The sequence below is a fragment of the Geobacillus sp. FJAT-46040 genome (genome assembly GCF_002335725.1).
Taxonomy (GTDB): Bacteria; Bacillota; Bacilli; order Bacillales; family Anoxybacillaceae; genus Geobacillus; species Geobacillus thermoleovorans.
On the sequence record NZ_NISS01000001.1, the window covers coordinates 2,996,627 to 3,227,312 of the forward strand.

At 53.1% G+C, this 230,686-nt stretch carries 215 protein-coding genes, 9 pseudogenes and 1 riboswitch (1 of these 225 only partly in view); of the genes and pseudogenes, 181 read left to right on the forward strand and 43 right to left on the reverse strand.

Annotated features, from left to right (window positions below; translation table 11 throughout):
• The 10 genes and pseudogenes from CD000_RS16000 to CD000_RS16040 form a co-directional block, all read left to right on the forward strand.
• The coding region (locus CD000_RS16000; protein WP_158225563.1) for a PTS transporter subunit EIIC at positions 1–682 on the forward strand (682 nt) is incomplete at its 5' end.
• Positions 683–694: 12 nt separating this feature from the next.
• The gene (locus CD000_RS16005) at positions 695–2,146 is read left to right on the forward strand and encodes a glycoside hydrolase family 32 protein (protein ID WP_096226024.1); all 1,452 of its coding nucleotides are present in this window, start codon (positions 695–697) and stop codon (positions 2,144–2,146) included.
• Between the two features lie 224 nt (positions 2,147–2,370).
• On the forward strand, positions 2,371–3,567 hold the full coding sequence (locus CD000_RS16010; RefSeq protein ID WP_096226025.1) for an MFS transporter: 1,197 nt from the start codon (positions 2,371–2,373) through the stop codon (positions 3,565–3,567).
• A 79-nt stretch (positions 3,568–3,646) separates the two neighbouring features.
• Positions 3,647–4,477, forward strand: coding sequence for a glycosyltransferase family 2 protein (locus tag CD000_RS16015; RefSeq protein ID WP_096226026.1), 831 nt, complete (start codon positions 3,647–3,649; stop codon positions 4,475–4,477).
• A 288-nt stretch (positions 4,478–4,765) separates the two neighbouring features.
• Positions 4,766–6,148 (forward strand): glycine--tRNA ligase, encoded by a 1,383-nt coding sequence (locus tag CD000_RS16020; protein ID WP_096226027.1) that lies wholly within the window; start codon positions 4,766–4,768, stop codon positions 6,146–6,148.
• 348 nt (positions 6,149–6,496) lie between these two features.
• Positions 6,497–6,793: a hypothetical protein gene (locus CD000_RS16025; RefSeq protein ID WP_033009761.1), complete on the forward strand. Its 297-nt coding sequence runs from the start codon at positions 6,497–6,499 to the stop codon at positions 6,791–6,793.
• A 3-nt stretch (positions 6,794–6,796) separates the two neighbouring features.
• Positions 6,797–7,294 (forward strand): PIN domain-containing protein, encoded by a 498-nt coding sequence (locus CD000_RS16030; RefSeq protein WP_033009759.1) that lies wholly within the window; start codon positions 6,797–6,799, stop codon positions 7,292–7,294.
• A gap of 158 nt (positions 7,295–7,452) precedes the next feature.
• Positions 7,453–7,633, forward strand: a pseudogene (locus CD000_RS18275) (UPF0236 family transposase-like protein); the annotation flags it as partial.
• Between the two features lie 61 nt (positions 7,634–7,694).
• Complete coding sequence (locus tag CD000_RS16035) at positions 7,695–7,841, forward strand: hypothetical protein (RefSeq protein ID WP_193443078.1); 147 nt, start codon at positions 7,695–7,697, stop codon at positions 7,839–7,841.
• A gap of 175 nt (positions 7,842–8,016) precedes the next feature.
• A complete protein-coding gene (locus CD000_RS16040) occupies positions 8,017–8,652 on the forward strand; it encodes an FMN-dependent NADH-azoreductase (RefSeq protein ID WP_015376094.1) in 636 nt (211 codons plus the stop codon).
• A gap of 485 nt (positions 8,653–9,137) precedes the next feature.
• Here the strand turns inward: CD000_RS16040 and CD000_RS19620 are convergent.
• Positions 9,138–9,206 (reverse strand): annotated as a pseudogene (locus CD000_RS19620) (type II toxin-antitoxin system PemK/MazF family toxin); the annotation flags it as partial.
• Position 9,207: 1 nt separating this feature from the next.
• Between CD000_RS19620 and CD000_RS16050 the strand changes: the two are divergent.
• The 3 genes and pseudogenes from CD000_RS16050 to CD000_RS16060 all read left to right on the forward strand — a co-directional run.
• Positions 9,208–9,552: pseudogene (locus CD000_RS16050) on the forward strand (transposase); the annotation flags it as partial.
• A gap of 191 nt (positions 9,553–9,743) precedes the next feature.
• Positions 9,744–9,839: pseudogene (locus CD000_RS16055) on the forward strand (FMN-dependent NADH-azoreductase); the annotation flags it as partial.
• 174 nt (positions 9,840–10,013) lie between these two features.
• A complete protein-coding gene (locus tag CD000_RS16060) occupies positions 10,014–11,924 on the forward strand; it encodes a SpoIIE family protein phosphatase (RefSeq protein ID WP_096226310.1) in 1,911 nt (636 codons plus the stop codon).
• A 37-nt stretch (positions 11,925–11,961) separates the two neighbouring features.
• On the opposite strand, the gene CD000_RS16065 is transcribed toward CD000_RS16060, so the two are convergent.
• From CD000_RS16065 to CD000_RS16075, 3 genes are read right to left on the reverse strand one after another with little or no spacing between them, the layout of a single operon-like run.
• On the reverse strand, positions 11,962–12,735 hold the full coding sequence (locus tag CD000_RS16065; protein WP_033011024.1) for a sigma-70 family RNA polymerase sigma factor: 774 nt from the start codon (positions 12,733–12,735) through the stop codon (positions 11,962–11,964).
• Positions 12,695–13,183 carry an anti-sigma B factor RsbW gene (rsbW, locus tag CD000_RS16070; protein ID WP_050367997.1) on the reverse strand — a complete coding sequence of 163 codons (489 nt, stop codon included), beginning with the start codon at positions 13,181–13,183 and terminating at the stop codon, positions 12,695–12,697. The genes CD000_RS16065 and rsbW overlap by 41 nt, the downstream gene beginning before the upstream one ends.
• Positions 13,180–13,530, reverse strand: coding sequence for an STAS domain-containing protein (locus CD000_RS16075; protein ID WP_033011022.1), 351 nt, complete (start codon positions 13,528–13,530; stop codon positions 13,180–13,182). Before CD000_RS16075 ends, rsbW begins: the two co-directional genes overlap by 4 nt.
• A 388-nt stretch (positions 13,531–13,918) precedes the next feature.
• Between CD000_RS16075 and CD000_RS16080 the strand changes: the two genes are divergently transcribed.
• The 3 genes from CD000_RS16080 (at position 13,919) to CD000_RS16090 (ending at position 15,564) form a co-directional block, all read left to right on the forward strand.
• Positions 13,919–14,608 carry a uracil-DNA glycosylase gene (locus tag CD000_RS16080; protein ID WP_096226311.1) on the forward strand — a complete coding sequence of 230 codons (690 nt, stop codon included), beginning with the start codon at positions 13,919–13,921 and terminating at the stop codon, positions 14,606–14,608.
• Positions 14,609–14,626: 18 nt separating this feature from the next.
• Complete coding sequence (locus CD000_RS16085; RefSeq protein ID WP_011232887.1) at positions 14,627–14,926, forward strand: YwdI family protein; 300 nt, start codon at positions 14,627–14,629, stop codon at positions 14,924–14,926.
• A gap of 266 nt (positions 14,927–15,192) precedes the next feature.
• The gene (locus CD000_RS16090; protein ID WP_015376087.1) at positions 15,193–15,564 is read left to right on the forward strand and encodes a DUF423 domain-containing protein; all 372 of its coding nucleotides are present in this window, start codon (positions 15,193–15,195) and stop codon (positions 15,562–15,564) included.
• 189 nt (positions 15,565–15,753) lie between these two features.
• Here the strand turns inward: CD000_RS16090 and gerQ are convergent, their stop codons facing one another.
• The 3 genes from gerQ to hemQ form a co-directional block, all read right to left on the reverse strand.
• Positions 15,754–16,311: a spore coat protein GerQ gene (gerQ, locus tag CD000_RS16095; RefSeq protein ID WP_096226029.1), complete on the reverse strand. Its 558-nt coding sequence runs from the start codon at positions 16,309–16,311 to the stop codon at positions 15,754–15,756.
• A gap of 18 nt (positions 16,312–16,329) precedes the next feature.
• Positions 16,330–16,776 (reverse strand): cell wall hydrolase, encoded by a 447-nt coding sequence (locus CD000_RS16100; RefSeq protein WP_096226030.1) that lies wholly within the window; start codon positions 16,774–16,776, stop codon positions 16,330–16,332.
• Positions 16,777–17,096: 320 nt separating this feature from the next.
• Positions 17,097–17,843 carry a hydrogen peroxide-dependent heme synthase gene (hemQ, locus tag CD000_RS16105; protein WP_011232883.1) on the reverse strand — a complete coding sequence of 249 codons (747 nt, stop codon included), beginning with the start codon at positions 17,841–17,843 and terminating at the stop codon, positions 17,097–17,099.
• A gap of 230 nt (positions 17,844–18,073) precedes the next feature.
• Here hemQ and pta point away from each other — a divergent pair, with 230 nt between their 5' ends.
• Together pta and lipL are read left to right on the forward strand one after the other, a co-directional pair.
• Positions 18,074–19,054, forward strand: a complete 981-nt coding sequence (pta, locus tag CD000_RS16110) for a phosphate acetyltransferase (protein WP_055359061.1) — start codon at positions 18,074–18,076, stop codon at positions 19,052–19,054.
• 439 nt (positions 19,055–19,493) lie between these two features.
• Positions 19,494–20,345, forward strand: a complete 852-nt coding sequence (gene lipL / locus CD000_RS16120; protein ID WP_096226031.1) for an octanoyl-[GcvH]:protein N-octanoyltransferase — start codon at positions 19,494–19,496, stop codon at positions 20,343–20,345.
• A gap of 138 nt (positions 20,346–20,483) precedes the next feature.
• Here the strand turns inward: lipL and CD000_RS16125 are convergent, their stop codons facing one another.
• Positions 20,484–21,137, reverse strand: a complete 654-nt coding sequence (locus CD000_RS16125) for an RsfA family transcriptional regulator (RefSeq protein ID WP_096226032.1) — start codon at positions 21,135–21,137, stop codon at positions 20,484–20,486.
• A gap of 175 nt (positions 21,138–21,312) precedes the next feature.
• Between CD000_RS16125 and CD000_RS16130 the strand changes: the two genes are divergently transcribed.
• From CD000_RS16130 to CD000_RS16140, 3 genes are all read left to right on the forward strand, one after another.
• Positions 21,313–21,540 carry a YuzB family protein gene (locus tag CD000_RS16130; protein WP_011232879.1) on the forward strand — a complete coding sequence of 76 codons (228 nt, stop codon included), beginning with the start codon at positions 21,313–21,315 and terminating at the stop codon, positions 21,538–21,540.
• Positions 21,541–21,684: 144 nt separating this feature from the next.
• Positions 21,685–22,983, forward strand: a complete 1,299-nt coding sequence (locus CD000_RS16135; protein WP_096226033.1) for an HD domain-containing protein — start codon at positions 21,685–21,687, stop codon at positions 22,981–22,983.
• Between the two features lie 13 nt (positions 22,984–22,996).
• A complete protein-coding gene (locus tag CD000_RS16140; RefSeq protein ID WP_021321331.1) occupies positions 22,997–23,515 on the forward strand; it encodes a YwgA family protein in 519 nt (172 codons plus the stop codon).
• 282 nt (positions 23,516–23,797) lie between these two features.
• On the opposite strand, the pseudogene CD000_RS16145 reads toward CD000_RS16140, so the two are convergent.
• Both CD000_RS16145 and CD000_RS16150 read right to left on the reverse strand, forming a co-directional pair.
• Positions 23,798–24,298 (reverse strand): annotated as a pseudogene (locus tag CD000_RS16145) (solute carrier family 23 protein); the annotation flags it as partial.
• 103 nt (positions 24,299–24,401) lie between these two features.
• Positions 24,402–24,590: a 2-hydroxymuconate tautomerase gene (locus tag CD000_RS16150; protein ID WP_014196981.1), complete on the reverse strand. Its 189-nt coding sequence runs from the start codon at positions 24,588–24,590 to the stop codon at positions 24,402–24,404.
• A gap of 130 nt (positions 24,591–24,720) precedes the next feature.
• Between CD000_RS16150 and CD000_RS16155 the strand changes: the two genes are divergently transcribed.
• Both CD000_RS16155 and CD000_RS16160 read left to right on the forward strand, forming a co-directional pair.
• Positions 24,721–25,389, forward strand: coding sequence for a site-2 protease family protein (locus tag CD000_RS16155; RefSeq protein ID WP_096226034.1), 669 nt, complete (start codon positions 24,721–24,723; stop codon positions 25,387–25,389).
• Between the two features lie 17 nt (positions 25,390–25,406).
• Complete coding sequence (locus CD000_RS16160; protein ID WP_063330595.1) at positions 25,407–25,922, forward strand: YwhD family protein; 516 nt, start codon at positions 25,407–25,409, stop codon at positions 25,920–25,922.
• Positions 25,923–26,053: 131 nt separating this feature from the next.
• Here CD000_RS16160 and CD000_RS16165 read toward each other — a convergent pair whose 3' ends face one another.
• The gene (locus CD000_RS16165) at positions 26,054–28,099 is read right to left on the reverse strand and encodes a transglycosylase domain-containing protein (protein WP_096226035.1); all 2,046 of its coding nucleotides are present in this window, start codon (positions 28,097–28,099) and stop codon (positions 26,054–26,056) included.
• A 256-nt stretch (positions 28,100–28,355) separates the two neighbouring features.
• Between CD000_RS16165 and speE the strand changes: the two genes are divergently transcribed.
• From speE to CD000_RS16195, 6 genes are all read left to right on the forward strand, one after another.
• Positions 28,356–29,183, forward strand: a complete 828-nt coding sequence (speE, locus tag CD000_RS16170; protein ID WP_014196977.1) for a polyamine aminopropyltransferase — start codon at positions 28,356–28,358, stop codon at positions 29,181–29,183.
• 13 nt (positions 29,184–29,196) lie between these two features.
• Complete coding sequence (speB, locus tag CD000_RS16175; RefSeq protein WP_096226036.1) at positions 29,197–30,072, forward strand: agmatinase; 876 nt, start codon at positions 29,197–29,199, stop codon at positions 30,070–30,072.
• A 128-nt stretch (positions 30,073–30,200) separates the two neighbouring features.
• Positions 30,201–30,578, forward strand: a complete 378-nt coding sequence (locus CD000_RS16180) for a hypothetical protein (protein ID WP_011232870.1) — start codon at positions 30,201–30,203, stop codon at positions 30,576–30,578.
• A 179-nt stretch (positions 30,579–30,757) separates the two neighbouring features.
• Entirely contained in the window at positions 30,758–31,189 is a 432-nt protein-coding gene (locus CD000_RS16185; RefSeq protein WP_011232869.1) for a YwiB family protein, read from the forward strand.
• Positions 31,190–31,192: 3 nt separating this feature from the next.
• A complete protein-coding gene (gene argS / locus CD000_RS16190; protein WP_011232868.1) occupies positions 31,193–32,866 on the forward strand; it encodes an arginine--tRNA ligase in 1,674 nt (557 codons plus the stop codon).
• A 74-nt stretch (positions 32,867–32,940) separates the two neighbouring features.
• A complete protein-coding gene (locus CD000_RS16195; protein WP_013146634.1) occupies positions 32,941–33,108 on the forward strand; it encodes a XapX domain-containing protein in 168 nt (55 codons plus the stop codon).
• Between the two features lie 130 nt (positions 33,109–33,238).
• Here the strand turns inward: CD000_RS16195 and cls are convergent, their stop codons facing one another.
• A complete protein-coding gene (gene cls, locus CD000_RS16200; protein WP_096226037.1) occupies positions 33,239–34,429 on the reverse strand; it encodes a cardiolipin synthase in 1,191 nt (396 codons plus the stop codon).
• A 335-nt stretch (positions 34,430–34,764) separates the two neighbouring features.
• Between cls and CD000_RS16205 the strand changes: the two genes are divergently transcribed.
• The 10 genes from CD000_RS16205 (at position 34,765) to CD000_RS16255 (ending at position 49,425) form a co-directional block, all read left to right on the forward strand.
• Positions 34,765–36,861, forward strand: coding sequence for a heterodisulfide reductase-related iron-sulfur binding cluster (locus tag CD000_RS16205; protein ID WP_096226038.1), 2,097 nt, complete (start codon positions 34,765–34,767; stop codon positions 36,859–36,861).
• 156 nt (positions 36,862–37,017) lie between these two features.
• Positions 37,018–38,196: an acetyl-CoA C-acetyltransferase gene (locus CD000_RS16210; RefSeq protein WP_015376074.1), complete on the forward strand. Its 1,179-nt coding sequence runs from the start codon at positions 37,018–37,020 to the stop codon at positions 38,194–38,196.
• A gap of 118 nt (positions 38,197–38,314) precedes the next feature.
• Entirely contained in the window at positions 38,315–38,506 is a 192-nt protein-coding gene (locus CD000_RS16215) for a hypothetical protein (RefSeq protein WP_096226039.1), read from the forward strand.
• 12 nt (positions 38,507–38,518) lie between these two features.
• The gene (locus CD000_RS16220; RefSeq protein WP_096226040.1) at positions 38,519–39,370 is read left to right on the forward strand and encodes a 3-hydroxybutyryl-CoA dehydrogenase; all 852 of its coding nucleotides are present in this window, start codon (positions 38,519–38,521) and stop codon (positions 39,368–39,370) included.
• Between the two features lie 233 nt (positions 39,371–39,603).
• On the forward strand, positions 39,604–40,737 hold the full coding sequence (locus CD000_RS16225; protein ID WP_096226041.1) for an acyl-CoA dehydrogenase: 1,134 nt from the start codon (positions 39,604–39,606) through the stop codon (positions 40,735–40,737).
• Positions 40,738–41,502: 765 nt separating this feature from the next.
• The gene (locus CD000_RS16235; RefSeq protein ID WP_096226042.1) at positions 41,503–42,645 is read left to right on the forward strand and encodes an acyl-CoA dehydrogenase; all 1,143 of its coding nucleotides are present in this window, start codon (positions 41,503–41,505) and stop codon (positions 42,643–42,645) included.
• 168 nt (positions 42,646–42,813) lie between these two features.
• Positions 42,814–43,446 (forward strand): TetR/AcrR family transcriptional regulator, encoded by a 633-nt coding sequence (locus tag CD000_RS16240; RefSeq protein WP_011232859.1) that lies wholly within the window; start codon positions 42,814–42,816, stop codon positions 43,444–43,446.
• A 16-nt stretch (positions 43,447–43,462) separates the two neighbouring features.
• Positions 43,463–46,723, forward strand: a complete 3,261-nt coding sequence (gene icmF / locus CD000_RS16245) for a fused isobutyryl-CoA mutase/GTPase IcmF (RefSeq protein ID WP_096226043.1) — start codon at positions 43,463–43,465, stop codon at positions 46,721–46,723.
• Between the two features lie 388 nt (positions 46,724–47,111).
• Positions 47,112–47,669 (forward strand): DNA-directed RNA polymerase subunit delta, encoded by a 558-nt coding sequence (gene rpoE, locus CD000_RS16250; protein ID WP_096226044.1) that lies wholly within the window; start codon positions 47,112–47,114, stop codon positions 47,667–47,669.
• Positions 47,670–47,829: 160 nt separating this feature from the next.
• Positions 47,830–49,425 carry a CTP synthase gene (locus CD000_RS16255; protein ID WP_096226045.1) on the forward strand — a complete coding sequence of 532 codons (1,596 nt, stop codon included), beginning with the start codon at positions 47,830–47,832 and terminating at the stop codon, positions 49,423–49,425.
• Between the two features lie 181 nt (positions 49,426–49,606).
• On the opposite strand, the gene CD000_RS16260 is transcribed toward CD000_RS16255, so the two are convergent.
• A complete protein-coding gene (locus CD000_RS16260) occupies positions 49,607–50,128 on the reverse strand; it encodes a DUF2529 domain-containing protein (RefSeq protein WP_011232855.1) in 522 nt (173 codons plus the stop codon).
• Positions 50,129–50,251: 123 nt separating this feature from the next.
• Between CD000_RS16260 and CD000_RS16265 the strand changes: the two genes are divergently transcribed.
• The 50 genes from CD000_RS16265 to CD000_RS16520 all read left to right on the forward strand — a co-directional run bounded on the left by CD000_RS16265 (position 50,252) and on the right by CD000_RS16520 (position 96,131).
• Entirely contained in the window at positions 50,252–50,614 is a 363-nt protein-coding gene (locus CD000_RS16265; protein ID WP_013146624.1) for a response regulator, read from the forward strand.
• A 208-nt stretch (positions 50,615–50,822) separates the two neighbouring features.
• On the forward strand, positions 50,823–51,686 hold the full coding sequence (locus tag CD000_RS16270) for a class II fructose-bisphosphate aldolase (protein ID WP_011232853.1): 864 nt from the start codon (positions 50,823–50,825) through the stop codon (positions 51,684–51,686).
• A 75-nt stretch (positions 51,687–51,761) separates the two neighbouring features.
• Positions 51,762–52,403 (forward strand): fructose-6-phosphate aldolase, encoded by a 642-nt coding sequence (fsa, locus tag CD000_RS16275; protein ID WP_011232852.1) that lies wholly within the window; start codon positions 51,762–51,764, stop codon positions 52,401–52,403.
• A 132-nt stretch (positions 52,404–52,535) separates the two neighbouring features.
• Positions 52,536–53,822 carry a UDP-N-acetylglucosamine 1-carboxyvinyltransferase gene (locus CD000_RS16280; protein WP_011232851.1) on the forward strand — a complete coding sequence of 429 codons (1,287 nt, stop codon included), beginning with the start codon at positions 52,536–52,538 and terminating at the stop codon, positions 53,820–53,822.
• A gap of 34 nt (positions 53,823–53,856) precedes the next feature.
• Positions 53,857–54,819, forward strand: coding sequence for a class II fructose-bisphosphatase (gene glpX / locus CD000_RS16285; protein WP_011232850.1), 963 nt, complete (start codon positions 53,857–53,859; stop codon positions 54,817–54,819).
• A gap of 252 nt (positions 54,820–55,071) precedes the next feature.
• Positions 55,072–56,346: a transcription termination factor Rho gene (rho, locus tag CD000_RS16290; protein ID WP_013146620.1), complete on the forward strand. Its 1,275-nt coding sequence runs from the start codon at positions 55,072–55,074 to the stop codon at positions 56,344–56,346.
• A gap of 257 nt (positions 56,347–56,603) precedes the next feature.
• Positions 56,604–56,804: a 50S ribosomal protein L31 gene (rpmE, locus tag CD000_RS16295; RefSeq protein ID WP_011232848.1), complete on the forward strand. Its 201-nt coding sequence runs from the start codon at positions 56,604–56,606 to the stop codon at positions 56,802–56,804.
• Between the two features lie 163 nt (positions 56,805–56,967).
• The gene (locus tag CD000_RS16300) at positions 56,968–57,591 is read left to right on the forward strand and encodes a thymidine kinase (RefSeq protein ID WP_096226046.1); all 624 of its coding nucleotides are present in this window, start codon (positions 56,968–56,970) and stop codon (positions 57,589–57,591) included.
• A gap of 17 nt (positions 57,592–57,608) precedes the next feature.
• On the forward strand, positions 57,609–57,791 hold the full coding sequence (locus CD000_RS16305) for a hypothetical protein (RefSeq protein ID WP_014196961.1): 183 nt from the start codon (positions 57,609–57,611) through the stop codon (positions 57,789–57,791).
• A 135-nt stretch (positions 57,792–57,926) separates the two neighbouring features.
• Positions 57,927–58,367 (forward strand): hypothetical protein, encoded by a 441-nt coding sequence (locus tag CD000_RS16310; protein WP_096226047.1) that lies wholly within the window; start codon positions 57,927–57,929, stop codon positions 58,365–58,367.
• A 95-nt stretch (positions 58,368–58,462) separates the two neighbouring features.
• Entirely contained in the window at positions 58,463–59,539 is a 1,077-nt protein-coding gene (prfA, locus tag CD000_RS16315; RefSeq protein ID WP_011232845.1) for a peptide chain release factor 1, read from the forward strand.
• Positions 59,529–60,416 carry a peptide chain release factor N(5)-glutamine methyltransferase gene (gene prmC / locus CD000_RS16320; protein WP_096226048.1) on the forward strand — a complete coding sequence of 296 codons (888 nt, stop codon included), beginning with the start codon at positions 59,529–59,531 and terminating at the stop codon, positions 60,414–60,416. The genes prfA and prmC overlap by 11 nt, the downstream gene beginning before the upstream one ends.
• Before the next feature lie 54 nt (positions 60,417–60,470).
• Positions 60,471–61,334 carry a stage II sporulation protein R gene (gene spoIIR, locus CD000_RS16325; RefSeq protein ID WP_096226312.1) on the forward strand — a complete coding sequence of 288 codons (864 nt, stop codon included), beginning with the start codon at positions 60,471–60,473 and terminating at the stop codon, positions 61,332–61,334.
• Between the two features lie 129 nt (positions 61,335–61,463).
• Positions 61,464–62,531: an L-threonylcarbamoyladenylate synthase gene (locus CD000_RS16330; RefSeq protein WP_096226049.1), complete on the forward strand. Its 1,068-nt coding sequence runs from the start codon at positions 61,464–61,466 to the stop codon at positions 62,529–62,531.
• Between the two features lie 412 nt (positions 62,532–62,943).
• A complete protein-coding gene (locus CD000_RS16340) occupies positions 62,944–63,495 on the forward strand; it encodes a manganese efflux pump MntP (RefSeq protein WP_011232841.1) in 552 nt (183 codons plus the stop codon).
• 254 nt (positions 63,496–63,749) lie between these two features.
• On the forward strand, positions 63,750–64,196 hold the full coding sequence (locus tag CD000_RS16345; protein ID WP_096226050.1) for a low molecular weight protein arginine phosphatase: 447 nt from the start codon (positions 63,750–63,752) through the stop codon (positions 64,194–64,196).
• Between the two features lie 25 nt (positions 64,197–64,221).
• Positions 64,222–65,511: a methyl-accepting chemotaxis protein gene (locus CD000_RS16350; RefSeq protein WP_096226051.1), complete on the forward strand. Its 1,290-nt coding sequence runs from the start codon at positions 64,222–64,224 to the stop codon at positions 65,509–65,511.
• A gap of 95 nt (positions 65,512–65,606) precedes the next feature.
• Positions 65,607–66,050, forward strand: coding sequence for a ribose 5-phosphate isomerase B (gene rpiB, locus CD000_RS16355; protein WP_096226052.1), 444 nt, complete (start codon positions 65,607–65,609; stop codon positions 66,048–66,050).
• 75 nt (positions 66,051–66,125) lie between these two features.
• A complete protein-coding gene (locus CD000_RS16360) occupies positions 66,126–66,704 on the forward strand; it encodes a TIGR01440 family protein (RefSeq protein ID WP_096226053.1) in 579 nt (192 codons plus the stop codon).
• A 92-nt stretch (positions 66,705–66,796) separates the two neighbouring features.
• On the forward strand, positions 66,797–68,035 hold the full coding sequence (gene glyA / locus CD000_RS16365; protein WP_096226054.1) for a serine hydroxymethyltransferase: 1,239 nt from the start codon (positions 66,797–66,799) through the stop codon (positions 68,033–68,035).
• 138 nt (positions 68,036–68,173) lie between these two features.
• Positions 68,174–68,803: a uracil phosphoribosyltransferase gene (gene upp / locus CD000_RS16370; RefSeq protein WP_033008386.1), complete on the forward strand. Its 630-nt coding sequence runs from the start codon at positions 68,174–68,176 to the stop codon at positions 68,801–68,803.
• A 337-nt stretch (positions 68,804–69,140) separates the two neighbouring features.
• Positions 69,141–69,359, forward strand: a complete 219-nt coding sequence (locus tag CD000_RS16375) for an AtpZ/AtpI family protein (RefSeq protein WP_033008425.1) — start codon at positions 69,141–69,143, stop codon at positions 69,357–69,359.
• A gap of 6 nt (positions 69,360–69,365) precedes the next feature.
• A complete protein-coding gene (locus tag CD000_RS16380) occupies positions 69,366–69,722 on the forward strand; it encodes an ATP synthase subunit I (RefSeq protein ID WP_096226055.1) in 357 nt (118 codons plus the stop codon).
• A 30-nt stretch (positions 69,723–69,752) separates the two neighbouring features.
• Entirely contained in the window at positions 69,753–70,463 is a 711-nt protein-coding gene (atpB, locus tag CD000_RS16385) for a F0F1 ATP synthase subunit A (RefSeq protein ID WP_096226056.1), read from the forward strand.
• A gap of 62 nt (positions 70,464–70,525) precedes the next feature.
• The gene (gene atpE / locus CD000_RS16390; protein WP_096226057.1) at positions 70,526–70,738 is read left to right on the forward strand and encodes a F0F1 ATP synthase subunit C; all 213 of its coding nucleotides are present in this window, start codon (positions 70,526–70,528) and stop codon (positions 70,736–70,738) included.
• A gap of 200 nt (positions 70,739–70,938) precedes the next feature.
• Entirely contained in the window at positions 70,939–71,475 is a 537-nt protein-coding gene (gene atpF / locus CD000_RS16395; protein WP_096226058.1) for a F0F1 ATP synthase subunit B, read from the forward strand.
• The gene (locus CD000_RS16400) at positions 71,472–72,008 is read left to right on the forward strand and encodes a F0F1 ATP synthase subunit delta (protein WP_044745369.1); all 537 of its coding nucleotides are present in this window, start codon (positions 71,472–71,474) and stop codon (positions 72,006–72,008) included. The genes atpF and CD000_RS16400 overlap by 4 nt, the downstream gene beginning before the upstream one ends.
• A gap of 24 nt (positions 72,009–72,032) precedes the next feature.
• A complete protein-coding gene (gene atpA, locus CD000_RS16405; RefSeq protein ID WP_011232827.1) occupies positions 72,033–73,541 on the forward strand; it encodes a F0F1 ATP synthase subunit alpha in 1,509 nt (502 codons plus the stop codon).
• A 67-nt stretch (positions 73,542–73,608) separates the two neighbouring features.
• Positions 73,609–74,466 carry an ATP synthase F1 subunit gamma gene (gene atpG, locus CD000_RS16410; protein WP_011232826.1) on the forward strand — a complete coding sequence of 286 codons (858 nt, stop codon included), beginning with the start codon at positions 73,609–73,611 and terminating at the stop codon, positions 74,464–74,466.
• 27 nt (positions 74,467–74,493) lie between these two features.
• The gene (gene atpD, locus CD000_RS16415) at positions 74,494–75,915 is read left to right on the forward strand and encodes a F0F1 ATP synthase subunit beta (RefSeq protein ID WP_011232825.1); all 1,422 of its coding nucleotides are present in this window, start codon (positions 74,494–74,496) and stop codon (positions 75,913–75,915) included.
• Positions 75,916–75,937: 22 nt separating this feature from the next.
• Positions 75,938–76,339 carry a F0F1 ATP synthase subunit epsilon gene (locus CD000_RS16420; protein WP_096226059.1) on the forward strand — a complete coding sequence of 134 codons (402 nt, stop codon included), beginning with the start codon at positions 75,938–75,940 and terminating at the stop codon, positions 76,337–76,339.
• Between the two features lie 273 nt (positions 76,340–76,612).
• Positions 76,613–76,981: an NADH-quinone oxidoreductase subunit A gene (locus tag CD000_RS16425; protein ID WP_096226060.1), complete on the forward strand. Its 369-nt coding sequence runs from the start codon at positions 76,613–76,615 to the stop codon at positions 76,979–76,981.
• Complete coding sequence (locus tag CD000_RS16430; protein WP_011232822.1) at positions 76,972–77,484, forward strand: NuoB/complex I 20 kDa subunit family protein; 513 nt, start codon at positions 76,972–76,974, stop codon at positions 77,482–77,484. Before CD000_RS16425 ends, CD000_RS16430 begins: the two co-directional genes overlap by 10 nt.
• 3 nt (positions 77,485–77,487) lie before the next feature.
• Complete coding sequence (locus tag CD000_RS16435) at positions 77,488–78,801, forward strand: NADH-quinone oxidoreductase subunit C (RefSeq protein ID WP_096226061.1); 1,314 nt, start codon at positions 77,488–77,490, stop codon at positions 78,799–78,801.
• Positions 78,802–78,804: 3 nt separating this feature from the next.
• Positions 78,805–79,905, forward strand: a complete 1,101-nt coding sequence (locus CD000_RS16440; RefSeq protein ID WP_014196947.1) for an NADH-quinone oxidoreductase subunit D — start codon at positions 78,805–78,807, stop codon at positions 79,903–79,905.
• Positions 79,902–80,903: an NADH-quinone oxidoreductase subunit NuoH gene (nuoH, locus tag CD000_RS16445; RefSeq protein WP_011232819.1), complete on the forward strand. Its 1,002-nt coding sequence runs from the start codon at positions 79,902–79,904 to the stop codon at positions 80,901–80,903. Before CD000_RS16440 ends, nuoH begins: the two co-directional genes overlap by 4 nt.
• Before the next feature lie 249 nt (positions 80,904–81,152).
• Positions 81,153–81,572 carry an NADH-quinone oxidoreductase subunit NuoI gene (gene nuoI / locus CD000_RS16450; protein ID WP_013146600.1) on the forward strand — a complete coding sequence of 140 codons (420 nt, stop codon included), beginning with the start codon at positions 81,153–81,155 and terminating at the stop codon, positions 81,570–81,572.
• Positions 81,569–82,090: an NADH-quinone oxidoreductase subunit J gene (locus CD000_RS16455; protein WP_011232816.1), complete on the forward strand. Its 522-nt coding sequence runs from the start codon at positions 81,569–81,571 to the stop codon at positions 82,088–82,090. Before nuoI ends, CD000_RS16455 begins: the two co-directional genes overlap by 4 nt.
• The gene (nuoK, locus tag CD000_RS16460) at positions 82,087–82,392 is read left to right on the forward strand and encodes an NADH-quinone oxidoreductase subunit NuoK (RefSeq protein ID WP_011232815.1); all 306 of its coding nucleotides are present in this window, start codon (positions 82,087–82,089) and stop codon (positions 82,390–82,392) included. Before CD000_RS16455 ends, nuoK begins: the two co-directional genes overlap by 4 nt.
• Positions 82,393–82,409: 17 nt before the next feature.
• On the forward strand, positions 82,410–84,263 hold the full coding sequence (gene nuoL, locus CD000_RS16465; protein ID WP_025039089.1) for an NADH-quinone oxidoreductase subunit L: 1,854 nt from the start codon (positions 82,410–82,412) through the stop codon (positions 84,261–84,263).
• On the forward strand, positions 84,260–85,837 hold the full coding sequence (locus CD000_RS16470) for an NADH-quinone oxidoreductase subunit M (protein WP_096226062.1): 1,578 nt from the start codon (positions 84,260–84,262) through the stop codon (positions 85,835–85,837). The genes nuoL and CD000_RS16470 overlap by 4 nt, the downstream gene beginning before the upstream one ends.
• 4 nt (positions 85,838–85,841) lie before the next feature.
• A complete protein-coding gene (nuoN, locus tag CD000_RS16475) occupies positions 85,842–87,335 on the forward strand; it encodes an NADH-quinone oxidoreductase subunit NuoN (protein WP_096226063.1) in 1,494 nt (497 codons plus the stop codon).
• 378 nt (positions 87,336–87,713) lie between these two features.
• Complete coding sequence (locus CD000_RS16485; RefSeq protein WP_011232810.1) at positions 87,714–87,953, forward strand: DUF1146 family protein; 240 nt, start codon at positions 87,714–87,716, stop codon at positions 87,951–87,953.
• Between the two features lie 260 nt (positions 87,954–88,213).
• Complete coding sequence (locus CD000_RS16490; protein ID WP_096226064.1) at positions 88,214–88,969, forward strand: YwmB family TATA-box binding protein; 756 nt, start codon at positions 88,214–88,216, stop codon at positions 88,967–88,969.
• A gap of 31 nt (positions 88,970–89,000) precedes the next feature.
• Positions 89,001–90,305 (forward strand): UDP-N-acetylglucosamine 1-carboxyvinyltransferase, encoded by a 1,305-nt coding sequence (gene murA / locus CD000_RS16495; RefSeq protein WP_096226065.1) that lies wholly within the window; start codon positions 89,001–89,003, stop codon positions 90,303–90,305.
• Positions 90,306–90,872: 567 nt separating this feature from the next.
• Positions 90,873–91,904, forward strand: a complete 1,032-nt coding sequence (spoIID, locus tag CD000_RS16500; RefSeq protein ID WP_096226066.1) for a stage II sporulation protein D — start codon at positions 90,873–90,875, stop codon at positions 91,902–91,904.
• 186 nt (positions 91,905–92,090) lie between these two features.
• Positions 92,091–92,978: a stage II sporulation protein SpoIIQ gene (gene spoIIQ / locus CD000_RS16505; RefSeq protein WP_011232806.1), complete on the forward strand. Its 888-nt coding sequence runs from the start codon at positions 92,091–92,093 to the stop codon at positions 92,976–92,978.
• Positions 92,979–93,389: 411 nt separating this feature from the next.
• Positions 93,390–94,994, forward strand: a complete 1,605-nt coding sequence (locus tag CD000_RS16510; RefSeq protein ID WP_096226067.1) for a gamma-glutamyltransferase family protein — start codon at positions 93,390–93,392, stop codon at positions 94,992–94,994.
• Positions 94,995–95,019: 25 nt separating this feature from the next.
• Entirely contained in the window at positions 95,020–95,601 is a 582-nt protein-coding gene (locus tag CD000_RS16515) for a chromate transporter (protein WP_011232804.1), read from the forward strand.
• The gene (locus CD000_RS16520; protein ID WP_011232803.1) at positions 95,598–96,131 is read left to right on the forward strand and encodes a chromate transporter; all 534 of its coding nucleotides are present in this window, start codon (positions 95,598–95,600) and stop codon (positions 96,129–96,131) included. Before CD000_RS16515 ends, CD000_RS16520 begins: the two co-directional genes overlap by 4 nt.
• A 210-nt stretch (positions 96,132–96,341) precedes the next feature.
• Here the strand turns inward: CD000_RS16520 and CD000_RS16525 are convergent, their stop codons facing one another.
• Complete coding sequence (locus CD000_RS16525; RefSeq protein WP_096226068.1) at positions 96,342–96,851, reverse strand: BsuPI-related putative proteinase inhibitor; 510 nt, start codon at positions 96,849–96,851, stop codon at positions 96,342–96,344.
• A 311-nt stretch (positions 96,852–97,162) separates the two neighbouring features.
• Here CD000_RS16525 and spoIIID point away from each other — a divergent pair, with 311 nt between their 5' ends.
• From spoIIID to CD000_RS16560, 7 genes are all read left to right on the forward strand, one after another.
• Complete coding sequence (gene spoIIID, locus CD000_RS16530) at positions 97,163–97,426, forward strand: sporulation transcriptional regulator SpoIIID (RefSeq protein ID WP_008880665.1); 264 nt, start codon at positions 97,163–97,165, stop codon at positions 97,424–97,426.
• Positions 97,427–97,532: 106 nt separating this feature from the next.
• Complete coding sequence (gene mreB / locus CD000_RS16535; protein ID WP_047758376.1) at positions 97,533–98,534, forward strand: rod shape-determining protein; 1,002 nt, start codon at positions 97,533–97,535, stop codon at positions 98,532–98,534.
• Between the two features lie 340 nt (positions 98,535–98,874).
• Complete coding sequence (locus CD000_RS16540) at positions 98,875–99,705, forward strand: flagellar hook-basal body protein (RefSeq protein WP_096226069.1); 831 nt, start codon at positions 98,875–98,877, stop codon at positions 99,703–99,705.
• An 18-nt stretch (positions 99,706–99,723) separates the two neighbouring features.
• Positions 99,724–100,545, forward strand: a complete 822-nt coding sequence (locus tag CD000_RS16545) for a flagellar hook-basal body protein (protein WP_096226070.1) — start codon at positions 99,724–99,726, stop codon at positions 100,543–100,545.
• A gap of 11 nt (positions 100,546–100,556) precedes the next feature.
• Complete coding sequence (locus CD000_RS16550; protein ID WP_096226071.1) at positions 100,557–100,898, forward strand: DNA-directed RNA polymerase subunit beta; 342 nt, start codon at positions 100,557–100,559, stop codon at positions 100,896–100,898.
• Positions 100,899–100,931: 33 nt separating this feature from the next.
• Positions 100,932–101,369 carry a 3-hydroxyacyl-ACP dehydratase FabZ gene (fabZ, locus tag CD000_RS16555; RefSeq protein WP_096226072.1) on the forward strand — a complete coding sequence of 146 codons (438 nt, stop codon included), beginning with the start codon at positions 100,932–100,934 and terminating at the stop codon, positions 101,367–101,369.
• A gap of 142 nt (positions 101,370–101,511) precedes the next feature.
• On the forward strand, positions 101,512–101,877 hold the full coding sequence (locus CD000_RS16560) for a hypothetical protein (RefSeq protein WP_044741407.1): 366 nt from the start codon (positions 101,512–101,514) through the stop codon (positions 101,875–101,877).
• Positions 101,878–102,213: 336 nt separating this feature from the next.
• Here the strand turns inward: CD000_RS16560 and tagU are convergent, their stop codons facing one another.
• The 3 genes and pseudogenes from tagU to CD000_RS16575 form a co-directional block, all read right to left on the reverse strand.
• On the reverse strand, positions 102,214–103,152 hold the full coding sequence (gene tagU, locus CD000_RS16565; protein ID WP_096226073.1) for a polyisoprenyl-teichoic acid--peptidoglycan teichoic acid transferase TagU: 939 nt from the start codon (positions 103,150–103,152) through the stop codon (positions 102,214–102,216).
• Between the two features lie 253 nt (positions 103,153–103,405).
• Positions 103,406–104,538 (reverse strand): annotated as a pseudogene (locus CD000_RS16570) (IS4 family transposase).
• 611 nt (positions 104,539–105,149) lie between these two features.
• Positions 105,150–105,602 (reverse strand): N-acetyltransferase, encoded by a 453-nt coding sequence (locus CD000_RS16575; protein WP_096226074.1) that lies wholly within the window; start codon positions 105,600–105,602, stop codon positions 105,150–105,152.
• Positions 105,603–105,855: 253 nt separating this feature from the next.
• Between CD000_RS16575 and CD000_RS16580 the strand changes: the two genes are divergently transcribed.
• Positions 105,856–107,622, forward strand: a complete 1,767-nt coding sequence (locus CD000_RS16580) for a GmrSD restriction endonuclease domain-containing protein (RefSeq protein ID WP_096226075.1) — start codon at positions 105,856–105,858, stop codon at positions 107,620–107,622.
• A gap of 330 nt (positions 107,623–107,952) precedes the next feature.
• On the opposite strand, the gene CD000_RS16590 is transcribed toward CD000_RS16580, so the two are convergent.
• Together CD000_RS16590 and CD000_RS16595 are read right to left on the reverse strand one after the other, a co-directional pair.
• Positions 107,953–108,858, reverse strand: coding sequence for an RpnC/YadD family protein (locus tag CD000_RS16590; RefSeq protein WP_096226076.1), 906 nt, complete (start codon positions 108,856–108,858; stop codon positions 107,953–107,955).
• 170 nt (positions 108,859–109,028) lie between these two features.
• The gene (locus tag CD000_RS16595) at positions 109,029–109,526 is read right to left on the reverse strand and encodes a L,D-transpeptidase family protein (RefSeq protein ID WP_096226077.1); all 498 of its coding nucleotides are present in this window, start codon (positions 109,524–109,526) and stop codon (positions 109,029–109,031) included.
• Between the two features lie 241 nt (positions 109,527–109,767).
• Here CD000_RS16595 and CD000_RS16605 point away from each other — a divergent pair, with 241 nt between their 5' ends.
• Complete coding sequence (locus CD000_RS16605; RefSeq protein WP_096226079.1) at positions 109,768–109,971, forward strand: hypothetical protein; 204 nt, start codon at positions 109,768–109,770, stop codon at positions 109,969–109,971.
• Between the two features lie 42 nt (positions 109,972–110,013).
• On the opposite strand, the gene CD000_RS16610 is transcribed toward CD000_RS16605, so the two are convergent.
• Positions 110,014–110,487 (reverse strand): hypothetical protein, encoded by a 474-nt coding sequence (locus tag CD000_RS16610; protein WP_096226080.1) that lies wholly within the window; start codon positions 110,485–110,487, stop codon positions 110,014–110,016.
• Between the two features lie 294 nt (positions 110,488–110,781).
• On the opposite strand from CD000_RS16610, the gene CD000_RS16615 reads away from it, so the two are divergent.
• A complete protein-coding gene (locus tag CD000_RS16615) occupies positions 110,782–111,714 on the forward strand; it encodes a DMT family transporter (protein WP_096226081.1) in 933 nt (310 codons plus the stop codon).
• A 200-nt stretch (positions 111,715–111,914) separates the two neighbouring features.
• Positions 111,915–112,796 carry an Rpn family recombination-promoting nuclease/putative transposase gene (locus tag CD000_RS16620; protein ID WP_061580620.1) on the forward strand — a complete coding sequence of 294 codons (882 nt, stop codon included), beginning with the start codon at positions 111,915–111,917 and terminating at the stop codon, positions 112,794–112,796.
• A 39-nt stretch (positions 112,797–112,835) separates the two neighbouring features.
• Here CD000_RS16620 and CD000_RS16625 read toward each other — a convergent pair.
• Positions 112,836–113,036: pseudogene (locus CD000_RS16625) on the reverse strand (substrate-binding domain-containing protein); the annotation flags it as partial.
• Positions 113,037–113,440: 404 nt separating this feature from the next.
• Between CD000_RS16625 and CD000_RS16635 the strand changes: the two are divergent.
• The 7 genes from CD000_RS16635 (at position 113,441) to CD000_RS16665 (ending at position 120,547) form a co-directional block, all read left to right on the forward strand.
• Positions 113,441–114,388, forward strand: coding sequence for an MTP-1 family protein (locus CD000_RS16635; RefSeq protein ID WP_096226082.1), 948 nt, complete (start codon positions 113,441–113,443; stop codon positions 114,386–114,388).
• A gap of 2 nt (positions 114,389–114,390) precedes the next feature.
• On the forward strand, positions 114,391–115,449 hold the full coding sequence (locus CD000_RS16640) for a BtaManbiosPhlase (RefSeq protein ID WP_011232740.1): 1,059 nt from the start codon (positions 114,391–114,393) through the stop codon (positions 115,447–115,449).
• A gap of 281 nt (positions 115,450–115,730) precedes the next feature.
• A complete protein-coding gene (gene galU, locus CD000_RS16645) occupies positions 115,731–116,618 on the forward strand; it encodes a UTP--glucose-1-phosphate uridylyltransferase GalU (RefSeq protein WP_096226083.1) in 888 nt (295 codons plus the stop codon).
• 42 nt (positions 116,619–116,660) lie between these two features.
• Positions 116,661–117,974 carry an AAA family ATPase gene (locus CD000_RS16650; RefSeq protein ID WP_011232738.1) on the forward strand — a complete coding sequence of 438 codons (1,314 nt, stop codon included), beginning with the start codon at positions 116,661–116,663 and terminating at the stop codon, positions 117,972–117,974.
• Positions 117,975–118,430: 456 nt separating this feature from the next.
• Positions 118,431–118,808 carry a DUF488 domain-containing protein gene (locus tag CD000_RS16655; RefSeq protein ID WP_096226084.1) on the forward strand — a complete coding sequence of 126 codons (378 nt, stop codon included), beginning with the start codon at positions 118,431–118,433 and terminating at the stop codon, positions 118,806–118,808.
• Positions 118,809–118,811: 3 nt separating this feature from the next.
• On the forward strand, positions 118,812–119,300 hold the full coding sequence (locus tag CD000_RS16660) for a macro domain-containing protein (RefSeq protein WP_096226085.1): 489 nt from the start codon (positions 118,812–118,814) through the stop codon (positions 119,298–119,300).
• 275 nt (positions 119,301–119,575) lie between these two features.
• On the forward strand, positions 119,576–120,547 hold the full coding sequence (locus tag CD000_RS16665; RefSeq protein ID WP_096226086.1) for an MTP-1 family protein: 972 nt from the start codon (positions 119,576–119,578) through the stop codon (positions 120,545–120,547).
• Between the two features lie 613 nt (positions 120,548–121,160).
• On the opposite strand, the gene CD000_RS16675 is transcribed toward CD000_RS16665, so the two are convergent.
• Together CD000_RS16675 and CD000_RS16680 are read right to left on the reverse strand one after the other, a co-directional pair.
• Positions 121,161–123,935, reverse strand: coding sequence for a DEAD/DEAH box helicase (locus tag CD000_RS16675; protein ID WP_096226087.1), 2,775 nt, complete (start codon positions 123,933–123,935; stop codon positions 121,161–121,163).
• On the reverse strand, positions 123,932–125,575 hold the full coding sequence (locus CD000_RS16680) for an SWIM zinc finger family protein (RefSeq protein ID WP_198962543.1): 1,644 nt from the start codon (positions 125,573–125,575) through the stop codon (positions 123,932–123,934). The genes CD000_RS16675 and CD000_RS16680 overlap by 4 nt, the downstream gene beginning before the upstream one ends.
• A 216-nt stretch (positions 125,576–125,791) precedes the next feature.
• Here CD000_RS16680 and CD000_RS16685 point away from each other — a divergent pair, with 216 nt between their 5' ends.
• The 4 genes from CD000_RS16685 (at position 125,792) to CD000_RS16710 (ending at position 132,942) form a co-directional block, all read left to right on the forward strand.
• On the forward strand, positions 125,792–127,108 hold the full coding sequence (locus CD000_RS16685; protein ID WP_096226089.1) for an SEC-C domain-containing protein: 1,317 nt from the start codon (positions 125,792–125,794) through the stop codon (positions 127,106–127,108).
• Positions 127,109–127,476: 368 nt separating this feature from the next.
• Positions 127,477–128,655 (forward strand): RNA-guided endonuclease InsQ/TnpB family protein, encoded by a 1,179-nt coding sequence (locus tag CD000_RS16695; protein ID WP_011231306.1) that lies wholly within the window; start codon positions 127,477–127,479, stop codon positions 128,653–128,655.
• A gap of 230 nt (positions 128,656–128,885) precedes the next feature.
• The gene (locus CD000_RS16700; RefSeq protein ID WP_096226091.1) at positions 128,886–131,081 is read left to right on the forward strand and encodes a YecA family protein; all 2,196 of its coding nucleotides are present in this window, start codon (positions 128,886–128,888) and stop codon (positions 131,079–131,081) included.
• Between the two features lie 526 nt (positions 131,082–131,607).
• A complete protein-coding gene (locus CD000_RS16710; protein ID WP_015865238.1) occupies positions 131,608–132,942 on the forward strand; it encodes an SEC-C domain-containing protein in 1,335 nt (444 codons plus the stop codon).
• Between the two features lie 86 nt (positions 132,943–133,028).
• Here CD000_RS16710 and CD000_RS16715 read toward each other — a convergent pair whose 3' ends face one another.
• Positions 133,029–133,739, reverse strand: coding sequence for a plasmid pRiA4b ORF-3 family protein (locus tag CD000_RS16715; RefSeq protein ID WP_011232727.1), 711 nt, complete (start codon positions 133,737–133,739; stop codon positions 133,029–133,031).
• A 120-nt stretch (positions 133,740–133,859) separates the two neighbouring features.
• Between CD000_RS16715 and CD000_RS16720 the strand changes: the two genes are divergently transcribed.
• The 6 genes from CD000_RS16720 to CD000_RS16755 all read left to right on the forward strand — a co-directional run bounded on the left by CD000_RS16720 (position 133,860) and on the right by CD000_RS16755 (position 140,687).
• A complete protein-coding gene (locus tag CD000_RS16720; RefSeq protein WP_233130473.1) occupies positions 133,860–133,964 on the forward strand; it encodes an SEC-C metal-binding domain-containing protein in 105 nt (34 codons plus the stop codon).
• Between the two features lie 394 nt (positions 133,965–134,358).
• Positions 134,359–134,502 (forward strand): zinc chelation protein SecC, encoded by a 144-nt coding sequence (locus tag CD000_RS16730; RefSeq protein ID WP_233130474.1) that lies wholly within the window; start codon positions 134,359–134,361, stop codon positions 134,500–134,502.
• Between the two features lie 409 nt (positions 134,503–134,911).
• The gene (locus CD000_RS16735) at positions 134,912–136,258 is read left to right on the forward strand and encodes an N-acetylmuramoyl-L-alanine amidase family protein (protein ID WP_096226093.1); all 1,347 of its coding nucleotides are present in this window, start codon (positions 134,912–134,914) and stop codon (positions 136,256–136,258) included.
• A 240-nt stretch (positions 136,259–136,498) separates the two neighbouring features.
• The gene (locus CD000_RS16740) at positions 136,499–137,872 is read left to right on the forward strand and encodes a UDP-glucose dehydrogenase family protein (RefSeq protein ID WP_096226094.1); all 1,374 of its coding nucleotides are present in this window, start codon (positions 136,499–136,501) and stop codon (positions 137,870–137,872) included.
• A 367-nt stretch (positions 137,873–138,239) separates the two neighbouring features.
• Positions 138,240–139,469 carry a Zn-dependent hydrolase gene (locus CD000_RS16750; protein WP_096226095.1) on the forward strand — a complete coding sequence of 410 codons (1,230 nt, stop codon included), beginning with the start codon at positions 138,240–138,242 and terminating at the stop codon, positions 139,467–139,469.
• 33 nt (positions 139,470–139,502) lie between these two features.
• Positions 139,503–140,687 (forward strand): M20 family metallopeptidase, encoded by a 1,185-nt coding sequence (locus CD000_RS16755; protein WP_081213010.1) that lies wholly within the window; start codon positions 139,503–139,505, stop codon positions 140,685–140,687.
• 342 nt (positions 140,688–141,029) lie between these two features.
• Here the strand turns inward: CD000_RS16755 and CD000_RS16765 are convergent, their stop codons facing one another.
• Positions 141,030–141,260 (reverse strand): hypothetical protein, encoded by a 231-nt coding sequence (locus CD000_RS16765; RefSeq protein ID WP_015375947.1) that lies wholly within the window; start codon positions 141,258–141,260, stop codon positions 141,030–141,032.
• 952 nt (positions 141,261–142,212) lie between these two features.
• Between CD000_RS16765 and CD000_RS16770 the strand changes: the two genes are divergently transcribed.
• The 7 genes and pseudogenes from CD000_RS16770 (at position 142,213) to CD000_RS16800 (ending at position 146,251) form a co-directional block, all read left to right on the forward strand.
• Positions 142,213–142,665 (forward strand): VanZ family protein, encoded by a 453-nt coding sequence (locus tag CD000_RS16770; protein ID WP_096226097.1) that lies wholly within the window; start codon positions 142,213–142,215, stop codon positions 142,663–142,665.
• An 87-nt stretch (positions 142,666–142,752) separates the two neighbouring features.
• A complete protein-coding gene (locus CD000_RS19700) occupies positions 142,753–142,869 on the forward strand; it encodes a DUF3789 domain-containing protein (RefSeq protein WP_483299626.1) in 117 nt (38 codons plus the stop codon).
• Positions 142,870–144,033: 1,164 nt separating this feature from the next.
• Entirely contained in the window at positions 144,034–144,417 is a 384-nt protein-coding gene (locus tag CD000_RS16780) for a DUF1360 domain-containing protein (protein ID WP_096226098.1), read from the forward strand.
• Between the two features lie 191 nt (positions 144,418–144,608).
• Positions 144,609–144,956, forward strand: coding sequence for an ArsR/SmtB family transcription factor (locus CD000_RS16785; RefSeq protein WP_096226099.1), 348 nt, complete (start codon positions 144,609–144,611; stop codon positions 144,954–144,956).
• A 6-nt stretch (positions 144,957–144,962) separates the two neighbouring features.
• Positions 144,963–145,163, forward strand: a pseudogene (locus CD000_RS16790) (arsenic resistance protein); the annotation flags it as partial.
• A gap of 15 nt (positions 145,164–145,178) precedes the next feature.
• Positions 145,179–145,598, forward strand: a complete 420-nt coding sequence (gene arsC / locus CD000_RS16795; RefSeq protein ID WP_011232692.1) for an arsenate reductase (thioredoxin) — start codon at positions 145,179–145,181, stop codon at positions 145,596–145,598.
• A 215-nt stretch (positions 145,599–145,813) separates the two neighbouring features.
• On the forward strand, positions 145,814–146,251 hold the full coding sequence (locus CD000_RS16800) for a DUF4275 family protein (protein ID WP_053532854.1): 438 nt from the start codon (positions 145,814–145,816) through the stop codon (positions 146,249–146,251).
• 95 nt (positions 146,252–146,346) lie between these two features.
• On the opposite strand, the gene CD000_RS16805 is transcribed toward CD000_RS16800, so the two are convergent.
• Both CD000_RS16805 and gloA2 read right to left on the reverse strand, forming a co-directional pair.
• On the reverse strand, positions 146,347–147,333 hold the full coding sequence (locus CD000_RS16805; RefSeq protein WP_096226100.1) for a Gfo/Idh/MocA family protein: 987 nt from the start codon (positions 147,331–147,333) through the stop codon (positions 146,347–146,349).
• A 97-nt stretch (positions 147,334–147,430) separates the two neighbouring features.
• Complete coding sequence (gloA2, locus tag CD000_RS16810) at positions 147,431–147,817, reverse strand: SMU1112c/YaeR family gloxylase I-like metalloprotein (RefSeq protein ID WP_096226101.1); 387 nt, start codon at positions 147,815–147,817, stop codon at positions 147,431–147,433.
• A gap of 515 nt (positions 147,818–148,332) precedes the next feature.
• Here gloA2 and CD000_RS16815 point away from each other — a divergent pair.
• From CD000_RS16815 to CD000_RS16835, 5 genes and pseudogenes are all read left to right on the forward strand, one after another.
• Complete coding sequence (locus tag CD000_RS16815) at positions 148,333–149,640, forward strand: dihydrolipoamide acetyltransferase family protein (protein ID WP_096226102.1); 1,308 nt, start codon at positions 148,333–148,335, stop codon at positions 149,638–149,640.
• A gap of 100 nt (positions 149,641–149,740) precedes the next feature.
• Positions 149,741–150,820: a pyruvate dehydrogenase (acetyl-transferring) E1 component subunit alpha gene (gene pdhA / locus CD000_RS16820; RefSeq protein ID WP_096226103.1), complete on the forward strand. Its 1,080-nt coding sequence runs from the start codon at positions 149,741–149,743 to the stop codon at positions 150,818–150,820.
• Positions 150,821–151,798 (forward strand): alpha-ketoacid dehydrogenase subunit beta, encoded by a 978-nt coding sequence (locus CD000_RS16825; protein WP_096226104.1) that lies wholly within the window; start codon positions 150,821–150,823, stop codon positions 151,796–151,798. It begins immediately after the preceding gene.
• A 109-nt stretch (positions 151,799–151,907) separates the two neighbouring features.
• The gene (locus CD000_RS16830) at positions 151,908–153,275 is read left to right on the forward strand and encodes an FAD-binding oxidoreductase (RefSeq protein WP_096226105.1); all 1,368 of its coding nucleotides are present in this window, start codon (positions 151,908–151,910) and stop codon (positions 153,273–153,275) included.
• 382 nt (positions 153,276–153,657) lie between these two features.
• Positions 153,658–153,819, forward strand: a pseudogene (locus CD000_RS16835) (family 1 glycosylhydrolase); the annotation flags it as partial.
• Positions 153,820–153,862: 43 nt separating this feature from the next.
• On the opposite strand, the gene CD000_RS16840 reads toward CD000_RS16835, so the two are convergent.
• Positions 153,863–154,618 carry a MurR/RpiR family transcriptional regulator gene (locus CD000_RS16840; protein WP_096226106.1) on the reverse strand — a complete coding sequence of 252 codons (756 nt, stop codon included), beginning with the start codon at positions 154,616–154,618 and terminating at the stop codon, positions 153,863–153,865.
• A gap of 124 nt (positions 154,619–154,742) precedes the next feature.
• On the opposite strand from CD000_RS16840, the gene CD000_RS16845 reads away from it, so the two are divergent.
• The 12 genes from CD000_RS16845 to CD000_RS16900 all read left to right on the forward strand — a co-directional run bounded on the left by CD000_RS16845 (position 154,743) and on the right by CD000_RS16900 (position 169,239).
• Positions 154,743–156,089, forward strand: coding sequence for a 6-phospho-beta-glucosidase (locus CD000_RS16845; RefSeq protein WP_096226107.1), 1,347 nt, complete (start codon positions 154,743–154,745; stop codon positions 156,087–156,089).
• Positions 156,090–156,536: 447 nt separating this feature from the next.
• Positions 156,537–157,391 carry an Rpn family recombination-promoting nuclease/putative transposase gene (locus CD000_RS16855; protein ID WP_096226108.1) on the forward strand — a complete coding sequence of 285 codons (855 nt, stop codon included), beginning with the start codon at positions 156,537–156,539 and terminating at the stop codon, positions 157,389–157,391.
• Positions 157,392–157,713: 322 nt separating this feature from the next.
• Positions 157,714–158,727 (forward strand): sugar-binding protein, encoded by a 1,014-nt coding sequence (locus tag CD000_RS16860; RefSeq protein ID WP_096226109.1) that lies wholly within the window; start codon positions 157,714–157,716, stop codon positions 158,725–158,727.
• A 162-nt stretch (positions 158,728–158,889) separates the two neighbouring features.
• Positions 158,890–160,359 (forward strand): sensor histidine kinase, encoded by a 1,470-nt coding sequence (locus CD000_RS16865; protein ID WP_096226110.1) that lies wholly within the window; start codon positions 158,890–158,892, stop codon positions 160,357–160,359.
• Complete coding sequence (locus CD000_RS16870; protein ID WP_096226111.1) at positions 160,337–161,878, forward strand: response regulator transcription factor; 1,542 nt, start codon at positions 160,337–160,339, stop codon at positions 161,876–161,878. Before CD000_RS16865 ends, CD000_RS16870 begins: the two co-directional genes overlap by 23 nt.
• A 314-nt stretch (positions 161,879–162,192) precedes the next feature.
• On the forward strand, positions 162,193–163,491 hold the full coding sequence (locus CD000_RS16875; RefSeq protein WP_014196864.1) for an ABC transporter substrate-binding protein: 1,299 nt from the start codon (positions 162,193–162,195) through the stop codon (positions 163,489–163,491).
• A 61-nt stretch (positions 163,492–163,552) separates the two neighbouring features.
• Positions 163,553–164,524, forward strand: a complete 972-nt coding sequence (locus tag CD000_RS16880; RefSeq protein ID WP_096226112.1) for a carbohydrate ABC transporter permease — start codon at positions 163,553–163,555, stop codon at positions 164,522–164,524.
• Positions 164,524–165,345: a carbohydrate ABC transporter permease gene (locus CD000_RS16885; protein ID WP_096226113.1), complete on the forward strand. Its 822-nt coding sequence runs from the start codon at positions 164,524–164,526 to the stop codon at positions 165,343–165,345. The genes CD000_RS16880 and CD000_RS16885 overlap by 1 nt, the downstream gene beginning before the upstream one ends.
• A 162-nt stretch (positions 165,346–165,507) precedes the next feature.
• Positions 165,508–166,380 carry an ROK family protein gene (locus CD000_RS16890; RefSeq protein WP_096226114.1) on the forward strand — a complete coding sequence of 291 codons (873 nt, stop codon included), beginning with the start codon at positions 165,508–165,510 and terminating at the stop codon, positions 166,378–166,380.
• A 201-nt stretch (positions 166,381–166,581) separates the two neighbouring features.
• Positions 166,582–166,722 carry a hypothetical protein gene (locus tag CD000_RS18915; protein WP_033008215.1) on the forward strand — a complete coding sequence of 47 codons (141 nt, stop codon included), beginning with the start codon at positions 166,582–166,584 and terminating at the stop codon, positions 166,720–166,722.
• A complete protein-coding gene (locus CD000_RS16895) occupies positions 166,715–167,638 on the forward strand; it encodes a TetR/AcrR family transcriptional regulator (protein WP_096226115.1) in 924 nt (307 codons plus the stop codon). Before CD000_RS18915 ends, CD000_RS16895 begins: the two co-directional genes overlap by 8 nt.
• Positions 167,623–169,239: an MDR family MFS transporter gene (locus tag CD000_RS16900; protein ID WP_096226116.1), complete on the forward strand. Its 1,617-nt coding sequence runs from the start codon at positions 167,623–167,625 to the stop codon at positions 169,237–169,239. The genes CD000_RS16895 and CD000_RS16900 overlap by 16 nt, the downstream gene beginning before the upstream one ends.
• A 235-nt stretch (positions 169,240–169,474) precedes the next feature.
• Here the strand turns inward: CD000_RS16900 and CD000_RS16910 are convergent, their stop codons facing one another.
• The 3 genes from CD000_RS16910 to CD000_RS16920 all read right to left on the reverse strand — a co-directional run bounded on the left by CD000_RS16910 (position 169,475) and on the right by CD000_RS16920 (position 172,316).
• Complete coding sequence (locus CD000_RS16910) at positions 169,475–169,834, reverse strand: DUF779 domain-containing protein (protein WP_011232669.1); 360 nt, start codon at positions 169,832–169,834, stop codon at positions 169,475–169,477.
• Positions 169,835–170,038: 204 nt separating this feature from the next.
• Positions 170,039–171,559 (reverse strand): aldehyde dehydrogenase, encoded by a 1,521-nt coding sequence (gene adh / locus CD000_RS16915; RefSeq protein WP_096226117.1) that lies wholly within the window; start codon positions 171,557–171,559, stop codon positions 170,039–170,041.
• A 169-nt stretch (positions 171,560–171,728) separates the two neighbouring features.
• Positions 171,729–172,316: a hypothetical protein gene (locus CD000_RS16920; protein ID WP_096226118.1), complete on the reverse strand. Its 588-nt coding sequence runs from the start codon at positions 172,314–172,316 to the stop codon at positions 171,729–171,731.
• A 393-nt stretch (positions 172,317–172,709) separates the two neighbouring features.
• Here CD000_RS16920 and CD000_RS16925 point away from each other — a divergent pair, with 393 nt between their 5' ends.
• The 5 genes from CD000_RS16925 (at position 172,710) to CD000_RS16940 (ending at position 176,713) form a co-directional block, all read left to right on the forward strand.
• Positions 172,710–173,144, forward strand: coding sequence for a DUF1284 domain-containing protein (locus tag CD000_RS16925; protein WP_025039145.1), 435 nt, complete (start codon positions 172,710–172,712; stop codon positions 173,142–173,144).
• On the forward strand, positions 173,128–173,286 hold the full coding sequence (locus tag CD000_RS18565) for a hypothetical protein (protein WP_158225556.1): 159 nt from the start codon (positions 173,128–173,130) through the stop codon (positions 173,284–173,286). The genes CD000_RS16925 and CD000_RS18565 overlap by 17 nt, the downstream gene beginning before the upstream one ends.
• Positions 173,287–173,419: 133 nt before the next feature.
• Complete coding sequence (locus tag CD000_RS16930; protein ID WP_096226119.1) at positions 173,420–174,796, forward strand: aspartate kinase; 1,377 nt, start codon at positions 173,420–173,422, stop codon at positions 174,794–174,796.
• A gap of 381 nt (positions 174,797–175,177) precedes the next feature.
• The gene (locus CD000_RS16935; protein WP_096226120.1) at positions 175,178–176,077 is read left to right on the forward strand and encodes a processed acidic surface protein; all 900 of its coding nucleotides are present in this window, start codon (positions 175,178–175,180) and stop codon (positions 176,075–176,077) included.
• Positions 176,078–176,083: 6 nt separating this feature from the next.
• The gene (locus tag CD000_RS16940) at positions 176,084–176,713 is read left to right on the forward strand and encodes a class D sortase (protein ID WP_033008229.1); all 630 of its coding nucleotides are present in this window, start codon (positions 176,084–176,086) and stop codon (positions 176,711–176,713) included.
• 56 nt (positions 176,714–176,769) lie between these two features.
• Here the strand turns inward: CD000_RS16940 and CD000_RS16945 are convergent, their stop codons facing one another.
• Positions 176,770–177,210, reverse strand: a complete 441-nt coding sequence (locus tag CD000_RS16945; RefSeq protein WP_021322699.1) for a YwpF-like family protein — start codon at positions 177,208–177,210, stop codon at positions 176,770–176,772.
• A 269-nt stretch (positions 177,211–177,479) separates the two neighbouring features.
• On the opposite strand from CD000_RS16945, the gene ssb reads away from it, so the two are divergent.
• Entirely contained in the window at positions 177,480–177,839 is a 360-nt protein-coding gene (gene ssb / locus CD000_RS16950; protein WP_198962520.1) for a single-stranded DNA-binding protein, read from the forward strand.
• Positions 177,840–177,959: 120 nt separating this feature from the next.
• Here ssb and CD000_RS16955 read toward each other — a convergent pair whose 3' ends face one another.
• Positions 177,960–178,367: a helix-turn-helix domain-containing protein gene (locus CD000_RS16955; RefSeq protein WP_011232660.1), complete on the reverse strand. Its 408-nt coding sequence runs from the start codon at positions 178,365–178,367 to the stop codon at positions 177,960–177,962.
• Between the two features lie 208 nt (positions 178,368–178,575).
• Here CD000_RS16955 and CD000_RS16960 point away from each other — a divergent pair, with 208 nt between their 5' ends.
• The 11 genes from CD000_RS16960 (at position 178,576) to CD000_RS17010 (ending at position 189,760) form a co-directional block, all read left to right on the forward strand.
• Positions 178,576–179,085: a hypothetical protein gene (locus CD000_RS16960; RefSeq protein ID WP_011232659.1), complete on the forward strand. Its 510-nt coding sequence runs from the start codon at positions 178,576–178,578 to the stop codon at positions 179,083–179,085.
• A gap of 182 nt (positions 179,086–179,267) precedes the next feature.
• Positions 179,268–180,623, forward strand: a complete 1,356-nt coding sequence (locus CD000_RS16965) for a C40 family peptidase (protein WP_096226121.1) — start codon at positions 179,268–179,270, stop codon at positions 180,621–180,623.
• A 45-nt stretch (positions 180,624–180,668) separates the two neighbouring features.
• The gene (locus CD000_RS16970) at positions 180,669–181,448 is read left to right on the forward strand and encodes a hypothetical protein (RefSeq protein ID WP_096226122.1); all 780 of its coding nucleotides are present in this window, start codon (positions 180,669–180,671) and stop codon (positions 181,446–181,448) included.
• Between the two features lie 372 nt (positions 181,449–181,820).
• Positions 181,821–185,249 (forward strand): Ig-like domain-containing protein, encoded by a 3,429-nt coding sequence (locus CD000_RS18310; protein WP_143425258.1) that lies wholly within the window; start codon positions 181,821–181,823, stop codon positions 185,247–185,249.
• Positions 185,250–185,534: 285 nt separating this feature from the next.
• A complete protein-coding gene (locus tag CD000_RS16980) occupies positions 185,535–186,074 on the forward strand; it encodes a JAB domain-containing protein (protein WP_233130475.1) in 540 nt (179 codons plus the stop codon).
• An 81-nt stretch (positions 186,075–186,155) separates the two neighbouring features.
• Positions 186,156–186,572, forward strand: a complete 417-nt coding sequence (locus CD000_RS16985) for a hypothetical protein (protein WP_233130522.1) — start codon at positions 186,156–186,158, stop codon at positions 186,570–186,572.
• Between the two features lie 81 nt (positions 186,573–186,653).
• Positions 186,654–187,118 carry a hypothetical protein gene (locus CD000_RS16990; RefSeq protein WP_096226124.1) on the forward strand — a complete coding sequence of 155 codons (465 nt, stop codon included), beginning with the start codon at positions 186,654–186,656 and terminating at the stop codon, positions 187,116–187,118.
• 97 nt (positions 187,119–187,215) lie between these two features.
• Positions 187,216–187,298, forward strand: a riboswitch (cyclic di-GMP riboswitch).
• 26 nt (positions 187,299–187,324) lie between these two features.
• Entirely contained in the window at positions 187,325–188,044 is a 720-nt protein-coding gene (locus CD000_RS16995; protein ID WP_063329679.1) for a hypothetical protein, read from the forward strand.
• A 307-nt stretch (positions 188,045–188,351) separates the two neighbouring features.
• A complete protein-coding gene (locus CD000_RS17000; RefSeq protein ID WP_014196828.1) occupies positions 188,352–188,744 on the forward strand; it encodes a hypothetical protein in 393 nt (130 codons plus the stop codon).
• Between the two features lie 4 nt (positions 188,745–188,748).
• Positions 188,749–189,066, forward strand: a complete 318-nt coding sequence (locus tag CD000_RS17005; RefSeq protein WP_227412632.1) for a hypothetical protein — start codon at positions 188,749–188,751, stop codon at positions 189,064–189,066.
• A 145-nt stretch (positions 189,067–189,211) separates the two neighbouring features.
• Positions 189,212–189,760, forward strand: a complete 549-nt coding sequence (locus CD000_RS17010; protein ID WP_233130476.1) for a hypothetical protein — start codon at positions 189,212–189,214, stop codon at positions 189,758–189,760.
• A 205-nt stretch (positions 189,761–189,965) separates the two neighbouring features.
• Here the strand turns inward: CD000_RS17010 and CD000_RS17015 are convergent, their stop codons facing one another.
• Positions 189,966–191,084, reverse strand: coding sequence for an RNA-guided endonuclease InsQ/TnpB family protein (locus CD000_RS17015; protein ID WP_096226125.1), 1,119 nt, complete (start codon positions 191,082–191,084; stop codon positions 189,966–189,968).
• A 343-nt stretch (positions 191,085–191,427) separates the two neighbouring features.
• Here CD000_RS17015 and CD000_RS17025 point away from each other — a divergent pair, with 343 nt between their 5' ends.
• From CD000_RS17025 to CD000_RS19710, 10 genes are all read left to right on the forward strand, one after another.
• Complete coding sequence (locus CD000_RS17025) at positions 191,428–193,755, forward strand: bifunctional 2',3'-cyclic-nucleotide 2'-phosphodiesterase/3'-nucleotidase (RefSeq protein WP_096226127.1); 2,328 nt, start codon at positions 191,428–191,430, stop codon at positions 193,753–193,755.
• Between the two features lie 1,182 nt (positions 193,756–194,937).
• Positions 194,938–196,212 (forward strand): IS110 family RNA-guided transposase, encoded by a 1,275-nt coding sequence (locus CD000_RS17035; protein ID WP_096226128.1) that lies wholly within the window; start codon positions 194,938–194,940, stop codon positions 196,210–196,212.
• 399 nt (positions 196,213–196,611) lie between these two features.
• Positions 196,612–197,220 (forward strand): type IV toxin-antitoxin system AbiEi family antitoxin domain-containing protein, encoded by a 609-nt coding sequence (locus CD000_RS17040; protein WP_013524694.1) that lies wholly within the window; start codon positions 196,612–196,614, stop codon positions 197,218–197,220.
• Positions 197,220–198,131, forward strand: coding sequence for a nucleotidyl transferase AbiEii/AbiGii toxin family protein (locus tag CD000_RS17045; protein ID WP_096226129.1), 912 nt, complete (start codon positions 197,220–197,222; stop codon positions 198,129–198,131). Before CD000_RS17040 ends, CD000_RS17045 begins: the two co-directional genes overlap by 1 nt.
• A gap of 238 nt (positions 198,132–198,369) precedes the next feature.
• Complete coding sequence (locus CD000_RS17050) at positions 198,370–199,602, forward strand: CAP domain-containing protein (RefSeq protein ID WP_096226130.1); 1,233 nt, start codon at positions 198,370–198,372, stop codon at positions 199,600–199,602.
• A 160-nt stretch (positions 199,603–199,762) separates the two neighbouring features.
• Positions 199,763–201,721: a phosphodiester glycosidase family protein gene (locus CD000_RS17055; RefSeq protein ID WP_096226131.1), complete on the forward strand. Its 1,959-nt coding sequence runs from the start codon at positions 199,763–199,765 to the stop codon at positions 201,719–201,721.
• Between the two features lie 173 nt (positions 201,722–201,894).
• Complete coding sequence (locus tag CD000_RS17060; protein ID WP_096226132.1) at positions 201,895–202,296, forward strand: hypothetical protein; 402 nt, start codon at positions 201,895–201,897, stop codon at positions 202,294–202,296.
• A 163-nt stretch (positions 202,297–202,459) separates the two neighbouring features.
• Positions 202,460–203,200, forward strand: coding sequence for a hypothetical protein (locus CD000_RS17065; RefSeq protein ID WP_096226133.1), 741 nt, complete (start codon positions 202,460–202,462; stop codon positions 203,198–203,200).
• Between the two features lie 31 nt (positions 203,201–203,231).
• Entirely contained in the window at positions 203,232–203,876 is a 645-nt protein-coding gene (locus CD000_RS19705; RefSeq protein ID WP_233130477.1) for a S41 family peptidase, read from the forward strand.
• Positions 203,777–204,643, forward strand: a complete 867-nt coding sequence (locus CD000_RS19710; protein ID WP_233130523.1) for a S41 family peptidase — start codon at positions 203,777–203,779, stop codon at positions 204,641–204,643. The genes CD000_RS19705 and CD000_RS19710 overlap by 100 nt, the downstream gene beginning before the upstream one ends.
• Positions 204,644–204,816: 173 nt before the next feature.
• Here CD000_RS19710 and CD000_RS17075 read toward each other — a convergent pair whose 3' ends face one another.
• Together CD000_RS17075 and secA2 are read right to left on the reverse strand one after the other, a co-directional pair.
• Positions 204,817–205,710: an accessory Sec system S-layer assembly protein gene (locus CD000_RS17075; protein ID WP_096226134.1), complete on the reverse strand. Its 894-nt coding sequence runs from the start codon at positions 205,708–205,710 to the stop codon at positions 204,817–204,819.
• A gap of 38 nt (positions 205,711–205,748) precedes the next feature.
• Positions 205,749–208,142 carry an accessory Sec system translocase SecA2 gene (gene secA2 / locus CD000_RS17080; RefSeq protein WP_096226135.1) on the reverse strand — a complete coding sequence of 798 codons (2,394 nt, stop codon included), beginning with the start codon at positions 208,140–208,142 and terminating at the stop codon, positions 205,749–205,751.
• Positions 208,143–208,409: 267 nt separating this feature from the next.
• Between secA2 and CD000_RS17085 the strand changes: the two genes are divergently transcribed.
• The 13 genes from CD000_RS17085 (at position 208,410) to CD000_RS17145 (ending at position 222,444) form a co-directional block, all read left to right on the forward strand.
• The gene (locus CD000_RS17085) at positions 208,410–209,492 is read left to right on the forward strand and encodes a glycosyltransferase family 4 protein (RefSeq protein ID WP_096226136.1); all 1,083 of its coding nucleotides are present in this window, start codon (positions 208,410–208,412) and stop codon (positions 209,490–209,492) included.
• A 236-nt stretch (positions 209,493–209,728) separates the two neighbouring features.
• Positions 209,729–210,847 (forward strand): DegT/DnrJ/EryC1/StrS family aminotransferase, encoded by a 1,119-nt coding sequence (locus tag CD000_RS17090; protein WP_021321960.1) that lies wholly within the window; start codon positions 209,729–209,731, stop codon positions 210,845–210,847.
• Positions 210,848–210,965: 118 nt separating this feature from the next.
• Positions 210,966–211,703 carry a GumC domain-containing protein gene (locus CD000_RS17095; RefSeq protein ID WP_031206184.1) on the forward strand — a complete coding sequence of 246 codons (738 nt, stop codon included), beginning with the start codon at positions 210,966–210,968 and terminating at the stop codon, positions 211,701–211,703.
• Positions 211,700–212,713, forward strand: a complete 1,014-nt coding sequence (locus CD000_RS17100) for a Gfo/Idh/MocA family protein (protein WP_011232636.1) — start codon at positions 211,700–211,702, stop codon at positions 212,711–212,713. Before CD000_RS17095 ends, CD000_RS17100 begins: the two co-directional genes overlap by 4 nt.
• 15 nt (positions 212,714–212,728) lie before the next feature.
• Positions 212,729–214,042, forward strand: a complete 1,314-nt coding sequence (locus CD000_RS17105; protein ID WP_020278880.1) for a nucleotide sugar dehydrogenase — start codon at positions 212,729–212,731, stop codon at positions 214,040–214,042.
• A 17-nt stretch (positions 214,043–214,059) separates the two neighbouring features.
• A complete protein-coding gene (locus CD000_RS17110) occupies positions 214,060–214,791 on the forward strand; it encodes an N-acetyltransferase (protein WP_011232634.1) in 732 nt (243 codons plus the stop codon).
• 1 nt (position 214,792) lies between these two features.
• Positions 214,793–216,241 carry a lipopolysaccharide biosynthesis protein gene (locus CD000_RS17115; protein ID WP_096226137.1) on the forward strand — a complete coding sequence of 483 codons (1,449 nt, stop codon included), beginning with the start codon at positions 214,793–214,795 and terminating at the stop codon, positions 216,239–216,241.
• Positions 216,242–216,273: 32 nt separating this feature from the next.
• Positions 216,274–217,332, forward strand: a complete 1,059-nt coding sequence (gene wecB, locus CD000_RS17120; protein ID WP_011232632.1) for a non-hydrolyzing UDP-N-acetylglucosamine 2-epimerase — start codon at positions 216,274–216,276, stop codon at positions 217,330–217,332.
• Between the two features lie 12 nt (positions 217,333–217,344).
• On the forward strand, positions 217,345–218,733 hold the full coding sequence (locus tag CD000_RS17125; protein WP_096226138.1) for an O-antigen polymerase: 1,389 nt from the start codon (positions 217,345–217,347) through the stop codon (positions 218,731–218,733).
• Entirely contained in the window at positions 218,734–219,849 is a 1,116-nt protein-coding gene (locus CD000_RS17130) for a glycosyltransferase (RefSeq protein WP_014196796.1), read from the forward strand.
• A complete protein-coding gene (locus CD000_RS17135) occupies positions 219,846–220,928 on the forward strand; it encodes a glycosyltransferase (protein ID WP_096226139.1) in 1,083 nt (360 codons plus the stop codon). The genes CD000_RS17130 and CD000_RS17135 overlap by 4 nt, the downstream gene beginning before the upstream one ends.
• On the forward strand, positions 220,925–221,191 hold the full coding sequence (locus tag CD000_RS17140; RefSeq protein WP_020278882.1) for a hypothetical protein: 267 nt from the start codon (positions 220,925–220,927) through the stop codon (positions 221,189–221,191). Before CD000_RS17135 ends, CD000_RS17140 begins: the two co-directional genes overlap by 4 nt.
• Positions 221,188–222,444, forward strand: a complete 1,257-nt coding sequence (locus tag CD000_RS17145; protein ID WP_011232627.1) for a glycosyltransferase family 4 protein — start codon at positions 221,188–221,190, stop codon at positions 222,442–222,444. Before CD000_RS17140 ends, CD000_RS17145 begins: the two co-directional genes overlap by 4 nt.
• Positions 222,445–222,588: 144 nt before the next feature.
• Here CD000_RS17145 and CD000_RS17150 read toward each other — a convergent pair whose 3' ends face one another.
• The 7 genes from CD000_RS17150 to CD000_RS17180 all read right to left on the reverse strand — a co-directional run.
• A complete protein-coding gene (locus CD000_RS17150) occupies positions 222,589–223,923 on the reverse strand; it encodes a SpoIID/LytB domain-containing protein (protein WP_096226140.1) in 1,335 nt (444 codons plus the stop codon).
• 3 nt (positions 223,924–223,926) lie between these two features.
• On the reverse strand, positions 223,927–224,520 hold the full coding sequence (locus tag CD000_RS17155) for an SH3 domain-containing protein (protein ID WP_233130478.1): 594 nt from the start codon (positions 224,518–224,520) through the stop codon (positions 223,927–223,929).
• Between the two features lie 127 nt (positions 224,521–224,647).
• A complete protein-coding gene (locus CD000_RS17160; protein WP_096224841.1) occupies positions 224,648–225,784 on the reverse strand; it encodes an IS110-like element ISGka2 family transposase in 1,137 nt (378 codons plus the stop codon).
• A gap of 233 nt (positions 225,785–226,017) precedes the next feature.
• Positions 226,018–226,158: a hypothetical protein gene (locus tag CD000_RS18315; protein WP_233130479.1), complete on the reverse strand. Its 141-nt coding sequence runs from the start codon at positions 226,156–226,158 to the stop codon at positions 226,018–226,020.
• Between the two features lie 217 nt (positions 226,159–226,375).
• Positions 226,376–228,823 (reverse strand): SH3 domain-containing protein, encoded by a 2,448-nt coding sequence (locus CD000_RS17170; RefSeq protein ID WP_096226141.1) that lies wholly within the window; start codon positions 228,821–228,823, stop codon positions 226,376–226,378.
• A 241-nt stretch (positions 228,824–229,064) separates the two neighbouring features.
• On the reverse strand, positions 229,065–230,072 hold the full coding sequence (locus tag CD000_RS17175; protein WP_096226142.1) for an LCP family protein: 1,008 nt from the start codon (positions 230,070–230,072) through the stop codon (positions 229,065–229,067).
• Positions 230,073–230,104: 32 nt separating this feature from the next.
• Positions 230,105–230,686: the 3' portion of a YigZ family protein gene (locus CD000_RS17180; RefSeq protein WP_096226143.1), read on the reverse strand. 60 nt of this gene lie beyond the right edge of the window; 582 of the gene's 642 nt are visible here — the last part of the coding sequence; the start codon falls outside the window, past its right edge — the gene reads right to left on this strand; its stop codon occupies positions 230,105–230,107.

Genomic DNA, 230,686 nt, shown 5'->3' on the forward strand with positions numbered 1-230,686 from the left:
CAAATTGGAGCGTGGATTGCGAAAAGTTGTTCCCCATGCGGTCAGTTTGCTTGTTGTTCCATTTGTGACCGTCATTTTGACGGGATTTATTACGATTTTGGCCATTGGTCCGCTCGGCAATTTGATTGGCGATGGGATTACGAAGGTGTTGAACTTTGTTTACCATTATGGCGGTGCGTTAGCTGGCCTTATCTTTGGCGGATTGTACTCGATGATCGTCATTACCGGTGTGCATCATAGCTTTCATGCCATTGAAGCGAACTTGTTGGCGAAACTTGGGGTCAACTATTTACTGCCAATTTGGTCGATGGCCAACGTCGCCCAAGGCGGCGCCGGTTTGGCTGTATTTGTCAAATCGAAGCGGACAAAAACAAAAGAGATTGCGTTGCCGGCGGCCTTGTCAGCTTTTTTAGGCATTACCGAGCCAGTCATTTTCGGGGTGAACTTAAAATACCGGAAGCCGTTTATCGCTGCGGCCATTGGCGGCGCGCTCGGCGGAGCGTACGTCGTATTTACGAATGTAGTAGCTAATGCCTACGGGTTGACCGGCATCCCGATGATCGCCATCGTTGCGCCGGAAGGGCTCACGAACTTAATGCACTACTTAATCGGTTTTGCCATTGCCGTCGTTTCAGCGTTTGTGGCGACATTCCTTCTAAAGTTCCGTGAAGAAGAAGAGTGAGGGGACAAGCGGATGAAATCCGAACAGGAACAGAAACTTATTGAACAAGCATACGCTGAAGTCGAAAAATATGAGACTCTTGTCAATCGTGACCGGTATCGGCTTCGCTACCATCTCATGCCTCCTGTCGGGTTGATGAACGATCCAAACGGGCTGATCGACTGGCACGGAACGTATCACGTCTTCTACCAATGGATGCCGTTTCGCACCGGCCATGGCGCCAAGTTCTGGGGGCATTATACATCCCCAGACTTGGTTCATTGGCAAGCAGCGCCGATTGCGTTAGCGCCAAGCGAATGGTATGACAAAGATGGTTGCTATTCCGGCAGTGCGATTAGTTGCGATGGAAAACTCGTGCTGTTTTACACTGGCAATGTGAAAGATGAACAAGGAAACCGCCAAACGTACCAATGCATGGCCGTATCGGAAGATGGCATTCATTTTACAAAAAAAGGCGTCGTCATTACACTTCCGGACGGATATACGGCCCATTTCCGCGATCCGAAAGTATGGCGGTATCAGGGCCATTGGTATATGATCCTGGGGGCGCAAAGCGAAAGCGGCGATGGAAAAGCGGTGCTGTTTCGTTCCGCTGATCTTTGTCATTGGGAGCATCTTGGCCCAATTGCTGGCGGCAACATGAACGGGCTTGGTCCGTTTGGCTATATGTGGGAATGCCCAGACTTGTTTCCATTAGATGGGCAAGACGTACTCATCGTCTGCCCGCAAGGATTAAAACCGGACGGCATGCGCTACCAAAACGTCTACCAGTCAGGTTATTTTGTCGGCCGCTTCGACTACGAACGGGCCGAATTCCTTCACGGGACGTTTGAGGAGCTTGATCGCGGCTTTGAATTTTACGCCCCGCAAACGATGCTTGACCGGAACGGGCGGCGCATCCTCATCGGCTGGATGGGCGTGCCGGACCAGGATGAAGACCGTCAGCCGACAGTGAGCCACCGCTGGGTGCACGCGCTCACCTTGCCGCGCGAACTTCGCCTCACTGGCGGCAAGCTGAGACAGACGCCAGTGGAAGAGCTGAAACAGTTGCGCAAACAAAAAGTAGCATATCCAAGCGCCACTGTGGTGAATGAGCTGAGGTCATGGCCGGGACTCGAGGGAGATGCGATCGAACTTCGCCTCGACAATATCGAACTGTTCGGAAGCATGATGGAAATTTACTTTCGCCATGCGGCTCGCCTTGTTTACAATAGTGACGAAGGGGTATTGACGCTTGAACGGAAAAGCTTTGTGAACGGGCTGACGGAGAAGCGGCAATGTCGATTGCCACGTCTTCGTTCGCTTCATGTTTTCCTTGATACGTCATCGATCGAACTGTTCGTCAATGATGGCGAAGAGACGTTCACTGCGCGGTTTTTTCCGCATCCGGACGACCGAACGATTCTGTTCGGAACCCACGGACATCTTCATATGGATATCGAGAAATGGGATTTGTTAAGATGAACTTGCAGTAAACAGGCTGCCAAACAAGCGCTGGTCGTTTGGCGGCTTTTTTATCATTTCGGGTCAAGAAGCGCCATTCCCAGCGAGGGCGTAGGGGAGAGATCGTTTCCGTGTGGCGGTTCGTTTTGTGAGAGAATGAGCAATATATGATTGAATTTGCCCCTTTCCCCTTCTATAATGAATATAGATCATGTCTTGACACTAATAATGACAGGGGGATACACATGAATCAACCGATGATTTCCCAGCGCAAGCTGTTAGGCATTGCCGGTCTCGGTTGGCTGTTTGACGCGATGGATGTCGGCATGTTGTCGTTTTTGATGGCGGCCTTGCAAAAAGACTGGAATTTGACGGCCGGCCAAGTCGGCTGGATCGGCAGCGTCAACTCGATCGGCATGGCGGTTGGGGCGCTCGTGTTCGGATTGCTTGCGGACCGGATCGGGCGGAAAAACGTTTTTATTTTCACATTGTTGCTGTTCTCGCTTGGCAGTGGGCTGTCGGCGCTGACGACGACGTTGGCGGCGTTTTTGGCGCTCCGCTTTTTGATCGGCATGGGACTTGGCGGCGAGCTGCCGGTCGCGTCAACGCTCGTCTCAGAAGCGGTGCCAGCTAAGGATCGCGGCCGGGCTGTCGTGCTGCTCGAGAGCTTTTGGGCTGGCGGTTGGCTGTTGGCGGCGCTCATCTCGTATTTCGTCATACCAGCTTACGGATGGCGGACGGCGTTATGGCTGGCGGCGATTCCAGCGCTGTATGCGATCTATTTGCGCCTCCGCCTGCCCGATTCGCCGCGGTTTGCGGCCGCGCAAAAAGAGGAGACGGTGTGGAGCAATATCGTCAAAGTATGGTCCGCTCCTTATCGGAAAGAGACGGTCATGCTTTGGCTCCTTTGGTTTTGCGTCGTCTTTTCGTATTACGGCATGTTTTTATGGCTGCCGAGTGTCATGGTCATGAAAGGGTTCAGCTTGATTAAAAGTTTTGAGTACGTGCTCATCATGACGCTGGCGCAATTGCCCGGCTATTTCAGCGCCGCATGGCTGATCGAGCGGGCGGGGCGGAAATTTGTCTTGGTCACGTACTTGCTTGGCACATCATTGAGCGCTTACTTTTTCGGCACGGCCGAGTCGCTCGTCGGGCTGATGGCATCCGGCATTTTCTTGTCGTTTTTCAACCTCGGCGCTTGGGGAGCGCTGTATGCCTATACGCCGGAGCAGTATCCGACGTCGATTCGTGCGACCGGCGCCGGCATGGCGGCGGCGTTTGGCCGCATCGGCGGCATTTTTGGCCCACTGTTGGTCGGCTCGCTTGTCGCCCAAGGGGTGTCGGTGACGGCCATTTTCACGCTGTTTTGCCTCGCTGTTCTTGTCGCCGTTCTTTCTGTCGCCGTCCTCGGCAAAGAGACGAAGCAGCAAGAGCTCGCTTAAGTTGACAAATCAAACGGAGGGCTATACCTTAAGGGTAAGCCCTTTTTTGTTCGGATCATGAAGAGAGGCGGTGGATTCCTTGCGCCCGTTCGTATCGGTCGTCATCCCGACGTACAATCGCCCGTATCCGCTTGCCGAGCTGCTCGAGGCGTTGAGCCGGCAGACATACCGCCATTTTGAGGTGATCATTGTCAATGACGGCGGCATCCCCGTTCATGATGTCGTCGCCTTGTATCCAGAGCTTGACATCTGTCTCATCGACCGCCGCGACAACGAAGGACATGTCGCCGCCCGCAACGAAGGCGTCAAGGCGGCGCGTGGCGACCTCATCATGCTTTGCGACGACGACGATTTAGTGTTGCCGTGCCATCTCGAGCGGATGGTCGCGGCGCTCGAGCATGCGGACTTCGCCTATGCCGATGCGGAAATTGTCCAGTATCGGGTGGAAAACGACCAGCGTGTTCCATCCGCCCGTTTTTTATTTGCCTATGAGTATGATTTGGAAGCGATGCGGACGTTTTCGACGTACGTCCCGTCTGGAAGCGTGTATCGAAAATCGCTCCATGACGAGATCGGCTGCTTTGACACGACTGTCCACCATTATTGGGACTGGGACTTCTTTTTGCGGGCCGCCTCTGTATGCCGCGTCACCCGTGTCGCGGCGGCGACCGTGTTGTACGCGTTCAGCCCGGACGGCGACAACGTGTCGCGACATATGAACGACAAGCGGCGCCAATATTTGCGGCGGCTTTGCGAGAAGCATGGGCTTGGGGACTTGCTGATGAAAAATTTTTGGCTCTTGCTTGACGAGCCGGAAGTCGCGAAGCGCCGGGCGAAAAGCGAAGTCATCTGGGACGGGAAGCCCGTCGTGTCGCGGTTTTGGGCGCAAAAAAATGCGAGCGACCATTGACATAGGTCTTTCTGGTTTGCTATGATAGTGGACAAAATCATATATGGATCGCGATGACGGATCAATAGTAGTTAACCCTCTCTTCCCAAGCGAGCCGGGGGCGGTGGGAGCCCGGTGAAGACGGTTAATGAAACGGCAGTCCGGAGCGGAAATGGCAAAAAGGGGATGCGTGATTTGCGCATCAACTAGGGTGGAACCGCGGGAGCTACGCTCTCGTCCCTAGGCACAAGGCCTAGGGGCGAGGGCGTTTTTGATTGGTGGACATCACATTGAAGGAGGATGAACACGATGGCTGTCACAATGGAAGAAATCGTCGCACATGCCAAGCATCGTGGCTTCGTGTTTCCGGGCTCGGAAATTTACGGCGGGCTGGCGAACACGTGGGATTACGGCCCGCTTGGCGTCGAGCTGAAAAACAACATCAAACGGGCGTGGTGGAAAAAGTTCGTCCAAGAGTCACCGTACAACGTCGGGCTCGACGCCGCCATTTTAATGAACCCGAGAACGTGGGAAGCGTCCGGTCACTTAGGCAACTTCAACGATCCGATGGTCGACTGCAAACAGTGCAAAGCGCGCCACCGCGCCGACAAGCTGATTGAGAAGGCGCTCGAGGAAAAAGGGATCGAGATGATCGTCGACGGTTTGCCGCTTGTCAAGATGGATGAACTCATCAAGGAATACGACATCGCCTGCCCGGAATGCGGCAGCCGCGATTTCACGAACGTTCGCCAGTTCAACTTAATGTTTAAAACGTACCAAGGCGTCACCGAGTCGAGCGCCAACGAAATTTATTTGCGCCCAGAGACAGCGCAAGGCATTTTCGTCAACTTCAAAAACGTCCAGCGCACGATGCGCAAAAAATTGCCGTTTGGCATCGCGCAAATCGGCAAAAGTTTTCGCAATGAAATTACGCCGGGCAACTTTACGTTCCGCACGCGCGAATTTGAACAGATGGAGCTCGAGTTTTTCTGCAAGCCCGGTGAGGAGCTGCAATGGTTTGACTATTGGAAACAGTTTTGCAAGGACTGGCTGCTGTCGCTCGGCATGAAGGAGGACAACATCCGCCTGCGCGACCATGCGAAGGAAGAATTGTCCCACTACAGCAACGCCACGACGGACATCGAGTACCATTTCCCGTTCGGCTGGGGCGAGCTGTGGGGCATCGCGTCGCGCACGGATTACGATTTGAAGCGGCATATGGAATACTCGGGCGAGGATTTCCATTATCTCGACCAAGAAACGAACGAGCGCTACATCCCGTACTGCATTGAGCCGTCGCTTGGCGCTGACCGCGTCACGCTGGCGTTTATGATCGACGCCTATGACGAAGAAGAGCTGGAAGACGGCACGACGAGAACGGTGATGCACTTGCATCCGGCGCTTGCGCCGTACAAAGCGGCTGTCTTGCCGCTGTCGAAAAAGCTCGCGGACGGGGCGCACCGCATTTATGAAGAGCTGGCGAAACATTTCATGGTCGACTATGACGAAACCGGCTCGATCGGCAAGCGGTACCGCCGCCAAGATGAAATCGGCACGCCGTTTTGCATCACGTACGACTTTGAGTCTGAACAAGACGGCCAAGTGACCGTGCGCGACCGCGACACGATGGAGCAAGTGCGGCTGCCGATTGGAGAGCTCAAAGCCTTTTTAGAGGAAAAAATCGCTTTTTGATGACGGGAACGGAGGCTGTCTCAAAAGATCGTGAAACCGAGCTTTCGCAGACAGCCTCTTTTTTTGATCCTTCACCCCTCTGAGTTTGACGGTTTGAGGTCATCTAAAAGAGCCAAAATGCTTTGCTCGCAAAGATTTCACATGCGGATCCTAGAGAGGCGATGATCTCGTACAAAATCCTGCTATTCCATCTGTGTCTCAGCGAAAAACGGAAACGGGAGTGTAAATGATGAAGGTTCATTTACAACTTGTGGTGAAGAGCCTGCTCATCTACAGTAAAATTAATAACCTGACTTCTTGAAACATGATATAATTATGTATAAAACCTCAACCAAGGTGGGGATGCAAATGAGCACTAACAAAAAAAGGAGCCGTGGCGCATATCATATAACAACTGGAACGGCAAAACGCCCAATTTTAAAGAGAATAGTGCGTCAAAACCGTCATCATTACCGAATTGGACCATCTGTTCTAACAGAAGAGCAAATGAAGGAGGTCATTCAAGTGCGATCTAAAAAAAAGAAGCTAACCAAGGAAGAAAAGAAAGCGTTACACAAACGTCTGGCTGGCAGTACGAAGTTATTTAGCAAAGAAGGCGTGTTGGAATCATTAAGAATTGCAAATAGAGAAGAGTGGGAGGATTAAGCATTGTCAACCAAAGTACTAATCGATACAAATATATACGCAGCACATGAAATGGGTTACCCTGATGCAGTAGAGTTCATTGAACAGCTGATTGAAGATGAGGTAGAGATTATTATGACTACCTTCATTGAGATGGAGATCATGTCTCATTTCGAAATCGAAACAGATCCTGATATAAGAGAAAATAGAAAAGGATATATTCAAATGGCTGATCAAATCTATGAAGTCACTAGAGAAGATATGGAGCTAGCAGCTGACATAAGAAGAAAAGCGAGAGCGGACAGTACACGCAAAAAGAGTATTAAAGCACCAGATGCTCTTGTTGCAGCTGCAGCTCTTCTACATAATGCCATATTAGTTAGTAATAACGATAAAGACTTTCATTGGATTCGAGATAACTATACTTATAAAGATCGAAAGTTAGATTATGTGAATCCGATAATAGATAAGAAAGCTTACGGCGAGTTTGTCAAAACCTATATCGAAAGCAGAGGGTTTTAGAAATTTTATTTGAACATATTATCCCTTATGGCAACCCGATTAACGACATTCGTGACCCCATCACCAAAATATTTCCAAAATACGTCTTCCGCAACAAGATATTTTCCAATCCGATTACCGCAAAATAAAATTAATCCATTCAACGGAACTAAGACTGCGATCGACAAGTGGGCGCCTATATTTTCTTGCTCAATGCTGAACAGGGCTTTAATGGAGTCTAACCGATCGGTCCTTGCCTAGGGGGAAACGGCAGTCAAGTTGGTTGTGGGGTGCTCTTCCTACCGCAAAGCCGCCCGTTCGTTGGAGTCGATCGTGAGAGATGCGGTCCTCAGCCATGAATGGTAAAATAGAAGCACAGACTAGTTCCTGTATCCTGCACGAATCAAGGAGGTTAGCCATCATGGAAGGAAAACCAATCTACTACGATGGCAGCGGTCATCTGCCTAGCGAAAATGAAAGCGGTGTCAAAAGCGAACCGTTTACGCTCACCGATGAGATACGAAAACAAATCAGCGGCAACCCGTTTGTCGTGGAACAAAGCGAGTAACATTGCCTTGGAGAAAGGCAATTTTTTTTTTTGCGGTCAAATCGTTTGCCAAATGTGTCGGATCTTTATATAATTATCTCTGATTGGAGATATTTGAATTCAAAATAATTGAATGCCGCTTGAACAAAGTGCAAACACTAAAGTGCCGAGATCATCACGAAAGGGAGTATGCATCATGACAAAAGTATTGTACATCACCGCCCATCCGCACGACGACACGCAGTCTTACAGCATGGCGGTCGGAAAAGCGTTTATCGACACATACAAACAAGTGCATCCGGATCATGAAGTCATTCATCTTGATTTATACAAGGAATACATTCCGGAAATCGACGTCGACGTGTTCAGCGGCTGGGGCAAACTTCGCTCCGGGAAATCGTTTGAAGAGCTGTCTGACGAAGAAAAAGCGAAAGTCGGGCGGATGAACGAGCTGTGCGAGCAGTTTATTTCCGCCGACAAATATGTATTCGTCACGCCGATGTGGAACTTTTCGTTCCCGCCGGTGTTAAAGGCGTATATTGACGCCGTGGCGGTCGCCGGCAAGACGTTTAAATATACGGAACAAGGGCCGGTCGGATTGCTTACTGATAAAAAAGCGCTCCACATTCAAGCGCGCGGCGGTTTCTACTCCGAAGGCCCGGCGGCGGAAATGGAAATGGGCCATCGGTATTTAAGCGTCATCATGCAATTTTTCGGTGTTCCGTCATTTGAAGGGTTGTTTGTCGAAGGGCATGCGGCGGTGCCGGAAAAGGCGGAAGAAATTAAAGCGAACGCCATCGCTCGGGCGAAAGACTTGGCGCACACGTTTTAACGGGAGGCCGAGTATTGCGCGGGAAATGGTTGCAAACTTGGCCTGGGAGCCTCTTCATCCGGAGAGGCTCCTTTTTTATTGGACAAACCAAACGGCCGTGACGTTCATATACGCTGGCGGGGAGCCGTATGGTATAGCCTGATCAATAAAGTCCCTATTTCTTCGTGAGAAATTTTCCTCGATAAATACATAAAACCCCAGCACCGAAGTACTGGGGCAAAAACCATGAATTCCCCGCTGACGGGGTGAAATGGCCTGCGACGCGGCAGGCAACTTATCATTAGGTTATGATTCTCTTGGCGATAATATGCAAAGAGAGGAACCATTTAGGCTCCTCTCCGTTGTCAAAACAAACGAATCCACGTTTTTTCACGTGTGAAATGGTCTGTGACGAGACAGACAACTTATTTTGTACTCTAAGTATAGAAAAAACCTAGGGAAATGTCAATACGTCATAAATACGTCGTCAATACATTGTAAATACGTTACAGGTCAAATACCCATTTTACACGGTTCATAATCTTATTTAAGTCATCCTCGTTTATATTGCCGATCTTTGAGATTCAGTACAAATATGAAATGCCTGAAGATCAAAGAGAATTAAACGACCAAAAAGCACTGGCAATTGATTTAGGATTAAACAATCTTGCCACTTGTGTCACATCAGACGGCAGATCATTTATCATTGATGGGCGGAGATTAAAAAGTATAAATCAATGGTTTAACAAAGAAAATGCCAGACTTCAAAGCATAAAAGATAAGCAAAAAATCAAAGGCACCACTCGTAAACAGGATGTCAATGGCGCATTAAACATCTTAAAGAAAAGTAAAGCTGTAGACCTGAGTGTCTTATGCTCTAGCGGCGAAGTGGACACGCCTCAAAGAATAAGGATTGCTTGAAGCAGTCAAACTTCTTTGGAAGCCCCCACTTCAAATTTTCGCTAGAAAATTAAGTGGGGGTAGTTCACACCGCCACGCTCATGATTGTATCACATCTTGTCCTTAAAGTTCGGCCACGCTGCAATATTTTTTTGCGCTATACATTCCCATTATTTTGTCGTTGCAGGATATCTCCCATCACCAATAGAATGGTATTTGTCGAAGGGCATGCGGCGGTGCCGGAAAAGGCGGAAGAAATCAAAGCGAACGCCATCGCCCGGGCGAAAGACTTGGCGCACACGTTTTAACGGGAGAACGGGTATTGCGCGGAAAATGGCCGCAAACTTGGCCTGGGAGCCTCTTCATCCGGAGAGGCTCCTTTTTTATTGGACAAACCAAACGGCCGTGACGTGCATATACGCTGGCGGGGAGCCGTATGGTATAATAAGCCATATAGAATGAAGAGTGGAGGTTCCTCGTTGGTGAAGGAATACGAACGATATCGCCTGGTGCGTCTGCACAGCGCGATGGCCGTGCTGGCGGCCGGAATGTTTGGCTTGCTTCTGTTTGCGGCCGGCAGGCTGCCTGTTTCGCCTGGATTCTATCATTCTATTCATCTTGCCTTAGGGCTCGACGTGATGGTCGTTTGCTGGCTTGTCGCCGTGCAAGGATGGTCTGTGTTTCCGCATACGTTGTCAATGGAGCGGCTGATGATGGGGGCGCTGTTTTTCTCCTCAGGCTTGTTGTTTTCGCTGCATGTTGTCTTGTCTTTTGCATCTGATGGTGTGGAAGCGTCCCCTTTTTCGCTCTCGGCCCGATTGACGCTTGCCTGGGGGCTTCTTTTTCTGTTTTCGCGCCGCGATGAGGTGATGGAACGGCAAAGCGGGCAACGCTGGCAGGCGTTTTTGGCCGCGTTTTTGTATACGGCGGCTGTTAGTTTGTTCATCCACATCACGTCCCCGTTTTGGCCAGCGCATGGGACGAGCCGCTGGCCGTTTTGGTGGCGCGCAGGGGAAGGAGCGGTCGGTTTGCTTGATGCAGCGGCGGCCGTGTTCGCATGGCGGCGTTTTCGGCAAGGGAGGGCTCCCGCTTCCCTATACTGGTCTATGGCGCTTCTATTATTTGCCCTCGGCCAATGGCTGCTTATGCTTGGCGGCGGCCATGCGCTATGGGGGCAGCTGTACGAAGTGGCCGGATTTTTGTATGTCGTGCGCGCGATGTATGTGGAAACGATCGAAAAGCCATATGTGGAGCTGAAGCAACACGAACAGCAGCTGGAAATGATGGCGAACGCCCTTGGCGAGGGATTGATGATGTTAAACCGCGACGGCCGGATCGTATGGATGAACCCGGAAGCGGGCCGTTTGCTTGGCCTTGATCCGGAGGAAGCGAAAGGGAAGCCGCTGTTTTCCTTTGTCTCGCTCGCCGGGCCAGACGGCGACAAGTGGGACTGGAAGCGGCTGCGCCGTGTTGTCAAACAGCTGAAAAGCGGCGAGGTGATTCGCGTCGAGGAGGAGCCGTTTCGCCGCCATGACGGCGTGTGCCTGCCGGTCGGCTACACGCTGGCGCCGGTGATGGAAAACGGTGCGCTGACAGGGCTTGTCGCCGTTTTGCGCGACATGACGGAGAAAAAAGAGAAAGAGCGGCTCGAGCGCGAGAGGGAACAGCTCGACTTTGAACTGTCGCTTGCCGCGAATATGCAACGGGCGCTTTTGCAGACATCGTCGAAGGCGGATTTGCCTTCGTACGTCGACATCAGCGTCCTCAGCGTCCCTGCCCGAGTGTTGAGCGGCGATTTCTACCACTTTGCCGTCCATCAAACATCGGTCTCAGCTTGCATTGCCGATGTATCGGGAAAAGGGATTCCAGCGGCAATGCTCATGACGCTGATGAAATTTATTCTGGACCGGACCGTTCATTACGGAACGCAGCCGCACGTGTATCTTGACCTGCTGAACCGATTCGCCTACGACTACACCGAGCCGTCGATGTTTGTCACGATGTTTGTCGGCAATTACAACGAAAAGACGCATACGTTCTCGTACGCGTGCGCTGGGCACGAACCGGCGCTTTGGTACCGGGCGAAAACGAAACAATGCGTGCCGCTTCACGCGAAAGGGTGCGCGCTCGGGTTGTTTCCGCAATTTTCGTTTGAGACGAAGTCGGTAGTGCTCGAGCCGGGTGATTTTGTGCTGCTGTACACCGATGGGGTGACCGAAAAACGCGGCGAAGAGGCGGACGATGATTTTTCCGTCCTCGCCTCGATGGTTGCCCGCGTCAATTTGGACCAGCCGGCAGCGCAAATCGTCCGCGATTTGTACGAGCATATCAAGGCGTACCACCAATACGAACAAAAAGACGACCAGACGTTGTTGTTGCTCCGCCGCCGCTGATGCCGCCCTAGCCGGCCGGCGGCGGCGTTTTTGGCTGTTACGACGGGTAGGCAGCGGCCAGCTGCCGTTTCAGCTTTTCGATCGCCCGCTTTTGAATGCGGCTGATCGTCATTTGCGAGACGCCAAGCCGTTCAGCGAGCGACCGTTGCGTCTCGCCGCGGCGGAAGACGGCGTCGATGACGATTTGTTCTTGCTCGCTCAGTTTGCCGATCGCCTGCTCTAAATCCATTCGCTCGATCAGCGACTCAATTTCGTTCGCTTCATCCGCGACGAATTCACCGATCGTCGTCGCATCCTTTTCCCCGTCTTGCACCGGGGCGTCGAGCGAAATCGCCTGGTAATGGTCGCGGCCGGCTAAAATCTCGATCGTCTCTTCCACCGATAAGCCTAAATGGGCGGCAATTTCATCTATGTTCGGCGACCGCTCGAGCTTGACGGTCAGTTCGTCGATGGCTTGCTGCACTTTGCTTCCTTTCTCTTTCACCCGGCGCGGCACTTGGATATACCACGCTTTGTCGCGCAAATAGTTTTTCATATAGCCGATCAAGCTTTTCATCGCATACGATTCAAAGTTTGTTCCTTGGTTCGGGTCGTAATGGTCAAGAAGGCGCAAAAACGACAGCCGGCCGACTTGAAACAAGTCTTCGTAAAAATCAGGGCGGCTGCGCGCCATTTTTTTCGCTGCGGCCGCAATGAGCGGCTCAAAACGCACGAGCAACGCTGTCGCCGCTTCTTCCGTCTTCGTTTGTTGATAGGCGGAAATAAGGGCGTCAAGCTTGCTCTTGGACAGAGGAGGGGGATATACAGTCATGGGCATGCTCTCCTTCGCCGTGAAGGCGGAATTTCGTCAGGCGGACTTCCGTTCCGCCTTTGGTCGTAACGCGGACGTCATCCATGAGCGCTTCCATTAAAAAGAGGCCGAGGCCGCCGACTTTCACATCTTGGAGTGGCTTGCCGGACAGCGACGCCGCCTGTTTGGTCGCCCGTTTGTAGTCAAACCCTTTTCCCTCATCTTTAATGACGATGGAAAGCGCATCGGCGCTCATCTCAAAACGGAGGTGAATATCGCCGCTTCTTCCGTTGTAGGCGTGAAGCACGACGTTGTTGCACGCTTCGGAGACGGCGACTTTCATATCTTCGATTTCTTCATAGGAAAATCCCATTTTGGCAGCCAGCCCGTATAACGTCAAACGCACGATGTCAAGAAACTGTGCATCGGCTGGAATCGACAGCTGTACGATCGTTTCGTGCTCTTTCATGATTGGCCTCCGATCCTTTCTGACGCATCGTTCATTTCGGAAAAAAAGTAGGATACTCCAGTTAAATCGAACAGACGCCGCACTTTCGGCGGCACGTTTTCAATGGCAAACGGCGCCCCGAGTTGATGCCGCGTTTTTAACAGCGCTACAAACATGCCGATCCCGGTGCTGTCAATATACGTTAAATCTTCGAGACGAAGAACGAGCGGTTTGGACGCATCGCCGGCGAGCGGTTCGACGGTGCGTTGAAATTGCTCGGCTGCCGCCAGGTCCAGTTCGCCTTTTATGTATACAACGTGCCGATCCGGCTGTTCGTCATGAACAAGACGGAATCGTTTCTGATCCATTTCTTTCACCCCACTGTGCGTTTGATGGATATCCCGGTGTTGCGTTGGCGCCGACGGCTTAGCTTGTCCGGCCTTTGGCGTTTACGCTTTCTATACCCATATTTTATACTTGTTGAAACAGGGAATGTCGAATGAAAAGGGGACATGATGATGGAAAGATGGAAACAATGGGCGAAGAGAATAAAAAAGGAGATTTTTGTCCTCTATTCCGCCTGCCGCGACCGGCGTGTTCCGGTTTGGCTGCGGCAGGGGATTGGCGCATTTCCTGTTGGGGAAACAGGTTTCGCTATGGTTGCCTCAATCTGAACATTCACTTCGCTTTGACGCTGGTGTCTTTTGGGCTACAATGATAAAAGGGAAAAAGCCGATGGCAAAGGAGTTGCTCGCAATGCCGATTCTCAAAAACGACTGGGCTCCGCTGCTTGAAGAGGAGTTTCAAAAGCCGTACTACTTAAAGCTGCGCGAGTTTTTAAAAGAGGAGTACCGGACGCGGACGATCTATCCCGATATGCACGATATTTTCAACGCCCTTCATTATACACCGTATGCAAACGTCAAAGTCGTGCTGCTCGGGCAAGATCCGTACCACGGCCCGGGACAGGCGCACGGGCTTAGTTTTTCCGTCAAGCCGGGCGTGCCGGTGCCGCCGTCCTTAGCGAACATTTTTAAAGAGCTGCATGACGACCTTGGCTGCTATATACCAGATAACGGCTATCTCGTCAAATGGGCCGAGCAAGGGGTGTTATTGTTAAACACGGTGTTGACGGTCCGCCGCGGCCAGGCGAACTCCCATCGCGGCAAAGGGTGGGAACAATTCACCGACCGCGTCATTGAGCTCGTCAATGAAAAAGACGATCCGGTCGTCTTTTTGCTTTGGGGCCGGAACGCTCAGGAGAAAAAAGAACGGATTACGAATCCGCGCCATCTGATTATTGAAGCGCCGCACCCGAGCCCGTTTTCCGCCGCGCGCGGCTTTTTCGGCCATCGCCCGTTTTCGCGGACGAACGCGTTTTTAACCAAGCACGGACGCGAACCGATCGATTGGCAAATCGAGAACATCGGCGCCCGCGCTGAATGAAGAAAGGGGGAAGATATCATGACGATCTCTTTGGCGGCGGTTGTCGCCAAAATGGAAGACGAATTGCGCAAGGCAAAGGCGGCCCATGACCCGCAGCGGATGCGTGAACATGTCGCTGCCATTCGCGTTTTATGCGATTTGATGCTGGAAACGACAGGCCAGCCGCAGCCGTCCGTTCCGTCTGTCTCGACAGAGTCGCTTGCCGTCGGCGGGCCGATTTCGGTTGCTGGCGGGCTTTCGCTTGGAGGTGTTTCCGTCGGAGGACGTTCTCCCGACATTGACGATGAGGCGAACGGGGAGTCGTTGTTGGATTTTTGAGGGGGCAACGAAACACCGTGGAAAACGGTCTTCTCCACGGGGAATGTTGATCAACAGAACTCCGTTGAATCGCTTGCCTTTGTTTGCGCCAAAAAACAAGAAGCGGTTCACCGGCTTGGATGCGGGTCTTGCCGGTGGCGCTCCCGATTGACCGGTTCTGTCGAGTGAAGTGGCTGACATTCATTAGTAATTTGTTGTCGGGGAACATTCCCATTATTATTAATGAATGAGGGAAAACAATCTTTCATTAGAAAGGCGGAACAGCTATGAAAACATTCGTCCTTCTCGGCGCGCTCAATGCGTTTTTAGCCGTCGCATTGGGAGCGTTTGGCGCGCACGGGCTTGAAGGGAAGATTCCGGATCGTTATTTGGAGATTTGGAAAACGGCGGTCCAATACCAGATGTTCCACGCATTAGGGCTGCTTGTTGTCGGATTGCTCGCTGGCAAGGCGCCAAATGTCGGGCTGATCGGTGCGGCGGGCTGGGTGATGTTCGCCGGCATCGTGTTGTTTTCCGGGAGCTTGTACGTATTAAGTGTAACGCAGATTAAGCCGCTTGGCGCGATCACTCCGTTTGGCGGCGTCGCTTTTTTGGTCGCCTGGGTGATGATCGGATATGCGGCGTTGAAATGGCTGTAAGCGAAGCGCGGGCAAGGTGTACCCCGAACAGGAAATCACGCGCCGTCCAAACCATCAGTAGACACCTCTTTTGTGTCATTTACCACCATTATATAAGGCCGTGTAGTAGCAGCTTGTGATGGCCATCACGTCAACCAAAAAAAGAAGGTTGCCATCGGCAACCTTCTTGTCAAAAGACAGTTTTTCCGTTTAGCGTGGAGAATACGTAGCAAGCGGTGTTGCGGCTGTAGCACCGGCAAACGGATATTCGTAGGCGATTTCTCCTTCAAATGTGACGTAATTGAGGTAAATCATCAGGATCAAATAGCGTGTGCCTGTTTGTGGGTCGCTTAAAATGACATGGTCACGTCCAGCCGCTTCAATGACGCCGCGAAACACCTTGGCATTCCACTCACGGTTGTTTTCAAACGTCGCATAGATAGTGGCAACTTTTCCTTTGTTTAACCGTAAAATGTTTTCAATGTACGATTCTTCAATCGGCAGCATCCCTGGAATCGATGGGCCGGTGGTGGTCGGCATCGGTGTCGGGGCCGTAAACGTCGGCGCCTGCAAACCGAACGTCGGAGCGGCAGCCGCTTGCGGATAGTAATAATACGGGTACGCCGCCGGATAGTACGGCTGCGGATACGGATAGCCGTATGGATAGGATGCATACGGTTGTTGCCGTTCTTGACCGAACGGCGAATAATAAAATGATTGTTGCTCCTCATCAAGTGGATAAAATTGATTTTCTGGATTGTTCGGCATAAAGAACCCTCCTCAATATTAAGAATAGACACGTGGGCAGTCGGATGGAGTCGGTGCAAAAAAGCAATGCGATTTGTAGCGTCCGACGTTCCACTGGCCAAACCATTGCGGTGGGCACGGTTGACCTTCAGGTGGTTTAAAAAACCAAAGGGCGTTTGTCGCTGGGTGGTAGCGCCAACCGCGGAGCACTTGGCGGGCTAGGCCTATATCCACTTTGCGCGCCCGTTGGTAAAAGTACCCTTTTTGCACCGCCTCAAAGCCGCCCGGGCTTTGAAACACCATTTGCCGGATAGTGCGGATGCCGCGGAAGTCAAGGCAGTCGGCGATGACGCGGTTGACGCCGACGTTGCCGACCATGAGCATCCCAAGCCGCCCGTCTCCTTCCGCTTCGGCTCGCATGAGCCGAGCCAACAACTTCACTTCCTCTTCTGTGTGGGCTACAATGGAGGGAGCGATCTGACCCATATCGTCACCTCAGTCGTTGTGAATTTCGACAGTAATAGGCTATTGATGGAACAGGAAAATGGTGACAGACAGATAGGCGATTTCTCGGAGGAATTTCTGATTTATATGTATGGGGCAGTTGGGCTGGATATGACAGAAACAGGGGAGGTTGACCAAAAAGGGAAACCCGTTGCGCAAGAAAGACCCGTAACATGATGTGCAAAGGGATGACGGCGGAAGAAATCGCTCGTTTGGCTGACCTTTCAGGGGGAGGAGCTCGCCGGTTGCTTGAAGAACAGGAAAATAAGCGAAGGGCCCTGCCGCGTTTGGGCCCCTCTTTTTTATACATGGAAGAACGAAGGAACTTTTTCCACCGACAAGCGAGTGCCGACGAAAAATGAACCAAACTCGCCAAAGCGGGCGCTCACTTCATCAAAGCGCATTTCATAGACGAGCTTTTTGAACTGGAGTGCATCATCTGAAAACAAGGTGACGCCCCATTCAAAATCATCCAAGCCGACGGAGCCGGTGATGATTTGCGTCACTTTGCCGGCGTATTTTCGGCCGGTCATGCCGTGGGCGCGCATGAGTTCGCGCCGCTGTTCCATCGACAACATGTACCAGTTGTCGTTGCCTTGGCGCCGCTTGTCCATCGGATAGAAGCAAATGTAGTTCGTTTTCGGCAAAATTGGATACAAACGGCGGCGCACCTCTGGAATTTGGTACGGATCTTCGCTGCCGGACGCCAAGTAGTTGCTCAACTCCACGACCGAAACGTACGAATACGCAGGTAATAAATAGTCGGCGAGTTTCGTTTTGTTAAGCGCTGTTTCGATTTCATGCAGCTCATCCAGCGTCGGCCGCAAAATCATGAACAAAATATCGGCTTTTTGCCCGACGATCGTGTAGACGGCATGGCTTCCTTGCTTCTCGCTTTCCGTCGTCTCCCATTGGTCGACAAGCGCTAAAAACTCACTGATCGCTGCCTCGCGCTCTTCGTTTGGAAGTGTTTTCCACGCGCTCCAGTCGATCGTGCGGAAATCGTGCAAACAATACCAACCGTCCAACGTTTGGGCCGCTTCGCTCATCATCGTCACTCCTTTATTCAATCAATTGTACAGTACCACTATATCATAGTTTGGCCAAAAAAGCGGCTATCAGCGCATCAAAGTGGAAGTAGACTGAATTGTGGCAAAAGGTGAATTATTTGTTGTAAAGGCTTACCTGCGTTGCGTTTCTGGCGAGAAGCGGTATGCTTAATGTAGAGAAAGGCTGATGCTTGGAGACAGGCGGGCCAACCGTGAAGGAGGCATGAATCGTGACAACCGATTTATTTACGGCATTAAAAGCGAAAGTAACCGGTACGGGTCGAAAAATCGTGTTTCCCGAGGGAACCGATGACCGCATCTTAACGGCGGCGAGCCGTTTGGCGACGGAGCAAGTGCTTCAGCCGATCGTCCTTGGCGATGAGCAAGCGATAAGGGTGAAAGCAGCGGCGCTTGGCTTGCCGCTTGAAGGGGTGGAGATTGTCAACCCGCGCCGCTACGGCGGGTTTGATGAGCTAGTTTCGGCGTTTGTGGAGCGGCGCAAAGGGAAAGTGACAGAAGAAACGGCGCGCGAGTTGCTTTTCGATGAAAACTATTTCGGTACGATGCTCGTTTATACGGGAGCGGCCGACGGCCTCGTCAGCGGGGCGGCACATTCGACGGCGGATACGGTCCGACCAGCCTTGCAAATCATTAAAACGAAGCCAGGCGTTGGCAAAACGTCCGGCGTGTTCATCATGGTGCGCGGCGACGAAAAATATGTGTTTGCCGATTGCGCCATCAACATTGCTCCTAACAGTCAAGATTTGGCTGAAATCGCGGTCGAGAGCGCCCGGACGGCCAAAATGTTCGGCCTTAAGCCGCGCGTAGCGCTGTTAAGCTTTTCCACGAAAGGGTCGGCCTCGTCGCCGGAGACGGAAAAAGTCGTTGAGGCGGTGCGGTTGGCGAAAGAAATGGCGCCGGATCTGATCCTTGACGGTGAGTTTCAATTTGACGCCGCGTTTGTGCCAGAGGTGGCGAAAAAGAAAGCGCCGGACTCGGTCATTCAAGGGGACGCAAATGTCTTTATTTTCCCGAGCCTTGAGGCGGGCAACATCGGCTACAAAATCGCCCAGCGCCTTGGTGGCTTTGAAGCGGTTGGCCCGATTTTGCAAGGGCTGAACAAGCCGGTGAACGACCTATCGCGCGGCTGCAGCGCCGAAGACGCCTACAAGCTCGCGCTCATCACCGCGGCGCAGTCGCTTGGGGAGTAAAGAGGCGGCGAACTGAGCAAGAGGAGTCGGAACCGGTTCGTTTTGCCAAAGAATGGGCGACACCTTGTTTCATGCATGGATTCGTGTCAAAGAAGGCGGCTGGCTGCTGTTTAGCCGCTTTCTTTTTTAACGGATTTCCGAAAGAAGTCTTCCATCTCAAGGAACGCGAAGGGTGTAACCCAGTGAGTAGGTGGGAGATGAATGTCGGTTGGCGTTAGCCAACGAATAGGATAGAATATGGCTAGAACGGACACCTTCGGAACGAAGGGAAGCGTAAAGGGTTCTTGTGTGTGGCTTACCGTTCAGCGAACACACACAAGTCGCTTGAAGCCCCCACCTCTAAGCGAAGCGTAGGTGGTGGGTAGTTCACTGGCCGTAATCGTTCCAGTTTGATGTGGTATAATGAGAGCGGAACGTTCAACGTAAGGGGTTTGCTGCGATGAGCCATGAATTGCTGCGGCAGCCGAAATGGCGGGTCATCGACCAGTCGCATTTCGGTCCGCTGTTTGATGCGAAACAATCGTTTGCCATCGATGATGCATTATGCACCGCGGTTGGTGCGGGACAGTCGGATGCGGTCGTCCGCACGTGGGTGCATGAGAATACCGTCGTCTTAGGCGCCGCTGATACGAAGCTTCCGTACATCGATGAGGCCATTTCGTTTTTGCGCCAGGAAGGGTATCGCGTCGTCGTCCGTAATTCCGGCGGGTTGGCCGTTGTCCTTGACAGCGGGGTGTTGAATATTTCGCTCATTTTTCCGGAAACGAAAAACACGATTGCCATCGAGCAAGGGTATGAGGCGATGTATGCGCTCATGGCCGCCATGCTTGCCTCATACGGCGCCCGCGTTGAGGCGGGGGAAATCGTCGGTTCGTATTGCCCGGGGAGCTATGACTTGAGCATTGGCGGCAAAAAGTTTGCCGGCATTTCGCAACGGCGCGTGCGCGGCGGCGTTGCCGTGCAAATCTACCTTTGCGTCAACGGGAGCGGAGCCGCGCGGGCTGAGCTGATTCGCCGCTTTTATGAGCTCGGCCGCCAAGGAGAGAAAACGAAATTCGCCTACCCCGATGTTGTCCCAGCTGTCATGGCGTCGCTGTCTGAGCTTCTCGGCTGCGAGTTGTCGATCGATGAGCTGCTTGTCGCCCTTTGGCGCACGCTGCAGTCGTTTGGCGGCGAGCTATATTCGTCTGCCCTCGAGAACGGCGAATGGAATTGGTATGAGCAGTATTGGGCGCGCATCGTCGAGCGGAATGAAACGGCGCTCAAGGGCGAGCTCCTAGCAGGAGAATAAGGGGGCGGTCCGCCCAGCAGCAAGAGCCTGCGTTCATCGCCTGACGCCGCCGGCAGGCAAAAAGGATGCTCCGTGTCTCGGCCGCACCGGAGAGAGTGCGATCAAGGCGCAGCCATGGACAGGGCATCCTTATTTTATTTACTCCGCGATTTTTTCCAAGTTGCCGTTCGGGTCCATACGGAAGGTCAGTCCCCGCTCTTCTTCCTCTTTTAACACCATTTTGCGCGCTCGGTTGATGATTTTCACGAGCGTCTCAAAATCTTCTTGGACGGTCGACGAATTTTCTTCTAATTTCGCAACCTTTTCTTCAAGTTCTTTATTTTTTTGCTTTAATTCTTCAATTTCGCGGCGCAGCCGCTCGTTTTCTTTGATCAGCGTCTCCCGTTTCCGTTCATGGGATTGGAACGTTTTCAAAAAAGCGATCACTTGATCAAGCGTCACTTGTTGCGGCGGGGAGGACGGGATGACGGCAGGCAGCTGCATCACCTCTCCCAGCTCTTCGAGTGATGGCATCGGCGGCTCGTACAGACGCCGCTTTTTCGCGCCGCCTTGTTTGGCCAGCAGCCGCAGCCGTTCTTTTCGCTGTTTTTTTGCCAGCTGCAATGCTTCTTCGTAGCGATGGCGGACGACCGCGTTCCAGCGAAAGCCGCAGGCGGCCGATGTCCGGTTCAGCCTGTCGCCGACTTCTTCAAAGGCGTTGAGTTGGGTGCTCCCTTCACGCACATGGCGCAATACGGTCTCTGCCAACAATAAATCGTCTTCTTCCGTCCAAGCGTCTTGCCGTTGTTTCACTGTTCTCCACTCCTTTTTCCCATGCTAGTAAAAGGGTGGACCAAAAGGAAAAAAATTATACGTTGCAAGTTTATGGGATTGGCAAATTACAAGGGTGAAAGCATGCCAACTTGCAATTTTCTCACGAAAGCGGTAGAATACACAAAGCAAACGCTGCGGAAAGGGATGACGAGTGATGGCGAATGAGTTTCGCGTTTGCGACGACTGCAAGGCGCCGAATTTAAAAACATTGATTCCGCGCCTCAAAAAGCTGGATCCGGATGCGGTCATCAAAATCGGCTGCCAGTCGTATTGCGGCCCAGGGCGGAAAAAGACGTTTGCTTTCGTCAACAACCGTCCGGTGGCGGCGCTGACGGAAGACGAACTGATTGATAAAATTGCTGAAAGGTTGAAAAAGCGATAACCGATCACCTTCTTTGCCGAAAGAAGGTGATTTTTTGTTTTTTCCGTCAATAATGGAGAAAGACGGAGAAAAAAGTCAACTATTTCTTTGCCAAAAGAAACGGCGTATAATAGATGTATGTTGGAGACGGAAGAGGAGGATGCGATGTATTCCGGCGGGCAGCTTGACGAAGAAAAAGTGTTTAAAGATCCGGTGCACCGATACATACATGTTCGCGACAAAGTGATTTGGGATTTGATCGGCACAAAAGAATTTCAGCGCCTGCGCCGCATCAAGCAGCTCGGCACGACATATTTGACGTTTCACGGCGCCGAGCACAGCCGGTTTAACCATTCGCTCGGCGTTTACGAAATCATCCGCCGCATCATTGACGACGTGTTTGTCGGCCGCGATCATTGGGATCATAGCGAGCGCCTTCTTTGCCTATGCGCGGCGCTCTTGCACGATTTAGGGCACGGCCCGTTTTCCCACTCATTTGAGAAGGTGTTTCGCCTTGACCACGAAGATTTTACACAGGCCATCATTTTAGGCGATACAGAAGTGAACGCCGCACTTCGCCAAGTGGATGACGATTTTCCGCGAAGGGTCGCTGAAGTGATCGCCAAAACGTACCCGAACAAGCTTGTTGTGAGCCTCATTTCGAGCCAAATTGACGCCGACCGGATGGATTATTTGTTGCGCGATGCCTACTACACCGGCGTCAGCTACGGCTATTTTGACATGGAGCGCATTTTGCGCGTCATGCGTCCGCGCGAAGACCAAGTCGTCATTAAGCGGAGCGGCATGCATGCGGTCGAGGATTACATTATGAGCCGCTACCAAATGTATTGGCAAGTGTATTTCCATCCTGTGACGCGCAGTGCGGAAGTCATTTTGACGAAAATTTTGCATCGGGCGAAAAAGCTGTACGAGGACGGGTATACGTTTGCGACGAAGCCAACCCATTTTTTATCGTTTTTTGCCGGCCATGTAACGCTCGGCGACTATTTGGCGCTCGATGAAGCAATCATCCTGTTTTACTTCCAGCAATGGCAATACGAGCGGGATCCGATTTTAAGCGATCTGTGCCAGCGGTTTGTCCGCCGCCGCCTGTTCAAATATACGGAGTTCCATCCGACGAACGAGCAAATGGCAAAGCTGATCGAGCTGACCGGCTTGTTCAAAAAGGCCGGGATCGATCCAGACTATTACTTGGTCGTCGATTCGTCGTCCGATTTGCCGTATGACTTTTACCGGCCGGGCGAGGAAGGAGAGCGCCTGCCGATTTATTTGTTGATGCCAAACGGGGAGCTTCGCGAGCTGTCGCGCGAATCGGTGCTCGTTGACGCCATTTCCGGGAAACGGCGCACCGACCATAAGCTGTATTTCCCAGCTGATTTCCTGGAAGACTTGTCGACGAAGCGGACAGTGAAGAAAAAGATTATGGAAATTTTAAAGGGTTAGGAGATGACGGAGAGTGCTCACAGAGCATGCGAAAGTAATGAAGGCGTTGGCGGCCGCCGGGGAAATTGCCGGCCGCAAAAAGCTGCAAAAAATGATCTACATCGCGAAAAAGCTCGACTTTCCGTTTTACGAGAAATTTGATTTCCACTTTTACGGCCCGTATTCGGAAGAGCTGACATGCCGCATCGAAGAGCTGTGCGCGCTCGGCTTTTTGCATGAAGTGAAAGAGAAAAAGAGCGGTTATATGCAATATCGCTATACATTGACCGAAGCGGGCGAACAGTTTTTGCGCCATTATGACTGGGACATGCCGGGTCTTGCCGAATGCATGCAAGCGATGAACGAACAAAATGCCCGTTTTTTGGAACTTGTGTCCACCGTACTTTATTTTGAACATTTGCCGAAAGACGAAGTGAAAGAGAAAATTGCGGTGTTAAAAAGCAAGCAGCGCTATACGGAAGAAGAAATCGATGAGGCGTACGCGTACATTGAGGCGCTGCGCAGCCGATGCCACAACAAAACTCGCGTGTAGGCGGGCGGAAAAAGCTGCTTCAACGTATCATCAGTTGGCCATAGACGAAAAGGGGCTGACCCAAAAAGCCGTCTGTCTTCAGGATAGACACAAAATATAGTGCGAAAGAAGCGGTTAGTGCGTATATATAGAGACGAAAGAGGGTGTCCCGATCCTTTTGGGACACCTCCTTCTTCTTTTTGGTTAATGCGGCAAAAACGCCAGCTGCAAAAAGAACAGCACCGCCAGCACGTACAGCAGCAACGGCACATCGCGCCAGCGGCCGCGGGCGATTTTTAAGAGCGGGTACGAGATGAAGCCGAGCGCGACCAAATTTTGCGGATGGGCTTGGATGATTCCGGTCAGCCGCAGGCCGATAAAGGCGATAAACAGCCCGATGCCGGCGGTGATGCCGTGTTTTAAGCTGTCGGGGATCACTTCGATCAGCTTGCTGCGGAGCGGGGTGAGCGACAGCAGAAAAAACAACATTCCTGCCACAAACACGGCGGAAAACGCGGTTTCGTACGAAATGCCGCCGTGCGAGCCGACGACGGAATAGGCGAAATAGGCGTTCAGCCCCATGCCGGGCGCGATGGCGATCGGATAGTTGGCAAAGATGGCCATCCATAGCGTGCCGACGACGGTCGCGATGACGGTGGCGGTGAACGCCTGTTCAAACGGGACGCCGGCATCTGATAAGATGACCGGATTGACGACGATGATGTACACCATGGTGAAAAAAGTCGTCAGGCCAGCGAGAAATTCCGTTTTGCGGTCAGTCTGTTTCTCTGCGAAACGAATCATGGGCCACCTCCTAAAAAACGAACAATGTCAGAAACCATTATAAATAATATTCGTTTTTCCCTAAAAATGCAACGGGAGCGCTTCATGCGCCCCCGCTCTTGTGTCACTCTGTGTCGCTCAGCCGTTTTCCGGCGATCGCATAATGGTCTTTCGTCATTTCTTCAATGAATACGACAACGCTCTCCCGTTTCGCCCCTGTCGTCTCGACGACGGCGTCCGTCACTTTTTCAACAAGCGCTTTCTTCTGTTCATCCGTGCGGCCGGCGAGCATTTTGATCGTTACGTACGGCACGGTTGTCCCCCCATTTCATTGTCGAGTGCTGTCGCGCTTATTATACCACGGGATGAGGAAGTTCAGTCCACTTTTTTCTGCTAATCATGTATACTAAAGATAGTGAATATAGGGAAAAGGAGTTTATGAAGTGGATCGAATTTTGCCGTATTCGTTAAGTGAAATTCCGTACGTGCTCTTGACGCTGGCGTTAGCATTTTCCGTGCATGAGTTCGCCCATGCCTACGTTGCTTACAAGTTCGGCGATCCGACGGCGAAAAATCAAGGGCGGCTGACGTTATCACCGTTTGCCCATTTGGATTTGCTTGGCACCCTGCTTATCTTTCTCGCAGGGTTTGGCTGGGCGCGCCCGGTGCCAGTCAATCGCTTTTATTTCAAAAATCCGCGCCTTGCCGGCATTCTCGTGTCGGTTGCCGGACCGCTGAGCAACCTCGTGCTTGCCGCGCTTGGATTTGTCATTTGGTACGCCATGATCGATTTCGGCCTCATGCGGGCGCTGCCAGATTGGTTTGCGGCCGGGTTTGATCTGTTTTTCCAAATTTTTATCAGCTTGAACGCTGTCTTGTTTTTGTTTAATTTATTGCCGTTTCCGCCGCTTGATGGGTATCGTATTATTGAAGACTTGGCCCCGGATGGGCTGCGGGCGAAAATGACGCAGTGGGAAACGTACGGGGCGCTCATTTTCCTTGTTCTCGTGCTGACGCCGCTCGATCGCTATACGATTGAGCCGGTGTTTCAAGTGGCGCTGCCGTTTGTGCTTGAGAACTTGCAGTCACTTGTGGCCAGCTTGTTTATGTAGGAAGGAGGAACAAGCGGATGGAGCAAAAAAAGAAAAAAAACATCGGCTTTAATATCATCAAAGACGACCCGACCGACGGGCACCGCGGCTTTGGCGCCGGGGCGTTGAGCCTAGAAAACGTGTCGCCGGTCATCATTGACGTCGAAGCGGGTGAAGCGTTCGTTGATATGGGGGCGATGCATGCCCGCAGCTCTGTTGAGCGCGGCATCAAGTTTTTGCCGGATCGCTCCGCCGTGCCAAACGGCAAGCCGTATTGGATCGTCTGGGTGACGATCGAGCGCCGCGAGGACGGTCCGTATTACGCCGGGGTGACGGCGTGCGAAATGACGATCGACCGTGAGGCGCGCCGCGGTTATAAGTTATTGCCGGAACATGTGAACCGGCTCGATAAATCGCTGAAACGGCATATCATCGTCGATCATATGGACGCTAAGTCGAAGCGGGTGCTCGCCGACTTTTTGAAAGGCCACGACATCGGGATGTGGAACCGCTCGAGCGATGAACTGAAAAAAGGACTCGAAGGCGAATTGTGACGGTTTTGTGAACATGTTTGCCTAAGGGCTTGTTCTTATCTGGAAAAAAGGATAAACTAAATCTACATGTATAACACAGGAAAACTAGGACAAGAAAATCCCCTGCGGGCAAACGCAGGGGATTTTCTTGTTTAAAACCATGGAAACCATTTCTCGAACCAGCTTTTTCCGTCTTCTTTTTTCTTCTTCTCCTCTTTTACATGATCGGTGCAATAGTCAACCGGTTCTGTGCCAGCGATATAATACGTTTTCCGCTTCACTGGGCACGAATCGGTCGCCAGCTTGCCGTTTTGCGGGTCGATGTAGACGCCGATGACGCCTTTGGTCGGCTTGAACGATTTTTTCGGCTCGCCGGCGAGGCTTTTCTCCATAAAGCGGATCCATATTTGTTTCGCGTATTGCTTTTCGTCAAAGCGGCTCATCGTTTCGCCGCGGTCGTAGCCGGTCCAGACGCCGGCGACCAACTGCGGGGCGAAGCCGATCATCCAGCTGTCCGTTTTCGTCGTCCCGGACTTGCCGGCGTACGGGCGCGTCATTTCATCGGCGATCGATTGCCCGGTGACGGTCGTATAGCCGTTAAGCTTTGGGTCGAACATTCCGGTCATTAAATGGGTCGTCACAAACGCTACGTCGCGGTCGAGCACTTGCCGGCTCTCCGGCTTATGTTCATACAGCACGTTTCCGTTCGCGTCGACGACTTTTTTAATGAACACCGGGTCCGTTTTTTTGCCGTAGTTGGCGAGCGTGCTGTATGCGGCGACCATGTCGATCATTTTCACCGGCGATGTGCCGAGCGCCAACGACGGCACTGCTTTCAATCTGCTTGTGATGCCGAGCGCTTTCGCTGTGTCGACGAGTTTGTCGGCGCCGATGAACTGGAGCGTTTTCACCGCAAAGACGTTGTCGGATACGGCGAGCGCCTCGGCGAGCGTGATCGGGCCGTTGGCATAGTAGTCATTGTAATTATGGGGGGTGTACGACGATCGGCCCCCGTCAAACGTAAAGGTGGTCAGTTCGCTGCGCAGTTGCGTCGACGGGGTGAATCCTTGCTCGATCGCCGCGTAGTACAAAAACGGTTTAAACGTCGACCCCGGCTGGCGTTCCGCTTGCACAGCGCGGTTGAACGGGCTTTCTTCGTAGTTGCGTCCGCCGATGAGCGCCTTTACTTCCCCTGTGCGCGGATCCATGGCCACCAATGCCGCCTGGATGGCAGAATGGGGACTGATGACTTGCTTAACTTGTTCTTCGGCAATCCGTTGCAGACGCGGATCCAGCGTCGTATAGACGCGCAGCCCCCCAAGCTCGATCGTCCGCTCATCCAGGCCGAGTTTCGTGCGCAACTGCTGTTTCACAACATCTTGGAAATACGGGGCCACAGGCTGCTCTCGTTCGCGGTGGCGGATGTAAACGAGCTTGTCACGGTACGCCCGCTCCGCTTCTTGGCGGCTGATGTAGCCGGCTTCCACCATGGAGGTGAGCACGATTTTTTGCCGCGCTTTCGCACGCTGTTCATTGACAAACGGCGAGTAGTAATACGGCCCTTTCGGAATGCCGGCGAGCATGGCTGCCTCGCTGAGCGTCAGCTCGCTCGCGTGCTTGCCGAAATAATAGCGCGCTGCTGCCTCGATGCCGTAGGCGCCATGGCCGTAGTAAATCGTATTTAAATAGCCTTCTAAAATTTTTTCTTTGCTGTAATTGGCTTCAAGGCGGATCGTGTACAGCGCTTCCTGGATTTTTCGCGACCACGTTTTCTCATGTGTTAAAAACAAGTTGCGTGCATATTGCTGGGTGATCGTGCTCGCTCCTTGCACTTTGTCCATGGCCTCGAGATTGGCGAGCACCGCGCCGGCGATCCGTTTCAAGTCAAATCCGTGGTGTTCGTAAAACTTCCGGTCTTCAACGGCGATCGTCGCTTCGATGATGTGCGGGGACATGTCTTTGAGCCGAACCCAATAGCGTTTTTGACCATGGTCGCTTTCCCCGATTTTGCTGCCGTCAGCGGCATAAAAAATCGTCGTCTGCGGCACGGCGACCGGCGGGGCGCCTTCGATTTTCGCGAACAACACAAAGCTCCCGAGAGCGGCGAAGGCAAAGATGACGAGAAAAAAGCCGATAAAGACGGCGGCGCGCACATATTTCCACGTGCCGCGAAAACGGCTGCCCGGGATCGGTTCCATTGCGCATCACCTCAACGGTTTTGGCGTTGTTTTAGACATGCGGGCGGACGCCCGGCTGAATGCGCCGCCTTGCTTTTGTCAAGGCTTCGCCAGCGAGGTTTTCCGCTTTTTCTTACCAGTATGAAAAAAAATTTTTTATTTTAAACTTGTTCCTCTTGCATTTTTGCTAGATTGCTCTATACTTTTTCATGTTTAGTTTTTCGTTGGCTAAGGAAAACTTGTATAGTAAGCAACGCTCGGAGAAAGGATGTTACCGATGGAACTTTGGTTTACCGAAAAGCAAACGGAGCATTTTGGCATCACCGCACGCATCATCCGCACTTTACATACAGAACAGACGCCGTTTCAAAAGCTTGATATGGTCGAAACGGCGGAGTTTGGCAACATGCTCATTTTAGACGGCATGGTGATGACAACACAAAAAGACGAGTTCGTCTATCATGAAATGGTCGCCCATGTGCCGCTGTTCACCCACCCCAATCCGGAAAACGTGCTTGTCGTCGGCGGCGGCGACGGCGGCGTCATTCGTGAAGTGCTGAAACACCCAAGCGTCAAAAAAGCGACGCTTGTCGAAATTGACGGCAAAGTGATCGAGTGCTCGAAAACCTACTTGCCGGAGATTGCCGGCAAACTCGATGATCCGCGCGTCGAAGTGAAAGTCGATGACGGGTTTATGCATATCGCCAAAAGCGAAAACGAGTATGACGTCATTATGGTTGACTCAACCGAACCGGTCGGCCCAGCGGTCAACTTGTTCACAAAAGGGTTTTACGCCGGCATCGCCAACGCGTTGAAGGAAGACGGCATTTTCGTCGCCCAAACGGACAATCCGTGGTTTAAAGCGGATTTGATCCGCAATGTGTATCGCGACGTGAAGGAAATTTTCCCAATCACCCGTTTGTATACGGCGAACATTCCGACGTATCCGAGCGGGCTCTGGACGTTTACGCTCGGCTCGAAAAAATACGATCCACTCGCCGTGAGCGACGACCGATTCCATGACATTGAGACGAAATATTACACGAAAGAATTGCACAAAGCGTGTTTCGTCTTGCCGAAATTTGTCGCGGATTTAACGAAGTAAGGGGGCGCAGGCAATGCGATTTGATGAAGCCTATTCGGGCAACGTGTTTATTGGCAGCCATCCGAATTTTGAAGAAAGCGAAGCGGTCATTTACGGCATGCCGATGGACTGGACGGTCAGCTACCGGCCTGGCTCGCGGTTTGGCCCGGCCCGCATCCGCGAAGTGTCAATCGGGCTTGAGGAGTACAGCCCATATTTGGACCGCGAACTCAAAGACATCCGCTACTTTGACGCTGGAGACATTCCGCTGCCGTTTGGCAATGCGGCCCGCAGTTTAGAGCTGATTGAGCAGTTCGTGAAAAAGGTGCTTGACGCCGGCAAGTTTCCGCTTGGCCTCGGCGGCGAACATCTCGTCTCTTGGCCGGTCATCAAAGCGGTGTACGACTATTACCCGGATTTGGCCGTCATTCACATGGACGCCCATACCGACTTGCGTGAACATTACGAAGGCGAGCCGCTGTCGCACGCGACGCCAATCCGCAAAGTCGCTGACTTGATCGGCCCGACGAATGTCTTTTCGTTCGGCATCCGTTCCGGGATGAAAGAGGAGTTTGAGTGGGCGAAAGAAAACGGTATGTACATCGCCAAGTTTGAGGTGCTTGAACCGCTCCGCTCCGTGTTGCCAAAGCTCGCCGGCCGCCCGGTGTATGTGACGATCGACATCGATGTGCTTGACCCGGCCCATGCCCCCGGAACGGGAACGGTCGATGCCGGCGGCATTACGTCAAAAGAGCTGCTTTCGGCCATTCACGAGATCGCCCGCTCCGACGTGCGAGTCGTTGGCGCCGATCTGGTGGAAGTTGCACCGATTTATGACCATTCCGAACAAACGGCCAATACGGCGAGCAAGCTTGTGCGGGAAATGCTGCTTGGTTGGGTAGGGAAGTGAAAAATGAGAAAAAGCGCCTAAATCGCAAGTTTGCGAGGGTGCTTTTTTCTTTGGTGGGACAAAAGATGCAGGAATATGAGCGTACGGAGCGTAATAATTAATGTATTTACAGAAAAAGGAGAGGGGGAATGAAGATGGGCGTGAAGCTGATCAAAATTTCCGTTGTGTACTTTGTCATTGGCGTCTGTATGGGGCTTGGCATGTCGATGACCCATTCGTTTGCGCTGACCCCGGTCCATGTCCATATCAACTTGCTTGGCTGGACGGCCTTGACGCTTGCTGGCATCATCTATCATTTATTTCCACAAGCGGCGGCGACGAAATGGGCGAAAGTGCATTTCTGGCTGCACAATATCGGCCTGCCGGTCATGATGATCGGTCTCATTTTCGTCGTTTACGGCAACGAAGCGTTCGTGCCGGTGACAGCGATTGGCGGGGTGCTCGTCGTGATAGGTGTCATTCTTTTTGCTATTAACGTGTTAAAAAATGTTCGGGCGTCATCATAAAATACCGATGGAACAAAGAGGGGGGGCTGACCCAAAACGCGAATGCGTTTTGGGTCAGCCCCTTTTTTTGCCCACTGGAGCGGAAATCTGCCATCGGGTTTGTCCCCTCTTGAATGGAGCGAAACAGTTCATTATACTATAAATTATGACTGTTTGTTCGCAAAGGTGTGTTCATCGATATGAAGGAAACAAACGGCATCCCGGCGCGCCTCCGCCAAGTGGCTGTCATTCGCGACGGTCCGCGCCAAGAGACGGTTGTGCTTGAGGCGGATGGCACGTATTACATAAAAGGGGAAACCGTTTATTTGCAGTTTGCCGAAGAAAACGAACTCGGGCGGGTGAACAACATTGTGAAAATCGCGCCTGACGAGGTAACCGTCCTTCGTTCCGGAGCGGTCGAGATGCGGCAAACGTTCCGCCGCCGCCAAGAAACATCGGGCCATTATGGGACAGCGTTCGGACGATGGGCGCTGGCGGCCAAAACGAGCTCCATGGAGTTTCACTATGATGAGCAGCGGAAAAAGGGGCGGCTTTTTCTTTCCTATGAACTGATGCTAGGCGATGAGCGAAGCGGGCGCCATACGTTGACGTTGACATTTAAGGGGGTATAAGCGGTGAACATTGTCGGACAAATCAAGGAAAAGATGAAAGAAGAAATCCGCCAGGCGGCGGTAAGAGCAGGGCTGGCTTCGGCCGACGAGCTGCCGGATGTGCTGCTTGAGGTGCCGCGCGACAAGGCGCATGGCGACTACTCGACGAACATCGCCATGCAGCTCGCCCGCATCGCGAAAAAACCGCCGCGGGCGATCGCCGAAGCCATCGTCGGGCAGCTTGACCGCGAACGCATGTCGGTCGCCCGCATCGAGATCGCTGGGCCAGGGTTTATTAACTTTTACATGGACAACCGCTATTTGACGGCGGTCGTGCCGGCGATTTTGCAGGCGGGACAAGCGTATGGCGAATCGAACGTCGGCAACGGGGAAAAAGTGCAAGTCGAGTTCGTCTCGGCCAATCCAACCGGAGACCTGCATTTAGGTCATGCCCGCGGCGCGGCGGTCGGCGATTCGCTTTGCAACATTTTGGCGAAAGCCGGGTTTGACGTGACGCGTGAATACTATATTAATGACGCCGGCAAGCAAATTTACAATTTAGCGAAATCGGTCGAAGCCCGTTATTTTCAGGCGCTCGGTGTCGATATGCCGTTGCCGGAGGACGGCTATTACGGCGACGATATCGTCGAAATCGGCAAAAAGCTTGCCGAAGAGTACGGCGACCGGTTTGTCGAAATGGAGGAAGAAGAAAGGCTTGCCTTTTTCCGCGACTATGGGCTCCGCTATGAGCTTGAAAAAATCAAAAAAGACTTGGCCGACTTCCGTGTGCCGTTTGACGTCTGGTATTCGGAAACATCGCTCTATGAAAGCGGAAAAATCGACGAAGCGCTTTCCACTTTGCGCGAGCGCGGCTATATTTACGAGCAGGACGGGGCGACATGGTTCCGTTCGACGGCGTTTGGGGACGACAAAGACCGCGTCTTAATTAAGCAGGACGGCACATATACGTACTTGCTTCCGGACATCGCCTACCATCAAGACAAGCTGCGGCGCGGGTTCAAAAAGCTCATCAACATTTGGGGGGCGGACCACCACGGCTACATTCCGCGCATGAAGGCGGCGATCGCTGCGCTCGGTTATGATCCGGAGGCGCTTGAAGTGGAAATCATTCAAATGGTGAACCTATACCAAAACGGTGAGCGCGTCAAAATGAGCAAGCGCACCGGCAAGGCGGTGACGATGCGCGAGCTCATGGAAGAAGTCGGCGTCGATGCCGTCCGCTATTTCTTTGCGATGCGCTCGGGCGATACGCATTTGGATTTTGACATGGACTTGGCCGTGTCGCAGTCGAATGAAAACCCGGTTTACTACGTCCAATACGCGCACGCCCGCGTTTCGAGCATTCTTCGCCAAGCGGAGGAACAACACATTTCCTATGACGGCGACTTAGCGCTTCACCATCTTGTGGAAACGGAAAAGGAAATCGAGCTGCTCAAAGTGCTCGGCGATTTCCCCGATGTCGTCGCCGAGGCGGCGCTCAAGCGGATGCCGCATCGCGTCACCGCCTATGCATTCGATTTGGCTTCCGCGCTCCATAGCTTTTATAACGCGGAAAAAGTGCTTGATCTGGACAACATCGAAAAAACAAAAGCCCGCCTCGCGCTTGTCAAGGCGGTGCAAATTACGCTGCAAAATGCGTTAGCGCTCATTGGCGTTTCAGCGCCGGAACAAATGTAAACGAACGAGGGGGAGCGACTGCTCCCTCTTTTGTTTGGGCATTCTAAAGAAAAACAGTGGTGGAGGATCAACAAATGAAAGAAGTTGTACTATCGCTCATCACCGGCATCGTTGTCGGCTTTTTGTTCACCTTGCTTCGGTTGCCGATTCCCGCTCCCCCGGCGTTGGCCGGCATCGCCGGCATCGTCGGGGTGTATCTCGGCATGCGGTTGTTTCAATGGTTCACGGTGTTTTGGAAGTAAGCACTTGCATGATCAAACGGGGGAACAAAACCCGGTTGGCGCAATTTTGGCAGCATCAAGCCGCCGGAAGCGCCGGCCGGGTTTTTTTGCTTCTTCTGTTGCTTGGGAGGGAAATGGAACTTCAGACCGGTCAAAGCCAGGCGGAGATGAGCTGGGAAATCGACTGTTTGCCGCGGTCAAGAAGCGAACGTTTTTGCCAAAAGTCGACCGTCAGCGGCTCGGCGCGCAACAAATCGCGCTCGATCGCCCGTTTGACGAGGCGGGTAAACGCGCGGTCAAACACATAGCAGTTGATTTCGCTGTTTAAAAACAAGCTGCGCCGATCGAAATTTGCTGTGCCGACGTCGCACCACTCCTCATCGATGACGAGCGTTTTTGCATGGTAAAATCCTTGGTAAAAGCGGTAAATGCGCGCGCCGGCTTTCAAGAGTCGATAAAAGTACGGATAGGTAGCCTCTTTGACAAATAAATGGTCCGCCTTCAGCGGCACAAGGACGGTCACACGCACCCCGCGCCGAAGCGCTTGCATCAGCTCGTTAAACAGCGGCCGGCTTGGGATGAAGTATGGGCTGCCGATCATAATTTCTTTTTTCGCCTGGCGGATGACCTCGATAAACTGTTCTTCAAGGGCAGCGCCGTTGGTGGCGACGAGCTGATGGCGAATGGCGCCGGCCGAAAGCGGCGGGAAGTAGCGATGTTTGTCAGGCACCGTCTGGCCCGTTGCTTCTTCCCAGTCGTGCAAAAACTGTTCTTGCAAGTCGTGAACCCCTTCGCCGTTCACTTTTAAGTGGTAATCGCGCCATTCGCCGAAGTTGGCGTCTTTTCCGTTGTATTCACGGCCGATGTTAAAACCGCCGATGTAGCCGACCCGCCCGTCGATGACCGTAATTTTCCGATGGTTGCGGCGGTTGAGGCGGTAAATGAAAAACGGAAAGCGCGGCTTTCGGGCATAGGCGAACTCCACCCCGCTTTCCTCGAGCGAACGGATGAGCGCTTTCGGCAGTCCAAAGCTGCCGATCCAATCGGTCAACACTCGCACTTTCACGCCGGCAGCTGCTTTTTCCTTTAAAATCTGGAAAAATGGCGCGCTCGTTTCGTCATTTTTTATAATGTAAAACAAGACGTGAATATGATCGCGGGCGCGGCCTAGTTCAGCGAAGTAATCAGAAAATAAATGCCTGCCGTTGATATAGAGGGAAATATCGCTTCTCCGCTCCGGGTAGACGACTTTTTTGCGCCCATTGCGGAAGATGAACTGTCCAAGCTTGTCATCAAGATAAACAAGCAGCAATACGATGGCAATGACGGAAATGACGACCATATCTTCTCCTCCTATGTCGATTCGGTATTTATTAATGTGCCCGAGAACGCGCAAAACGTTTCAAATTGCATCTACCGTGAACATACCCAAACTCCAAATGAATAAAATTTCCATATTGATGAATTTTTTTCGTCATGGGAGTCTATAGAGGGCTGAACAAATCGATGATTCCCCCGCGATCGCTCCGTTGCAAAGGGAAAGTTTTCGCGGCTGGGATGAAAAAAGGCTATTGACTGAATGCTCATTCATTTGTACAATAGACATAAAGCGAATTCTGAAAATTTCTTTTGTTACGGCAACACATTCGCTCGAAAAACGGGGGAAGGGGAGAGAAGATGAATGCCTTGTTGGTGGTGAACTGGCTCGCGTTTTTGCTTGTAACCGCTTACGCAATTTACTTGTTTGCATATGCCGTAAAAACGCGGGCGATGTACATCAAACTCGGCAAAAAATTCGAGTTTGACCACAAAGTAAAAGAGCGGCTGCGAAACATCTGGGTCAACGTGTTCGGCCAGAAAAAGCTGCTCAAGGACAAAAAAAGCGGACTGATCCACGTCGTCTTTTTCTATGGCTTTATTCTCGTCCAATTTGGCGCGATTGATTTCATCATCAAAGGGCTTGCGCCGGGGGCGCATTTGCCGCTTGGGCCGCTGTATGCGGGATTTACGTTTTTCCAAGAAATCGTTACCTTGCTTATTTTGATCGCGGTGCTCGCCGCCTTTTACCGCCGTTACATTGAAAAGCTCGTCCGTTTAAAGCGCGACTTGAAAGCTGGGCTTGTCCTCATCTTCATCGCCGGGCTCATGCTGTCGGTGTTGTTTGGCAACGGGATGAGCATCATTTGGCACGGCGAAGAAGCGACATGGAGCGAGCCGGTCGCCTCGCTTATTGCTGCCGCGTTTTCCTGGGTCGGCGAAACGGGGGCTGCGGTGCTCTTCTTTATCGCCTGGTGGGTGCATCTGTTGATTTTGCTCACGTTCCTCGTGTACGTGCCGCAATCAAAGCACGCCCATTTGATCGCTGCGCCGATCAACGTCTTTTTCAGCCGGCTGACGCGACCGAAGCTTGCCCCGATCCATTTTGAAGACGAAAGCCAAGAATCGTTTGGCGTCGGCAAAATTGAGGATTTCACGCAAAAGCAATTGATCGACTTGTATGCCTGTGTCGAATGCGGCCGCTGCACAAGCATGTGTCCGGCGACCGGCACGGGGAAAATGTTGTCGCCAATGGATTTGATTTTAAAATTGCGCGACCATTTGACGGAGAAAGGGGCGGTCGTCACGTCACGCACGCCGTGGGTGCCCGCGTTCGCTTTCAAACATACAAGGGGCAATCAGCTCGCGTTCGCCGCGGCGTCGGAGCAGGCGGCGATGATCGAAATGCCAAGCTTAATCGGCGATGTCATCACCGAAGAAGAGATTTGGGCCTGTACGACGTGCCGCAACTGTGAGGACCAATGCCCGGTCATGAATGAGCATGTCGATAAAATCATCGACTTGCGCCGCTATCTTGTCCTGACGGAAGGACGGATGAACCCGGACGCGCAGCGGGCGATGACGAACATCGAACGCCAAGGCAATCCGTGGGGCTTGAACCGAAAAGAGCGGGAGAACTGGCGCGAGCTGCGCGATGATGTGCATGTGCCGACCGTCAAAGAGGCAGCGAAAGCGGGAGAGGAAATCGAGTACTTGTTCTGGGTCGGCTCGATGGGGTCGTATGACAGCCGGAGCCAAAAAATCGCCCTTGCGTTTGCCAAACTGCTGAACGAAGCGGGCGTCAAGTTTGCGATTTTAGGGAACAAAGAGAAAAACTCAGGCGATACGCCGCGCCGGTTAGGAAATGAGTTTTTGTTCCAAGAATTAGCGACGAACAACATCGCGGAATTTGAAAAAGCGGGCGTCAAGAAAATCGTGACGATCGACCCGCACGCTTACAATACGTTCAAAAATGAATACCCGGATTTTGGGTTCGAGGCCGAAGTGTATCATCATACCGAGCTGCTCGCCAAGCTCATCGAAGAAGGGCGGCTCGTGCCGAAACATCCAGTGAATGAACGCATTACGTTCCATGACTCGTGCTATTTAGGGCGCTACAATGACGTCTATGACGCGCCAAGGAAAATTTTGCGCGCTATCCCGGGCGTCGAGCTTGTTGAAATGGAGCGCAACCGCGAGCGAGGAATGTGCTGTGGAGCCGGCGGCGGCCTCATGTGGATGGAAGAGACGACCGGCAACCGGATCAACGTCGCCCGCACTGAGCAAGCGCTCGCTGTCAATCCGACGGTCATCAGCTCTGGCTGCCCGTACTGTCTGACCATGTTGTCAGACGGCACGAAGGCCAAGGAAGTGGAAGACCGCGTCGCGACGTACGATGTCGCCGAGATTTTGGCAAAATCAGTATTTGGTGAAGAAAAAGAAGAAGCGGCGTCGTAAAAATAGTTGCGAAGACAATTTCTATTTTTTAAAATAATAAGTATAATGAAAGAGAAGGTGTATGATCGTACACCTTCTCTTTCGCACCACGACCGAGCGAGCGTTCAGTCTGTGTTTTGTAATCGCTTTCTTATCCGATGAAAAGGGGAGAGGAATATGGGAAAAACAGTGATTGTCAGCGGGGCGCGCACCCCGTTCGGAAAACTCGGCGGTTCTTTGCAAGCGCTGTCAGCGTCAGAACTCGGCGGCATTGCCGTGAAAGAAGCGCTTGCCCGCGCGGATGTGAGCGCGGAACAAGTCGATCATGTCATTTTAGGCACCGTCTTGCAAGGCGGACAAGGACAGCTCCCATCGCGGCAGGCGATGCGCCATGCCGGCATTCCGTGGCATGTTCGCACCGAGACGGTCAATAAAGTATGCGCATCGGGCATGCGCGCCGTGACGCTCGCGGATCAGCTCATCCGCTTAGGCGACGCCGATGTCGTTGTCGCGGGCGGGATGGAATCGATGAGCAACGCCCCGTACGTGCTGCCGAAAGCGCGCTGGGGGTTGCGAATGGGCGACAGCACGGTGAAGGATTTAATGGTGTATGATGGCTTGACATGCAGTTTTACCGGCGTCCATATGGGCGTTTATGGCGGGAATACAGCGCGTGAACTTGGCATTACACGCGAGGCGCAGGATGAGTGGGCGTACCGCAGCCATATGCGAGCCATTGCCGCCATCGAAGCCGGTCGGCTCGCGGAAGAGATCGTTCCGGTGACGATTCCGCAGCGCAAAGGAGAGCCGCTTGTCGTCGAACACGACGAGGCGCCGCGCAAAGACACGTCGCTTGAAGCGTTGGCGAAACTGCCGCCGGTGTTTGACCCGGAAGGAACGATCACTGCCGGCAACGCCCCGGGCGTCAACGACGGCGCCGCGGCGCTCGTCTTGATGAGCGAGGAGCGCGCCGCCCGCGAGGGGCTTGAGCCGCTCGCGACTGTTGTCGCCCACACCGCCATCGCCGTTGAGGCGAAAGATTTCCCAAAAACGCCGGGACTTGTCATCAACGAGCTGCTCCGCAAAACGGGAAAAACGGTCGACGACATTGCCTTGTTCGAAATAAACGAAGCGTTTGCCGCTGTTGCTCTTGCTGCGATCCAAATCGCCGGCCTTGACCCGGAAAAAGTGAACGTCAATGGCGGCGCTGTCGCCCTCGGCCACCCGATCGGCGCGAGCGGCGCACGCATCATCCTCACGCTCATTTATGAGCTGAAACGCCGCGGCGGCGGCCTCGGCATCGCCGCCATCTGCAGCGGCGGCGGCCAAGGCGACGCCATCTTGGTCGAGGTATAACGAGCGGGGCGCGGCGGGCAAGCGGCATGCCGCCGTCGCCTTCCAGTGTTGCGCCAAGGCATAGGATGCGGCGTGTGACCGTCTGCCCCAAGCGTTGCGTCATGAGGCATCGCGCCATATGGTGCGGCATGCCGCCGCTGTCTCTGCCGCAACGTGCGGCACGTTGCTCATTGCCGCAACAGCCGCGGCATCAACGGTTGACAGCAGGGGTTGTTGTGATGACGATGCAAAGACCGTTTGCCGTTGGTTGCTGGCGGCAGTGAGACATATGAGTTTAGGCGCGGAGAAGGAAACGCAAAGCGGACGATAGGGGGAACAGAAGATGGATGTGAAAACAATCATGGTCGTCGGCGCCGGACAGATGGGGTCAGGAATCGCTCAAGTGTGCGCCGTCGCTGGCTATCAAGTGTTTTTGTACGACATTAGCGAAGCGCAGTTGGACAAAGGAATCGCCAACATCGAAAAAGGGCTCGCCCGCCAAGTGGAAAAAGGGAAAATGACAGCGGTGGACAAAGACGCAGCGCTCGCGCGGCTTGCCCGCTCGACCGACTTGCATGCCGCCGCCAAAGCGGATCTTGTCATTGAAGCGGTCGTCGAAAACATGGACGTGAAAACAAAGCTGTTCGCCGAGCTCGATGCGCTCGCCCGCCCGGAGACGATTTTAGCGTCGAACACGTCGTCGCTGCCGATTACGGAAATTGCCGCCGCGACGAAACGGCCAGAGAAAGTGATCGGCATGCACTTTATGAACCCGGTGCCGGTGATGAAGCTCGTCGAAATTATCCGCGGATTGGCGACGGCTGATGACGTGTATGAAACGATCGAAGCCGTTGCCCGCAAGCTCGGCAAAGTGCCGGTCGAAGTAAACGACTTTCCGGGCTTTATTTCGAACCGCGTTCTCATGCCGATGATCAACGAAGCGATTTACGCCTTGTACGAAGGGGTGGCGACCAAAGAAGCCATCGATGAAGTGATGAAGCTCGGCATGAACCATCCGATGGGTCCGCTGACACTCGCTGATTTTATCGGGCTCGATACGTGCTTATACATTATGGAAACGCTTCATGAGGGGTTCGGCGATGACAAATACCGCCCATGCCCGCTCTTGCGCAAATATGTGAAAGCCGGATGGCTCGGCCGCAAGACGGGCCGCGGATTTTACACGTATGAATAAACCGCTTGGCGTCGCTCCAGGACAACGCCGAAGCGTGCCGCAATGTGCGTGGGGCGGCGCCCGCTATGCTGTCTGCCGACCGTAACGCCGCACGTTAGGTGCATGCGGGAACGCTGTTTTACAGTCTATAAGGCAAATCTATAGAATCGTTCAGCTGCCTGCTGGCTGCCCCATGGAGCGGAGGAGCGCCTGAAAACACCATTGTGTCAGCGACATCGGAAGGAGGCCATTTCATGGAATTTCGCTTCACCGCAGAGCAGGAAATGATGCGGCAAATGGTGCGCGAGTTCGCCGCGGCGGAGATCGCCCCATTTGTCGAGCGCATGGAACAAGGGGAGTTTCCGCGCCCGATTTTAGCGAAAATGGCCGAACTCGGCCTAATGGGCATCACTGTCCCGGAGCAATATGGCGGCGCGGGTATGGACTTTGTTTCGTACATCATCGCCATTCATGAAATTTCTAAAGTGAGCCCGACCGTCGGTGTCATCTTATCAGTGCACACGTCGGTCGGCACGAATCCGATCTTGTATTTCGGCACCGAAGAACAGAAACAAAAATACGTGACAAAGCTCGCCCGAGGTGAGTACTTGGGGGCGTTTTGCCTTACTGAACCGAGCGCCGGCTCGGATGCGAAAAGCTTGAAGACGAAAGCGGTGCGCCGTGGAGATCGTTATGTGCTAAACGGCTCAAAAATATTCATCACCAACGGCGGGGAGGCAGATACGTACATCGTCTTCGCCCGCACGAATCCGGAAGAAGCCGGAAGCCGCGGCATTTCCGCGTTCATTGTGGAAAAAGGGACGCCAGGGATGTCGATTGGCAAAGATGAGAAGAAGATGGGGCTGCACGGGTCGCGGACGGTGACCATTACGTTTGAAGACGCCGAAGTGCCGGCGGAAAACTTGCTCGGTCAGGAAGGGGAAGGATTTAAAATCGCGATGGCCAACCTTGACGTCGGTCGGATTGGCATCGCCGCCCAAGCGCTCGGCATCGCGGAGGCGGCAGTCGAACATGCCGTCGCCTACGCGAAAGAGCGGGTGCAGTTTGGCAAACCGATCATTGAGCAGCAAGGCGTCGCTTTCAAGCTTGCCGATATGGCGACGGCGGCGGAAGCGGCGAAATGGCTCGTCTATCGCGCCGCTTGGCTGCGCGCGCAAGGGCTGCCGTGCGGAAAAGAGACGTCGATGGCGAAGCTCTTCGCTTCACAAACAGCGATGGACAATGCCATCGAGGCGGTGCAAATTTTCGGCGGCAACGGCTACACGAAAGACTACCCGGTCGAGCGGCTGTTCCGTGACGCGAAAATTACGCAAATTTACGAAGGAACGAGCGAAATTCAGCGCATCGTCATCAGCAAACATTTGTAACTGTATAGATGCCATTTGAAGCTTTCACATTTGCAGCTTTTACCGAGCATTGGATCGACTGTCGAGCGACCGAACAACGCCGCTTTCAGACCCATGTATGGGTCTGTGAAGCGAGCGGTTGTTCGGCCTCCCGTCACGCCTTGGCGTGACGGGGGCAAGCCTGTGGCTTGCCCTCGACAGTCGAAAAATAGATAAGCAACTTTTCCGTCAAGGATATGTGAAACTTTTTCGTTGCATCTATATAGGCATGTTGATGAACCAATCCAAACCAGATGAGAAGGCTCTGTTCCTAGCTTTTCTGCCGTAGTCGGCAAGCCGTTCGCTTGCCGACTGGGCATGCGACAGCATGCCCTCCTCGAACAATGAACGTTTTGCGGGCAAATGGCATTTGCCCGTCGGCGTTCTTGTTCGAGGGAAGAGGCAGAAAAGCTTGTGTTCAGTCAGCTCATGATTGGCAACCGAATGAAATGGTGGAATGAGCCGCAAACCGTCGGGTCTTCGGAAGGCTGAACAACGCCGCTTTCAGGGATGGAGGCATAAACACGGGGCTCTGTCATTTGCTGCGTTTTGTTGTGCAGCCGGAGCGATCCTATTCTCTTTTCCCAACAACGATTCGTTGTCTGTCTTTGGAAAACCCGGAATGGGCGGCGAACTGGATGGCAACGTCGCGGCACAACGATTCGTTGTCTGTTTTTGGAAAACGGTGATCACGCTGGCACGGGGGACGAGGATTTCGGATATATAGGAAAACGGGGGAATGAAACGATGAACTTTCGATTGAGAGAAGAACATGAAATGCTGCGAAAAATGGTGCGCGAATTTGCCGAAAATGAGGTAGCGCCGACTGCCGCTGAGCGCGACGAAGAAGAGCGGTTTGACCGCGGCATTTTCAACAAAATGGCTGAACTCGGTTTAACAGGCATTCCGTGGCCGGAAGAATACGGCGGCATTGGCAGCGATTATTTGGCCTATGTCATTGCCGTTGAGGAGCTGTCGCGCGTCTGCGCCTCGACCGGGGTGACGCTTTCCGCGCATATATCGCTCGCCAGCTGGCCGATTTACAAGTTCGGCAACGAAGAACAAAAGCAAAAGTATTTGCGCGCCTTAGCGACTGGGGAAAAACTGGGGGCATACGCTCTGTCCGAGCCGGGGGCGGGGTCGGATGTCGCCTCGATGAAAATGCGTGCGGTAAAAGACGGGGACCACTACATTTTAAACGGCTCGAAAGTATGGATCACCAACGGCGGCGAAGCGGAAATTTACGTCGTATTTGCCGTCACCGATCCGGAAAAGCGGCATAAAGGGATCAGCGCCTTTATCGTGGAAAAAGGAACGCCGGGCTTTTCGTTCGGCAAAAAGGAAAAGAAACTCGGCATTCGTTCGTCGCCGACGACGGAGCTCATTTTTGAAGACTGCCGCATTCCGAAAGAAAACTTGCTCGGTCAAGAAGGAGAAGGGTTTAAAATCGCCATGACGACGCTCGATGGCGGCCGCAACGGCATCGCCGCCCAAGCGGTCGGCATTGCCCAGGGCGCGCTGGATGCGGCGGTGGACTATGCGAAACAGCGCGTCCAGTTCGGCAAACCGATCATCGAGCAGCAAGGGATTGCTTTCAAGCTCGCTGACATGGCGACGGCCATTGAAGCGGCGCGGCTCTTGACCTATCAAGCGGCATGGTTGGAGTCGAATGGCTTGCCGTACGGCAAAGCATCCGCCATGGCGAAACTGTTTGCCGGCGACACGGCGATGAAAGTGACGGTCGAGGCGGTGCAAATTTTCGGCGGCAACGGCTACACGAAGGACTACCCGGTCGAGCGGTTTATGCGCGACGCGAAGATTACGCAAATTTACGAAGGAACGCAAGAAATCCAACGCCTTGTCATTTCGCGCATGTTGACACGCAATTAAACATTGCGTGTCCACTCATTCGTGTTGGCGCGCGATTGAAACATTGTGCGTCATTTCAATGGTTTTGGATCTGAACGGCGGCTTGGCGCTTTGGGAAAGGGCGCACGGATAGGCATGGGGCGGGGCGGCGCCCCGCCGTCAAATGGGAATGGGGGAGAGACAACGAACATGAAAAAACGGGAAGTGATTGCATCGGTCAAAGACGAAAAGCTCGTGAAAAAACGGCGCAATGAGATGATCAAAGGCGCGATTTCCTTGTTTAAACAAAAAGGTTTCCACCAAACGACGACAAGGGAGATCGCCAAAGCGTCCGGCTTCAGCATCGGCACGTTGTACGAGTACATCCGCAAGAAAGAAGACGTCCTCTATCTCGTGTGCGACCGCATTTACGACGAAGTGCGGGAGCGGACGGAACAAGACCTCGGTGCCCACCATGGCACGATCGAAGGGTTAAGGCGCGCCATTGCCCACTATTTCCGCGTTGTTGATGAACTCGATGATGAAGTGCTCGTCATGTATCAAGAAGTGAAAGCGCTAAGCAAAGAATCGCTGCCGTATGTGTTGAATAAAGAACTCGATATGGCGGCGATTTTCGAACATATTTTGCGCGCATGCGTTGAGAGCGGGGCGTTGCAGCTTTCTGAAAGCGAAATCCGCCTGTTCGCCCACAACATCGTCGTTCTTGGGCAAATGTGGGCGTTCCGCCGTTGGGTGCTGCGGAAAATGTATACACTCGATGAATATATCGAACTGCAAACCGAGTTTTTATTAAAGGGGATTATGGAGAAACAGCGAGTCTAAAAGGGGAGAAGAAACGATGGCGCACATTTACCGTCCGAAGCATCACGTCCGCTTTGTGACTGCATCGAGCTTGTTTGACGGCCATGACGCCTCAATCAACATTATGCGCCGCATTTTGCAGGCGAGCGGCGCCGAGGTCATCCATTTAGGCCATAACCGATCGGTGGAGGAAATCGTCAATGCCGCCATTCAGGAAGATGTGCAAGGCATTGCCGTCTCCTCGTATCAAGGCGGGCATATGGAGTTTTTTAAATATATGTATGACCTGCTTCAAGAGCGGGGCGCATCCCATATCCGCATTTACGGCGGCGGGGGCGGCGTCATCATCCCGCGCGAAATCAAAGAGCTGCACGAATATGGCATCGCCCGCATTTTTTCGCCGGAAGACGGACGGCGTCTCGGCCTGCAAGGAATGATTAACGTCATGCTTGAAGAGTGCGATTTTCCGACCGTGACGACGGTGACCGATGAACTGGAGCGGCTTCCGTCCGGCGATGTGCAGGCGATCGCCCGGCTCATCACGCTGTGCGAATATCGCGCCGAGGGGGAAAACAGAGAGGCGGCCGCGGCGGCGGAAGCCGCCATTGAACAAGTGAAGGCGCTCGAGAAGCGCGTGCCGGTGCTCGGCATCACCGGCACAGGCGGAGCTGGGAAAAGCTCGCTCACCGATGAGCTCGTCCGCCGCTTTTTAAACGAAATTCCGGATATCAAAATCGCCATTTTGTCCGTCGACCCGACGAAGCAAAAAACGGGCGGGGCGCTGTTGGGCGACCGCATCCGGATGAACTCGATCAACTCGCCGCGCGTTTACATGAGAAGCTTGGCGACGCGCCATGCCCGCACGGAACTGTCGCCGGCAATTCGCGACGCCATTTCGGTTGTCAAAGCGGCCGGATTTGATCTTGTCATCATTGAAACGAGCGGGATCGGCCAAGGCGACGCCGCCATTACCGAAGTGTGCGACGTGTCGATGTACGTCATGACAAGCGAGTTCGGCGCGCCGACGCAGCTTGAGAAAATCGACATGATCGATTATGCCGATTTGATTGTCATTAATAAATTCGAGCGCAAAGGGTCAGAAGACGCAAAACGGCAAGTGCAAAAACAATATCAGCGCAGCCACCAGCTGTTTGACCGCGATGTTTCGGAAATGCCGGTGTACGGCACGATCGCCAGCCAGTTTAACGACCCAGGCACGAATACGCTCTTTGTCGCGCTTGTGGATACGATCAATAAAAAAGCAGGAACGAATTGGAAAACAAGCTTAAAAACGGTCGCCAATGTCGAAAAGCATAATATCATCATCCCGAACGAGCGCCGCTACTATTTGCGTGAAATCGCGGAAACGGTCCGCTCGTACCACCGCCGCGCCGAGCAGCAAGTCGAGGTGGCAAGACGCCTCTTCCAAATCGAAGGGGCCATCGAAGCGGCGAAGGAACGGGGCGAAGCGGAAGACGTGATCCGCGCGCTCGAGACGCTCAAAGCGGATTATGAGGCGAAATTGACGCCGGAATCGAAGCGCATTTTGGCGACATGGGAAGAAACGAAAGCGAAATATGCGGCAAAACAATTTGTCACGAAAGTGCGCGATAAAGAAATCGTTACCGAACTGACGACGAAAACGTTGTCCGGTTTGGACATTCCGAAAGTCGTCTTGCCGAAATTCAAAGACTACGGAGAGATTTTGCGCTGGGTGTATAAAGAAAACGTCCCTGGCTCGTTCCCGTATACGGCCGGCGTCTTCCCGTTCAAGCGCCAAGGCGAAGACCCGAAACGGCAGTTTGCCGGCGAAGGGACGCCGGAGCGCACGAACCGCCGCTTCCATTATCTGTGCAAAGAAGACAAGGCGAAGCGGCTCAGCACCGCGTTCGACTCCGTGACGCTCTATGGCGAAGACCCGGACTACCGGCCGGACATTTTCGGCAAAGTCGGGGAAAGCGGTGTCAGCGTCTGTACACTTGATGATATGAAAAAGCTGTACAAAGGGTTTGACTTGTGCGACCCGCTCACATCCGTGTCGATGACGATCAACGGTCCGGCTCCGATTTTGCTGGCGATGTTTATGAATACGGCGATTGACCAGCAAGTCGAGAAAAAGGAAGCCGAGCTTGGCCGCCCGCTCACGCCGGAAGAGTACGAACAAGTGAAGGAATGGACGCTGCAAACGGTGCGCGGCACGGTTCAAGCCGATATTTTGAAGGAAGACCAAGGGCAAAACACGTGCATTTTCTCGACCGATTTCGCCTTAAAAATGATGGGCGACATTCAAGAGTATTTCATCAAGCACCGCGTCTGCAACTACTACTCGGTGTCGATCTCCGGCTACCATATCGCCGAGGCGGGGGCGAACCCGATCACGCAGCTGGCGTTTACGCTTGCGAACGGCTTTACGTATGTCGAGTATTACTTGAGCCGCGGCATGCACATTGACGATTTTGCGCCGAACTTGTCGTTTTTCTTCAGCAACGGCCTCGATCCGGAGTATTCGGTCATCGGCCGCGTCGCCCGCCGCATTTGGGCGATCGTCATGCGCGAAAAATACGGCGCCAACGAACGGAGCCAGAAACTGAAATACCATATCCAAACGTCCGGCCGTTCATTGCACGCGCAGGAGATCGATTTCAACGACATCCGCACGACGCTGCAGGCGCTTCTGGCGATTTATGACAACTGCAACTCGCTGCATACGAATGCCTATGACGAAGCGATCACGACACCGACCGAAGAGTCGGTCCGTCGGGCGATGGCGATCCAACTCATTATCACGAAAGAGTTTGGCCTGACCAAAAACGAAAACCCGCTCCAAGGGTCGTTCATCATTGAAGAGCTGACCGATTTGGTTGAAGAAGCGGTGTTGCAAGAGTTTGAACGGCTCAACGACCGCGGCGGCGTGCTCGGGGCGATGGAGATGCAATACCAGCGCGGCAAAATTCAAGACGAATCACTTTACTATGAAACGAAAAAACATACCGGCGAACTGCCGATCATCGGCGTCAACACGTTCTTGAACCCGAATCCGCCGTCAGAGGACGAACTGAACAACATCCAGCTCGCCCGGGCGACGTATGAAGAAAAAGAGACGCAAATCCGCAACTTGCGCGAATTCCAAGAGCGGAACAAAGACAAAGCCGGCCCGGCGCTCGAACGGCTGAAGCAAGTGGCGACAAGCGGCGGCAACATTTTCGAAGAATTGATGGAAACGGTGAAAGTCGCCAGCCTTGGACAAATCACCCGCGCCTTGTACGAAGTCGGCGGACAATACCGGCGGAATATGTAATTCGAGGGAGTTTCGTTGTTTTCTGCTTTCGATGGGCGCCCTTGATCACAATGGACAACGGCCCGTTGAACTTTAGCAGATCGGTAGAATGATGGGCAGCGGCTGTTGGCGTACTGGCCCGCCGGAGGCGAAACGAACGGAACGCGGATTGGGCCAAAAGAGCAAGACGAATGGGCTTCGTAAGGAAAAAGTGGAGCGGTGTGAACAAAGGTGATTGTGACAACGGATATGTCGGAATCGGAAGGAGGGCCGCCCTCGCCGCAGGGCTGCCCTCCTTTGCTTTTTTCGGCAAATGGGTAGCATAAACCCCGACAATTTGTTTATAATGAATGGTATGTATTCCACTTGCATTCATTTGTTTCATTGATATAGAAGGGGAGTGCTGAACTTGAGCCTGCAGCAGCAATACTCGCCGGAGGAATTGCAGGAGATGTCGTTCGCCGAGCTGGCGAACCTCATTTTGCTTGACAAGCGGGAGGCGCTGCCGTTTGATCAACTCGTTCGTGAAGCAGCAGCGCTGGCCGGCATATCGGAAGAAGAGATGGAGGCGCGGCTGGCCCAATATTACACCGATTTAAACATCGACGGCCGGTTTATTTGCGTTGGGGAAAACGTCTGGGGATTGCGCGCATGGTATCCGTTTGACCAGACAGAAGACGAAACGGTGACGATCGTCAAGCCGAAGAAGAAGAAAAAAGCGCTTGACGATGAATACGATGAATACGATGAGTTGCTTGAAGATGAAGATCTCGATTACGACGATTTGGATGAATATGATGGGGAAGAGCTCGAGCTTGATGAAGACGAGCTCTTGGAAGATGAAGAATTCGATCTGGACGAAGACGTCGCGTTTGACGATGACATTCTCGGCGATGAAGAGTTTGAGCTGGACGATGCGCCGCTTGATGAAGAGCTTGATCTCGAAGAGCCGGACGAAGACGAATAACCGCTTGACTTTGCCAGGGGAACCCGGTACAATGTGTGTTGGGCTCTTGAAAACGAACAAATCGATCGCTCCCTTACGTACGGTAAGCGGAGCGTTTTTTATTTGCGCCTTTCGCAAACACTGAAACTGTTACCGCAATTTCGGCAAGGGGGAAGACAAAATGACGAAATACATTTTTGTGACGGGCGGCGTTGTTTCCTCACTCGGGAAAGGGATTACGGCGGCTTCGCTTGGACGTTTGTTGAAAAACCGCGGGTTGAACGTGACGATCCAAAAGTTTGACCCGTACATTAACGTCGACCCAGGGACGATGAGCCCGTATCAGCACGGCGAGGTGTTCGTCACGGACGATGGTGCAGAGACGGATTTGGATTTAGGGCATTATGAACGGTTCATCGATATTAATTTAAACAAATACAGCAACGTGACGACAGGAAAAATTTATTCCGCCGTCATCCGCAAAGAGCGCCGCGGCGATTACCTAGGCGGCACGGTGCAAGTCATTCCGCACATTACCAACGAAATTAAAGAGCGCGTCTTCCGGGCCGGAAGAGAGACGAACGCCGATGTCGTCATTACGGAGATCGGCGGCACGGTCGGCGATATTGAATCGCTTCCGTTTTTAGAAGCGATCCGCCAAATCAAAAGCGATGTTGGACGCGAAAACGTCATGTACATCCACTGCACGCTCGTGCCGTACATCAAGGCGGCTGGGGAAATGAAAACGAAGCCGACGCAGCACAGCGTGAAAGAATTGCGCAGCCTCGGCATTCAGCCAAACGTCATCGTCGTGCGCACGGAAATGCCGATGCCGCAGGAAATGAAAGAGAAAATCGCCCTCTTTTGCGACATCGATCCGAAAGCGGTCATCGAGGCGCGCGATGCCGACACGCTGTATGCGGTCCCGCTTATGCTTCAAGAACAAAAACTGGACCAAATCGTGTGCGAACATTTGCGCCTCAACTGCCGCGAAGCGGATATGACCGAATGGGAAGCGCTCGTCGAGAAAGTGCGCAACTTATCGAAAACGACGAAAATCGCTTTGGTTGGCAAATACGTCGAGCTTCCGGACGCCTATATTTCTGTTGTTGAGGCGCTCCGTCATGCGGGGTATGCGTTTGACACCGACATTGATATTCAGTGGATCAATGCTGAGCATGTGACGCGTGACAATGTAGCCGACCTGTTGAAAGATGCGGACGGCATTTTGGTTCCGGGCGGGTTCGGCGACCGCGGGGTCGAAGGGAAGATTGAGGCGATCCGCTACGCCCGCGAGCAGCGCGTGCCGTTTTTGGGCATTTGCTTAGGAATGCAGCTCGCCTCGATTGAATTTGCTCGCCATGTTGTCGGGTTGTCCGGCGCCCATTCGTCCGAGTTTGACCCGAACACGCCGCATCCGATCATCGACTTGCTTCCGGAGCAGAAGGATGTCGAAGATTTAGGCGGCACGCTCCGCCTCGGCTTGTATCCGTGCAAGCTGCAGGAAGGGACGCTTGCCTACGCCGCCTACGGCGATGAAGTCATTTACGAGCGCCATCGCCATCGGTACGAATTCAACAACCAATACCGGCCGATCATGGAAGAGCACGGCTTCGTCTTTTCCGGCACGAGTCCGGACGGACGGCTGGTTGAAGTGATCGAACTCAAGGATCATCCGTGGTTCGTCGCCGCGCAATTCCATCCGGAATTCACCTCGCGCCCGACGCGGCCGCAGCCGCTGTTCCGCGAGTTTGTCAGAGCGTCGCTGAAAGAGTGACGAAAAAGGGGCTGTCCCAAAAAAAGCCGTAGAACGGCCTTTTGGGTTCAGCCTCCTTTCTTTTTTGGATATTTTTCATCTTGTCAAGCACGATGCCCATTGATCAGGCGCCGTTTTTTGGGCGGTTTCTATACCTCTTTGCCTTTGGCCGGTCGGAGAGCGCTCGCTTTCATGGCGGCTGTTATTCATATTCCGCCAAAATTTCATCGAGCAAAACGCGCAGTCCGTAGTAGATGAATGAAGCGGTGATGATCGTCGGCATGCCGATGCGGCGGCCGTCTTCGGTCGGCACGAGCGGGCGGGAAAGTTTGCTGTCGATAAAGACGGTGGCCATATCGGCCAGTCCGGGTTCATCCTTGACGAGCGCCGCGACGGCCACTGCATCAACGCCGTGCGCCTGCAGCTGTTCGACGAGGCGAATGGCCTCAGGATCGGCGGAAAAGCGGGCAAATAGAAGCGCTCGGTCCGTTTCCTGCCAGTCATCGGTTGCTGTCGGCTCAAGCCGTTTGGCTTTCGGGAGCGGATCGGGGCCAAGAAGCGCGGCGGTGACGACCGCATCGAGTTCACCTATGCCATACAGCCAAATGCGCCCATCACCGATGGCGGCCTGAGCGAGCAGACGCGCCCCGTCTTCGAGCGCCAGCTCTTCATCCGCGGCGATTTTTTGCAACAATCCGATCGTTTGCGTCGTTAAAATTTTCACGGTTCGGCCTCCCTTCGCCGCTATTATACAAAATCGACAAACAACAAGAAAAGCAAGCAGGAAATGGGTTTGCCAAATGCGAAACATTAATAGGGAGAAAACAGGGAATAGAGGTGCATAACTGTGGGAAACAAAATTTTGATTGTCGACGACCAGTATGGCATCCGCATTTTGCTCAACGAAGTGTTTCAGCGGGAGGGGTATGTAACGTATCAGGCCGCCAACGGCATGCAGGCGCTCGAAATCGCCCGCAAACATCACCCCGATCTTGTGCTTCTTGATATGAAAATTCCTGGCATGGACGGCATTGAAATTTTAAAACGGTTGAAAGAGATTGATCCGGATATTAAGGTGATCATCATGACCGCCTACGGGGAGCTCGATATGATTCAAGAAACGAAAGAGCTCGGGGCGCTGATGCATTTTGCCAAGCCGTTTGATATTGACGATTTGCGCGTTGCCGTCAAAAAATACATTACCGCCTAGACAGCGCCATCGACGAGCGGCTTTCCTTTGGCAAAGAAAGCGCATCGATGGACATTGATGACGCTGTCGTCTTTAGGAGAATAAAGGGTGGAAATGTTGCCGTTTTGCCGGCAAGTTGGTATGCTTATAACGTAGATGGATTTTGCGCCTGTGGACCCAGTCACCGCCAGGGCGACAAAGACGACGATCAGCTAAGGAGGATGGAACCATGCCGTTAGTATCGATGAAAGAGATGCTCAACGAGGCGCTGCGCGGCAAATACGCGGTCGGTCAATTTAACATTAACAACTTGGAATGGACACAAGCCATTTTAGCGGCGGCCGAAGAGGAAAAATCGCCGGTCATTCTCGGCGTCTCCGAAGGGGCGGCCCGCTATATGAGCGGATTCAAAACGGTCGTCAATATGGTCAAAGGGTTAATGGAAGACATGAACATCACCGTTCCGGTCGCCATCCATCTCGACCATGGATCGAGCTTTGAAAAATGCAAAGCGGCGATTGACGCCGGGTTCACCTCGGTTATGATTGACGCCTCCCACCATCCATTTGAAGAAAACGTCCGCATCACCTCGCAAGTCGTTGAATATGCTCATGCGCGCGGTGTTTCGGTCGAAGCGGAGCTCGGCATCGTCGGCGGGCAGGAAGACGACGTCGTCGGAGAAGGGATCATTTACGCCGACCCGAAAGAGTGCGAAGAGCTTGTCAAACGGACAGGCGTCGACTGTCTCGCCCCGGCGCTCGGTTCTGTGCACGGCCCGTACAAAGGAGAGCCGAAGCTCGGATTTGCCGAAATGGAGCAAATCCGCGATTTAACCGGCGTTCCGCTTGTGCTCCACGGCGGCACCGGCATTCCGACCGAACAAATTCAACGCGCGATCTCCCTTGGCACATCGAAAATCAACGTCAATACCGAAAACCAAATGGCGTTTACCAAAGTCGTCCGCGAACTGCTCGCGAAAGACCCGAACGTCTATGATCCGCGCAAAATCATCGGCCCGGGCCGCGACGCCATCAAAGCGACGGTCATCGGCAAAATGCGCGAGTTTGGCTCGTCCGGAAAAGCGGCGCGATGAATCGGCTTCGCGGGCGGCGTTTGGCCGCCGCGCGGCTGCCTTTGCATGTGCAACGAATAACAAGGAGGGTTCAGCATGAAATTTTTTATCGACACTGCCAACTTGGAAGAAATCAAACACGCCCATGAACTCGGCATTTTGGCCGGCGTCACGACCAACCCAAGCCTCGTGGCGAAGGAGAACGTATCGTTCCATGATCGGTTGCGCGAAATTACATCGATCGTTTCTGGTTCGGTGAGCGCTGAAGTCATTTCGACCGACGCCGCTGGCATGATCGCGGAAGGCGAAGAGCTGGCGAAAATCGCCCCGAACATTACGATCAAAGTGCCGATGACGCCGGAAGGCTTAAAAGCAGTCAAGGCGTTCAGCGAAAAAGGGATTCAAACGAATGTGACGCTTGTGTTCACCGCCAACCAGGCGCTCTTGGCCGCACGCGCCGGCGCGACGTACGTCTCTCCGTTCCTCGGCCGCCTCGATGACATCGGCCATAACGGTTTAGAGCTCATTTCTACCATCGCTGAGATTTTCAACATTCATGGCATTGAAACGGAAATCATCGCCGCTTCGATCCGCCATCCGCACCATGTGACAGAAGCGGCGTTGCGCGGGGCGCATATTGCCACGGTTCCGTACAAGGTGCTTATGCAATTGTTCAACCATCCGCTGACTGATCAAGGAATTGAGAAGTTTCTCGCCGACTGGAATCGGCAAAAATGAAAGTAAGCCGTTTGCCTCTTGGGTGAAGCGGGCTCGCTCTGCCGCGTTCAGGCCGGACGTGATGAGCCCGCCCGGCTTTGCTTTTTCGTCCCAGGGGTGAAGCCAACTTCCGAGCAAAGAAGGGAGACGACGATGGATAAAATGAAAATTATCGGCGGAGATCGGCTGCGGGGAACGATCAAAGTGAGCGGTGCGAAAAACAGCGCGGTCGCTTTGATTCCTGCAGCGATTTTGGCCGATTCGCCGGTGACGATCGAGGGGTTGCCGGACATTTCCGACGTGCACATTTTAGGAAGCTTGATCGAAGAAATCGGCGGCTCGTTTTCGTTTGACGGCAAAGAGGCGGTCATCGACCCAACGAATATGGTGTCCATGCCGCTTCCAAATGGGAAGGTGAAAAAGCTGCGCGCCTCCTACTATTTGATGGGGGCGATGCTTGGCCGCTTCAAAAGAGCGGTTGTCGGCTTGCCGGGCGGATGTCATCTCGGTCCGCGCCCGATTGACCAGCATATCAAAGGGTTTGAGGCGCTGGGAGCCACCGTAACGAACGAGCAGGGCGCCATTTACTTGCGAGCGGAGGAACTGCGCGGAGCCCGCATTTTTTTGGACGTCGTCAGCGTCGGCGCGACGATCAACATCATGCTGGCGGCGGTGCGCGCCAAAGGGCGGACGATTATCGAAAATGCGGCGAAAGAGCCGGAAATCATCGATGTAGCGACATTGCTTTCGAATATGGGCGCGAAAATCAAAGGAGCCGGCACCGATGTGATCCGCATTGACGGCGTCGAAAAATTATCGGGCTGCCGCCATGCCATCATCCCGGATCGGATCGAAGCCGGGACGTACATGATCGCCGCCGCGGCCACCAATGGCGAAGTCGTCGTCGACAACGTCATCCCGCAGCACGTTGAATCGCTGACGGCCAAATTGCGCGAAATGGGGGTGCGCGTGGAGACGGGGGAAGATCAAATTCTCGTCTGCGGCACCGACGTTTTGAAAGCGGTTGACGTCAAGACGCTCGTCTATCCGGGCTTCCCAACTGATCTGCAGCAGCCGTTTACCGCGCTGCTGACAAAAGCCAACGGCACAAGCGTCGTCACCGACACGATTTACAGCGCCCGCTTCAAGCATGTCGATGAATTGCGGCGCATGAACGCCAATGTAAAAGTCGAAGGCCGCTCAGCCATCGTCACCGGCCCCGTCAAACTGCAAGGGGCGAAGGTGAAGGCGAGCGATTTGCGCGCCGGGGCGGCGCTTGTCATTGCCGGGCTGATGGCTGAAGGAGTGACGGAGATCACCGGCGTCGAGCATATCGACCGCGGCTACAGCAACCTCGTCGAAAAACTGTCTGACATCGGCGCCACCATTTGGCGCGAAAAAATGACCGATGAAGAAATCGAGCAAGTGAAAAACGCGTAACGTCCAGTCGACAAAGGTGAAGGGGAGAACGACGATGGAACGAAGCTTATCGATGGAACTCGTGCGCGTCACCGAAGCGGCGGCGCTTGCCGCCGCCCGCTGGATGGGGCGCGGGAAAAAGAATGAGGCTGATGACGCCGCGACGTCGGCGATGCGCGACGTGTTTGACACCGTGCCGATGAAAGGCACCGTCGTCATCGGCGAAGGGGAAATGGACGAAGCGCCGATGCTGTATATCGGGGAAAAGCTCGGCAACGGCTATGGCCCGCGCGTCGATGTCGCTGTCGACCCGCTTGAAGGGACGAACATCGTCGCTTCCGGGGGATGGAACGCCTTGGCTGTCGTCGCTGTCGCTGACCACGGTCATCTGCTTCACGCGCCGGACATGTACATGGAGAAAATCGCCGTCGGGCCGGAAGCGGTCGGGATGATTGACATTGAGGCGCCGATCATCGACAATTTAAAGGCGGTGGCGAAGGCGAAAAACAAAGATATTGAAGACGTCGTCGCGGTTGTTCTCAACCGTCCGCGCCATGAGCGTCTCATTCATGAGCTGCGTGAAGCCGGCGCCCGCATTAAGCTCATCAATGACGGCGATGTCGCCGCCGCCATTAACACGGCGTTTGACCATACCGGCGTTGACATTTTGTTCGGCTCGGGCGGCGCGCCGGAAGGAGTGCTCGCCGCGGTCGCGTTGAAATGCCTTGGCGGCGAACTGCAAGGGAAGCTGCTGCCGCAAAACGACGATGAAGTCGAGCGGTGCAAACAAATGGGCATTGACGTCAACAAAGTGCTGCGCATGGACGATTTGGTGAAAGGAGACGACGCGATTTTTGCCGCCACCGGCGTCACCGACGGCGAGCTGTTGCGCGGCGTGCGGCTGAAAGGGGCGTACGGCCTCACCCACTCCGTCGTCATGCGGGCCAAGTCCGGCACGGTCCGCTTCATCGAAGGGCGGCACAGTTTGAAGAAAAAACCGAACTTAGTCATCAAATGATATCCTACCATCCGGCCGGGCGCCGGAGCCGCGCCTGGCTCGGAAAAACAAAAAAATATTGATTAAAAAGAAGAAAAAAGGGTAAAATAGTCGTGTTGCTTATGCAAAAATAAGCTCTGCCATTCTACTTCTTTATTTCATTTCAGCCTTCATCATCTTCGAAATGAATCCCTTCGCCTGTCGAATTGATGACCAATACGTCCGAACACGAACGATGGGAGAATAGGAAAATTTGCAAAGTGTGGTGTCAAGATGGAATTAACGTTAGCAGCACTAGAAAACATGAAATTGAAGGAGCTGTATGAGCTCGCCAGGCAATACAAAATTTCATACTACAGCAAGTTGACGAAAAAGGAGCTTATTTTTGCGATTTTGAAAGCGCGTGCCGAACAAGACGGCCTCTTTTTCATGGAAGGCATCCTCGAAATCATTCCGTCGGAAGGATTCGGCTTTTTGCGCCCGATCAACTATTCCCCGAGCTCGGAAGACATTTACATTTCCGCTTCCCAAATCCGCCGTTTTGATTTGCGCAACGGGGATAAAGTATCCGGCAAAGTGCGGCCGCCGAAAGAAAATGAACGCTACTTCGGCTTGCTTCATGTCGAAGCGGTCAACGGCGAAGACCCGGAAGTCGCCAAGGAGCGCGTTCACTTTCCAGCGTTGACGCCGCTTTACCCGAATCGGCAAATGAAGCTGGAGACAACGCCGGACAAGCTGTCGACCCGCATCATCGACTTGATCGCTCCCGTCGGCTTTGGCCAGCGCGGGTTGATCGTCGCGCCGCCGAAAGCTGGCAAGACGATGCTGCTGAAGGAAATTGCCAACAGCATCACCACAAACCACCCGGATGTCGAGTTGATCGTCTTGCTCATTGACGAACGGCCGGAAGAAGTGACCGACATCGAGCGGTCGGTGCAAGGCGATGTCGTCAGCTCGACGTTTGATGAGGTGCCGGAAAACCATATTAAAGTGGCCGAGCTTGTCTTAGAACGGGCGATGCGATTAGTTGAGCATAAGCGTGACGTCGTCATTTTAATGGACAGCATCACCCGCCTCGCCCGGGCGTACAACTTGGTCATTCCGCCGAGCGGACGCACGCTCTCAGGAGGGATCGACCCAGCGGCGTTTCATCGCCCGAAGCGGTTTTTCGGCGCGGCGCGCAACATCGAAGAAGGCGGCAGCTTGACGATTTTGGCGACCGCCCTCATTGACACCGGGTCGCGCATGGATGACGTCATTTACGAGGAATTTAAAGGCACCGGCAACATGGAGCTCCATCTTGACCGCTCGCTCGCCGAGCGCCGCATTTTTCCGGCGATTGACATTCGCCGCTCGGGAACGCGCAAAGAGGAGCTGCTCATCCCGAAAGAACATTTGGAAAAGCTGTGGGCGATCCGCAAAACGATGGCCGATTCGCCCGACTTTATCGAGCGGTTTTTGAACAAATTGCGCCGGACGAAGTCAAACGAAGAGTTTTTCGCTTTGCTCGATCAGGAGTGGAAACAGGGCGGCCCGCTCCGTCTGTAGGCAGTTGGCGGAATTTGCCGCGAATCGCCCGTTGCAAACTGACAGAAAAGCTGTTATAATCTTAACATGTGTGTTTTGGCTATCGCCTTTTGGTTTGTGCGATCCGTGATTTGCACCGGCTGGGTTCGCTTCGGTGGAGTCCCAGCTGTTCCATGCGCTGCGCCTTGCCAAACGGGCGGGCGCGCATAAGCATGAAGCGTTCCATGCTACGAATCACTCTGTTTCGATAAGATACAGGGCGGAAGGAGATGAAAACGATGAAACAAGGCATCCATCCAGAGTACAAAAAAGTCATCGTCCGTTGCGCATGCGGCAACGAATTCGAAAGCGGTTCGGTCAAAGACGAGCTGCGCGTGGAGATTTGCTCGGAATGCCATCCGTTCTTCACGGGCAAACAAAAATTTGTTACGGCAGCGGGCCGCGTGGATAAATTCAATAAAAAATACGGCCTTAAGTAACAAGGACGTGACGAAAGCAGGCAAGCGAAACTTGCCTGCTTTTTCGTGAGAGCAGATGGAAGGCCGGTTGCTTATCAAGCTGATCCCGCTGATCGTTGCGATGGCAGACGGCAAGGAGCGGCCGATGGTTTGAGGACAGTGTTGTGTGAAAGGAGAGGCCCCGATGTACGTGATGACGCAGTCCGGCTGGCTTGAGCTCATTTGTGGATGCATGTTTTCCGGCAAATCAGAAGAATTGATTCGCCGCGTCCGCCGCGCTCAGTTTGCCAAGCAGGAAGTGAAAGTGTTCAAACCGACGATCGACAATCGTTATAGCGAAGACGCAGTCGTGTCGCACAACGGCAATTCGGTGATCGCCATTCCGGTCGCGACGCCGGCGGAAATGTTCCGCTACATTTCCGCCGCCACCGACGTCGTCGCCATCGATGAAATACAGTTTTTTTCCGACGACATCATCGATGTGGTGCAAACGCTCGCTGATTGCGGCTACCGCGTCATCGCCGCGGGGCTCGACCAAGATTTTCGCGGCGAACCGTTTGGCCCCGTGCCGGCGCTGATGGCGATCGCTGAGTCGGTGACGAAGCTGCAGGCGGTTTGCACGGTATGCGGTTCCCCGGCCAGCCGGACGCAGCGGCTCATTAACGGTGCGCCCGCCTCTTATGACGATCCGGTGATTCTCGTCGGCGCCAGCGAGGCGTACGAGCCTCGCTGCCGCCATCACCATGAAGTGCCTGGCGAACCGAAAAAGCGATACAACCACCCGCTTGCTGGACATACGGGTGAGTGATGGTGAGGCGGTCACTGATGTTGTTTGGCCGCTTTCATCGGCCAAGTGGCGAAGCGCAGCCATCGTTGATGGAAACGGTGCATATTCGTATGTTTCGCCGACCGAGAAGGGCGGAAGCGGCGCCATCATTCTCGCCCGTCTCGTGCGTCCATTCGCTATGGGAGGAAAAAGCGTTTGGCATGCGGCTCGTTCATCATTGATCGTTCGCTTGACTAGGCTGCCCCTTTTGTTCGTTCGCCGCAAAATAGATGAATGATGGCAGAAAGATTTATGGCTTGCCGTGTATCATTGACGGGCGATCATGGACATCCTAACAGCTAAGGAGGCGAAAAAGGATGAGACGCATCTGGCTGTTAGGAATGATCTTCCTGCTTTCGGCCTGTTCGCTCGCTCCGGATCATCCGTCCTACCGCCAGCAAAGCGAGGACAAAAACGGCGCGCGGCTGATGACGGACGGGCGGCCGAAGATCGACGCTGACAGAGACTTGTACAACAACTTCGACGATCCGGAAAACGTGCGGCAAAACCCGAATTTTACCAGCTTGACCGAAGGAAGCGAAAACCAGCGCGCCGATACGCGCAAGGCAGCACAACTCATCGAGCGGTACACCGATTACCACGCCGACTCCATCTGGTTTCACGGCGGCAATATGTATGTGACCGTTGATGCACCGGAAGAGCTGTCTGACGAGGAGCGGCAGCGCGAGGCGCAACGCATTGACAAGCTGCTGACAAAAGCGATCCCGACATACGAGATCATCGTGCGCGTCAACTGAGAGCTCCCGCTTGCCAAAAGCGGGGGTTTTTGTTTGGCTTCATTTCATGCTATAATCTAAAATTAGACTGTGTGGGAAAAACAGAGGTGAATGATGTGTTTGATCGGTTGGAAGCTGTGGAGCAACGGTATGAAAAGCTCAATGAACTGTTGATGGACCCCGACGTCATCAACGATCCGAAAAAGCTGCGCGATTATTCGAAAGAGCAGGCGGATTTGGAAGAAACGGTGCAAACGTACCGCGAATACAAATCGGTTCGCGAGCAGCTGGCCGAAGCGAAAGCGATGCTCGAAGAAAAGCTGGAGCCGGAGCTGCGCGAGATGGTGAAAGAGGAAATCGGCGAGCTGGAAGAACGGGAAGAGGCGCTCGTTGAAAAGCTGAAAGTGTTGCTTTTGCCGAAAGATCCGAACGATGAGAAAAACGTCATTATGGAAATCCGCGCGGCCGCCGGCGGCGAAGAGGCGGCGCTGTTTGCCGGCGACTTGTACCGGATGTATACGCGCTATGCGGAATCGCAAGGGTGGAAGACGGAAGTGATCGAAGCGAGCCCGACCGGCCTCGGCGGCTATAAAGAAATCATTTTTATGATCAACGGCAAAGGGGCGTATTCAAAGCTGAAGTTTGAAAACGGCGCGCACCGCGTCCAGCGCGTCCCGGAAACGGAGTCAGGCGGGCGCATCCATACGTCGACGGCGACGGTCGCCTGCCTGCCGGAGATGGAAGAAATCGAAGTCGAAATCAATGAAAAAGACATTCGCGTCGACACGTTCGCCTCAAGCGGACCGGGTGGGCAAAGCGTCAACACGACGATGTCGGCCGTGCGCCTCACCCATATTCCGACCGGCATTGTCGTCACGTGCCAAGACGAAAAATCGCAAATCAAAAACAAAGAAAAAGCGATGAAAGTATTGCGCGCCCGCATTTACGACAAATACCAGCAAGAAGCGCGCGCTGAATACGACCAAACGCGCAAGCAAGCTGTCGGCACCGGCGATCGTTCTGAACGCATTCGCACGTACAACTTCCCGCAAAACCGCGTCACCGACCACCGCATCGGACTGACGATCCAAAAGCTCGATCAAGTGCTCGATGGGCATTTGGATGAAATCATCGAGGCGCTCATTTTGGACGACCAAGCGAAAAAATTGGAGCAAGCGAACGATGCGTCGTAACGTACATGAAGTCCTCGCCTGGGCTTCTTCTTTTTTGCGCGCCCACGGAAAAGAGGAGCGGGCGGCGGAGTGGCTATTGTGCCACCATTTGCGCACCGATCGGGCCGGGCTGTTCGCCCGTTGGCGCGAGCCGGTCGACGAAGCGGTATATGAACGATTTGCGGCCGATGTGCGCCGCCATGCGGTGGATCATGTGCCGATTCAATATTTGATCGGCTATGAATCGTTTTACGGCCGGTTGTTTCTTGTCAATCGCCATGTGTTAATCCCGCGCCCGGAAACGGAAGAACTGGTGCTTGGCGTCCTAAAGCGGGTGCCGCGTCTATTTGCTGGTCGGAAGCGGATCGATGTCGTTGACGTCGGCACTGGCAGCGGGGCGATCGCCGTGACATTGGCGCTGGAGAACAAAGCGTTGTCGGTGACCGCAACCGATATTTCCGAAGCGGCGCTCGCGGTCGCCCGTGAAAACGCCCGGCGGCTCGGGGCGAACGTTTCATTTTTGTGCGGCGATTTGCTGCAGCCGATCATGGCCATGGGGTGGACGGTCGATGTCGTCGTTTCCAATCCGCCGTACATTCCAGAGACGGACGCCGCTATGCTTTCCCCGGTCGTCAAAAACTATGAGCCGCACACGGCGCTCTTTGGCGGCCGCGATGGGCTCGATTTTTACCGCCGCTTCGCCCGCGAGCTGCCGCTTGTGCTCGGCGCGCCGGCGCTTGCCGCTTTTGAAGTCGGCGCCGGGCAAGGGGAAGCAGTGGCGGCGCTCTTGGCCGCAGCGTTTCCAGAAGCCGCAGTGGAAGTCGATTTTGACCTCAACGGCAAAGACCGGATGGTGTACATGACGAGGCCGAAAAACGGGAAAAAAGTGTTAGATTGATAGGTTTAAAAACGAGCGGCGCCGTCCACAATGAAAGGTGAAAGGACGGTGCCGATGATGACCATCAAAGGAAATGCCATTGCCATATGTTTATATATCATTCTATTAACGACAGGCGTACTCGTCGAGCTGTACGGCCACAAGACGGACGCCGGGGCGAACGCGGCGGTCGCCATCCCTGATGAGGCAATCCGCCTGCGCATTTTAGCCAACAGCGACGCCGATGAAGACCAACAATTGAAGCGAAAAGTGCGTGATGCGGTCAATGCGCAAATCAACGGCTGGGTGGCCGAACTCACTTCGTTTGAGGAAGCAAAGCGCGTCATCCGCTCTCACCTGCCGGACATCGAGCGGACGGTCGCCCGCGTGTTGCGCGATGAACAAAGCGATCAAACGTACAAAGTGGAGTTTGGCCCGGTTCATTTTCCGACGAAAGTGTACGGCAACTACGTATATCCGGCTGGCATCTATGATGCCGTGCTGATCACGCTTGGGGAAGGAAAAGGAGCAAACTGGTGGTGCGTTCTGTTCCCGCCGCTTTGTTTTCTCGATTTTTCCAACAGCGATGCCGTCATGATGGAGGCGAACCGATCGCCTGCAGGAACGAATGAACCGGTGTCGGCTGAGAGCGTCCGGTCAATGGAAGCCGGGTCGAAGCAAAACAGCGAGTCGGCCGAAGCGGAAGCTGAGGCGATGCGAAGCGGCGAGCAGGCCATCGAGCGGGACGAACCGAAAGAGGAGAGGGGTGCGATGGCGGAAACCGAAGATCGCGCCGCTTCGTCCATCCATGCGGATGGCGAGAAGGACAAAGGGCACACTGATGATCAAGACTCGTCCTTCGTCGTCATGGCCGAGCCGGAACAGCCGGTGGAAGTAAAATTTTTCTTCAAAGAGTGGCTCAGCCATCTCATTCCATAAGCATCTATCCACAAAGTTATCCACAAAAACAACAAGTTTATTCACAATTTGTGTATAACTGTGGAAAGGCATCGGGCGGCGATCTGACGCTTGTAAAAAAAGTCGCCATTTTCAAGGCGAATCACGGCGATGGAGAAGGTGAAACGATTGAAAACGCGTGTTTGGGTTGTGGATAATATTGTTGATAAACAGCAAGTTTATCCACAAATACGAGAGGCGGTTGAATGGCTGCGGGCCGGGGAAGTCATCGCATTCCCGACGGAAACGGTGTACGGGTTGGGGGCCGATGCGGCCAATACAGCCGCGGTGGAAAAAATTTTCGCCGCCAAAGGGCGGCCGAGCGACAATCCGCTCATCGTTCATGTCGCCAGCATGGCCCAAGCGGAGGCGGTAGCCGCCTCGATCCCGCCGATGGCGAAAACGTTGATGGAGCGGTTTTGGCCGGGGCCGCTCACGTTAGTATTGCCAAAACGGGCCAAAGCGGTGTCTGAACGGGTGACGGCTGGGCTGCCGACGGTGGCGGTGCGCATGCCGGATCACCCGCTGGCGCTGGCGTTGATCGAGGCGAGCGGCTTGGCGTTGGCCGCCCCGAGCGCGAATCGGTCAGGAAGGCCGAGTCCGACGACGGCGGCGCACGTGCTTGCCGATTTAGACGGGCGGATCGCCGGGGTGATCGACGGCGGGCCGACCGGCGTGGGCGTTGAATCGACGGTGCTCGATTGCAGTGGGGGCGTGCCGACGATTTTGCGCCCGGGAGGGGTGACGAAAGAGGCGCTTATTGAAGCGATCGGCCGCGTTGAAGAGGCCGCTGCTGTGAACGACGAGGCGGCGCCGAAAGCGCCGGGGATGAAATATACGCATTATGCGCCGAAAGCGCCGCTTTGGATCGTCGCCGGCCCGCCCGCGTTTTTGCAGCGGCTTGTCGATGAAAGCCGGGCGGAAGGGAAAACGGTCGGCGTGTTGACGACCGAGGAGAACCGGGATCAGTATGCGGCCGATGTCGTGCTGCCGTGCGGAACGCGCCAGGCGCTTGAGACGGTCGCGAGCCGGCTGTACGACACGCTGCGCCGATTTGATGAAACGAACGTCGATCTCATTTACAGCGAGGCGTTTCCGGAAGAAGGAATCGGCGCGGCGATCATGAACCGGCTCCGCAAAGCAGCCGGCGGACGCGCCATCAGCGAACAGCGGAAATGAAAGGACGTCCGTCTGTATAGATGCAGTGAACAAGTTTCACATATCCTGGTCGAAAAAGCAGCTTGTCTATTTTTTGACGGTCGGAGGCAAGCCGCAGGCTTCTTCGTCGCGCCTTGGCGTGACGGAAGACCGAACGGAAACGCGCTTCACAGATCCATGTATGGGTTTGGAAGCGGCGTTGTTCGGTCGTGCGACAGTCGAGAAAACGGCTCTGCAAACGGTAAGGTTCAAATTGCAACTAGAGGATTTGGGGGATGCCGTTTCCAAGCGCTAAACCGGTCTGTTGTGGACCGGTTTTTTCTTTTCCGTCCGCCCGTCAATCAGGCGGCGCCCATTGGCTGCCCGCTCTGCTTCTAAACTGCCCTGGACGTGCATATGTTTAGCAATAAGGCCGGTCCGGGAGGGAAGAAACATGGGCGCATTCATCGGCGAAATCATCGCGCTGTCAATGATGGCGCTGGCGCTGGGCATGGACGCGTTTTCAGTCGCTTTAGGAATGGGGCTGTTGCGCCTCCGGCTGCGGCAAATGTTTTATATCGGGTTGACGATCGGCTTGTTTCATATTCTCATGCCGCTTGCTGGCATGGCGGTCGGCCGCCTGCTGTCGCGCGAGTTCGGAAGTGTCGCGACATACGCGGGCGGGGCGCTGCTGTTATGGCTCGGCGGGCAAATGATCATCGCCTCGTTCCGGAGGGACGATGGCTCACCGCTGTTTCCTCGTGGGGTGGGGTTGCTTTTTTTTGCGTTCAGCGTCAGCCTAGACAGCTTTTCCGTCGGGCTGAGCCTCGGCATTTTCGGAGCGCGGACGATGGTGACGATTTTGCTGTTTGGTCTGTTCAGCATGGTGCTGACATGGGTTGGACTTTTTGTCGGCCGCCATTTTCAGCAATGGCTCGGTTCTTACAGCGAAGCGCTCGGCGGCAGCATTTTGCTGGCGTTCGGGCTCAAGCTGCTTTTTCTATAAACGGCGGCAGGCGGTTTTCCTTCAGTGGAAAAAAGCGGACTGCCTGCTTTTTTTGCGGCTCTTCACCAAAAGTTGTACTTGATTTTTTCTGAACATACCCTATTTACGCTTGTGAGGGAAAATCAGCACTTTTTGCCGATCCTTACGCAGGAAACCGCATTGCTTGTCAAGTACATGTTGTGGTGAAGAGCCTTTTTTTGCTCTTTTCCCTATGGTATATTGATGGTAAGTCATTGATGTGAAGAGGTGGTTGTATGCCATACCGCATTTTGTTCGTCTGCACGGGCAATACGTGCCGAAGCCCGATGGCCGCTGCATTGTTGGAGAATAAGCAGCTGCCAGGCGTCGAGGTGAAATCGGCCGGCGTGTTTGCGGCGGAAGGGAGCGAGGCGTCGGTTCACGTCAAGACGGTGTTGAAGGAAAAAGGAATCGAAGCGGCCCACCGCTCCTCGCAGCTGAAAAAAGAGCATATCGACTGGGCGACGCACGTGCTGGCGATGACATCCGGCCATAAAGAAATGATCGTCGAGCGTTTCCCAGAAGCGAAGGACAAAACGTTTACGTTGAAGCAGTTCGTCTCGGGAACAGACGGCGACATCGCCGATCCGTTCGGCGGGCCGATTGAAGTGTACCGGGCGGCGCGCGATGAGCTGGAGACGCTCATTGACCGCTTGGCGGAAAAGTTGCAAACAGAACAATGAGGTAAAGAAGTGAGGGGGAACACAAATGGGGGGGACAAGTCATCGGTTCGGTTTGCGCCTGAAGCTCGTCGTCTTTACGACAGCGTTGGCGCTGATCACGTATTCAACGAGCGCCTTTTTCTTGTACGTTTTGTATGATCAGTGGTTCGCCTCATGGAACAAAAGCGTGTTCACGATGATCGTGTTGCTCCTTGGCATCTTTTGGTCCGGAGTGCTTGCCTATTTGGCCGCTGGCTGGATTACAAGGCCGCTGCAACGGCTCGAGGAAGCGGCGGCAAAGGCGACAGAAGGGCATATCGATGAGGATGTTCCGCTGCCCTCTTCCCATGATGAAATCCGCTCGCTGGCTGTCGCGTTCAACCGGATGCTCGGCCATTTGCGCGCCGTCGTCGCCAATGTGGAAGAGAGCGTAGCACGCACGACGGAAAAGACAGTGGAAATGAGGCAGGCGTCCGAAACAGCGTCAAACCGTGCACGCGATATTGCAGCGACGATTGACGACATTTCCAAAGGGGCGGCGTCTTCGGCCGAGGCGATTCAAGAGGCGGCTGCGGCGGCCGAGGATGTGCTCGCCATCGCAGTACAAGTAAAAGAAACAGCCGAGCGTGCGGAACAGTCGGTATATGGGATGGCCGAAACGCTGAAGGCAAGCCGCGATATCACCCATTCGCTCATTAGCGGCATCGATCAGCTGGCTGACGATCAAGAACTGTCGCGGGCGGCTGTCAAGCAGCTCGAAGCACACGCCAATCAAATCGGCAACATTACGTTGCTTGTCGCGGACATCGCTGAACAGACGAACTTGCTTGCGCTCAATGCTTCCATTGAGGCAGCCCGCGCCGGCGAGCACGGCCGGGGGTTTGCCGTCGTCGCTGAGGAAGTGCGCAAGCTGGCTGATGAGAGCGCCAAGGCGGTCAAGAAAATCGCGGAACTGGTCGGCAACATTCAAAATGAAGTCGCCCGTGTGGTGGCGCAAATGGACAAGCAGGTGGCTGCTGCCAACGCTGAGGCGGCCAAAGGGGAGCGCACGAATGAGGCCATTGCGGCCATGGCGGCCTCAGCTGATGAAGTGATCCGCGCCGTCCATGACATCGCTGAGTTGGCGAAGCGTCAAATGGGGCATATGAAGCGGGCCGCGGCGCAGACGCAAGAAGTGGCGGCGATTGCTGAGCAGGCGTCCGCCGGCGCGCTCGAAGTTGCGGCGGCGACCGAGGAGCAGGCCGCATCGATCAACGATGTGCATAAACTGGCTGGCGAGTTGGTGGAACAGGCCGAACAATTGCAGGCGGCTGTCGCCCGGTTTCGCACCCGTTGATGCACATGCAAATATGATTCATCGAAAGGAGGAAGGGCGATTCCTCCCTGGCTTTCGCTATCACGGCGAAGCCTAGGGCTCCCCGCCCGAACGTGATGAAAGTCGCTATTGCTTCTGACCATGGTGGAATTCGCATTCGTGAGGAAATTAAAGCACTGTTGGATGAAATGGGAATCGAGTACACCGATTTTGGCTGCGATTGTGAAACATCGGTCGATTACCCGGATTACGCGCTTCCCGTCGCTGAAAAAGTGGCGCGCGGCGAATTTGATCGCGGCATTTTGATTTGCGGCACCGGCATCGGCATGACGATCGCCGCCAATAAGGTAAAAGGAGTGCGCTGCGCCCTTTGCCATGACGTCTACAGCGCCAAACTGACGCGCATGCATAACGACAGCAACATCCTCGCGATGGGCGAGCGCGTCATCGGCCCCGGCCTGGCGCGCGAAATCGCCAAGGCATGGCTTGAGACCGAATTTGAAGGCGGCCGCCACGCGCGGCGGATCGGCAAAATCGCCGAGTATGAAAACGGACGCTAAGAAACGGTCGAGGCTTGGCTGTTTGGGCGGAATGAGCGGGCGTTTGCAGCGCGCCCGAAGAGAAGGAGGGGGAACATGGACGCACGATTGACCGAATGGCAGCAGCAATGGCAAACGATTTTGCGCGAATTTCGCCGGCAGGCGCCGCTTGGCCGCGGCCAGATCGTGGTGGTCGGCTGCAGCACGAGCGAAGTGCTCGGTGAACGAATCGGCACCGCCGGGTCGACGGATGTGGCAGCCATGTTGTTTGCTGAACTTGATGCATGGCGGCGCGAAACGGGGATCGAGCTCGCCTTTCAATGTTGCGAACATTTGAATCGGGCGCTCGTCGTCGAACGGGAAACGGCGCGTGTCCATGGCCTCGAGATCGTGTCCGTCATCCCAGTGCCGCAAGCGGGCGGAGCGATGGCCGCGTATGCCTACCGGCAGCTGGAAGATCCCGTTGTTGTCGAAGCGGTCCGCGCCGATGCCGGCATCGATATCGGGCATACGTTGATCGGCATGCATCTAAAACCGGTCGCCGTCCCAGTGCGTGTTTCGGTGAAACATGTCGGCCATGCGTACGTCACGCTGGCGAAGACGCGGCCAAAGCTGATCGGTGGCGCCCGCGCCGTCTATACGTTAGAAAACCCGAACAATTTATGTTCTTTCTAACAATTTCATTCATTTTTCCTTTGAACTTGCCTAGCTGAAGCTGATAAAATAAAAACGAATATTCACTGATTTCGCATAAGGGGGAGCTATTGATGAACTACTTGCCACAACAAGATCCGCAAGTGTTTGCGGCCATTGAGCAAGAGCGGAAACGGCAGCATGCCAAGATTGAGCTCATCGCCTCGGAAAACTTTGTCAGCCGCGCGGTGATGGAAGCGCAAGGATCGGTGCTGACGAACAAATACGCGGAAGGCTATCCGGGCCGCCGCTATTATGGCGGCTGCGAGTACGTCGACATCGTCGAAGAGTTGGCGCGCGAGCGGGCGAAGCAATTGTTCGGGGCGGAGCATGCGAACGTCCAGCCGCATTCGGGGGCGCAGGCGAACATGGCCGTCTATTTCACCGTCCTGAAACCCGGCGACACGGTGCTTGGCATGAATTTGTCGCACGGCGGCCATTTGACGCACGGCAGTCCAGTCAACTTCAGCGGTGTGCAATACAACTTTGTCGCATACGGCGTCGACCCGGAAACCCATGTCATCGATTATGACGACGTGCGCGAGAAAGCGTGCCTTCACCGGCCGAAGCTGATCGTCGCCGGCGCGAGCGCCTATCCGCGCATTATCGATTTCGCCAAATTCCGGGAAATCGCCGATGAAGTCGGCGCCTATTTAATGGTCGACATGGCCCATATTGCCGGTCTTGTTGCGGCAGGTCTCCATCCGAACCCGGTGCCGTACGCCCATTTCGTCACGACGACGACGCATAAAACGTTGCGCGGCCCGCGCGGCGGGATGATTTTATGCCAAGAACAGTTTGCGAAACAAATCGATAAATCGATCTTCCCTGGCATTCAAGGCGGGCCGCTGATGCATGTCATTGCCGCCAAGGCGGTGGCGTTCGGCGAAGCGTTGCAGGACGACTTTAAAGCGTACGCGAAGCGCGTTGTCGATAACGCCAAACGGCTTGCCTCCGCCCTGCAAAACGAAGGGTTCACCCTCGTATCCGGCGGCACGGACAACCATTTATTGCTTGTCGATTTGCGCCCGCAGCAGCTGACCGGAAAAACGGCGGAAAAAGTGTTGGATGAAGTTGGCATTACAGTGAATAAAAACACCATTCCGTACGATCCGGAAAGCCCGTTTGTCACGAGCGGCATCCGCATCGGCACGGCTGCGGTGACGACGCGCGGCTTCGGCCTCGAAGAAATGGACGAAATCGCCGCCATTATTGGTCTTGTGCTGAAAAACACGGACAATGAACAGGCGCTTGAAGAAGCGCGCCGACGCGTCGCGGCTTTAACGGAAAAATTCCCGCTCTACCAAGACTAAAAATGGGGCAAATGAAAGCATACCGCCGCATCAGCCTGACGGTATGCCTTTTTCATTCGTTCGCCAGTTGAACAGGCGCTCGTTTTCCAGTAGAATGTATAGAAGTGTACCGCATACATACGGAAGAGGAGATGACTTATGGGAAAAGTGTATGTGTTTGACCATCCGCTCATCCAGCATAAATTGACGTATATTCGCGACAAGCACACCGGCACGAAAGAGTTTCGCGAGCTGGTTGATGAAGTGGCGACGTTGATGGCGTTTGAAATTACGCGCGATCTGCCGCTTGAGGAAGTCGAGATCGAAACCCCCGTCAGCAAAGCGAAAGCGAAAGTGATTGCCGGCAAAAAGCTCGGCGTCATCCCGATTTTGCGCGCCGGCATCGGCATGGTCGACGGCATCTTGAAGCTCATCCCGGCGGCGAAAGTCGGCCATATCGGCTTGTATCGCGATCCGGAAACGTTAAAGCCGGTCGAATACTACGTCAAACTGCCGAGCGATGTCGAGGAGCGCGACTTCATCATCGTCGACCCGATGCTCGCGACCGGCGGCTCGGCGGTGGCGGCGATCGAAGCGCTGAAAAAGCGAGGGGCAAAAAGCATTAAGTTCATGTGCCTCATCGCCGCGCCGGAAGGGGTTAAAGCGGTGGAAACCGCGCACCCGGATGTGGACATTTACATCGCTGCCCTTGATGAGCGGCTGAACGACCACGGCTATATCGTCCCCGGCCTCGGCGACGCCGGCGACCGGTTGTTTGGCACGAAATAACCCGAACGCAGGCCGTTGCCTGTACGGTCGAAAGAGGGGGCCGCGTCCAAACGGGGCCCCTCTTTCGACATCGAAACAGGGACGCGTCCAGAGTGAGTCGGTTGCTGTAGGCAGGGAAGTGTCCAAAAACAAAAATATATCATTATACACCATTTTTGTGAAAAGAAAATGAGAAATTGTCACAAATTATTAATATTTGCTCTGTGTGAATGATGTTTTATGTGGGAACACATTGACATTGACCAAGCGGTATTGTATGCTTACAAGGGGTAGATTGAGAAGGTTTTCACTGTCGGAAATGATCTCTGGTCTAAACGGGCGAGGTATGGTAACCATTATGAAAAAAAATAACCGTCATCCTTTTCGGGCCATCGGCTTGATGTCAGCGATCACATCACAGCTAGTCGGCTGTACATTAGTTGGTTTATTTGGCGGCAGATGGGTTGACCGACAATTGGACAGTGAACCGCTTTTCCTTGTTATTGGTTTGTTGCTCGGCTTAGCAGCGGGAGTGTTCGCCACGCTGAAAACAATTCGGCGTTTTTTTGGGGAATAAGAAGCAATGATTGATAGGATCATAAAACGAATACAAAAGCAATCGTCGGTGCTAATGGTGGGTTATGCGGTAGGATGGATATTGACCAGTTATGAAGCGTGGTTTTTTAGTTTGCTCATTGGAACAGCAACAGGGCTGTACAGCATTCGCTTGCTGGCTCGGCGTGTCATAAAAGCAGGAGAAGCGATGGCCGAGGGACGGCGCCCTCCTTCGCTTGGGACCATGATTCGATTTGCGCTGGCTGCCGCCGTTGCGCTGTTTGTGTCCCGGTATCCCCAACATTTGTCCGTTGTGCCGGTCGTCATCGGCTTGGCCACCCCATATATCCTATTGGTAGCAAATCATTTTTTACATAATGACTAATCAGCTGTGTAGAAAGCGAGGTGAGTATTGGTGGATCATAAGGCGCCGCTTTACGAACTGTTTGGCCTTACATTTAACTTGTCCAACGTATTAATGGTGACCATCACCTGTGTCATCGTGCTGGTTATCGCCATTGCGGCGACGCGCAACCTTTCCATGAAACCAACAGGCTTGCAAAACTTTTTGGAGTGGGTTGTCGATTTTGTGAAAGGAATTATCAAAAGCAACATGGACTGGGAGACAGGGGGACGCTTCCATTTACTCGGCTTAACGTTGATCATGTATGTATTTGTCGCTAATATGTTAGGTCTTCCATTTTCTGTCGTTGTCCGTGATGAACTATGGTGGAAATCACCGACGGCTGACCCGGCCATTACATTGGCGCTGGCCATGATGGTTGTAGCCCTTTCCCACTATTATGGCATTAAGTTGCGCGGCGTTTCCGAGTATTTAAAAGGTTTTACGAGCCCAATGTGGTTTATGTTTCCTCTTAAAATCATTGAAGAGTTTGCCAACACATTGACGCTCGGTCTTCGTCTTTATGGAAACATTTTTGCCGGCGAAATTTTGCTTGCATTGCTTGTCGGCGGCTTGGCTACAGGTGTTGGCGGAACGATCGCCGCGATCATTCCGACGATGGTATGGCAGGCGTTCAGTATTTTCGTCGGGGCCGTCCAAGCATTTATTTTCACGATCTTAACGATGGTGTATATGGCGCATAAAGTCAGCCATGATCATTAATATTGTTTGTTTGTTATTTTTCAAAATAAATTAATTTTTTAGTCGATAAGGAGGATTTTTCAATGGGTGTATTAGCAGCAGCAATTGCTATTGGTCTTGCCGCACTCGGTGCGAGTATCGGCAACGCTTTAATCGTTTCTCGTACAGTTGAAGGAATTGCACGCCAGCCGGAAGCTCGCGGCATGTTGCAAACGACAATGTTTATCGGGGTTGCGCTTGTTGAGGCGATTCCGATCATCGCGGTGGTTATCGCGTTTATGGTGCAAGGACAATAACGGATGAGGAGCGCTTGTTAACGGAATGTTAACAAGCGCCTTCCACAACATGGAAGATTAAAAAATAAATGGCGAAGATTAGTTGGAAACCTTCGCCATTGCTTTATGTATATGTATCAGTTTTTGTATATTCACCTAATGCATAGTTGCGCGAAAGGAATGTCCGGTCAGGAGATAAGGCCGAAAGGAGTGAACGAAACATGTTGGCACCAGGACAAACATGGGCGCTCGGCGCAATTGCTGGGGCGGTCAATAGCGGGGACATCATTTTTCAGCTTGTCGCTTTCATTTTGCTGATGATTTTGCTCCGCAAGTTTGCATGGGGACCGCTTATGGGCGTCATGAAACAGCGCGAGGAGCATATCGCGAACGAAATCGACCAAGCGGAAAAACGCCGCCAAGAAGCGGAAAAACTGCTTGAAGAGCAGCGTGAACTGATGAAGCAATCGCGTCAAGAAGCGCAAGAGCTGATTGAAAACGCACGCAAGCTCGCCGAAGAGCAAAAAGAGCAAATTGTCGCTTCGGCCCGCGCAGAAGCCGAACGGGTGAAAGAAGCGGCCAAGAAGGAAATCGAGCGCGAAAAAGAACAGGCAATGGCCGCGCTCCGCGAACAAGTGGCCTCGTTGTCTGTCTTGATCGCCTCAAAAGTGATTGAAAAAGAGCTGACCGAGCAAGATCAACGCAAGCTGATCGAAGCGTACATTAAAGATGTGCAAGAGGTAGGAGGAGCGCGATGAACCAAGAAGTGATCGCCAAACGGTATGCATCCGCTTTGTTCCAAATCGCGCTCGAACAACAGCAGCTTGACCGGATCGAGGAAGACGTCCGCGCCGTACGCCAAGCGTTGGCGGAAAACGGCGAGTTTTTATCGCTTCTTTCCAACCCGAATCTTTCTTTAGAAAAGAAAAAAGCGCTTGTTCGTGAAGTGTTCGCCGGCGTTTCTGCTCCGGTGCAAAACACGCTTTTGCTTCTTCTTGAGCGCCATCGCTTCGGCCTTGTGCCTGAACTGGCCGACCAGTTTATCGCCCTTGCCAACGATGCGCGCGGCATCGCTGAAGCGATCGCCTATTCGGCGCGCCCGTTGACGGACGAAGAACTGCAGGCGCTTTCTGACGTGTTTGCCAAAAAGGTTGGCAAAGCAACGCTCCACATTGAAAATATCGTCGACCCGGAACTGATTGGCGGCGTGAAGCTGCGCATCGGCAACCGCATTTATGACGGCAGCGTCAGCGGGCAGCTTGAACGGATTCAGCGGCAGCTCATTGGTTAACATTTGGAGACAGGGGTGAAAGGCATGAGCATTAGAGCGGAAGAAATCAGCGCGCTCATTAAGCAGCAGATTGAAAACTATGAATCGCAAATCCAAGTGAGCGACGTCGGCACCGTCATCCAAGTCGGCGACGGGATCGCACGCGCTCATGGGCTCGATAACGTCATGTCCGGCGAGCTCGTCGAGTTTGCCAACGGCGTGATGGGCATGGCGCTCAACTTGGAAGAAAACAACGTCGGGATTGTTATTTTAGGGCCGTATACCGGCATCAAAGAAGGGGACGAAGTGCGCCGCACGGGCCGGATCATGGAAGTGCCCGTTGGGGAAGCGCTCATCGGCCGCGTCGTCAACCCACTCGGCCAGCCTGTTGACGGATTAGGGCCGGTGGAAACGACGGAAACGCGCCCGATCGAGAGCCCGGCGCCGGGCGTTATGGACCGGAGATCGGTGCATGAGCCGCTGCAAACCGGGATTAAAGCGATCGACGCGCTCGTGCCGATCGGCCGCGGCCAGCGCGAACTCATCATCGGCGACCGGCAAACGGGGAAAACGTCCGTCGCCATTGACACGATCATCAACCAAAAAGACCAAAACATGATTTGTATTTATGTCGCCATCGGGCAAAAAGAATCGACGGTCCGCACCGTTGTCGAAACGCTCCGCAAACACGGCGCGCTCGACTATACGATCGTCGTCACCGCTTCGGCGTCGCAGCCGGCTCCGCTTTTGTTCTTGGCGCCGTATGCCGGTGTGGCGATGGGCGAGTATTTCATGTATAAAGGCCAACACGTGTTAGTGGTCTATGACGATTTATCGAAACAAGCCGCGGCATACCGTGAATTGTCGCTCTTGCTTCGCCGTCCGCCGGGCCGTGAAGCGTATCCGGGGGATATTTTCTACTTGCACTCCCGCCTGCTTGAGCGCGCAGCGAAATTGAGCGATGCCAAAGGCGGCGGTTCCTTGACCGCGCTTCCGTTCGTCGAAACGCAAGCGGGCGATATTTCCGCGTACATTCCGACGAACGTCATCTCGATTACGGACGGGCAAATTTTCTTGCAATCGGACTTGTTCTTCTCCGGCGTCCGCCCAGCGATCAACGCAGGGTTGTCCGTTTCGCGCGTCGGTGGGGCAGCGCAAATCAAAGCGATGAAAAAAGTAGCCGGGACGCTCCGTTTGGACTTGGCCGCTTACCGTGAGCTGGAGGCGTTCGCCCAATTCGGCTCCGACCTCGACAAGGCGACGCAAGCGAAGCTCGCCCGCGGGGCGCGCACGGTCGAAGTGCTGAAGCAAGATTTGCATCAGCCGATTCCGGTCGAAAAACAAGTGTTGATCATCTATGCATTGACGCGCGGCTTTTTGGACGACATTCCGGTTGAAGATGTGCGCCGTTTCGAGAAAGAGTTTTACTTGTGGCTCGACCAAAACGGCCAACACTTGCTTGAGCACATCCGCACGACGAAAGATCTTCCGAACGAAGACGATCTCAATAAAGCGATCGAAGCGTTCAAGAAAACGTTTGTCGTTTCACAATAAGACCGGCGGGGGCATATCGCCCCCTCACGCCTGTTAGAACCCGTGCAGCAAAAAGGTGGTGAAACCTTTGGCATCGTTACGCGATATTAAAACGCGCATCAATGCGACGAAGAAGACAAGCCAAATTACAAAAGCGATGGAAATGGTCTCGACGTCGAAGCTGAACCGAGCGGAGCAAAACGCGAAATCGTTCGTTCCATATATGGAGAAAATTCAAGAAGTCGTGGCTAATGTGGCGCTTGGCGCCGGGGGGGCTTCGCATCCGATGCTCGTTTCGCGCCCGGTGAAAAAGACCGGGTATCTCGTGATCACGTCGGATCGCGGTCTGGCTGGCGCGTACAACAGCAACGTGCTGCGCCTCGTGTACCAAACGATCCAAAAACGCCATGCTTCTCCGGACGAATATGCGATCATCGTCATCGGCCGCGTCGGGTTGAGCTTTTTCCGCAAGCGGAACATGCCGGTCATTCTCGACATCACCCGCTTGCCGGACCAGCCGTCGTTTGCCGATATTAAAGAAATCGCCCGCAAAACGGTTGGGTTATTCGCCGACGGTACGTTTGACGAGCTGTATATGTATTACAACCATTACGTGAGCGCGATCCAGCAAGAGGTGACGGAACGGAAGCTTCTGCCGCTCACTGACTTGGCGGAGAATAAGCAGCGCACGGTGTACGAATTTGAACCGTCGCAAGAAGAAATTTTAGACGTCTTATTGCCGCAGTATGCGGAAAGCCTCATTTACGGCGCATTGCTCGATGCAAAAGCAAGCGAACACGCCGCCCGCATGACGGCGATGAAGAACGCAACGGACAATGCGAACGAGCTCATTCGCACATTGACGCTTTCCTACAACCGCGCTCGCCAAGCGGCGATTACGCAAGAAATTACGGAAATTGTCGCCGGAGCAAACGCCTTGCAATAGCGGACTAGCAAGTTAGGAGGGAAAACGATGACAAGAGGACGCGTTATCCAAGTCATGGGTCCGGTTGTAGACGTCAAGTTTGAGAACGGCCACTTGCCGGCGATCTACAACGCCCTGAAAATTCAACATAAAGCGCGCAACGAAAACGAAGTCGACATCGACTTGACATTGGAAGTCGCCTTGCACCTTGGCGATGATACAGTACGGACGATCGCGATGGCGTCCACAGACGGCCTCATCCGCGGCATGGAAGTCATCGATACCGGTGCACCGATTTCGGTGCCGGTCGGCGAAGTCACGCTTGGCCGCGTGTTCAACGTCTTGGGCGAGCCGATCGACCTCGAAGGCGACATTCCGGCTGACGCCCGCCGCGACCCGATTCACCGTCCGGCGCCAAAATTCGAGGAATTGGCGACGGAAGTCGAAATTTTGGAAACGGGGATTAAAGTCGTTGACTTGCTTGCCCCGTATATTAAAGGCGGAAAAATCGGTTTGTTCGGCGGCGCTGGCGTAGGAAAAACGGTCTTGATTCAAGAGCTGATCCACAACATCGCCCAAGAGCACGGCGGGATTTCCGTCTTTGCTGGCGTCGGCGAACGGACGCGCGAAGGAAACGACTTGTACCATGAGATGAAAGATTCCGGCGTCATCAGCAAAACGGCCATGGTGTTCGGACAAATGAATGAGCCGCCGGGGGCGCGGATGCGCGTCGCCTTGACCGGCTTGACGATGGCCGAATACTTCCGTGATGAACAAGGCCAAGACGTGTTGCTCTTTATCGATAACATCTTCCGTTTCACGCAGGCCGGTTCGGAAGTGTCGGCGCTGTTAGGCCGCATGCCGTCGGCCGTTGGTTACCAACCGACATTGGCGACGGAGATGGGTCAATTGCAAGAGCGGATCACGTCGACGGCGAAAGGATCGATCACCTCGATTCAAGCGATTTACGTCCCGGCCGACGACTATACGGACCCGGCTCCGGCCACGACGTTCTCGCACTTGGATGCGACGACGAACCTGGAGCGGAAGCTCGCGGAGATGGGGATTTATCCGGCCGTTGACCCGCTCGCTTCGACATCGCGTGCGTTGGCGCCGGAAATCGTCGGCGAGGAGCACTACCAAGTCGCCCGCAAAGTGCAGCAAACGCTGCAACGTTATAAAGAATTGCAAGACATCATCGCCATCTTGGGGATGGACGAACTGTCGGACGAAGACAAACTCGTCGTTCACCGCGCCCGCCGCATCCAGTTCTTCTTGTCGCAAAACTTCCACGTGGCGGAGCAGTTCACGGGCCAACCGGGCTCCTACGTGCCGGTGAAAGAAACAGTGCGCGGCTTTAAAGAAATTTTGGAAGGCAAATACGACCATCTTCCGGAAGATGCGTTCCGCTTAGTCGGCCGCATTGAAGAAGTCGTTGAAAAAGCGAAAGCGATGGGTGTCGAAGTGTGACCCGGGATAGGGGGATTGGACAATGAAAACGATCCACGTGAGCGTCGTTACTCCTGATGGCCCGGTGTACGAAGACGATGTTGAAATGGTCAGCGTCAAAGCGAAAAGCGGCGAGCTCGGCATTTTGCCGGGGCACATTCCGCTTGTCGCCCCGCTCGAGATCAGCGCGGCCCGGCTGAAAAAAGGCGGCAAAACGCAATACATTGCCGTCAGCGGCGGCTTTTTGGAAGTCCGCCCGGACAACGTGACGATTTTGGCTCAAGCTGCTGAACGGGCGGAGGACATTGACGTCCTCCGCGCCAAAGAGGCGAAAGAGCGGGCGGAGCGCCGCCTGCAAAGCCAGCGGGATGACATCGACTTCAAACGGGCCGAACTGGCGTTAAAACGCGCCATGAACCGTTTGAGCGTTGCGGAAATGAAGTAAAAAGCAGGGGAAAACTCCCCTGCTTTTTTTGATGAAAACAGAAGAATCGTCCGTCAAGGAGAGAGGCAAACGCTCTCTCTTTTTTCGTTCCTCGCATTCCGTCGTTTCAACAAAGATGAAACGCTTACATGAATGGATACAGTGTTGATAGTGTTAACTTGAAGTTTTGCTGACACGGCTGGATATAAATGTTATAATGAAATCGAATGAATTATTGAAAAATTTCATCATTAACACCATACGTATGTAGTAAACCGGAAGGGGGCGAGCTGGTTGAGCAACATCTATGCAAACAGTTATTTGATCATCTTCGTCTTCCTTTGCCTCGGTGTGTTGCTGCCGATCGGGGCGCTCACGGCCGGGCGGTGGCTGCGGCCGCACGTGCCGAGTGATGCAAAGGCGACAACGTATGAAAGCGGTAACATACCCTTTCACGACTCGCGCATCCAGTTTCAAGTCCGCTATTATTTATTTGCCTTGCTGTTTGTCATTTTCGATATCGAGACGGTGTTTTTGTACCCGTGGGCTGTTGTCTATGACCAACTCGGTTTGTTCGCGTTGGTGGAAATGATCATTTTCATCGTTTTGCTTGCCATTGGCCTTATCTATGCTTGGAAAAAGAAGGTGTTACGATGGATGTGAAATGGGAGGGTTTTTCTGGCGTCGAAATGGAAGAAGTGAAGCGAAACGTCTTTTTGACGACGTTGGAACAGTTGAAAGGATGGGCCCGAAGCAGTTCGCTTTGGCCGTTGACGTTCGGCCTTGCCTGTTGCGCTATCGAGATGATGGCGGTCGGCGGCGCCCATTACGACCTCGACCGGTTCGGTTCGTTTTTCCGCGCCTCGCCGCGGCAGGCGGACGTCATGATTGTCTCGGGCACGGTGACGAAAAAAATGGCGCCGCTCTTGCGCCGGTTGTATGACCAAATGCCCGAACCGAAATGGGTCATCGCCATGGGTTCGTGTGCAACAGCCGGCGGGCCGTACGTCAAATCGTACAGCGTCGTCAAAGGCGTCGACCAAATTGTCCCGGTGGACGTGTACATACCAGGCTGTCCGCCGAACCCGGCAGCGCTCATCTACGGTATTCATAAATTAAAAGAAAAAATCCGACTGGAAGCCAAAACGGGGAAGAAGGTGCTGTAACCGATGGATGAAGAAAAAGATTTGGCCCAGCGAAAAAAAGAAGCCGCTGAGCGGGCAAAACAGCTGGCGCGCGAACGGCTCGCGGCTAGGCAGGCAGATGAACAGGCCAAGTCAGCCGCCGAAACGGGCAGTTTGAAAACGCCCCCGAATTCGAATGGCAGCCAGCTCGAAACAACGAAGGGAGAGGCAACGGAACCGGCATCGGCCGACGATCTTGCATTGGCGAAAAAACGAGCAGCCGAGGAAGCGCGGGCGAGGGCCGCCGAACTGCGGAGACAGCGCGAGGCCGCTGCGTCTGGTGCGGCGACCGAAGGCGACCTCGAGGCGGCGAAGAAGAAGGCAGCTGAGGAAGCGAGGGCACGGGCGGCGGAATTGCGAAGACAGCGGGAGGCCGCTGCGTCTGGTGCGGCGGCCGGGGACGACCTCGAGGCGGCGAAGAAGAAGGCAGCTGAGGAAGCGAGGGCGAGGGCCGCCGAACTGCGGCGTCAGCGCGAGTCGGCGGAAAGCGGTGCGGAGGATGATCTTGAGTTGGCGAAGAAAAAGGCAGCTGCGGCCGCGAAGGCGAGAGCTGTTGCATTAGCCAAACAAAAAGCCGCTGAAGCGTCGGGCGAAGATGACGAGCTGGCCAAGCAAAAAGCGGCCGCCGCGGCGAAAGCGAAAGCCGCGGCCGCGGCAAAAGCGCGTGCGGCGGCCTTGGCGAAGCAGCAAGGCGATGCTGCCGACGATGAGGCGAAACAAAAGGCGATCGCGGCGGCGAAAGCGAAAGCGGCCGCGGCTGCCCGGGCGAAGGCCGCAGCCGCTGGGGAGGATGGCGGGGCGGCGAAGCCATCTGCTTCATCGCCGAACGATCCGCTGCTGCAAAAATATGTCCGGATCATTGAGGAACATCTCGGGCCGGATGTGCTCGAAGACGCGTATATTAACCGGCTGGCGAAAGACGTGCCGACGCTTGTTGTTCCCAAAGAGGCGTACTACAAAGTAGCCGAGTTTTTAAAATACAATGAACAGCTCCGGTTTGACTACTTGTCCGAGCTGCACGGAACCGATTTTCAGACGCACATGGAAGTGTACGTCCATTTGTATTCCTATCCGAACCGGCAGCCGGTGGCGTTGAAAGTCAAAATCGAGCGCGACAACCCGGAAGTCGATTCGCTCGTCCCGCTTTGGCCGGGGGCGAACTGGCCGGAGTGCGAGGCGTACGATTTGCTTGGCATCCGTTTCCGCGGCCACCCGAACTTAATCCGCATCTTCCTAGGGGAGCAATGGGTTGGGCATCCGTTGCGCAAAGATTACGAGCCGTATGATGCGGAGGTGTAGATGATGCTGCGCACAGAAGAAATGATTTTAAACGTCGGCCCTCAACACCCGAGCACGCACGGGGTGTTCCGCCTCATTTTAAAAATTGACGGCGAGATCATTCAAGAAGCGACACCGGTCATCGGCTATTTGCATCGCGGAACGGAGAAAATTGCCGAAGGGCTGCAATATACGCAAATCATCCCGTACACCGACCGGATGGACTATTTATCAGCGATGACGAACAACTATGTGCTTTGCCATGCGGTCGAAACGATGATGGGCATTGAAGTGCCGGAGCGGGCCGAATATTTGCGCGTTCTCGCCATGGAGCTTGGGCGGATCGCCAGCCACCTTGTCTGGTGGGGGACGTACTTGCTTGACCTTGGCGCGACGAGCCCGTTTTTGTACGCGTTCCGCGAACGCGAAATGATTATTAATCTATTAAATGAGCTGTCTGGAGCGCGGTTGACGTTCAACTATATGCGCATCGGCGGGGTCAAATGGGATGCGCCGGACGGTTGGATTGACAAAGTGAAGCAGTTCGTTCCGTACATGCGGGAGAAACTTCACGGCTATCATGAGCTTGTCACCGGCAATGAAATTTTCCGCCAGCGCGTCACCGGCGTCGGGCGGTATACGAAAGAAGAGGCGATCAGCTATTCGCTGAGCGGCGTCAACTTGCGGTCGACCGGCGTCAAATGGGATTTGCGCAAAGATGAACCGTATTCGATCTATGACCGCTTTGATTTTGACGTGCCGGTGCGCGAGGGCGGCGATTGCCTCGCCCGCTATGAATGCCGGATGGCGGAAATCGAACAGTCGCTCCGCATCATCGAGCAGGCGTGCGAGCAATTTCCGCCTGAGGGGCCGATCATGGGAAAAGTGCCCCGCATCATTAAAGCGCCGCCGGGTGAGACATTTGTCCGCATCGAAGCGCCGCGCGGCGAGATCGGCTGCTATATTGCGAGCGACGGCAAAAAAGAGCCGTACCGCCTCAAATTCCGGCGCCCATCGTTTTACAACTTGCAAATACTCCCGAAGCTGCTCAAAGGGGAAAACTTGGCCAATGTCATCGCCATTCTTGGGTCGATTGACATTGTGCTTGGGGAGGTCGACGGATGATGGAACAATGGCTTGAATCCACGCCTGGCTGGTCGAACATCGCCCTGTTTTTCGGGCTTGGGGCGCTGCTTTTGGCGGTTGTGCTCGCCTTTGTCACATACGGCATTTTGGCCGAACGGAAAGTGATGGGGTTTATGCAAGGGCGCATCGGCCCGAACCAAGTCGGCGGCCGCTTCGGACTGCTGCAAACCGTTGCCGATGTGTTGAAGCTGCTTTTGAAAGAGGATACGATCCCGAAAGCGGCCGACCGTCCGCTCTACGTGCTGGCGCCGATCATCGCCTTTGTGCCGTCGTTTATGGTGTTGGCGGTATTGCCGTTTACCGATGCGTTCCGGTTCGCCGATATTGGCGTCGGCCTTCTGTATTATATCGCTGTCTCCGGCTTGACGACCGTCGGCGTTGTCGCCGGCGGCTGGGCGTCAAACAACAAATACGCTCTGCTTGGAGGCATGCGGGCAGCCGCGCAAATGATTTCCTATGAGATTCCGCTCGTCATGTCAGCGCTTGGCGTCGTGCTTTTGGCTGGAAGCATGAATTTAGTCGACATCGTTGCGGCGCAAAAAGACGTCTGGTTCATTTTCGCCCAGCCGTTGGCGTTTTTGATTTTCCTCATTGCCGCGGTGGCCGAGTTGAACCGGACGCCGTTTGACTTGCCGGAGGCGGAGTCCGAGTTGGTCGCCGGCTTTCATGTCGAATATTCCGGATTCCGTTGGGCGTTCTTTATGCTCGCCGAGTATGTGTATTTGTTCGCCATGGCGGCGCTTGTGACGATTTTGTTTCTCGGCGGCTGGCATCCGGTCGCCTTTCTCGGCTGGATTCCTGGCGCGGTCTGGTTTGCGCTGAAGTTTTGTGCGGTTGTTTTCGTCCTCATTTGGTTTCGCGCCACATTTCCGCGCGTGCGCGCCGACCAGCTGATGGAGTTCGCCTGGAAAGTGCTGCTTCCGCTTTCGCTCGTCAACATTGTGCTGACGGCGGTCGTTAAAGCGTGGTTTTTCTAAAAAAGCCGGTGATTTAGTGAAAAGTCGCGAAAAACGGACTTTTCTCAAATTGAGAAGTCCTGTAAAATCAACGTCTCTCTTTCAACCAAAAGCAACGGATTCGGCGAAATCGGTCGTTTTTCGCCAGTCCTCTAAAGAAACAAAGCAACTTGTCTTGCCAGGAAGGGGGCAGCCGCCCATGAGCATGGCCTCCTCCTTCGGGCAGAGGTCGTGTCGGAACGCCACTTTTCCCATGAGAGGGGTAGACGGATGATAGGGTTGATGAAAGGATTGGCGTATACGTTAAAAGAGTTGACGCGCGAAAAAGTGACGTACGATTACCCGCACGAACCGCTCCCGCTCCCGGATCGGTTTCGGGGCATCCAGAAATTTTATCCCGAAAAATGCATCGTGTGCAACCAGTGTGTCAACATTTGCCCGACCGAATGCATCCAGCTGACCGGGAAAAAACATCCCGATCCGACGAAAAAAGGGAAAGTGATTGAGACGTACAACATCAACTTTGAAATTTGCATTTTATGTGATTTGTGCACGGAAGTATGCCCAACGGAAGCGATTGTCATGACGAACAACTTTGAGCTCGCGGAATACAGCCGCGACGCTCTGTATAAAGATTTGGCCTGGCTTGATGAAAACGATACGAACATAAGAAGGGAGAATAAGCCGTGAGCGGAACGGACATCGCCTTTTTCTTGCTCGCCCTCGCGGCGATTGCCGGGGGAGTGACGATGCTCCAGCTGACGAACGTCGTCCATATGGTCATCGCCCTCGTCATGACATTTTTGGGCATTGCCGGGCTGTACGTGCTGTTGTCCGCCGAATTTGTCGCTGTTGTGCAAGTGCTCATCTATTCCGGAGCCATCACGATCATCATGCTGTTTGCGATCATGCTGACGCGCCATCACACAGACGAAAGGGAGCGCCAAACCACCGGCGGCGTCTGGCATAAAGCGGTTGCCGCCCTCTCCGTCATCGCCTTCGGCCTTGCCGTCTACTTCGGCATCCGCCAGCTCGACTTCGGCGCTGACGGCAGCGCGCTGGCGGGCGACAACGCTAAGGCGATCGGCAAGTTGCTTTACTCGTATTATACGATTCCGTTTGAAATCGTGTCTGTCATTTTGCTTGTCGCCTTAATTGGCGCGATCGTGTTGGCGAAAAAAGACGGCAAGGGGGCGGAAGACGAATGACATTATCGGCCTATTTAGCGTTGGCGCTGATCTTGTTTTGCATCGGGCTGTACGGGGCGCTCACGAAGAGGAATACGGTCATTGTGCTCATCTGCATTGAGCTGATGTTAAATGCGGTTAACATCAATTTCGTCGCGTTTGCCAAATACGGCGCCCATCCCAGCGTTCACGGGCATGTGTTCGCGCTGTTTGCGATCGCCGTGGCGGCGGCGGAAGCAGCCGTCGGCTTAGCTGCGCTCATCGCTTTTTACCGCAGCCGGAAGACGGTTCAAGTCGATGAAGCCAATTCGTTGAAACATTAGAGAAGGGGATGGGAACGATGATGAACCTAGCTTGGGTTGTGCCGCTGTTCCCGCTTGGTTCGTTCATTCTGTTGCTGCTGTTCGGACGGAGATGGAAACAGGCAAGCGCCTATGTCGGCATCGCCGCGGCGTTCTTGTCGCTGCTTTTGGCGCTCGCGGTGCTTGTGGACCGCCTCGGCGGGTCGACGTATGAGGCAAACTGGACATGGATGACGATAGGCGGCGTGACGTTGACGGTCGGGATTTCCGCCACCGCCCTAAACGCTTGGATGCTCGTCGTCGTCGCACTCGTCAGCTGGCTCGTCCATGTGTATTCGCAAGGGTACATGGCTGGCGATGAACGGTTTTCCACCTTTTACGCGTATTTGGGCCTGTTTACGTTTGCGATGCTCGGTCTTGTGCTGTCGCCGAATTTGCTGCAGGCGTACATCTTTTGGGAGCTCGTCGGGCTTGGATCGTTTTTGCTGATCGGTTTTTACTTCTATAAGGAAGAAGCAAAAGCGGCGGCGAAAAAAGCGTTCATCATGACGCGCATCGGCGACGTTGGCTTTTTCATCGGCATGATGTTGCTCTTTTGGCAAACGCACAGCTTTGATTACGACGACATTTTCCGCGCCGTCGGCGACGGGACGCTGTCGCCGGGGATGACGACGCTCGCGGCGATCTTGATTTTCATCGGCGCCATCGGCAAATCGGGGCAATTTCCGCTCCATACATGGCTTCCAGACGCGATGGAAGGCCCGACGCCGGTGTCGGCGCTCATCCACGCTGCGACGATGGTGGCGGCCGGTGTGTACCTTGTGGCGGCATTGTTTCCGCTGTATGAGGCAAGCCATGCAGCCATGATGACTGTGGCGACGATCGGCGGGGTGACGGCGATTTTCGCCGCGACGATCGGCTTGGTGCAGACGGACATTAAGCGCGTCCTCGCGTATTCGACGATCAGCCAGCTCGGTTATATGATGTTGGCGCTTGGCGCCGGCAGCTATGTCGCGGCCATCTTCCATTTGACGACGCATGCGTTCTTTAAAGCGCTCCTCTTTTTGGCCGCCGGGAGCGTCATTCATGCCGTCCGTACGCAAAACATCGAGGAAATGGGCGGGCTTTGGCGGCGGCTGCCATGGACCGCGCCGCTATTCCTCATTGGGGCGCTGTCGATCAGCGGGGTTCCGCTATTCGCCGGCTTTTTCAGCAAGGACGAAATTTTGGCCGCCGCCTGGACGAACGGGCCGCGCCTCCTCTTTTGGCTCGCGGTCGCTGCCGCGCTGTTGACGTCGTTTTATATGTTCCGGCTCTTTTTCCTCGTCTTTGCCGGCAAAGCGCGGCATCATGAGGATGCTCATGAAGCGCCAGCCTCGATGGTAGCGCCAATGCTTGTGCTCGGCGTGCTGTCGATTGCATCCGGATACATGCAAACGCCATGGTTTGGCTCGTTCCTTGGCGAATGGTTGACGGATGGAGCGTATCGTCATGAAGCGGCGCCGGGATGGATCGCTGTTTTGGCGACGATCGTGTCGTTTGCAGGGATTTTTCTCGCTTGGCTGATGTACGGGGCGCAGAAAATGCCGCGCGATTGGCTGTCCGCGCGTGTTCCGTATGTTGATGAGCTGCTGCGCCGTCATTACTACATCGATGACATTTACCGTTTGACGGTCGTATCGCTTGTGTCATGGATCAGCCGCCTGTTGACGTATGTCGACCGCTTCCTTGTTGAAGGGCTCGCCCGGCTTGCCGCCGGCATTGTCGGCGCGGCCGCCTCGGCTGGGTCGCGCGGGCAAAACGGGCAGGCGCAGACGTATGGGGCGGTGACGGTGGCCGGATTGGCGATTTTGGTCGTCATTTTCGCCTTAACAGGGGGGTACTGGCTATGATGTTTTTATCGCTGCTCGTCTTTTCGCCGCTGTTAGGCATCGTGTTGCTGATGTTTGTCCGCAAAACGGATGAACGAATGATTCAATGGCTCGGAACGGCTGCCACCGTACCGCCGCTCATTTTGGCGTTGTTTGCTTTCATTCAGTCCGGGCACGGGTTTCGCCTCGAGCGGCTCGACGAAGCGCGGGACTGGGTGCGGCTTGCTGACCTGCCATTTTTGACGGACGCGGCGTATGTGATCCGCTATGAGCTCGGCATCGATGGGCTGTCGCTTGTCTTTATCGTTCTGACCGCGGTGTTGGCGACGTTGGCCGCTTTGGCGTCGATGCTTGTCAAAACGGAGAAAAAAGGGTATTTTCTCTGGCTGCTGGCGCTTGAGATTGGCATGCTCGGCGTATTTTCCGCCGCCAATTTCGTTTGGTTTTTCCTCTTCTTAGAAGTGACGTTGGTCGCTATGTTTTTGCTTGTCGGCAAGTGGGGCGGGTTTGAGCGCGAGCGGGCGGCGTACAGCTACTTGTTGTACAACGGGCTCGGCTCGGCTTTGTTGCTTGTTGTGATCGCGGTGCTGCTTGCCCGAACTGGAACAGCGAACTTTGCCTTGCTTCATGAAATGTTACATAATCCAGCGGCGGAAGGGCAACTGATTGCGCCGTTGACGGAGGAAGGGCGTCGCTGGCTGCTCGGCGGGCTGTTGTTGGCATTTGCCGTCAAGCTGCCGGCTGTTCCGTTCCACCGCTGGCTCATCCGCGTCCACGTCGAAGCGCCGCCGCCGGTGGTGATGCTTCATGCCGGGGTGTTGCTGAAAATCGCAGCGTATGGGATGATTCGCTTCGGGGTCGGCTTGTTTCCGGATGAGTTCCGCTCGTTTGCCGGCGTTCTCGCTCTATTTGGCGTCATCAACGTGCTGTACGGCGCGCTGTTGGCGCTTCGCCAGCGCGAATTGAAGCGCGTGCTCGCCTACTCGAGCGTGTCGCATATGGGGGTCGTGCTCATCGGACTCGGTGCGTTGAATGAGGCCGGCATTCAAGGAGCGGTCTTTCAATCGGTGGCTCACGGACTCATCTCGGCCTTGTCGTTTTTGCTTGTCGGCGTGCTCGCTCATCGAATGGGAACAACGGACATCAACCGGCTTGGTGGACTGACGAAAGCGATGCCGCTCTTTTCCGGGTATTTGCTCACAGCGGCGCTCGCCTTGCTCGGTCTGCCGGGGCTGGCGGGATTTGTCGGTGAATTCACGTCGTTTCTCGGGCTGTTTCAAACGAAGCCGGCCCTTGCCGCCGTGGGTGCGCTTGGATTGATCTTCGCCGCTGTCTATTCGCTGAAAGCCGTCCTTGATATCACGTTCGGCCGCCCCCGCGACCGGCGGGAAGCGGTCATGGGCTGGCGTGAGCCGCAAGCATCTGCGGCAAGCCTAGGTGAACCGCAAGGGAGCGTCGTTGACTTGCAAGGAAAAGAAGCTGTGCCGGCGTTCATCCTCGTCGCGTTGATCGTGGCCGTCGGCGTCTATCCACAGCTATTGGCCGCGCCGCTTACGGACGTCGTCAAGACGATGATGAACGGGCTAGGGGGTTGATCACATGAACGATGTATGGCAATCCGATTGGAGCATGATGGCGCCCGAATGGATCGTCCTCACGGCCGCTATAGCGCTGTTGGTGATGGACTTGGCGCTGCCGAGTGATCGAAGCCGCCGGCCGCTTGCTTGGGGCGCCGCGGCGGCGGCGGCGCTCGCCATGATCGCGACAGCGGCGATGATCCCGGCCGGGTCGGCATCGATTTTGCATGATACGTTCCGGCTCGATGCGTTCGCCAAAGCGTTCAAGTTCATTTTGCTGGCTGGCGGAGCGCTCGCTCTGCTTTTAGTGGCCGAATGGGCGCCGAAAGAAGGCAGTCCGCACCGCGGCGAATTTGTCTATATGATGTTGTTTGCGCTGCTTGGGGCGATGATGATGGCGTCTAGCGGTGATTTGCTTACATTATTTGTCAGCCTTGAGCTGCTTTCGGTGTCGTCCTACATTTTGGTCGGTTTGCGCAAAACGGCGCCGGCATCGAACGAGGCGGCGCTCAAATACGTCATCAATGGCGGCATCGCCACCGCCATCATGCTGTTTGGCATGAGTTATGTGTTCGGCTTGACCGGAACGACGAATCTCGGCGGCATCGCGCGCCGCTTGCAGGAGACGAACGAGCCGTACATGCTTGCTTTGGCGTTTCTGCTTTTGCTCATCGGCGTTTCGTTTAAGCTGGCGACTGTTCCGTTTCATATGTGGGCGCCGGACGTGTACGAAGGAGCGCCCGTTCCAGCGACCGCGTTTTTTGCCGTCGTGTCGAAAACGGCCGGCTTTGCCCTTCTTCTCCGTTTGCTGGTGACGATCTTTGCCGCGGCGCCGTCTGAAGGGCGTGACCCATCATCGCTTCTTTTGTCGATGCAGCCGATCATCACCGTGTTAGCTGGATTGACGATGATCATCGGCAGCGTCGTGGCGCTTCGGCAGCGGAGTTTAAAGCGGCTGCTCGCCTACTCAGGCATCGCCCACGCCGGCTACTTGCTCGCGGGGTTTGCCGCGATGTCATGGGCGATGATCGATTCGCTCTGGATGTATTTGCTCGTCTATACGTTGATGAACATCGGGGCGTTTGCCATTATTGCCCATATTGTCAATGAAACCGGATCCGATGATTTGGATGGGCTCGCCGGCTTATATCGGCACCGCCCATTTCTGGCTGCGGCGCTCGGGCTGTTTTTGCTCTCGCTCGCCGGCATCCCAGGAACAGCTGGCTTTATCGCCAAGCTGCATATTTTCATCGGCCTTGTCGTCACAGAGCCGGGCCATTATGTGCTCGCCGCCGTGATGGCGATCACGACCGTCATCTCGTACGTGTATTATTTCAATTTGATCGTCCAGCTCTTTTTCCGCCCGACGTTCACCGCGCCGCTTGGCCGGCTGCCGGCCGGGCTGTCGACCGCCGTCGTTCTTTGCGCGCTTGGAACGTTGGCGATCGGCTGGGCGCCGGGGCTTGCTTACGATATGCTTGCCCAGTTTGGGCATTTTGGCGATTTTTTGCCGTAACGGTAGAATAAAGGGAGAGGGAGAATGCCTCTCCTCTTTTTTTGCGCCGCCGGCTTCGTTTGGAAAGGAGGGGATGCGCTGCGTGCTTTGCGCAGGAAAGCTCCATCGAGCAATGTTTGCTTTCCACCTAGCATGAAAGTTTCAAGGCCTGCGCATTTTCATAGAAAGAGGGGAATGCTCATCCCGCTGGCTTTGTTTCGGGACGAGGAGCACCTTGGATGTGCGGCCGGTGCTGTTTCGGGGGAGAAGAGCTTGTCATGCGACGCTTAATCTGTTTTCGAAACGCATGAAGTGCTTTGGCTGCACGCCGCGTTCCGAAAAAGAGGAAATGCTTCGTATGCGCCGTTTCACATATGCTTGAGAAAGAGGTGAAACTTGATGATGCCGGTCATCGGCCAACAAGCGTTGATTTCGATTATCGTTCATTTGGCGTTTCTAGCGGTGACGTGGTGGACGCTGCAGGCGGTGCGGCTCGAGGTGTTGCTTCGGCCGAACCGCGTCGTCCAAGGGCGGCTGCTGTACATTTTATTGACGATTGCCATCGGCTCGACGGTGGCGAACTTTTTCCTTGACTATTGGGCTTGGTCAACCGATTTGCCGTATTTGTTCCGCGAATAGGGAGGCCCGGGGCGCCGTGGTGCTTCGGCTCCCCCTCCAACTGTCCGCTTGCCCCGCCCTCTGTCCGGCCGATCCGTTCTTGCCGCCGCCTCTTTGCTCCCCGTCCCGTCCCCTTCTTCCATGGATTCTCGGCTGTTTGCCCTCCGCTTTGATGTTTATTTATGAAAGCGATTTCAAAAATCGCCGGTTGTCGATTTTTTTGACGTATGTTCCCTTGCCCGGTGGCAACAATAACAAGTAAGGAGAGGAAGGGAACGAAGATGAGAAAAAATCCAATCTGTTGGCTGATGGCGCTGGCCGCCGCGGTCTTGTTGTTGGCCGCAGGGCAATACCGGACGGAAGGCGCGCGGGGGAACGAATGGTCCGAACCGTTGGAAATGATGGCGCACACATTGGCGCAACACGGTGCCTCGCTCGGCCGCTGGGTCGTGTACACAAGAGAGTATGCCCACGATATTCAAAATGATGCGGACTTTTTCAAAAAAATGGCGGAGTTCAAACAAACATACCGCTCCTTCCGCTGGACGTTCCACCAAACTAGCCATTGGCAAAAAGTGATCGGCACGAATGAACATTCCTTTTTTCGTGAACAAATCCAGCTCGTGATGACCGTCACAAATGGAACGCCGCAAACGTATATCCTCTATGAAGCGACCGGCCCAACGTGGAGCCAAGCTGGGTGGAAAGAAGCAGCACAGCACATTCAAAAAACGACGAACGGACTATTTGTGAATCACTCTACATTTTTCGCTTGTATTGAAGGCGAGTTCAGTGGTAATATGGAAGGTGGTTTGTTCGATCAAGCTTCTCAATTGCTTCGCGATTTTCAAGCGACGCCTGTCGAGTGGCTGCGGGAAGAGTCACTCGTTTCCCTGTCTGCATATACTGGGCAGTGGAAGAACGTTCTCCCGGCCGCCAATCATCAGCCGATCAACCTGCAACTCGCCTTGAGAGAAAGATTGGGCGGCAAGACGCGCGTCGTTGTTGGAACCCCAATCATTACCATTGAATACTAATATAGAGAAATTGGACGCGGAGGGGAATACCTTGGAAAAGATCATCGTCCGTGGCGGAAACCGGTTGAGCGGCACCGTCAAAGTGGAAGGCGCAAAAAATGCCGTTTTGCCTGTCATCGCTGCCACTTTATTGGCTACGAAAGGAACAAGTACGATTCATGATGTGCCTGCTCTTTCCGATGTATATACAATCAGTGAAGTGCTCCGCTATTTAGGCGCCGATGTGCACATTGCCAACGAGACGGTCACCGTCGATGCCACCGGTCCGTTGACGGTGGAAGCGCCGTTTGAATATGTGCGAAAAATGCGCGCGTCGGTGCTTGTCATGGGGCCGCTGTTGGCGCGCAACGGCCGAGCCCGCGTGGCGCTGCCGGGCGGCTGTGCCATTGGCTCGCGCCCGATCGATCAACATTTAAAAGGATTTGAAGCGATGGGCGCGTCTGTGAAAGTCGGCAATGGCTTTATCGATGCGGAAGTGAACGGACGGCTCCGCGGCGCCAAAATTTATTTGGACTTTCCAAGCGTCGGGGCGACGGAAAACATTATGATGGCCGCCGTGCTCGCGGAAGGCACGACTGTGATCGAAAACTGTGCGAAAGAGCCGGAAATCGTCGATTTGGCGAACTTTTTGAACGCGATGGGCGCCAAAGTGCGCGGCGCCGGCACCGGAACGATTCGAATCGAGGGAGTTGACGAGCTCGTCGGCACAACGCATACGGTCATTCCGGACCGCATCGAAGCCGGCACGTTTATGGTGGCGGCGGCAATCACCGGCGGCAATGTCCTCGTGCAAGGAGCCGTTCCGGAACATTTAGGTTCGCTGATCGCTAAACTCGAAGAAATGGGCGTGACCGTCATTGAAGAGGAAAGCGGCTTGCGTGTCATCGGTCCGGAAAAGCTGAAAGCCGTCGACATTAAAACGATGCCATATCCGGGCTTTCCGACCGACATGCAGTCGCAAATGATGGCTCTCTTGTTGAAAGCGGAAGGCACGAGCATGATCACCGAGACGGTGTTTGAAAATCGCTTTATGCATGTGGAGGAATTCCGGCGCATGAATGCCGATATTAAAATTGAAGGGCGTTCCGTCATCATCAATGGCCCGTGCCAGCTGCAAGGCGCCGAAGTGGCGGCCACCGATTTGCGCGCAGCGGCGGCGTTGATTTTGGCTGGACTCGCGGCGGACGGCTACACGCGCGTGACCGAGCTTCGTCATCTCGACCGCGGGTATGTCCGCTTCCACGAAAAGTTGGCTGCGCTTGGGGCCGACATTGAACGCGTCCGCGAAGAAACGGAACAATTCGACCAAATTCAAACGATCCAATGGAACGGATAAAGAGCGAAAAACGACCGTGAACTGCCTTCGAGCAGGGAATGGTCGTTTTTTCTTGGAACACGGGCGACCGTCGAAGGACGGTAAAAAACAACCGTTCGTTCCTAACGGTCTGTTTTGAAGCTCAGAGAAAGACCGTCCGTATGAAATTTCTCCATAAGCTTGATCGCATCGCGCGAAGCAAGTCGCGACGGTGGTGAAACATGTGCTTTCGAAAACCCCCTTGTTCCATCGCCCCCTATTCAGTCACCGACTTTTTTCAACGGCTTCATGTTTAGCAGGCTGGCGATTTAAGGGGAAATGCTGTTCTCCAACAGTGTTTCTCAAATGGAAAAACCTTGCAACACCATAGCGTCATTCCTTGCGATTTCTCACAAACTGAGCGAATCCGTTGTTTTTCACCAGCCTTTTAGGCGGAGTGCGAAACGCGCTCATGAAGGTTTTGGCTGGAAAGAAAACTGTCATATATACTTGTCCGAGCCCATAACTATAGTAACGAACCGAAGCCAACGCAGGCATTCATTCGCGATGTCCGCTTGTGCTTGGAAAATGCATATTGGGGGCTCGGCTATGGTGAAACGACTGAAACCGGTGATGGCGCTCGCTCTCTCGCTGTTTGTCGCCATCCTCGTCATTCCGACGGCGCTCGTTCTTCCATTTTATGACGGGAAGGTGGCCAAATTGGCCGAACAACTGCACAAGCAAGAACAAGTCCAACGGTCGCAGGCAGCCGAAGGGCCGTCCATCGACGTGGCGGTCTATCGAAGCAAAGAACAACGCGTCGAACATATTCCCCTCGAGCAATACGTCATCGGCGTCGTTGCGGCGGAAATGCCGGCCGAATTTGAACTCGAGGCATTAAAGGCGCAAGCGTTGACGGCAAGAACGTACATCGTGAAGAAATTGCTCGCCAACCAGCCGTTTCGCCTGCCAAAAGGAGCGAATGTGACCGACACGGTGGCTCATCAAGTCTATTACAGCGATGACGAACTGCGAAAACTATGGGGCAGCGACTACGATTGGAAAATGAAAAAAGTGACAAAAGCGGTGATGGACACGCAAGGGCAAATTTTGACATACAACAATGAGCCGATCGAGGCGCTGTTTTTTTCGACAAGCAACGGCTATACGGAAAATTCGGAAGCCTATTGGCAAAGCGATTTTCCGTATTTAAAAAGCGTCGCCAGCCCATGGGACAAACAATCCCCGAAGTTTTACCAGCGAAAAACGATGCCAGTGGCGGAATTCGAGCGAAGACTGGGGGTCGAACTGCCCGCTGACGGCTCAGTCGGCGTCATTGTATCGCGCACTCCCGGCCGCCGCGTCGGCGAAGTGAAGATTGGCGGCAAGACGTTTACGGGCCGCGATGTGCGCGAACGGCTCGGATTGCCGTCGAGTGATTTCACCTGGGTGCGCAACGGAGATGACATCATCATTACGACGAAAGGCTACGGCCATGGCGTCGGCATGAGCCAATACGGAGCCAACTTTATGGCCAAAGAAGGGAAAACGTACGCTGACATCGTCAAATATTATTACCGCGGCGTTCATATTTCGTCGGCGACGGCGTTTTTAAACAAATTGACCGCGAAAAATGGATAAACCGGGGTTCTGCCGCCCCGGTTTTCTGTCAAATGTTCGGGGCAAACGGCAGGGAGACGCCCCTCGCCATGCGCCCCTCATTTTTTGCATAAAATCTAGTCGAATGTCAAAAAATAAGTGAAAAATTATTTTCTATGTGTATATCTTTTCCTCTTTCTGTTCAAAATGGTTGCTGAGGTGATGAACATGAGAGAGGAACAAAAACAATCGTCGCTGAAGCGTCTGTTCCGCAAACGTTGGGTATTTCCGGCGATCTATTTATCGTCTGCCGCATTAATCGTCGCTGGTGCGCTTTGGTTCCAATTGGGCAAAGAGGAGAATACGGGCAGAGACAACGTGGCGAAAAACGGCACCGCCCAGCAAGAAAATCCGGCTGTCCCGGTCAATGAAACGGTCGAAACGATTGCGATGCCGGTGCTTGATCCAAATGCGGTGCAAGTGAAAACGCCATTCTACGATGACAAAGCATCGGAAGCAGAACAGGAAGCAGCCCTCGTCTTTTATGATCATACGTACCACCCGAACCAAGGCATCGATCTTGTGCGCCAAGACGGCAAAACGTTTGATGTCACCGCTTCCTTAAGCGGCACGGTGACGAAAGCGGAAAAAGACCCGATTTTGGGATATGTTGTCGAAATCAATCATGAACAAGGGGTCACGACCGTCTATCAATCGCTCGCTGATGTGAAAGTTGAAGCCGGCGACACGGTGAAACAAGGTGAAGTGATCGGCAAGGCAGGGCAAAGCGAATTCAACAAAGAAGCCGGCATCCACGTCCACTTTGAAATTCGCAAAGACGGTCGGGCGGTCAACCCGATCGATTATGTCGACAAACCGTTGACGGCTTTGACTGACAAAGCGGAAGACAAAACGGGAACCGATCGCGCCGCCACGAGCAAAGAAAAAGAATTGATGCCAAGTGACGAAACAGCGCCGACAGACGAAAACCCAGCGAATGAACAACCATCGGCTGACGACCATTCGACGACGCCAAGCGACAACAATCAAGACGAAAACAACGACGCTTCATCCTACAAAACGCCAGACGCCTCGATCGGCATGGCAAGAGCGTAATCGACAAGGCGTCGAGCAAGAGGAAACGAAAAACGCGACGAAAAGGCCTGTCCGTTTGCCAAGACAAGCGGGCGGGTCTTTTTGCTTTGCCGCTTCTAAAGTCAGACGTGGGAAAAACGGCGGCCAAAAAAGCTCTTCACCATAAGATAAAAAACGTTTTTCATGATAGGTGCCCAAAAAGTCATGGCTATTTTTTGTTCGATCGGGAGGGACGATGTTATGTTTGTGTCTAAAAGTCAAGTACATCTTTCGGTGATGAACCGCCAAAAATTATGATTTGAATATTCTTTCATTTTTTGGGAACAAGGATGGAAATAACCCCCTCTTTCCTTTAAAATAAATGAAAACGGAAACAGTTTCGTTTGTGAAATGTTTTATTCTTCACTTAACGAAAGAAAGGGGATCGTGGCCATGGACTACCTATACCACCCATACCCATCGCAGCGGATGACGGTGTTCGCCAAAAACGGCGTTGTGGCGACATCGCAGCCGCTCGCGGCGCAGGCGGGGCTTGATGTGTTGAAAAAAGGCGGCAATGCCATCGATGCGGCGATCGCTGCGGCTGCTTGCTTAACGGTTGTCGAACCGACGTCGAACGGCATCGGCGGCGATGCGTTCGCCCTTGTTTGGACGGACGGGAAGCTGTACGGATTAAACGCGAGCGGCTATGCGCCAAAAGCGATCTCGATTGAAGCGCTGAAAGAGCGCGGCTATACGGAGATGCCGAAATACGGCTTTGCTCCGGTGACCGTTCCGGGGGCGCCGGCGGCGTGGGCGGCGCTGTCAAAGCGCTTCGGCCGCCTGCCGCTTGCCGAAACGCTCGCACCAGCGATCGCCTATGCGGAAAACGGCTATCCGGTTTCGCCAGTGCTCGGAAAGTATTGGGCTGCGGCGTTTCGTACATACAAAGAAGCGCTTCGCGGGCCGGAGTTCGCCTCGTGGTTTGCGACGTTTGCGCCGGGCGGCCGCGCGCCGAAGATCGGGGAAGTGTGGGCGTCTCCGGACCATGCGGCGACGCTCCGCTCCATTGCCGAAACGGAAGCGGAAAGCTTTTACCGCGGCGAGCTGGCGGAAAAAATCGCCGCCTTCTCGAAGCAATACGGCGGCTTTTTGGCGGCGGACGACCTCGCCGAGTATGAACCGGAATGGGTCGAGCCGATCTCCGTCTCCTACCGCGGCTATGAGGTGTGGGAAATTCCGCCGAACGGCCAAGGGATTGTCGCGTTGATGGCCATCAACATCATGAGCGGGTTTGACGTGCCGAGCGTGCCGGATGTCGAGACGCACCACCGGCAAATCGAGGCGATGAAGCTGGCCTTTGCCGATGGGAAAGCGTACATCGCCGACTGCCGCTATATGAACTGCAGCCCAGACGAGCTGTTGTCGGAATCGTTTGCCGCGATGCGCCGGGCGCAAATCGGCGAGGAGGCGCTGACGCCGGAGCCGGGGACGCCGCCAAAAGGCGGAACGGTCTATTTGGCCGCCGCGGACGGCGAAGGGAATATGGTGTCCTATATTCAAAGCAACTACATGGGCTTCGGCTCGGGCCTCGTCGTCCCAGGAACGGGCATTGCCTTGCACAATCGCGGCCATAACTTCGCCTTTGATGAAGGCCATCCGAACGGGTTGGCGCCGCGGAAAAAGCCGTACCATACGATCATCCCCGGCTTTTTGACCAAAGGCGGCGCGCCGGTCGGCCCGTTCGGTGTCATGGGCGGATTTATGCAGCCGCAAGGGCATTTGCAAGTGATCATGAACACCATCGATTTTGACTTGAACCCGCAAGCGGCGCTCGATGCTCCCCGCTGGCAGTGGATGGAAGGAAAAACGGTGCTCGTCGAGCCGCACTTCCCGCGCCATATCGCCGAAGCGCTCGCACGCAAAGGGCATGACATTCGCTTTGCCTTAGACGGAGGTCCGTTCGGCCGCGGACAAATCATTTGGCGCGATCCTGACACCGGCGTGCTCGCCGCCAGGACGGAGCCGCGCACGGACGGGGCGGTCGCCGCTTGGTGAGACTCACGATAAAGGGATGACTTCGATGAACCAGTGGCATTTGTTTCTCGCTTTTTTCCGCGTCGGCATGCTTGGATATGGGGGCGGCCCGTCTTCGATCCCGCTTGTGCGCGCTGAAGTGGTGGCGAAATACCGCTGGATGGCGGATGAAGAATTCGCTGAAATTCTGGCCATCGCCAATGCTTTGCCCGGCCCGATCGCCACGAAGCTTGCCGGCTATATCGGCTACCGTGTCGGCGGCGCGCTCGGTTTAGTGAACGCCGTGTTGGCGACGACGGCCCCGACGGTCGTGTTGATGATCGTGCTGTTGGCCGCCTTATCCTCGTTTAAAGACACACCATGGGTCGCTGGGATGACCAAAGCGGTCGTGCCGGTCGTGGCCGTCATGCTTGCCGAGATGACGTGGCAGTTCGCCAAACAGGCGCGCGCCGCCCTCGGCTGGCGGCCGGCCGCCCTGCTCCTTCTTGCCTGCTTTTTGGCCTTGCAGTGGCTCGGCCTTCATCCGGCGCTTGTGGTCGCAGTGTTGCTTGCGGCCGCGTTTGTCGGCCGAAGCAAGCCGAAGGCGGTGGATAGAGACAAAGGCGGAGAAAGGAGGGCGTCGTCATGATCTACTGGCAGCTGTTTCTCGCCTTTTTTTGGCCCGGCATTTTGGGCTATGGCGGCGGCCCGGCTTCCATCCCACTCATCGAGCACGAGGTCGTTGACCGCTACGGCTGGATGACGGTCAACGAATTCAGCGAGGTGCTGGCGCTTGGCAACTCTCTTCCCGGCCCCATTGCGACGAAAATGGCAGGTTATATCGGATACGAACAAGCCGGCGTCCTTGGCGCTGCCATCGGAGTGTTTGCCAGCGTCGCTCCGTCGCTCGTTTTGCTGTTGGCGCTGCTTGGGCTCTTGTACAAATGGAAAGACGCGCCGCAAGTGAAGCGGCTCACCGCCTACATCCGCCCAGCGATCGCCGTGATGCTCGGGATTATGGCGATCGACCTTTTCCGCGAATCGTACGAAGGGGCCGGGCTCGGCCAAACGGCGTTTCTCACCGCCGCGAGCGCTTTTTTGCTGCTGGGCAAATGGCGCATCCACCCAGCGTACGTCATCGTCTTGGCGCTTGTGTATGGGGCTTTCTTTTTGTCGTAATGCAGGGAAAATCTTTTCAGCGCTGCAACGGGATGCTTCATCCATGGGTGAGCATCCCTCTTTTTGTGGCAGCGCGGGCAAAAAAGAACATCGATGCAGAAATTCCTGTTGGAAAAGGCCGCAAAAAGCGCTCGGGACAGGAGCGTTTTCCTAATTTAGACGCCGGATGGCGAGCGCGGCAACAGCCGCGAAGGCAAACCGGCAGCGCCTTCACTCGACCGTAAATGTCGCCTTCGCCCGCGCGTTCGGCCAGTTTGGATCAGCGAGCCACCACTCAAGCGTATACGTCCCCGGCTCTAGGTCGCGGAACGTTTCCTGAAACGACAGCTCTTCCCCCTGTTTTAACGGCCGTTCCTCATAAATTTGCGCAAACATCTTCCCTTCGCTGAACTGCTTCATCTTTTGTCCATCGCGGTATAAAACGTAGTCATACTTTTTCGAGCTCGTAAACGTCACCGTTTGCACGCGTTCGGTTTGGTTTTTCACCGTGAAGGTAAACACGTATGCCCCGTTTTGTTTTTCATATGTCAGCGATGGCTCAAGCGTCCCGGCGATGATGCCTTTTCCGCCCGCGGGCGCCGGTTTGCCTGATGGAGCGGGGCCAAGCAAATCATCTTTCGCCTGCGGGCGCTCGTTGCCGCTATTATACATAAACAGCGCACTCGCCGCCGCCACCCCGGCCAACACGGCTGCGACGCCGATCATTTTTCCTTTGCCCATGCCAGCTCCTCCTTTTTTCCTCTCTATACATATAGTCGTTTCCCATTTCGCTTCCGTTACAAACCGCAAAAAAATTGTGAAAAAACCGTTGTCCGCCTTGATATTTCTGGTATATATGCCCGATTTGTCTAATAAAATGTTACAAATTGAACAGCAATGAGAGTGGTTGAGGTGGGGATCGTTCACAACCGGCAAGCGACGCGGCGAAGACGCTTCTAAGACATCCAACGAAAGCGGCGCCCATCATTGGCAAGACGAGTCTCATTTCACACTTCTCACTTCTCACATCCAACCTAGGGAGGGCGAGTGGTGTGCACGATTACATCAAAGAGCGTACGATCAAGATTGGCAAGTATATCGTGGAGACAAGGAAAACCGTTCGCGTCATTGCGAAAGAATTTGGCGTATCCAAAAGCACCGTGCATAAAGACTTGACCGAGCGGCTGCCGGAAATCAACCCGGAACTGGCCCAAGAAGTGAAGCAAATCCTCGATTACCATAAATCGATCCGCCATTTGCGCGGCGGGGAAGCAACGAAGAAAAAGTATAAAAAGCAAGCAGTGAAAAACAACTGACTTTTTCCTTGCCATCTGCCGTTTGCAGTATCATTCCGGGAGGCAAATATGGTAGAATGAACAATTAGGAATGATTTTAGGGCAGAGGCAAGGAGGAGCAAGTCATATGTTTTCACGAGACATCGGCATCGACCTAGGCACGGCGAACGTCCTCATTTTCGTCAAAGGCAAAGGCATCGTGCTCAATGAGCCGTCCGTCGTGGCGATTGATAAACACACGAACAAAGTGCTCGCAGTCGGCGAAGAAGCACGACGAATGGTCGGACGTACTCCTGGGAATATTGTTGCCATTCGGCCGCTCAAAGACGGCGTCATCGCGGATTTTGACATTACCGAAGCCATGCTGAAGCATTTCTTAAGCAAGCTCGACCTAAAAGGCTTTTTCGCCAAACCGCGCATTTTGATTTGTTGCCCGACGAACACAACATCCGTGGAACGGAAAGCGATCAAAGAGGCAGCAGAAAAAAGCGGCGGCAAAAAAGTGTACTTGGAGGAAGAGCCGAAAGTCGCAGCCATTGGCGCCGGAATGGACATTTTTCAGCCGTGCGGAAACATGGTCGTTGATATTGGCGGTGGCACGACTGACGTCGCGGTTCTCTCGATGGGAGACATCGTCACCGCCTCTTCCATTAAAATGGCCGGGGACAAGTTCGATATGGAGATTTTAAACTACATCAAGCGCGAATATAAGCTGCTCATCGGGGAACGAACGGCCGAGGAAATCAAGATTAAGGTCGCAACGGTATTCCCAGGCGCACGGTCCGAAGAAATCGACGTCCGCGGCCGCGATCTCGTCACCGGACTGCCGCGCACGATCACCGTTCGATCGGAGGAGATCGAACAGGCGCTTCGCGAGCCGGTGTCCTTGATTGTACAAGCCGCCAAAAGCGTGCTCGAGCGCACCCCGCCGGAACTGTCGGCGGATATTATCGACCGCGGCGTCATTTTAACGGGTGGCGGTGCATTGCTTCATGGCATCGATTTATTGCTGTCAGAAGAGCTGAAGCTTCCGGTGTTCGTCGCGGAGAATCCGATGGACTGCGTCGCCCTTGGCACCGGGATTATGCTGGAAAACATCGATCGGGCGCCAAAATCGCAATTGATTTAAAAAGCCGTCATGCCCTTTGGCCAAGAGATGGTTCATCTGGATCAACCTTATAGAGTCAACCTTTTGCGTCATTCAGGCGCAGACCGCTTTGGAAGGACGTTTTTCTCATGGCTTGATCAAAATGGATACAACCGCCGCCGGGACAAGCGAGGCGGGCAAAAAAGGAATGGCGGGGGATGCCGCGGCTGCCCTTGCCCGCTTATAATGAAAGATGGAATGGAAAGGAGCGGAGCGGCAGGGCAACGCGCCGCCCGCTTGACCATAGGGAACACCCCATCCGCCGCTGCCCAAAGAGCGGCCGCGGCTTTTTCTGATCGATCGGACAAGCGAGGTGCTGGTCATGTTGAGAGGGTTGTACACCGCCGCGAGCGGCATGCTCGCCCAGGAGCGGCGCGTCGAGATGCTGACCAACAACTTGGCGAACGCCGAAACGCCGGGATACAAAGCTGATGCAGGAGCGATGAGAGCGTTTCCGGAACTGTTGATGAGCCGCCTCGAGGACGAGCCGATCCCGACCGCCTCAAGGCGCGCCATCCCGACGCAAACCGTCATTGGGCCGCTCGTTACGGGCGTCTATATGCAAGAACTCATCCCGAACTTCCGCCAAGGGGATGTGAAAGAAACCGGCTTGGCGACCGATATCGCCCTTGTGGACGGACAAGTCCCCGTCGACCGGGCGAGCGGCCAGCGAGGCGCGCTGTTTTTTGCCGTCGCCAACGGTCAAGGGGAGGTCCGCTACACAAGAAACGGTCATTTCACCTTGAGCCCGGACGGCTACTTGACGACGCAAGAGGGCTGGTATGTGCTTGATGCCAATGGCGAGCGCATTCCGCTCTCAAGCGAGCGGTTTGCCGTCCGCGACGATGGAACGATCATCGATGAGAATGGGACGGCCACCCGTCTCGGCGTTGCATTCGCCGCCAATCCGCAAACGTTGATCAAGGAAGGAAACGGCCTGTTCCGCAGCACGACAGGGCCGTTGCCGCAGGCGCCCGGCAATGTGACGTATACGGTGAAACAGCGTTTTCTCGAGCGGTCGAACGTCGACATTGAGCGGACGATGACCGACTTGCTCGCGGCTTACCGAACGTTTGAAGCAAACCAAAAAATCATCCAAGCGTACGACCGCAGCTTGGACAAGGCCGTCAACGAAGTCGGCCGCCTGAAATGATGAAAGGGGGACAAGCCCGTGCTCCGTTCGATGCTCACCGCCGCCAACACGATGAACGCCTTGCAAGAGCGGCTTGATACGATCAGCCACAACATCGCCAACAGCAACACCGTCGGCTTTAAACGGCGCGAAGCGAGCTTTGCCGAGCTCTTGACCCAACAAATCGACCGCCTGCCGAACGACGAAGCGCCCCGGCAAACGCCAGAGGGCGTGCGCTACGGCAACGGGGCGCGTCTCGCTTCGACGATGCTTGTGTCTGCTCAAGGAACGCTCGTCGAGACCGGCCGCGCGCTCGATTTCGCCTTCACCGCCGCCAACCAATGGTTTCGCGTTCAAGTCGCCAATGCCAACGGTGACACAACGATCGGCTACACCCGCGCTGGCAACTTTTCTGTCACTCCTATGGACGGGCGTCTTGCCCTCGTGACAAGCGACGGCCGCCCGGTGCTCGATGAAGCGAATCGGCCCATCGAATTTCCCACCGGCACAACCGGCTTTCAGCTCTCCCCAACCGGGACGCTGACGGCCACTGATGCCAGCGGTGCGGTTGTTGCCCGCGTGAACCTTGGCGTCACCGCCATTGACCGTCCGCAGCTTCTCGAAGCCCAGGGCGACAACGTCTTCACCTTGCCGGATGTCCCTGGCGCCGCTCGGGAGCTCAACGGCAATTTGCGCGGCCAAATCGGCGTCAAGCAAGGCGCTTTGGAACAGTCGAACGTCGACCTTGGCGAGGAAATGGTCGGCCTGATGGCGACAAGCCGAGCGTATCAGCTCAACGCCCGCGCCATTTCCATCTCCGAACAAATGCTCGGGCTGATTAACGGCATGCGCTCCTCATAAGGAGGATCGCGATGAGTGACGAGAGGCATCAAGAACCTATGCATCGGCCGTCTTCCCGGATGGCGAGGCGGAAAGGCCGAGTAAGAAAGAGCCCGCCGACTCCCGCCGAACCGGAAGCCAAAGCCCTTCCGCCGGAAGGGGAGGCGGCCGCGCCGCGCCGGTTCGTCCGCACCCGGCTCATCCCGATCTGGCTTCGGCTGATCATCGTGATCGTCTCGATGGCCTTAAGCCTCGCCGCCGGCGCGGTCGTTGGCTACAGCGCCATCGGCGATGGGAAGCCGCTCGATGTATTCCGCCCGTCCACGTGGAAGCACATCATCGATATCGTCGAGAAAGGAACGGATCGCGGCTGATGAAGCCGCCAAACGAGAGAAAGGAGTTTGTCCATGCTTGACATCCAGCAAATCCAGTCCATTATCCCGCACCGCTACCCGTTTTTGCTTGTCGACCGCATTCTGGAAATCGAAGAAGGCAAGCGCGCCGTCGGCATCAAAAACGTCAGCGCCAACGAATCATTTTTCGCCGGCCATTTCCCGGAATACCCGGTCATGCCCGGCGTATTGATCGTCGAGGCGCTCGCCCAAGTCGGCGCCGTCGTCCTCCTGCAAAGCGAGGAAAACCGCGGCCGCCTCGCCTTCTTCGCCGGCATCGACAACTGCCGTTTTAAAAAGCAAGTCAAACCGGGCGACCAGCTCCGCTTGGAAGTCGAAATCCTCCGCGCCCGCGGCGCCATCGGCAAAGGCAAAGGCACCGCCACCGTCGACGGCGAACTCGTCTGCGAAACGGAGTTGATGTTCGCTCTTGGCGACAAACGAGCTGACTGAACAAAACGCGTTCCTTCGGGGAGCGCGTTTTTTTTGTCGGCTGCGCTATATAGCGAACGAATGAAAAGTTTCTTTCTGGGAAAGATAAACAAGGACCGGTCTTACATAAGGTCACAACAACACGAAGAAAGGAGAAGGTGCCATGAAAAACAAGGCGTTGCTGTTCAAACTGTTCAGCGCCGTCGTCGCCCTCTTTTTAGCGGCTGGATGCAATGGCGACAACGACAATCCGCCGCCGCCAAACAACAATCAAAACGATGTCAACGACCAAGACGTGAACCCGGCCGATGACATCAACCAAAACGATAACGTCGACAACGACAAAGACAATGACGGCATCCCGGACAACCGCGATGATGATTTGAACGACAACCAAAACAATCAACTCCCGCCGGGAGACGACACGAACAACGGACCGGGCGACGATGAGCGCGATACGGTTCCGGACCGCGAAGACCCAATTGAAGATCCGCAAGACGCTAACGACAAAGACAATAAAGACGAATAACCGCATGGAAGCTGCCGAACAGGCAGCTTTTTTGATTGGTGGAAATTAGGAACGATTTCTGTCAGATTATAGTACACTGACGGTGCTCGGTGCTGTCAGCATGATCGTGGTGGATTTAAATCAAAACATGAAACACCAAGCCGCCATTCCGTAAATAAGAGGTGAAACCATAGGTTCGTAAAACAGGAAAGCACGATACAAAAGCGAAACGGAAGCTGATCACCGTCGACAACCCAAAATCGCCCATCGCGGAACGGTATCGGACGATCCGAACAAAGCTCACCAAGCACTTCATCGCCCAATGAAAACGCGCACCTCTTAAGGTGCGCGTCTCATTTACTTCGCCGCTGTTGCCTTCAACTCCAGATGCTCTTTCAACTCATTCGAAATCGCCAGCCGTTCGCTCTCTGGCACGATCAAGTAATAAATGCCATTGATTTTCGTCCCTTGTCCCGTAATATGCAGCTGCTTAATGTGCTTGCGGGCGTCTTTGTAATTCGCTTGAATCTCTTTCATTTCCTCAAACGTCAAGTTCGTTTTCACGTTTTTCCCGATCGCTGCGAGCACATCGCTGTAATTCGTGAGCGACGAGAAGCTGGCGCCTTTCTCAATAATCGCTTGAATGATCTGCTTTTGCCGGTCCTGGCGCCCGAAATCGCCGCGCGGATCGTCTTTCCGCATGCGCGAATATTTCAACGCTTCATCGCCGTTTAACGTAATCTCGCCTTTCGGAAAGTGCGTCCCTTCATACGTAAACGCGAACGGGTTGTTCACCGTCACGCCGCCGACCGCATCGACGATGTCGCGGAAGCTTTCCATGTTGACCTTAATGTAGTAGTCAATGGGAATATCTAAAAAGTGTTCCACCGTCGCCATCGTCATCTCCACTCCGCCAAAGGCGTACGAGTGGTTGATTTTATCTTTCGTCCCTTTTCCGATAATCTCCGTTCTCGTATCGCGCGGCACGCTCACCATGTCAATCGACTGCTTGTTCGGATTCACCGTCATCACAATCAGCGTATCCGCGCGCCCGCGATCCCCTTTGCGTTCATCAACGCCGATCAACAAAATGGAAATCGGCGTTTTCCGTTCAAACGAAACGTCTTCTTTCCGTTTCTCCGACTTCCAGTTGACGTTCTCGTGCATTTGGTTCGCCGTCTGTTTCACATGATGGTAAATCGAATAGGCGAATATTCCTCCTCCTATGAGCAACACGACGCATATTCCGAGCAACCATCGAAGCCATTTTTTCTTTTTTCGGCGCTTTGTTCTCATCGACACTCTTCCTTTATAGAATTTTCGATTGTATCAACTCGATTATAGAGTGTTTGTCATAAGAAAACAACCGGAAGCAGTGAGTGGCTTCTATCTAATCTCTCCATCTGTAAATTTTATACCCCGAGTTCGACAATTTTTAGGTCATTTTAGGCAAATGGAAATGACCAAAATGCTGTTATATCAAGGGTTTCGTGATGCGGATCCTAGGAAAAAACGCCAAATTTCATAGGCACACGATCACGAGTGTTGATTATCCAAAATTATACATACGCCTTCCATAAATTTGGGCATACTCAAACAAAGCAGCGGCCATCCCGGATTTCCAATCGAGAGGAAGCTGCCCAGAGAAAAAACGGCGAACGAACGAAATGAAGGAAAGAGAGACGTCCGTCCGTTTTTTGGTTTGATCATACAGCCATCGCAGCAACACATACGCAATGAACGCCCCAAACAGCTGATTGTATACCGCATTTTCCGTCGTGCCAAACAAGGTTGGGACATTCAGATATTGCTTTACCCAGCGGAAAAAGACTTCAACGGTCCAACGTTGTTGGTACATGTCGGCAATGGTTTCCGCAGACGCATGGAAGAGGTTCGTCACGACCCGAATGTCGCGGCCATTCGCATCTCGAAAGATCACGACCCGGTGACGCTTGGTGGAGCGGCATTGTTTCGTCCCCAACTGGCACGTGAAGTCGGCTTGAACCGATGAAGATGTGCTGGAAAGGCGTTTCAAGCTTTTTTCTGATGAAGTTCGATGTTGTCCTTCATTCGAATGACAAAGAGCTGATGCTGCTCCACAAATCGATCGAGGCGTTCGATTTTGACATACGCCCGGTCTTCCACCAGCACTTGTTGAGCGTTCGTCAACTGTTCTCCCACCGGGCCATCATGACGCAGTCCGATGGTTTCCACCACGTCTGCCGGCAACGAGGATTCCGGCGAATACGCGACGTGCAGCTTCACTCCGGCGCGTTCGCCGTGATACGGAGCCCATGGGAGGCGGTTTTTCCCGACCGTGACGGTCGTCGAATCCACCACCCGAAGCGGTTTGGGAAACCGAAGCGAACGGCGGGTTTGGCGGTTGCACTTGGAAATGATCAACGCCAACAAGCGTTTCATGATGTCATAGGGAACTTCTTTCGCTTTCTTGGATACTGTGGAATAATGGAATCGCGGCAATCCATACAGAGGCCCCACATCGGCTCCGTGGCGAAAGCTTTTCCATTGATGCATGGCGGCCAGCAGGAAGAAGTGAATCCACTCGCGCAACGGAAAGGTTCGAGACGAATCACGATCCCCAACCGCTTCGGCAATCCGTTGAATCTCTTCATCCGAAACAAGTTTTTGCATCAAATTCGGGAGTGTGGTATGCTTGTTCATAGAGAGCACCTCCTGGGTTTGTTTGTGTCGTTACTCACATTCTACAGGAAAGGTGCTCTTTTTTCTATACCCTTTGGATTTTATTGGATAATCAACACGCCTGCCGGTGAATATTAATTTTCATATGATTAACGAACAAATCCATTAGTTTTGGCCGATTTTGCCTCTGGCATGGACTCAACTATATCATCTTTCGCTACTTTAATGCGGCTGGGGCGCACGAGCCGGGGGCAAAGCGGTTCTATTTTCTAGAGCTTAAGTGCACTGGATGGGAGCCGTATTTGACATAAACATTAGGACTTGATTTTATGCGAATATTTTCGTTATTTTTTGTATATTATGCAAAGGTTGCAAAATATGAGGTGCAACATTTGATTGAACAATTGAAACAAACGCGCATTATCTCCTCCTGAATGGGGGGGCAGGGCTGATGTTTGATGCAAAACGAACACAACCGTTCTGCGCAGCCGCGGAACTTCAGGGCATAAAAAAGATGGCTTGTCAGTTTCGAACATTCGCTTTTCTAGTGAAGGGTATGGAGAACGAAACAGCGAAGGGAAAAGGTTTTTCCAAGGGATCTCCCCCTTCCCCGTGATGCGGGTGGGAGGGGATCAAATGTATTTTATCATCGCCGTTTCATCGCAACAGTCCAGTTTCGGGCAGTTGACGCAATCAATCCACACTTTTTCCGGCAGTGTTGATTTGTCCACGATCTCAAACCCGCATTTTCGAAAAAACTCCACTTGGTACGTGAAGGAGATTAACCGCTTCACCCCGAGTCTGGCCGCTTCGTTCGCAATATGTTCAACGAGCAGGCGGCCGATTCCTTTCCCCATATGTTCAGGAGATACGACGAGCGAACGCACTTCCCCGAGATCGTGCCCTAGGATATGCAGCCCGGCGGTGCCGACGATTTGGCTGTTCTCCCTGGCGACATACATGCATTGCAAGTGCTGGTAGATGGACAGCAGCGAGCGGGGCAGCACGAGTCCTTTTTTTGCATAGTGTTGGATGAGCGCGTGCATGTCTTTGACATCGCTCGTGACGGCATGGTCGATTTGCATTGGGATCCCTCGCGATCAATCGTCATTGTATATTTATAAATATACAATATTTTGTTTTTATATTCAAATACGGATTTTCGTTGGCTGGGGGATGTTTCTGTCAAACGCTGCGCGGCAGGAGGAACAAGAATGCCATTGTCGAAAGAATAAAGTGTTTTTTGGAAAGCAACAGGAATATGCATTGGATGATGGCATATTGGTCGATTGAATCGTATGGAAGTGTAGGGTTTTTCATGAAACGAGGGGGAAGGATATGAGCACGATTACCACGTTTGATAGTACGGTCGAAAGTTTGCTTGATTTGCTTGAAAGCATTCAGGAATGTCGAACACAGCTTCCTGATTTTCAGAGAGGCTGGGTTTGGGATGACGAGCGGATTCGGAATTTGTTGATCAGTGTTTCTCTCTCTTATCCGATCGGTGCGGTGATGATGCTCCAGACGGGAAATCCGAATGTCCGTTTTGCCTCAAGGCCGATCGAAGGGGTCGATAACGTGAACCAAGTGGAACCGGAACGGCTGATTCTTGACGGTCAACAGCGGCTGACGGCGTTGTTTCAATCATTGAAATTGAAAGCGCCTGTAGCGACAAGAGACAAGAGAGACAAGGCAATCAAACGGTTCTACTATATTGACATTGACAAAATGTTAGATCCGAACGTCGACCGAGAAGAGACGATCGTCAGTGTTCCGGAAGACCGGATCATTCGCGGACCGGGAGGGAGGGTTGTTCTTGATTGTTCTGACTTGGAGAAAGAATGCGAAGCGGGAATGCTTCCGGTGAATTTGCTTTTCGATCCTGCGGGGTTGTTGGCGTGGCAGACGCGCTATTTTTCGGATTCAACGAAAATTGCGGAACGGTCATTGAAGTGGCAAAAGCTCATGACGGACGTATTTCCCCGTTTTCAGCAATATCAAGTGCCTGTTATTATGCTTCGGAAGCCGACTCCGAAAGAGGCGGTTTGCCAAGTTTTTGAGAATGTAAACACGGGGGGCGTCTCTCTGACCGTCTTCGAGCTTCTTACCGCCACATTTGCGGCGGAAGATTTCAAGCTGAGGAATGATTGGGAAAAGAAGGAAGCAAAATTAAAGAGATCTGGAGAAATTTACAACAAAGTGTTGGCCGATATCAGCAGCACCGACTTCCTGCAGGCAGTTGCGTTGTTGGCCACGTACAATCGACGAAAAGCGGGGGAGGGTGTGGCGGTCAGCTGCAAGCGGCGCGACATCTTGCAGCTGACGTTGGCGGATTACCAAAGATGGGCGGATCGGGTGACGGAAGGGTTTATTCAGGCGGCTCAATTTTTGCATGAGCAACATGTGTTTTCCGCGCGCGACTTGCCGTACGGCACCCAGTTGATCCCGCTGGCGGCCATTTTTGTCGAGCTGGGAAAAGAGGCGCACAATGTTTGTGTCCGTGACCGAATCGCCCGTTGGTATTGGTGCGGTGTATTGGGTGAATTGTATGGAGGAGCGACGGAGACGCGGATTGCCCGTGACGTGGTGGAAGTCGTCGAATGGATTCGCGGCGGTGCGGAGCCGACGACGGTGCGGGATGCCCATTTCGCCGCTGATCGCCTCTTCACGCTGCGCACGCGAAACAGCGCCGCTTATAAAGGGTTGCACGCATTGCTCATGAGGGAAGGGGCGCGGGATTTCTTATCTGGGGTGCCGATCGATATTCAGACGTATTACGGCGAATCGATTGATATTCACCATATTTTCCCTCGTGACTATTGCGAAAAACGGGGGATTGAGAAAGCGAAGTACGATTGCATTATGAATAAAACCCCATTGTCCTATAAAACGAATCGGATGATTGGCCGTGATGCTCCAAGTGTATATTTGAAGAAATTGGAGGAGAGGAACGGCGTTTCGGCAGCGGTGTTGGATGACATCCTGCAAACGCATGTCATTGATGTGGCATCGATAAGAGCGGATGATTTTGACCAGTTTTTTGAAAAAAGAAGGCTGGCTCTGCTTGCGATGATCGAGCGGGTGATGGGTAAGAAAGTGGAGTGAGCGGGACGGGAGGATGTTGTAGGGGAGAGGTTTTGGTTTATATTTCAAGTTTCAAGGAAAAGGAACAAATGCCTTGGAACGACGTATTCGCAGGGAGATCAAAGGGGGAAAACTTGGTGGAAAAACAGGAACAGATACATTGGCTGCTGGACAGCAGACAAATGGAAATAGAATATTTATGAATTGGAAAAACTGGCGGTGCAACTGGCCGATATGCGAAGTTCGTTTGGATCGGAAGCTGTGCAGGGGTAGGGGGACGGAAAAAGGCACTTGTTATCGTTGGGGAGAGGGCATGAAAAGAGCCGCGCGGTTGCGGCTCTTTTGTGCTGCCTATTTGTCCATTTCCTTTGCAAGGTCGGCGACTTCGGCGACGGTCAGGCCGGTTCGTTTCGCCACTTCGTGGATGGGCAAGACATCAAGGAAGTTTTTGGCGATTTCAATGGCTTTCTGTTTTTCGGCTTGCTTAACCGCTTGCTCTTTTTCCTGCATCACTTTCTTCAACATTTCTTCTCTTTCTTGTTCAAGTTCTTCGACTAACAGGCGAAACACTTTGTTCATTTTGATCCACTCCTTTACTTTTTCGGCGTATGACCGGTCGATGAATTTGTCTGTGGCGGTCAGAACGCCAGCGATGATGTGCAGCTGTTTCGGTTCGTCGCCGATCGCTTTCGCCAGCTCGATCGTTTTTTCGATCATCGTTTGCCGGTCGAAGCGGGTGTGCATGAGCGGCACGAGGATGAGTTTCATCGTTTCTTCCGGAGTGAGCGGTTCGCCGTTGTGGACTTTTTCTTCAATGGCATGGAAAATCGCATCGCCGTTGAATTCGCCAAGCAACACCGCTTTGGATGAAAGAAACACATCGCCGGCGTCAAGCTGTTCGCGGGCGCTCGTGACATCGCTTGTGTAAATGACCACAATGCGAACCGGACGGATTCGTTTTTCCTGTTGATAGTATGTGTGGAGGAGCCGACAGGCATAATCGAGATACTTCAAATGGTTGTCGAGAAATCGTTCGTTGCTTTCGTATTCCAGAAGCAAAATGGAATCGTCTTCGAGAAGAAACACGGTGTCGGCGCGCCGTTCATCCGCCCGAACAGACGGAAATTCGTTTGGAAGCAGTGCTTTGATCCGCGGGAGTCCGTGAAGTCCGTATACATCGAGGGCTTGGTTTTGGTACAATGCGCTGAGTGATTTGAACAAAATGTCTTTGGCGTGATGCGAGATCCCGCCTGGCATCGTCTTCACTCCATTCGCTTTTGACCTAATTATACTACTTGCCCGATCGATTGTCAGCTGCCATCGTGAGCGGGAACACGGTGTTCGTTCGGTGGGAGTGAATGACATCTTCTTGAAAAATAAAACGGGTTGTGACTCAGAACAGACGGATGAATGGTGCTGTTTTGCCCTCACGGACGGATGAACACCTCCGTTCCGTTCGGGACGATGGAGGCGAGCTCGAGAACGTCTTTGTTGTGCATGCGGATGCAGCCTTTGGATACGTATTTGCCGATCGAGGACGGGTCGTTCGTGCCGTGGATGCCGTAATGGACTTTGGATAAGCTGAGCCACATGGCGCCGAACGGACCGCCTGGGTTTGGCTGGCGGTTGACGATGACAAAGTCGCCGACGGGGGTGGCGGTGACCATTTTCCCGACGCCGATCGGATACGTGCGGATCGTCCGCCCTTGGTGTTTTAACGTCAGCTGGCGGCGGCTGATCGAAATGTGGATCGTGTAGGGAATCGATCCTTTCGGCGGAAGGTGGGGGATGACGATCCCTTGGCCAGGGAAGATGACGGACGCGGCGGTCAACCCATTGGCGCGAAGGAGCGCCTCAACAGATGTGCGGTAGTCGCGGGCGATGGAGGCGATCGTTTCCCCACGTTTGACGATATGTGCGTACATGGCAGTTCGCTCCTTTTTTCGCTGGATGGAGAAACCAGCTCCGATTGATGATACATTAGTGTATGAGAAGATTCGGATGAGGTTGCTCAAATGGGAAGAGAGTCTCATGCGCATGGCATGGGAATACCGTGCGGCCGCCAGGCGCATGAACGCGCTGTGCGTTAGTCTATACTTGACAGGGAGCGTTGCCTAACGGGTGTTTCTTGTCAAAACGTGTAGGGGAAAAAGGAAGAGGGCGTGAATGAGAACGTTTGTCCTAAAACCAGAGGAAGGACAGAAGGTTGATGATGAGCTGTATGCCGAGCTTTCCCCTGTCCCGCTTGAGATTATGGACGGTGCTCTCTCTTTTACGAAAGAGGAGCGGGAAAACTTGCTTAAGCTGTTGATATACAATGTCGGCATGAATCGGACGCTTGAGATCACTGAGGAATGGAAGGAACGGTGAAAGCGGCGCCCGTTCGATATCGGGGCCGCGTCGATGTTGGGGTTACGGGCGGTAAGGGAACAAAATGTTCTTTTCCCCTTTTTCTTTGGCGACGAAGACGTCTTGATGGATTTCGAACACGCCAAAAGCGCTATGGAACGTCTGAATGACGCGGACGCGATACACGTCGTGAAGCGGTTTGTTCTCATCAGACATCGACCATGACGACAGGTTTTCCACCTCATCGATGCGGTAGTCAAACGTCTCGACGCCGAAGTCTTGCATAAAGACGTGGGCACGGCGCTGGATGTAGACGTCTTTTGGGAATTTCTTTTTCATGAACGGGTGAAACAGCTCCCAAGAGCTGCCAAAATCCCCTGCCTGTTCATAGCGGTAAAACGTGTCCACGATTTCCTTCGCCTCATTTCGTTCGTTCGAAAGAAACAGGGTCAAAATCGCCACCAACACGGCGGCGGCAGTGAGAACCGCCACCCCAGCTCTGGCTCGGATCGTTTTTTGACGGTAGCGTGGAAACATGGGGTCTTCTCTCCTCTCTGTTATACCATATGCACGATGGGCGGCGGATATGGGCAGGGAAAGGGCGGAAGCGCCGTGGCATGTGTCACAGGATAGACATACGGCCGCATTTTTTAGTCAAAAAATTCATCAGAGTGTAGTAAAATGGATGGCAGAAGTTGTTGGAAATGATGCACTAGCGTGAGAAACGGTGGTTTGTCCTATTTGGAGGCGGGTGAAAAGGCGGAGCGTTTAGGGCTCCGTTTTTCCTTTGCCGTTCCGCTGAAAACAGAGATGCAGGAGAGGTAGAGAGCGATGCGGAAATCATTTATTTATGCGCTGTTGGTCGCCATTATGGTTGCTTGGGGCTTGAACGTGACGGCGTTGAAAATTCTTGTGGAGCATTTTTCGCCCGTCGCGTTGACAGCGCTGCGCATTCTAACGGCCGGGTTGGTCGTGCTTTTGTTTTTATGGGGGATCGGCAAGCTGGAACGAGTCAGTTGGAAGGAGGCGAAACAGATTGGCGTGGCCGCCTTGTTCAGCGTCGTGGCCCATCACTTCTTTTTAGCGTTGGGAATTGCGAGGACGACAGCGGTGAATGCGGGTCTTGTGTTAGGGCTTGTGCCGCTTGTGACGGCGCTGTTGGCGATCGTGTTTTTAGGCCAGCGGCCGACGTTGTTTCGGCTGCTTGGCATTGCGCTTGGGTTTTTTGGCGTCGTGTTTGTTGTGGCGAGCGGCGACGGGGGCCTTGGCCATTTGTCCATTGGGGATGTGTACGTCTTTTTGGCTGTTTTGGCGCAAGGGATCAGCTTTATTATGATCAAAAAAGCGACGGTCGAGGCGCGGTTGATGACTGGGTGGATGCTTGTCTTCGGGTCGCTTTGGCTGTTTGTCTTAAGCCTCGTGCTCGAGCCGAGCGGCCTATCGAGTTTGAAAGAAGGCACGCTTCCGCTTTGGATGATTTTCCTTGCTTCGGCGGTCGTCGCGACGGCGCTCGGCCATATGTTTTACAATCAGGCCGTGCAGCACCTCGGGCCCGCGGAGTCGGCGGTGTTCATCAATCTCAATCCGTTTTTTTCGCTTCTTGGGGCGCATTGGCTGCTGGGCGAGCCGATTTCGCCGATGCAGCTGGCTGGTTTTCTTTTCATCGTCGTGGGCGTGTTGTTCGGCAGCGGGGGGATGGATGATGTGGTCGCCCGTTTCCGCCGGGCGAAAGTGGCGGCTGGGGGAAGGAAGGCGGGGATGTAGCCGCCTTGGCATCCCGTGCTTTTCGGCCTTGCGTGCAAGTGGCGGAACATTTATAGTTCCAGGAATAAGGGATTCACATTGCGGTTGGCGTCTTGGCTGTCTCTTCTTGAAAAGGGACGGCCATTTTTGTGCCATCGGCAGGATTTTGCTTGATGATGTCGAAAAAGAGAATACGAAACGTATTCGTGTGAGGTGAATGTATGGCGATCGATCACGACCGGTTGTTCAAGGAGTTGTTGCAGACGTTTTTTGAGGAATTTGTGCTTCTCTTCTTTCCGGATATGCACGAGCATATTGATTTCAACCATTTGTCGTTTTTGTCCGAAGAGCTGTTTACGGACGTAACGGCTGGGGAGAAGTACCGCGTTGACCTGCTCGTCGAGACGAAGTTCAAAGGAAAAGACGGATTGATCATTGTTCACGTAGAAAACCAAGCGTACGTTCAATCGTCATTTCCAGAAAGAATGTTTCTTTACTTCAGCCGCTTGTTTGAAAAATACCGCACTCCGATCATTCCGATTGCCGTCTTCAGCTATGATGCCATCCGAGATGAACCCTCTTCGTTCACGCTCTCCTTTCCGTTTGGCGATGTGCTTGACTTTCGCTTTTTCCACGTGGAGTTGCGAAAGCAAAACTGGCGCCAATTCATCCGCACCGACAACCCGGTGGCGGCTGCGCTGCTTAGCAAAATGGGGTATACTGAAAGTGAACGAGTGGAACTGAAAAAGCAATTTTTGCGCATGTTGGTGCGTCTCGAGCTAGACGAGGCAAGACAGCGTTTGTTGATGGGCTTTTTTGAAACGTATGTGAAGCTGTCCGATGAAGAAGAACAACAGCTTCGAAGCGAGGTGGAACAAATGGAGACGAAAGAAAAAGAACGCGTGCTGGAATTGATCATCTCATATGAGCAAAAGGGAAAAATTCGAGGTCGGGAGGAAGGACGCAAAGAGGGAGCGGAACAAGAAAAACGGCACATTGCGAAACGGATGTTGATGAAAGGGTTTGATGCGCAGACGATTCACGAACTGACCGGATTGTCTGTGGCGGAGATTGAGGAAATGAAACAAAGCGGCTTCAAGTGAATGGAAATCAAACAGGCGGGGCAAAAGGCCAGCCCCGCCCTAGCGCGTTGGTTTTGTTGCTGTGGATTCCCGTTTGATCAGTTTCGTAGACAATAGCACTTCCTGAAAAGGTTCGTTCGGGTTGTCCCACCGCCATCGCAACAATTCCACTGCTCGTTTGCCGTAGCGCTTCAGGTCGATGTCGACGGTCGTGATTTTCGGCGTCGCGATTTGCGACAGCTGCCCGTTGTCAAAGCTGCACGAAAGAAGTGTATGAAGCGGTGGAAATTGACGGAGCGATTGGCTGGAAGCGGGTTTGGCACGTGACGATTCCGATGCTGTACCCTTCGTTTTATCGGATTTCCGAAAGAAGTCTCCCACCTCAAGGAACGCGAAGGGTGTAACCCAGTGAGTAGGTGGGAGATGAATGTCGGTTGGCGTTAGCCAACGAATAGGATAGAATATGGCTAGAACGGACACCTTCGGAACGAAGGGAAGCGTAAAGGGTTCTTGTGTGTGGCTTACCGTTCGGCGAACACGCACAAGTCGCTTGAAGCCTCCACCTCTAAGCGAAGCATAGGTGGCGGGTAGTTCACAGAAGGCATGCAGTTCATATTAAAATAATAAAAACATCATGATAGGAAGAGGGAGCAGGGAGAGACGTGATGCAGACAAGGACGCCGACGATGAAAACATGCCAGACACTGCTTGAGGAATTTCAGCGTGCTCCTCAGCCGCTTCGGGTGGAGAAGCTCGTGTTTGCCGGCGTTGGGGGGCGGGATGTGTACAACATTTCCGCGCCGTTTGAAGACGATGGCGAGTGGGTCATTGCCGGACGGGTGGAGGCAAGAGACAGCGAGCAATCAGAAGTATACTTTTTCGTCGAGCGTGAAGGGACATGGGTGCCGCGGGAAGGGGCGCCGGTGTTTGCCTTGCAGGATCCGTTTGTTTCGCGGGTGCACGGGCATCTCGTGTTTGGCGGCGTGGAGACGTTTCCGCATCCCGTGCTTCACGGGAAGTTGTATTGGCGGACGGTGTTTTACCGCGGAAAAACGATCAATGAATTGGCGCATTTTTTCACCGGTCCCGACGGGATGAAAGACATTCGTCTTGTCGAGCTTCGGGATGGGTCGGTTGGGGTCTTCACCCGTCCGCAAGGGGAAAAAGGCGGACGCGGAAAAATCGGCTTCACCCGCATCGGTGCGCTCGATGAGTTGACGGTGGAGGCGATTGAGAAGGCTCCGCTCATTGACGGCCAATTTTCGGATGAAGAATGGGGCGGCGCCAATGAGGTTCATTTGCTTGACAATGGGCTCGTCGGCGTCTTGGGCCATATCGCTTGTTTCGATCAGGAGCGGAACCGTCATTATTATCCGATGGTGTTTGCGTTCAATCCAGATACGGGGGAAGCGTCGGACATGGAGTTGATCGCCACAAGAGCCCATTTCCTCGATGGCCCGGCGAAGCGTCCGGATTTGGCGGATGTCGTGTTTAGCGGCGGACTGATTCGCAAAGGGGACGGCACGGCCGATTTTTACGCTGGAACAAGTGACGCAGAAGCGCAAAAACTAACAATCGTTGATCCATTTACGAAATACGAAAGGCAGGGGTGACGATGCACCTTTACCGCTACGAAGAAAACCCGCTGATTACACCGAACGATGTGCCGCCGCACCACGACGGGTTTGAAGTGATCGGGGCGTTTAACGCTGGGGTGGCGAAATTTCAAGGGGAAGTGTTGCTGCTTCTTCGGGTGGCGGAGCGGCCGATGTCGGATGACCCGAACATCGTGAAAGCACCGGTATGGAACCCAGAGACGGGGAAGGTCGATGTTTACGAATTTCGCAAAGACGATCCGCGCTATGATTTTTCCGATCCTCGGGTGATCAAAGAGGCGGGGGCGGAGCGGTTTTTGTATTTGACGTCGCTCTCCTATTTGCGCCTCGCCCGGAGTCAAGACGGGCGGCGGTTTACGATCGACGACCGCCCGTTCGTCTATCCATCGAATGAGCTCGAGACATTTGGTATTGAAGATCCGCGCATTACGTACATTGACGGCACGTATTACATTTATTTCAGCGCCGTCTCACCAAAAGGAGTCGGCGAGGCGATGGTGTCCACAACGGATTTCCGGACGGTGACGCACCACGGCATGATTTTCGCTCCGGAAAATAAAGATGTGCTCATTTTTCCGGAGAAGATCAACGGCAAATATTACGCTCTCCATCGCCCAGTGCCGCGAAGCAACGGCCGCCCCGAGGTGTGGATCGCGGAGTCGGAGAATCTGCTTCATTGGGGGAATCACCGCTTTTTGTTCGGTCTGCGCGAAGGAAAGTGGGACAGCGCCCGCATCGGCGGCGGGGCGGTGCCGATCAAAACGGAGCACGGCTGGCTCGAGTTGTACCACGGGGCGTCGGATGACCACCGCTATTGCATGGGGGCGGTGCTGCTCGATTTGAACGACCCGGCAAAAGTTATCGCCCGCTCGGAGCGGCCGCTTGTTGAGCCGGAAGCGGATTATGAGGTGAACGGCTTTTTCGGCCGCGTCGTGTTCTCATGCGGGGCGCTTGTTGACGGCGATGTTGTGAAAATGTATTACGGCGCCGCCGATACGTCGATGGCGTGCGTCGAGCTGAAGTTGGACGAGATTTTGGATTCGCTTGTGAAAGTATGAAAGCGAAGTTGCCCGCACGTTGCGGTGTAAGAACGGAAACGCCTGGATGGCCGGGCGTTTCTTTTTTGGTTTGCCGCGAACATACCGTGAGCGCAGGTGGGAGAGCGTTCAACGCTCATTGCGTCGTTTCGTTTCTTTTCCGTTCAACAGGATTTGGTATAATAAAAACAACGCCGATTCATCGATCAGGTCAGCAGAGCGGTTTGCGGCTGGGCAATGAAAGACACTGGCCATGACTCGAAACAACAGATGATCATCGGATAGAGGAGGAACCATCGGAGATGAAAAAAGTACGCAAAGCGATCATTCCGGCGGCCGGGCTTGGGACGCGGTTTTTGCCGGCGACGAAGGCCATGCCGAAGGAGATGCTTCCGATCGTTGATAAGCCGACGATTCAATATATTGTCGAAGAAGCCATCGCCTCAGGCATTGAGGACATCATCATCGTCACCGGGAAAGGGAAGCGGGCGATTGAGGATCATTTTGACTACGCGTTTGAGCTGGAACAGATGCTCAAGCAAAAAGGGAAGCTGGATCTGCTTGAGAAAGTGAAAGAGCCGTCGAAGGTGGACATCCACTACATTCGCCAAAAAGAGCCGAAAGGGCTCGGGCATGCGGTTTGGTGCGCGCGCAATTTCATTGGAGACGAGCCGTTTGCGGTGTTGTTGGGCGATGATATCGTCCAGGCGGAAAAACCTTGTTTAAAACAGCTCATTGAGCAGTATGAACAAACGTTCAGCTCGGTGATTGGTGTCAAGCGCGTGCCGGAGGAAGAAACGCATCGCTACGGGATCATCGACCCGCTCGAGCAGCAAGGCCGGCGCTACCAAGTGCGCCGCTTCGTGGAAAAACCAGCTCCGGGCACAGCGCCGTCGAACTTGGCGATCGTCGGCCGCTACGTGTTGACGCCGGAAATTTTCTTTTTTTTAGAGAAACAGGAAGCCGGCGCAGGTGGGGAGATTCAGCTCACCGATGCGATCGGGCGGTTGAATGAAATTCAGCGCGTGTTTGCCTATGAATTTGAAGGAAAGCGGTACGATGTCGGCGAAAAGCTCGGCTTTATCGAAACGACGATTGAGTTTGCCTTGCAAAACGAGGAGCTGCGGGATGACTTGCTTTCGTTTTTGGAGCGGGTGGTGGCAGAGGCGAAGGGATCGAAGAACAACTAATCAAATTTTTCAGAAGATGAAGACAAAAAAGGAGGGTAGGATGTGGCGCGCATACGGATTGAACATTTTGGTCCTGTGAAGCTGTTTGATGAGGAGATCACGGATGTTACCGTTTTGATTGGCCCCCAAGCGAGCGGAAAAAGTACGATCAGCAAATTGATTTTTTTCTTTCAATCGATTCCTGATGAATGGGTAAACTATTTGCTTTCAGTACGTCAAACGGAAGAAAACAACCCATTTTTTGAGTTCAATAAACGTCTTCGGAGAAAATTTGTTGGGTACTTTGGCACAACCAAACATATGAAACCGTTTCATATTCGTTATGAGTATGATGTTGAAAAGTTTGTCCGTCTTGATTTAAAGGACGGTTATGTACAAATCCATTTCAGCGATCCGCTAAAACGGGAGATTCAGGAAAATTTTAAACATGTTGTGCAGATGAAAAAGGAAATGCAATATGAAGAACAACAGTTGGATGATTTTTGGAATGTCTCCTCGTGGAAAGTGCGTCAACAAAATGTGTTAGAAAAGGTCAAAGCAGCGATCACTGAGGTATTCGGCGATTCCAAAACACCCATTTTTATCCCTGCAGGGAGGAGTTTAGTTGCCACATTGTCGGATCAGCTTCAGGATATTAACCCGCAGCAACTCGATGTGTTGACAGAACAGTTTATCGAGCGAATTAATCTACTAAAGAAGATGTTTTCGCATTCGTTTGAGGAAATCATCGAAGATCGAAAAAAATTCTCGACAGAAAAAATTGACTTTGAGGCAATCCGACTGGCCATCAAGATGATCGAAGGCGTGATGAAAGGGAAATACATGTTCTCTGACTATGGGGAAAGGATTTTTTTTAATGAAAGAGAGTATACAAAACTGAAATTTTCATCTTCTGGACAACAGGAAGTCGTTTGGATTTTGCTGCTGATATTTACAATCATTCTGGAACGGCAGCGAGTGTTTATGGTGATTGAAGAACCCGAGGCACACTTATATCCGAACGCACAAAAAGAAATGGTTGCCTTATTTGCGTTGTTGCTGAATGTGACGAATAGTACGCTCGTGATTACGACTCATAGCCCGTACATTTTGTCTGCTTTTAATATTTATTTGTACGCTGCCAAAATCGGAAACAAACTGGATCAACGTGTGCATCCAATTGTGGACCGAAAGCTGCGCCTTTCTCCAGAGCGGTTAAAGGCCTACATGCTAGAGAGTGAAGGAGGGAAATTCCATTATCGAAGCATTATTGATAATGAATTACAGTTCATACAGGCCGAAGCGATCGATGAAGCATCATCTGCGATCAACCGCGTACTTGATGAACTCATGGAGGCAGAGGAAGCGGGGGAGTAAACATGGCGGTTGTAGGTTGGGAAAGTTGTTTACACTATTGCGACCGTCGAAAACTAGCAGTTGTTGAGGAAAACGGGAGAGGGGGTTCGTTTTGTCAATGAGAGGGAAAAGAGGGTGGCCCTGTACCGTGTAGACGGTTGTTTGATTCAAGAGGGGGTAAAATGCGACTTTTTATTTTTAGTGATCGAAGGAGATCGGGCATTTTTCATCGAATTAAAAGGGTCTGACCTTAAGCAAGCTGTACACCAGATCGCCTGAACAATCGAACAGTTAGGGAAATGGCTGCCTGGATATCGATTCGAAGGGAGAATCGTGACTACCCGTGTGAGAACGCCTGCTTTGAAATCGACTTATTTGATGAAGCTGGAAAAAATGTTGAGGAGAACGGGTGGGACATTAGTGGTAAAAGCCAAGTGGGACGAGGTAAACGTATAGGGCAGGAAAGAGGCGACCGGTATGGGTTATTACAGGCTAAAACGGAGTCATACCCCAATCGGACAGGATGACGGCATCCGCATTCTCGTCGACCGCCTTTGGCCGCGCGGGGTGTCAAAGGCCGAGTCGCGCATCGACCGCTGGATGAAAGAGATTGCCCCGAGTCCAGCGCTGCGGCAATGGTTTGGCCATCGGCCAGAGCGGTTTGCCGAGTTTGCGCGGGCATATGAGCGGGAGTTGGAAACAGAGGAAAGGAAGCAGGAGCTTGTGGATGAGCTGTTGTCGCTTTCCGGAGTGGTGACGCTGTTGTATGCGGCAAAAAATGAACGACATAACCATGCCGTTGTCCTTTGTGATTTTTTGCGCAAAATAGCCGAGAGGCGAAGCCAGGAGGGATGAACGATGATTTCTGCGATGGTCGGCGATTTGACGAAGGTTGAAGGAGTCGAGTACATTTGCAATGCCGCCAACGGCATCGGACCGATGGGCGGCGGGGTGGCAGCGGCGATCCGTCGGGCAGGCGGGCGCGTGATTGAAGAGGAAGCGATCCGCGTCTGTCAAGCGCAAGACCCTAAGCCCGGCGATTTGTACGTGACAGGAGCAGGCTCGTTGCCGTTTCGGGGTGTGATTCATCTTGTGACGATGAAACAGCCTGCAGGGGCGACGTCGTATGAGATCGTCCGGTCGTGTCTTGAGCGGCTTGTCGCGCACTGTCGGGAGCACGGGATCAAGAAGGTGGCGTTGCCAGCGCTAGGGACAGGCGTCGGAAGGCTTGACAAAGAAAACGTGGCGCAGTTGTTTGTCGAGGTGTTGGGTCCGGTCGAGGATGTGGAGTTTGTGGTGGTGGATATTGATCAAGCATTCATCCGTTTTGTCCAACAGCGCCAATAAAGGGAGAAAAAGGGCCTTGACTTCGTCTTGGCCCTGCCTTTTTGGCAATGAATAACGTGTTTCCTTCTTTCTCATATCATATTATAATAAGAACACACGAATGAATGAGTTTCATTGACTTTCTCATCCGGCCGACAGGAGGGGGCATCATCGTTGATGTCCGAATGACGAAGCCGGTGTGAAAGGGAGTGGGGTTTCCTGTTCGAACCGCGATCAGGAAAAACAGCCAAAAATGCCAATGCGGGCGTTTTTGGCGCCATCCGGAGGGATGAATCATGTTATTCTCATTGCCAACATTAAAGACATGTCAAGTGTTAGTGGATGAATTTCGTTCGGCCCCACAGCCGTTTGAGCCGGAAAAACTCCGCTTTGCGGGTGTTGGGGACCGAGACGTTTATAATATTTCCGCACCGTTTGTGGATGAAGGAGAATGGGTGATCGCTGGGCGTGTCGAGGCGCGCGACAGCGAGCAGTCGGAAGTGTACTTTTTCGTCGAGCGTGACGGCGTTTGGGTCCCTCGTGAAGGGGCGCCGGTGTTCGCCTTGCAAGACCCGTTCGTGTCGCGCATTCACGGTCAGCTTGTGTTTGGCGGCGTGGAGACGTTTCCGCATCCGGTGTTTGACGGCGAGCTGAGCTGGCGGACGGTCTTTTACCGTGGACCGAACATTCGCCGCTTAGAAAAGTTCGCCGAAGGGCCGGATGGGATGAAAGACATTCGCCTCGTCGAGTTGAAAGATGGCTCGATCGGCGTGTTCACCCGACCGCAAGGGGAAAAAGGCGGCCGCGGGAAAATCGGGTTCACCCGCATTTTCTCGCTCGATGAGTTGACGCCGGACGTGATCGAGGCAGCGCCGATTCTTGATGCCCAATTTACGGATGAAGAATGGGGCGGCGTGAACGAGGCGCATTTGCTTGCAAACGGGCTTGTTGGGGCGCTCGGCCATATCGCTTGCTTTGACGAGCAAGGCAACCGCCATTACTACCCGATGGTGTTCGTGTTGAACCCCGAGACGATGGAGCGTTCGGAGCTGGAATTGCTTGCGCTTCGCTCCCACTTTTTAGACGGGCCGGCGAAACGGCCGGATTTGGCGAACGTTGTCTTCAGCGGCGGGCTCATCCGCAAAGGCGACGGCACCGCCGAGCTGTACGCCGGCGTCGGCGATGCGGAAGCGCAAAAAATTTCGCTCATCGACCCGTTTGCGAAATACGAAGCGCAAGAGCTCGATCGGATGTATGCTTCCGTTTAGCGAAAGGATCGGTGCGACAGACCTTCTCTTGATGAGGAAGGTTGGCGGCCGGTCCTTTTTTGCATTTGGCCGGTTTCTTGCCTTGTGCGAAGGACTTCGGTTTGACATAAACGTGACTTGTTCGGTGACGGTGTATGTGCTCAATGAGGAACGGCTATATGAGCAGGCGGATGTTCAACCTTGTTTGTTTGCATTATCGTGATGAAAGAGGAAATGTTGCTTCCTCACAGCGTTTCTTCAGTTCAAAACTTTGCAACACCGTCGCGTGACCCCTTTCGGCTTCTCCCAAATCGAACAAATCCGTCGTTTTTCAACGGTCTTCGAAAGGACTGCTTAAAAGCGAACAGCGTGGGATTCTTCCCACGCTGTTTCCGTGAAAATGCACGCGTCTTGATGGGGCATTTTCATGCCCAGGTGAAGGGCAAAGGTTGCTCATGGATCTTTTCTGTGTCCAACGGGATCGGGGCGACGTTCATCGCCCGCGTGATGCTCCTTTACGGTTGTTTTTGCCGCTTTTCTCGCTCTTTCAACTTTTCTTCCATCCGCTTCAGCAGCTTTTCCCACGGGTTTTCCGCCGTTTTTTTCTTGCGCTTTGGCTTTTCTCCCGCCATGCTTAAGCGCCTCCTTTCGCCGCGGCTGATAAGGCGAGCAAGTCTCGCAGTTCGTCATCGGACAGTTCGGTGATCCACGCCTCGCCTTCGGTGATGAGGTCGGCGAGCGCTTGCTTTTGTTCGAGCATCTCGTCAATTTTTTCTTCAATCGTCCCGGTTGTGATCAGCTTATGGACGTGGACGAATTTCGTTTGCCCGATGCGGTAGGCGCGGTCGGTCGCTTGGTTTTCCACCGCCGGGTTCCACCAGCGGTCGAAATGGATGACGTGGTTGGCCGCTGTTAAGTTGAGCCCGGTGCCGCCGGCTTTGAGCGATAAAAGGAAAATCGGCGCTTTTTTCGCTTGGAACTCATCCACCATCCGGTCGCGCGTTTGTTTTGGGACGCCTCCGTGCAAAAACAACACCCGCTCATCAAACAAGTCGGAAAGCAGTTCTTGGATCATCTCGCCCATTCGCACATATTGCGTGAAGATGAGGCACGATTCGTCGTTGGCGCGAATTTGCTCGATCAGTTCGATGAGCTTTTGGAGTTTGTGTGACCGTTCGACGAGCTGGCGGGGTCGGCGTTCTTTCAAATACAGCGCCGGATGGTCGCAAATTTGCTTAACACCGTTTAGCATTTGCAAAATCAAGCCGCGCCGCGCAAACGGACTGGCTTCCTTTGCCCGTTCGAGTGTGTCGTTGACGAGCTGCTCGTACAAGGCAGCCTGTTCGGCCGTGAGCGGGCAATATTCTTTTTGTTCAAGCTTATCCGGCAAGTTGAGCGCAACCGCTTCATCCGTTTTCGTCCGCCGCAAGAGAAATGGACGGATGAGCGTTTGCAGCGCCGCTTTTTTGCGGGCATCGCCTTCTTTTTCGATCGGTCCGGCAAATCGGCGTTCAAACTCGGCCGCACTGCCGAGGTAGCCCGGGTTGAGGAAGTGGAAGATGCTCCAAAGTTCGCCGAGACGGTTTTCAACCGGCGTGCCGGATAAGGCGATTTTATGTTTTCCGCTCAAGCGGCGGATGGCGCGCGCTTGTTTCGTTTGCGCATTTTTGATGTTTTGCGCTTCATCAAGGCAAATCGCATGCCAATGAATCTGTTTTAAATCGTCTTGGTCCAAATGAGCAAGGTTGTAAGACGTAATGACGAGATCGGCCTCGCCTGCCGTTTGCACGAACGCATCGTGTTTCGCCCGGTTCGGTCCATGGTGCACGTAGACGCGCAAGTCTGGGGTGAAGCGGGCGCATTCTTTTTGCCAGTTGCCGATCACGCTGGTCGGGCAGATGAGCAAGGCCGGCGTGTCCGGCCGCTCCATTTCTTTTACATAGATCAAATAGGCGAGCAGTTGCACCGTTTTGCCAAGCCCCATGTCATCGGCCAAGCAGGCGCCAAAGCCGAATCGGCGCAAAAAGACGAGCCAGTCGACGCCGCGCTGCTGATACGGGCGGAGCGTGCCGTGAAAAGACGGCGGCACATTCGCTTTCGGCAATCCATCAAGCTGCTGGAGCTGGCGGATAAACGCCCGGAATTGGTCGTGGACGTCAATGTGGATCGGGATCGATTCGTCCGCTGCCTCTTCGCGCTCCTCTGCTTCCGAAAGCAGCGTTTGCGCCACGATGTCGTGGATCGGCACGCCTTCTTTTTTCGCCTTTTCCATGAGCGCCTGTGCGCGGCGGACAAGGGCGGGATCGAGAATGAGCCATTGGCCGCGCAGGCGGATGAGGCGCCGCTTTTGTTCTGCCAAAGCGGCAAACTCCTCTTCTGTCAGCTCAATCCCGTTGGTCGCCACCCTCCAGTCAAAGTCCGCGAGGCGCTCAAGGCCGAATAATGATTCCGCGTTGACGGAAGGCGACAGCTTCGCTTTGATCGACAGCTGCGCCTGGCGGATGTCGTGCCACCAGTCGGGAAGCAGCAGGCGCACGCCCGCTTCCGTCAGCTTTAAGCTGTCTTCGGACAAAAAGCGCCACGCTTGTTCGTCAGACAGTTCATGAAGCAAAGACTCATTTTCATCGCCAAGCCACGGCACGATCGCATGAATGCGGCGGATGGCCCGGGAGACCGATGATTCATATGGGCGCCAAGCGCGCGGAATGTCGCTTGCGGGTGCGATGACGCTGTCGTCGACGGCGATTAGCACCGCTTCAAGCGTCCATACGTCGCCTTCCTCGGACGGCTCGACAAGGCGCAGTCCGACGACAAACGGCGGCCGGTCGCCGAGCCATCCGATTTGTTCGAGCCAGTCGTCTTCCGTTCCGGTCCATTGGCCGCTGGGGGAGGCGATCAATGGATAAGTGCGAACGATTTCGCCCCAAATGCCGCGAAGTTCCGGGTCGCGTGAGAGCCAGTCGGCGACCGCAAGCGACCGCCATGTGGCGACGAACGGATCGGGATCGTCATCCGCGCCGCGCCAGCGGGTGCGTCCTGCTTCGCTCCATGCGCCGCCTGTGCTTTTCCACAAGGAAGCATCTGGAAGGAAGCGACGTTCGCGCAAACCGTTCCAAATATGCTTCGCCCACTCTTCCAATCGGGCGGTGAATTCATCCGCCCATTCAATGGCGGAAAAGCGTGAGTGCGGACGCAAAGCGAACAGTGTGAGCGCCTGCCACGGCGACAGCCGCACGATCCCGTTTTCACCGTCATGGTCGATATCGAGCAAGGTGCCGTAAAACGTCTCTTCGTGCCAAGCGAACAAAGTCGACGCCCATGACGAGACAGGCGTGGAGCTTGAGAGTTCGAAGCATTGATCTTCTTCGTCCCACTTGCACGAAAGCCGAATCGTCTGCAACACGTTCATGAGAGCAATTTTCCTTTCTTCAATTCTTCATGAAACGCGCGCATGCGCGCCGTTTTGGCGAGCAGTTGCTCGAGATAGGCTTCCCATTGGTCGAGCCGCTTCATCGAACGGTAGTGGGTCCGCAGCGTTTTCAAATGGCGGACCGCCCTTTGGTAGCTCGCCCGGTTTTTTTCTTCCAGCCGCCTCATCACGGCCCGATGATATAACGGCATCACGAGTTCTGGATTGCGCGCTTGCAATGTTTTAAGCAGCTGTGGATGCAATTCATCGGCGGTGATGTTCGCCCATAAAAACAGGTCAACGACTTCTCGGTATCGCCCTTGCCGATACAAAAAGTTGGTATAATAGTTGACGCTGTATGGAAGACTGCGCTGCAAAAAATCTTCCCATGCATCCGGTCGGTTTCGTTGGCGGGCATACATTTCAAACAAATGAACCGCTTCGTCCAAAAAACTTCCCCGGGCGAGGTCGGACATGTGGGAAAGATAAAGCGGCCAATCGTCTTTTGCTTTTTCCCAAACGGCTTCAAACCGTTTCAAGAGGCCGTTTTGAATGAATCGCCCCATCCATTCCACCAAAAACAAGCCTGCCTGATCGGGGAACGCGCGGTAAAGCGCCATCGCTTCGTCGTCTTCGCCAAGCAAAAAGGAAAGATGAGCCGCCGCCATAGCGGCGCGGATGTCGTCTCGGTCTTTGGCGAGCCGAAGGAGTTCGGCTCGTTCCTCTTGCCGCCATGTGGGCTTGGTGAACAACAACTCCCACGCGGTTGTGTAAAAGTCATAGCCGAATGATGACAGCCCTCCGTCCAAAAACAGTACATCACGAACATACGGAATCGTCTGTTCAATCAACGCGTTGAGCGACCGCGGCAGCGATTGAGTAGACAATTTTTCCAAGGCGTCAAAGGCGCGGTCGGCGACATAGTTGACGTCCTGCTGCCAGGAAAACTGTCCGTAAGAGGCGAATACGACGTCGTTCCACCCTTGCGCCTCCCCGTACTGCCGAAGCTTTTCCAACAAAAAGAGGGCGGCATGAAGCTCCCGCAACGGACGGGCGCCAGCTTGCTTCCCTTCGTTTTTGCCAAGTTTCGGGAGCAGCTGGAAGGCTAAACGGTACGGCCAGTTTTGGCCGTTTTGATGGCGGGAGAAAAAGTCTTGATACTGTTTCTCAAATTGGTCCCGCCAATCTTCGACGGTTTCATTGGCTGTGATCGAAAGGCCTGCCGTTTTCCCCGCGCGTTTTGGAGCAGGCGTTTTTGGTTCATGGACAGCGGATTCTTTCCACAACGCGCCGATTTGCCCTTTTTTCCAAAGGCGGAACAGCTCGCCAACGTCGAACACGTTGCCGTATATATAAAAGAACAGCGCCAAAACGTGTGGACACAGCCCTTCCGTCCCGCATGGGCAGCGATGGCGGCGGGTGATGTTGGCCAAATCAAGCATGACATCATGGGGGGTGATGTCGGAAACGACCCCTTCCACTTCGTGGCTGTTGATCACCATGACGTTATAGACCAACCCGTTTCTTGACAAGTCGCGCCCTTTTTGAATGAGATTGTGGAAAATAGGAAACGGCAATTCTTTCAGCAATTCCCCAGCCGCCTGCTTCAAAAGCGGCTTGGAAACGGTTGTTTGCAACATGTCGGTCCGTCCTTTCCGATCCATTCCTTATCATCCTATTATAGCATGTGACAGCGTATCGAAAAAAGAGGGGCAATGTGACAAAACGCGTCTGTTCTCGAGCCGGCATGAAAGGACATTGCGAGCTTTTGAACGTGTACGCGTTTTGATAGAAAGAAAGCTGGTGATGGTTGAACGTCTATCGATGATGGTATAATAGGAATAGAAAAAGTCCAAATGGAAAAGAAAGCAGGTGCATCGAATATGGCGGAAACGCCGCGGAACGCGTTATGCCCGTGCGGCAGCGGCAAAAAGTACAAGCATTGTTGTGGAAAAAAAGAGGCGGTTTCGATTTCGTCATTGATTGACCGCGAGTTGATCGAATGCATGAATGATATGCGTCAGTTTGTTTTGCAGCGGTATGAGAGGGAGGCGGAAGAGCTTTTAGACCAGTTCCCGCTTGATGAGATGCCGGAGGAACTCGAGCTTGGCGTGCAGATCATGGCGGTGAACTGGATGTTGTTTTGTTGGCCGGTTGATGAAACAGGACAAACGATCTTTTCTGCTTACCGGAAAAGCCGTCATTGGGAGCGGTGGCGCCCGTCCGTTCAGGCGCACATCGAGAGGTGGGAAGGAGCCGTTCCGTCGCTTGGCGAGTTCATCGGCTATGATGACGACAATCGCCCCGTTGTCCGGGATTTGTTGACGGGAGAGGAAAAGATCGTTCATTTATTGACTTCCGATCAATGGCCGAGCGTGATCGAAACAGGAGATGTGGTGTTCGGCTTCCTTGTGCCGTACCAAGACGTGTTCACGTGTTTCACAGCGGTGTTTCCGCTCCCGGCGTCAGGGAAAGATCGATTGCTTCGGGCGATTCAACAAGAAGGGGAGTGGAGCGGTCAGCCATCGGCTTTATGGATGCGCGATCGGTTCGTCGCTGTGCTTTCCGATGTGCTCTTGGAGTGGCTTTGGCAGTTCGCCAAACAGTTCAAATGGGATGATCCGAAACAAGCGGCCGTCATTCGCGAGCTCGATGAAAACGAGCCGGAGGCGCCAGCGGCGCTGCTCAATCAAGCGTTCGCCATATGGGCGATCTATTGCGGAAAAACATCCCGCCTCCCTTATTCGGTCCCCGTCTACGCGGCGGCGCTCCGCTATGTGGCTGGGCATTTGATGAAGGCGGAAGGATCGGAGGTGGAAGACATCGCCGATCGGTATGACGTGATGCCAGAAGATGTGCGATCGGCGGCGTTGGATTTTTTCCTGATGGCTGTTGATGATGAAGACGACGAGGAATGGCTCGATGACTGGGAGGAAGACTGGTTCGAAGAGGAAGGGGATGAGCTTGATGCGCGCATCAATGAATGGATCGATGACATCGATCTGATGTTGATGCGTGAAGGATGGGACGAGAAGCGAGTCAACCGTCATATTGACCGCGCCATCCGTTCGTGGAGGAATGAGGGCCTGCTTGAGGAAGTGAATGAACAAGAATTGCGTAAAGAACTCCGCGATGTAGCGTGGGAGATCTTCACCGATCGGGGATTCATCTAGAAGCTGGCAGAAAAACGGGCGCTGCGCGCAAGTCAGCGGCATTTCGTCAGAAAGGAAAGCCGGTTCCACAAGGGCTCTCTCATTCAAACATCATTGGGCTCAACCCAAGCCCTCTATAAGTAGAAACAGGGAATGGAATGCGTTCCATTCGTGAAACTCCAAAAAAAGCGGCGGGGAACGATCGGTTTTGACCGAATCCATAATGGATTGGGAAAAATGGCTTTGTGCGCGATTCCGACCGTTTTTAACATAAATCAGCCAAAAGTCCCCCACCTCTACAGGTGGGGGATGAATGGCGTTCGGTTTTTCTGTTTTTCTCTTTCTTCTTTGGATGGCAATAGAATACAATAAACATAGGAGGTGAAACCATGTATCGAACGCTGAAAACCCGTTTTCGGGCAAAGAAAGAAGTTATCCAAAAACTATTTGAATGCAATCGTATCTCCGCAGAAGTTTGGAACGAATGCCTTCGTTTGGCAAAAGAACATCATTTGGAAACAGGAAAATGGATAACCAAAACGGAACTGCAAAAAGCAACAAAAGGTCGTTTTTCTATCCACAGCCAAAGCATCCAGGCGGTTGTGCATAAATATATCTTTGCCCGTGATGGGGCAAAAGAAGCACGGAAAAAAGGAGAAAAAATCAAATATCCATACAAAAAGAAAAAACATTTCAACACGAAATGGGCAAAAGATGGGTTTGTTTTGCATGAAGACGGAACGTTGGAACTGTCGCTAGGAATTTGGAATCGAAAACGACAATCTCCTTTGGTGGTGAAAATCGACAAAGAGAAACTTCCAAACGGAAAAGTCAAAGAAATCGAGTTGGTCTATGACCGTGGTTTGTGGCTTTGTTTATCGTATGAAGATGGGAAAAAACCAAAAGAAAATCCATGTAAAAACCGTGTTGCTATTGACCCAGGGGAAATTCACACCATCGCAGCCATTTGTGAAAATGGGGAAAGCCTCATTATCACGGGAAGAAAAATAAGAAGCATTCATCGGTTGAGAAACAAGAAATTAAAAGAACTGCAAAAACTCATGAGCAGATGCAAAAAAGGCTCCAAACAATGGAAAAAGTACAATCGGGCGAAACAATATGTACTTTCGAAATCAGAGGCACAACTAAAGGATGCACTGCACAAAACCACGAGACAATTTGTTCGTTGGTGTTTGGAAAACCAAGTGAAAGAAGTCGTCATTGGAGATATCGAAGGAATCCAACGGAATACGAAAAAGAAACGAAACAAAAAGACCAATCAGAAATTATCCAATTGGTCGTTTGGAAAATTATTTGATTATCTCAAATACAAATTGAATGCCGAAGGAATTCAAATCGAGAAAAAAGATGAAAGTTATACCTCGCAAACATGCCCTGTTTGCGGGAAGAAAAATAAATCTTCTTCTAGAAATTATACATGTCAATGCGGGTACAAACGACACCGTGATATCCATGGGGCAATGAATTTATTTGCCAAAGTATATTATGGTGAAATCCGCCCATTGGAATTTACGGTCAAACCGTTTACGTATCGACGGATTGCTTAGGTATGAAGTCGTAGATGGCGAGTTCCCGCCCTTGAGTATCATGGATACTCATGTTGCCTGTGGCTCCCAACGGGACGGGTGCCAGGTGTTGCCTGCAGATAGGCTGCCAACCAGCCTATCATGCATCCACCTCCGAAGGGGAAACAGGAAACCCCCACTTCGATAAGTGGGGGAGGTTCATTATCTTGGTCGCCGTTTTGGAAAGGAATGATTAGAAGGGAGGATTTTGCATGGCAATCGGCCGAAATGACCCGTGCCCGTGCGGAAGCGGGAAAAAGTATAAGAAGTGCTGCATGAACAAACAGCAGGAGCGTGAAATCAAGCGGGTGCGGCAGCGCCGCTTTTTTGACCAAAAATATGAGCTGTCGCAAATGGTGCAGCGGTTTTTGGATGAATCGCTGTCTTATGATGAACGCGAAGCGGTCAACCGTACATTTCGCCGAATGATCGAACAAAAGGATCATCGTGAAGAGTTGAAGGTGTTTGAGACGCTTTGGCGTTTTTTCCTCCATCGTTATCCGAATGGATTGCGCGGCGTTGAATGGTTTCAACAGGAAAAAGGGCGTCGTCTGTCTCCGGAGCTCAAGGAAATGTTGGACCGCTGGGTTCGACTTGTGCCGCGCCTTGTGCAATTTGTCGATTTGCATGATGAAGGAGGAGTGGCGGTCGACCGGTTGACGGGCGAGAAACTTCTCATGCCGTATTGCGAGACATTGGAGGTTGTGCGCCCTTGGGGCGGCATGTTTGCCTTTTTGGAGCCCTTTGACGGCGGCTATTACGTTTGCGGTGTATCATCGATTGTGGATCCGAAGGGCGTGGAACGGGCGGAAGAGAACATTCGCGTCTTGTTGACGCAAACCGATTGGCCGTATGAAAAGGTAGCCGTTGAACATTTTCTCGATATCGTTGATGCAGGCTATCCTCCGAGGGCGGACGATGTGCAAGAGGAGCGCACGCGATGGACGTATGAATACGAATGCCAGGAAGCCGCTGAGGCGATGAGGAAGCTTGCTTCGATCGGACGCGCTCACATTGATCATGACGATGGGGAGAAAGTGGAAGGTTCATGGTGCACCAATGTGTACCATTATGTCGGAGTGATTTCCCCCAAGCCGATTCATGTGTTTGAATTAGGCGGGTCATTATCCGCTCATCGGTCGCGTCTCGTGTTGTCTACCGAGGAGGAAGGGACGGCCGAACAGCTCGTGTCGCTGCTGCAGGCGTTTGGGTATTCCCCAAAAGAACGAAAACGGGGGACAGAAGCCGTTTTGCGCCGAAAATGGATCGAAAACGTTTCGCTTCATATTGATTCAGACCCAGACTCTCCCCCTTGGGTGGCAACGATGGCCGGATTGGATGTTCAAATGGAAAAAGCCCTTCACACCCCGCTTGAGAAATGGAATGGAAAAACCCCTCACGAAATGGCGCGCGAGGGGCGTGTGCAGGAAGTGGATGTGTGGCTGAAAGAGTATGAATTCCATTTATTTAACATGCAAGAACGAGCCAATTTGCCGGTGCTCATCGGAGTGAATCCCATTCGCTCCCGTTATGGATTGCCCCCATCTCCGTTTAGCTCATCACATCGTCTTTCGGACTTATGGAAAATGAAATGGATGGGGCCGGAAAGAACCGAGACATTGTTGATTCGCGCGGAATGGGAAGGGATGTATTTTACCGATGACGCATTGGCGTTTTATAACGAAGTCATCGTGAGCGGAGAAAAAGAGGCCAAAGAGGCGTGTTGGGCCGTGATTTTGCTCGTGTGTGAATATATGACCGAGCGGACGTTTTCATCGTGGGAGGACGTAGGAGAAGAAGAATGGAAACAATGCATCGTCGAGCAAATCCCGTCAAGATGGAGTTCGTTTTCATGGGAAGTGGTGAGCCGAGCGCTCGATATGTTGCTTGAGTGGGCCGATTGGCTGGACCGCCGTTATGGAACGAATCATCGAACTGTTATTGGTGCCGTGCTGGAAGAGGTCAGAAGCGAATTGGAACATTGCTTTGCTTTGCTGGATGAATGGAGGGGCGAGAACGGAAAGGCGGATGAGGAACTGATGGCTTGGCAGCTTGCTCGTTTGTTTGGTTTGCCTATTCCCCTTTCCGTCGGTTTCTCGTTTTTCCGCGTCAAGCGTGTGGAACAGGGGAAGGCGGTGCTGGATTGGCTTGCCCATAACCGAACGGTGACATGGGACATTCCGAAGCGGGCAGAGCCGCATCTGTTGCCGGGCATGTATATCGTCGCCGCGACCGATCGCAACGGCAAGCTGGACGATCTTGCCCGCGTATATCCGCCGTCTTTCTCTCCGTACGTAGAGCCGTGGCTTCAGGCGCTGCAAGAGTGGCCAGACAAGGTGGAGAAAGAACGGGCTGCGTTTCAAGAGCGCCTGCTTGCCTCGTTGTCCCGTTTGCTTCGCCGGCCGTAGGCGTCCCGATGAATGACGGGGCGCTTGTTTCTCTCGGCTCGGCCTCTATGATTCTCCATTATGCAGGCAAGCCCAATGGTAAGAGTCATTCCATATTCTTAGGATTTTGGGCCATCACCATAACGTGTGCTTGAGAAGCAGGGTTTTTCTCGTTTTACCGAGAAACGGATGAGGACGCGAATGATCCAAGAATCCTACACCTTTAGGAGTGCGGAGTGTCAACCGGCATGAAAATCATGGATTGGCTGATTTCTCCTTGGAGAAGGAAATATGGCATGTTTTGAAAAAGCCAAGGGCACCTTTTGGTGAAGAACCAGGATTTTGGTTAGGCATAAAAAATGGAATGCGAATCGATGTTCTCGACATGAGCGGCGGAAGTCCCAAAGTGCTTGCGATATGTGTTGCTGAAAGCAGTTCCATCACACGTTGATCGTGAATGTCTCCCCAAGGTGTTTAGCTGGCCCGAGCGTTAGCGTAGAGGGGGAGAACGTTCAATGACTATGATACAAAGAAAGTAGGTAGCTATATGGTGAAGGCATCGCGAAACAATCTTTGTCCATGTGGCAGTGGGAAAACGTACAAGCATTGTTGTGGGAAGAAAGAAGCAGTATCGATAGAATCTCTAATTGACCGTGAAGTGGCCAAATGTATGCAAGATGTGTTTTCGTTTGCGTTAGAGCGATATGAGGAAGAGCTTGCTTTCATGATGTCTGGTTCTCCATTTCAAGGGCTTCCTAACGAGCTGGAGACCAGCGCCAATTTATTGCTGACGAACTGGGCGATTTTTCACAGACACGTTGATGACAAAGGGATGACAATTTTTTCAGCCTATATGAGAAGCCGGCGCCGCACGCGGTGGCGTCCAGCAGTGCAAACTCATTTGAAGCGATGGGACGAGGCGGTTCCGTCGTTTGACGAGATCATTCATATCGAGGATGAGCGGCGTTTCCTTGTACGCGATCTGTTGACCAGAAAAGAAAAGTACGTCCGTTTTTTGACGCCGGAGGAGCTTCCGTCTGCTAGGGAGGGGGACGTGTTAGTAGGATGCCTCGTTCCGCATGGGGACGAGTGGGCGTACTTCATGAAGGTGCTGCCGATTCCAAAGAGCGGGAAGGATCGGCTTGCGCGGGCGCTTCAAGCGGAATGGAATCCGGATATGAAAACGTGTGAAGTGTTTTTGCGCGAGTCGTTTCCGGAATTGCTTGAAATAGCGGTCCATGAGCTGTTGTGGCAGCTGCTGAGCGAAAAGGACTGGGGGGATCGAGATCAAGATGATGTTTTTCGCGAATTAAAGAAAAAGGAAGAAACAACCTCCTCCCTAGTGCTCAGCGAGGCTGCGTTCCTTTGGCGCGCATATTGCGAAATGGATGAACCGGTCATCAAGAATCCTGCTGTGTATGCGGCTGCACTCCGTTATTTGGCGAGTGAAATGGCTGGAAGAGAATTTGTCAATATGGAAAAGGTTGCGGAACACTACGGCGTTCCTGTAGAGGAAGTGGAAGCCGCTGTGATGGAATTGTTTTTATTTCGCACAGAGTTGCTCGATGATGGAGATGATGAGGGCGAGAATGATGATGAGTGGCTCTTTGACGATGGGGATGACGGTGATGAGATCTGGTTCGACGACGGTGGGATGGAGGATGGCGATGAGCTGGACCGTGCGATTGAGGAATGGCTTGACCAAGTTGAGGAGTTGTTTGATTGCGAGGGCTGGGACGTTGATCAAGTCCATCGCTTGATCGACAAAGCGATCCGAACATGGAAAAAGGACGGGTTGCTTGAAGGAGTCGATGCAGCTGAGTTGCGCAAGGAGCTCGAGGAGCTCGTCTGGGAGACGTTTGCCGAACGGGGATTTTTGTAAGGCGATGGACAAAGCAGGCAACAAAGGACAGATGGGTGCGAAAGAAGGTGCCCTTGAGAGATGACGGATACCTTCTTTCGCATGCGTTACAATCGGATATAGGCCAGCCGCTCGTTCGCTTCCTCGACGTCAAAGGCATCAGGATCAAAATCTTCGCCTTTCATGTCGTACATCCAGTCTACCAGCTCGCGCAATTCGGGATCGGCAAGAGAGTCTTTTTGCGCCGCCGCTTCCAGCAGCTCCAGGTAGCCATAGACGCCGCCGCAATCCTCGGGAGGGCACGCCCGTTTTCCTTTCAGGCAAGCGGCGCGTTCCAACGGTTTTGGGAGTGTTTCAATCTTTTCAACAGTGACGGTATGGCGCCAGTAGTCGCCAAAATCGTAAATATATAGAAACTTTTGTTTTTCTTCCGTCAGCCATTGCTGTAATGGGATGCGGCGGGCGTCCATCAGTTCTTTTTCCAGCTGAAACGAATCCCAGCCGTCAGGGATGCCGATGAGAACGCTTCCGAAATCGAATTCGTATAAATGGGCTTGTTCCCATCCCATCGCTTCTTGGATGATGAGATGAAGCTCGTGAAATGTCGCATGTCCGGGAACAAGGACGCGCCGCCAAATCGGCGGGCGGATGCCGTTTAATGTGATTTTCAGCTGGTAGGCTGTTTTGGACCGCCGCCGTTTGGAGGGGGGTGCGCTCTTTGGCGCCTCAACCCATCTGCCGTGTGGACGGTCCCGCTCTGTCGGATGGAACATGGCAGACAATTCGTCGATCAGTTTAGCAAGATTGTCGGGGTTCATAGCCCTCGTCTCCTTTCGGATAAACGTTTTGTATAATAGTAGTTTATCCTGTCCATAGTAGAATTTAAACATTATTGATGGAAATATTGAAAAAAGAAAGATGGGAGAGGAGGATGACGCATGTCGATCGGCTGGAATGACCCATGCCCGTGTGGAAGTAGGAAAAAGTATAAGAAGTGCTGCATGAACAAACAGCAGAATCGTCAACTACCCCCACTTAGCTAACGCTTGAAGTGGGGGCTTGCAACTCCCCAGAAGTGCAAACGGACTTCGTCCTCCTTCCTTGACTTGGGGTTGCATCAGGGGGCAGGTTGACGACTACCCAACGACGCAGGTCATGCCTGCATCGTTACCGATTCTCTCGGTGTGTCTGTTGGCAGTACTTGGCTTCCACACACAACAGACGGACCTACGCTCGATGTTTTACGGTTACAACGTTTCCTGTAACCAACTCCATACATCGAGTAGCCGTGATTGGAGTGCCTTTATTGAACGGTTTTCTCCACGCCTTTATTCTATCATACACAAAAGAAAGGGGGAACGCGCATTCCTCTCCCACTTACTCCCTTTGGTCGTTGAAGTGGGAGTCTCCTGCGCGAAATAGGATGAAATCAAATGGGTGCGCCAGCGCCGCTTTTTTGGCCAAAAATATGAGCTGTCGCAAATGGTGCAGCGATTTTTGGATGAATCGCTGTCTTACAACGAACAAGCAGTGGCGAGACGGACGTTTTACCAAAAAATAGAGGGTATGAAGTATTTATAATATTTTGGATTTTTTGAAACACTTTGGTGCTTGTTCATTCACCGTTTTCCCAATGGAATGCGCGTCATTGAATGGTTCCAGCGCGACAAAGGACACCGTCTCCCGTTGGAGCACGGAGCGCTTTTGGCGCTTCTGCGTGTTTCTTCATGGGGACGGCTTATCCATTCGGACATCGGTTAGAGAAGCGATGGTGGTATGTCGGCCGTAGCTGGATGGTTCGACTGGGTTGCGCGTTGTGGCTGCTGTCGTGTGAAGAGGTATCATGCAGAAAAAGGAGAGCTATTGTCGGTTGATGGATGCCGCCCCGCTAGTTTTGTCGAGCGGTTTTCCCAAGTGACAGACAGGAAATTCCCCGTTGTGCGCGAACGATATAGTAGACAAATTGGAGACAACGGGGGAGGGAATGCGCATGAGGCGAGGAATATGGCTCGCCCTGTTGTTTTGTTTGCTATGGCTGGCTGCGGCTGCTTGGCCGGTGGGGGCGAAAGGGGAAAAGGAAATGGAGGAAACGAAGCGTCTGGCTGTGGTGACGGCGGATCAGGTGAACGTCCGCCAAGGGCCGGGGGTGCCATACCGTCCATTGGCGAACGTTCACCGCGGCGAGGCGTATCAGCTGATCGAGGTCAAGGATGGATGGGTGAACATCGAGTGGAAACCGAATCGAACCGGGTGGATCGCCGCGCGGTACGTCGCGTTGGCAAAAGAGACGGCCATCGTGCAAGAAAACCGACTCCGCCTTCGACAAGAGCCGAGCCGAGATGGGCGAATTATCGGGCATTTGGCGCGGGGAGAAACGGTATGGATCATCAAGGAAGATGGGGAATGGACGGGAGTGATCGCAGACGGTGCGATCGGCTGGGTGTCTTCAGCATACCTCACTGCGGCTCGGGAGTCATCGATTTCGCATCAAACCGGAATCGTCAACGCCAGTTCGCTCAACGTTCGGGCTGAGCCGTCATTGAAGGCAGCGCGCGTCGGACGCCTTGTCCGTGGTGAAGAGGTCGAGATTGTGGAAAAGAAACCGGGATGGTACAAAATTGCCTCCCAAACAGGGCTTGATGGGTGGGTGTCATCCGCATATGTGCAGGTAAAGGGTGGACAAGCTAATGAAAAGGAAGCGGAAGCGCCCCAGTCGGCTGACCGCTCGCTGCCTTCCATCATCGCGCCTAGCGACTCCCGCCTTTATGTAGACAGCTGGACGCGCGGTCCTGTTCAGGCGCTGGCCGGAAAAACGATCGTTCTTGACGCTGGCCACGGAGGCAAAGACGGCGGGGCCCAAAGTGTCGATGGCATCAAGGAAAAGGAGTTGACGTTGGAAACCGCCAAGCTTCTGAAAAACAAGTTGCAATCTTACGGCGCCCGCGTCGTGCTGACGCGCTCTAGCGATGAGTATGTGCCGCTGTCCGCGCGCGTGGCGATGGCACGCCTGTATCAAGCGGATGCGTTTATCAGCCTGCATTATGACAGCGCAGATGACCAACAGGCGAGCGGCATCACCGTTTATTATTACGACCGTTTTGCCGATTACGGCTTAGCGCAATCATTCGAAGACCCGCTTTCCCGATTGGCCGCACTGCCTTTCCGCGGCGTTGCGTTTGGCGACTATTACGTGCTGCGGGAAAACGACAGACCGTCTGTATTGCTTGAGCTCGGCTATGTAAGCAACCGCACAGATGCGGCGACGGTGGCAACAGACGGCTATCAGGAAGCAGTGACGGCCGCGATTGCGGATGCGGTTCGGCATTATTTTGAATAAGGAATGATGGTGGAGAAATCGTTGATCGGCGGTCTGTTCGTTTTTGTGATCAATCGGCCGTCATCAAGCAAACGGAAACACGCCGCGCAACCGGGGGGTGGCTCCTCCCGGTTTTCTTTTGGCCGCAGAGCACAACCGGTGAACTCAGCGGCTAGGCGAAAACAATGAAAATCCCCAGGCGATTCGCTATAATGAGAACAAGCGACGATAGCGCAATGGATCAAAAAGGTGTGAGGAACGATGAAAATCACGATCGCCGGGGCGGGGTATGTTGGGTTTGTGACCGCCGCCTGCCTGGCTGATAAAGGTCATGATGTCATATGCGTCGATGTCAGTGAGGAAAAAATTCGGCGGTTGAATGAAGGAATCGTCCCCATTTATGAACCGGGGCTCGAACCGCTCATCCAACGGAACAGCGCCCGCCTTCGCTTTACCACAGACGATGCGGAAGCGTATCGATGGGCGGAAGTGATCATGGTCGCGGTCGGCACCCCGCCGCTGCCGGACGGATCGGTCAAGCTCGATGACGTATGGGAAACGCTGCGCCGCATCGCCGCGTCGGCCGAACGCGACTGCCTTGTGGCCATCAAATCGACCGTGCCAGTCGGTACGGGAGACGAAGCGGCTCGCTTTTTGGCGGAACACGGACGCGGCGGGGTGCGTATCGATGTCGTTTCCAATCCGGAGTTTTTGTCACAAGGAACGGCGGTGCGCGATACGTTGCAGGCGCCGCGCATTGTGTTAGGCGTCGAATCGGAGAGAGCTGAGCGGATAATGAAGGACCTCTACGCCCCGTTTGCGCTCCCGTACGTTGTCACCGACCGCAAAAGCGCAGAGATGATCAAGTACGCTGCCAATGTGTTTTTGGCGCTGAAAATTTCGTACATCAACGAGATCGCCAACGTATGCGAGTTGGTAGGGGCCGACATTCAGGCGGTGGCGGAAGGAATCGGCATGGATCCGCGCATTGGCCGCCGCTTTTTGCGCGCCGGCGTCGGCTATGGCGGCTCTTGCCTGCCGAAAGATACAAAGGCGCTTTATGCGTTGGCTGCCTCCCATGGCTATTCGCTCAAAACCGTGTGGGCGGCGATGGACGTCAATGAGAAACAAAAATGGAAGCTTCTTGACAAAGCGCGTCCGCACATCGGAGATTTTCGCAACCGGACTGTTGCTGTGCTTGGCGCCGCATTCAAGCCCGGCACTGACGATGTGCGCGAATCGCCGGCATTGGCGAACATCGAACGGCTCATTGCCGAAGGAGCCGACGTGCGCGTCTGGGACCCGGCCGCCCTCGGTCATGTCTCGCGCCGTTTTGGCGATGCGGTTGTTTGTTGCGAGACAATGGAGGAAGCCATTCGCGGCGCGGATGTTTGTTTCATTTTCACCGAATGGCCGGCTGTGCTGCAATTTGACCTTCACCGTTACAAGACGCTGATGAATCGGCCAATTGTGCTTGACGGGCGCAACTGCTACGACCCGAAACAAGCCGACGCCGCCGGCCTCATCTACGAGTCGATCGGTCGGCCGGTGGGGCATAGGCAGCTGAAAGTGGATCGGGCTGTTGACGTTCTCCAGTGCGCCTCAGCTGCCTTTTTCCACAAACAAAGTGAATAGGGATGCCGCTTAATTGTCCCGTTCGCATCGCCACGACGGCTTTTTTGTAAAAAAGGGAATAAGGCGGTCTGTCCGTTCGATGGAAGTGGGATAGTAGACATGCCGGCGGGCGCGGGGCATCAATCGCCGTTTCAAAGAAAGAGAAGGTTATGTTTCCAGTGGTTTTATGGGAAAACGTGGGGTCGTGGCCCGCCACTTTGAAAGCGGAGACAGGCGGGGAAGAGAGCGGCTGAAGAAGCCGTCTTTTCCCACCGCTATGGGCAGGCGGCAAAAGGAGGGATGTATCATCCGCATTCGCTTAGGTCTGTTTGGTGCGGACGATTCGCTGTCAATAAATTATCCGTAATTGGCGTGAGGGGAGAATAGCTTGATTCAAGGGGAACGTCTTTGGCAACGGCTCATGGAACTAGGGGAGGTCGGCAAGAAACCAAGCGGCGGCGTCACGCGCCTCTCGTTCACTGCTGAAGAGCGGAGGGCGAAAGACTTGGTCGCTTCCTACATGCGCGAAGCCGGGCTTTTCGTATATGAAGACACGGCTGGCAACTTGATCGGACGGAAAGAAGGGGCGAATCCGGATGCCCCGATCGTCCTTGTTGGATCTCATCTCGATTCGGTTTACAACGGCGGCTGCTTTGATGGACCGCTCGGGGTGTTGGCCGGCGTGGAAGTTGTTCAGACGATGAACGAGCACGGGGTTGTGACGCACCACCCAATTGAAGTAGTGGCGTTTACGGACGAAGAAGGAGCGCGCTTTCGTTTCGGCATGATCGGAAGCCGGGCGATGGCGGGGACGTTGCTGCCGGAAGCGCTCGAGTGCCGCGACGCGAACGGAATTTCTATTGCGGAAGCGATGAGACAGACGGGGCTTGACCCGGACCGTTTGCCGCAGGCAGCACGAAAACCAGGAACGGTGAAAGCCTATGTCGAACTGCACATCGAACAAGGACGGGTGCTGGAGGAAGCTGGTCTTCCAGTTGGCATCGTCACTGGCATCGCCGGTCTGATTTGGGTGAAATTTATCATCGAAGGAAAAGCGGAACATGCCGGAGCGACGCCGATGTCATTGCGGCGCGACCCGATGGCGGCAGCCGCCCAGATCATCACAGTGATCGAAGAGGAAGCAAGACGAACAGGGACAACGGTCGGTACTGTAGGACAGTTGCATGTATATCCGGGCGGTATTAATGTCATTCCGGAACGGGTCGAATTTGTGCTCGATTTGCGCGACTTGAAGGCTGAGGTGCGCGATCAAGTATGGAATGACATAGCCTCGCGGGCAGAGACGATCGCCAAGGAGCGGAACGTTCGCCTCACGACCGAGCGACTGCAAGAAATGGCGCCGGTGTTATGTTCCGAGGTGGTGAAACAGGCCGCGGAAAGAGCGTGCAAGCAGCTCGGGTATCCGCCGTTTTGGCTGCCGAGCGGCGCAGCCCATGACGGCGTACAGTTGGCTCCTCTTTGCCCGATCGGGATGATTTTTGTCCGCTCCCAAGACGGGGTGAGTCATAGTCCGGCGGAATGGAGTACTAAAGAAGACTGCGCCGCTGGAGCAGAGGTGCTTTATCATACGGTGTGGCAACTGGCCCAAGGGGAATAACGAAAAAGACAAACGAACAGGGGGAGACTATGGATGACAAAGGAAGAAATCAAACGGCTCGTCGATGAAGTGAAAACGGACGTCATCGCCTGGCGCCGCCACTTGCATGCCCATCCTGAATTGTCGTTCCAGGAAGAGAAAACGGCGCAGTTTGTTTTCGAGACGCTGCAATCATTCGGCCATCTTGAGTTGTCGCGGCCGACGAAAACGAGCGTCATGGCGCGGCTCATTGGCCAACAGCCAGGCCGGGTCGTCGCCATTCGCGCGGATATGGACGCCCTGCCCATTCAAGAGGAAAACACGTTTGAATTTGCCTCCAAAAACCCAGGCGTCATGCATGCGTGCGGGCATGACGGCCATACGGCGATGCTTTTGGGGGCAGCGAAAATTTTCGCCCAGCTTCGCGATCAAATTCATGGCGAGATTCGCTTTTTGTTCCAACACGCGGAAGAACTGTTCCCGGGTGGGGCGGAGGAGATGGTGCAAGCTGGCGTCATGGACGGGGTGGACGTCGTCATCGGCACTCACCTTTGGTCGCCGCTTGAGCGTGGAAAAATCGGCATTGTGTATGGACCGATGATGGCCGCACCCGACCGCTTTTTCATCCGCATCATCGGCAAAGGCGGCCATGGAGCGATGCCGCACCAAACGATCGATGCAATCGCCATCGGAGCGCAAGTCGTGACGAACTTGCAGCACATCGTCTCGCGCTATGTCGACCCGCTCGAGCCGCTTGTTCTGTCCGTGACGCAATTTGTGGCGGGTACGGCGCATAATGTCCTGCCTGGGGAGGTCGAAATCCAAGGGACAGTGCGCACGTTTGATGAGACGCTGCGGCGCACGGTGCCGCAATGGATGGAACGCATTGTCAAAGGAATCACCGAAGCGCACGGCGCCTCGTATGAGTTTCAATTTGACTACGGCTACCGCCCGGTCATCAACTACGATGAAGTGACCCGCGTCATTGAGGAAACAGCGCGTGAACTATTGGGCGAAGAAGCCGTCGCCCGCTTGAAACCGAACATGGGCGGCGAAGATTTCTCCGCCTTTTTGCAAAAAGCGCCGGGCAGCTTCTTTTACGTCGGCGCCCGAAACGAAGAAAAGGGGATCGTGTACCCGCATCACCATCCGCGCTTTACGATCGACGAAGACGCGCTTGAGATTGGCGTGCAAATGTTTGTCGCCGCGACGTTGAAACTGTTGGCGGAAGCAGAGTAGGATGCTTCCGCTTTTTTGTACATCATAAAGGCGGATCGATATATTGCATCTCATATTTCGCAACCTTTGCATAATATACAAAAAAATAACCAGAATATTCGCATAAAAATAATTTTTTATAAAAAATGTAAAATAATTAATTTTTATTCGGTCAAATCGGGCTTATTTCGAATTTTTATTCAGGGTGCGAAATGTGAGTTGCATGCTCTTTCTCTGTCGCTAATTCACATGGTTGAACTTGGTGTAGCTCACATGAGTGGATAAAGGAAATAAAGAGAGCATGGGGACTCTTTGCCTTCCTTAATGTTTGTTTTGGACTTCGATTCGATCAAGACGACAAGGCTAGGCGATTTTGACAATTTTTGTGATCGGTGCTAGGTCGAGGTCTTGGTTGTAAAGAGCGTGGACAAAATCGCCGTCAAGCGTAGCGAAGTAGTCATAATGATGATATGTTGCAATGGCGTAGTGCAAGGCATCATAGGCTTCGAGCTGAAGGAGCCGCATTTGAGCCAAGGCTAAATCTTGAATGTTGGCAAGCATCGATGTATATAGACGCTTGTCCAAAATGTTCATCTATGGCATCTTCATATGTCATCACAAACGACATAATCGGCTACCGTCCTTGTTTGTAGATGTCCACTAATTTTTTGCCAAAGGGAGAAGGTTTGGCTATTTTTTTTCGTAATTCGGCAAATGAAAGATCCTTATTCGGTTTGTTGGCCTGTTCCGTGCAAGATAGTGTCACCCTCATTTTCGTTTCCAAAGCGGAGGGCATATTGATCACCTCATTGATTCTCCTTTCTAAAAATTATAATGCTGGCCAGAAAAAATGTACAGATTTTTCTTTTACTACTATACCCTTGTTCGTCAACTACCCCCACTTAGCTAACGCTTGAAGTGGGGGCTTGCAACTCCCCAGAAGTGCAAACGGACTTCGTCCTCCTTCCTTGACTTGGGGTTGCATCAGGGGGCAGGTTGACGACTACCCAACGACGCAGGTCATGCCTGCATCGTTACCGATTCTCTCGGTGTGTCTGTTGGCAGTACTTGGCTTCCACACACAACAGACGGACCTACGCTCGATGTTTTACGGTTACAACGTTTCCTGTAACCAACTCCATACATCGAGTAGCCGTGATTGGAGTGCCTTTATTGAACGGTTTTCTCCACGCCTTTATTATATCATACACAAAAGAAAGGGGGAACGCGCATTCCTCTCCCACTTACTCCCTTTGGTCGTTGAAGTGGGAGTCTCCTGCGCGAAATAGGATGAAAACATAAACACGGAGAGAATCTCCCTTAAAAGGGGAATGGGTGAAAGAAAAGGGGAACGGAAAAGAAGTCTTCTTTCCAGCCTGTGAGCGAACGATTTTAAAACAACGGTGAAGCAGCTTTCAAAAAAGAAAATGGAAAAATATCACCATCCCTGTTATGATGATAAAGGGTTCAGCGAACAAGGTGTCTACTTTCGTTTGTTGTGTAGGTACCTTGTTTTGTTGGTAAAAAGGTGTTGGCAGGTGAAACGATGAGAGCTTTCCTTTCCCGCTGGCTTCCTGTCATTCTCTGGTGTGTCGTCATTTACACGTTCAGCGAGTCTTCCTGGTTCACTGGGGCGAATACGGCGCATGTGCTGCAGAAGATTTTATCGTACTTGCCGTTTGGCGGCGGGGATGAAGAGGGGCCGCCATTTTTGAATTTTTTGATTCGCAAAGCGGCGCATTTGACCGAGTTTGGCATTTTGGCCGCGCTTGTGTGGCGGGCGCTTGCGCCAAAACGGTTTGCGTATGCGGGCGCCTGGCTGTTTGCGACCGCCTACGCGGCGACCGATGAGTGGCACCAGTCGTTTGAGCCGGGGCGGACGGCGACGCCAAAAGATGTGGCGATTGATTCATGTGGGGCGCTCCTCGCGCTTTTGATCGTCTTTGTTTGCCGCCATTGGTTAAGGACAAAGCATCGGGCGGTCAAACGCGGCGTATAATAGAACAGAGCTCTCTCAACGTATAGGCCTAAATGCAAACGGAAAGAATGGCTAATAACGAGTTTGCGAGAGAAGGGAGAGAGGGCCATGGTCGCGTTTATCGCCGGAATGTTTATCGGTTCGTTTGTGATGCTCGTCATCATGAGCATGATGGTGGCCGCGAAACGGGCGGATGAAGCGAGCGAACGGTGGAGGGAAAAGTGAGAAGCTTGCAGAGGGGCGTTAGGCAATGATCGAACGCCTTAGGTGTTCTAAGACATGCTGGTTAATACAGATGCACGGTTTCATGCACGGGAGCAGCGGCAACTCCCTTGATAAAAAGGGGCTTAATCCCGTAAAATTTCCGAAACCGAACGGTAGATGGAATTTCGTTATACCAGTCATACTGAACATATGATTGTGCCTTTAATCCAACATATTTCCAATAAACAATTGGTATTCGATAAGGGTATCGAGATGTTGGTTTTGATCTTGTGACTTTTAACTTCCCTCCGAAAGAAGTCTCCTACTTCTAAACGTGAAGGTGCGCCAGCACCAGTGAAAGTGGGAGATGAATTTCGGTTGGCGTTAGCCAACGAATATGATAGAATATGGCTAGAACGGACACCTTCGGAACGAAGGGAAGCGTAAAGGGTTCTTGTGTGTGGCTTACCGTTCAGCGAACACACACAAGTCGCTTGAAGCCCCCACCTCTAAGCGAAGCGTAGGTGGTGGGTAGTTCACTCCAATAGCAATGGCTCGATTGCCTCTAAAACCCAAAATAAGAACAGGACGATATGTACCGCCCTGCCCTTCCTGAAAACGAAAATATATATCGTAAATACCACCCGGCTGCATCATTCTTCATCTAGCCACCGTTGATGCACAGGATTATTGGGATTCACAGTCACAACACCATCAGGGCTAACATCCAATAAAGGAGCAGAAGGCAACCGATCAAAACAAATGCTTGAACTTAAAGACGCATTGATGTTTGCGTATCGATTTCGCACAGCAGGTTTAGCATAAATCGATCTTAATGACTGTGCTCGCACATCTTTTCGCCTTGAGATGGCTGATCTTCGCAACTGGCGATGCTCCTTTCTGCGCATACGCTATCACCACCTCAGCAATAGCATATGCCTGTTTTGAAAAAACATGTACGAGACATACGCTGGCTATAATGTACATTTATTATAGCATATACAAGAGGGGATAACAAAACCAACCAATCTACAAAAATCCTTTGTTTCTACCTTGTTAGGGTGTGACATGTGAGTAGTGATTTCCGCTCTTTCCCTCGACCGGCTCCATTAACCATCGGAGGTCATAAAGAAACGCATCTTGGTTCATACTAAAGAAAAAGATGGAAAAAGAAAGGAACCCACCATGCTTCGCGAACTCGACTGGATGACGTACATCATGATCATTTTGGCCAGCTATCGGTTCACTCACTTGATCGTCTTTGATAAAATCACGGAATTTATTCGCAATCCGTTTATGAAAAAAGAGAAAATCCAACACGAAGACGGGAGTACGGAAATCAAGAAGGTGCCGAAATCGAAATTCGGCTATTTGTTGAACTGTTACTGGTGCGCGGGGGTGTGGAGCGCGATTTTTCTCGCGCTTGGGTATTTATTCATCCCGAAGATCGCCATGCCGTTCATTTTTATTTTTTCGATCGCTGGGGCGCAAGCGATTTTGGAAACATTCGTCGGGGTGGGGACGAAGGCAATCGATCTTCTGTCGGCGGCGAAAAAGCGGATGGACTGACATTGGCGGGCGTACGGCGGAAACATGCGGCACGCTCGCTTTTCTTGCTTTTGTCGATACATCATGGTTAACTTATATCATTTATATACTGATTGACGGAAACCATTTCATTGGTCGGCGTGGCCGTTTCATGACGGATGTTCGTTTTTATATAAGCAAATCATGATATGATGATGAATGGAGGAGGTTATATGCCGCAACTCGCAATGGAGATAGGAGCAGCCGCTCGGGTGTTGAAGCTGCTCGGCGATCCGACGCGGCTGACGATTTTGGCGATTTTGAATCAGCGGGAGTGCTGTGTGTGCGAGCTGCTTGAGGTGTTTTCGACCAGCCAGCCGGCGATCAGCCAGCATCTTCGCAAGTTGAAAGATGCCGGGCTGATCCAAGAGGAGCGGAGGGGGCAATGGGTGTATTATTCGCTCCGGCCGCAAAGTGAATACTACTCCCTGTTGCAAGCGGTGTTGTCGTACGTTCCGGACCAAGGCGAAAACATTCGCAAAATCGAGAGAGCGAATCCGACGGCCCGCTGCGGGTGCTGACTTTAAACGCTGGCGTTTACGGCGGGGAGCAACAACTTTGAGCTGGCCATTGCCGTCGCCGTTGGGGTGTTTGGCATTCATTCGGGCGCGGCGTTTGCGGCAGTTATCGGTCCGCTCATTGAAGTGCCGGTGATGCTGGCGCTTGTCAACGTAGCATTGGCGTTTCAGCGAAAGTATTTTTCTTCGGGCAATCCAACATCAACGTAAAGGTGGGAACCAGCGATGAAGAAAAAAGTCATATACTTTTTATGCACCGGCAACTCGTGCCGCAGTCAAATGGCGGAAGGCTGGGCGAAACAACTTCTTGGTGAGGAATGGGAAGTGCACAGTGCCGGCATTGAAGCGCATGGCCTCAATCCGAATGCGGTGAAAGTGATGAAGGAAGTCGGCATCGACATTTCGAACCAAACGTCTGATGTCATCGACCCGGATCTCCTCAACCGCGCTGATTTGGTCGTGACGCTGTGCGGCCATGCGGCCGACCACTGCCCGGTCACACCGCCGCACGTGAAGCGCGTCCATTGGGGCTTTGACGACCCGGCGAAAGCGGAAGGGACCGAAGAGGAGAAACTCGCGGTGTTCCGCCGCGTCCGCGATGAAATCGGCGCGCGCATCCGCCGGTTTGCCGAGACGGGGGAATAGGGGCGGTGCAGCGAGGCAGGCGCAAAGAGCGGGGAAACTATCTTGCATAGGGTGCGCAGCAACTGCTCGTCGAAGTGCGGACGGAAACAGGGAAGTGGCTGGGCGGACGAAAACCGCTCGGTGTGACGAAGATGGTGAGAAGCCATCTTGTTGATAGACGAAATGAGCACATCGATGAAGGCGGTGCCACATTAGGTCACTGGGGGAGAAACGAAATGGAGTTATTTCATCAGTTAGCTCGCCGAAACATCAAAATCCGCAAACAGTCCGGTTTCGGAGCGCAATGGCGACAACAGTGGGAAGAGGTGTTTGCCGGCCATTTGACTGCGGAAGAAAAACAACACATCCACCTTCATAATCGGAATGGAGTCAACGGCTACTTATGGCATGTGTTCAGCTATGGGATGAGAGGCTGTTTCACAGGAGAAGAAGCGGAAATGGCGTTTGATCAAGAAGAGAAAACGTGTTGCTATCTTTTCTTTCAACATGGCGACGATGCGTTCACCGTGGAGGATGCGTCCGGCTTGAAAGCCGCCGATCTGGCAACGGAAAACGACAAAATCGATCTATATGTGGTGGACAGCGAGTTCAACTGGACGTTTGTCATGACGCATGAAAGCGGATGGCTTGGCCCGTATTTTAGCAGAAGGTGACAGCCATGGCTTATCGGCGGCCAAGGAAATCCAATGAGACAGAAAGAAAAAGAGTTCCAACCGAGCCCCAGGAAGACTAGGTTGGAACCTTTTTATTATCGCTCGTCGGCCGGGAACACGATGCCGGTTTGTTTTCGCGCTTCGTCCATGATTTCCATCGTCCAAAGCGAATGGCGGTGCGAGTTGACGGCCGATTCGCGTTCTCCGTTTTCGATCAAACGGATAAACTCTTCCGCCTCGTAATACATCGGCGGTTTGTCTTGCGGGACGGTGATGTCCTCGACGCGCCCGTCGCGGTAGCGGATTTCCGCTTTGGTTGGTGTGTGGATGGCGTCGATGATCATGTTTCCGTCTTCCCCTTGAATCTCCGAAGGCAAGTGCGAGTTCGTGATTTTCGAATAAAAGACGACCGCGTCCATGTCGCCGTAATCGAGCACGATCGAACCCTCGCCATCAACGCCGGATTCGAGCTTCACGCTTTGCGCCTTCACGCCACGGGGCTGGCCGAACAAAACGACCATCGGGTACAGGCAATAGACGCCAAGGTCCATCAACGCCCCGTTGGAGAAAGCTGGGTTGAAGGCGTTGAGCACCGTTCCTTGCTTATAGGCGTCATAGCGCGATGAGTATTGGCAATAGTTCGCCACGTAGCGGCGGATGCGGCCGAGTTTCGGCAAGTGCTCGCGGATGGACCGGAATGTGGGAAGCAGCGTCGCTTTCATCGCTTCCATCAAAACGACGCCGTTTCGCTCCGCCGCTTCGATCATCGCTTTGACTTCTCTCGCATTGGAGGCGAGCGGTTTTTCGCATAAGACGTGCTTGCCGTGATTCATGAGCAAAATCGCCTGCTCGGCATGAAGTGCGTTCGGGCTGGCGATATAGACGGCATCAATGCCGTCGCTTTCGGCCAGCTTTTGCAAGTCCGTGAACGTCCGCGGCGCTCCGACTTTCTCGGCAAAACGCTTCGCTGTTTCCTCCGTCCGCGAGTAGACGGCGGCGAGTTCGAAGGAATCGACGAGGCGCGCGGCGTCAAGAAATGCTTCGGTGATCCAGTTTGTGCCGATTGTCGCGAATCGCACCATATTGTTTCCCTCCTTGATCGTATCGACCCTCATTGTACCATAAATTAACGGAGGGGCTTCGTTTTGTCATCGTCATGGAGCAAGCGTGCTTTTCTCTTTAGTTTTCATACAGCTCGATCGGCAGCGCGTCCGGGTCTTGGAAGAAGGTGAACCGTTTTCCGGTCGCTTCATCAACGCGGACGGGTTCGGGATCGATGCCGTGTTGGCGCAAGTAGGCAATGGCTTCATCGAGGTTGTCCACCGCCAAAGCAAGATGGCGCAGTCCGCACGCTTCTGGGCAACTTGGGCGCTTTGGCGGGTTTTCAAAGGAAAATAGCTCAAGCTGAATGCCGCCGTCCGCTTCTAAATCGAGTTTGTACGAACGGCGCTCGGCGCGGTATTGCTCCCGGATGGGGCGAAATCCGAGAATTTCTGTATAAAATCGTTTTGACCGCTCATAGTCCGAGCAAATCAAAGCGATATGGTGAATCGTGGCAAGACGCATGTCGACTCCTCCTATATAAGACGGGTGATGTATTGCAAAATACCGTTGAACTTATTCATTCTTCTTAGAGAAACCTCGTACAATTAACTTTTTTTGAACCATTTCCGCTCATTGGTACGAGACAGCCATGTTTCACGTCCTTCCATGTTTTTCGGAAAACTGCCTACCCATCACTGAAATCAGCAGCGGTTGAGCCCGTTCTCGGTGTTTCGGTCAAATCGAACCAAGAATTGTTATTTTGCGATAATAGAAGGGGTTGTCGATGCTTGTCGAAGCAGGCGAAAAATGTCCGCTCTCCTTATATTGACAGTTTGACAATCTATAGACTATCATAAATCTTGTAGGTTGGAAAATTTAAAATATTCATTTGATATTTTGGCAGAAAAAGCGAATGTTCACCACGTTTTTTGTAAGCGCTTAACTTCTATGTTTCCTCATGATCGCCGCACCATCGATGCTGCACCATTGTGTTTGTTTCCCATCACAGCATGAGAACAAGGGGAAGGGGATATCACATGATCTATGAATTTAAATTGCCCGACATCGGTGAAGGGCTGCATGAAGCGGAAATCATCCGCTGGCTTGTCCGGGAAGGGGATGTGGTCAAGGCGGATCAGCCGATTGCCGAAATTCAAACCGATAAGGCGATGGTCGAAATGACGACGCCGGTCGCTGGCAAAGTGGTGGCGCTTGCCGGACCGGAAGGGGCGACGGTGAAGGTTGGAGAGCCGTTGATTGTCGTGGAAACCGAGGCGTCGGTGGCGGGGGAAGCCGCGCCCATCGAAGATTCGGTTCGGGAGCCCGTGACTGTTCTGCATGGAGAAACGCCTCGTCCTGCGCGCAAACGGGCGATTGCCGCGCCGTCTGTGCGCAAGCGGGCGCGGGAGATGGGTGTTCCGATCGATGAAGTGGAAGGAACGGGCGAAGGCGGTCGGGTGACGCTCGCCGATTTGGAGCGGTATATCAGGGAGCGCGAGGCGGCCGCTTCGGTGGCGGAGGCGGCAAGAAGGGAAGCGAACGAAGCCGGCGTTCTGCCGACCGGCAGCGCGAGTGCGGCCGGAGGACGGCAGGAGAGTATAGCCTCATGGACATCCATCGCGAGTTTGGATGCGGTGTTTGAAGAAGAAGAGCGAATCCCGCTTCGAGGCTTGCGCAAAAAAATCGCCGAAAAAATGGTGAAATCGATGTACACGGCGCCGCATGTGACCGGCATGGACGAGGTGGACGTCACGAAGTTGGTGGAAATCCGCAAGCACCTTGCCAATCAATTGGCGGAAGAACGTATCAAACTGACGTATTTGCCGTTTATTATTAAAGCGGTGACAAGGGCGCTGAAGCAATATCCGATGTTTAATGCGGTGCTGGATGAGGAAACGAACGAAATCGTGTTGAAGAAACGGTATCACATCGGCATCGCGACGGCGACGAAAGCGGGGCTTGTCGTCCCTGTCATCCGCGACGCCGATCAAAAATCGATCCGCGAGCTCGCCGTTGAGATCGCCGAGCTGTCGGAAAAAGCGCACCGCCAGGCGCTTCGCCTTGAGGAGCTGCAAGGAAGCACGTTTACGATCACGAGCACCGGGGCGGGCGGGGGCTGGTTTGCGACGCCGATCATCAACTATCCGGAAGTGGCGATTTTCGGGGCTCATGCGATCAAACGGCGCCCGGTTGTCGTCGGCGATGAAATCGTCATCCGCGATATGATGGGGATGTCGCTCACCTTTGACCACCGCGTCATTGACGGCGAGCCGGCCGGGCGGTTTATGCGGACGGTGGCGCACTATTTGGAAAATCCGGAAGTGTTGCTCTTGGACGTGCGGTAGGCGGCGCTCGGTTAGGAGGACATGTCTTCGTGCTGGAAGAGAGCGAGCGCCAAAGAGAAGCAGCTGGGCCGTGATGAAAAAATGATGAGGAGGGAAGCCCATGTTTGACCCGGACAAATTGCCGGTCGAGATCGTGCGAATTCTCGATGAAAACGGAAATGGCGATGAGGAGAAGTTAGCGGCGTTTTCCGATGAGTGGCTGCTTCGTGCCTACCGGGAAATGCGGCGGGCGCGCGTCATTGATGAGCGGCTTTTGCGCATGCAGCGGCAAGGGCGGATCGGGACGTATGCCCCGTTTAGCGGTCAAGAGGCGGCGCAAATCGGCAGCGCCCTTGCGCTTCGAAAAGACGACTGGATTTTCCCGAGCTACCGCGAAGTGGCGGTCTGCTTGATGCACGGCATGCCGCTTGAGCAGTTTTTCCATTATGTGCAGGGCCGCCTGTCGGGAAAGCGGATGCCGGAAGGATTGAACATTTTCCCAACGCAAATCATTATCGCGGCGCAGACGTTGCATGCGGTCGGCTGCGCGTGGGCGTCGAAATTGAAAGGCGAATTGCACGTATCGGTGGCGTATTTTGGCGATGGCGCGACGTCAGAGGGCGATTTTCATGAAGCGATGAATTTTGCCGCGGTGTACAACGTGCCGGTCATCTTTTTCTGCCAAAACAACCAGTACGCCATTAGCGTCCCGTACCGGAAACAGACGGCAAGCCGGACGATCGCGCAAAAAGCGCTCGCTTACGGAATGAAAGGGGTGCTCGTTGACGGCAACGATGTGCTGGCGGTTTATGAAACGATGAAACAGGCGGTCGAAGCCGCCCGCTGCGGCGAGGGTCCTATGTTGATCGAGGCGCTCACCTATCGGCTTGGGCCGCACACGACGGCGGACGACCCGACGAAATACCGCCGGCCGGAAGAGGTGGAAGCATGGCGGATGAAAGATCCGCTTTACCGTCTGCGCGTGCTGCTTAAACGGCGCGGATTATGGACGGAAGCGCAAGAAGAAGCACTTGTCGCCCAAGTGAATGACGAAGTGACGGCGGCGTACGAGGCGGCCATCGCCAGCAAGTCCGGTTCGATTGTCGATGTATTCGATTACGTGTACAGCGAAGCGCCAACATTGCTTGCCGAGCAAAAAGAAGAAGTGATGCGGCGCAAACAACGGAGCGGGGTGAGATAAATGGCCGAGCTGACGATGATTGAAGCGATCAATGAAGCGATGCGCCAAGAGATGGAGCGCGATTCGCGCATCATCGTGCTTGGCGAGGATGTCGGCGAAAACGGCGGCGTCTTCCGGGCGACGGACGGGCTGCTTGAGCAATTTGGCGAGGGGCGTGTGTTTGATACGCCGCTTGCGGAATCGGGCATTATCGGCACGTCAATCGGTTTGGCGATCAATGGCATGCGGCCGATTGCCGAAATTCAGTTTCTCGGGTTTGTGTACCAGGCGATGGACCAGCTGGCGGCCCAGGCGGCGCGCATCCGCTTCCGCTCCGCCGGGAGGTTTTCGTGCCCCATCGTTGTGCGCAGCCCGTACGGCGGCGGGGTGCGGACGCCCGAATTGCATTCGGATGCGCTCGAGGCGCTGTTTGCCCATTCCCCAGGCTTAAAAGTGGTCATGCCGTCCAATCCTTACGATGCGAAAGGGCTATTGATTTCCGCCATTCGCGATGAAGACCCGGTTTTGTTTTTGGAGCCGATGAAGCTGTATCGGGCGTTTCGGATGGAGGTGCCGGAAGAACCGTACACGATTCCGCTCGGCCAAGCGCGGGTCGTCAAAGAAGGAGAAGATGTGACGATCCTCACGTGGGGGCCGACCGTGCCGCTTGTCGCCAAAATCGCCGCCGAGATGCAAACGAAAGGGGTCAATGCGGAGGTGATCGACCTTCGCTGCCTGCAGCCGCTTGATATCGACACCATCATCACTTCGGTGGAAAAAACGGGACGGGTGATGATCGTCCATGAAGCGGTGAAAACAGGCGGGTTTGGCGCGGAAGTGGCGGCCTTGATCAGCGAACGGGCGCTGTTTTCTCTATCAGCTCCAATCGTGCGTATCGCCGGCTACGACACGCCGTACCCGGTGCCGTCGGTCGAGGATGATTGGCTGCCGAACGCCGAACGCATCGTGGAAGGGATCGAAACGCTGCTGCGATACTAAACGAACCATGCCATCCGGGTCGATCGATCCACCATCAGAGTGCGTCAAGAGAAAAGGTGGCGCATCGATGGATGGCACCGCTTGATCCGATCGGGTGAGGAGGAGAACGATGAACGTATACGAATCACTGCTGGAATTGATCGGCGACCGCGAGCGGGTGAGCATCAATGAAACGGTGCTCGAACACCACAGCAAAGGCATCGCCTACCATGCGCCGCATGCGCCAGATGTCGTCGTGTTTCCGAAAACGGCGGAGGAAGTGAGCCGGGTGATGGCGTTTGCCAACGAGCACCGCATCCCTGTGACGCCGTTTGGCGCCGGCACGAGCTTGGAAGGGCATGTCATTCCAGTTGCGGGCGGCATCAGTTTGGATTTGACGTTGATGAACCACATCATCGACATTCGCCCGGACGATTTTCTCGCCATCGTCGAGCCGGGGGTGACGCGGCTGCAACTGAATGAGGCGCTGAAGCGATACGGACTGTTTTTCCCAGTCGACCCGGGGGCCGACGCGACGATCGGCGGCATGGCGGCGACGAATGCGAGCGGAACGAACTGCGTCAAGTACGGCGTCATGCGCGATCAAGTGCTCGGATTAGAGGTGGTGCTCGCGGACGGTTCAGTCATTCAGACGGGAAGTTTGGCGGTGAAATCGTCGGCCGGCTATGACTTGACCGGCTTGTTCGTTGGGTCGGAAGGGACGCTTGGCGTGTTCACCCGCCTCGTCGTCCGCCTGCATGGCATTCCAGAGGCGACCAATGCGATCAAAGTGTGTTTTCCATCGCTTGAGGCGGCGGCGCAAGCGGCGTTTGCCATTTTGCGGTCCGGCGTCGGCCCCGGCAAAATCGAGCTCGTTGACGAGGCGACGATCGCGGCGGTCAATGCGTACAAAAAAACCGATTATCCAGTGAAACCGACGCTGTTTATTGAACTGAGCGGCAGCCCGTCAAGCGTCGAGGACGGAACAAAGCTTGTCAACGAATTGTGCGAAGGGGAGGGCGCCGTTTCGTTTGTGGTCGAGACCGACTCGCTCGCCCGCGCGAAGCTTTGGGAAGCGCGCCACCATGCGGCGTTCGCCATTCAAGCCGCCTATCCAGGCAAGGCGATGCTCTCAACTGATGTGTGCGTGCCGCTGTCCGAGCTGCCGGGGGCGATCGCCGATACGCGTCGGCTTGTCAACGAGCAGAACATGACCGCCGCGATTTTCGGCCATGTCGGCGACGGCAATTACCATACGGTGCTTGCCTTTGACCCGAACGATGCGGATGAGATGGCGCGGATCGAACGCGTGCACGCCCATATCGTCCGCTATGCCTTATCGCGCGGCGGCACGTGCACGGGAGAGCACGGCATCGGCATCGGCAAACGGGCGTTTTTGCGTGAAGAAAAAGGAGACGCCGTGCTTTGGATGAAACGGTTGAAACAGCTGTTTGACCCGAACGGCATTCTCAATCCAGGGAAAATCTTTTTGCCGTAACGCTTCATCTGTATGGCGGCTCGATGGATTAGGTTGAATATTTCTCCCAAACATAAATGGGCTGAAGACGGGCCTTTATGGGGAAAAGGGTGCTCTCAATGGAACGGAGCACCTTTTTCTTCTTGTGTTTCTCTACAAGGATGGAGAGTGCCGTTGCTCGCATTTCATGGAACGTCCTCACGGTTGCTTTTTGCATACTGCGCGCTTGCTTTTCTTATCCTTTTTGTAACAGTTTGTTACTCCGAAGAAACAATTGTTTTTCACGTTCATCTCGTTACAAAAAGCCGCCGCGCCCTTTACTTTTTGCATTAAACGCGGTTTATTGGTGATAGATAAAACGATTCAATCGACGGGGGTTGCTTTGGGAAAGGAGACGATTTGAATGGAGCATCGCCATCTGAAACCGTTCCCGCCTGAGTTTTTATGGGGTGCGGCATCAGCTGCGTATCAAGTCGAAGGGGCGTGGAACGAAGATGGAAAAGGATTATCGGTATGGGATGTGTTTGCCAAACAGCCGGGCCGAACGTTTAAGGGAACAAATGGTATCAGCGTGTGATTGCGACGAACGGTGCCGAGCTGTAGCCTTGTCACCGCCCGCTCGGCCCGCGGTCAGTCTGCGCCGGCAGCAACCGATACATTTCCTTCGCCAGCCGCTCAAGCAAGTAGACGACCGGAAGCTGAGTGGTGACATCCGTCTGTCCGATCCGCTCCGGCGTGGTATAGTATGTCAAGTTGTAGTCCGAGATGTTCGCGAGTGTGCAATGTTTCCGATTGGTGATGCTGATGATCGTGCTGCCGTTTTCCTTGAACCGGTGCACTTGGGCGAGCGTATAGGACGTCTCTCCAGACACCGACAAGGCGATCACGGCGCAGTTGTGGAAATAATGGCCGTAAATCGGAAAAAACGGGTCCTTGATGTAGACGGAAAACTTTTGAAAGGCAGAAAAATAGCGCGATCCGTATTCAGCCAAAATGCCGGAGCTGCCGGAGCCGACAAAAATCACGTGATCCGCCCGGGCGATCGCGGCTGCCGCATCCAGAATGGTCCGCTCGTAATCGGCGGTCAGCGTCCGTTCGAAAAATTCCTTAAGCGCCTCTTGACTGCTGATGATCGCGGTTCGCTTTGTCTCGCGCAAATACAGCTTCCATTTCGTTTTAAATTCACTGAACCCTTCGCATCCGACCTTTTTGCAAAAGCGGAGCACAGTCGGCGGCGAGACATGGACGGCCTCGGCGAGCTCGCGGATGCGCATGTACGCGACTTCATGCGGATGTTTCATCACATAGTCGTAAATGGCGTAGTCGAGTTCGGAGAACTGAGCGATTTGTTCGGGAGTGAACATCGGGATACCTCGCTTTCATGGGACAGAACATGCGATAGCCGGGAAAGGATGGCGCTTTCAAGCCCACTGGTTGATTCCTACATTGATTATACCATGCCCAACTGGGCGAAAGGGGAAGAGGAGTATGGGGAAACGATTGAAAATGGCGACGATCGGCGGCGGGTCGAGCTACACGCCGGAATTGGTCGAAGGGTTGATCAAGCGTTATCATGAATTGCCGGTCGGGGAATTGTGGCTTGTCGATATTCCGGAAGGCAAAGAAAAACTCGAAATCGTTGGCGCACTGGCCAAACGGATGGTCGAAAAAGCCGGTGTGCCCATTGAGATTCATTTGACACTAGACCGCCGCCGGGCTTTGGAAGGAGCAGACTTTGTTACGACGCAATTTCGTGTCGGCGGCCTAGAGGCACGGGCGAAAGACGAGCGCATCCCGCTCAAATACGGGGTGATCGGCCAGGAGACAAACGGCCCGGGCGGATTGTTTAAGGGATTGCGGACGATTCCGGTCATTTTGGACATCATTCGCGATATGGAAGAGCTTTGCCCCGATGCATGGCTGATCAACTTCACAAACCCGGCTGGAATGGTGACAGAAGCCGTCTTGCGCTATACGAAGCAGGAGAAAGTCGTCGGGTTGTGCAACGTGCCGATCGGCATGCGCATGGGCGTCGCCAAGCTGCTTGGCGTTGATGCCGACCGCGTGCACATTGATTTTGCCGGCTTGAACCATATGGTGTTTGGCTTGCACGTCTATCTGGACGGCGTCCGGGTGACGGAAAAGGTGATCGACCTCCTTGCCCATCCGGATCGTTCCGGTGTGACGATGAAAAATATCGTCGACCTTGGCTGGGAGCCGGATTTCCTAAAAGGGCTGAAAGTGCTGCCTTGCCCGTACCACCGGTATTACTACCAAACAGACAAAATGCTCGCCGAGGAGCTGGAGGCGGCGAAAACGAAAGGGACGCGCGCCGAGGTTGTGCAGCAGCTCGAAAAAGAGCTGTTCGAGCTTTACAAAGACCCGAACTTGGCCATCAAGCCGCCGCAGCTCGAACAGCGTGGTGGGGCGTACTACAGCGACGCCGCGTGCAGCTTGATCAGCTCCATCTACAACGACAAGCGCGACATTCAGCCGGTCAACACGAGAAACAACGGCGCCATTGCCAGCATTCCGCCAGAATCAGCCGTTGAGGTCAACTGCGTCATCACAAAAGATGGGCCGAAACCGATCGCCGTCGGCGACTTGCCGGTCGCGGTGCGCGGGCTCGTCCAGCAAATCAAGTCGTTCGAGCGCGTCGCAGCCGAAGCGGCGGTCACTGGCGACTACCAAACCGCGCTCGTCGCCATGACGATCAACCCGCTTGTCCCGTCTGACACCATCGCCAAACAAATGTTGGACGAAATGCTTGAAGCGCATAAAGAACATTTGCCGCAGTTTTTTAACTTCCCTCCGAAAGAAGTCTCCTACTTCTAAACGTGAAGGTGCGCCAGCACCAGTGAAAGTGGGAGATGAATTTCGGTTGGCGTTAGCCAACGAATATGATAGAATATGGCTAAAACGGACACCTTCGGAACGAAGGGAAGCGTAAAGGGTTCTTGTGTGTGGCTTACCGTTCAGCGAACACACACAAGTCGCTTGAAGCCCCCACCTCTAAGCGAAGCGTAGGTGGTGGGTAGTTCACACAGGCCAAAACAGTAGCTGGAAACTAAATCGTTTGGAAAAGCGATTGACAAGGCCGCCAGTGACAGGCGGCTTTGTCATTTCATCGTGAAAAGCCGCACAACACAAGGGCTTTCTTCCCATTCACATTCCCCTTATTTTAGACAAAATCAATGCTTTTCACCAGCCTTTTCGGCAGGATTTTGCCTAAGGCGCGGCGAAGAAAATAAAGGAAGTTCAAATATCACAAGGAGGGAGACCGTGTCCGAAACGCGAATCGACCATGATCGGCTGTTTAAGGAGTTGTTGTCGACGTTTTTTGAAGAGTTTTTGCTTCTGTTTTTTCCGCACGTGTATGAACAAGTCGACTTCCGCCACGTCTCCTTTTTGTCCGAAGAGGTGTTTACGGATGTGGCGGCCGGCGAAAAGCACCGTGTGGATCTATTGGTGGAAACAAAATTGAAAGGGGAAGATGGGCTGATCATCGTCCATATCGAACACCAAAGTTACACGCAGCCGACGTTTCCCGAGCGCATATTCCTTTATGTCAGCCGTTTGTTTCAAAAATACCGCCGTCGCATTCTTCCCATTGCCATCTTCAGCTATGACGAACACCGCGATGAACCGTCCTCGTTCACCATCAAGTTTCCGTTCCTAACCGTTGTCGATTTCCGCTTTCTTACTGTTGAACTGCGCAAACAGCCATGGCGTGAGTACATTCGCCGCGATAACCCGGTCGCGGCCGCCTTGTTAAGCAAAATGGGGTATAATGAAAGTGAAAGAGTGGCCGTGAAAAGAGAATTTTTGCGCATGCTCGTCCGTTTGGAGCTTAATGAAGCGAAACAGCGGCTGTTGTTTGGTTTTTTTGAGACGTATTTGACGCTGTCCGAACAAGAGGAAATCCAATTGCGAAACGAGGTGAACGAAATGGAAACGAAGGAAGCGAAAAAAGTGACGGATCTCATCGTGTCGTACGAGCAACGGGGGGTGGAAAAGGGGATGGAAAAAGGCAAGATGGACGTTGCGAAACGGATGTTAGGGAAAGGATATGATGTGCCAACGATTTGTGAGTTGACCGGACTGCCAGTGGAGGCGGTGGAAAAGTTGAAAGGATAAACGAGTGGAGAGACCCCGTTCCGATGCAGCGAGCTTGTTTCGGAACGGGGTTTTTTTGCTCGTTCTGCACTTGATGATGGGCATGGCCACCGCCGCATGGCGAATGATGACGGCCAGACTGCCCCCTATTTGGATTTCATATAGACTCCCATGACAAAAAATTTCGTCACCATCGGAAGGATGAAAAGACCTCTATGTTGAATTTTACAACTTTACACATTTTGGAGTTCGGGTATTTTCAGGATAGATGCAATTCATCCATTTTCTTTTGTCTAGGCTAGCGCCCCGACGTTCGTGTACAATGGCGGTAGGAGGGATCAAGATGCGCGATTGGTGGAAACGGCTGTTTTACGGGGGCGGCATCGTCGCGCTGATTGGAAGCGCTTCCTTCACCGCCTATTGCGCTTGGAACGTGTATGCGTATCCGAAATCAGAAAAGGAACGGGTTCCGGAAACAACAAAAGAGGCCTATCATTTCGTGCTTGTGCCGGAGGAACTCGATAATGATTACTGGCGGCTCGTGGAAAAAGGAGCGAAAGCGGCGGCGAAAGAACTGGGGGTTGACCTCGAGTATATCGGCCCGCGGCAGGCGAATATTGATGAGCATTTGCGCATTTTGAAAAAAGCCGCGGCAGCGAAAGTCGATGGGATCATCACCCAAGGGTTGACGGAAGCGGAATTTGTCCCAGTGATTAACGAAATCACGGACAAGAATATTCCTGTGGTGACGATCGATACGGATGCTCCAACGAGCCGACGCGTCGCCTATGTGGGAACGGATAATTATTATGCCGGTTTTCTCGCGGGACGGGCGTTGGCTGAGGATACAAAGGGCAAGGCGACGGTCGCGATTATTACCGGCAGTTTGACGGCGGCGCACCAACAGCTGCGAGTGCGCGGATTTGAGGATGCAGTGAGACAGGAAAAAGGAATCCGCATCGTTGCCATCGAAGAGTCGCACATTACGCGTGTGCAAGCCGCGGAAAAGGCGTATACGATTTTGAAAAAGCACCCGGATGTGAATGCGTTTTACGGCACGAGCGCGCTTGATGCGATTGGCGTTGCCAAGGTGGTCGAGCAGTTTCATCGGGAGCAAAAGACGTATATTATTGGCTTTGACACGCTGCCGGAGACGATCCGCTATTTGCAAAAAGGAACGATTGCGGCGACGGTGGTGCAGGAGCCGTATGAAATGGGATACAAGGCTGTCAAAATGATGGCCGAGATCGTCGCCGGGAAAGACGTGCCGGTGGTGACGAATACGGAGACGAAAGTCATTCGGAAAAAAGACTTGCCGCTGCGCCCGGCGCGCAATTATGAGGTCAACACGCCATGAAGGGGCCTGCCAGGCCTCCGTAGGGAGGGGGCTGAAAGCGGAGAAGGGTTGGCGAGCGCTAAAGCATGAGAGATGGCCGTCCTTGACGTTCGAACACGTTCGACTTGAAGCGGCAGGACGATGCAGGCAACAAAGCGCCGGTGACAGCGGGGTGGAATTCAGATGAACATTCGGACGAAGATGCTGCTTTGCTTTACCGTTTTTTTGCTTTTGCTGAACGGAGCGGTGTTTCTTTTGTATCAGACGAGCGAAGAGATGATGAGCGATTATGATCAACGGATGCGCCGATTGTTGTTGCTCAATGAGGTGTCGCAGCGGGCAAACCGAATGATGGAACAGCTCAATGCGTACGTCTCGGAAAAAGAAGGACGGTATGCACGCGCTTATGAGCGGGAGTTCCGCTGGCTGCAGCAACGCCGCCGGCAGCTCGGCGCCATCTTGCCAGTGCTGTCCGACCGGCTGGCGGCGGAAAACTATGAACATATGATTGAAAGTTTGCTGGAGGAGGCGGCGCTGACGGTCTATCATTTTCAAGCTGGAAATATTGGCTTGTACTCATCCCACTTGCATGAAACGATGAACATTGCGTCCTTTTTGCAAGAGGAAACGTTAAACTTGATTGACGATGAGCTGACGGCCTACCAACGGCGGTACGATGAAGTGGAGCGGCGCAACCGCTATTTCCGCTATATGGGAATGGGATTGTTTGTCACGACGTTGTTGCTTGGCGCCTTGCTGGCGGTGTTCTTTTCCGGCCACTTAACGAAGCCGATCATTCTTCTCTCGCGCGCTGCCCGATCCATCGCTGACGGGCGGCTGGACGGGCCGGATATTGAGCCGATGACCAACGATGAGCTGCGGCTGTTGACGATCACGTTTAATGACATGCGCCGCAATTTAAAGCAGCTGATTGCGGAGATGAAACAAAAGGCTGAGCTCGACCGGCTGGTGAAGGAGCTGGAACTCAAAAGCTTGCAAAGCCAAATCAATCCGCATTTTTTATTCAATACGCTGAACACGGTTGCGAAGATGGCGTACTTGGAGGACGCCCAGCAAACGTCGCGGCTGATTGAAGCGGTGGCGGCCATTTTGCGCTACAACTTGGGTGATTTGCAGCGGACGGTGACGCTTGCCGATGAGGTGCGCATCGCCCGTGAATATTTCTTCATCCAGCAGACGCGGTTTTTTGATCGGATCAAGTTTTCGTTAGAGGCGGAACCATCTTGCCTCGATCAACCGATTCCGCCGCTCACGTTGCAGCCGCTGATTGAAAATGCGTTCATCCATGGCATTGAGACGTACGAGCAGGGAGCCGAGCTGTCCGTGTCCGTTTTCGCCGAAAACGGGCGGGTCGTTGTGGAAGTGCGCGACAATGGCGTTGGCATGGATGAGCAGGTGAAAGCGGAGATTGAAGCGTTGATCCGCGGCGAAGAACCGCGGACGCGCCGTGAGCAAGGGCGCGGCCATTCAACCGGCATCGGCTTGCACAATGTCATTCGCCGACTGCAGCTGTTTTACGGAGTGATGGATGTGGCCGAAATCGAGTCTGCACTAGGAAAAGGAACGACGGTGCGGTTATGGCTGCCAAGATGGCAAGGGGGGATGAACGGTGAAAGTGGCGATCGTCGATGATGAGGCGTTGGAGCGAAGAGCGCTTTGCAAAATGATTAGCGACCACCTTCCGGATATCGAGGTGGTCGCCGAGGGCGCCAACGGGCGCGAGGCGGTCGAGATCGCCAAGCGTTATCGTCCGGATATCATGCTGATTGACATCAAAATGCCCGGCCTTGACGGGCTGCAAGCGATCGAAGCGATTCGCCAAGACGGCCTCGATCTGGAGTTCATTATTGTGTCGGCGTTTGATTTGTTCGACTATGCGAAACAAGCGATGCGGTTTGGTGTCAAGGAATATTTATTGAAACCGAGCCGGAAGGAGGAGGTCATTTCGGCTTTGGAACGGGTCAGCCAAGAAGTGGCGGCCAAGCGGCGACACGAGGAGAGCAGCCGCCAGCTCGAGGAGCAGATTCGCCGGTTGCAGACGCTTGTGGAAAGCGAATGGCTGTCCGTCCTCATGACAGAAGACGTATCGGCTGATGAGTGGGAGCGGTGGAAGGAACTGCTGCCGTTTTCGATTGCGTCGGGGATGTTCCTCGTCATTCAGTTCCCGGATGCAGGGGTGGCTGACGAATGGAAATCATGGCTGGACAAGCAGCTTAGCGGGAAGGCGCCAACGCGCTATTGGATCGGGCGGATGGCGAACCGGCGCCTGCCGGTCTTGTTTTTCCGCAGCCCAAACGATGGCGAGCCAGCCTGGAAGCCCGTCATCCAGGCATTGGCGCTCGATTTGGCGCGGCAGTTTTCGGCCCAGTACGGCGCCGCGCTGTATATCGGGCTCGGCTCCCCGTTTTCCCGCCTTGACCAACTTCGTTCCTCGTACTATGAGGCGCTGTCGGCCGCTCATTATTACGCCGACCGGCAAAAAGCACAAGTGGGGTTTCTGCCGGCGGAAGCGACGCGCGCCGGCGGGGAAGCGGAACGGGATAAACAGCTGTTTGAAGCGCTGCGCCTTGGCGACATCGAGCAAGCCCGGATGATTTGTCTGACGTATATAGAGGAACTGGCCTCTTCTCATTCACTGCCGGCCGCCGGCCGCAAAGCGGAAGAGACCTTTGTGTGGCTCGGGCGTCTTCTATCGGAGCTGGGCATTCGTTATGAGCGGCTCGCTTCCTTTGCTTCCTGCCGGTCGGCGGCAGAATTGAAGCGAGCGGCGCTTGATGAACTGGACCGCATCGCCGCTGATCTCGAGGTTTGGCGCCAGCAGCAAGCTCACGGCAAACTCGGCAAGGCGAAAGACTACATTGACCGTCACTACGCCGAGCCGCTGACGCTTGAGGAGGTGGCGGAACAAGCCGGGATGAGCCCATACTACTTCAGCAAACTGTTCAAAGAGCAGTTTGGCATCACCTTTATCGACTACGTGACGAACGTGCGCATCGAACGGGCGAAAGAAGCGCTGGCTGAGACGGATCAAAGCTTAAAAGAAATTTGTTTTTCAGTCGGCTACAACGACCCCAACTATTTCAGCCGCGTCTTTAAAAAGCAAACCGGCCTGTCGCCGAGCGAATACCGGAAAAAAGTACAGGCGCGCTGACAAGGGGAGTGCTGTCTCCAACAAGGAAGGTGCATGGCAAGTCAAAAGGTAAGTCCCGCGGACAAAGCAGGCTCCGCCCTTCTTCCGGCGTCCGAAGCGAAGCCCGCCCCCCTGATGGGGAGACGGGCTTTTTTCGCGCCATAAAAGCGAAATGGCAGTCCGCTGCACACCGCTTGCCTGACAGGAGAACGGAAAACAAAAAAGTGAAGAAAAACGCAAAAAAGTGAAGAAATCAAGCCGCCGATTGATAAGCGGCCCATGGTACACTCAACATTGAAAGGGGTTTCAAAAACAAACGGAAAAGGGGGAGGAACATGAGAAAGAAAGCATCCGCATGGCTGGCGTTGGCGCTTGGCGTCGGTATGGCACTGTCGGGCTGCAGCAGCTCGAACTCTTCTTCGTCCGATGACGCCAAACAAGGCAGCCAAAAAGCGGGAGAGAAGCTCGAGATTTTCAGCTGGTGGACCGGAGCCGGTGAGGAAGACGGCTTAAAAGCGCTCATCAAACTGTTCCAAGAAAAATATCCGGATATTGAAGTCGAAAACGCGGCGGTGGCCGGCGGGGCGGGAACGAACGCCAAGGCGGTGTTGGCGAGCCGCATGCAAGGAAACGATCCGCCATCGACGTTCCAAGTACACGGCGGAGCGGAGCTGAATGAAGGCTGGGTGGCCGCCGGCAAAATGGAGCCGCTCAACGATTTATATGAAAAAGAAGGCTGGATGGACAAATTCCCGAAAGCGTTGATTGACATGGTGAGCAAAGACGGCAACATTTACTCCGTGCCTGTCAACATTCACCGCGGCAACGTGCTTTGGTACAACAAAAAAGTATTTGCCGACAACGGGCTTCAGCCGCCGAAAACATTCGACGAGTTTTTCCAAGTGGCCGACAAGCTGAAAGCAAAGGGCATTACGCCGCTCGCCTTAGGCGACAAAGAGCCGTGGGCAGCGACGCACCTGTTTGAAAACGTGCTGCTTGGCACGCTCGGAACGGAAAACTACAAGAAACTTTGGACGGGAGAATTATCGTTTAACGACCCACAAGTGAAACAAGCCGTTGAGACGTTTAAGAAAATGCTTGGCTATATTAACGAAGACCATAGCTCGCGCAACTGGCAAGACGCCGCCCAGCTCGTCGCCGAAGGAAAGGCGGCCATGTACGTGATGGGCGACTGGGTGAAGGGCTATTTTGTCAACGATTTGAAATTGAAGGTGAACCAAGACTTCGGTTATGTGCCGGTGCCGAATACGGAAGGCAAGTTTATGGTCATTACCGATACGTTCGGCCTGCCGAAAGGCGTGAAAAACCCGGACGATGTGAAGAAGTTCTTATCGGTGCTTGGTTCGGTGGAAGGGCAAGATGCGTTTAACCCGCTGAAAGGCTCCATCCCGGCCCGCATCGACGCGGATCCGTCCAAGTACGATGAATACGGCAAACAAACGATGCAAGACTTCAAGACGGCGGAGCTGGCGCCGAGCTTAGCGCACGGTTCAGCAGCGCCGGAAGGGTTTGTCACGAAGGTCAATCAGGCCGTCAACATTTTCGTGACGCAAAAAGATGTGAAGACGTTCATCGACACGTTGGCATCGGCCGCCGCAGAACTGAAGAAGTAATCGGGAAAAGGGGACGGGAGCCATTCTCTTCCCCTTTTCGTCATCATGAGGAGGGATCTTAGTGGAAACGGTCAACATCACGCCAGCCGAGAAGACAGCATATGTCCCCGCGGTGCGGAAAAAGCGGAAATGGACGGCCGATCATTGGCTGGCAGCGGCGTTTTTGGCACCGTCGGTCGTACTGATTTTCTTATTTGTGTACGGGTTTATCGGCTGGACGGGGTATGTGTCCTTGAGCAACTGGAATTCGCTCGTGCCGGATTGGTCGTTTGCCGGGTTGAAAAACTATCTGTATTTGTTTCATGATTTCCGCTTCCAGGCCGACTTGCGCAATACACTTGTGTTTACGGTGTTGTTTATCGCCGCCGTCATTGTGCTCGGCCAACTGCTTGCCATTTTGCTTGACCAAAAACTGCGCGGCGAGTCGCTGTTCCGCAACATTTTCTTCTTCCCGATGGCCTTGTCATTTGTCGTCACCGGAGTCGTGTGGCAATGGCTGTTCAACCCGTCAACGGGCGTCAACTTGTTTTTAAAACCGCTTGGCTTGGATGGAAAATGGTATACGGATACGAACATTCTGTTCGGATTTCATTGGGGCAAGATTGAGTTTGGCATCCCGGTCGCCATCATTGCGGTGGTCGTGGCGGCTGTTTGGCAAATGACTGGCTTTGCCGTCGCGATGTATCTCGCCGGCCTGCGCGCCATTCCAGATGAAGTGCGGGAAGCGGCGCGGATGGACGGAGCGACCGAGTTTCAATTGTATTGGAAAATCATTTTGCCGCTGCTGCGGCCGATCACTGTCAGCGTCATCATCATCATGGCTCATATTTCGCTCAAAATTTTCGATTTGATTTACGCCATGACCGGGCCGGGGGCGAACTTTGTCACCGATGTGCCGGGCGTGTACATGTTTGAAACGACGTTCCGCGGCAACTATTACGCCAACGGCGCGGCGATCGCGATCGTGATGCTGCTGTCGGTCGCCATCTTTATCGTTCCGTATCTCATCTCAAGCCGCAAGGGGGGATCGTGATGGCGAGATCCATGTGGGCGCGGCCGTTTTTGTATTTGTTGGCCCTCGTCATGAGCGTGTTTTTCCTGTTGCCGGTGTATGTCATGGTCACAACGAGCTTGAAGCCGCTCGATGAAGTGACATTGGCCGATATGTGGAAGCTGCCGTCAACGGTCGATTGGAGCAGCTATGCGACCGCATTTGAAAAGCTGGCCCCGAACTTTTGGAACTCGATTTTGCTCGTCGTGCCGGCGACGCTGCTCTCCGCGCTGTTGGGGTCGCTCAACGGCTATGTACTGTCGAAATGGAAGTTTAAAGGAGCGGATACGCTCTTTACGCTCATTTTGTTCGGGATGTTCATTCCGTATCAAAGCATTCTCATTCCGCTCATCCAATTTTTGCGCGAAATCGGGCTGTACAACACGATTCCGGGGCTTGTGTTCGTCCATGTCGTCTACGGCATTCCGATCACCACACTGATGTTTCGGAATTTCTACGCGGCGATCCCCGATGAAATGATTGAGTCGGCGAAAATCGACGGCGCTGGGTTTGTCCGTATTTTTCGTTATATTATGCTACCCTTGTCCATCACCGGATTTGTCGTCGTGGCGATCTGGCAGTTTACAAACATTTGGAACGAGTTTTTGTTCGCCGTGACGATCACGACATCGGACAAACAGCCGATCATGGTCGCCTTGCAAAACTTATCCGGCAGTCAAATCGTCCAATGGAACGTGCAAATGGCGGGCGCCTTGCTCGCCGCGCTGCCGACTTTGCTTGTGTACATTTTCCTCGGCAAATACTTCGTCCGCGGCTTGCTCGCGGGGTCGGTGAAGGGGTGAGCCAATCAGCAGTGTAGATCAACAAACCCGGTAGACAATAGAATCGATTGCGCTATGTTTCAAAAAGCCGCTGATCAGCGGCTTTTTGCCATTGATATCCTCTCCCTTTTTCCAGTAAAATAGATACAACAAAAGAGCAGATGAAGAAAGAGAGGCGTACATATGATTTTGGGAGCCATTGAAGCTGGAGGCACGAAATTTGTCTGCGCCATCGGCGATGAACAAGGGAACATCCATGAACGAGCGGTGTTTCCGACGACGGCGCCGGAAGAGACGATGGCGCACGTCATCGACTTTTTCCGTCCGCACCGCATCGAGGCGATTGGCATCGGGTCGTTTGGCCCGGTCGATTTGCGTCCGGACAGTCCGACGTACGGGTATATTACGAGCACGCCGAAACAGGCGTGGGCGCAGTTTGATTTTGTCGGCACGATGAAGCAGCATTTTCCCGTGCCGATCGGCTTTGACACGGATGTCAACGCGGCGGCGCTCGGTGAGCTGCGCTGGGGGGCGGCGCAAGGGCTTGACAGCTGCCTGTACATGACGGTCGGAACGGGTATCGGCGTTGGGGCAATCGTCGAGGGCCGCCTGTTGCATGGGCTGCTTCACCCGGAGATGGGGCATATCTTGGTCCGCCGCCATCCGGATGACGCGTTTGCCGGCGTCTGCCCATACCACGGCGACTGTCTAGAAGGGATGGCGTCTGGTCCCGCGATTGAGCGGCGCTGGGGGAAAAAAGGGGCGGAATTGGCGGACCGCCGTGAAGTATGGGAGTTGGAAGCCTTTTATCTTGCCCAGGCGATTGCCAACTACATTCTCGTGTTATCGCCGAAAAAGGTGATCACGGGCGGAGGCGTCATGAAGCAGACGCACGTGTTGCCGCTTGTGCGCCGCTATGTGCAGGAGTTGCTCAATGGGTATGTTCAGCACGAAGCGATTCTCGAGAAGATCGACGAGTACATCGTCCTCCCAGGGCTTGGCGACAACGCCGGTGTTGCGGGTGCCTTGGCGCTGGCGGCGAGAGCGATCGAATAGCAAGGACGGCCGTTCACCGTCTTCAATCAGGCGGTGGGGCCGTTTTTTGTTTGAAGGCAGGGATATTGACCGATTGTTCAATGGAATTAGCAAAAAATCGACCTATTGGTCAAAAAAATCGTTTTTGAGTTGCGTATCTTTATGACGTTGGTTTATAATTATTTTGACCATTTGGTCATAAGTGATATGGAGGCGAGGACAATGATCCATGTTCGACGGTTGGTAGAATGGCTGCAACAGCGCGGCGTACGGGTTGATGTCGTGAAACCGCGCGCGGTGTTGCCGTCGTACCGGCAATGGATGAGAGCGAATGGGAAAGGAATGAGTCGTTGCCATGGATGAACGGCGCGTTCGCTTTATTGAAACCGCGATGAAACTGTTTGCGGAAAAAGGGTATCATGCCACCTCGATTCAAGATTTGGTCGAGGCGTGGGGCATTTCCAAAGGGGCGTTTTACCATCATTTCGCCTCGAAGGAGGAATTATTGCTTGAAGTGCTTCGCTATTACAGCGAAAAAATGGTCGCAGATTTCACGGCATCCGGCGGGGATGGCCCGGAAAAGGAGCGGTTTGTCCGCCAGTTGGCGGCCCATTTTTCTCGCATTCGCGAGTACAAAGACTTTTTGCGCATGATCATGTCGGAACAATTGCCGAAAGTCAATCCGGAAGTGGAGCGGTATATGTTCCGCCAGCATGGGCGCCTTTTTTTATGGTATTGCACGCGCCTAACGGAGGTCTATGGCGAGGCGGTTGGTCCGTATGTGTATGATGTGGCCATGATGACGAACGGCATCATCCGGCAATATTTGTTTTACTTCTTTTTTCGCGAGGAGGCGTTTGATGCGGACGAGGCGGCTCGTTTTCTCATGCGCCGCCTTGATGCCATTGTCGCTAGCTTCACGGCTGAGGAGCGTCCGCTTTTGACGGAAGAGTCGTTTGCGCCATGGGTGAAGATGGAGGAGCAGGAGCGCGAGCGTCAGCGGGAGCGGCTGGCTTCCGCGTTCGCCGCCGTCCGGGAGGCTGTCAACGATCTCGATCCAAAGCAGGCAAGCGATGTGCTCGAAGCCATAGCAGCGCTGGAGGAAGAGCTGCTTGGACGGCACGCGCCGCCCCGCGCCTATATCGTCGAAGCGCTGCTGTTGTATTTGCGTCATCAACAAACGTCTCAACTGGCACCGGCTTTGGATGCATTGGTCAAAGAAATGGATGAATACCAACGACAAAACGGATGGGAGAGAGAAGTATGGAAAAAGCGATAGCAGTGCCGACGAGCACCATTCGTCATCGCTCGCTGCTGATCACCGGGCTCATTATTGCGATGCTCTTTGCGGCATTAGACGGGACGATCGTCGGCACGGCGATGCCGCGCATCGTCGGGGAGCTTCACGGATTGGGGATTATGACGTGGCTGACGACAGCGTATATGTTGACGTCGACGACGGTCGTGCCGATCGCCGGGAAGCTTGCCGACTTATTGGGCCGTCGGATTGTCTATGTGAGCGGGTTGGTCATTTTTATGGCTGGTTCAGCGCTTTGCGGCATGGCGAACGATATGACCGAGCTCATCCTTTACCGCGGCATTCAAGGACTGGGCGGCGGGATTATGATGCCGATGGCGATGATTGTCATCGGTGACGTGTTCACCGGCAAGGAGCGGGCGAAATGGCAAGGGGTGTTCGGCGGTTTGTACGGTCTCGCTTCAGTGCTGGGCCCGCAAATCGGCGGCTTTATCGTCGACCATTTGAACTGGCGCTGGGTGTTTTACATCAACTTGCCGGTCGGCATTCTCGCCACGGTGCTGATTGCGATGGGGTTAAGCAAATATAAAGCCGAAGGGCCGGTGAAATTTGACATCGCCGGGATGGCGACGTTGACGGCAGGTGTCGTCAGCTTGTTGTTGGGGTTGACGTTTGGCGGCGACCGATATCCATGGGGGTCGTGGCAAATCGTTTCGTTGTTTGCGGCCGCGGTTGTCTTTTTCGCTTTGTTTGTTTGGGCGGAAAAACGGGCGGAGGAGCCGATCATTCCGCTTTGGCTCTTCCGCAACCGGACGTTTACGCTGCTCAATGGCATCGGCTTTTTTATGAGCGTCGGTATGTTCGGAGCCATCATGTTCGTCCCGTTTTTTATGCAAGGGGTGGTTGGGGTAAGTGCCACAGAGTCAGGAACGATTATGACACCGATGATGATTACGATGATTATCGGCAGTGTCGTTGGCGGCCGACTCGTTTACCGAATTGGTGTGAAAACACAGCTGATCGTCGGCATGGCCATTATGTTGTCAGCGTTTGGCTTGCTTGGCACGATGGATGTCGATACGTCAAAATGGACGGCAACGCTGTATATGATCGTGCTTGGACTCGGTACAGGGCTCGTGATGCCGATTTTAACGCTTGCTTTGCAAGAAAGCTTTCCGAAATCGGAGCTTGGCGTGGTGACGTCTTCAAGCCAATTTTTCCGCTCGATCGGTGGGACGTTTGGCATGACAGTGCTTGGCGCCATCATGAACCACCGGTCGAGCGTCTTGCTTGACGAACGGCTCATGCCGAAGCTCGAAGTGCTGCCGGCGCAGGCGAAGGGGGCTGTCGACCGCTTTGCGGACATGATCCATGACGATCCGCAAGGGCTGTATTCCGTCTTGCTCAGCCCGGAAGCGATGGCGAAAATTCCAGCGCCGCTTCGGGACATGTTCGTGCCGGTGCTGAAGCAGTCGCTTGTCGATTCCCTGCAGGCGGTCTTTTGGTTCGGGCTCGCGTTTATCGCGGTCGGCTTGCTTTTCGTGTTCGGCTTGAAGAGGATCGTCTTGTCCGATCGGGCGGAGGCGATGAAGCCGTTGAAGCAGGCAGAGGAGAAGGCCTAGCGGCATGCGAATGAAGAAAAGAAAACGGCGGACCGCGCCTCATTCGCTCAGGCGGCGGGCCGCCTTTCTTTTTGGCGGCGACGAACAAAACTCCCCCGGAGCGATGAGGCATCCGGGGGTGAGGTGCCAATGGAAGCCGGCGGCTCGCTCCGTGCGGCCCATTTCGCCAGGCGGTTTCGCATCGACGTGATGCCCGGCGCATGGCGGTTTCACGGTGACGATTCGCGATGGCTGGTTACGTTGCGCCCGCATCCGCGCTTTGGCCGAAGACGCGCGAGCGGGTGAGAAAGCGGACGCCTTCCGGGCCTTCGAGCGAAAACATGCCGCCGCGCCCGGGGACGACGTCAATGATGAGCTGCGTATGCTTCCAATATTCGTATTGCGCCTTAGAGATGTAAAACGGGCAGCCGCCGATTTCGCCAAGCAAAACATCGGAATCGCCGACGATCAACTCACCGAGCGGGTAGCACATCGGCGAGCTGCCGTCGCAGCAGCCGCCGGATTGGTGGAACATGAGCGGACCGTATTTCGCCTTTAATTTTTCAATCAATTCTAACGCTGCTTCGGTGGCGATGACTTTCGGTTCATCAGGCATCGGATGCACCTCCTTTCGCATCATGGCCAAAGACAGGCCCCTAGAGCAGCTTTGCTGGATTCGTCGAATGGAACGGTTGTTGCGTCGTTTTCCATTCCATCATCAAAAGGCGTTTGCGTGGTTTTGGCGGTGACGGATGCAACAGTGGGCAAAAGGCAACGCGTCGGCGCTGCCTTTTGCTGTGGAAGAGCAGGTGGACCAATGTCAGAACAAGCCAAGTTTTTTCGGCGAATAGCTGACGAGCAAGTTTTTCGTTTGTTGATAATGGTCGAGCATCATTTTGTGCGTTTCGCGGCCGATGCCGGACATTTTGTAGCCGCCGAACGCCGCGTGGGCCGGATAAATGTGATAGCAGTTCGTCCAGACGCGGCCAGCCTGGATGCCGCGGCCGAACCGGTACGCGGTGTTGATGTCGCGCGTCCAGACGCCGGCGCCAAGGCCGTACAGCGTCTCATTGGCGATCGAAAGCGCTTCGTCATGATCTTTAAACGTCGTGACCGCGAGCACTGGGCCGAAAATTTCTTCTTGGAAAATGCGCATTTTGTTATGCCCTTTGAAAACGGTCGGCTTGACGTAATAGCCGCCGGACAGTTCTCCTTCGAGCATGTTCCGCTCGCCGCCGATCAAAAGTTCGGCGCCTTCCTGTTTGCCGATGTCGATGTATGACAAAATTTTCTCGAGCTGTTCGGAGGAGGCTTGGGCGCCGATCATCGTTTCCGTATCGAGCGGATTGCCTTGCTTGATTTGCTTGACGCGTTCAAGCGCCCGTTCCATAAAGGCGTCGTAAATCGACTCATGGATGAGGGCGCGCGACGGGCATGTGCACACTTCGCCTTGGTTTAAGGCGAACATCGTAAAGCCTTCAAGCGCTTTATCAAGAAAGTCATCGTCTTTGTCCATCACATCAGCGAAGAAAATGTTCGGAGACTTGCCGCCAAGCTCAAGCGTGACCGGCACGATGTTTTGCGAGGCGTACTGCATGATGAGCCGTCCGGTCGTCGTTTCACCGGTGAACGCCACTTTCGCCACGCGTGGATTCGAGGCGAGCGGCTTGCCAGCTTCTAAGCCAAAGCCGTTCACAACGTTGACGACGCCAGGCGGAAGCAAATCTTCGATGAGTTCGATGAGAACGAGGATCGACGTCGGCGTTTGCTCCGCCGGTTTCAACACGACGCAGTTGCCGGCCGCGAGCGCTGGCGCGAGCTTCCAGGCCGCCATTAAAATCGGGAAGTTCCACGGGATGATTTGTCCGACAACGCCGAGCGGTTCTTTGAAATGATAGGCGACCGTGTCATGATCGATTTCCGAAATGGTGCCTTCTTGCGCGCGGATGCAGCTGGCGAAATAGCGGAAATGGTCGATGGCAAGCGGAATGTCAGCCGCGAGCGTCTCACGGATCGGCTTGCCGTTTTCCCATGTTTCGGCGACGGCCAGCATTTCCAAGTTTTCTTCCATCCGATCGGCGATTTTGTTCAGCAAACGGGCGCGCTCTGCCGGAGACGTGCGTCCCCATGCGTCTTTGGCCGCATGGGCGGCGTCAAGCGCCAGTTCGATGTCCGCCGCTTTCGAGCGCGGCACTTCGCAATACGGCTGTCCGGTGATTGGCGTGATATTTTCGAAATACTCGCCGTCGACCGGCGGCACCCATTTGCCGCCAATGAAGTTTTCGTAGCGCTTTTTAAATGTGACAAGCGCGCCTGGCTGGCCTGGTTGTGCGTAGATCATCCCCGATTCCTCCTTCAATGGATTCTGTATCCGCTTACAATGGAAGGAATATTTAAAAAATTCCTCCCAATGATTAGGTTAGCATGGCTGAGTAATATTGTCAAATGGAAAAGCCTCAACGACCTTCACCTGAAAACGAGCCGCCCTGCCGCCGGAGCAGGGAGGGGCATCAGTCGACTTCCAGCCCCTCAATCCAGCGGCTCGCGTAGACGCTGCAAAGATGATGGAACACTTCGATCGCCTCGTTCGGGTCGGCGGCGAAAAAGACGCTCGCTGCCGTTTCGTTTTCTTCGCGGACGAACTCAAGCAAAAAGTCGGTGGCGATCCGGTTGAACAAAAGAAGGGCGCTGTAGGAGCGCTCAAGCTGGCGTTTCCGCTCGAGCGGGTCATCGATGGACAAAAACGGACGCTCATAGCGGGCCGTCATCTCTGACAGCCGGCGCTGGATCTTGCGCTGGGCGTCCGTGAGCATCGCCTCGATCGTCTGTGGCGATAGAAAGGTTTGCTCGCGCAGCATATAGCCCCAAATTTGCTTGAGCGCATGAGCCGATTCGCTCGCAAACGCGATGTTGCCGAGCAGATCGGCAACGTATTGCTCGTCGTCATCGGTTTGAATGCGCAGCTTCATAATGATTTCGAGCACATCGGAATGAATTTTTTCTTTCCGCCATGATTTCGTCAGCTCATGAAGCAAGACGGAAAGCGAGCGTGCCAATTCTTCTTTCGTCATGATCAGCCAGTCCTTTCCCAGCAACATCGTTCCCTTTCTCATTGTATCATGACGGCTGTCTGTATAAAGCAGATCCGTTATTTTTCCGAATTGACCGAGGAAAACGGCGGTTTGGGCGAAGGCCGGGAGCCCACCGTTTCACAGACGATGCATAGGTCTGAAAGGGATGTCGCTTAGCTGTCCGCTGCTGGTTATCGAGGTGCCAGTTGCTCAATGAAAAGAGTTGACGTATGATGGAGTCAAAAACGATAGAAACGATTGGACCGGGCGGCATATGTCTGAAGAGAGGAAAGAAGGCAGCGTCAAAAGTTCTATGAAAACTCCACACGAGCCATCCCGTTGGGCATCGTAGGGCATTCTCAGAGCCAGATTTGCCCTTGACCAATACCCGCCAAAGGAAAGAAAGGGAGGGGAGAGAAGATGAAACCGGTTCGTTTGCGCGGCCATCATTTGCTTTGTGTGCACGGGTTTCGCGGCATGGGCTACAGCCCGTCGTTCGTGGAAAAAATGTGGGAGATCGTGGCCCGCATTCGCGATGAACACGACGATTTCCCGATTGAAGTCGTCGCGGCGCTCGATGAGGCGTGCCTCGCCTGCCCACATCATGGGGAGACAACGTGTGAAGCCGGCCCGAATTCCGATGCCCACGTCCGTTCGCTTGACGGAAACGTCATTCGCCATTTAGGCTTGGAGCCGGGCAATGTGTATTGGAAGTCCGAACTGATCCGGCGGACGGCGGAACGGGTCAAGCCGGATGATTTGGACGAGTTATGCCGCAACTGCTCGTGGCTGCCGTATGGCGTCTGCAAAGAAGGCATTGCGAACGTCCGCCGCGGCAATGTGGCGCAAACGTAAGGCAGAGCGGCCGTTTTCGGAAAAAATCGAGGAGGAACGATGGAAAAACGGCGCTGCGCTGAACCATCATCCGTTTGTCAAGGCGGGGGGGCTGTTGCAGCACCGTCTTTCCATTGACGAAGCACGGCGCCATCTGTTTTGAAGAGAGTCATGGCCGGCGATGGCGGCAGTTTTGGACGTTGGCGGAAATTTCTAAAAAATGAATAGTTCCATGGGCGGAAAAATGTGATATGATAAACAATTATAGAGACTTTCGACAGAAAGGGTCATGAACGATGAAAGTAGCCAAATTCGGTGGAAGTTCGGTGGCGAGCGCTGCACAATTCCGTAAAGTGGCCGACATCGTCAGCTCGGATATCGAGCGCCGCATCGTCGTCGTGTCGGCGCCGGGGAAACGGTACAAGGACGATGTGAAAGTGACCGATATGCTCATCCAGCTGGCCGAACAAGTTGTGGCTGGCGAGCCGCATGAGGAAACAATGGAAGCGATCGTGAAGCGGTATGCTGACATCGCCAATGAGCTGGGGCTGGAAGCCGACGGCTTTTTGGCCGAGCTTGTCGATGACTTGCAGTCGAAAATCAGCGCCTATCGAAGCGAGCCGCCTCGGTTGTTTGACGCCATTAAAGCGAGCGGCGAAGACCATAACGCAAGGCTCATGGCGCTCTATCTGCAAGATTGCGGGCTTGAGGCGAGCTACGTCAGCCCGCTTGAAGCCGGCATCATCGTCACCGATGAGCCGGGCAACGCCCAAGTGCTGCCGGAGTCGTACGACAAACTGAAGCAGCTGCGCGAACGGCGCGGCGTTTTGGTCATCCCAGGATTTTTCGGCTATTCCCGATCGGGCCATATCGTCACGTTCCCGCGCGGCGGGTCGGATATTACGGGCTCGATCGTCGCCGCGGGCGTCAAAGCGGACGTGTACGAAAACTTTACCGACGTCGATTCGATTTATTGCGTCAATCCGTCCATCGTTGCCGATGCCCGCAAGTTGAAAGAAATCACGTACCGCGAGATGCGTGAGCTGTCGTATTCCGGATTTTCCGTCTTTCATGACGAGGCGCTTGAGCCGGTCTATCGCGCCGGCATCCCCGTTTGCGTAAAAAACACAAACAACCCGGCCGCTCCAGGCACGTGGATCGTCGCCAAGCGCAACCACATCGACGAACCAGTCGCCGGCATTGCGAGCGACACGGGCTTTTGCAGCATCAACATCAGCAAATACTTAATGAACCGTGAGATTGGCTTTGGCCGGCGCGTGCTGCAAATTTTAGAAGACGAAGGCATCTCCTACGAACATACGCCGTCCGGCATCGACAACATGTCGGTCATCTTGCGGGCGGATCAGCTCGCGGACGGAAAAGAGGAGCGCATCCTCGCCCGCATCCGCGAGGAGCTTGCCGTCGATGAGGTGACGATTGAGTACGGCTTGGCGCTCATTATGGTCGTCGGCGAAGGAATGGAAAAAACGATCGGGATGGCGGCGAAAGCCACGACTGCGCTCGCTGACGCCAACATCAACTTGGAGATGATCAACCAAGGTTCGTCCGAAGTGAGCATGATGTTCGGCGTCAAAGAAGACGTCGTCAACGAGGCGGTTCGCGCCTTGTACAACGCCTACTTCCAACAGGCAACCGTAAACCACCTTTCCTAACGCGAAACAGGCGTCCGAAACTCGGGCGCCTATTCTTATGTACCGAGAAGCCCCCGCTTTCACGCGATCAGCCGAAGGGGGGAATGAATCAGCGTCTTCCATCATGGATGTCCCCCAACGCCGCTCAAAATATCTTGAAAGAAGGACTTCGTTGGAACAGCCAAGTCACAGGGACAGACGGGGATGGTCTGGCTGGCAGTCTGCCTTATGGCAGGTGTCCCCGAGAATCTCCCATCTCTAAGCGTTTGCGTAGGTGGGAGAACGTTCAAGCGCTCTAAGCCGAGCTTTCTTCTTTTTTTCGCTGGTTGGCGTACATAAGAGCGGCATGTTCGGAAAATACTACCAATGTACGTCAAAGAAAGCGGAAGGGAGGAAAAACGAATGCGGCAATGGCTAGGAATGGCGGTGCTTGTCGCCGTTTTCGCTTCGTTTCCGGCTGGGGCGGCGGCCATCAGCCGAAGCGAGCTTGAGCAGTACGCTGAGAGCGTCGGCTGGACAGTGAGCGACCTGTTGGCTTATTTGGATCAATACGGCTTGACAGCCGCCGATTTTCGCACCATGGATGAGATGAAACAATGGCTCGGCACACCCATCACTGACGAGCGGCTTCATGCCGTTCTGCGCCGGCACGGGCTGACGGTCGAGGAGCTCGAGGCGCTGCTTGGCCAGTTTGGCGAAACGGTGCAAGACTACACATTTGTCGAAGACTTAGACCGGGCCATCCGTTTTTACTCGCAGCACAACGCCGCCATGCAGCAAATCAACGACTTGCTTGGGGTGCTCGGGATGACGGAACAAGAAGTGCGCGCCCTCACCCGCCATATTGCCTTGCTTGACGACCCGCAGTTAGCCGGGCGGCTGGCGGCGCTTCGTGAACGGCTGCGTCCGTTTGCGGAGACGGAAGGGCCGTGGACGGAAACAGAGCGCCGCAAACTGCGGGCGATGTGGGAAGAGGGGCTTCGCTTGCTTAAACTTGAGGCGGACGAGCCGGACATAAAGGCGGCCGGAGCGGAGCCGATCCGCATTCGATTGTACAACCGCCAAGGCGAGGAGGTCGCCGATATCGCCATAACGCGGGAGATGTTGACATCGGGCTACATCGTCCGCGCGGGGGAGAAAGGCATTGACGCGGGGCTGCTCGCTGTAGAGATGAAAGGAAAGATGTATGGGGAAAAACTGCCGGAGACGGCGTCGCCGTATTTGACCTATACGTTGGCCGGACTGATGCTCGCTTCCGCCGGGTTCCTTCTTTACCGGCGGGTCAGGCGGCTGAAAGGGTGAAGGAACGTGAACGGCAAGCCCGCGCGGGTTTCGTGGGGGCGCCGGGCCGCCCAATGGGCGGCGCTGGCGGCGATCGTCATCGGAGCGGCGATGGCCGGTTGGAACGGCTATTGGTACACCGTCGGCTGGATGGCGGTCAAGCGGGATGCTCCTGCGCCTTCCTCACCGCCGGCCGCAAGCCTTCCAGCGGAACGTTCGGCGCAAAAAGACGCACCGCTTGGCGTCTACCTTGGTGAGCTCGCCATCCCAAAGCTCGGGGCGGCGATTCCCGTGTATGAAGGCGTCCGCGAACAAGAATTGCGCCGAGGTGTCGGCCATTATCCAGCGAGCGATTGGCCGGGGGGACGAGGGCATGTCGTGCTATCCGGGCACCGCGATACTGTGTTCCGCCGCTTTGGCGAGCTTGAGATCGGCGATGCGCTTATCATTCGGACGGATCGCGCCGCCATCCATTACCGCATCGTCAACATCCGCATCGTCGATGACGACGACCGGACCGTTTTGGTCGAGAAAGCGCGCCCAACGCTGACGGTGACAACGTGCTACCCGTTTCGCCTCATCGGCCGCGCTCCGAAGCGCTACATCGTCACCGCCCGCCCGGTTCGGGTTGATGCCCTGGCGTTTCCAAGAGGATGATCCACTTGCCTGCAGGAAGGCAAACAAAAAGGCTGGAAAGTGCGCTCTCCAGCCTTTTACCTTTTCCGTTCCTGCGGCGCCTTGGCATCGATTCGCTCATGCATTTGCTGGCGAAACTCTTGAAGCAGCGCCTCGCCTTGCAGCCCTTTCTTGACAAGGCCGGCCAGCACGACTTCCGCCAAATGGGTGCGCCGCGGGATCATCAGCCCTTCCATCAAGACGCTAATGTGGCCGTTCATTTTCGTGATCGAACGGACGGCAACAAGCATGTTGGCCGGGTCGTTGCTCGTGTGGGTGATCGTCACTTGCAGTTGAAACTCTGGACGCCGCTGCAAGTTCACAAACATTGGCTCATAGTCGTCATCCAAATACGCCTCCACGAGCCAGCGGTTTTGCCCGTCTTCTTTGTTGATGATCAACCCGTCAATAAACGGGATGTCTTGGCGGTGCATGTCGTCGTCGATGACCGAGAGCCCGACAAGCTTGAACGTTTTCATCTCGTCCACCTCGTTACCGTTGTCTTATCCAAGATTATAGCACAGGCGGACGAGGGAAGAAAAACGGGATGCCGCCCTTCCTGCTGAAAAACGATCTGCATATTTTCCGTCGGATGGCAAAAACGCCATTTTGCCCCGCCATTGTCGACGAAGATTTCGCCTTTTTCGCTGAATTGTATCCATAGAGTGCGCCAAAAAATGCAAAAATCGCGATTTTACGACCCAAAACGAGATTCGTTATCATAAAGGTGCGGTGGAGGAAAGGGGGGATGCGCCAATACATGATCAACCAAGTCGTGTTGGTCGGTCGGTTGACGAAAGATCCCGAGCTTCGCTACACGGCCGAAGGGGCTGCCGTCGCGACTGTCACGCTGGCGGTGGCGAGAAATTTCCGCAACGCGGAAGGGGGGATTGACGCCGATTTCGTTCCATGCGTTTTATGGCGGAAAACAGCGGAACATACCGCCAATTATTGCCGAAAAGGATCGATGGTGGCGGTGACGGGGAGAATCCAAACGCGCCGCTACGATAAAAAAGACGGTCAACGCGTCTATGTCACCGAAGTCGTCGCGGAGTCCGTCCAATTTCTCCACTCCGGAAAGAAACCAGAATGGCCGGAGCACGTATAGTCGTTTCCCCATACATGCCTTTCAAAGCGAATCCCCAAGAGAAAGAACGTGTCCCCAAACACTCCCCAACGGATGGCGCTAGCACGTCGTTGTTAGCGCTTTTTTTCAGCATGAGGGGAGCTACATGAGCTCGGAGCACTCTTTTACGATTGTCATGATCATCGTTTCGACATGTTTTCGCTTTTTATCCGGCAGCTTCGCGAGCGCGTACACCGCTTCGCTCATCTCTTGGTTATGAAGCAAGTAGTCCAACGCCGCGAGCACCGTTTCGTGCACGTCCGCCGTTCCGTATATGTCCGTCACTTCGCGCAACAGCTCGCGCTGGCGCGTTTCGCCGCCAAGCAAAAAATCGGCGCTGACGTCAAACAACTGGCAGAGCTTCTCAAGCGACTGCACATCCGGAAGCAAGCTGCCGTTTTCCCATTTGCTGATTTGCGAACGCGACACGTTCAGCTGCTCGGCCAGCTCTTCCTGTGTCCAGCGCCGTTGTTTTCGCAGTTGTTTGAGCGTCTCCCCCAAGTTTGTCATCGTTCGTCACCACGCTTTTCATCATTACTCTTTAAAGATAGAAAAGCATGGAGTCAATGGTTGTTCCTTTTTCGCTCATTTCTATCTTTGTTTCTAAATCAGAACGGATTTGTCCGTGATTTCGTCGTTCGGCATCTTTTTTGTCCAGGAAGGACATAGTACAATTAGTTAAAAATAGGAAATTACGAACCAAAAAGAGGGGGTCAAGGTGAATATCTATCTTGCCGATTTTGTCATTTGTGAACGAAACGGGGAGAAACACGCCCAAAAAATGTACCACATCTATATTAAGGAAATGAAAAATCCGTTTTCCGTGCGGCTGAAAACGATCGCCCCGGCCAGTTTCACCGATTCGCTGCGCTCGCTGAAAAACGAAGGTGGACGGATGCGTTTTGCATCGGAAGGCGAGGCGCTGTTCCGCACGATCACCTGCTCAAAGGAAGCCCAGCTCTATTTTGTATTTAAATGCACGAGCCAGCTTTACATGTTTATCGTCAAGCTCGATCTTCGCCAAAAAAAGTTTACCGTCGCCCTTTATGAGTGGAACGAACCGAGGCAAAAATACATCCCGATCCGCGCAGATGAATGGCTGGCGATGGAAAAACAGCTCATTTATGAAGTGCTGCAGTCGATTTACCTTGTCGACGATCGATGCGTGTCGTATTTGTTCACGTATCCGTCGCCTCCGAAGCGAAGCATGCCCCGTTCCGGCGCATAAACTTCTTCCTTCTTCCAATAAAAAAAATCGTTTCCTTTCATGGCTTTCGTCCGTTATACTGAAAATATAGAACATTACTATTTTTGGCTGCGGGATGTCAAGCCGGCCTGAGGAACTATCCCGCATGAGGCCTCGATGAAAGATGAAAAACGAAACAGACGGCGAAGGGAGAGGGCGCATCCGTGAAACCGAATCACGCCTTCTTTGCCGCTGCCATGGTTTCGTCCTTTTTTCTTGCCCCGGATGACAGCCAAGCGGCGGAATGGAAGAAAGGCATGAGTTCTCCTGAAATCAAACAGCTCCAGCAGCGCTTGAAAGAAAAAGGCTTTTTCACGTATCCGCAAGCGACCGGCTACTTTGGCGCCATTACCGAAGAAGCGGTCAAAGCGTTCCAACGGGCGATGAACTTGCCAGCCACCGGCATCGTCGATGACGCCACCTACGCGAAGCTCAAAAGCGCGCCTGCGTCAAACGACACGCTCGCCATCGGTTCCCGCGGCGCGGCCGTCAGTGATTTGCAACGCCGGCTGAAACAGCTCGGCTATTTTCGCTATCCGCAAATCACCGGCTACTATGGCGCGGTGACGGCCGATGCCGTGAAGCAGTTTCAACGGGCGAACGGACTTCCCGCCACCGGGCGGGCGGATCGGGCGACGCTTGAACGGCTGAAGCAAAAAGAAGAAGGTTCCTCGCCCTCACCGTCTGCGGCGCTGACCGTTGGGGCGCGCGGCGACGACGTCCGCAAGCTGCAGCAACAGCTCAAACAACTCGGCTACTTTACGTATTCGGACATCACCGGCTACTATGGGGTGCTGACCGCCGACGCCATCCGCCGCTTTCAACGCGACAACGGCCTGCCAGTGACCGGCGCGGTCGACAACCAAACCGCTGCCCGCCTCGCGAGCGCAGTAAAAGCGAAAACACCCCCGCCTGCACCGATCGAGCGCGAGCGCCTGGCGGTTCGCCTCTCAATCGGCGCGCTCGGCGAAGACGTCAAGCGCATTCAGACAAAGCTGAAAGAGCTCGGCTACTTCTACACGGCCATCACCGGCTACTACGGCACTGCCACCGCCGATGCCGTCCGCCGTTTCCAACAAGCGGCCAAACTCCCAGCGACCGGCATTGTTGACAGCGAAACATACGAGCGTCTGCTTGGACAAGCTCCCCCGACGAAGGTGGATGTCATCGAACTCGTCGCCGATGCGGCTGAGCTGCTCGGAACCCCATACGTTTGGGGCGGCGAGACACCGGAAGAGGGATTTGACTGCAGCGGCTTCATTTTCTACCTGTTCCAGCAACAAGGCGTCCCCATCCCGCGCACCGTCGCCTTGATGTGGAATGCAGGCGCATCGGTTTCCGCCCCGGAAGTCGGCGACATCGTCTTTTTCGCCACGACCACCAACGGCCCATCGCACGCCGGCATCTATATCGGCAACGGCCAGTTCATCCATAGCGGCGCTTCGACTGGAGTGACGATCAGCCGCCTCGACCAATCGTATTGGAAACAGCGGTACTTGGGGGCGAAGCGGTTATTTTAGCATGCTGGAACGACAACGATGACCAAAATGAGGAGGAAAACGAAGATGAAACATGCATCCCAAATGGCAGCCGCCATCTGCCTCGCCGCCGCCATCGCCCTCGGAGGAAATGGACAAACAGTTGACGCCGCCGTCCAATGGGGGCAAGTCCAATGGAAACAAGGCATGATCGGCAAAGTCGTCATTTTGCGCGACACGCCTCTATACCGCCTGAACGGAGCGGCATGGCAGACCGCCATGACGGCGAAACAAGGGCGCGAGTATCGCGTCTACAGCCAAAAACGGGCAGGCGGCGCCGTCTATTACAGCCTCGGCGGTGGACTGTATGCCAAACAAGGGGACGCCATCCAATACGTGCCGTTCACAAAAGACGAACTTCTCGCCCTTGTCGCCCGCTCATTGAAAGGGCAATACATTCTTCAGGCAGGAAATGAATCCGTTCCGTTCGTCATTGAGCGGCAAAAAGGAAATCGTCTGTTCGGCTGGTATTTATACGGCCAAAATATGTCATTGCCGCTTGAAGGCCGCATCGACGGCGCCGCGGTGACACTCTCCATTTATTTCAACGACAATGCCGAAGCGATCGCCGACTCGATCTCTTACTTAAAAGCGTACAACGTGCCGAAGGAAGAGATCGAAAAAATCGCCGAACAGCTCGCCAACAGCGGCGATTACGCCATGCAGCTGCAATTTTCCATCACGAACAGCCCGGAACAATTCGCAGGACAGTTCCGCTTTCTCGATTTGTACTTGAATGACCGCTATGACGTCGTCAAAATGACGCTTGGCCAACCGATGGACGTCACGGTGAAGAAAAACGATTGATGTTTTTGCGCAAAATGTTTGCCAACCAAAACCATCAAACTGCCAAAATATTGTTCTAAATTTCTGTTACAGGCATATTCATATCAATGTCGCCATCGATGGAAATAATTTCAATGGCATATTCTCTAAAAAATTTGTATTTAGGGCTAGAATTTAGAAAAAAAATGTATTATTATAGGAGACGTGGAGCATTGAGGAATTATGCTCAAGTGCTAGCAACAGATGCTAGGCTTTCTAATCAGCCCAGCATCTAGCCGTCAAGGATGATATTGGTTGATGTTAGCACCTTTTAGGCAATGAATCTACTAAACGGCAGCCGTTTAGGATCATTGTCTTAAAGTTTCATAAAAATGAAGGGGGATTTTAGGCTTTATGGACAAAAAGAAAGCAGTCAAACTCGCCACAGCCAGCGCTGTAGCAGCGAGCGCTTTCGTCGCCGCCAACCCGCATGCTTCCCAAGCAGCCACGGACGTTGCGACGGTCGTCAGCCAAGCGAAAGCGCAATTTAAAGCAGTGTATTATGCGTACAGCCACACGGTAACGGAAACGGGCAAACTCCCGAACATCAACGACGTATATGCCGCCTACAAAAAAGCGAAACAAGCGTATGAAAACGCGGTTGCTGTCGTGAACAAAGCCGGCGGCGCGAAAAAAGACGCGTATTTGGCTGATTTGCAAGCTGCATACGAAAAGTATGTATTCAAAGCCAACCCGAAATCGGGCGAAGCGCGCGTGGCTACGTACATCGACGCTTACAACTATGCAACAAAATTAGACGCGATGCGTCAAAAACTCAAAGCAGCCGTCGATGCGAAAGATCTGAAAAAAGCAGAAGAGCTCTACCACAAAATTTCGTACGAGCTCAGAACGCGCACGGTCATCCTGGATCGCGTCTACGGCCAAACGACGCGCGAACTGCTTCGCTCGCAATTCAAAGACGAAGCGCAAAAACTGCGCGACAGCTTGATCTACGACATCACCGTTGCCATGAAAGCGCGTGAAGCGCAAGACGCTGTCAAAGCCGGCAACTTGGACAAAGCGAAAGCCGCGCTTGACCAAGTCAACCAATACGTATCGAAAGTAACCGATGCGTTCAAAGCTGAACTGCAAAAAGCAGCACAAGACGCCAAGGCGGCGTATGAAGCGGCATTGAAGCCGAAGGTTGAGAGTGTAAGTGCGATTAACCTTAACCAAATCCTTGTTAAATTTAACAAAGAACTTGATAAAGATTCAGCTGAGAACTTAGCTAACTATACATTAAACAACGGTACTGTAAATGCTGCGTTAAATAACGCTGCATGGACAGAAGCTCCGAAAGCAACACTTCAAGCAGATGGAAAATCAGTATTAATTACTCTTGATACTGACACTGATAGCACGCGCCAAACTTTAGCTAACCAAATCGAGTCTAAATTAACTATTGATGGCGTGAAAACTAAAGACGGCAAAGCTATCGCTAAATCTGAACACAAATTCTCTTATACTGATGCAACAGTTCCAACTGTAGAATCAGTATCAATGGAAGGTAACAAAGTAATCGTTGTGAAATTCTCTGAAGCAGTTAAAGCTGATCAAGCTGTTAACGTTGCGAACTATCAAATCGATGGAGTTTCTCTAAGTGCTTATGGAGTAGGTACTCCTCAATGGGATGCTGAGAAAAATGAAGTTCGTATTCCATTAACAACAGCTTTAGCTGATAAAACTTACAAGTTAAAAGTATCTGTAAATAACGGAATTGAGGATATTGCAGGATACAAATTATTGCAAGTTGAGAAAGATTTAACAGTTGTAACTGATAAAACTGTTGGTAAAATGACAGAAGTGTCAGTAGCAGCTGATAAATCATATGTATTGGTTAAATTCGACAAAGCTCTTGCTCCTTCTAGCTTTGTAACTGGTCAGCCGTTATTCATTGATGGAGTAAACGTATTTAACTCATCTACAATTTCTCGTACTATTGAAAACGGTGCGTTGAAATTAACTCCAGCTGGTGCAGGAACAGACTTTAACACTATCATCGCAAATGGTATCCATGCTGTTAACTTGAAGAGCGATGATAACAACTATTTAGTAGATGCATACGGTATTAAAGTTGCTGCCGGAGCTACTTCTTATAATGTAGTAGCTGACACTACTAAGCCGACTGTTGAAAATGTAACAGTAAATGAAGGCGCAACAACCATTGAAGTTAAATTTAGCGAGTCTGTAGATAGCGCAACTGCACAAAATCGTTTCAACTACACATTGAAAAAAGCTGACGGTTCAGTTGTTACTATCTCTAATGCAACATTCAAATCTGGTTCTACTAATACTGTTCAGTTAACTGTAAGTGCATTAGCTGCTGGTAACTATACATTAACTGTACAAAATGTTAAAGACCGTGCTGGCAACACAATGGACTCTTATAGCACATCTTTATCAGTAGCAGACTTAGTTGCTCCGACAGTAACAGCTGTTAAACAAGGTACAGGCTCTAACAGCAACAGCATTTATGTATACTTCAGCGAAGCTGTAAATACAGCAACAGCTACAGATGTAAATAACTATCTATACAATAATAAAGCCTTACCAGCAGGTACTTCTATTACTGCTCTATCTGCTAGTGCAGTTAAAATTACATTGCCTTCTAGCACTACAGTAACACAAGGTACACCATTTGCGGTATCTAACAACGTTACTGACGTAGCTGGGAACAAAATTGCTGGTTATGGTTACCAAACAACTGTATCTGGTACAGTTACTAACGACTTAGGTTTAGCATCTGGAACAGCTGTAAAAGTTGTTGATAAGCGTACTGTACAGGTTACTTTAAATAAAGAACTTAAGTCTGTAAATGCTTTAGACTTCCAGTTCAAAGTAAGCAATGGTTCTGGTGGAGCTACATGGACAACTGTACCACAGCAAAATGTTTCTTATGTGAACAGCGATGGTAAGGCAACTATTACATTCAAATTCAACTCTGATGTGGTTGATGAAGATGGTAAATTTGCAACTGGTGCTACTAGAACAGCTATTGCGGTTCGCACTAACCAAACAAGTGAATATACATTTGGTACAGTAGCTGTTGATGATACAACATTTGTAAACACTGCTCTTAACGGTGCAACAGGTACTGATGCAGCTGATAAGATTGCACCAACACTTGCATCTACAAACGGTATCGTTACTGTAGATTCAAATAACAATGGTAAGATTGATAAAATCAAGCTTACATTTACTGAAGCAATCAATGGAAATTACTTATCAGCAACTACATTTGATGTATCTGGATACACAGTTACAGGTGCTGCATTAGATGGTTCAGATTCTAAGGTAGTATGGATTACAGTAGCTGAAAAATCTACTCCAGATACAGACGCAACACCAAACATTGTTCGTTTAGGTACTGTTAAAGATGCTAATGGTAATGATTTTACAGGATTAACGACAGCTAGTGCTTCGGTGGATCAAGCTGCACCAGTAATCATTTCAGCTAAATATGTTGATGCAAACGGAGATAGTTCTGTATCAGCTGGAGATAAGGTGGAAATCACATTCTCCGAAAATGTTAAGTTAATTAGCGGTGCTGTTCTGGCTGATCTAGCAAATGACTTTGTTCTTTCTGGTACTGGTTCATTCGGTTCAACTCCAACATTCGCAATTGATGGTAACAAAGTAACCGTTACTCTAGGTACTTCACCTTCGTTGACTGTTGGAACAACCACAGTTGAGTTAACGTCGACTACTAGCAATGTTAGCTTAGAAGACAACACTGGTGTTGACGCAATAGTTTCTTCTGCACCTAAGACTATTACTAACTAATGGGGTACGTGCAAAAATTAACAAAAACAGAGAGTCATTGAGTGGCTCTCTGTTTCTAAGGGGAAGCGTGCCTGTCACGCCCCGAAGTTTGTCGAGATTTGTAGAAATTGAGACAAGTAGATTGGAAGGAAGGCTCTGCGGAGAGAAATCTCTGTGGGGCTTTTCTTTTTGCCAAATCTGTATCAAACTTGATTTCAAATATATATTATGATTTTGAACCTATAGTCATAAAGCCTCAATTCCTTTCGGGGAATTGGGGCTATTTCTATTTTAGGAGGGAAAAGGATGAGCAAGTATCAAACCATCAACCACCAACAGCTAGAGTTGCTAGAAAGAGAGGTGTCTGCCAAACAGCCCGCGAAGCGCGTCAACATTGTCAGCCTGAAGCTCGTTCGTGAGTCTAGCGTGCTGTACAAGGAGCGTCAAATCAAATCTCCGGAAGATGCGTACAGGCTGTTGAAGCCGTTTCTTGTGGAAGCAGACCGTGAGTTGTTTGTCGTTGTCTGCCTTGACACGAAAAATCAGCCTACTGCCATCAACATTTGCCATGTGGGTAGCTTGAACGCTAGCATCGTGCATCCGAGGGAGGTGATGAAGGCTGCCATTCTCTCCAACTCGGCTTCCATCATCGTAGCCCATAATCATCCCAGCGGTCATTGTGAGCCGTCGAGGGAAGACATTGAAGTGACAAAAAGGCTCGTGGAGGCAGGAAGGATCCACTCGAGGATTAATCGAAACAGAGAAACATTGGTTGGGCCTCTATTTTTTTCATTCATATGCAGGAGTTTGCTTGTTTTTGTTGAAAGAATCCTTAATGATGCATGAACGGAGATTGCTCGTCATTTTGTTGGGGGCAGATGAGCCTGTTGCAAATATGACAAAAAAAGGGGGGGAGAAAAGGTGAAGATGTTTGAGTACCGCTTTGCCGTTGCACCCATTTTCCATTTCATCGCAAACAAATCGATGGAAGCAGGCTTGCATGTATGTGATGGCCATGCAAAGCAAACCGTGCAGTTGTTTATGAATGATGCCGCTTCTGAGAAAGGGAAGAAGCGCATTGGGGCTATACAATATGAAGGATCCAACGATTACACAGCGAAAGAGCCCTGCATTGTCAGTTGGAGGTTCGAGCGAGCGCTGCTTCCGGATGGCCTCAAACGAGACTTGGAGGCGATCACAGCGTTTCGCAGAGATCGAAACGCAGGCCCGTCCATCAATCCAAACGCTCAGTCGATTGCTTTTAAGTTTGAAGCGTTGACGGATGCCGCCAAAGAAACGATTGAGGCGATTACGGCTGTTCTTCAGAAGCATGCCAGACGTTGAAACGGTTGCGCGCCTGTCGCTTTTCGATGGGTGGGGCGGTTTGGCTAAGACGGAGATTGGAAGGGAAACGAGGGATTAGGAGTGGCGCATGTATTTCAAATGAAAACGAAGCCGCATGGGTTTCAGCGGTACGACGAATTCATTCGCGATCAAGTCATAGGGATTGGCTGGCCGCTGATTGGCAATTTGGACGGCATAAGCAAAGATGAACTGAGAGAGCGATTGCGCAACGTGTACCATTATTCGGGGGCGAAGCTTGGCAACGCTCTTGGCGCAATCTGGGCGTTTGTCCATACGATGGAACAAGGGGATATCGTGTTGGTTCGCCATGGCGCATGGCTCAGCATCGGGATCATTGGCCCCTATCGCTATGTGAAACATCTCGACAATGATATCGATGGGTTTTGCCATCAACGGTCGGTTGAGTGGAAGGTCATAAATGAAAACGTTCGCTTGTATAATGAGAAAGTGCATGAAACATTGCGGCACCGGGGAGTTGTGACAGAAAGCAAATATACTGTACACGAACTTCAACTAGGGATTTAACGGTGAAGCAGGAATGTTTGAGATATATATGAAATGGTTCAAAGGTCGAAAATCGTCATTTCGTCTCACTTCCTCGCGAAGAAAATCATGGTTCAATGATGATGAAAGGTACAGCTAAGGAAACTTAGCGTCACAAAGCTACAGGGGCTAAGGGGAAGCCTATGCCAGCCAGCTGCCATTACCAAAAAATAAAGGAGGAATTGGTAATGTTGAAGAAAGGATGGCCGATTTTGGTGGCGTCGATGCTCGTCGCCTCTCCGGCGTGGGCGGCCGCCAAACCTGCGGGCAAAGCGCATGAGCGCGAAACGATGGTGAAGAAAGTGGAAGTCGTCGTCAAGAAGAAGACGGAACAAAAGGAAACAGAGGCGAAGAAAAAACAGGAATCGTCCAAGCAACAAAAATGGCTTGCGCAAAAGTTGGCGCAGTTACATAAAAAAGTAGGCCAAATTGAAGAGCGGCTAGACAAAGTGACCGCTCGCATTCAAGCATTGAGCGAAGCGGAATCGGCAACGGACACGCAAACGACGCCTGCTGATTCGTTGCCAACGGGCGAGCCGTCTGCTTCTCAACCGACAGAAGTCACAGCGGCAACTGACGCTCCGAGTGGACAAGCCATAGCGGCCAATGACGCTGCCGCTCCAGCTTCCAGCGGGCAAACGGTAACGGAGGCGCCGTCTCCGAATTCTCCACAACCTGTTGGTGAAGACCAAGAGGAACTCGATGAAGAAAAACAAGAGCAAATTGATGGCCTCATCGGCCAGCTCATCGCGCTGTCCAACCAGCTGCGGGCGGTGACGAATGACATTCGCGCCCTTGAAAAGAAAGTCGGCGCCAACAACGCAGACATTCAGAAGGTAAAAGAAAAAGTCAAGGCGTTGAACGACCAAGTGCAAGCGAACAAAAAGGCGTTGCTTCAGTTGCTGTAGAAATCAAGGGAGAAGGCGTCCCAAACGTTGGGGCGCCTTTTTGCATTAACGGAAGGACGTCCTTATTCCCGTTTTTAAGGAAAAAATGAATTTAATCAAGAACTTTTGCATGATTTTTGACATAAACTAATCATATATTCCGCTTTTTGAGGAAAAATACATGGAAAATCAATTGTTCTCAGTTTATAATTGATTGTAGAAGCAAGGTCAAAAGTTTGATGAAAACTCCACACGGATCATCCCATTGAGCATCGCAGGGATGTTCAAGGTTGGATTCGTCATTTTAGATATACGGGAGGTGAAGTGTATGGTAAATACAAACAAAATTGTAGGCCAGAATGTCAAAAAATATATAGAAGGGAAAGGCATTAAACATTCATGGGTGATGGAACGAACTGGTATTAAGAAGACAGCTTATTATAATTTCTTGAAAGGCGAAGGAAATGTGGAGGAGTATGTTGCAAAGATCAATAAGCTGTTCCGCATTAACGATCCGTTCTTTTTTTACAAGGCAGATATGGAGTTAAATGGAAAAACGTTTGGCCGCAGCCGATCTGATTCATTTATGAATTATGTGGCCCTTTCGTTTCACGGTGCAGAGGACGAAGAATTCAAAAAGGGCATGCATCTTTTCAGCGAATTTGTTGAACTGATCGATGTGTTAAAATCAGTGACAAATTCCGAACATCCAAGGGGGTAGTCCATTGATTGCAAAAGACAATCTTGAAATGATTCTAGAGCATAACAAAACACATTTGCCGAAAATGAAAAGGGCAATGGACCGTATTTACTCCCTCGGAGATCCTCTTGCTCATGTAAAGCCGCTTGATTTTATAAAAACTTATCTTTACGAGCATGCAAATGTATTGCAGTTTCCGATTCAACATGCTGACTATGGTGGGCTTGTGTATTACTATAACGGTGATTATTATGTCCATATTAATACCGTTCAGAAAACAAATATCAAATTTGCCGCTTTTGCTGCAGGCATTTCATCAGTCTCCGATTTTTCTTATTCCTGATGCAGTGTTAGAAGAGTCTTGTAGGAATATACCCACAAAGGAACGGTATAATGATTATTACTTTGAGCTTTTCAAACAATTATCGGAGAAGAAACAGCTGTATATTCTATCGATGCAAACCATTTATCACTTATTAGAGAAAGGAATGACGAAAAAGCAACGCATATTGGATGTGATGAAACAACTAGCTTTGCAAGCTTTCAGAGTCAATAGAGATATTATTCATAACCTGGAACGATGTGAATTATCCTCCATTTCGGATCTTCCAAAATTGAGACAAATCATTTTACATAACGGAAATAATGCAGGAGAGCGCTTTATTTGTTTTTTCTCATTATTGCTTGTTCATCAGTACTACGGTCCTGCCTATATATGTAGTGATGACGGCAAAGGTGTATATACGATGTATAATACTTTTGTAAATAACGAAAGTTTATTTGGAATATTAGGTATCGATGATTTTTTAGGATTTAAACAGCAATACATCCTGCTGTCTTATGACCGTATTCTACAATTATCCATTCAAAATACGAAGTTAAGCTCCGAAGAAATCTATGCTTTTGTGCACAGCAGCGGTCGAAACGAGTCGAGGAAGGTCATTTATTCGTTAGATGGACAGTCATTCCATACAGAAATTAAAAATGCCAATTTGGCAAAATGGATTGAAGAAGGAAAAATAGAGATTTCCTTTTAACGGAGGGGCATCCGTTGCTTCTCAAAAGTTGCGAAAGCTCGATAGAGGCAGAGAGCCGCAAGGAAGATCCGTTGTCAACTACCCCCACTTCGCTAACGCTTGAAGTGGGGGCTTGCAACTCCCCAGAAGTGCGAGCGGACTTCGTCCTCCTTCCTTGACTTGGGGTTGCATTAGGGGCAGGTTGACAACTACCCAACGACGCAGGTCATGCCTGTGTCGTTCCTTCAACGATGTACTCTATTCCTTTTCGTTGAAGGTTCATAGCACCAATGCGGTCATCGTTTGAGGTGTATCCGCATGTTCGGCAACAAAAGGTGTGTGTACGCTTGTTTCGATTGGCTTTTTCCGTATGACCACACTTTGGACATGTCAAAGAGGTGTAATGCGGAGCAACCACCATCACTTTTGACCCATGCAAACGTGCCTTATACTCTAACATTTGACAGAACTGATAGAACGCCCACGATACGGTTTCATATCGGTCATGGATACGTACACGTTCTGTTTTTTCACGAATGCCTGTTAAATCTTCTAATACAAAAAGGGTACGTTCTCCATATTGACGAACGAGTGCCTTCGTGACAGCATGGTTCACATCCGTCATCCAACGGTTTTCTCGTTGTCCGATTGTTTTCAACTTCCGACGCGCAGAAGCCGTCCCTTTTTGCTGGAGGGTTTTTCGCATTCGTTTGTACTTCGCCCGCATATGCTTGATTTTTCGCCCGTTAAAAAAGGTGGTTTTCCCTTGCGAATCATAAGCTGCTGCAAGAAAGTTAACACCCACATCGACACCGACCACCTGGCGGATGTTGTGTTCATCCACGGTTGGAATCGTTTTGGTCATGGGAATGTGCAAAAAGAATTTGTTATGCTTGTAGACGAGTTTGGCTGTGCCAAACGTCCATGAGCCATCAAAATATGGTTCCATGCCTTTTGGTTCGAATGGCACTTTGATTCGTCCTTCTAGTGTATTGACAGAAAATAACCCTTGAACAATGGAGTAATCTCGATTCCAAACGAGGTCATATTCAGGCTTTTTAAAGCGAACCAATGTCCATTCATGACCATTGCTTTTTAGGGAACGGTATCTAGCGATCACCGTTTTAATCACAGATTGCGCCATTTGCGAACGCAAAGCGTAGTTTGATCGAAGTAGACGATAGGTCATGTCGTGTAACTTGGCTTGTGCAAGCACTTTTGTGTCAAAAATCACAACAGACACAGCGTTGCACGCTTGTCGATAAGCGGAAAGGGTGGCTTTCAATACTTCTGCTTGTTCCGCTGTTGGGTAAATTTTTATTTTGGCTGTTAACGTCATGTCCATTTGTCTCACCTCTCTTTCACTAAATATATTATATAATATATTATATCATATATTATATCATATTTTTTAGTGATACAAAAACAAAAAAAGCGATTCCTCCCCCACTTACTCCCTTTGGTCGTTGAAGTGGGGGTCTCCTCGCCAAAGACGATGAATGTAAAAAAGAAGATTGAAAAGATCAACCATCCCCAAGAATAGGACATTGTGCTTTCCTCTATCTCTTTCGATATTGTCTGTTTATTTCCTCTATTTTTTTGTTTGTTTTTTCTATCAAAATTTTGTTGCTTTTATGGTAATATGTATAGAGATGACAATGATTTGATCTGAGTGAGGGGGATGGACATTGAAAAAACGGAAGAAATACGCGGCGGCGAGCGTGGTGTTGGCGTTGGGGCTGCTTGCTCCTTCGTTTGGGCCGACGGCGGTGGGCGCGGAGGATCGGGATGTCGTCAAGCTGCGCATTTTAGAGACGACGGACGTACATATGAATCTCGTCAACTACGATTATTTCAAAGATAGTCCGACGAATGAGTTCGGGCTGTCGAAGACGGCGCGTTTGATCGAGCAGGCGCGCGCTGAGCAGCCGAATACGCTTCTGTTTGACAACGGGGATTTGATTCAAGGAACGCCGCTTGGCGACTATGTGGCGAAAGTGAAGCCGCTGCAAGACGGCGAAGTGCATCCAGCGGTGAAACTGTTGCATTTGTTGAAGTACGATGCGGCGACGGTTGGGAACCATGAGTTCAACTATGGCTTGGATTTCCTCAATGAAGTGTATGACGATGCCAAGCTGCCGATCGTGAATGCGAACGTGTACCGTGACGATCATGACCAAAATCCGGACAACGATGTCAACTATTTCACGCCGTATCAAATTTTAGCGAAAGAAGTCGTTGATGAAGACGGGGAGAAGCATACGCTGAAGATCGGCGTCATCGGCTTTGTGCCGCCGCAAATTATGGATTGGGACAAAGCGAATTTGCAAGGGAAAGTGATTGCGAAAGACATTGTGCAGTCGGCGCAAAAGTATATTCCAAAAATGAAAGCGGAAGGGGCCGATTTGATCGTTGTGCTGTCGCACTCGGGCATTGAGACCGGCGGAAACAGCCCGAATATGGAAAACGCCTCCTATTATTTGACGCAAATTCCGGGGGTCGACGCCGTGTTGACCGGCCACCAGCATAAAAAATTTCCGGCGCTTCCGGGAACGACGCCCGATTTTCCGGATGGGAACGGTATCAACAATGAAACAGGCACGATCAACGGTGTTCCGGTGACGATGCCGGGGGCGTGGGGCGATACGCTTGGGGTTATTGATTTGACGGTTGAGCAAATCGATGGAAAATGGAAAGTGACGCAAGCGAAAGCCCAGCTTCGCCCGGTGTACGACAAGGCGACGAAAACGCCGTTGGTTGACAGCGACCCGGCCGTGGAGCAGGCGATCCAAGCGGAACATGAAGCGACGATTCAGTACGTCCGCAGCCCGGTTGGAAAAACAACGAGCCCGATCAACAGCTATTTTGCGCTTATCAAAGACGATCCGTCCGTGCAAATCGTCACGAATGCGCAAAAATGGTATGTCGAAAAGATGTTGAAAGGGACGAAATATGAAGGCCTTCCGGTGCTGTCGGCCGGTGCTCCGTTCAAAGCCGGCGGACGCGGCGGGGCGAGCTATTATACCGACATCCCAGCAGGGGAAATCGCCATTAAAAACGTCGCCGATTTGTACTTGTATCCGAACACGGTGTATGCGTTGAAAATTACGGGAGCCGAGTTGAAAGAATGGCTTGAGTGGTCGGCGGGGCAATTCAACCAAATCGACCCGAACAAGACAGACGTTCAGCCGCTTGTGAACAACGACTTCCCGACGTACAACTTCGACATTATTGATGGAGTGACGTACGAGATCGATGTCACCGAGCCGGCGAAATACGACAAAAACCAAAATGTGATCAATCCGAACGCGAATCGGATTAAAAACTTGAAATTCGAAGGCAAGCCAGTGACGCCGAACATGGAATTTATCGTCGCAACGAACAACTATCGGGCGACGACGAACCGGATCATCAATCCGGGCGGGAAAAACACGATTTTGGCTGCGCCGGATGAAAACCGGCAAGTGATCATCGACTATATTCGGGAAAACGGAACGATCAACCCGTCAGCGGATGGCAACTGGCGGTTTGCGCCAGTGAAAGGGAAAGCGCCGGTGACCGTCACGTTTGAATCGTCGCCGGAAGCGCAAAAATACTTGCCGCAAGACGGCAGCATCCGCTATGTCACCGCCTTGCCGAGCGGATTTGCTCAATATGAATTTGCCTTGCCGCTTTGGAAGGAAGAAAAGCCCAACCCGCCAAAGCAGCCGGAGAAGCCAACCACTCCTCCAGGCCAAGTGAAAAAAGTGTACTGGGATGGCGTGGAGCTGAAAAAAGGGCAAATCGGCCGCTTGACGGTGCAAAAGCCGATCAATCTATGGAAACGGACGAAGGATGGGCGCCTTGTGTTCGTCCGCATCTTACAGCCTGGGGAAGTGTACCGCGTCTACGGGTATGATGCGCGCTTCGGTGGGCAGTACGCGGTCGGCGGCGGGTATTACGTGACCGACATCGACACGCACATCCGCTATGAAACGCCGTCAAAGGAGAAGTTGAAGTTGGTGAATGGGGAGTAAGCAAGAAAGCGAGGCTGTCCGAATGAATGGGGCAGCCTCGCTTTTTGCATGCTTATCATTCCGAATTGAGAAGACCCCACTTCTACGCGTGAGCATAAGTGGGGGATGAATCGCTGTCTTCGTAAGATCGCTGAACCGTGGGATGCACGGGGATGGCTTGGTTCATAGCCTGCCGCGGGGGTTCCCAAGAATCTCCCGCCTCTAAGTGCAAGCATAGGGGGAGAGCGTTCAAGTTAGTTGGTAATGAATGAAGGTGTTATGATGCTCACAGTTCAAATCATTTGACGGAGTAATAGTCAGTGGCAGTGACGTCGCTGTTAAAGTGTAGCCATAGACATTGCGGTTGACCAAGGACAGTTTGGAACACAGTCAGTATGGTATGGAGCCTCCATAGGCATTATTTTGCTTGAATGGCGATATATGAGGCAACCAGCCGATCATGTCTCTCCCTCCATATTAACACGATGTCTTTCCGGGAGTGGAGTGGATCACGTTTTCATGAGCGAAATGGTTCAGTATTATATGTGAAAATAACGGTAGGAATTTTACTTATTGTCGGCATATAATAATAAGTGAATGCATTAAGGTGAAAAAAGAGGGATATTGTGAATAATGGAGAATAAGTATGTCAACTACCCCCACTTAGCTAACGCTTGAAGTGGGGGCTTGCAACTCCCCAGAAGTGCAAACGGACTTCGTCCTCCTTCCTTGACTTGGGGTTGCATCAGGGGCAGGTTGACGACTACCCAACGACGCAGGTCATGCCTGCATCGTTACCGATTCTCTCGGTGTGTCTGTTGGCAGTACTTGGCTTCCACACACAACAGACGGACCTACGCTCGATGTTTTACGGTTACAACGTTTCCTGTAACCAACTCCATACATCGAGTAGCCGTGATTGGAGTGCCTTTATTGAACGGTTTTCTCCACGCCTTTATTATATCATACACAAAAGAAAGGGGGGAACGCGCATTCCTCTCCCACTTACTCCCTTTGGTCGTTGAAGTGGGAGTCTCCTGCGCGAAATAGGATGAAATGTTTGCAATGAATGATAAATGCCGACTTTTAGGTGAAAAGAGCATTCCCGTTAGGAGCTTTTCCGGGGACTTGATCAAAAAAAGCCCTCTTGGTATGATGCAGGGGTGTCAACCACATCACTCACCATACCAAGGAGGACTTCAGATGAATTGTACACAAAACTATAAAATTGATCAAGTACCCGAACAAACGCTTGTCGTGGGTATTGATATCGCGAAACGAACCCACTACGCCTGCTTCGTGGATGACCGGGGGCGCGTGCTTCGCAAATCGTTCCCGATCTTCCAGTCGAAAGAGGGGTTTCAACAGCTGTATAAAGCGATTCAGGGGGCGATGCAAGCGTTCGGGAAGTCAGAGGTGATCGTCGCCGTGGAGCCGACCGGGCACTACTGGTTGAACCTGGCCTACTTCCTCGAGGAGCACGGGATCCCGTTGGTCATGGTCAACCCGGCGCATGTGTGCCGGTCGAAAGATGACAACCTGCCGACGAAACACGACGCCAAAGACGCCCTGGTCATTGCCAGACTGGCAAAAGATGGACGATTCCTCGTTCCCCGGCTGCTGCACGAGATTAAAGCCGATTTGCGCGTGGGGAGCACGCTCAAAGAGAAGCTCCGCAAGGAACAGACGGCGGTGAAAAACGCGATCGTCCGCTGGACGGATCGGTATTTTCCAGAGTTTTGGACCGTGTTTCGTGACTTGGGGAAAACGGCGCTTTCGGTGTTGGAGTGGACGCCGCTTCCGGCTGATATGGCCGGCCGGACGGTGGAGGAGCTTCTTGAGGTGTACCGGCAAAGCGAAGGGATGAAATGCCCGCAGAAGGCCAAAATTCAGGCGTTGATCAACACCGCGAAGGACTCGATTGGGGTGACGGAAGGGACAGCGATGGCCCGGTTTGAGATCGCCGCGCTCGTCCGCCGATACCGCCAATTGGAGGCGGAGATCGCTGCACTGGACGCCGAGTTGAAGGCATTGGTTCAAACGACGATGGAGTACCAATGGTTGAAAACGGTCGACGGGTTGGGAGACGCCACGATCATCGATCTGCTGGCGGAGATCGGCAGCTTCGCCCATTATCGGGACCCGCGCCAATTGGTGAAGTTGGCGGGCCTGACGCTCAAGGAGAACTCCTCCGGCCAGCGCAAAGGGCAAAAGCACATCTCCAAACGGGGACGGAAACGGCTGCGCTCGGTGCTGTTTCGGGCGATGATTCCGCTGATCCGGCACAACGAGGCGTTTCGCGAGCTGCATGAGTATTATACGACCCGATCCGTCAATCCGCTGACCGGAAAGCAGTCCATCGTCGCCTTGTGCCGGAAGCTGTTGAATGTGCTGTTTGCGATTTGTACGAAGAAACAAGCGTTTGACGCGGAGCGAATGAAACAGGACGTCTTGTCCCAGGTGCAACGGGCGGCCTAAGGCCTCCCCCCTGCGAACGGAAGAATCGTTGGACAACGAGATGACACCGGAGAAGCTGGCGTGATTTCATCCATTCGACCTTGAGTCCCGAAAGGAGCTTGGCCGGCCTCCGCCTGATGACGAGACCGAACGAGGGAATGTTGGCGCAAAGACGCCCGGAGACATGGGAGGGTTCGTCCTCATCAGCGATGCGGAGATCCAAGGGTGCATCGAATACACTTCCCCCTACGTCAGGAAAATGGATCCAGGCGTGGCCGCGAAGCGCACCCTAGGTCTGTAAGATATCCACAAAACTGAAAAAGGATGTAAGGGATTTTGTCGAAAAATATTTTTTCGGCACCCCTGAGAGGCCGAAAAGCCTTGATAGATCAACATTTCTAGAGGGAGTGGTGATCATGAATGAATAAAGAAGTAAGCAAAATCATAAAAGATATTTTTGTGCGTCAAAAAGGATTTGCGAAGACAGAAGACTTAACCAGAGAAGGAGTGAGCAAATATTATATTCGAAAGTTCGAGCAAAATGGAGACATCATTAGGATAAAACGTGGGCTGTACCGTTATGCTGCATTTGAAAATGATCAAAATGAAGAAGTGGTTGAAGTATCAAAAGTGATCCCGAATGGTGTTCTTTGTCTTTTGTCGGCATTGTCTTTTTATGAGTTAACAACTTATAACCCGTGGGAGTACCAAATTGCTATTGAAAGAAAATCAAGGAAACCCAGTTTACCCGATTATCCGCCAATTAAAATTTTCTATTTTTCAAAAAAACAGTTTGAATATGGAATTGAAGAAGTGGAAATAGGCGGCCATAAAATAAGCATTTATAATCGTGAAAAAACGATTTGCGACATTATTCGATACAGAGAAAAAATAGGAATCGATTTAATGAAAGAAGGTTTGCGAAATTATTTACAAAGTCCTGAAAAAAACATAAATAAACTGGTGGAATGTGCTGAGAAAATGCGCATCAAGACGGTTTTATTAAAATACTTAGAGGTGCTTTTATAATGGGAAATATTAAAAATATACCTGCTTCAGTTGGAGAAAGACTAAAGAATATTGCTAAACAAAGCGGAAAAACCTTTGATTTCATTTTACTGTTGTATTTTCAAGAAAGGTTGCTATACCGACTTTCCATTTCTCATTATCGGGATAAATTTGTTCTAAAAGGCGGTCTCTTTTTATTTTCCTTAACACAATTTAAATCTAGGCCAACCAAAGATATTGACTTTTTAGCCAGACAAATTTCGAATGATATTCAATATATCAAAACTGCGTTTGAGTCCATTTGTGCGTTAGCCACTGAAGAAGATGGAGTCGAATTTGATGTAAAGGGCATTACGGCTGAACGAATTAAAGAGGGTGCTGATTATGAAGGGATTCGTATGAAAATTCCGGCAGCACTTGGCAAAATAAAAAAGCAATTGCAACTGGATATTGGATTTGGTGATGTCGTGATCCCAAAACCACAAGAGATGCAGTATCCTACTTTATTAAATATGAAGCCCCCGGAGATTCGAGTCTACTCAACTTATTCAGTAATAGCTGAAAAGTTTGAGGCGATGATCTCACTATCTGTTGTCAACAGTAGAATGAAGGATTTTTATGATGTTTTCACGCTTTTATCAACCGAGAATTTTGATGGACGTGTTTTATGGGAAGCCATATTTGAAACCTTTCAAAGACGTCGAACGAATTTAGAAAAAGAACATCCTGTGTTTTCATCTTCTTTTGCAGAAGATGAGAGCCGAAACAAACAGTGGAAGGCATTTTTGCAAAGAACGGGTATAAAAGAAGATCTACAGTTTCCCTTCGTCATGGAGAAAATTCGAGATTTTCTTTTTCCTGTATATGACTCAATTTTAAAAGAAAATGAATATTGGAAAATGTGGAATAGCCGGACTCTTAAATGGGAGTAACGAAGAAGACAACAACGGACAACGTGTAAGACATCGACACGCACATCCGCTACGAAACGCCGTCAAAGGAGAAGTTGAAGTTGGTGAATGGGGAGTAAGCAAGAAAGCGAGGCTGTCCGAATGAATGGGGCAGCCTCGAAGCGGCCTCTTTTTCTTCGAAATCATTCTTTTTTCTCTTTTCTTTTGACGGAAAGACATCTATGATGAAAGAAAAAGAGAAAGGAAGGAGCGGGCGGAAGTGAGGAAATGGGTGCAGGCGGTGGCAATCGGAATGCTGTTGGCGGCGGTCGGATGGCTTTGGATGCCGAGTTCATCAATGGTCAAGGCGGGGGGATGCGGAGAACGTGTCGGCACGGAAAAAGTGTGGTGGGACGGTGCTGAACTGAAGCCCGGGCAAATCGGCCGGGTGACGGTGGTGGCGCCGACAGAGCTATGGTTGTCGAACAAAGCAGTGAAGACGCTGCCAAGCGGTGCGGTGTATCGCGTGTACGCGCTAGGCGGCGGCTATTTTGGTGTCGGCCGAGGATATGGGATCAAGAACGATGCCCGCGTCCGCTATGAAACGCCGTCAAGAGAGAAGTTGGCCGCTGCTTTATGCGTGCAGCAGGCGAAAACAAGCATGGCGGATGTCACGATGAACGGGGTGGCGATCGGCGACTCGCGCGCCAAGGTCGAAGCGATGTACGGCACGGCGAAGCGCAAGACGAAAAACGCCTACGGCCTATATTGGGAGGCGTATGATCAAGGCGGTTACAAAAACTTTTTGATGGTGAGCTATGACCGTGATCGGGTGGCGGCGATGTACACGAATCACCCGATTGTTCAAACGAAAAAAGGAACGGGCATCGGAACGGCGAAAACGGTGGTGGAAGCGCGCTACGGCCGGCCGCTCGCCTTCATCCAAAAAAAGGATGCCGTCTACGACATTCAAAATGACGAATACGGGACCTATCTTGTCAACGGCCGCTACGTCACCTTCTTTTATGACCGGTACAACAACAACCGGGTGGATGGCGTGCTTGTCGTCAATCGGGCGCTCGAGGATGAAAAGCCCGGGTTTTACGGAACGACGACGGAGGAGCTGCGCACAGCGTATGAATATCAAATTTTTGATTTAGCAAACGCGGCGCGCCGCTTGCACGGGCTTCCGGCGCTCGCGTGGGATGCGAAGGCGGCGGCGGCCGCCCGTGAACATAGCGAAGATATGGCGGTCCATCACTACTTCTCTCATACGAACTTGCAAGGATTGTCGCCGTTTGACCGTCTGAAGCGCCATGGCATCGCTTATCGCGTGGCGGGCGAGAACATCGCCTACGGACAATACGATGCGATTTTTGTCCATGAAGCGTGGATGCACTCGCTCGGTCATCGGCAAAACCTTTTATATCCGGACTTTACCCGCCTCGGCGTTGGGGTGGCGTTCAATTCATTTCATCAACCCTACTACTCTCAAGAGTTTTATACTCCGTGACCGCGGATGATGTTTTCGCTTCTACAGAGCGTCCCAACCTTGCTGGGACGTTCTTTTTTTTTGACTAAATAAATGGAAAAGGGTTCCCCTTTTTGTAGAAGTTTGTCTTATAATAGAATCAGTGTCAACAAAATGATAGAAAGAGAGGAAAATAGGACCAGTGGGAAAAGCGAAGAACATCATCCGCATTGGGGTCGGGGCGGTGTTGGCCGCATGGACGGCGCTGCAGGCGGCAGAAGCGGATGCCGGAGCGAATGTCGTTTACTGGGAAGGCATGCGCCTTGTGCAGGGGCAAATTGGGAAATTGGAGATTGTGAAACCGATTAACCTATGGAAACGGGAAAACGGGGCGCTGACGTTTGTCCGCGTGTTGCAGCCTGGAGAACAGTACCGGGTGTATTCGTATGACGAGGCGTTTGGCGGCCAATACGGGGTTGGCGGTGGATATTACGTCACCAATATCAAAGGGCATGTTGTGTATAAAACGCCGTCGAGGGAGAAGCTGAAGCTTGTCAATCCGGGGGAGTATGGGGCAAGGCAGCTGGCGGTCGGCACAGTGGTAAAGGAAGTGTCGACGCGCATCGCCTCTGGGGTGGAAAAAGAGGAAATGGAAATCGTCGGCGCGCGCGGCAAGCAGCACGTGTACAAGCTTGACATCGATACGTCGAATGAGAGGCTGGTCATTGAGACGGCGCTGTCCAATGATCAAGTGCTTGGCATTGAACCGGTGCTTGAGCAGGCAAAACGGTACGATGGCCGCGACGGAACCGTGCTGGCGGCGGTGAACGGCGATTATTTCAAAGAGGATGGTTCGCCGACCGATTTGATGGTGCACCGGGGAGAGATCGTGATGACGAATACAACGCCAACGGCGGAACGGACGATTTTTGGCATCAGCGCTGATGGGAAGCCGATGATTGGAAACCCAGATGTTCAAATTGGCGTTCGAATTGGACAAGGAAGCTCATATCCCGTCGATGGCATCAACAAGCCGCGGCGCGCTCATCAGTTGATTTTGTACACCCCGTATTTCGCTGCTTCCACGAAAACGAACGCTCTTGGGACGGAAGTCGTGCTGACGAATGTACAAGGGGTGTTGAACGGGAATGGAACGGTCACCGGAACGGTGAAGAAAGTGGTAGTCGGTCAAGGCGATGAACCGCTCCAGCCTGGAGAGCTCGTGTTGTCGGGCCATGGCCGGGCGAGCGACTATTTGCGGCAGGCGAAAGAAGGGGATGCGGTGGAAATTTCCCTTCAGTATGACCAGCCCGAATGGAGTGGGGTGAAAGAAGCGCTCGGCGGCCGATACCGGTTGGTGGCGGATGGAAAAGTGCAGCCGTTTTCGATTGAAGGAGTCCATCCGCGTACAGCCGTCGGCATTGACAAGAACGGAAATGTCATGCTCGTCGTTGTCGATGGCCGCCAGCCTGCCCATAGCCAAGGAATGACATTGAATGAGCTGGCCAAGCTGATGTATGAGCTTGGCGCCGTCGATGCGATGACGCTCGATGGCGGCGGTTCTTCGACATTTGTCGTCCGCCAGCCAAACGGGCAGCTCAAAGTCGAAAACAAACCGTCTGATGGATTTGCGCGTCCGGTGGCGAATGCGCTTCTTGTTGTGTACAAAGAGACGCAAGAGAACGGGGAAAGCGAAGAAGTGCTTGATGATTTTGAGGCCGAGTCGAAGTGGAATGCATCGGGCGTCAACTATGTGGGGGCTGCGGTCGAGCGGACGACAGAAAAGGTGAGAGAAGGAAAGCAGGCGCTGAAAATTTCATATGATTTTCGCGGGATGCCAGGGACATCCGGCGTCTATGCTAGTCGGGAGGAAGCGATTTGGATTTCGAAACGGCCGCAAGCGATTGGCATGTGGGTGTATGGAGACGGAAGCGGCCATTGGCTGCGCGCCCAGCTGCGGGATGGAAGCGGGCGCCGCATCTGGATCGATTTTGCCCGCCATGTCGATTGGACCGGTTGGAAATATGTGCAAGCCGCTGTGCCTAGCGATGTCGCGCTTCCGCTCATGATGGAGATGCCGGTGCGTTATATGGAAACGGATATCGGGCGGAAAAACGCCGGAGCGATTTATATCGACGGCCTTCGCGCCATCTTCCGCTGATGCGCTCGCCTCCCCTGCTTGCCTAGAAGGATGGTGAATGAACAAGGGATGTTGCTCATCGATAGTGGTTCCGAAATCGAGAAAGTCCTTGCATGCTGTTCTTCTGGGCATTTGCATTTCTCTGAAAAGTATTGTATATATGTGGATAGGCAAACCGCAAGGGAGGCAAAAGCTTGACGATGGACGAACAAACGTTGTTGGAGCAGTTGCGAAAAAACCCGCCGAAGCTGGTCGGAGGATATAAAAAACAAGGATGGGCAATCAAAGTGTTGGAGCGAATCGCCAATCCGGATGTGGAAGACGAAGGGGACGGCCGGGTGACGGCCAAAGCGGTGCTGTGGGCGCAAGACGGCACGTATTACCCGGCTTTTTTGACAATTGACCTCAATCAACAAGGAAGAGTCGTCGGCGTCTATTTCATTGCCGAAAACAAGGAACAGTTCGATTTGATTCCGTTCGAATGGGCGAAAGAGTTTCTTGGAAAGCCAGAACAGGCCATCATTCCGTTTCGCTACCGGACGCTGAGCAAAATCGACGGGGATCAGCAGCAAACGAACTGGCCGGACTTTCGTTGATCAAGGCTGGCTCTGACAGTCAAAAAGGTGGCTGAAGAGTCAGCCTTATTTATGCTTGGAAGGGCTTACGTTCGATTTTTTTTCAGGGCATATTTTCATTTTGCCTCTTTTCCAGTAAAATTGAAATACATGTTTACTATTTTTGTAGATAGCAGGTGAAAGCGTGAGGAGAAAACGGAGAAAAGCATTTTCCATCATCGGATGGCTGGCGGTGTTTTGGCTATCTTTTTCACTGTTGGCCGTTCAGACGGAAGCGTCCTCGTTCCCGAATGTGGAGCGGCTTGAACAGCATGCCGCCCAGCTTGAGCGGGCGATGAAAGCCAATCAATGGTCCAAGCCGTACCGTCTCTTCAACCAAGTCAAACGCGATTATGAGGCGGCAAAAAAAGAAGTGGCGCGCGTGCGTCCACAAACGGCAAGGGCGCAGTTGGAAAAACGGATCGCGGCCGGAGAACAGACGATGAAAAAGGCTTCTGCCTATATCAGCGCGGTCGAAAGCGGGGAGCGATTGCGCGCCTTGACGGCCAACGTCGACCGGGCGCTGCGGACGGGGGATGTGGATGTTGTGTACGATTCCTACGGTCCGCTGGAATATCAAATTCGCAAAACAGCGATTCTCATCGGCCGCGTTCCGGGAGCGTCGCTGCGCGAAAAGATGGAAGGATGGTTTCAACGCCCGGCTTTGGCTGTCAAGCTGCGTGCCTATTATCCCATCAATATTATGAAAGCCATGGACAAGTTGCTTGATGCGTATGATGAAGGGGATATCGCGCGGGCGGAGCGGTTGCTGTCGCTTTGCGACCGGTGGCTGCCAAACGTGGTGGATGCGGCGACGCGCAAGCAGCTGGCGGTGTATATCGATGATTTTAAAGCGCCGGTTGTCTTAGATGTCGATATCGAATAAACTGGCGCATGTCGGGAGAGGAGAGACGGATATGAAGGTGATTCAGCGATGGGCGGCGGCTCTTCTATTGCTTGCGGCCTCATTTTCGGTTTGGAGTCCGCCGGCGGAGGCGGCGACGGCTCCGGCGTCAACGAAGGTGCTCGAAGAAGTGCGGGAAATTGTCCGCCAGTATTATGTGGAACCAGTGAGCGATCAAGTGCTGAAGGCGAGCACCCCGCAAGATATTGTCAAACAGCTTGACCCGTATTCTGCCTATATGACAAAGGAAGAATACGAGGAATTTTTGAAGTGGATTGATATGGAGTCTGTCGGCATCGGCGTGATGATTGAGGAAGATGAGAACGGCGTCCACATCATGTCTGTCTTGGACAATGGGCCAGCCGCCCGCGCCGGACTGCAGCCGGGCGATGTGATTCAGGCTGTTGACGGGCAGCCGGTAACGAATGAGACAATGGAAAAAGTATTGAGCTTGATCGCAGGGGAAGAAGGAACGACGGTGGCCGTAACCGTTTGGCGGCCGTCGACCGAGGAAACCGTCAGCGTCACCATCAAGCGGGAAAAATCGACTGGCCGAACGTGGAGTTCAAACGGCTGGCAGGGAATATCGGCTATATTCAGCTATATAGTTTTGATGAGACAGCGCCTGGCGAGATCGAACGCGCCATTCGCTCGTTAAGCGGGGTGAAAGGGTGGATTTTTGACCTCCGCGACAATCCGGGGGGATATGTGGAAACGGCGCAGCAAATCGCCGGCTTTTTCCCGAATGTGAAACAGGCGTTTCAGTTGCGCGACCGTTCGAATCACCCAGAAGTGTATGCCGCTGTCAAACAGCCGGTGCAAATGACGGGACCGATCCGGCTGCTTGTCAACGCGTCGAGCGCGAGTGCGTCGGAAATGTTGGCGGCGGCGGTGAAGGAGCAAAAGGCGGCCGTTTTGTATGGGCAACGGACGTTTGGCAAAGGATCGATGCAGGAAATGTTTGAGCTGTCGGACGGCAGCATGTTGAAGTTGACCGTCGCCCACTTTTTCTCGCCAAAAGGGACGCCGATTCATAACGTTGGGGTGAAGCCGGATGTGCCGACGGTCGTTGGAAAAGAGCTGTATGCCGCTCACCGCGATTTGCTGATTGGGCAGCTGAAAGGGTATCAGTCGCTCGGCAAGCTGCGCAATGCGCCGGTCGATAAGACGTTTGTCGTCCGTTTCTCTCGTCCGCTCGCCAATACCGCGGTAAGCGGAGTAAAATTGTATCAATTAGGTGGACAGGAAGTAGCGGTGACGGCGCAAATCCGCCGGGGGACGGAGCTTTTGATCAAACCGGCAGCGAAGCTGGCCAAAGGGCAGAGCTATTTGTTGGTCATTCCGCCGGTGTTAAAAAGCAAAGACGGTGTGGCGATGAAAAAAGGCGCTTACATGGAGATTCAAACCGCTGCTTCTACGAAATAAGGCTCTCCCATCGAGATGCGTTGGATAGCCGTCTGCTCTTGATGGTGCAAAGTTCGGCTGCTTCGACTAAGGCGCGGCCGACAGCGGGAGCGCGGTCGTTTTGAACGGAACGATGCAAAGAAAGCTGGCCTCCATCGGTCGTTTGGCGACCATGGGGGCCAGCTTTTTGCAGGTTACTCGTCGCTTGACGGCGTTTCTTGCTTTTCGCTCTGTGCCGGGGAGGATGGGATTGTCACCTTCCAGGACGTCCAATCCGGTTCTGCTTTGTGCAGCAATTCCGGTGGGAAGAGGAACGTCCATGGTTTGCTGGTGTGAGCTTTCACTTCCAGATGGCAGGGAAATAATCCGCGGGCGACGATATCGCCAGCATAATCCCGCACTTCAAGCGGGATTTGTTCAAAATGGATATGTTTGTCGCTGCCGTTGCGAATGAGCAACGTGACGCCTAGTTCACCGGAAGGCAGCTGTTTCGCTTCAATGCCCATGAAGTTCACCTCTCCGGGAGCGGGAGGCGGAACCGAGTCAACGAGGGCTTGCAGATGTTGGCGCTGCTTGGCCGACAGCGTCTGCTCCCAGCTTTCCTCTAGGTCGAGCCGATGCCGCGGTGTCAGTTCAAAGGCGATCTTCCATCCATCTGCGGGCAACTGATCGACGAGCTTGTCCTCGGCGGCGAACAAAAACCGCCACGGGCGGGCCGTCATCGGCGGCAGTTCGCCGAAAGGGCTCATATCAAACTCTTTGCGGGCGATCGCCGTGCCATCCTCGTCAAGCAGCAACAGGCGGATTCGTTCAAAGCGAACCGGCTTCGGCAGCGTGTTGCGCAAAATGGCGACAGCGACAAACCCATCGTTGTATTCGACCAGCTTGACGCCGGAAATGGAAATTTGGTTTGGCTGAAGCGGCGGCAGCTGTTCGTGGTAAAAGCGATAGACGTACGTTTCTTCCGGAGACAGCTGCCAGTCCTGATGAAACGACAGCGTCGTTTTCGTTCCGACCTCCGGCTGTTTGACATGTTGCGCCGGCAGCTCGGCTTCCGGTTGCGTGCGTTGTTTTCGTCGGAAAATCATAGGGAACCTCCTTTACGAGGCGGCGTGCTGCGCCGCGGTTATGGTTCGTTCGCGGCGACGGCCGCTTCGTCATCGATGACAAACTGGCTTTTCAAATAGTTCATGGCTGTGGTGCAAATGCCGGCGTCGATCGCTTGCTGCAGCGCGACGAATTCGCGGTAGGCGTCCATTTCAAAGGCGCGGTACGGATCCTCTTGGCCGTAGCTGCGCAAATGAATCCCCTCTTTTAATACATTCAGTTGATTTAAGTGGCGAATCCAGTGGGCGTCGATGGTTTCAACCATCAAATGCTTAAGCCGCATCGTTTGTTCTTCGTCGCACGGAAGATCGGCGAGCGCCGCTTCAAGCGATTGGTATTCGTCCCAAACAAGTTGGGCGATTTCTTCTTTTTGCTTATGGCGAAGCTCATCAATCGGATAGGCAAACCGGAAAAAGGCACGGCGCAGCTCGTTGTGCAGTCCTTCGATGTTCCACTCTTCAAAAAAGACGTTTTCCGGACAATAACGGTCGATCGTTTGCGTGATATGGCGATGGATGTGCCGAAGGAGCTCGGACAGCACCTCTGCTTGCTTCAGCGCCAAGACGCGATCGCGCATATGGTAGATGACTTTGCTTTGTTGGTCGATCACGGTGTCCAATTTCAATAAATGCAATCGCGCCGAATAATGGGCGTTTTCGATCGTTGTTTGCACTTTTTGGACGAACTTGATCGGGTCGGGCGACACGATGCGCCCGGTTTCATCCGTCTCGACTTTGCTTTTCCATTTTTTCAATTCATCTTGATCATACAAGCGGAATAAATCGTCGTCGAGCGAAATGATAAACTGGGAAGACCCCGGATCCCCTTGGCGTCCTGCCCGGCCGCGCAGCTGCATATCAATGCGATGGCTTTCATGGCGCTCTGTGCCAATGATGTGCAGCCCGCCAAGTTCCTTGACGCCTTCCCCAAGCAAAATATCGGTCCCGCGCCCGGCCATATTGGTGGCGATCATCACTTGCCCTTTTTGCCCGGCGGTCGCGATGATGCGCGCCTCTTCTTCCTCCGTTTTGGCATTGAGCAGGTGGTGAGGGATGCCTGCTTTCGAAAACGCTGCTGACAACCGTTCCGACTGAGCGACCGATGTCGTGCCGATGAGAACAGGGCGGCCGATGGCATTCATTTTTTTCACTTCGTCAATAATTTTCCGTACTTTCGCCTCGTACGTCTGGTAGACGAGGTCGTCCCAGTCGGTGCGTCGGGATGGCCGGTTTGTCGGAATCGTAATAACGCGCAGCCGGTACGTTTGCCAAAATTCTTCTTTCGACGGCGTAGCGCTGCCGGTCATCCCGGCCAGCTTCTCATACATGCGAAAATAGTTTTGGATCGTAATCGTTGCTTGGATGTCGTTTTCTTCGGTGATTTCCACACCTTCTTTCGCTTCAATCGCTTGATGCAGGCCGTCGCTGAACGAGCGTCCTTCCATCACCCGGCCGGTGAACGGGTCAACGATCATCACTTTGCCGTTTTTGACGATGTAATCGACATCCCGCCGCATGATAAACCAAGCGCGCAGCGACTGCATCGCATGATGGAGCAGCACGTGATGCTCCCAGTCGTATAGGTTATCGATGCCAAACGCCCGCTCGATTTTTTGCGCCCCTTCTTCGGTGAGGAAAATTTGTTTCGTCTCCAAAGACCGTTCATACTCTTTTCCTTCTTCGAAGGTGCGGACGATGCGTGCCATAATCGGGAACAATTCGGCTCCGATTCCCGATTTATTGGCGATGATGAGCGGGGTGCGCGCTTCGTCGATTAAAATGCTGTCGATTTCATCGATGATGGCGTAATACAGCGGGCGCTGCACTTTATCTTCGAGGCGGTACACCATGTTGTCGCGCAAATAATCAAAGCCGAACTCGGTGCCGGTGCCGTACGTGATGTCGGCCGCGTACGCTTCTTTTTTCTCGCTGGCCGTCATTTGCGACACATTCAGGCCGACGGTTAAGCCGAGAAAGCGGAACACACGGCCCATTTGTTCGCAGTCCCGGCGCGCCAAATATTCGTTGGCCGTAATAATGTGGACGCCTTTTCCAAGGAGGGCGTGCAAGTAGCTTGGCAAAGTGGCCGCCAACGTCTTTCCTTCCCCGGTCTGCATTTCGGCGATGTTTCCTTCATGCATCGCCAATCCGCCCATCAGTTGCACGTCGTAATGGCGCAGACCGAGCACGCGCCGCGCCGCCTCCCGGACGACGGCAAACGCCTCGGTTTTTATGTCATCGAGTGTCTCGCCGCGTTCGAGCCGTTCTTTGAAGACAACCGTTTTTTGGCGCAGTTGTTCATCGCTCAGCGAAGAAATGGTTGGTTCCCATTCATTGATTTGCGCCGCCAGCTTGGCAAGACGCTGCACTTCTCGCGCGCTTTCGTCAAATAGTTGCTTTACTTTTGCAAACATATGTCCATTCCTCTCCTAGACAGGCATGATTTACACCAAGTGCTCTAAAACCTAATTATAGCACAAGATGTTTCCTGTGGAGGGAGGATGTAAAATGTGGAATCGTTCGCCGGATTGGCGCTCGAGCTTCTCGCGGCAAGGGAAAAAGAAATTTTCCATCCTTGGGGACAAAAAAGGGGTGTAAAAAAAGATTGATTTACTCATCGTATATGGTAACATAAAGATGATGTGTGTTTCCGCGATTTTATAAGGCCAAGGTGATTGCACATGAATATGGAAGCATTTGCCGCATTTTTGGCTTCGTTTATTACAGTATTGGTCATCACCCCGTTGGTGATCAAGCTCGCCATCAAAATTGGGGCGGTCGATCGGCCGAACGGAAGAAAAGTGCATACAAAAGTCATGCCAAGGCTTGGCGGATTGGCCATTTTTATCGGTGTCGCCGTCGGCTATTTTGTCGGCGGGGTGTATAAAGAGCAAGTGACGGGGATGACGGTCGGCGCCATCATCATCGTGCTCGTCGGGATGCTCGACGATTTGTACGAGCTGTCGCCAAAAGTGAAGCTGGCCGGCCAGCTGCTGGCGGCGTTCGTCGTTGTCGCTTCCGGGCTGAAGGTCGATCTTTTGACTGTCCCGTTTGTCGGCACGTTTGAGTTGGGGCTGTGGAGCTACCCGATCACCATATTTTGGATTATCGCGATTACGAACGCCATCAACTTGATCGACGGGTTGGACGGATTGTCCGCAGGCATTTCCGCCATTGGAATTGCGACCATTGCCGTCATGGCGGGCATGGCGGGCAAAATGCTCATTTTCACGCTCTGCTTGATCATCTTGGGCAGCGTCATCGCTTTCTTGTTTTACAACTTCCACCCGGCGAAAATTTTCATGGGGGATACCGGCGCGTTGTTTTTAGGTTATGCCATTTCCGTCCTGTCGGTGCTAGGGCTTTACAAAAGCGTGACGCTCTTCAGCTTCGTCGTTCCGGTGATCATTTTGGGCGTGCCGATTTTCGATACGACATTTGCCATTATTCGCCGCATTGTGAATAAAAGGCCGATCTCGGCGCCGGATAAGTCGCATCTTCATCATCGACTGCTGGCTCTCGGCTTTTCGCATCGCAACACGGTCTTGCTCATTTATGCGTTTGGCTTGATGTTTGCCATCAGCGCGATTTTGTTCTCCGCCTCGACGTTATGGCAGTCCATTCTCATCGTCTTTGTCTTGATCGTCTTCGGGGAACTGCTTGCTGAACTGATCGGCTTGGTCAATGATCAGTACAAGCCGTTTATGACCTTTATTCGCAAGCTGCTTCGGGGAAGCCGAAAAGTATACGGAAATGACCGATAAATAGCAAATGGGCCGTTTGTGTCATGAAAGGGACAAACGGCTTTTTTTCAGGAATTGCCCTTCTTTGGAAAGTTATACCCTTCTTTTTCGTTGTTTATGCAGCTTCTGTCGTTCCTTCGCTGATTTTTTTTGCGGCAAGGCCAAGATTGCCACAAAACTGTCATTATATATTGACGCAAATGTGATAAACTAAACATGTTTATTCTATATATTTTTTGGATTTGGAGGAACTTGCGATGAACGTGCCAATGTTGGATTTAAGCGAACAGTATGAACAATTGAAGCCGGAGATCATGCGCGTATTGGATGAAGTGATGCGCTCCTCTCGCTTTATTTTAGGAGATTATGTCAAAAAGCTAGAAGCAGATATTGCTGCCTACAGCCGGGCGAAACACGGAATTGGCTGCGGCAACGGAAGCGATGCGATACATATTGCTTTGCAAGCGGCCGGCGTCGGGCCGGGCGATGAAGTCATCACAACGGCGTTCACCTTTTTCGCGACGGCAGGATCGATTGCGCGGGCCGGCGCCAAACCGGTGTTTGTCGATATCGATCCGGTGACGTTCAACATCGATCCGGCGCAAATTGAAGCGGCGGTGACGGAGAAAACGAAAGCCATCATCCCGGTGCATTTGTACGGGCAAATGGCGGATATGGAGGCGATCGCCGCGATTGCCAAGCGGCATGGATTGGTTGTCATCGAGGACGCCGCCCAGGCGATCGGCGCGAAATACAACGGGAAATGCGTCGGCGAGCTTGGGACGGCGGCGACGTACAGTTTCTTCCCGACGAAAAACTTGGGCGCCTACGGGGATGGCGGCATGATCATTACGAACGATGACGAACTGGCGGAAAAATGCCGGGTCATCCGCGTTCATGGCAGCAAGCCGAAATATTACCATCATGTACTTGGCTACAACAGCCGCCTCGATGAGATGCAAGCGGCGATTTTAAGCGTCAAATTCCCGCATCTGGATCGGTGGACGGAACAGCGGCGCAAGCATGCGGCGACGTATACGCGCCTGCTCGAGGAGGCGGTCGGCGACCTTGTTGTGACGCCGAAAGAAGTCGATGGGCGCTATCATGTGTTCCATCAATACACGATTCGAGCGCCGAAGCGAGACGAGCTGCAAGCGTTTTTGAAAGAACAAGGGATCGCGACGATGGTGTACTATCCGTTGCCGCTGCATTTGCAACCGGTGTTTGCTTCGCTCGGGTATAAGGAAGGGCAGTTGCCGGAGGCGGAAAAAGCGGCGAAAGAAGCGCTGTCGCTGCCGATGTTCCCAGAGCTGAAAGAGGAGCAGCAACAGTACGTCGTGGAGAAAATTGCGGAATTTTACCGTCATTCCGCTTGATCGTCCAACCGGCCAAAGGAGACGTCACTTGCGCACAGCAATGGCGTTTTCTTTGGCGTTGGATCATTTGTTTTGTTCACAACACTTTGTTATTTTATGATAAGGGATGGTGGCCGGATTGACGGCGGAAAAACGACCGTTTGTGCTATACGAATATTTGCGCTTTTTTTGGCAGCGAAAATGGTGGTTTCTTCTCGTTCCGCTTGCAACGATCGTTTTGACCGTCATCGCAGGGCGGTTTTTGCTGCAGGGGGAGAAGTATACGGGGAAAGCTGTCGTGTTTACCGGATCGATTGACGTAAAAGAGTTGACGGATCCGAAAAATATAGAAGCGAAGTTTCCTGAGGTGAAAAACTTGGATGTCGTCGTTCCTGAGGAACAGTACGTGCAAATCACTGTCAAAGGCGACGATGAACAAGACGTGAGTCGAGAATTGAAGCTTGTTGTGTCGGAATACAGTCAGGAGCTCAAGCGCCATTCGCAAGAGCGGATTGATGTCACCACGAAATACTTGCATGCGCTGGAAGAACGGGAACGCGCCTTGCAACAAAAAGTCGATTATTATAGCGAACAAATACAGTCGGGCCGCTTGAATCCAGAACAGCTCAATGACATCAGCGACTTGTTGGTCGAGTCGGAAAACAACTTGACCGAAGTGATGGAGCGCGTCAATCGCATCCGCGGCAATCTTGTCTTTTACGAAAAACCGGCCGTGTTGTCGGAAACGGTGGCGAAATCGAAAACGTATACGGGGCAGCTGATGGCCGTCGGCCTTGTCCTCGGCCTGTTTTTGACGGTCGTTTGGCTCGTGCTTTGGAAGTATATATTGGACGCGAGGAGGTACTATTCTTCATGATCCGTTTTGCCATTGTCGGCATGGGGCATATCGCCAAAAAACATATCGATGCCATTGAAAAGGCGGACGGCGCCGAGCTGGCGGCAGTGTGCGACACGAATCCGGAACGTTTGCGCGACGTGTCGGACGTTCCTGTTTACACTGATATGGAGACGATGTTGAAGGAGAACGAACAGATCGATGTCGTCAACATTTGTGTTCCGTCTGGATTGCACGCGCGGCTGGCCAAGCTGGCGGCCCGCTATCGCCGTCATATCATTGTGGAAAAGCCGATGGCGCTCCGTGTGAGCGACGCCGAAGAGATGATCCGCGCGGCGAAAGAATACGACGTGAAGCTCGCGGTCGTTCATCCGAACCGCTTTCGTCCGGCTATTCGGAAGCTGAAAGAGGCGATGGAGCGCGGGATGTTCGGAAAACTGAGCCATGCGAACGCCACGGTGCGCTGGAATCGAAATCAAGCCTATTATGACCAGGCGGCGTGGCGGGGGACGAAAGAGTTTGACGGCGGCGTCCTGATGAATCAAGCCATTCACAATTTGGATTTGCTGCTTTGGCTGATGGGGCCGGTCAAGGCGGTGCAAGCGATGGCGGCGACCCGTCTGCGCAAGATTGAGACGGAAGACGTCGCGGCGGCGGTCGTCGAGTTTGAAAGCGGGGCGCTTGGCGTCATTGAGGCAGCGACGACGATTTATCCGCAAAACTTGGAGGAATCGATCGCCATTTTCGGCGAAACGGCATCAGTGAAAATCGGCGGCCGGACGGCCAACTTTATCGAAACGTGGGAAGCGGAAGGCGTCAGCGAGGAAGAACGGGCAAAGCTCATCGATGAGATCAACGCCGACCCGTTTGGCAAGCCGGGGCACCAATGGATCATTGAAGATATGGTGCAAGCGATTCGCGAAAACCGCGAGCCGATCGTCACTGGTTGGGACGGATTGGCTCCTGTTCGGCTGATCGAAGCGATTTTGCGTTCGGCGGAAACGGGGACAAGAGTGCAACTATCTGAGTAGAAAGGAATGAGAGGAATGAACTACGCGGAACGGCTGTTGCAAAAGTTTGAGAAACGCGACGCGGTCATCGGCGTGGTTGGGCTTGGCTACGTCGGGCTGCCGCTGGCAGTCGAAAAAGCAAAAGCAGGGTTTCATGTCATTGGCTTTGACATCCAACAAAGCCGCGTCGATCAAGTGAACAATGGGATCAACTACATCGGCGATGTCGTCGATGAAGATTTGCATGAGATGGTCAAACAAGGGCGGCTTGTGGCGACGACCGATTACGCCCGGATCGCGGAAGTCGATGCCGTGGCGATCGCGGTGCCGACCCCGCTCGATGCGCATCACCAGCCGGATACGTCCTACGTTGAAAACTCGGCAAACGAAGTCGCCAAATACGCCCATGAAGGGATGCTTGTCGTTTTGGAATCGACCACCTATCCAGGCACGACGGAAGAAATCGTGAAACCGGCGCTGGAGAAAAAGGGGCTCGTCGTCGGGGAAACGGTGTTCGTTGCCTATTCGCCGGAGCGGGTTGACCCGGGCAACAAGCAGTTTAAGACGAAAAATACGCCGAAAGTCGTCGGCGGCGTGACAAAGACGTGCACGAAAGTGGCAGCGGCCATGTATCGAGCCGTGCTTGAAGGCGATGTGCACGAAGTGTCGAGCCCGGCGGTGGCGGAAATGGAGAAAATTTTTGAAAACACGTTTCGCCATATCAACATTGCGTTAGCGAACGAAATGGCCATTTTGTGCGAACGGATGGGCATTGATGTCTGGGAAGTCATCGATGCAGCGAAAACGAAGCCGTACGGATTTATGGCGTTTTATCCGGGGCCGGGGCTTGGCGGCCATTGCATTCCAATCGACCCGTTTTATTTGACATGGAAGGCGCGCGAATACAACTACCATACGCGCTTGATCGAGCTGGCCGGAGAAATCAACAACGCAATGCCGGAATATGTCGTCAACCGCGCGATGCTCATTTTGAACGAAGAAGGGAAGGCGCTGCGCGGTTCGAAAGTGACGGTGCTCGGCGTCGCCTACAAAAAAGACATTGATGATGTGCGCGAATCGCCAGTGTTGAAAATCGTCGAGCTGCTCGAGCAATACGGAGCGGAATTTGCGGTCGTCGACCCGTATGTTCCGTCGTTCCGGGCGTGCAACCGGGTGATTGAGACGGTCGAGCTGACGCCGGAACTGCTTGCACAGTCAGATCTTGTCTTGATTACGACGGATCATTCCAACATCGACTATGAAATGGTCGCTCGTCACAGCCGGGTCGTGTTTGACACACGCAATGCTATGAAAGATGTGTCGAAACCGGCAAAATACGTCAAATTGTAAGCGAAGGAGACGAAACCATGAACGTTGTCGATCCCTCTGTTGTTTGCGGTGAACGTGTCGAAATGGGCCATTTCACTGTCATCGAGGCGAATGTAAAAATCGGAAACGACGTTAAAATCGGACATCGCGTCACGATTCACGAAGGAACCGTCATCGGCGACGGCGTGACGATCGCCGACGGAGCGGTGCTCGGCAAACCGCCGAAGCCGGCGAAAACGAGCACCGTCAAGCTGTCGGGCGAGCTGCCGCCGCTTGTCATCGGCGACCATTGCACGATCGGCGCCAACGCCGTCATCTATCGAGGCGCGACGATCGGCGCCTACACATTGATCGCTGATTTGGCGAGCGTGCGCGAAAACGTGCACATCGGCCAATATGTGATCGTCGGGCGCGGGGTGTGCGTCGAAAACCACGTCCAAATCGGCGATCGGACGAAAATCCAGTCGAACTCCTACATCACGGCCTACACGACGCTCGAAGACCATGTGTTCATCGCCCCGTGCGTCACGACGACCAATGACAACTACATGGGGCGGACGGAAGAACGGTTCGCCAAAATCAAAGGGGCGACCGTCAAGCGCGGGGCGCGCGTCGGAGGCGGAGCGATTTTGCTGCCGGGCGTGACGGTGGCGGAAGAGACGTTTGTCGCCGCTGGGGCGCTCGTCACAAAAGATACGGAACCGAGGACGGTCGTGAAAGGATTCCCGGCGCGCTTCAGCAAAATGGTCGACGAGCGGGAGTTGTTATAAATTGTTCTCGGCATTCAAGCGTTTAGGAGCGGATTCGCTCCTTTACGCGTTTATGAACGTCGGCACGAAGCTGATTGCCTTTTTGATGCTGCCGATTTATACAAGCTATTTGTCAAAGGCGCAGTACGGGGCGGTCTACTTGATCGACCAATGGACGTCGATGCTGACATTTCTCGTCATTTTCGGTACAGATTCGGCGCTCTCTTTTTACTATTACGACACGGACGACAAAGAGAAGCGCCTTTTGTATGTGCGCAACGTCATGTACTTCCGGCTGTTTGTCGTCGCCATCTTATTTTTGGCTGTCGTTTTGGCCGGTCCGTGGATCGCAGGCGCGCTGTTTCAAGAACCTCGCTATGTCGATTTGCTGTACATCAGTATCGCGACGTTGCTGCTCGATACGATTTTCGTCATGGCGACGACGGTGCTGCGGTTTGAATTTCAGACGAAAAAAGTCGTGATTTGGACGCTCGTGAAAATGCTGCTTGTCTCTGTGCTGTCGTATGCGGCGCTCCGGTGGTTCGCGGCGACGCCGGAAGGGCTGCTCATCGGCCGGCTCGTGAGCAGCGCGCTCGTGTTTTTGTTGATGCTGCATTTGACCGTCAAGTATATGGTGTGGCGCGTGCGCTTTGACGTGTTAAAGGAGCTGCTTGTCTACGCCGCCCCGCTCGTGCCGACTTCGCTCGCCTTTTGGGTGATCGCCAACGTCAGCACGTTTTTCATCCAACGATTTGCATCGTTGGAGGAAGTCGGGGTGTTTGGGGTTGCCTTGCGTCTCGCGACCGTGATCACGCTCATCACGAGCGGCGTGCAGATGGCGTGGCGTCCGTATTCGATGTCGATGAAAGACCGGCCGGAAAGCCGTGCGCTGTTTGCGAAAGTGTATATGGCGCTTTTGCTCATTGGAGCGTTTGGGCTGCTTTTGATCGCCACGGCGAGCCCGTGGCTTGTGGAAACCTTTTTCAAACCGGAATATCGCGATGCAGCGTCCTATATCCCGTTTTTATCGGCCGTCACGTTTTTGAACTTTTATTATCTGATTGTTTCCACCGGCTTGTTTTTGACAAAGGAAACCGGCTATATTTCGCGGGTGTTCACGCTAGCGGCGCTTCTTCATCTTGCGTTGAACGCCGTGTTGGTGCCGCTTTGGCTCAGCTGGGGGGCGGTCGCGGCCAGCCTCATTACGTATATTGTCGCTGTGGCTTTCATTTTTCGCAAAAGCCAGCAAGTGTATCCTGTGCCAGTGTCATGGAAAAAGATGGCTTTGGTTTTGGTCGGCACATTGCTCGCCCTCATCGTCATCGTCTACGTTCAGCAGGCGCCGCTTGCTGACGGCTGGGTGCTCGCTGGTTGGGGCTTGTTTGCCGCCACGCTCTTTGCCAGCCGGGTTGATCGTGATTTGCGCCGTCCGGTGCGCACGATCGAGGATGAAAATGCGCAAAATACTTGATAACCGCTCATCTGATCTAGGAGGTGTTTCGGATGAAAATCGCCACCGTGTTAGGCGCCAGACCGCAGTTTATCAAGGCTGCCCCCGTCTCGCGCGTCTTGCGAAAACAATATACCGAAGTGCTGATCCATACCGGGCAGCACTATGACCCGAATATGTCGGCCATTTTTTTTGAGGAGTTGAATATTCCGACGCCTGACTACTATCTTGGGGTGGGTTCAGGCAGCCATGGAAAGCAAACGGGCGAAATGCTGATGAAAATTGAAGAAATTGTCATGCAAGAAAAACCGGATTATGTGCTCGTCTATGGCGATACGAACTCGACGCTCGCCGGCGCGTTGGTCGCTTCGAAGTTGCACATTCCGGTCATCCACGTCGAAGCTGGGCTGCGCAGCTTCAACAAGCAGATGCCGGAAGAAATCAACCGCATCATGACCGATCATGTCTCCGAGCTCTTATTTTGTCCAACGGAGACGGCCGTGGAAAATTTACGAAAAGAAAATATTACGCGAAACGTCTGGAATGTCGGCGACGTCATGTATGACGCCATTTTGTACAACAAGGAGCTCGCACAGCGCCAATCGACGATTTTGGCTGATTTGTCGCTGGCGGAACAATCCTACTACTTGATTACCATTCACCGAGCGGAAAATACCGATGACCCTGACAAATTGAAAGCCATTCTGGCTGCTTTTGCGGACATCGACGGGACGAAAGTGTGGCCGATTCATCCGCGGACGCGGCATAAGCTTGAAGAGTACGGCTTGGACGCTTCGGCGATTCCAGGGCTTCGGCTGATCGATCCGGTCGGTTATTTGGACATGCTTCGGCTAGAGAGCGGCGCGAAAAAAATCATCACCGATTCAGGCGGCGTGCAAAAGGAGGCGTATTTCTTGCGCGTGCCTTGCGTGACGGTGCGCGAACAAACCGAATGGGTGGAAACGCTCAAAGGCGGGGCGAACATCTTAACCGGCACGGACCGCGAGAAGATCGTCGCGGCGGTCCACAAGGAAGTCGCCCCTGTTTATGCGGACGTCTTTGGCGATGGGCATGCGGCGGAGAAAATCGTGGCGGCGATCGGACAGCGATAAGGGTGCGTCGGCATGTTGGACGTGTTGATCTGGTTGATGGTTCTTGTCGCCTCCACCTTGATGTTTCGCTATGCAGCGGGGACGCTTTCATGGAAGGCGCCGAATCTCGTGTCGATTGTGTACTATTACTCGTTCCTTCTGTCGAGCTTCATCGGCGCGCTGCTGATCGCATTGGGAATGGACGATTACTACATGATTCGCAAGTTGTTTCGGCCCGAAGAATATCGGCGGATTGGATTTGTCGTCGTGTGCTTTGTCATGATCGTGTTCCCGCTGTCGATGGTGGTCGTTTCAAGGCTGTGCGGATTTGAAGCGAGGCAGGAGTTTCGCGCCTATTTGCAAAAGCCGCTTTCTCCGTTGGCTGGAGCGACGGGTGACCAAGTGTTTTATGCGTTTTTGGCGCTGTCGCTGCTCAGTTTTGCCGCCATTGCGTATATGATTTGGAAAACGCCGACGATTCCGGTGTTTGCGCTCTTGACAGGAACGGATGAGAGCTTGGCTGCGTTGCGCATTGAGGCGTCGCGCCATTTTGCCGGAAACGTGCTCGTTCGCAATATTTTTGCCATTACGCTCACGCCGCTTTTGTCGTTTATCGCTTATTTGTTTGCCGAGCTGACGCACGAGTGGCGGTGGAAGCTGCTGTTTATCTGTCTGTTTGTCGGGGCGGTGTTCGTCAATGTGTATGATTTGGCCAAATCGCCGATTTTCTTTTATGTGATGATGTTTTTCCTCATTCGCATTTACATTGGAAAAACAAGGTTGTCGGCGGTGAAACTGGCGCTGTATGGGGGAGTGGGGGCGGCGGTGCTCGTCGGCATGTACATCGTCATTCAAGGGGTGCAAGATGCCACGACCTTTTTGTCTTACAACAAGGGCCCGATCGGCCGCATGATTTTGGCGCAAATCGCGCCGACGTTTCTTCATTTGAATTTGTTCGGCGAAGCGCTGCCATTTCTTTATGGAAAAAGCTTGCCCTCGATTTTAACAGGGTTGTTTGACGTCGAGAACGTCCGCTCCGCCCGCCTCGTGATGGCGCACGTGTTCCCGGAGCGGATCGAGGATGGAACGGGAGGGGTGCTCAATACGCTCTTTGTCGCTGAGGCGTATGCGAACTTTGGCTACGTTGGAATCGTCATCGGCACGCTGTATGTCGGTGTCGTGACGCAGCTGTTGTACATTGGGTTTCTACGGCTGCCAAAAAATCCTTTGTTTTTAAGTTTGTTCGTTTATTTTTCCATTAACATCCCCCGCACGCTCGTCGGTGGGTTCACCGATTTTTTGTTCAATCCGACCTGGGTGCTGATCGTGGCGTTGTTTGGCGGAATGGCGTTATGGCTGCGGGTGCAGGGGGATTTACGGGCATGGTTTGCAACGAAAAGGCGAATCACTGATGAGGGATGAATGATGAAAACCGTATTGATTTATTACCCGTTTTCACTCGCCGCGGAACGAAACAGCGGGTCAAAGCTGCGGCCGTATGAAATGCATCAGGCGTTTTTGCGTTGGGGAGCGAAAGAGGGAGTGGACGTTCTTCTGATCGCCGGCACGTCAGCCGAGCGGGAGAAGCAATTTCAAGAGCTCCGCAGCCAAGGCAAGCTCGATGATGTCTGGTTTTGCTATATGGAAAACCAGACGATTCCGCTTTGGCTCACTGACCCAGGACACCGGCCGCAACGTCCGTTCGTCGACCGGGACGTTCTCCGCTACTTGAAAGCCCGCAACGTTCCGATCGGCGTCTTTTACCGCGACGTCTATTGGAAGTTTCCTGATTTGTATCCGCTCCGTGGTTGGAAAAAAGCAGCCATGCAAATGATGTACCGTTGGGAAGAACGGTTTTACGAGCGGTACTGCGATGTCATCTTTTTGCCGAGCCTCGAAATGGGAACATATGTCGCGATCCGCCGCCCGATGGTCGATTTGCCGCCGGGTGGGAAGCAAAAGCCGTTTCAGCGGTTCGGGACGGCGAAACAGCCGCTGAATGCCATTTATGTTGGCGGCATCAACAATGCCGACTATGGGCTTTTGCTCCTGCTCGAGGCGATTCGCTTGGCAAACCGCCGCAAGCCGCTTGTTTCGCTCACCGTCGTCTGCCGAAAAGACGAGTACGAGCGGCAGCCGCTTGCGGTGAAAGAAGAGCTTGCCGCCTTGCAAGTGCGCGTCGAGCACGTCAGCGGCGAAGCGCTCGACCGTTTGTATGCGGAGATGGATTTCGCCTTCATCCCGCGGCGGCGGAGCGAGTACAATGATTTTTCCGTTCCCGTCAAGCTGGTTGACTATCTGTCGAGCGGCCTGCCGATTGTCGCCACCGCTTGCTCAGCGCAAAAGCGGTTGATTGAAGCGGATGGGTACGGCGTCATTTGCGACGACAACCCGTCGTCGATGGCAGAAGCGATCGCCAAGATGGCGGACATGCTCGAGGAGTGCCGCTTGCGCATTGAGCAGACGTTTATGGCGAAACATTCGTGGGAAGCGAGAGTGGAAAAGGTGAAAGAAACGTTGGTGGGGGGCCTCCGATGAAAGTCGCCTTATTGGCTCCAAGCAAATCGATCCATACGCATAAGTGGGCCCGCTTTTACCAAACGCAAGGCATTGATGTGAAAGTCGTGACGTTTAAAGACCATTACGGGCCGGAGCAAGCGAAAGAAGTCGAGACAGTCGTGCTGCCGAAATGGCTGCCGGGGAAGTTGTCGTATTTTTCCACTGTCTTTTCATTAAAGCGGCTGCTCGCTTCGTTTCGACCAGATATTTTGCACGCCCATTATGCCTCCAGCTATGGGTTGATCGGGGCGCTTGCGGGGTATCATCCGTTTTACGTCTCCGTCTGGGGGCGCGACGTGTATCAGTTTCCGAATGCCAATCGTTGGAACCGACGGATGCTTGAATATACATTCCAGCGTGCGGATGTCATTTGTTCGACAAGCCGTGTGATGGCGAAAGAAACCGGAAAGTATACGGACAAACCGATCGAAGTGACGCCGTTTGGTGTTGATGTCGCCCGCTTCAAACCGTTGCCGAAACAGCCGAAACGGACCGTGACGATCGGCACGGTGAAAGCTCTTTCCGACAAGTACGGGATCGCCGATTTGATTCGGGCGTTTGCCATTGTGCACGAGCGGCATCCGCGAACGGAGCTGTTGATCGTCGGCGACGGGCCGCAGCGGAGTGAATACGAGGAGCTGTGCGCCCGCCTCGGCATCCAATCCGTGACGACGTTTGCCGGCAAAGTTCCGAACGAACAAGTGCCGCTGTATATCAATCAAATGGATATTTTCGCCGTGCCTTCGACTGAAGACAGCGAAAGTTTTGGCGTTGCCGCCGTCGAGGCGATGGCGTGCGGCGTTCCCGTTGTCGTCTCCAACGTCGGCGGGCTGCCGGAAGTCGTCCGTGAGGGAACAACGGGGTTGATCGTGCCGAAAAACAGTCCGGAAAAGCTGGCGGAGGCGTTCGAACGGCTGCTGCTTGATGAGAGGCTGCGGCAACGAATGGGGGAAAACGGCGTCAACCATGTCCATGAACATTACGATTGGACGGAAAATGCGATGCGCATGATCCGATTGTATGAGCAAACGTTGAAAGGCGGTGGAGGGAGTCGATGAGGAACAAAGCCGTCATATCAGCCGCTGCGGTTGGTGCTCGTTTGTTGCCGAAAGCGGAGGCTAAGTCGCGAAGCCGGCGGCTTTCCGTTGGCAAGCTCATGATGACCGTCGGTTCGCGGCAACGATTATACATCCAAGGACAGCGGGACGATGCCAGGGGGGCGTTTCCCCTTTTCCACGCCTCGTTTGCGCTCGCCTCTTGGCGCTCGAAATGGAACGTTCGTTTGCGATTTTTTGGGAAAGTGGTGTGGAGCGGGCCATGAGGATCATTTACCTATGCCAACACTTCCCGCCGGAAACAGGTGCACCGCAAATTCGTGTGTATGAGGTGAGCAAGGAGCTGATCAAACGGGGGCATCAAGTGGAAGTGCTCACGGCGTTCCCGCATCACCCGCACGGCGTCATCCCCAAGCCATACCGCGGCCTGTTTTATTTGTTCGAACAATGGGACGGCATTCCCGTTCATCGGACATGGATTTATCCGTCGCCAAAGGGGAGCTTTTGGAAACGGCTCGCTTCGTATTTTTCGTTTACGTTCAGCTCGTTTTATTCGCTGCTTGTGAAAGCGAAGCCGACGGATGTGATCATTTGCAATTCCCCGCCGTTGTTTTTAGGGATCACCGGGTACGTGGGCGCGAAGTTGAAACGGGCGAAGTTTGTTTTCAACGTCGCCGACATTTGGCCGGAATCGGCCGTTGAGCTCGGCATTTTGAAAAATCGGCTGTTCATCCGAATGGCGAGATGGCTCGAGCTGTTTTTATACCGGAAGGCTTGGAAAATCGCCGCCGCGACGGAAGGCATTCGCGATTATATGATTGAGCAAGGGAAGGCGCCCGAGGATGTCTTTTTATTGCCGAACGGCGTCAACACGGATGTGTTTCGCCCGCTGCCGAAAAACAAGAAGCTGCTTGCGGAATTAGGGCTCGAAGGAAAAGTGGTGTTTACGTACGCCGGAACGATGGGATACGCCCAAGGGCTCGATTCGGTGCTGCGGGCGGCGGCCATCGTCAAAGCAAAAGATGAACGGGCGCATTTCCTGTTTGTCGGCGACGGCCAAGAGCGAGAAAAGCTGATGGCGTTAAAAGAAGAGCTCGGCCTTGACAATGTGACGTTTTACGGATCCGTTCCGGTTGAGAAGATGCCGGAGATTTTCTCCATCACCGATTACAGCATCGTTTCGCTGCGCAACATCGATTTGTTTAAAGGGGCAAGGCCGTCGAAAATTTTCCCGGCGATCGCCACCGGAACCCCGGTGCTGTATTGCGGCGAAGGGGAGAGCGCCGAGATTTTAGAAACATACCATTGCGGAAAAATCGCTCCTCCAGAAAATCCTGAACAGATCGCTGCAGCGGTTCTCGAGTTGCTTTGCCTTCCGAGCGAGGAATACGAAAAGATGGCGGAAAATGGGCGCAAGTTGGCGGTGGAGCAATACTCATGGATTCGCATTGTCGACGATTTGCTTCACGCCCTTGGCGATGAAACAAAACGCGAATCCGTTTGGCCGACGGAACAATAAAAAAGAAAAGGGTGTCCCGCTCATAAGCAGGATGCCCTTTCCTTTATGTGAAAAGCGGCTATGTTTCCATTTGGAAAGATATTTTCCGACCGCGTCGGGAGTGTTGGAATGCGAGTGATGTTTTCCTTCACAATCGTCATGCTTTCACTCGAACGAGACTTCCGCCCCGCGGAAGTAATGCTCTAAAATTCGCTCCGCCGTCCATCCACGCTCGGCAAATGCTTTTGCTCCGTATTGGCTCATGCCGATCCGGTGCCCCCATCCTTTTCCCGTGACAGTGATCGAGCTAACCCCTGACGGCGAGGCGGAAAGCGGCACGATGCCATCCGTTGTTTGTACCTTGATTCCTTCGACGCCGGCGAGCGAAACGGTTCCGCTCCCTGTTTGGACGGAGTAAGATGACAAGGAAGAGGCGGCGATGTTGCCGCTGGCCGTTTGAATCGACACGGATGGACCGCTTTTTTGCACTTGAATGTCAAACCAGTTGGACGGCAAGATGCCGTAAAATTGATTGCCGTCTAGCGGGAACAGTTTGCGGATGGTCGTCTCATTGCCTTTCACCGTTTTTTCGCCTGCCGAGGTTTCAATCGTGACGGCACCCACTTCTCCGTTCGCGCCGGTTTTGGCGATCGAGACGTCGTATAAAACAACCGATGGATCGGTGAACCCGAACGAACGCAGCAGCACAGCTGGGGAGAAGGTGAATGACCATCGGCTGTACGGCGATGATTCATACGGGTCATCGACGCTCGCCAAATATGGGTAGGCGGTTTGCGACGAGTTCCAGACGTCGCTTACATTGGCGGTTCTGCCGCCGCTTGTCGAGTGGTAATACGTTTCAATGATACTGCCATTATATTTCAGATACAATCCTCTTGTTGCATCCACTGCCGCGTTCGATCGTGGAGATTCTCCATCATATCCTTTATACGTCTGTGTGTTTGGATTGGTCGTCAAACTTGTTTTATGTTTATAGGCATAGTTTCGGGCCGCAATGGCTTGCGCCTTCAGCGCTTCGAGCGGCCAAGAGGCGGGCATCTCGCTCGGCACGACTCCTTTTAAATAATCTTCCATATCTAAAATATTGACAGCATACAAGCCGTTGCTTTGCCGGCGAATGTCGACGCTGCCGCGATAACGGGTTTGATTCACTTTCACAAGCGACAACGGCGCAGCGCCGATCGTTTCTTGAATGGTAAATCCGGTGCTTGAAAAATCCGTCTTTCCATTGTACGTGACAAACACTTTCGAAGAGGAAGACCGAAATGTCAGATTTGTCCTGCTTGGCAGCGGGGTGATCGTCAACGTCTCTTTATTGACGATTTGATAGTTTCCTTCGACGGCGACTGTCACCGATGTCCCTTTATATAAAAGGACTTGCACGGGATTGTTGTACGTTTTCACCCCAGCGGCGTTCGACGCGGAAGGAGAGACGATGAGCAAAAACAGGCCGACGGCCAACCACGCCAATTTTTTCACCGTCTACTTCACCTCACCAAATTCAGCGGCCATCCAACCCCGACGCCCATCAGACAGTTGCACGTTGTACCATTTCTCCCCTTTGCTGTTGGTAAACGGCTGAATATAGACCATCTCTGTCCCTTTTGGAACGGTCGCAATAATCGGATAAGAAGTCGTCGCTCCTTTTCGAATATTGACCGCGGCCGTGGCGATGACGTGCTTGGTGCTGTCGCTGCTGACGGCGGATGTCGAGACATCGCCGGAATAAATCCAACCTTTCAACGATGAGGAGAGGATGATGTTGTACCACAATCCTTGGGAAGTAAGGTGCGCCCCGACCACTTGCAGTGAAGCCCCTGCCTGTTTATAAGTGATGACGTGGTAGCTCGTTGACGCTCCGCTGCGGACGGCCGCATTGTTTTTCACTACATAGACGACAGAAGGCAAAGAAGGCGAAGCGGGTTTGCTGGCAAGTTGTTGTTGAAGTTGTTGAATTTGTTGTTGCTGGGCGGCCAGTTGTGCTTTCAGGTTGGCAATGTCGTTTTTCATCGGGTTGAGCTGGGAAGTCACCCAGTCGACGCTCGCTAACACGACTTTTTCCGTGAAAATCCCCACCACTTGGTGAGTGCGGTATACGCTCCTGATCCGTGAGGGTATACTGAAAATGGCCAAAAAAGGCAATAGGAAAGCAGAGGTGCCCGATTTTAGGCATCTCGTATAACCTGTCTGCCTTTTGGCTAGACTAAATAAGTTGTGGTTGGCGGAACGGCTCTTTGCGGGAGATCATGCAAAAGATGATCACCAACATCCGCCGAGCTGTGGCGATGAGGGCTTTTTTCTTCCCGCACCGGGCCGCCAACGACCAAAACTTTCGGGACAAGGGATGCGTCTTGGATCGAGCTGCTGACCATGCCGCCTCGCATAACGCCGATCGGAGATGGGGATTGCCTTTTGTCGTGCGCGTGCTCTTTCGCTTTCCGGCGCTTTCATGGTTGCCGGGGGACAATCCAGTCCATGAAGCCGCCCGTTCCGGCGTTTCAAAGACGCTCATGTCGGTTCCCATCTCGGCTATGATGACGGCGGCGGTTTGTTTTTTCACTCCGGGCATGGTCATCAACAGGTTCACTTCCTCGCGATACGGCTCGAGCAGGCGGTCGATGTGTTGGTCGACTTCTTCGATGAGCCGCTCCAATTCCTCAACGTGTTTCCACAAGAGGCGAAGGAGACGGAGCTCGTGTTCGGTCAAGGTGCCGAGCAGCGAATCGTACACCGCTTGCTTTTTCTTTTTGAGCCTTCCGCGCAGGCATTGATCCAACTCGTCCTTGTCCACGTATCCCTTCTCAAGCAGCCGGGCGAGGATGTCTTTTCCGGAAACGCCGAAGAGATCGGAGAGGACCGAGCCGAGTTTGACATTGGAAGACTCGAGCACTTTTTGAATCCGGTTTTTCTCCGAAGTCAGCTGTCCGACCCACTTTTTGCGGAGGCGGGTAAAATCCCGCAATTCGCGAATATCCGCTGGGGGGACGAAACTTTTTTCAACGAGTCCATGGCGGAGCAGCTTGGCGATCCACTCGGCGTCAGAGACATCGGTTTTTCTTCCCGGGACATTTTTGATCCGCTGCGGATTGGCCAGTGTCAAGTCGACATAGCCCTCGAGGAAGGCAAAGACCGGTTTCCAATACACGCCGGTGGATTCCATGGCGACATGGGTGACCCCATGTTCTTCGAGCCACTCGAGCAGGTCGCCAAGTCCTTTCGAGAACGTGGAGAAGGTTTGAATGTCCTTTTGAATGTGTCCATCTTCTTCCCATAGCGCGCAGGCGACGATGGTTTCGGCATGAACATCCAATCCTGCGCAGCGAGGATAGATGACATCCATGATGAAAATCCTCCTTTTCGATGATCGAGTGCGCAAACAGCGAATCCACGGGAGAAATGCGGCAGTTTTCCGTTCGTCGTCACCTTTCCTCTATCACAGGAAAGGGCGGACAATGGGTGGTGCACCCAGTGGATTCAAACACTTTTCCGTACAGGGTCTAAGCCACCATTAAGCATAACGTCCTGTTGAACTGTTTGCGCCTATTCTTCATTATGGGAAGAAAAGGGGGATTTTCATGCCCGGGTGGAGAGCAAAAATTGCTCATGGAACTTTTCCGATGCTTTCATCGCCGATGGCGTAAACAAGAGGGCGCCTGCCGTCATTCCGACCGCCAGGCTGGCAGCAACGGCCCATTTGGCTTTTCGTTTCATCATGTTCATCTCCCCCGTTTTTGGATATGGAAAGAAAGGAGAATAATAGCTTTCCTAAAAGGCCGGTGAAAAACAACGGATTCGCTCGGTTCATGAGGAATCGCAAGGAATGAAAACGCGATGCTGCCATGTTTCTCAGTTTGACGAACTCCGTCGTAAAGCTTTGCAATCCGTTGCATTACCGGCCTTCTCATGCTATTATTCTCCGAACGCGAACAAACTAGAATTGGCTGAAATACTCTTCCAGTCCTTCGCGAATGCCGACGGCCGCTTTTTGGCGGAACGCTTTCGTTTTGAGCAGCGCCTCTTCATTTGGATTGGAGAGGAAGGCGAGCTCAACGAGAATGCTCGGCAGCTCGTTTTTTCGGTTGACGTAAAAGTCTTGCGTTTTATGGCCGCGGTCATATGTTCCGAGCTGTTGGACAAGATGTTTTTGCACGATGGCGGCCAACTGCTCGCTTTTTGGCCCATTGAAGTTGCTCGATACGTTGTAGTACGTTGTCGTTCCGCGAGATGTCCGCGAGTACGAGTCGGCGTGAATGCTGATAAAGGCGTCGTAGTCGGAACTGTTGGCGATCCATGTCCGTTCAGACAGCTCCAAAAAGATGTCGGTGCTTCGCGTCAATTTCACGATCGCTCCGGCCCGCTCCAATTCTTCTTTTAGCAATAAGGCGGTGTCGAGAGTAATATCTTTTTCCCGCGTGCCGCCAGGGCCGATCGCCCCGGTGTCGTGCGCCCCATGCCCTGCGTCAATGATGATTTTTTTGCCCTTGAGTCCGGTCTCGAGAATTTTCAGCGCCAATCGGTCGCTGTAATGGCGAAGGGTGAACGTGTACCCCGGTTCAAAGGTGATGAGCAGGCTGCTGCCGTTCCACTCCACCGTTTGTATGCCTGGAATGTCGGTCGACGGGACTTCAGCGTAGGAAAACGAGCCGGTGATTTTCAGACGATTGCCCGGCAACAACGAATAGGAGACGCGGAAATTAGAAGTTTTTTTCCACGTCAAATAGGCATCTTCGTTGATGGTCGAAAACGTCGGTTCAACGAGACTATTTAAGGCGACGGTAGAGGTGCTTGATTCCTCCACCCATCCGCGGACGCCATTGGATGTTTCGACATTCAGCCATCCATGATATTCGTAAAGGACAGCAAGCCGCTCATTCGCTGCCAACGCCTTCAACGATTGATAGTTCGAAGAGGCACCTCGGCGCAGCGGAGTGCCCGCCTGTTTGACGTATACGTAGGATGGGGCTTTTACTTCAAACACCGGCATCCATCCCGTTTTCCCCGATGCAGAGGTGACTTGCACCCAGTCGAACGGAGATGCTTCTGTCGTCTTCAAAACCGTGACCGTTCGGTTTTTCGCAATCCGCTCGATGACGGCGGCGCTCAACGAAGGTTCGGCAAACAGCGCCGCATTAGCGGTTGTCACCTGCTTTTGCATCCCCTGGCTGGCTGGTGGGGAAAGGTAGGATTTGGTTACGACCGTCCCGTGCACCCAGCCGAGCGTTTTTCCATTGAGGGACACTTTGTACCAAAGCGCTCCCGACGCATCTTTGGCGCTTGACAGGCTGTTCAGTTTGGTTCCTTTTTTCAGTTGGGTGACGACTTTTGCTTTTAAAGATGGAGCTTGCCGCACATTGGCGACCGAAACGCTGACCGTCAGCGGCTGGCCTGAGATGCTGGACGTATCCGAGACACCGCTTGGAACCGAAATGGTTGATGACATCGTCAACACTTTTTCCGACACCCATCCCCGGACATGTCCGAGATCAACGCGGTACCAAAGTTCCTGACCATTCGTGACGAACAAATCGATCACTTTGACAGATTGACCGCGTGACACTGTGGCGACGGCGCGGTAATGGACGCTCGCCCCGCGGCGAACCGGGGAGGACTGCACAACGTTCATGAATGTCGGCAAAAGTGTCGGAAGCTGTTTGGGTATGTAGATCTGTTCCGTTTTCACCCATCCTTTGACTCCCGCCCACTCCACACGCACATACTGTTCCCCGAGCGAATTGGTGAACTCGGCAATGATGGAGACGACATCGCCGTTAGACAGTGTTTTGACGACCGGATAGTAAGGGGATGCCCCCTTGCGCATCGCGATGTCGTTGGCGGCGATGACCGCACGCTTTCCGACGAGCATGGAAGGCGGTTGGTTAGAAAAGCTGTCCGCACGCGTCCAGCCGGTGACGCCTCCGTACTCGATGCGGTACCACGTTTCACCATAGGCATTTTGAAACTCGTCTATGACTTTCACTTGTTGGCCAGCGGGAATCGAACCAACGGACCGATATGAATCGGTTGCCCCTCTTCTCAGCAACGAGTCTTGCTTGGCGAACATCACGTTAGGGAAGGCGGAAGAGACATGCGCTTCAGAAAAGTCGTCTGCCCGCGCCCAGCCCGTGATGCCCTTATATTCGATGCGATACCACGTTTCGCCAGCAGCGTTTTGGAACTTGTCGATGACCTTTACTTGTTGGCCAGCGGAAATGGATTCGACGATTTGATAGGAATCCGTCGCTCCTCTCCTCAGCAAAGCGTTATGCTCAGCGACCATGAGTGTCGGTGAGGATGAGGACGGACTTCCATCGGCGGCCAAGGCGGCCGACGGCCACAGCGGGCAAGTCGCCAACAAGACGGAAAGAAGCGTTTTTTTCAAGGATTCGATCCCCCCTTTTTTCTCAAGTTTGCGTTTTCTATACTATCATAGCGAATTTTGCCGTTTTATCCAACCCGAATTCAGTCCTATTATGAGAAAAAATGAAAAGTTTTGTTGAAAAAGAGAGAAAAAAAGCAGAGGATATGAAAAGTTGTGTTCTTTCATCATCATTGCGGCATGATATACGCTGTAAATGGAAAAAGGCGCCCCATTGCTTTTGGGAGCACCTTCTTTGTGATCGTTAATTTTGGCTTTGTGTGGATGGTGAATCGCTGCGCGTGAGGGAGGCGTTGGACGTCTCGAGCGCTTGCCGCAGCGTTTCATTGATTGAGCTGACCGATTGCTCATCCGGAATGTAATAGTATACGCCGTTGATCGTTTCATCGTATCCTTCTAGATGCAGATTTTGTACGTCCGCATTTTTCATCTTTTGATAGACATAGACGAATGACAACAGCTCGGACGGGGGAATGTTTGTGCGTACGTGATCTCCCAAATTGGCGATAACATCATCGAGCTTCGGCAGCGAAGCAATAGATGTGCTTTTGTCAATAATGGCACGGATGACTTGTTTCTGCCGTTCATTCCGCCCAAGATCGCCGCGAGGGTCCGATTTTCTCATGCGCACATAGGCGAGCGCTTCATTGCCGTTCAACTCTTGTTTGCCTTTATAGAACGTATGCCATTTGAGGGAGCCGGTCAGTTGGGCTTTGAATGTGAACGGAACATCCACCGTGACGCCGCCTAAGGAATCGACAATTTTCTGGAACCCGTCAAAATCGGTTGTCACGTAATAGTCAATCGGTACATCGATCAGCTCATTGACGGCTGCAATCGTCGATTGAATGCCGCCGTAGCTGTAGGAATGGGTGATTTTGTCTTTCCGCCCTTCGCTCGGGATGTAAACGCGCGTGTCGCGCGGAATGCTCAACAAATACACTTTGTTCGTCTTCGGATTGACGGTCAAAAGCATGACGACATCAGACCGCCCCTCCTCGTCGTGGTACTGGTTTTCCACTCCGACTAACAGCACGGTAAACGGATCTTTGCGCATTTCAATATTTTTTGCAGGCTTGCTTGATGGATCAAGCGCTTGATAAATTTTGCTTGACGCCTGTTTCGTCTCGGAGTAAATATTGTAGCCAAAGGCGCCGACACCCCCGAGCAAAAGAAGAAACACGAGCAAAAATAATCGGCGGAGCCGCTTTTTTTTCTTTCGCTTTTTCACCGTTTTTCTTGTATGATTCATCGTTTAACCCTTCTTTCCTTTACGGTGTCGTTTTAGGAAGACGGAAGCAACCGTTCGGCATACTCCATCGCTCCCGCCTGAATGTCCGCCCTTCCGTTTGTCAGTTCGGTCATCCACTCGCCGAACGAAGGCTGGCCGTCCTCGGGAACGAGAACATCAAACGTGACGCGGTCGGCATATTGGATATTTTTAATAGTATATACGGAAGAGCGCAGCTCATTTTCCACCTTCCCAAGCCACGGGTAGTCGATCGTAACATGCATGACGCGCATGAGCCGACGCTCGACGATGCCGGCGGCGTTCAGCCCCTCGGAGACGGCGCGGCTGTAAGCGCGCACCAACCCGCCCGCGCCGAGCTTGATGCCGCCGAAGTAGCGGGTGACAACGGCGACGGTGTCTTTCACCCCTTTTTTCTTCAGCACCTCAAGCATGGGTACCCCTGCGGTGCCGCTCGGCTCGCCGTCATCGTTCGCTTTTTGGATTTGGTCATGCTCGCCGATCAAATAGGCGGAGCAGTTGTGGGTGGCGTCCCAATGCTTCTTCTTGATTTGTTGAATAAAGGCGACGGCCTCTTCTTCCGTTTCCGTGCGGTTGACATAGCAGATAAACCGTGA

Coding starts and splice junctions, on each gene's coding strand:
- CD000_RS16780 (WP_096226098.1), top strand. CDS start 144,034: ATGCTTCGCGAACTCGACTGGATGACGTACATCATGATCATTTTGGCC.
- CD000_RS16020 (WP_096226027.1), top strand. CDS start 4,766: ATGGCTGTCACAATGGAAGAAATCGTCGCACATGCCAAGCATCGTGGC.
- CD000_RS16875 (WP_014196864.1), top strand. CDS start 162,193: ATGAGAAAGAAAGCATCCGCATGGCTGGCGTTGGCGCTTGGCGTCGGT.
- CD000_RS16130 (WP_011232879.1), top strand. CDS start 21,313: ATGGCGAATGAGTTTCGCGTTTGCGACGACTGCAAGGCGCCGAATTTA.
- nuoL (WP_025039089.1), top strand. CDS start 82,410: ATGATGAACCTAGCTTGGGTTGTGCCGCTGTTCCCGCTTGGTTCGTTC.
- CD000_RS16595 (WP_096226077.1), bottom strand. CDS start 109,526: ATGTACGCACATATCGTCAAACGTGGGGAAACGATCGCCTCCATCGCC.
- CD000_RS16700 (WP_096226091.1), top strand. CDS start 128,886: ATGGCAATCGGCCGAAATGACCCGTGCCCGTGCGGAAGCGGGAAAAAG.
- CD000_RS17100 (WP_011232636.1), top strand. CDS start 211,700: ATGATCCGTTTTGCCATTGTCGGCATGGGGCATATCGCCAAAAAACAT.
- CD000_RS16900 (WP_096226116.1), top strand. CDS start 167,623: ATGGAAAAAGCGATAGCAGTGCCGACGAGCACCATTCGTCATCGCTCG.
- CD000_RS17035 (WP_096226128.1), top strand. CDS start 194,938: ATGAATTGTACACAAAACTATAAAATTGATCAAGTACCCGAACAAACG.
- hemQ (WP_011232883.1), bottom strand. CDS start 17,843: ATGAGCGAAGCGGCCCAAACGTTGGACGGTTGGTATTGTTTGCACGAT.
- CD000_RS16620 (WP_061580620.1), top strand. CDS start 111,915: ATGGCGATCGATCACGACCGGTTGTTCAAGGAGTTGTTGCAGACGTTT.
- CD000_RS16830 (WP_096226105.1), top strand. CDS start 151,908: ATGAACGTATACGAATCACTGCTGGAATTGATCGGCGACCGCGAGCGG.
- nuoH (WP_011232819.1), top strand. CDS start 79,902: ATGATGGAACAATGGCTTGAATCCACGCCTGGCTGGTCGAACATCGCC.
- CD000_RS17090 (WP_021321960.1), top strand. CDS start 209,729: ATGAACGTGCCAATGTTGGATTTAAGCGAACAGTATGAACAATTGAAG.
- CD000_RS16420 (WP_096226059.1), top strand. CDS start 75,938: ATGAAAACGATCCACGTGAGCGTCGTTACTCCTGATGGCCCGGTGTAC.
- CD000_RS16075 (WP_033011022.1), bottom strand. CDS start 13,530: ATGGATCAGAAACGATTCCGTCTTGTTCATGACGAACAGCCGGATCGG.
- CD000_RS16515 (WP_011232804.1), top strand. CDS start 95,020: ATGAACCAGTGGCATTTGTTTCTCGCTTTTTTCCGCGTCGGCATGCTT.
- CD000_RS16845 (WP_096226107.1), top strand. CDS start 154,743: ATGGGGAAACGATTGAAAATGGCGACGATCGGCGGCGGGTCGAGCTAC.
- nuoI (WP_013146600.1), top strand. CDS start 81,153: ATGATAGGGTTGATGAAAGGATTGGCGTATACGTTAAAAGAGTTGACG.
- CD000_RS16930 (WP_096226119.1), top strand. CDS start 173,420: ATGAAAGTAGCCAAATTCGGTGGAAGTTCGGTGGCGAGCGCTGCACAA.
- CD000_RS16945 (WP_021322699.1), bottom strand. CDS start 177,210: ATGAAAACGTTCAAGCTTGTCGGGCTCTCGGTCATCGACGACGACATG.
- CD000_RS16660 (WP_096226085.1), top strand. CDS start 118,812: ATGATTTCTGCGATGGTCGGCGATTTGACGAAGGTTGAAGGAGTCGAG.
- CD000_RS16840 (WP_096226106.1), bottom strand. CDS start 154,618: ATGTTCACTCCCGAACAAATCGCTCAGTTCTCCGAACTCGACTACGCC.
- CD000_RS17140 (WP_020278882.1), top strand. CDS start 220,925: ATGAGGAACAAAGCCGTCATATCAGCCGCTGCGGTTGGTGCTCGTTTG.
- atpF (WP_096226058.1), top strand. CDS start 70,939: ATGTTGGCACCAGGACAAACATGGGCGCTCGGCGCAATTGCTGGGGCG.
- CD000_RS16205 (WP_096226038.1), top strand. CDS start 34,765: ATGAATGCCTTGTTGGTGGTGAACTGGCTCGCGTTTTTGCTTGTAACC.
- fabZ (WP_096226072.1), top strand. CDS start 100,932: ATGCTTGACATCCAGCAAATCCAGTCCATTATCCCGCACCGCTACCCG.
- CD000_RS17130 (WP_014196796.1), top strand. CDS start 218,734: ATGATGAAAACCGTATTGATTTATTACCCGTTTTCACTCGCCGCGGAA.
- CD000_RS16675 (WP_096226087.1), bottom strand. CDS start 123,935: ATGAACGTGTTGCAGACGATTCGGCTTTCGTGCAAGTGGGACGAAGAA.
- CD000_RS17015 (WP_096226125.1), bottom strand. CDS start 191,084: ATGGACATGACGTTAACAGCCAAAATAAAAATTTACCCAACAGCGGAA.
- CD000_RS16805 (WP_096226100.1), bottom strand. CDS start 147,333: ATGGTGCGATTCGCGACAATCGGCACAAACTGGATCACCGAAGCATTT.
- CD000_RS17010 (WP_233130476.1), top strand. CDS start 189,212: ATGACGAAAAAGCAACGCATATTGGATGTGATGAAACAACTAGCTTTG.
- arsC (WP_011232692.1), top strand. CDS start 145,179: ATGAAGAAAAAAGTCATATACTTTTTATGCACCGGCAACTCGTGCCGC.
- nuoK (WP_011232815.1), top strand. CDS start 82,087: ATGACATTATCGGCCTATTTAGCGTTGGCGCTGATCTTGTTTTGCATC.
- CD000_RS16885 (WP_096226113.1), top strand. CDS start 164,524: ATGGCGAGATCCATGTGGGCGCGGCCGTTTTTGTATTTGTTGGCCCTC.
- CD000_RS16685 (WP_096226089.1), top strand. CDS start 125,792: ATGGAAAAGAAAGCAGGTGCATCGAATATGGCGGAAACGCCGCGGAAC.
- CD000_RS16935 (WP_096226120.1), top strand. CDS start 175,178: ATGCGGCAATGGCTAGGAATGGCGGTGCTTGTCGCCGTTTTCGCTTCG.
- CD000_RS17000 (WP_014196828.1), top strand. CDS start 188,352: ATGGTAAATACAAACAAAATTGTAGGCCAGAATGTCAAAAAATATATA.
- CD000_RS16510 (WP_096226067.1), top strand. CDS start 93,390: ATGGACTACCTATACCACCCATACCCATCGCAGCGGATGACGGTGTTC.
- secA2 (WP_096226135.1), bottom strand. CDS start 208,142: ATGTTTGCAAAAGTAAAGCAACTATTTGACGAAAGCGCGCGAGAAGTG.
- CD000_RS16765 (WP_015375947.1), bottom strand. CDS start 141,260: ATGAACATTTTGGACAAGCGTCTATATACATCGATGCTTGCCAACATT.
- CD000_RS16430 (WP_011232822.1), top strand. CDS start 76,972: ATGGATGTGAAATGGGAGGGTTTTTCTGGCGTCGAAATGGAAGAAGTG.
- CD000_RS16380 (WP_096226055.1), top strand. CDS start 69,366: ATGATTGATAGGATCATAAAACGAATACAAAAGCAATCGTCGGTGCTA.
- CD000_RS16345 (WP_096226050.1), top strand. CDS start 63,750: ATGCCATACCGCATTTTGTTCGTCTGCACGGGCAATACGTGCCGAAGC.
- CD000_RS16655 (WP_096226084.1), top strand. CDS start 118,431: ATGGGTTATTACAGGCTAAAACGGAGTCATACCCCAATCGGACAGGAT.
- mreB (WP_047758376.1), top strand. CDS start 97,533: ATGTTTTCACGAGACATCGGCATCGACCTAGGCACGGCGAACGTCCTC.
- CD000_RS17105 (WP_020278880.1), top strand. CDS start 212,729: ATGAACTACGCGGAACGGCTGTTGCAAAAGTTTGAGAAACGCGACGCG.
- CD000_RS19705 (WP_233130477.1), top strand. CDS start 203,232: ATGAAGGTGATTCAGCGATGGGCGGCGGCTCTTCTATTGCTTGCGGCC.
- CD000_RS17125 (WP_096226138.1), top strand. CDS start 217,345: ATGTTGGACGTGTTGATCTGGTTGATGGTTCTTGTCGCCTCCACCTTG.
- CD000_RS16985 (WP_233130522.1), top strand. CDS start 186,156: ATGTTTGAGTACCGCTTTGCCGTTGCACCCATTTTCCATTTCATCGCA.
- CD000_RS16440 (WP_014196947.1), top strand. CDS start 78,805: ATGCTGCGCACAGAAGAAATGATTTTAAACGTCGGCCCTCAACACCCG.
- CD000_RS16340 (WP_011232841.1), top strand. CDS start 62,944: ATGGGCGCATTCATCGGCGAAATCATCGCGCTGTCAATGATGGCGCTG.
- wecB (WP_011232632.1), top strand. CDS start 216,274: ATGAAAATCGCCACCGTGTTAGGCGCCAGACCGCAGTTTATCAAGGCT.
- nuoN (WP_096226063.1), top strand. CDS start 85,842: ATGAACGATGTATGGCAATCCGATTGGAGCATGATGGCGCCCGAATGG.
- CD000_RS16470 (WP_096226062.1), top strand. CDS start 84,260: ATGATGTTTTTATCGCTGCTCGTCTTTTCGCCGCTGTTAGGCATCGTG.
- CD000_RS17135 (WP_096226139.1), top strand. CDS start 219,846: ATGAAAGTCGCCTTATTGGCTCCAAGCAAATCGATCCATACGCATAAG.
- upp (WP_033008386.1), top strand. CDS start 68,174: ATGGGAAAAGTGTATGTGTTTGACCATCCGCTCATCCAGCATAAATTG.
- CD000_RS16135 (WP_096226033.1), top strand. CDS start 21,685: ATGTATTCCGGCGGGCAGCTTGACGAAGAAAAAGTGTTTAAAGATCCG.
- CD000_RS17045 (WP_096226129.1), top strand. CDS start 197,220: ATGGGAAATATTAAAAATATACCTGCTTCAGTTGGAGAAAGACTAAAG.
- fsa (WP_011232852.1), top strand. CDS start 51,762: ATGAAATTTTTTATCGACACTGCCAACTTGGAAGAAATCAAACACGCC.
- pdhA (WP_096226103.1), top strand. CDS start 149,741: ATGTTTGACCCGGACAAATTGCCGGTCGAGATCGTGCGAATTCTCGAT.
- CD000_RS16240 (WP_011232859.1), top strand. CDS start 42,814: ATGAAAAAACGGGAAGTGATTGCATCGGTCAAAGACGAAAAGCTCGTG.
- CD000_RS16800 (WP_053532854.1), top strand. CDS start 145,814: ATGGAGTTATTTCATCAGTTAGCTCGCCGAAACATCAAAATCCGCAAA.
- CD000_RS16375 (WP_033008425.1), top strand. CDS start 69,141: ATGAAAAAAAATAACCGTCATCCTTTTCGGGCCATCGGCTTGATGTCA.
- CD000_RS16195 (WP_013146634.1), top strand. CDS start 32,941: ATGAAAGAAGTTGTACTATCGCTCATCACCGGCATCGTTGTCGGCTTT.
- CD000_RS16310 (WP_096226047.1), top strand. CDS start 57,927: ATGAGACGCATCTGGCTGTTAGGAATGATCTTCCTGCTTTCGGCCTGT.
- CD000_RS18310 (WP_143425258.1), top strand. CDS start 181,821: ATGGACAAAAAGAAAGCAGTCAAACTCGCCACAGCCAGCGCTGTAGCA.
- CD000_RS16865 (WP_096226110.1), top strand. CDS start 158,890: ATGAACATTCGGACGAAGATGCTGCTTTGCTTTACCGTTTTTTTGCTT.
- CD000_RS16860 (WP_096226109.1), top strand. CDS start 157,714: ATGCGCGATTGGTGGAAACGGCTGTTTTACGGGGGCGGCATCGTCGCG.
- rho (WP_013146620.1), top strand. CDS start 55,072: ATGGAATTAACGTTAGCAGCACTAGAAAACATGAAATTGAAGGAGCTG.
- CD000_RS16090 (WP_015376087.1), top strand. CDS start 15,193: ATGAAAACATTCGTCCTTCTCGGCGCGCTCAATGCGTTTTTAGCCGTC.
- galU (WP_096226083.1), top strand. CDS start 115,731: ATGAAAAAAGTACGCAAAGCGATCATTCCGGCGGCCGGGCTTGGGACG.
- CD000_RS16920 (WP_096226118.1), bottom strand. CDS start 172,316: ATGTTGCTGGGAAAGGACTGGCTGATCATGACGAAAGAAGAATTGGCA.
- glyA (WP_096226054.1), top strand. CDS start 66,797: ATGAACTACTTGCCACAACAAGATCCGCAAGTGTTTGCGGCCATTGAG.
- CD000_RS16715 (WP_011232727.1), bottom strand. CDS start 133,739: ATGAACCCCGACAATCTTGCTAAACTGATCGACGAATTGTCTGCCATG.
- atpA (WP_011232827.1), top strand. CDS start 72,033: ATGAGCATTAGAGCGGAAGAAATCAGCGCGCTCATTAAGCAGCAGATT.
- CD000_RS16720 (WP_233130473.1), top strand. CDS start 133,860: ATGTCGATCGGCTGGAATGACCCATGCCCGTGTGGAAGTAGGAAAAAG.
- CD000_RS16910 (WP_011232669.1), bottom strand. CDS start 169,834: ATGCCTGATGAACCGAAAGTCATCGCCACCGAAGCAGCGTTAGAATTG.
- CD000_RS16680 (WP_198962543.1), bottom strand. CDS start 125,575: ATGTTGCAAACAACCGTTTCCAAGCCGCTTTTGAAGCAGGCGGCTGGG.
- CD000_RS16160 (WP_063330595.1), top strand. CDS start 25,407: ATGGAGCAAAAAAAGAAAAAAAACATCGGCTTTAATATCATCAAAGAC.
- prmC (WP_096226048.1), top strand. CDS start 59,529: ATGCGTCGTAACGTACATGAAGTCCTCGCCTGGGCTTCTTCTTTTTTG.
- CD000_RS16785 (WP_096226099.1), top strand. CDS start 144,609: ATGCCGCAACTCGCAATGGAGATAGGAGCAGCCGCTCGGGTGTTGAAG.
- CD000_RS16825 (WP_096226104.1), top strand. CDS start 150,821: ATGGCCGAGCTGACGATGATTGAAGCGATCAATGAAGCGATGCGCCAA.
- CD000_RS16525 (WP_096226068.1), bottom strand. CDS start 96,851: ATGGGCAAAGGAAAAATGATCGGCGTCGCAGCCGTGTTGGCCGGGGTG.
- CD000_RS16550 (WP_096226071.1), top strand. CDS start 100,557: ATGAGTGACGAGAGGCATCAAGAACCTATGCATCGGCCGTCTTCCCGG.
- icmF (WP_096226043.1), top strand. CDS start 43,463: ATGGCGCACATTTACCGTCCGAAGCATCACGTCCGCTTTGTGACTGCA.
- CD000_RS16280 (WP_011232851.1), top strand. CDS start 52,536: ATGGATAAAATGAAAATTATCGGCGGAGATCGGCTGCGGGGAACGATC.
- CD000_RS17175 (WP_096226142.1), bottom strand. CDS start 230,072: ATGAATCATACAAGAAAAACGGTGAAAAAGCGAAAGAAAAAAAAGCGG.
- CD000_RS16005 (WP_096226024.1), top strand. CDS start 695: ATGAAATCCGAACAGGAACAGAAACTTATTGAACAAGCATACGCTGAA.
- CD000_RS16735 (WP_096226093.1), top strand. CDS start 134,912: ATGAGGCGAGGAATATGGCTCGCCCTGTTGTTTTGTTTGCTATGGCTG.
- CD000_RS16210 (WP_015376074.1), top strand. CDS start 37,018: ATGGGAAAAACAGTGATTGTCAGCGGGGCGCGCACCCCGTTCGGAAAA.
- CD000_RS17110 (WP_011232634.1), top strand. CDS start 214,060: ATGAACGTTGTCGATCCCTCTGTTGTTTGCGGTGAACGTGTCGAAATG.
- CD000_RS16710 (WP_015865238.1), top strand. CDS start 131,608: ATGGTGAAGGCATCGCGAAACAATCTTTGTCCATGTGGCAGTGGGAAA.
- gerQ (WP_096226029.1), bottom strand. CDS start 16,311: ATGCCGAACAATCCAGAAAATCAATTTTATCCACTTGATGAGGAGCAA.
- CD000_RS16025 (WP_033009761.1), top strand. CDS start 6,497: ATGAGCACTAACAAAAAAAGGAGCCGTGGCGCATATCATATAACAACT.
- spoIID (WP_096226066.1), top strand. CDS start 90,873: ATGGTGAAACGACTGAAACCGGTGATGGCGCTCGCTCTCTCGCTGTTT.
- CD000_RS16615 (WP_096226081.1), top strand. CDS start 110,782: ATGCGGAAATCATTTATTTATGCGCTGTTGGTCGCCATTATGGTTGCT.
- speB (WP_096226036.1), top strand. CDS start 29,197: ATGCGATTTGATGAAGCCTATTCGGGCAACGTGTTTATTGGCAGCCAT.
- CD000_RS16740 (WP_096226094.1), top strand. CDS start 136,499: ATGAAAATCACGATCGCCGGGGCGGGGTATGTTGGGTTTGTGACCGCC.
- gloA2 (WP_096226101.1), bottom strand. CDS start 147,817: ATGCGTCTTGCCACGATTCACCATATCGCTTTGATTTGCTCGGACTAT.
- CD000_RS16255 (WP_096226045.1), top strand. CDS start 47,830: ATGACGAAATACATTTTTGTGACGGGCGGCGTTGTTTCCTCACTCGGG.
- CD000_RS16520 (WP_011232803.1), top strand. CDS start 95,598: ATGATCTACTGGCAGCTGTTTCTCGCCTTTTTTTGGCCCGGCATTTTG.
- CD000_RS16165 (WP_096226035.1), bottom strand. CDS start 28,099: ATGGAACCGATCCCGGGCAGCCGTTTTCGCGGCACGTGGAAATATGTG.
- ssb (WP_198962520.1), top strand. CDS start 177,480: ATGCGCCAATACATGATCAACCAAGTCGTGTTGGTCGGTCGGTTGACG.
- CD000_RS16980 (WP_233130475.1), top strand. CDS start 185,535: ATGAGCAAGTATCAAACCATCAACCACCAACAGCTAGAGTTGCTAGAA.
- CD000_RS19700 (WP_483299626.1), top strand. CDS start 142,753: ATGGTCGCGTTTATCGCCGGAATGTTTATCGGTTCGTTTGTGATGCTC.
- CD000_RS16575 (WP_096226074.1), bottom strand. CDS start 105,602: ATGCAAATCGACCATGCCGTCACGAGCGATGTCAAAGACATGCACGCG.
- CD000_RS16215 (WP_096226039.1), top strand. CDS start 38,315: ATGGTGCGGCATGCCGCCGCTGTCTCTGCCGCAACGTGCGGCACGTTG.
- CD000_RS16350 (WP_096226051.1), top strand. CDS start 64,222: ATGGGGGGGACAAGTCATCGGTTCGGTTTGCGCCTGAAGCTCGTCGTC.
- CD000_RS16220 (WP_096226040.1), top strand. CDS start 38,519: ATGGATGTGAAAACAATCATGGTCGTCGGCGCCGGACAGATGGGGTCA.
- CD000_RS16360 (WP_096226053.1), top strand. CDS start 66,126: ATGGACGCACGATTGACCGAATGGCAGCAGCAATGGCAAACGATTTTG.
- CD000_RS18565 (WP_158225556.1), top strand. CDS start 173,128: ATGTGGCGCAAACGTAAGGCAGAGCGGCCGTTTTCGGAAAAAATCGAG.
- spoIIQ (WP_011232806.1), top strand. CDS start 92,091: ATGAGAGAGGAACAAAAACAATCGTCGCTGAAGCGTCTGTTCCGCAAA.
- glpX (WP_011232850.1), top strand. CDS start 53,857: ATGGAACGAAGCTTATCGATGGAACTCGTGCGCGTCACCGAAGCGGCG.
- CD000_RS16815 (WP_096226102.1), top strand. CDS start 148,333: ATGATCTATGAATTTAAATTGCCCGACATCGGTGAAGGGCTGCATGAA.
- tagU (WP_096226073.1), bottom strand. CDS start 103,152: ATGAGAACAAAGCGCCGAAAAAAGAAAAAATGGCTTCGATGGTTGCTC.
- CD000_RS16995 (WP_063329679.1), top strand. CDS start 187,325: ATGTTGAAGAAAGGATGGCCGATTTTGGTGGCGTCGATGCTCGTCGCC.
- CD000_RS16540 (WP_096226069.1), top strand. CDS start 98,875: ATGTTGAGAGGGTTGTACACCGCCGCGAGCGGCATGCTCGCCCAGGAG.
- rsbW (WP_050367997.1), bottom strand. CDS start 13,183: ATGAAAGAGCACGAAACGATCGTACAGCTGTCGATTCCAGCCGATGCA.
- CD000_RS16010 (WP_096226025.1), top strand. CDS start 2,371: ATGAATCAACCGATGATTTCCCAGCGCAAGCTGTTAGGCATTGCCGGT.
- CD000_RS18315 (WP_233130479.1), bottom strand. CDS start 226,158: ATGATGAAACGAAAAGCCAAATGGGCCGTTGCTGCCAGCCTGGCGGTC.
- CD000_RS16925 (WP_025039145.1), top strand. CDS start 172,710: ATGAAACCGGTTCGTTTGCGCGGCCATCATTTGCTTTGTGTGCACGGG.
- CD000_RS16635 (WP_096226082.1), top strand. CDS start 113,441: ATGCAGACAAGGACGCCGACGATGAAAACATGCCAGACACTGCTTGAG.
- CD000_RS17160 (WP_096224841.1), bottom strand. CDS start 225,784: ATGGATGTCATCTATCCTCGCTGCGCAGGATTGGATGTTCATGCCGAA.
- speE (WP_014196977.1), top strand. CDS start 28,356: ATGGAACTTTGGTTTACCGAAAAGCAAACGGAGCATTTTGGCATCACC.
- cls (WP_096226037.1), bottom strand. CDS start 34,429: ATGGTCGTCATTTCCGTCATTGCCATCGTATTGCTGCTTGTTTATCTT.
- CD000_RS16970 (WP_096226122.1), top strand. CDS start 180,669: ATGAAACATGCATCCCAAATGGCAGCCGCCATCTGCCTCGCCGCCGCC.
- CD000_RS17040 (WP_013524694.1), top strand. CDS start 196,612: ATGAATAAAGAAGTAAGCAAAATCATAAAAGATATTTTTGTGCGTCAA.
- lipL (WP_096226031.1), top strand. CDS start 19,494: ATGAGCCATGAATTGCTGCGGCAGCCGAAATGGCGGGTCATCGACCAG.
- adh (WP_096226117.1), bottom strand. CDS start 171,559: ATGATCTACGCACAACCAGGCCAGCCAGGCGCGCTTGTCACATTTAAA.
- atpE (WP_096226057.1), top strand. CDS start 70,526: ATGGGTGTATTAGCAGCAGCAATTGCTATTGGTCTTGCCGCACTCGGT.
- CD000_RS17085 (WP_096226136.1), top strand. CDS start 208,410: ATGAATATGGAAGCATTTGCCGCATTTTTGGCTTCGTTTATTACAGTA.
- CD000_RS18915 (WP_033008215.1), top strand. CDS start 166,582: ATGATCCATGTTCGACGGTTGGTAGAATGGCTGCAACAGCGCGGCGTA.
- CD000_RS16225 (WP_096226041.1), top strand. CDS start 39,604: ATGGAATTTCGCTTCACCGCAGAGCAGGAAATGATGCGGCAAATGGTG.
- CD000_RS16665 (WP_096226086.1), top strand. CDS start 119,576: ATGTTATTCTCATTGCCAACATTAAAGACATGTCAAGTGTTAGTGGAT.
- CD000_RS17075 (WP_096226134.1), bottom strand. CDS start 205,710: ATGATTTTCCGACGAAAACAACGCACGCAACCGGAAGCCGAGCTGCCG.
- CD000_RS16100 (WP_096226030.1), bottom strand. CDS start 16,776: ATGGGTCAGATCGCTCCCTCCATTGTAGCCCACACAGAAGAGGAAGTG.
- CD000_RS16330 (WP_096226049.1), top strand. CDS start 61,464: ATGGAGAAGGTGAAACGATTGAAAACGCGTGTTTGGGTTGTGGATAAT.
- CD000_RS17145 (WP_011232627.1), top strand. CDS start 221,188: ATGAGGATCATTTACCTATGCCAACACTTCCCGCCGGAAACAGGTGCA.
- CD000_RS16590 (WP_096226076.1), bottom strand. CDS start 108,858: ATGCCAGGCGGGATCTCGCATCACGCCAAAGACATTTTGTTCAAATCA.
- CD000_RS16435 (WP_096226061.1), top strand. CDS start 77,488: ATGGATGAAGAAAAAGATTTGGCCCAGCGAAAAAAAGAAGCCGCTGAG.
- CD000_RS16305 (WP_014196961.1), top strand. CDS start 57,609: ATGTTGTTTGGCCGCTTTCATCGGCCAAGTGGCGAAGCGCAGCCATCG.
- CD000_RS16180 (WP_011232870.1), top strand. CDS start 30,201: ATGAAGATGGGCGTGAAGCTGATCAAAATTTCCGTTGTGTACTTTGTC.
- CD000_RS16085 (WP_011232887.1), top strand. CDS start 14,627: ATGACGATCTCTTTGGCGGCGGTTGTCGCCAAAATGGAAGACGAATTG.
- CD000_RS16695 (WP_011231306.1), top strand. CDS start 127,477: ATGTATCGAACGCTGAAAACCCGTTTTCGGGCAAAGAAAGAAGTTATC.
- spoIIR (WP_096226312.1), top strand. CDS start 60,471: ATGATGACCATCAAAGGAAATGCCATTGCCATATGTTTATATATCATT.
- rpiB (WP_096226052.1), top strand. CDS start 65,607: ATGAAAGTCGCTATTGCTTCTGACCATGGTGGAATTCGCATTCGTGAG.
- CD000_RS16300 (WP_096226046.1), top strand. CDS start 56,968: ATGTACGTGATGACGCAGTCCGGCTGGCTTGAGCTCATTTGTGGATGC.
- CD000_RS16485 (WP_011232810.1), top strand. CDS start 87,714: ATGATGCCGGTCATCGGCCAACAAGCGTTGATTTCGATTATCGTTCAT.
- CD000_RS16640 (WP_011232740.1), top strand. CDS start 114,391: ATGCACCTTTACCGCTACGAAGAAAACCCGCTGATTACACCGAACGAT.
- CD000_RS16235 (WP_096226042.1), top strand. CDS start 41,503: ATGAACTTTCGATTGAGAGAAGAACATGAAATGCTGCGAAAAATGGTG.
- CD000_RS16080 (WP_096226311.1), top strand. CDS start 13,919: ATGCCGATTCTCAAAAACGACTGGGCTCCGCTGCTTGAAGAGGAGTTT.
- CD000_RS16580 (WP_096226075.1), top strand. CDS start 105,856: ATGAGCACGATTACCACGTTTGATAGTACGGTCGAAAGTTTGCTTGAT.
- rpmE (WP_011232848.1), top strand. CDS start 56,604: ATGAAACAAGGCATCCATCCAGAGTACAAAAAAGTCATCGTCCGTTGC.
- CD000_RS16895 (WP_096226115.1), top strand. CDS start 166,715: ATGGATGAACGGCGCGTTCGCTTTATTGAAACCGCGATGAAACTGTTT.
- atpD (WP_011232825.1), top strand. CDS start 74,494: ATGACAAGAGGACGCGTTATCCAAGTCATGGGTCCGGTTGTAGACGTC.
- CD000_RS16270 (WP_011232853.1), top strand. CDS start 50,823: ATGCCGTTAGTATCGATGAAAGAGATGCTCAACGAGGCGCTGCGCGGC.
- CD000_RS16605 (WP_096226079.1), top strand. CDS start 109,768: ATGAGAACGTTTGTCCTAAAACCAGAGGAAGGACAGAAGGTTGATGAT.
- CD000_RS16770 (WP_096226097.1), top strand. CDS start 142,213: ATGAGAGCTTTCCTTTCCCGCTGGCTTCCTGTCATTCTCTGGTGTGTC.
- CD000_RS16890 (WP_096226114.1), top strand. CDS start 165,508: ATGATTTTGGGAGCCATTGAAGCTGGAGGCACGAAATTTGTCTGCGCC.
- CD000_RS16040 (WP_015376094.1), top strand. CDS start 8,017: ATGACAAAAGTATTGTACATCACCGCCCATCCGCACGACGACACGCAG.
- CD000_RS16185 (WP_011232869.1), top strand. CDS start 30,758: ATGAAGGAAACAAACGGCATCCCGGCGCGCCTCCGCCAAGTGGCTGTC.
- CD000_RS16560 (WP_044741407.1), top strand. CDS start 101,512: ATGAAAAACAAGGCGTTGCTGTTCAAACTGTTCAGCGCCGTCGTCGCC.
- CD000_RS16400 (WP_044745369.1), top strand. CDS start 71,472: ATGAACCAAGAAGTGATCGCCAAACGGTATGCATCCGCTTTGTTCCAA.
- CD000_RS16610 (WP_096226080.1), bottom strand. CDS start 110,487: ATGTTTCCACGCTACCGTCAAAAAACGATCCGAGCCAGAGCTGGGGTG.
- CD000_RS16955 (WP_011232660.1), bottom strand. CDS start 178,367: ATGACAAACTTGGGGGAGACGCTCAAACAACTGCGAAAACAACGGCGC.
- CD000_RS16755 (WP_081213010.1), top strand. CDS start 139,503: ATGACAAAGGAAGAAATCAAACGGCTCGTCGATGAAGTGAAAACGGAC.
- CD000_RS16035 (WP_193443078.1), top strand. CDS start 7,695: ATGGAAGGAAAACCAATCTACTACGATGGCAGCGGTCATCTGCCTAGC.
- CD000_RS16490 (WP_096226064.1), top strand. CDS start 88,214: ATGAGAAAAAATCCAATCTGTTGGCTGATGGCGCTGGCCGCCGCGGTC.
- CD000_RS16065 (WP_033011024.1), bottom strand. CDS start 12,735: ATGACTGTATATCCCCCTCCTCTGTCCAAGAGCAAGCTTGACGCCCTT.